General features: G+C 49.0%; 218 protein-coding genes, 16 tRNA genes and 1 pseudogene (1 of these 235 running past the window's edge). 78 read left to right on the top strand and 157 right to left on the bottom strand.

Annotated elements, in window-relative coordinates; genetic code table 11:
• Positions 1 to 365, bottom strand: the 5' end (the start) of a protein-coding gene (locus tag DFR27_RS05395) for a carboxy terminal-processing peptidase (RefSeq protein ID WP_121876431.1). The gene continues 1,750 nt to the left of window position 1, outside the view; the window shows 365 of its 2,115 coding nt (coding positions 1-365); it begins with the start codon at positions 363 to 365; its stop codon lies beyond the left edge, outside the window.
• A 499-nt stretch (positions 366 to 864) separates the two neighbouring features.
• Here DFR27_RS05395 and purE point away from each other — a divergent pair, with 499 nt between their 5' ends.
• From purE to DFR27_RS05360, 7 genes are all read left to right on the top strand, one after another.
• A complete protein-coding gene (gene purE, locus DFR27_RS05390) occupies positions 865 to 1,332 on the top strand; it encodes a 5-(carboxyamino)imidazole ribonucleotide mutase (RefSeq protein WP_121876607.1) in 468 nt (155 codons plus the stop codon).
• Positions 1,333 to 1,335: 3 nt separating this feature from the next.
• Positions 1,336 to 2,454 carry a 5-(carboxyamino)imidazole ribonucleotide synthase gene (locus tag DFR27_RS05385; RefSeq protein WP_121876430.1) on the top strand — a complete coding sequence of 373 codons (1,119 nt, stop codon included), beginning with the start codon at positions 1,336 to 1,338 and terminating at the stop codon, positions 2,452 to 2,454.
• A gap of 317 nt (positions 2,455 to 2,771) precedes the next feature.
• Positions 2,772 to 3,716: a sodium-dependent bicarbonate transport family permease gene (locus DFR27_RS05380; RefSeq protein ID WP_121876429.1), complete on the top strand. Its 945-nt coding sequence runs from the start codon at positions 2,772 to 2,774 to the stop codon at positions 3,714 to 3,716.
• A 1-nt stretch (position 3,717) separates the two neighbouring features.
• Entirely contained in the window at positions 3,718 to 4,020 is a 303-nt protein-coding gene (locus DFR27_RS05375; RefSeq protein ID WP_121876428.1) for a P-II family nitrogen regulator, read from the top strand.
• A 291-nt stretch (positions 4,021 to 4,311) separates the two neighbouring features.
• Entirely contained in the window at positions 4,312 to 5,745 is a 1,434-nt protein-coding gene (locus DFR27_RS05370) for a YcjX family protein (protein ID WP_170150787.1), read from the top strand.
• A complete protein-coding gene (locus DFR27_RS05365; protein ID WP_121876426.1) occupies positions 5,742 to 6,845 on the top strand; it encodes a YcjF family protein in 1,104 nt (367 codons plus the stop codon). The genes DFR27_RS05370 and DFR27_RS05365 overlap by 4 nt, the downstream gene beginning before the upstream one ends.
• Before the next feature lie 135 nt (positions 6,846 to 6,980).
• Positions 6,981 to 7,613, top strand: a complete 633-nt coding sequence (locus DFR27_RS05360; protein ID WP_121876425.1) for a hypothetical protein — start codon at positions 6,981 to 6,983, stop codon at positions 7,611 to 7,613.
• A 454-nt stretch (positions 7,614 to 8,067) separates the two neighbouring features.
• Here the strand turns inward: DFR27_RS05360 and gorA are convergent, their stop codons facing one another.
• Genes gorA through DFR27_RS05320 form a run of 7 tightly spaced genes read right to left on the bottom strand, consistent with a single transcriptional unit; the run spans position 8,068 to position 16,799 of the window.
• Complete coding sequence (gorA, locus tag DFR27_RS05350) at positions 8,068 to 9,423, bottom strand: glutathione-disulfide reductase (protein WP_121876424.1); 1,356 nt, start codon at positions 9,421 to 9,423, stop codon at positions 8,068 to 8,070.
• The gene (gene cysG / locus DFR27_RS05345; RefSeq protein ID WP_121876423.1) at positions 9,420 to 10,817 is read right to left on the bottom strand and encodes a siroheme synthase CysG; all 1,398 of its coding nucleotides are present in this window, start codon (positions 10,815 to 10,817) and stop codon (positions 9,420 to 9,422) included. The genes gorA and cysG overlap by 4 nt, the downstream gene beginning before the upstream one ends.
• Positions 10,814 to 12,091 carry a serine--tRNA ligase gene (gene serS, locus DFR27_RS05340; protein ID WP_121876422.1) on the bottom strand — a complete coding sequence of 426 codons (1,278 nt, stop codon included), beginning with the start codon at positions 12,089 to 12,091 and terminating at the stop codon, positions 10,814 to 10,816. Before serS ends, cysG begins: the two co-directional genes overlap by 4 nt.
• Before the next feature lie 38 nt (positions 12,092 to 12,129).
• Positions 12,130 to 12,489 (bottom strand): fluoride efflux transporter CrcB, encoded by a 360-nt coding sequence (gene crcB, locus DFR27_RS05335; protein WP_170150786.1) that lies wholly within the window; start codon positions 12,487 to 12,489, stop codon positions 12,130 to 12,132.
• Between the two features lie 30 nt (positions 12,490 to 12,519).
• On the bottom strand, positions 12,520 to 13,839 hold the full coding sequence (locus DFR27_RS05330) for a replication-associated recombination protein A (RefSeq protein ID WP_121876420.1): 1,320 nt from the start codon (positions 13,837 to 13,839) through the stop codon (positions 12,520 to 12,522).
• On the bottom strand, positions 13,832 to 14,434 hold the full coding sequence (gene lolA, locus DFR27_RS05325) for an outer membrane lipoprotein periplasmic chaperone LolA (protein WP_121876419.1): 603 nt from the start codon (positions 14,432 to 14,434) through the stop codon (positions 13,832 to 13,834). Before lolA ends, DFR27_RS05330 begins: the two co-directional genes overlap by 8 nt.
• 4 nt (positions 14,435 to 14,438) lie before the next feature.
• A complete protein-coding gene (locus DFR27_RS05320; RefSeq protein WP_245962609.1) occupies positions 14,439 to 16,799 on the bottom strand; it encodes a DNA translocase FtsK in 2,361 nt (786 codons plus the stop codon).
• A gap of 263 nt (positions 16,800 to 17,062) precedes the next feature.
• Between DFR27_RS05320 and trxB the strand changes: the two genes are divergently transcribed.
• The 4 genes from trxB (at position 17,063) to infA (ending at position 19,708) form a co-directional block, all read left to right on the top strand.
• Complete coding sequence (trxB, locus tag DFR27_RS05315; RefSeq protein ID WP_121876417.1) at positions 17,063 to 18,010, top strand: thioredoxin-disulfide reductase; 948 nt, start codon at positions 17,063 to 17,065, stop codon at positions 18,008 to 18,010.
• Positions 18,010 to 18,714 (top strand): leucyl/phenylalanyl-tRNA--protein transferase, encoded by a 705-nt coding sequence (aat, locus tag DFR27_RS05310; protein ID WP_121876416.1) that lies wholly within the window; start codon positions 18,010 to 18,012, stop codon positions 18,712 to 18,714. The genes trxB and aat overlap by 1 nt, the downstream gene beginning before the upstream one ends.
• A complete protein-coding gene (locus DFR27_RS05305) occupies positions 18,704 to 19,402 on the top strand; it encodes an arginyltransferase (protein ID WP_170150785.1) in 699 nt (232 codons plus the stop codon). The genes aat and DFR27_RS05305 overlap by 11 nt, the downstream gene beginning before the upstream one ends.
• Before the next feature lie 87 nt (positions 19,403 to 19,489).
• Complete coding sequence (gene infA, locus DFR27_RS05300; protein ID WP_121876414.1) at positions 19,490 to 19,708, top strand: translation initiation factor IF-1; 219 nt, start codon at positions 19,490 to 19,492, stop codon at positions 19,706 to 19,708.
• A 113-nt stretch (positions 19,709 to 19,821) separates the two neighbouring features.
• On the opposite strand, the gene clpA is transcribed toward infA, so the two are convergent.
• Together clpA and clpS are read right to left on the bottom strand one after the other, a co-directional pair.
• Entirely contained in the window at positions 19,822 to 22,089 is a 2,268-nt protein-coding gene (gene clpA / locus DFR27_RS05295; RefSeq protein ID WP_121876413.1) for an ATP-dependent Clp protease ATP-binding subunit ClpA, read from the bottom strand.
• 22 nt (positions 22,090 to 22,111) lie between these two features.
• Complete coding sequence (clpS, locus tag DFR27_RS05290) at positions 22,112 to 22,441, bottom strand: ATP-dependent Clp protease adapter ClpS (RefSeq protein WP_121876412.1); 330 nt, start codon at positions 22,439 to 22,441, stop codon at positions 22,112 to 22,114.
• A gap of 246 nt (positions 22,442 to 22,687) precedes the next feature.
• Here clpS and cspD point away from each other — a divergent pair, with 246 nt between their 5' ends.
• Positions 22,688 to 22,906 carry a cold shock domain-containing protein CspD gene (gene cspD, locus DFR27_RS05285; protein ID WP_121876411.1) on the top strand — a complete coding sequence of 73 codons (219 nt, stop codon included), beginning with the start codon at positions 22,688 to 22,690 and terminating at the stop codon, positions 22,904 to 22,906.
• A 43-nt stretch (positions 22,907 to 22,949) separates the two neighbouring features.
• Here the strand turns inward: cspD and icd are convergent, their stop codons facing one another.
• On the bottom strand, positions 22,950 to 24,212 hold the full coding sequence (icd, locus tag DFR27_RS05280; protein ID WP_121876410.1) for an NADP-dependent isocitrate dehydrogenase: 1,263 nt from the start codon (positions 24,210 to 24,212) through the stop codon (positions 22,950 to 22,952).
• Between the two features lie 99 nt (positions 24,213 to 24,311).
• On the opposite strand from icd, the gene DFR27_RS05275 reads away from it, so the two are divergent.
• The 6 genes from DFR27_RS05275 (at position 24,312) to DFR27_RS05250 (ending at position 30,135) form a co-directional block, all read left to right on the top strand.
• Positions 24,312 to 24,926 carry a pseudouridine synthase gene (locus DFR27_RS05275; protein ID WP_121876409.1) on the top strand — a complete coding sequence of 205 codons (615 nt, stop codon included), beginning with the start codon at positions 24,312 to 24,314 and terminating at the stop codon, positions 24,924 to 24,926.
• A gap of 8 nt (positions 24,927 to 24,934) precedes the next feature.
• Entirely contained in the window at positions 24,935 to 26,026 is a 1,092-nt protein-coding gene (mnmA, locus tag DFR27_RS05270) for a tRNA 2-thiouridine(34) synthase MnmA (protein ID WP_121876408.1), read from the top strand.
• On the top strand, positions 26,026 to 26,637 hold the full coding sequence (gene hflD, locus DFR27_RS05265) for a high frequency lysogenization protein HflD (RefSeq protein WP_121876407.1): 612 nt from the start codon (positions 26,026 to 26,028) through the stop codon (positions 26,635 to 26,637). Before mnmA ends, hflD begins: the two co-directional genes overlap by 1 nt.
• A 97-nt stretch (positions 26,638 to 26,734) precedes the next feature.
• Positions 26,735 to 28,105, top strand: a complete 1,371-nt coding sequence (purB, locus tag DFR27_RS05260) for an adenylosuccinate lyase (RefSeq protein WP_121876406.1) — start codon at positions 26,735 to 26,737, stop codon at positions 28,103 to 28,105.
• Positions 28,083 to 29,255, top strand: a complete 1,173-nt coding sequence (locus DFR27_RS05255) for a cupin domain-containing protein (RefSeq protein WP_170150784.1) — start codon at positions 28,083 to 28,085, stop codon at positions 29,253 to 29,255. Before purB ends, DFR27_RS05255 begins: the two co-directional genes overlap by 23 nt.
• On the top strand, positions 29,248 to 30,135 hold the full coding sequence (locus DFR27_RS05250; protein WP_121876404.1) for a GNAT family N-acetyltransferase: 888 nt from the start codon (positions 29,248 to 29,250) through the stop codon (positions 30,133 to 30,135). The genes DFR27_RS05255 and DFR27_RS05250 overlap by 8 nt, the downstream gene beginning before the upstream one ends.
• Positions 30,136 to 30,138: 3 nt before the next feature.
• Here DFR27_RS05250 and DFR27_RS05245 read toward each other — a convergent pair whose 3' ends face one another.
• A complete protein-coding gene (locus DFR27_RS05245) occupies positions 30,139 to 31,080 on the bottom strand; it encodes a LysR family transcriptional regulator (protein WP_121876403.1) in 942 nt (313 codons plus the stop codon).
• A gap of 109 nt (positions 31,081 to 31,189) precedes the next feature.
• Positions 31,190 to 33,559, bottom strand: a complete 2,370-nt coding sequence (ppsA, locus tag DFR27_RS05240) for a phosphoenolpyruvate synthase (protein ID WP_121876402.1) — start codon at positions 33,557 to 33,559, stop codon at positions 31,190 to 31,192.
• A 132-nt stretch (positions 33,560 to 33,691) separates the two neighbouring features.
• On the opposite strand from ppsA, the gene ppsR reads away from it, so the two are divergent.
• Entirely contained in the window at positions 33,692 to 34,513 is an 822-nt protein-coding gene (gene ppsR, locus DFR27_RS05235) for a posphoenolpyruvate synthetase regulatory kinase/phosphorylase PpsR (protein WP_121876401.1), read from the top strand.
• Between the two features lie 29 nt (positions 34,514 to 34,542).
• A complete protein-coding gene (pabB, locus tag DFR27_RS05230; protein WP_121876400.1) occupies positions 34,543 to 35,943 on the top strand; it encodes an aminodeoxychorismate synthase component I in 1,401 nt (466 codons plus the stop codon).
• On the opposite strand, the gene cysB is transcribed toward pabB, so the two are convergent.
• Both cysB and DFR27_RS05220 read right to left on the bottom strand, forming a co-directional pair.
• Positions 35,929 to 36,900: an HTH-type transcriptional regulator CysB gene (gene cysB, locus DFR27_RS05225; RefSeq protein WP_121876399.1), complete on the bottom strand. Its 972-nt coding sequence runs from the start codon at positions 36,898 to 36,900 to the stop codon at positions 35,929 to 35,931. The two genes, pabB and cysB, sit on opposite strands and share 15 nt — an antisense overlap.
• Before the next feature lie 67 nt (positions 36,901 to 36,967).
• A complete protein-coding gene (locus DFR27_RS05220) occupies positions 36,968 to 37,855 on the bottom strand; it encodes a 5'-nucleotidase (RefSeq protein WP_121876398.1) in 888 nt (295 codons plus the stop codon).
• Positions 37,856 to 37,929: 74 nt separating this feature from the next.
• On the opposite strand from DFR27_RS05220, the gene alr reads away from it, so the two are divergent.
• Positions 37,930 to 39,000 carry an alanine racemase gene (gene alr, locus DFR27_RS05215; protein WP_121876397.1) on the top strand — a complete coding sequence of 357 codons (1,071 nt, stop codon included), beginning with the start codon at positions 37,930 to 37,932 and terminating at the stop codon, positions 38,998 to 39,000.
• Here alr and DFR27_RS05210 read toward each other — a convergent pair.
• The 6 genes and pseudogenes from DFR27_RS05210 to DFR27_RS05185 all read right to left on the bottom strand — a co-directional run bounded on the left by DFR27_RS05210 (position 38,972) and on the right by DFR27_RS05185 (position 43,902).
• Complete coding sequence (locus DFR27_RS05210) at positions 38,972 to 40,324, bottom strand: alanine/glycine:cation symporter family protein (RefSeq protein ID WP_121876396.1); 1,353 nt, start codon at positions 40,322 to 40,324, stop codon at positions 38,972 to 38,974. The two genes, alr and DFR27_RS05210, sit on opposite strands and share 29 nt — an antisense overlap.
• 65 nt (positions 40,325 to 40,389) lie before the next feature.
• On the bottom strand, positions 40,390 to 40,728 hold the full coding sequence (gene yajC, locus DFR27_RS05205; protein ID WP_121876395.1) for a preprotein translocase subunit YajC: 339 nt from the start codon (positions 40,726 to 40,728) through the stop codon (positions 40,390 to 40,392).
• Positions 40,729 to 40,780: 52 nt separating this feature from the next.
• Positions 40,781 to 41,563 (bottom strand): exodeoxyribonuclease III, encoded by a 783-nt coding sequence (locus DFR27_RS05200; RefSeq protein WP_121876394.1) that lies wholly within the window; start codon positions 41,561 to 41,563, stop codon positions 40,781 to 40,783.
• Positions 41,560 to 42,039: a thioredoxin-dependent thiol peroxidase gene (bcp, locus tag DFR27_RS05195; RefSeq protein WP_121876606.1), complete on the bottom strand. Its 480-nt coding sequence runs from the start codon at positions 42,037 to 42,039 to the stop codon at positions 41,560 to 41,562. The genes DFR27_RS05200 and bcp overlap by 4 nt, the downstream gene beginning before the upstream one ends.
• Before the next feature lie 179 nt (positions 42,040 to 42,218).
• Positions 42,219 to 43,199: pseudogene (locus DFR27_RS05190) on the bottom strand (malate dehydrogenase); the annotation flags it as partial.
• An 88-nt stretch (positions 43,200 to 43,287) separates the two neighbouring features.
• Complete coding sequence (locus DFR27_RS05185; RefSeq protein WP_121876392.1) at positions 43,288 to 43,902, bottom strand: dUTP diphosphatase; 615 nt, start codon at positions 43,900 to 43,902, stop codon at positions 43,288 to 43,290.
• Positions 43,903 to 44,134: 232 nt separating this feature from the next.
• On the opposite strand from DFR27_RS05185, the gene DFR27_RS05180 reads away from it, so the two are divergent.
• The 3 genes from DFR27_RS05180 (at position 44,135) to DFR27_RS05170 (ending at position 45,606) form a co-directional block, all read left to right on the top strand.
• Positions 44,135 to 44,211 (top strand) — tRNA-Pro (locus tag DFR27_RS05180).
• A gap of 48 nt (positions 44,212 to 44,259) precedes the next feature.
• Positions 44,260 to 44,336 (top strand) — tRNA-Pro (locus tag DFR27_RS05175).
• Between the two features lie 172 nt (positions 44,337 to 44,508).
• Positions 44,509 to 45,606: a GGDEF domain-containing protein gene (locus DFR27_RS05170; RefSeq protein ID WP_170150783.1), complete on the top strand. Its 1,098-nt coding sequence runs from the start codon at positions 44,509 to 44,511 to the stop codon at positions 45,604 to 45,606.
• Between the two features lie 115 nt (positions 45,607 to 45,721).
• Here DFR27_RS05170 and DFR27_RS05165 read toward each other — a convergent pair whose 3' ends face one another.
• Together DFR27_RS05165 and DFR27_RS05160 are read right to left on the bottom strand one after the other, a co-directional pair.
• Positions 45,722 to 46,651, bottom strand: coding sequence for an electron transfer flavoprotein subunit alpha/FixB family protein (locus DFR27_RS05165; protein WP_121876390.1), 930 nt, complete (start codon positions 46,649 to 46,651; stop codon positions 45,722 to 45,724).
• A gap of 1 nt (position 46,652) precedes the next feature.
• The gene (locus DFR27_RS05160; RefSeq protein WP_121876389.1) at positions 46,653 to 47,402 is read right to left on the bottom strand and encodes an electron transfer flavoprotein subunit beta/FixA family protein; all 750 of its coding nucleotides are present in this window, start codon (positions 47,400 to 47,402) and stop codon (positions 46,653 to 46,655) included.
• 346 nt (positions 47,403 to 47,748) lie between these two features.
• Between DFR27_RS05160 and DFR27_RS05155 the strand changes: the two genes are divergently transcribed.
• The gene (locus tag DFR27_RS05155; RefSeq protein WP_121876388.1) at positions 47,749 to 49,401 is read left to right on the top strand and encodes an electron transfer flavoprotein-ubiquinone oxidoreductase; all 1,653 of its coding nucleotides are present in this window, start codon (positions 47,749 to 47,751) and stop codon (positions 49,399 to 49,401) included.
• A 77-nt stretch (positions 49,402 to 49,478) separates the two neighbouring features.
• Here the strand turns inward: DFR27_RS05155 and DFR27_RS05150 are convergent, their stop codons facing one another.
• Complete coding sequence (locus DFR27_RS05150) at positions 49,479 to 50,105, bottom strand: MarC family protein (RefSeq protein WP_170150782.1); 627 nt, start codon at positions 50,103 to 50,105, stop codon at positions 49,479 to 49,481.
• A gap of 85 nt (positions 50,106 to 50,190) precedes the next feature.
• Between DFR27_RS05150 and DFR27_RS05145 the strand changes: the two genes are divergently transcribed.
• Positions 50,191 to 50,664, top strand: a complete 474-nt coding sequence (locus DFR27_RS05145; RefSeq protein WP_121876386.1) for a YybH family protein — start codon at positions 50,191 to 50,193, stop codon at positions 50,662 to 50,664.
• A 131-nt stretch (positions 50,665 to 50,795) separates the two neighbouring features.
• On the opposite strand, the gene selD is transcribed toward DFR27_RS05145, so the two are convergent.
• The 10 genes from selD to thrS all read right to left on the bottom strand — a co-directional run bounded on the left by selD (position 50,796) and on the right by thrS (position 59,823).
• Complete coding sequence (gene selD, locus DFR27_RS05140; protein ID WP_121876385.1) at positions 50,796 to 51,824, bottom strand: selenide, water dikinase SelD; 1,029 nt, start codon at positions 51,822 to 51,824, stop codon at positions 50,796 to 50,798.
• Between the two features lie 155 nt (positions 51,825 to 51,979).
• Positions 51,980 to 52,056, bottom strand: a tRNA-Pro gene (locus tag DFR27_RS05135).
• A gap of 108 nt (positions 52,057 to 52,164) precedes the next feature.
• Positions 52,165 to 52,806 (bottom strand): pyridoxamine 5'-phosphate oxidase, encoded by a 642-nt coding sequence (gene pdxH / locus DFR27_RS05130; RefSeq protein ID WP_121876384.1) that lies wholly within the window; start codon positions 52,804 to 52,806, stop codon positions 52,165 to 52,167.
• Between the two features lie 17 nt (positions 52,807 to 52,823).
• Entirely contained in the window at positions 52,824 to 53,141 is a 318-nt protein-coding gene (ihfA, locus tag DFR27_RS05125) for an integration host factor subunit alpha (RefSeq protein WP_121876383.1), read from the bottom strand.
• A gap of 4 nt (positions 53,142 to 53,145) precedes the next feature.
• A complete protein-coding gene (gene pheT / locus DFR27_RS05120; RefSeq protein ID WP_121876382.1) occupies positions 53,146 to 55,527 on the bottom strand; it encodes a phenylalanine--tRNA ligase subunit beta in 2,382 nt (793 codons plus the stop codon).
• A gap of 12 nt (positions 55,528 to 55,539) precedes the next feature.
• The gene (gene pheS / locus DFR27_RS05115) at positions 55,540 to 56,553 is read right to left on the bottom strand and encodes a phenylalanine--tRNA ligase subunit alpha (protein WP_121876381.1); all 1,014 of its coding nucleotides are present in this window, start codon (positions 56,551 to 56,553) and stop codon (positions 55,540 to 55,542) included.
• 103 nt (positions 56,554 to 56,656) lie between these two features.
• Complete coding sequence (rplT, locus tag DFR27_RS05110; protein ID WP_121876380.1) at positions 56,657 to 57,013, bottom strand: 50S ribosomal protein L20; 357 nt, start codon at positions 57,011 to 57,013, stop codon at positions 56,657 to 56,659.
• A gap of 31 nt (positions 57,014 to 57,044) precedes the next feature.
• Positions 57,045 to 57,239 (bottom strand): 50S ribosomal protein L35, encoded by a 195-nt coding sequence (gene rpmI / locus DFR27_RS05105; RefSeq protein WP_121876379.1) that lies wholly within the window; start codon positions 57,237 to 57,239, stop codon positions 57,045 to 57,047.
• A gap of 64 nt (positions 57,240 to 57,303) precedes the next feature.
• Positions 57,304 to 57,849, bottom strand: a complete 546-nt coding sequence (gene infC / locus DFR27_RS05100) for a translation initiation factor IF-3 (RefSeq protein ID WP_121876378.1) — start codon at positions 57,847 to 57,849, stop codon at positions 57,304 to 57,306.
• 54 nt (positions 57,850 to 57,903) lie between these two features.
• The gene (thrS, locus tag DFR27_RS05095) at positions 57,904 to 59,823 is read right to left on the bottom strand and encodes a threonine--tRNA ligase (RefSeq protein ID WP_121876377.1); all 1,920 of its coding nucleotides are present in this window, start codon (positions 59,821 to 59,823) and stop codon (positions 57,904 to 57,906) included.
• A gap of 303 nt (positions 59,824 to 60,126) precedes the next feature.
• Here thrS and DFR27_RS05090 point away from each other — a divergent pair, with 303 nt between their 5' ends.
• The 5 genes from DFR27_RS05090 to pta all read left to right on the top strand — a co-directional run bounded on the left by DFR27_RS05090 (position 60,127) and on the right by pta (position 68,134).
• Complete coding sequence (locus DFR27_RS05090) at positions 60,127 to 63,258, top strand: TonB-dependent receptor (RefSeq protein WP_121876376.1); 3,132 nt, start codon at positions 60,127 to 60,129, stop codon at positions 63,256 to 63,258.
• Positions 63,259 to 63,315: 57 nt separating this feature from the next.
• Entirely contained in the window at positions 63,316 to 64,119 is an 804-nt protein-coding gene (locus tag DFR27_RS05085; protein WP_121876375.1) for a S1/P1 nuclease, read from the top strand.
• Between the two features lie 78 nt (positions 64,120 to 64,197).
• Positions 64,198 to 64,773, top strand: coding sequence for a thymidine kinase (locus tag DFR27_RS05080; RefSeq protein ID WP_121876605.1), 576 nt, complete (start codon positions 64,198 to 64,200; stop codon positions 64,771 to 64,773).
• Positions 64,774 to 64,850: 77 nt separating this feature from the next.
• Positions 64,851 to 66,050 (top strand): acetate/propionate family kinase, encoded by a 1,200-nt coding sequence (locus tag DFR27_RS05075; protein ID WP_121876374.1) that lies wholly within the window; start codon positions 64,851 to 64,853, stop codon positions 66,048 to 66,050.
• Complete coding sequence (gene pta, locus DFR27_RS05070; RefSeq protein ID WP_121876373.1) at positions 66,047 to 68,134, top strand: phosphate acetyltransferase; 2,088 nt, start codon at positions 66,047 to 66,049, stop codon at positions 68,132 to 68,134. Before DFR27_RS05075 ends, pta begins: the two co-directional genes overlap by 4 nt.
• An 86-nt stretch (positions 68,135 to 68,220) precedes the next feature.
• On the opposite strand, the gene DFR27_RS05065 is transcribed toward pta, so the two are convergent.
• The 9 genes from DFR27_RS05065 to DFR27_RS05015 form a co-directional block, all read right to left on the bottom strand.
• Positions 68,221 to 69,813, bottom strand: coding sequence for a cryptochrome/photolyase family protein (locus DFR27_RS05065; protein WP_121876372.1), 1,593 nt, complete (start codon positions 69,811 to 69,813; stop codon positions 68,221 to 68,223).
• Position 69,814: 1 nt separating this feature from the next.
• Entirely contained in the window at positions 69,815 to 69,961 is a 147-nt protein-coding gene (locus tag DFR27_RS05060; protein WP_121876371.1) for a DUF2256 domain-containing protein, read from the bottom strand.
• Between the two features lie 93 nt (positions 69,962 to 70,054).
• On the bottom strand, positions 70,055 to 70,447 hold the full coding sequence (locus tag DFR27_RS05055; protein ID WP_121876370.1) for a VOC family protein: 393 nt from the start codon (positions 70,445 to 70,447) through the stop codon (positions 70,055 to 70,057).
• Positions 70,448 to 70,723: 276 nt separating this feature from the next.
• Positions 70,724 to 72,478, bottom strand: a complete 1,755-nt coding sequence (locus tag DFR27_RS05045; RefSeq protein ID WP_121876368.1) for an alpha-amylase family glycosyl hydrolase — start codon at positions 72,476 to 72,478, stop codon at positions 70,724 to 70,726.
• Positions 72,459 to 73,712, bottom strand: coding sequence for a glycosyltransferase family protein (locus DFR27_RS05040; RefSeq protein WP_121876367.1), 1,254 nt, complete (start codon positions 73,710 to 73,712; stop codon positions 72,459 to 72,461). The genes DFR27_RS05045 and DFR27_RS05040 overlap by 20 nt, the downstream gene beginning before the upstream one ends.
• 30 nt (positions 73,713 to 73,742) lie before the next feature.
• Complete coding sequence (locus tag DFR27_RS05035; protein ID WP_170150781.1) at positions 73,743 to 74,534, bottom strand: HAD-IIB family hydrolase; 792 nt, start codon at positions 74,532 to 74,534, stop codon at positions 73,743 to 73,745.
• A 13-nt stretch (positions 74,535 to 74,547) separates the two neighbouring features.
• Positions 74,548 to 75,456 (bottom strand): kinase, encoded by a 909-nt coding sequence (locus DFR27_RS05030; RefSeq protein WP_121876365.1) that lies wholly within the window; start codon positions 75,454 to 75,456, stop codon positions 74,548 to 74,550.
• A gap of 370 nt (positions 75,457 to 75,826) precedes the next feature.
• Positions 75,827 to 76,273 (bottom strand): hypothetical protein, encoded by a 447-nt coding sequence (locus tag DFR27_RS05020; RefSeq protein ID WP_121876364.1) that lies wholly within the window; start codon positions 76,271 to 76,273, stop codon positions 75,827 to 75,829.
• 107 nt (positions 76,274 to 76,380) lie between these two features.
• Entirely contained in the window at positions 76,381 to 77,205 is an 825-nt protein-coding gene (locus DFR27_RS05015; protein ID WP_121876363.1) for an ion transporter, read from the bottom strand.
• 199 nt (positions 77,206 to 77,404) lie between these two features.
• Here DFR27_RS05015 and DFR27_RS05010 point away from each other — a divergent pair, with 199 nt between their 5' ends.
• Positions 77,405 to 78,322, top strand: a complete 918-nt coding sequence (locus DFR27_RS05010) for a M14 family metallopeptidase (RefSeq protein ID WP_121876362.1) — start codon at positions 77,405 to 77,407, stop codon at positions 78,320 to 78,322.
• Positions 78,323 to 78,430: 108 nt separating this feature from the next.
• Here the strand turns inward: DFR27_RS05010 and DFR27_RS05005 are convergent, their stop codons facing one another.
• The 4 genes from DFR27_RS05005 to uvrB form a co-directional block, all read right to left on the bottom strand.
• Positions 78,431 to 78,910 carry a YcxB family protein gene (locus DFR27_RS05005; protein WP_121876361.1) on the bottom strand — a complete coding sequence of 160 codons (480 nt, stop codon included), beginning with the start codon at positions 78,908 to 78,910 and terminating at the stop codon, positions 78,431 to 78,433.
• A gap of 119 nt (positions 78,911 to 79,029) precedes the next feature.
• Positions 79,030 to 79,506: a DM13 domain-containing protein gene (locus tag DFR27_RS05000; protein ID WP_121876360.1), complete on the bottom strand. Its 477-nt coding sequence runs from the start codon at positions 79,504 to 79,506 to the stop codon at positions 79,030 to 79,032.
• Between the two features lie 1,136 nt (positions 79,507 to 80,642).
• A tRNA-Val gene (locus DFR27_RS04990) sits at positions 80,643 to 80,719 on the bottom strand.
• 96 nt (positions 80,720 to 80,815) lie between these two features.
• Positions 80,816 to 82,792 (bottom strand): excinuclease ABC subunit UvrB, encoded by a 1,977-nt coding sequence (gene uvrB, locus DFR27_RS04985; protein ID WP_121876358.1) that lies wholly within the window; start codon positions 82,790 to 82,792, stop codon positions 80,816 to 80,818.
• Positions 82,793 to 82,954: 162 nt separating this feature from the next.
• On the opposite strand from uvrB, the gene DFR27_RS04980 reads away from it, so the two are divergent.
• The 3 genes from DFR27_RS04980 to DFR27_RS04970 all read left to right on the top strand — a co-directional run bounded on the left by DFR27_RS04980 (position 82,955) and on the right by DFR27_RS04970 (position 83,241).
• A tRNA-Asn gene (locus DFR27_RS04980) sits at positions 82,955 to 83,030 on the top strand.
• 18 nt (positions 83,031 to 83,048) lie between these two features.
• Positions 83,049 to 83,124, top strand: a tRNA-Asn gene (locus tag DFR27_RS04975).
• A 41-nt stretch (positions 83,125 to 83,165) separates the two neighbouring features.
• Positions 83,166 to 83,241, top strand: a tRNA-Asn gene (locus DFR27_RS04970).
• A gap of 18 nt (positions 83,242 to 83,259) precedes the next feature.
• Here DFR27_RS04970 and DFR27_RS04965 read toward each other — a convergent pair.
• The 11 genes from DFR27_RS04965 to gyrA form a co-directional block, all read right to left on the bottom strand.
• Positions 83,260 to 83,562 carry a ComEA family DNA-binding protein gene (locus DFR27_RS04965; RefSeq protein ID WP_121876357.1) on the bottom strand — a complete coding sequence of 101 codons (303 nt, stop codon included), beginning with the start codon at positions 83,560 to 83,562 and terminating at the stop codon, positions 83,260 to 83,262.
• A 67-nt stretch (positions 83,563 to 83,629) separates the two neighbouring features.
• Positions 83,630 to 84,337, bottom strand: coding sequence for an orotidine-5'-phosphate decarboxylase (gene pyrF, locus DFR27_RS04960; protein WP_121876356.1), 708 nt, complete (start codon positions 84,335 to 84,337; stop codon positions 83,630 to 83,632).
• Positions 84,334 to 85,527, bottom strand: a complete 1,194-nt coding sequence (locus DFR27_RS04955; protein WP_121876355.1) for a tetratricopeptide repeat protein — start codon at positions 85,525 to 85,527, stop codon at positions 84,334 to 84,336. The genes pyrF and DFR27_RS04955 overlap by 4 nt, the downstream gene beginning before the upstream one ends.
• A complete protein-coding gene (locus DFR27_RS04950) occupies positions 85,528 to 85,821 on the bottom strand; it encodes a lipopolysaccharide assembly protein LapA domain-containing protein (protein WP_121876354.1) in 294 nt (97 codons plus the stop codon). It abuts the gene before it with no gap.
• 80 nt (positions 85,822 to 85,901) lie between these two features.
• A complete protein-coding gene (gene ihfB, locus DFR27_RS04945; RefSeq protein ID WP_281269008.1) occupies positions 85,902 to 86,192 on the bottom strand; it encodes an integration host factor subunit beta in 291 nt (96 codons plus the stop codon).
• Positions 86,193 to 86,273: 81 nt separating this feature from the next.
• Positions 86,274 to 87,953, bottom strand: a complete 1,680-nt coding sequence (rpsA, locus tag DFR27_RS04940; RefSeq protein WP_121876353.1) for a 30S ribosomal protein S1 — start codon at positions 87,951 to 87,953, stop codon at positions 86,274 to 86,276.
• A gap of 127 nt (positions 87,954 to 88,080) precedes the next feature.
• Entirely contained in the window at positions 88,081 to 88,755 is a 675-nt protein-coding gene (gene cmk, locus DFR27_RS04935) for a (d)CMP kinase (RefSeq protein WP_121876352.1), read from the bottom strand.
• The gene (locus DFR27_RS04930; RefSeq protein WP_121876351.1) at positions 88,748 to 90,958 is read right to left on the bottom strand and encodes a bifunctional prephenate dehydrogenase/3-phosphoshikimate 1-carboxyvinyltransferase; all 2,211 of its coding nucleotides are present in this window, start codon (positions 90,956 to 90,958) and stop codon (positions 88,748 to 88,750) included. Before DFR27_RS04930 ends, cmk begins: the two co-directional genes overlap by 8 nt.
• A complete protein-coding gene (gene pheA, locus DFR27_RS04925) occupies positions 90,955 to 92,049 on the bottom strand; it encodes a prephenate dehydratase (RefSeq protein WP_121876350.1) in 1,095 nt (364 codons plus the stop codon). Before pheA ends, DFR27_RS04930 begins: the two co-directional genes overlap by 4 nt.
• Before the next feature lie 6 nt (positions 92,050 to 92,055).
• The gene (serC, locus tag DFR27_RS04920; protein WP_342766692.1) at positions 92,056 to 93,129 is read right to left on the bottom strand and encodes a 3-phosphoserine/phosphohydroxythreonine transaminase; all 1,074 of its coding nucleotides are present in this window, start codon (positions 93,127 to 93,129) and stop codon (positions 92,056 to 92,058) included.
• A 23-nt stretch (positions 93,130 to 93,152) separates the two neighbouring features.
• A complete protein-coding gene (gene gyrA, locus DFR27_RS04915; RefSeq protein ID WP_121876348.1) occupies positions 93,153 to 95,810 on the bottom strand; it encodes a DNA gyrase subunit A in 2,658 nt (885 codons plus the stop codon).
• A gap of 241 nt (positions 95,811 to 96,051) precedes the next feature.
• Between gyrA and ubiG the strand changes: the two genes are divergently transcribed.
• Positions 96,052 to 96,768 carry a bifunctional 2-polyprenyl-6-hydroxyphenol methylase/3-demethylubiquinol 3-O-methyltransferase UbiG gene (gene ubiG / locus DFR27_RS04910; protein WP_121876347.1) on the top strand — a complete coding sequence of 239 codons (717 nt, stop codon included), beginning with the start codon at positions 96,052 to 96,054 and terminating at the stop codon, positions 96,766 to 96,768.
• Entirely contained in the window at positions 96,768 to 97,517 is a 750-nt protein-coding gene (locus DFR27_RS04905) for a YciK family oxidoreductase (RefSeq protein WP_245962607.1), read from the top strand. The genes ubiG and DFR27_RS04905 overlap by 1 nt, the downstream gene beginning before the upstream one ends.
• Before the next feature lie 116 nt (positions 97,518 to 97,633).
• On the opposite strand, the gene DFR27_RS04900 is transcribed toward DFR27_RS04905, so the two are convergent.
• The 5 genes from DFR27_RS04900 to DFR27_RS04880 are packed head-to-tail and all read right to left on the bottom strand — an operon-like array spanning position 97,634 to position 101,431.
• Entirely contained in the window at positions 97,634 to 98,476 is an 843-nt protein-coding gene (locus tag DFR27_RS04900) for a pseudouridine synthase (protein WP_121876346.1), read from the bottom strand.
• A gap of 5 nt (positions 98,477 to 98,481) precedes the next feature.
• Positions 98,482 to 99,102, bottom strand: coding sequence for an SMC-Scp complex subunit ScpB (gene scpB, locus DFR27_RS04895; RefSeq protein WP_121876345.1), 621 nt, complete (start codon positions 99,100 to 99,102; stop codon positions 98,482 to 98,484).
• Entirely contained in the window at positions 99,095 to 99,898 is an 804-nt protein-coding gene (locus tag DFR27_RS04890; protein ID WP_245962606.1) for a segregation and condensation protein A, read from the bottom strand. Before DFR27_RS04890 ends, scpB begins: the two co-directional genes overlap by 8 nt.
• A gap of 40 nt (positions 99,899 to 99,938) precedes the next feature.
• A complete protein-coding gene (locus tag DFR27_RS04885; RefSeq protein ID WP_121876343.1) occupies positions 99,939 to 100,574 on the bottom strand; it encodes an L-threonylcarbamoyladenylate synthase in 636 nt (211 codons plus the stop codon).
• The gene (locus tag DFR27_RS04880) at positions 100,571 to 101,431 is read right to left on the bottom strand and encodes a PHP domain-containing protein (protein ID WP_121876342.1); all 861 of its coding nucleotides are present in this window, start codon (positions 101,429 to 101,431) and stop codon (positions 100,571 to 100,573) included. Before DFR27_RS04880 ends, DFR27_RS04885 begins: the two co-directional genes overlap by 4 nt.
• Before the next feature lie 64 nt (positions 101,432 to 101,495).
• Between DFR27_RS04880 and DFR27_RS04875 the strand changes: the two genes are divergently transcribed.
• Genes DFR27_RS04875 through DFR27_RS04850 form a run of 6 tightly spaced genes read left to right on the top strand, consistent with a single transcriptional unit; the run spans position 101,496 to position 104,942 of the window.
• Complete coding sequence (locus tag DFR27_RS04875) at positions 101,496 to 102,080, top strand: inner membrane-spanning protein YciB (protein WP_121876341.1); 585 nt, start codon at positions 101,496 to 101,498, stop codon at positions 102,078 to 102,080.
• Positions 102,081 to 102,086: 6 nt separating this feature from the next.
• Entirely contained in the window at positions 102,087 to 102,386 is a 300-nt protein-coding gene (locus DFR27_RS04870) for a YciI family protein (protein ID WP_121876340.1), read from the top strand.
• Positions 102,386 to 102,985: a peptidylprolyl isomerase gene (locus tag DFR27_RS04865; RefSeq protein ID WP_121876339.1), complete on the top strand. Its 600-nt coding sequence runs from the start codon at positions 102,386 to 102,388 to the stop codon at positions 102,983 to 102,985. Before DFR27_RS04870 ends, DFR27_RS04865 begins: the two co-directional genes overlap by 1 nt.
• Positions 102,939 to 103,697 carry a pyridoxine 5'-phosphate synthase gene (locus tag DFR27_RS04860; RefSeq protein ID WP_121876338.1) on the top strand — a complete coding sequence of 253 codons (759 nt, stop codon included), beginning with the start codon at positions 102,939 to 102,941 and terminating at the stop codon, positions 103,695 to 103,697. The genes DFR27_RS04865 and DFR27_RS04860 overlap by 47 nt, the downstream gene beginning before the upstream one ends.
• Complete coding sequence (locus DFR27_RS04855; protein ID WP_121876337.1) at positions 103,690 to 104,529, top strand: Rossmann-like and DUF2520 domain-containing protein; 840 nt, start codon at positions 103,690 to 103,692, stop codon at positions 104,527 to 104,529. Before DFR27_RS04860 ends, DFR27_RS04855 begins: the two co-directional genes overlap by 8 nt.
• Positions 104,526 to 104,942 (top strand): YiiD C-terminal domain-containing protein, encoded by a 417-nt coding sequence (locus DFR27_RS04850; protein WP_121876336.1) that lies wholly within the window; start codon positions 104,526 to 104,528, stop codon positions 104,940 to 104,942. The genes DFR27_RS04855 and DFR27_RS04850 overlap by 4 nt, the downstream gene beginning before the upstream one ends.
• Positions 104,943 to 105,013: 71 nt before the next feature.
• Here DFR27_RS04850 and DFR27_RS04845 read toward each other — a convergent pair whose 3' ends face one another.
• Entirely contained in the window at positions 105,014 to 106,933 is a 1,920-nt protein-coding gene (locus DFR27_RS04845) for an aminotransferase class I/II-fold pyridoxal phosphate-dependent enzyme (protein WP_121876335.1), read from the bottom strand.
• A gap of 183 nt (positions 106,934 to 107,116) precedes the next feature.
• Positions 107,117 to 107,782 carry a TetR/AcrR family transcriptional regulator gene (locus tag DFR27_RS04840; RefSeq protein WP_245962615.1) on the bottom strand — a complete coding sequence of 222 codons (666 nt, stop codon included), beginning with the start codon at positions 107,780 to 107,782 and terminating at the stop codon, positions 107,117 to 107,119.
• Positions 107,783 to 107,842: 60 nt separating this feature from the next.
• On the opposite strand from DFR27_RS04840, the gene DFR27_RS04835 reads away from it, so the two are divergent.
• Entirely contained in the window at positions 107,843 to 108,703 is an 861-nt protein-coding gene (locus tag DFR27_RS04835) for an acyl-CoA thioesterase (RefSeq protein ID WP_121876334.1), read from the top strand.
• Between the two features lie 71 nt (positions 108,704 to 108,774).
• Here DFR27_RS04835 and DFR27_RS04830 read toward each other — a convergent pair whose 3' ends face one another.
• The 15 genes from DFR27_RS04830 to DFR27_RS04760 form a co-directional block, all read right to left on the bottom strand.
• Entirely contained in the window at positions 108,775 to 111,147 is a 2,373-nt protein-coding gene (locus DFR27_RS04830; RefSeq protein ID WP_121876333.1) for an ATP-dependent helicase C-terminal domain-containing protein, read from the bottom strand.
• 223 nt (positions 111,148 to 111,370) lie between these two features.
• Positions 111,371 to 111,757: an MAPEG family protein gene (locus tag DFR27_RS04825; RefSeq protein ID WP_121876332.1), complete on the bottom strand. Its 387-nt coding sequence runs from the start codon at positions 111,755 to 111,757 to the stop codon at positions 111,371 to 111,373.
• Positions 111,758 to 111,924: 167 nt separating this feature from the next.
• Positions 111,925 to 112,011 (bottom strand) — tRNA-Leu (locus DFR27_RS04820).
• Between the two features lie 22 nt (positions 112,012 to 112,033).
• A tRNA-Cys gene (locus DFR27_RS04815) sits at positions 112,034 to 112,107 on the bottom strand.
• Positions 112,108 to 112,164: 57 nt separating this feature from the next.
• A tRNA-Gly gene (locus DFR27_RS04810) sits at positions 112,165 to 112,240 on the bottom strand.
• Between the two features lie 90 nt (positions 112,241 to 112,330).
• Complete coding sequence (gene pgsA, locus DFR27_RS04805) at positions 112,331 to 112,888, bottom strand: CDP-diacylglycerol--glycerol-3-phosphate 3-phosphatidyltransferase (protein WP_121876331.1); 558 nt, start codon at positions 112,886 to 112,888, stop codon at positions 112,331 to 112,333.
• Positions 112,889 to 112,930: 42 nt separating this feature from the next.
• Complete coding sequence (gene uvrC / locus DFR27_RS04800) at positions 112,931 to 114,742, bottom strand: excinuclease ABC subunit UvrC (RefSeq protein ID WP_211327567.1); 1,812 nt, start codon at positions 114,740 to 114,742, stop codon at positions 112,931 to 112,933.
• Positions 114,735 to 115,379 carry a response regulator gene (locus DFR27_RS04795; protein WP_121876329.1) on the bottom strand — a complete coding sequence of 215 codons (645 nt, stop codon included), beginning with the start codon at positions 115,377 to 115,379 and terminating at the stop codon, positions 114,735 to 114,737. The genes uvrC and DFR27_RS04795 overlap by 8 nt, the downstream gene beginning before the upstream one ends.
• Positions 115,380 to 115,451: 72 nt before the next feature.
• Positions 115,452 to 116,474 (bottom strand): UDP-N-acetylmuramate dehydrogenase, encoded by a 1,023-nt coding sequence (murB, locus tag DFR27_RS04790; protein ID WP_170150780.1) that lies wholly within the window; start codon positions 116,472 to 116,474, stop codon positions 115,452 to 115,454.
• On the bottom strand, positions 116,471 to 116,917 hold the full coding sequence (locus DFR27_RS04785) for a low molecular weight protein-tyrosine-phosphatase (protein WP_170150779.1): 447 nt from the start codon (positions 116,915 to 116,917) through the stop codon (positions 116,471 to 116,473). Before DFR27_RS04785 ends, murB begins: the two co-directional genes overlap by 4 nt.
• Positions 116,914 to 117,666, bottom strand: a complete 753-nt coding sequence (gene kdsB / locus DFR27_RS04780) for a 3-deoxy-manno-octulosonate cytidylyltransferase (RefSeq protein WP_121876327.1) — start codon at positions 117,664 to 117,666, stop codon at positions 116,914 to 116,916. The genes DFR27_RS04785 and kdsB overlap by 4 nt, the downstream gene beginning before the upstream one ends.
• Positions 117,666 to 118,664: a tetraacyldisaccharide 4'-kinase gene (lpxK, locus tag DFR27_RS04775; RefSeq protein WP_121876326.1), complete on the bottom strand. Its 999-nt coding sequence runs from the start codon at positions 118,662 to 118,664 to the stop codon at positions 117,666 to 117,668. Before lpxK ends, kdsB begins: the two co-directional genes overlap by 1 nt.
• Positions 118,661 to 119,074: an ExbD/TolR family protein gene (locus tag DFR27_RS04770; protein ID WP_121876325.1), complete on the bottom strand. Its 414-nt coding sequence runs from the start codon at positions 119,072 to 119,074 to the stop codon at positions 118,661 to 118,663. The genes lpxK and DFR27_RS04770 overlap by 4 nt, the downstream gene beginning before the upstream one ends.
• Entirely contained in the window at positions 119,071 to 119,826 is a 756-nt protein-coding gene (locus DFR27_RS04765; protein ID WP_211327566.1) for a MotA/TolQ/ExbB proton channel family protein, read from the bottom strand. Before DFR27_RS04765 ends, DFR27_RS04770 begins: the two co-directional genes overlap by 4 nt.
• 10 nt (positions 119,827 to 119,836) lie before the next feature.
• On the bottom strand, positions 119,837 to 121,852 hold the full coding sequence (locus DFR27_RS04760; RefSeq protein ID WP_170150778.1) for a ComEC/Rec2 family competence protein: 2,016 nt from the start codon (positions 121,850 to 121,852) through the stop codon (positions 119,837 to 119,839).
• Between DFR27_RS04760 and DFR27_RS04755 the strand changes: the two genes are divergently transcribed.
• Together DFR27_RS04755 and DFR27_RS04750 are read left to right on the top strand one after the other, a co-directional pair.
• The gene (locus DFR27_RS04755; RefSeq protein ID WP_121876599.1) at positions 121,851 to 122,306 is read left to right on the top strand and encodes a flavodoxin family protein; all 456 of its coding nucleotides are present in this window, start codon (positions 121,851 to 121,853) and stop codon (positions 122,304 to 122,306) included. The genes DFR27_RS04760 and DFR27_RS04755 overlap by 2 nt on opposite strands.
• 109 nt (positions 122,307 to 122,415) lie before the next feature.
• Positions 122,416 to 122,931 (top strand): DUF2062 domain-containing protein, encoded by a 516-nt coding sequence (locus DFR27_RS04750; protein WP_121876323.1) that lies wholly within the window; start codon positions 122,416 to 122,418, stop codon positions 122,929 to 122,931.
• A 138-nt stretch (positions 122,932 to 123,069) separates the two neighbouring features.
• Here the strand turns inward: DFR27_RS04750 and DFR27_RS04745 are convergent, their stop codons facing one another.
• The 3 genes from DFR27_RS04745 to DFR27_RS04735 are packed head-to-tail and all read right to left on the bottom strand — an operon-like array spanning position 123,070 to position 126,180.
• Entirely contained in the window at positions 123,070 to 124,293 is a 1,224-nt protein-coding gene (locus DFR27_RS04745; protein WP_121876322.1) for an FtsX-like permease family protein, read from the bottom strand.
• A complete protein-coding gene (locus DFR27_RS04740; protein WP_121876321.1) occupies positions 124,293 to 124,973 on the bottom strand; it encodes an ABC transporter ATP-binding protein in 681 nt (226 codons plus the stop codon). Before DFR27_RS04740 ends, DFR27_RS04745 begins: the two co-directional genes overlap by 1 nt.
• A complete protein-coding gene (locus DFR27_RS04735) occupies positions 124,966 to 126,180 on the bottom strand; it encodes an ABC transporter permease (protein WP_121876320.1) in 1,215 nt (404 codons plus the stop codon). The genes DFR27_RS04740 and DFR27_RS04735 overlap by 8 nt, the downstream gene beginning before the upstream one ends.
• 85 nt (positions 126,181 to 126,265) lie before the next feature.
• Here DFR27_RS04735 and DFR27_RS04730 point away from each other — a divergent pair, with 85 nt between their 5' ends.
• Positions 126,266 to 126,550 (top strand): hypothetical protein, encoded by a 285-nt coding sequence (locus DFR27_RS04730; protein ID WP_121876319.1) that lies wholly within the window; start codon positions 126,266 to 126,268, stop codon positions 126,548 to 126,550.
• Complete coding sequence (locus tag DFR27_RS04725) at positions 126,543 to 127,208, top strand: glycerophosphodiester phosphodiesterase (protein WP_147434519.1); 666 nt, start codon at positions 126,543 to 126,545, stop codon at positions 127,206 to 127,208. The genes DFR27_RS04730 and DFR27_RS04725 overlap by 8 nt, the downstream gene beginning before the upstream one ends.
• Here the strand turns inward: DFR27_RS04725 and sthA are convergent.
• From sthA to DFR27_RS04675, 10 genes are all read right to left on the bottom strand, one after another.
• Positions 127,198 to 128,604, bottom strand: coding sequence for a Si-specific NAD(P)(+) transhydrogenase (sthA, locus tag DFR27_RS04720; protein ID WP_121876317.1), 1,407 nt, complete (start codon positions 128,602 to 128,604; stop codon positions 127,198 to 127,200). The genes DFR27_RS04725 and sthA overlap by 11 nt on opposite strands.
• Positions 128,605 to 128,618: 14 nt before the next feature.
• Positions 128,619 to 128,882, bottom strand: coding sequence for a (Na+)-NQR maturation NqrM (gene nqrM / locus DFR27_RS04715; protein WP_121876316.1), 264 nt, complete (start codon positions 128,880 to 128,882; stop codon positions 128,619 to 128,621).
• 2 nt (positions 128,883 to 128,884) lie between these two features.
• Complete coding sequence (locus DFR27_RS04710) at positions 128,885 to 129,931, bottom strand: FAD:protein FMN transferase (RefSeq protein ID WP_147434518.1); 1,047 nt, start codon at positions 129,929 to 129,931, stop codon at positions 128,885 to 128,887.
• Positions 129,888 to 131,120, bottom strand: coding sequence for an NADH:ubiquinone reductase (Na(+)-transporting) subunit F (nqrF, locus tag DFR27_RS04705; RefSeq protein ID WP_245962604.1), 1,233 nt, complete (start codon positions 131,118 to 131,120; stop codon positions 129,888 to 129,890). The genes DFR27_RS04710 and nqrF overlap by 44 nt, the downstream gene beginning before the upstream one ends.
• Positions 131,121 to 131,133: 13 nt before the next feature.
• Entirely contained in the window at positions 131,134 to 131,751 is a 618-nt protein-coding gene (gene nqrE / locus DFR27_RS04700; RefSeq protein WP_121876314.1) for an NADH:ubiquinone reductase (Na(+)-transporting) subunit E, read from the bottom strand.
• Between the two features lie 3 nt (positions 131,752 to 131,754).
• Positions 131,755 to 132,417 carry an NADH:ubiquinone reductase (Na(+)-transporting) subunit D gene (locus DFR27_RS04695; protein WP_121876313.1) on the bottom strand — a complete coding sequence of 221 codons (663 nt, stop codon included), beginning with the start codon at positions 132,415 to 132,417 and terminating at the stop codon, positions 131,755 to 131,757.
• Between the two features lie 2 nt (positions 132,418 to 132,419).
• Positions 132,420 to 133,175 (bottom strand): Na(+)-translocating NADH-quinone reductase subunit C, encoded by a 756-nt coding sequence (locus DFR27_RS04690; protein ID WP_121876312.1) that lies wholly within the window; start codon positions 133,173 to 133,175, stop codon positions 132,420 to 132,422.
• Positions 133,168 to 134,355 carry an NADH:ubiquinone reductase (Na(+)-transporting) subunit B gene (locus DFR27_RS04685; RefSeq protein WP_121876311.1) on the bottom strand — a complete coding sequence of 396 codons (1,188 nt, stop codon included), beginning with the start codon at positions 134,353 to 134,355 and terminating at the stop codon, positions 133,168 to 133,170. The genes DFR27_RS04690 and DFR27_RS04685 overlap by 8 nt, the downstream gene beginning before the upstream one ends.
• A 3-nt stretch (positions 134,356 to 134,358) precedes the next feature.
• Positions 134,359 to 135,687, bottom strand: coding sequence for a Na(+)-translocating NADH-quinone reductase subunit A (locus DFR27_RS04680; protein ID WP_121876310.1), 1,329 nt, complete (start codon positions 135,685 to 135,687; stop codon positions 134,359 to 134,361).
• A gap of 199 nt (positions 135,688 to 135,886) precedes the next feature.
• Positions 135,887 to 137,344 (bottom strand): glyceraldehyde-3-phosphate dehydrogenase, encoded by a 1,458-nt coding sequence (locus tag DFR27_RS04675; protein ID WP_121876309.1) that lies wholly within the window; start codon positions 137,342 to 137,344, stop codon positions 135,887 to 135,889.
• Between the two features lie 167 nt (positions 137,345 to 137,511).
• Here DFR27_RS04675 and mfd point away from each other — a divergent pair, with 167 nt between their 5' ends.
• Together mfd and DFR27_RS04665 are read left to right on the top strand one after the other, a co-directional pair.
• Complete coding sequence (mfd, locus tag DFR27_RS04670) at positions 137,512 to 140,937, top strand: transcription-repair coupling factor (RefSeq protein ID WP_121876308.1); 3,426 nt, start codon at positions 137,512 to 137,514, stop codon at positions 140,935 to 140,937.
• A gap of 2 nt (positions 140,938 to 140,939) precedes the next feature.
• On the top strand, positions 140,940 to 142,196 hold the full coding sequence (locus DFR27_RS04665) for a CsiV family protein (protein ID WP_121876307.1): 1,257 nt from the start codon (positions 140,940 to 140,942) through the stop codon (positions 142,194 to 142,196).
• Between the two features lie 102 nt (positions 142,197 to 142,298).
• Here DFR27_RS04665 and DFR27_RS04660 read toward each other — a convergent pair whose 3' ends face one another.
• The 3 genes from DFR27_RS04660 to DFR27_RS04650 form a co-directional block, all read right to left on the bottom strand.
• The gene (locus DFR27_RS04660) at positions 142,299 to 142,508 is read right to left on the bottom strand and encodes a cold-shock protein (protein ID WP_121876306.1); all 210 of its coding nucleotides are present in this window, start codon (positions 142,506 to 142,508) and stop codon (positions 142,299 to 142,301) included.
• Between the two features lie 139 nt (positions 142,509 to 142,647).
• Complete coding sequence (locus DFR27_RS04655) at positions 142,648 to 143,193, bottom strand: hypoxanthine-guanine phosphoribosyltransferase (protein ID WP_121876305.1); 546 nt, start codon at positions 143,191 to 143,193, stop codon at positions 142,648 to 142,650.
• 4 nt (positions 143,194 to 143,197) lie between these two features.
• Positions 143,198 to 143,830, bottom strand: coding sequence for a TetR/AcrR family transcriptional regulator (locus DFR27_RS04650; RefSeq protein WP_121876304.1), 633 nt, complete (start codon positions 143,828 to 143,830; stop codon positions 143,198 to 143,200).
• Between the two features lie 151 nt (positions 143,831 to 143,981).
• Between DFR27_RS04650 and lexA the strand changes: the two genes are divergently transcribed.
• Positions 143,982 to 144,617: a transcriptional repressor LexA gene (lexA, locus tag DFR27_RS04645; protein ID WP_121876303.1), complete on the top strand. Its 636-nt coding sequence runs from the start codon at positions 143,982 to 143,984 to the stop codon at positions 144,615 to 144,617.
• A 90-nt stretch (positions 144,618 to 144,707) separates the two neighbouring features.
• Here lexA and DFR27_RS04640 read toward each other — a convergent pair whose 3' ends face one another.
• The 4 genes from DFR27_RS04640 to DFR27_RS04625 form a co-directional block, all read right to left on the bottom strand.
• Positions 144,708 to 144,962: a hypothetical protein gene (locus DFR27_RS04640; RefSeq protein ID WP_121876302.1), complete on the bottom strand. Its 255-nt coding sequence runs from the start codon at positions 144,960 to 144,962 to the stop codon at positions 144,708 to 144,710.
• Positions 144,963 to 145,037: 75 nt separating this feature from the next.
• Positions 145,038 to 145,436, bottom strand: a complete 399-nt coding sequence (locus DFR27_RS04635; protein WP_121876301.1) for a hypothetical protein — start codon at positions 145,434 to 145,436, stop codon at positions 145,038 to 145,040.
• The gene (gene topA, locus DFR27_RS04630) at positions 145,437 to 148,079 is read right to left on the bottom strand and encodes a type I DNA topoisomerase (protein WP_121876300.1); all 2,643 of its coding nucleotides are present in this window, start codon (positions 148,077 to 148,079) and stop codon (positions 145,437 to 145,439) included.
• 78 nt (positions 148,080 to 148,157) lie between these two features.
• A complete protein-coding gene (locus DFR27_RS04625; RefSeq protein WP_121876299.1) occupies positions 148,158 to 148,610 on the bottom strand; it encodes a hypothetical protein in 453 nt (150 codons plus the stop codon).
• An 83-nt stretch (positions 148,611 to 148,693) separates the two neighbouring features.
• Between DFR27_RS04625 and DFR27_RS04620 the strand changes: the two genes are divergently transcribed.
• Together DFR27_RS04620 and DFR27_RS04615 are read left to right on the top strand one after the other, a co-directional pair.
• The gene (locus DFR27_RS04620; protein ID WP_121876298.1) at positions 148,694 to 149,128 is read left to right on the top strand and encodes a universal stress protein; all 435 of its coding nucleotides are present in this window, start codon (positions 148,694 to 148,696) and stop codon (positions 149,126 to 149,128) included.
• 14 nt (positions 149,129 to 149,142) lie between these two features.
• Positions 149,143 to 149,943: a TatD family hydrolase gene (locus tag DFR27_RS04615; RefSeq protein ID WP_170150777.1), complete on the top strand. Its 801-nt coding sequence runs from the start codon at positions 149,143 to 149,145 to the stop codon at positions 149,941 to 149,943.
• On the opposite strand, the gene DFR27_RS04610 is transcribed toward DFR27_RS04615, so the two are convergent.
• Together DFR27_RS04610 and rlmKL are read right to left on the bottom strand one after the other, a co-directional pair.
• The gene (locus tag DFR27_RS04610; RefSeq protein WP_121876296.1) at positions 149,927 to 150,160 is read right to left on the bottom strand and encodes a glutaredoxin family protein; all 234 of its coding nucleotides are present in this window, start codon (positions 150,158 to 150,160) and stop codon (positions 149,927 to 149,929) included. The genes DFR27_RS04615 and DFR27_RS04610 overlap by 17 nt on opposite strands.
• The gene (rlmKL, locus tag DFR27_RS04605) at positions 150,153 to 152,309 is read right to left on the bottom strand and encodes a bifunctional 23S rRNA (guanine(2069)-N(7))-methyltransferase RlmK/23S rRNA (guanine(2445)-N(2))-methyltransferase RlmL (RefSeq protein WP_121876295.1); all 2,157 of its coding nucleotides are present in this window, start codon (positions 152,307 to 152,309) and stop codon (positions 150,153 to 150,155) included. The genes DFR27_RS04610 and rlmKL overlap by 8 nt, the downstream gene beginning before the upstream one ends.
• A 147-nt stretch (positions 152,310 to 152,456) precedes the next feature.
• On the opposite strand from rlmKL, the gene rmf reads away from it, so the two are divergent.
• Complete coding sequence (rmf, locus tag DFR27_RS04600; RefSeq protein WP_121876294.1) at positions 152,457 to 152,636, top strand: ribosome modulation factor; 180 nt, start codon at positions 152,457 to 152,459, stop codon at positions 152,634 to 152,636.
• Positions 152,637 to 152,642: 6 nt separating this feature from the next.
• Here the strand turns inward: rmf and DFR27_RS04595 are convergent, their stop codons facing one another.
• From DFR27_RS04595 to DFR27_RS04555, 9 genes are all read right to left on the bottom strand, one after another.
• Positions 152,643 to 153,665: a quinone-dependent dihydroorotate dehydrogenase gene (locus tag DFR27_RS04595; RefSeq protein ID WP_121876293.1), complete on the bottom strand. Its 1,023-nt coding sequence runs from the start codon at positions 153,663 to 153,665 to the stop codon at positions 152,643 to 152,645.
• 43 nt (positions 153,666 to 153,708) lie between these two features.
• Positions 153,709 to 158,379 (bottom strand): NAD-glutamate dehydrogenase, encoded by a 4,671-nt coding sequence (locus tag DFR27_RS04590; protein WP_121876292.1) that lies wholly within the window; start codon positions 158,377 to 158,379, stop codon positions 153,709 to 153,711.
• An 87-nt stretch (positions 158,380 to 158,466) separates the two neighbouring features.
• Entirely contained in the window at positions 158,467 to 159,042 is a 576-nt protein-coding gene (smrA, locus tag DFR27_RS04585) for a DNA endonuclease SmrA (RefSeq protein WP_121876291.1), read from the bottom strand.
• Complete coding sequence (gene pepN / locus DFR27_RS04580; protein ID WP_245962603.1) at positions 159,042 to 161,630, bottom strand: aminopeptidase N; 2,589 nt, start codon at positions 161,628 to 161,630, stop codon at positions 159,042 to 159,044. Before pepN ends, smrA begins: the two co-directional genes overlap by 1 nt.
• Positions 161,631 to 161,642: 12 nt before the next feature.
• On the bottom strand, positions 161,643 to 162,461 hold the full coding sequence (locus tag DFR27_RS04575) for a DUF2797 domain-containing protein (protein ID WP_245962602.1): 819 nt from the start codon (positions 162,459 to 162,461) through the stop codon (positions 161,643 to 161,645).
• Position 162,462: 1 nt separating this feature from the next.
• A complete protein-coding gene (locus DFR27_RS04570; protein ID WP_121876288.1) occupies positions 162,463 to 162,711 on the bottom strand; it encodes a DUF1315 family protein in 249 nt (82 codons plus the stop codon).
• A 103-nt stretch (positions 162,712 to 162,814) separates the two neighbouring features.
• Positions 162,815 to 163,738: a metallophosphoesterase gene (locus DFR27_RS04565; protein WP_170150775.1), complete on the bottom strand. Its 924-nt coding sequence runs from the start codon at positions 163,736 to 163,738 to the stop codon at positions 162,815 to 162,817.
• Positions 163,735 to 164,610 (bottom strand): NAD(+) kinase, encoded by an 876-nt coding sequence (locus DFR27_RS04560; protein WP_121876286.1) that lies wholly within the window; start codon positions 164,608 to 164,610, stop codon positions 163,735 to 163,737. Before DFR27_RS04560 ends, DFR27_RS04565 begins: the two co-directional genes overlap by 4 nt.
• Before the next feature lie 35 nt (positions 164,611 to 164,645).
• The gene (locus DFR27_RS04555; protein WP_121876285.1) at positions 164,646 to 165,494 is read right to left on the bottom strand and encodes a hypothetical protein; all 849 of its coding nucleotides are present in this window, start codon (positions 165,492 to 165,494) and stop codon (positions 164,646 to 164,648) included.
• Positions 165,495 to 165,538: 44 nt separating this feature from the next.
• On the opposite strand from DFR27_RS04555, the gene DFR27_RS04550 reads away from it, so the two are divergent.
• The gene (locus tag DFR27_RS04550) at positions 165,539 to 166,819 is read left to right on the top strand and encodes a sensor histidine kinase (protein ID WP_121876284.1); all 1,281 of its coding nucleotides are present in this window, start codon (positions 165,539 to 165,541) and stop codon (positions 166,817 to 166,819) included.
• Between the two features lie 19 nt (positions 166,820 to 166,838).
• Here the strand turns inward: DFR27_RS04550 and DFR27_RS04545 are convergent, their stop codons facing one another.
• Positions 166,839 to 167,030 (bottom strand): type II citrate synthase, encoded by a 192-nt coding sequence (locus DFR27_RS04545; RefSeq protein ID WP_121876283.1) that lies wholly within the window; start codon positions 167,028 to 167,030, stop codon positions 166,839 to 166,841.
• 165 nt (positions 167,031 to 167,195) lie between these two features.
• Between DFR27_RS04545 and DFR27_RS04540 the strand changes: the two genes are divergently transcribed.
• On the top strand, positions 167,196 to 167,969 hold the full coding sequence (locus tag DFR27_RS04540; RefSeq protein ID WP_211327565.1) for a phenylalanine 4-monooxygenase: 774 nt from the start codon (positions 167,196 to 167,198) through the stop codon (positions 167,967 to 167,969).
• A 52-nt stretch (positions 167,970 to 168,021) separates the two neighbouring features.
• Positions 168,022 to 168,462 (top strand): MarR family winged helix-turn-helix transcriptional regulator, encoded by a 441-nt coding sequence (locus DFR27_RS04535; RefSeq protein ID WP_121876282.1) that lies wholly within the window; start codon positions 168,022 to 168,024, stop codon positions 168,460 to 168,462.
• Here DFR27_RS04535 and DFR27_RS04530 read toward each other — a convergent pair.
• From DFR27_RS04530 to DFR27_RS04505, 6 genes are read right to left on the bottom strand one after another with little or no spacing between them, the layout of a single operon-like run.
• The gene (locus DFR27_RS04530) at positions 168,459 to 169,577 is read right to left on the bottom strand and encodes a mechanosensitive ion channel family protein (RefSeq protein WP_245962601.1); all 1,119 of its coding nucleotides are present in this window, start codon (positions 169,575 to 169,577) and stop codon (positions 168,459 to 168,461) included. The two genes, DFR27_RS04535 and DFR27_RS04530, sit on opposite strands and share 4 nt — an antisense overlap.
• A 16-nt stretch (positions 169,578 to 169,593) precedes the next feature.
• Positions 169,594 to 170,091 carry a thiol peroxidase gene (gene tpx / locus DFR27_RS04525; protein ID WP_121876281.1) on the bottom strand — a complete coding sequence of 166 codons (498 nt, stop codon included), beginning with the start codon at positions 170,089 to 170,091 and terminating at the stop codon, positions 169,594 to 169,596.
• Between the two features lie 9 nt (positions 170,092 to 170,100).
• Positions 170,101 to 172,170, bottom strand: coding sequence for a penicillin acylase family protein (locus DFR27_RS04520; RefSeq protein ID WP_121876280.1), 2,070 nt, complete (start codon positions 172,168 to 172,170; stop codon positions 170,101 to 170,103).
• Positions 172,160 to 172,951: a TIGR00266 family protein gene (locus tag DFR27_RS04515; RefSeq protein ID WP_121876279.1), complete on the bottom strand. Its 792-nt coding sequence runs from the start codon at positions 172,949 to 172,951 to the stop codon at positions 172,160 to 172,162. The genes DFR27_RS04520 and DFR27_RS04515 overlap by 11 nt, the downstream gene beginning before the upstream one ends.
• A 52-nt stretch (positions 172,952 to 173,003) precedes the next feature.
• Positions 173,004 to 173,441, bottom strand: a complete 438-nt coding sequence (locus DFR27_RS04510) for a DUF2147 domain-containing protein (protein WP_211327564.1) — start codon at positions 173,439 to 173,441, stop codon at positions 173,004 to 173,006.
• Between the two features lie 26 nt (positions 173,442 to 173,467).
• Positions 173,468 to 174,106, bottom strand: coding sequence for a MiaE family protein (locus DFR27_RS04505; RefSeq protein ID WP_121876594.1), 639 nt, complete (start codon positions 174,104 to 174,106; stop codon positions 173,468 to 173,470).
• Positions 174,107 to 174,225: 119 nt separating this feature from the next.
• On the opposite strand from DFR27_RS04505, the gene DFR27_RS04500 reads away from it, so the two are divergent.
• Both DFR27_RS04500 and acnB read left to right on the top strand, forming a co-directional pair.
• The gene (locus DFR27_RS04500; protein WP_121876278.1) at positions 174,226 to 175,053 is read left to right on the top strand and encodes a hypothetical protein; all 828 of its coding nucleotides are present in this window, start codon (positions 174,226 to 174,228) and stop codon (positions 175,051 to 175,053) included.
• A 203-nt stretch (positions 175,054 to 175,256) separates the two neighbouring features.
• A complete protein-coding gene (gene acnB / locus DFR27_RS04495; RefSeq protein ID WP_121876277.1) occupies positions 175,257 to 177,854 on the top strand; it encodes a bifunctional aconitate hydratase 2/2-methylisocitrate dehydratase in 2,598 nt (865 codons plus the stop codon).
• Between the two features lie 141 nt (positions 177,855 to 177,995).
• Here the strand turns inward: acnB and DFR27_RS04490 are convergent, their stop codons facing one another.
• The 3 genes from DFR27_RS04490 to DFR27_RS04480 all read right to left on the bottom strand — a co-directional run bounded on the left by DFR27_RS04490 (position 177,996) and on the right by DFR27_RS04480 (position 181,277).
• Positions 177,996 to 179,471: a flavin-containing monooxygenase gene (locus DFR27_RS04490; RefSeq protein ID WP_121876276.1), complete on the bottom strand. Its 1,476-nt coding sequence runs from the start codon at positions 179,469 to 179,471 to the stop codon at positions 177,996 to 177,998.
• 110 nt (positions 179,472 to 179,581) lie between these two features.
• Positions 179,582 to 180,373 (bottom strand): putative RNA methyltransferase, encoded by a 792-nt coding sequence (locus tag DFR27_RS04485; RefSeq protein WP_121876275.1) that lies wholly within the window; start codon positions 180,371 to 180,373, stop codon positions 179,582 to 179,584.
• A 58-nt stretch (positions 180,374 to 180,431) separates the two neighbouring features.
• Positions 180,432 to 181,277, bottom strand: a complete 846-nt coding sequence (locus tag DFR27_RS04480; RefSeq protein WP_121876274.1) for an MBL fold metallo-hydrolase — start codon at positions 181,275 to 181,277, stop codon at positions 180,432 to 180,434.
• 266 nt (positions 181,278 to 181,543) lie between these two features.
• Between DFR27_RS04480 and guaC the strand changes: the two genes are divergently transcribed.
• Positions 181,544 to 182,587, top strand: coding sequence for a GMP reductase (guaC, locus tag DFR27_RS04475; RefSeq protein ID WP_121876273.1), 1,044 nt, complete (start codon positions 181,544 to 181,546; stop codon positions 182,585 to 182,587).
• A gap of 262 nt (positions 182,588 to 182,849) precedes the next feature.
• Here the strand turns inward: guaC and DFR27_RS04470 are convergent.
• The 4 genes from DFR27_RS04470 to DFR27_RS04455 form a co-directional block, all read right to left on the bottom strand.
• A tRNA-His gene (locus tag DFR27_RS04470) sits at positions 182,850 to 182,925 on the bottom strand.
• 21 nt (positions 182,926 to 182,946) lie between these two features.
• Positions 182,947 to 183,022, bottom strand: a tRNA-His gene (locus DFR27_RS04465).
• A 30-nt stretch (positions 183,023 to 183,052) separates the two neighbouring features.
• Positions 183,053 to 183,129 (bottom strand) — tRNA-Arg (locus tag DFR27_RS04460).
• 21 nt (positions 183,130 to 183,150) lie between these two features.
• Positions 183,151 to 183,227: transfer RNA gene (locus tag DFR27_RS04455), tRNA-Pro, on the bottom strand.
• A gap of 233 nt (positions 183,228 to 183,460) precedes the next feature.
• Here DFR27_RS04455 and folD point away from each other — a divergent pair.
• Positions 183,461 to 184,306, top strand: coding sequence for a bifunctional methylenetetrahydrofolate dehydrogenase/methenyltetrahydrofolate cyclohydrolase FolD (gene folD / locus DFR27_RS04450; protein WP_121876272.1), 846 nt, complete (start codon positions 183,461 to 183,463; stop codon positions 184,304 to 184,306).
• 121 nt (positions 184,307 to 184,427) lie between these two features.
• Here the strand turns inward: folD and DFR27_RS04445 are convergent, their stop codons facing one another.
• The 5 genes from DFR27_RS04445 to DFR27_RS04425 all read right to left on the bottom strand — a co-directional run bounded on the left by DFR27_RS04445 (position 184,428) and on the right by DFR27_RS04425 (position 193,588).
• A complete protein-coding gene (locus DFR27_RS04445) occupies positions 184,428 to 188,018 on the bottom strand; it encodes an ATP-binding protein (RefSeq protein ID WP_121876271.1) in 3,591 nt (1,196 codons plus the stop codon).
• Between the two features lie 9 nt (positions 188,019 to 188,027).
• Complete coding sequence (locus tag DFR27_RS04440) at positions 188,028 to 189,020, bottom strand: DUF4194 domain-containing protein (protein WP_121876270.1); 993 nt, start codon at positions 189,018 to 189,020, stop codon at positions 188,028 to 188,030.
• Between the two features lies 1 nt (position 189,021).
• The gene (locus DFR27_RS04435; protein ID WP_121876269.1) at positions 189,022 to 190,437 is read right to left on the bottom strand and encodes a Wadjet anti-phage system protein JetA family protein; all 1,416 of its coding nucleotides are present in this window, start codon (positions 190,435 to 190,437) and stop codon (positions 189,022 to 189,024) included.
• An 85-nt stretch (positions 190,438 to 190,522) separates the two neighbouring features.
• Positions 190,523 to 191,893 carry a cysteine--tRNA ligase gene (gene cysS, locus DFR27_RS04430; RefSeq protein WP_121876268.1) on the bottom strand — a complete coding sequence of 457 codons (1,371 nt, stop codon included), beginning with the start codon at positions 191,891 to 191,893 and terminating at the stop codon, positions 190,523 to 190,525.
• An 18-nt stretch (positions 191,894 to 191,911) separates the two neighbouring features.
• Positions 191,912 to 193,588, bottom strand: a complete 1,677-nt coding sequence (locus DFR27_RS04425; protein WP_121876267.1) for a glutamine--tRNA ligase/YqeY domain fusion protein — start codon at positions 193,586 to 193,588, stop codon at positions 191,912 to 191,914.
• Positions 193,589 to 193,719: 131 nt separating this feature from the next.
• On the opposite strand from DFR27_RS04425, the gene DFR27_RS04420 reads away from it, so the two are divergent.
• Both DFR27_RS04420 and DFR27_RS04415 read left to right on the top strand, forming a co-directional pair.
• Positions 193,720 to 194,214, top strand: a complete 495-nt coding sequence (locus tag DFR27_RS04420) for a peptidylprolyl isomerase (RefSeq protein ID WP_121876266.1) — start codon at positions 193,720 to 193,722, stop codon at positions 194,212 to 194,214.
• Between the two features lie 28 nt (positions 194,215 to 194,242).
• Positions 194,243 to 194,950 (top strand): UDP-2,3-diacylglucosamine diphosphatase, encoded by a 708-nt coding sequence (locus DFR27_RS04415; protein WP_121876265.1) that lies wholly within the window; start codon positions 194,243 to 194,245, stop codon positions 194,948 to 194,950.
• Between the two features lie 40 nt (positions 194,951 to 194,990).
• Here the strand turns inward: DFR27_RS04415 and DFR27_RS04410 are convergent, their stop codons facing one another.
• The 20 genes from DFR27_RS04410 to DFR27_RS04315 form a co-directional block, all read right to left on the bottom strand.
• Positions 194,991 to 195,506 (bottom strand): DUF1285 domain-containing protein, encoded by a 516-nt coding sequence (locus DFR27_RS04410; protein WP_121876264.1) that lies wholly within the window; start codon positions 195,504 to 195,506, stop codon positions 194,991 to 194,993.
• Between the two features lie 87 nt (positions 195,507 to 195,593).
• A complete protein-coding gene (locus DFR27_RS04405) occupies positions 195,594 to 196,589 on the bottom strand; it encodes an asparaginase (protein WP_121876263.1) in 996 nt (331 codons plus the stop codon).
• A 42-nt stretch (positions 196,590 to 196,631) separates the two neighbouring features.
• Positions 196,632 to 200,255, bottom strand: a complete 3,624-nt coding sequence (putA, locus tag DFR27_RS04400; protein ID WP_121876262.1) for a bifunctional proline dehydrogenase/L-glutamate gamma-semialdehyde dehydrogenase PutA — start codon at positions 200,253 to 200,255, stop codon at positions 196,632 to 196,634.
• A gap of 216 nt (positions 200,256 to 200,471) precedes the next feature.
• Entirely contained in the window at positions 200,472 to 200,804 is a 333-nt protein-coding gene (locus tag DFR27_RS04395; RefSeq protein WP_121876261.1) for a DUF5056 domain-containing protein, read from the bottom strand.
• Positions 200,797 to 201,348, bottom strand: a complete 552-nt coding sequence (locus tag DFR27_RS04390) for an RNA polymerase sigma factor (RefSeq protein ID WP_121876260.1) — start codon at positions 201,346 to 201,348, stop codon at positions 200,797 to 200,799. Before DFR27_RS04390 ends, DFR27_RS04395 begins: the two co-directional genes overlap by 8 nt.
• A gap of 13 nt (positions 201,349 to 201,361) precedes the next feature.
• The gene (locus DFR27_RS04385) at positions 201,362 to 202,294 is read right to left on the bottom strand and encodes a DUF6249 domain-containing protein (protein ID WP_121876259.1); all 933 of its coding nucleotides are present in this window, start codon (positions 202,292 to 202,294) and stop codon (positions 201,362 to 201,364) included.
• Positions 202,295 to 202,372: 78 nt separating this feature from the next.
• On the bottom strand, positions 202,373 to 203,056 hold the full coding sequence (gene trmH / locus DFR27_RS04380; protein WP_121876258.1) for a tRNA (guanosine(18)-2'-O)-methyltransferase TrmH: 684 nt from the start codon (positions 203,054 to 203,056) through the stop codon (positions 202,373 to 202,375).
• A 10-nt stretch (positions 203,057 to 203,066) separates the two neighbouring features.
• On the bottom strand, positions 203,067 to 203,828 hold the full coding sequence (locus DFR27_RS04375) for a TatD family hydrolase (protein WP_121876257.1): 762 nt from the start codon (positions 203,826 to 203,828) through the stop codon (positions 203,067 to 203,069).
• A gap of 1 nt (position 203,829) precedes the next feature.
• On the bottom strand, positions 203,830 to 204,174 hold the full coding sequence (locus DFR27_RS04370; RefSeq protein WP_121876256.1) for a PilZ domain-containing protein: 345 nt from the start codon (positions 204,172 to 204,174) through the stop codon (positions 203,830 to 203,832).
• On the bottom strand, positions 204,171 to 205,133 hold the full coding sequence (locus DFR27_RS04365) for a hypothetical protein (protein WP_121876255.1): 963 nt from the start codon (positions 205,131 to 205,133) through the stop codon (positions 204,171 to 204,173). The genes DFR27_RS04370 and DFR27_RS04365 overlap by 4 nt, the downstream gene beginning before the upstream one ends.
• Positions 205,130 to 205,765, bottom strand: coding sequence for a dTMP kinase (gene tmk, locus DFR27_RS04360; RefSeq protein WP_121876254.1), 636 nt, complete (start codon positions 205,763 to 205,765; stop codon positions 205,130 to 205,132). The genes DFR27_RS04365 and tmk overlap by 4 nt, the downstream gene beginning before the upstream one ends.
• Before the next feature lie 2 nt (positions 205,766 to 205,767).
• A complete protein-coding gene (mltG, locus tag DFR27_RS04355) occupies positions 205,768 to 206,772 on the bottom strand; it encodes an endolytic transglycosylase MltG (RefSeq protein WP_121876253.1) in 1,005 nt (334 codons plus the stop codon).
• Positions 206,762 to 207,583, bottom strand: a complete 822-nt coding sequence (locus tag DFR27_RS04350) for an aminotransferase class IV (protein WP_147434517.1) — start codon at positions 207,581 to 207,583, stop codon at positions 206,762 to 206,764. Before DFR27_RS04350 ends, mltG begins: the two co-directional genes overlap by 11 nt.
• Positions 207,576 to 208,823, bottom strand: coding sequence for a beta-ketoacyl-ACP synthase II (gene fabF, locus DFR27_RS04345; RefSeq protein WP_121876251.1), 1,248 nt, complete (start codon positions 208,821 to 208,823; stop codon positions 207,576 to 207,578). Before fabF ends, DFR27_RS04350 begins: the two co-directional genes overlap by 8 nt.
• Positions 208,824 to 208,918: 95 nt before the next feature.
• Complete coding sequence (acpP, locus tag DFR27_RS04340; protein WP_121876593.1) at positions 208,919 to 209,158, bottom strand: acyl carrier protein; 240 nt, start codon at positions 209,156 to 209,158, stop codon at positions 208,919 to 208,921.
• A 131-nt stretch (positions 209,159 to 209,289) separates the two neighbouring features.
• Positions 209,290 to 210,027, bottom strand: coding sequence for a 3-oxoacyl-ACP reductase FabG (fabG, locus tag DFR27_RS04335; protein WP_121876250.1), 738 nt, complete (start codon positions 210,025 to 210,027; stop codon positions 209,290 to 209,292).
• Between the two features lies 1 nt (position 210,028).
• Complete coding sequence (gene fabD / locus DFR27_RS04330) at positions 210,029 to 210,958, bottom strand: ACP S-malonyltransferase (RefSeq protein WP_121876249.1); 930 nt, start codon at positions 210,956 to 210,958, stop codon at positions 210,029 to 210,031.
• A 29-nt stretch (positions 210,959 to 210,987) separates the two neighbouring features.
• Positions 210,988 to 211,989, bottom strand: coding sequence for a phosphate acyltransferase PlsX (gene plsX, locus DFR27_RS04325; RefSeq protein ID WP_121876248.1), 1,002 nt, complete (start codon positions 211,987 to 211,989; stop codon positions 210,988 to 210,990).
• Between the two features lie 11 nt (positions 211,990 to 212,000).
• Positions 212,001 to 212,180, bottom strand: a complete 180-nt coding sequence (gene rpmF, locus DFR27_RS04320) for a 50S ribosomal protein L32 (protein ID WP_121876247.1) — start codon at positions 212,178 to 212,180, stop codon at positions 212,001 to 212,003.
• Between the two features lie 52 nt (positions 212,181 to 212,232).
• Positions 212,233 to 212,769 carry a YceD family protein gene (locus DFR27_RS04315; RefSeq protein ID WP_121876246.1) on the bottom strand — a complete coding sequence of 179 codons (537 nt, stop codon included), beginning with the start codon at positions 212,767 to 212,769 and terminating at the stop codon, positions 212,233 to 212,235.
• 112 nt (positions 212,770 to 212,881) lie between these two features.
• Here DFR27_RS04315 and DFR27_RS04310 point away from each other — a divergent pair, with 112 nt between their 5' ends.
• A complete protein-coding gene (locus DFR27_RS04310) occupies positions 212,882 to 213,472 on the top strand; it encodes a Maf family protein (protein ID WP_121876245.1) in 591 nt (196 codons plus the stop codon).
• 11 nt (positions 213,473 to 213,483) lie between these two features.
• Here the strand turns inward: DFR27_RS04310 and DFR27_RS04305 are convergent, their stop codons facing one another.
• The gene (locus DFR27_RS04305) at positions 213,484 to 214,134 is read right to left on the bottom strand and encodes an HAD-IA family hydrolase (protein ID WP_121876244.1); all 651 of its coding nucleotides are present in this window, start codon (positions 214,132 to 214,134) and stop codon (positions 213,484 to 213,486) included.
• Positions 214,134 to 215,084 carry a 23S rRNA pseudouridine(955/2504/2580) synthase RluC gene (gene rluC / locus DFR27_RS04300; RefSeq protein ID WP_121876243.1) on the bottom strand — a complete coding sequence of 317 codons (951 nt, stop codon included), beginning with the start codon at positions 215,082 to 215,084 and terminating at the stop codon, positions 214,134 to 214,136. The genes DFR27_RS04305 and rluC overlap by 1 nt, the downstream gene beginning before the upstream one ends.
• Before the next feature lie 559 nt (positions 215,085 to 215,643).
• On the opposite strand from rluC, the gene rne reads away from it, so the two are divergent.
• The 10 genes from rne to trmA all read left to right on the top strand — a co-directional run bounded on the left by rne (position 215,644) and on the right by trmA (position 223,479).
• A complete protein-coding gene (gene rne / locus DFR27_RS04295) occupies positions 215,644 to 218,727 on the top strand; it encodes a ribonuclease E (RefSeq protein ID WP_121876242.1) in 3,084 nt (1,027 codons plus the stop codon).
• Positions 218,728 to 218,833: 106 nt separating this feature from the next.
• Positions 218,834 to 218,924: transfer RNA gene (locus DFR27_RS04290), tRNA-Ser, on the top strand.
• Positions 218,925 to 219,057: 133 nt separating this feature from the next.
• Positions 219,058 to 219,148, top strand: a tRNA-Ser gene (locus tag DFR27_RS04285).
• A 212-nt stretch (positions 219,149 to 219,360) separates the two neighbouring features.
• Positions 219,361 to 220,038, top strand: a complete 678-nt coding sequence (locus DFR27_RS04280; protein ID WP_121876241.1) for a Bax inhibitor-1/YccA family protein — start codon at positions 219,361 to 219,363, stop codon at positions 220,036 to 220,038.
• Positions 220,039 to 220,075: 37 nt separating this feature from the next.
• Positions 220,076 to 220,462, top strand: coding sequence for a sulfurtransferase complex subunit TusD (tusD, locus tag DFR27_RS04275; protein WP_121876240.1), 387 nt, complete (start codon positions 220,076 to 220,078; stop codon positions 220,460 to 220,462).
• Positions 220,462 to 220,794, top strand: coding sequence for a DsrE family protein (locus tag DFR27_RS04270; protein WP_121876239.1), 333 nt, complete (start codon positions 220,462 to 220,464; stop codon positions 220,792 to 220,794). The genes tusD and DFR27_RS04270 overlap by 1 nt, the downstream gene beginning before the upstream one ends.
• Positions 220,794 to 221,045, top strand: a complete 252-nt coding sequence (locus DFR27_RS04265) for a hypothetical protein (protein WP_121876238.1) — start codon at positions 220,794 to 220,796, stop codon at positions 221,043 to 221,045. The genes DFR27_RS04270 and DFR27_RS04265 overlap by 1 nt, the downstream gene beginning before the upstream one ends.
• Positions 221,036 to 221,356, top strand: coding sequence for a TusE/DsrC/DsvC family sulfur relay protein (locus tag DFR27_RS04260; RefSeq protein WP_121876237.1), 321 nt, complete (start codon positions 221,036 to 221,038; stop codon positions 221,354 to 221,356). The genes DFR27_RS04265 and DFR27_RS04260 overlap by 10 nt, the downstream gene beginning before the upstream one ends.
• The gene (locus tag DFR27_RS04255) at positions 221,353 to 222,348 is read left to right on the top strand and encodes a glycosyl transferase family protein (protein WP_121876236.1); all 996 of its coding nucleotides are present in this window, start codon (positions 221,353 to 221,355) and stop codon (positions 222,346 to 222,348) included. The genes DFR27_RS04260 and DFR27_RS04255 overlap by 4 nt, the downstream gene beginning before the upstream one ends.
• A gap of 45 nt (positions 222,349 to 222,393) precedes the next feature.
• Positions 222,394 to 223,479: a tRNA (uridine(54)-C5)-methyltransferase TrmA gene (gene trmA, locus DFR27_RS04250; protein WP_121876235.1), complete on the top strand. Its 1,086-nt coding sequence runs from the start codon at positions 222,394 to 222,396 to the stop codon at positions 223,477 to 223,479.
• A 53-nt stretch (positions 223,480 to 223,532) separates the two neighbouring features.
• Here trmA and DFR27_RS04245 read toward each other — a convergent pair whose 3' ends face one another.
• Positions 223,533 to 224,024 carry a DUF2489 domain-containing protein gene (locus tag DFR27_RS04245; RefSeq protein WP_121876234.1) on the bottom strand — a complete coding sequence of 164 codons (492 nt, stop codon included), beginning with the start codon at positions 224,022 to 224,024 and terminating at the stop codon, positions 223,533 to 223,535.
• A gap of 51 nt (positions 224,025 to 224,075) precedes the next feature.
• On the opposite strand from DFR27_RS04245, the gene DFR27_RS04240 reads away from it, so the two are divergent.
• Complete coding sequence (locus tag DFR27_RS04240) at positions 224,076 to 224,507, top strand: tetratricopeptide repeat protein (protein WP_121876233.1); 432 nt, start codon at positions 224,076 to 224,078, stop codon at positions 224,505 to 224,507.
• A 2-nt stretch (positions 224,508 to 224,509) separates the two neighbouring features.
• Here the strand turns inward: DFR27_RS04240 and DFR27_RS04235 are convergent, their stop codons facing one another.
• Together DFR27_RS04235 and DFR27_RS04230 are read right to left on the bottom strand one after the other, a co-directional pair.
• Entirely contained in the window at positions 224,510 to 225,133 is a 624-nt protein-coding gene (locus DFR27_RS04235) for a response regulator transcription factor (RefSeq protein WP_121876232.1), read from the bottom strand.
• Positions 225,134 to 225,200: 67 nt separating this feature from the next.
• The gene (locus DFR27_RS04230) at positions 225,201 to 226,937 is read right to left on the bottom strand and encodes a sensor histidine kinase (protein ID WP_121876231.1); all 1,737 of its coding nucleotides are present in this window, start codon (positions 226,935 to 226,937) and stop codon (positions 225,201 to 225,203) included.
• 66 nt (positions 226,938 to 227,003) lie between these two features.
• Here DFR27_RS04230 and murI point away from each other — a divergent pair, with 66 nt between their 5' ends.
• Entirely contained in the window at positions 227,004 to 227,765 is a 762-nt protein-coding gene (gene murI, locus DFR27_RS04225) for a glutamate racemase (RefSeq protein ID WP_121876230.1), read from the top strand.
• A 124-nt stretch (positions 227,766 to 227,889) separates the two neighbouring features.
• The gene (locus tag DFR27_RS04220) at positions 227,890 to 228,966 is read left to right on the top strand and encodes a 3-deoxy-7-phosphoheptulonate synthase (protein WP_121876229.1); all 1,077 of its coding nucleotides are present in this window, start codon (positions 227,890 to 227,892) and stop codon (positions 228,964 to 228,966) included.
• A gap of 145 nt (positions 228,967 to 229,111) precedes the next feature.
• On the opposite strand, the gene nfuA is transcribed toward DFR27_RS04220, so the two are convergent.
• Positions 229,112 to 229,699, bottom strand: coding sequence for a Fe-S biogenesis protein NfuA (gene nfuA / locus DFR27_RS04215; RefSeq protein WP_121876228.1), 588 nt, complete (start codon positions 229,697 to 229,699; stop codon positions 229,112 to 229,114).
• Positions 229,700 to 229,778: 79 nt separating this feature from the next.
• Between nfuA and DFR27_RS12770 the strand changes: the two genes are divergently transcribed.
• Positions 229,779 to 229,988, top strand: coding sequence for a DUF2970 domain-containing protein (locus tag DFR27_RS12770; protein ID WP_121876227.1), 210 nt, complete (start codon positions 229,779 to 229,781; stop codon positions 229,986 to 229,988).
• A gap of 27 nt (positions 229,989 to 230,015) precedes the next feature.
• Here the strand turns inward: DFR27_RS12770 and DFR27_RS04205 are convergent, their stop codons facing one another.
• Entirely contained in the window at positions 230,016 to 230,477 is a 462-nt protein-coding gene (locus DFR27_RS04205; RefSeq protein WP_121876226.1) for a MarR family winged helix-turn-helix transcriptional regulator, read from the bottom strand.
• Positions 230,478 to 230,686 lie beyond the last annotated feature (209 nt).

The raw sequence follows: 230,686 nt of genomic DNA, 5'->3' as shown, positions 1-230,686 counted from the left end.
CGCTCAAACGTACGCTGATTATACCGAGCGTTGATATACTCAAGCGGGCGCAATGATCCTTCCAGGGTATGATCATCGAGGGTAAAGCGGAATTGTTCGAACTCATCGATATCACTTTGGAGGAAGAACAGCCTACTTGGATCTAGTGATTTTAGGTAAAGCTCATACCAACGCTCCGAATAGGCGTCATTGAGTGTTTGACGTGAGTAATGTTCAGACTCTAACATCCCGGCAATGTCTTGAAGCGTTTCCTGCTCCACAGGGCTAAATTCGAATACATTTTGCTCGTAAGCGGTGGCTGTGCCAACACTTAAACCCGAGACAACCAGTGCTAGCGCAATTGGCTTGAAGGAACCTTTTATCACAGCGTACTCCTAAATCAGACGCGGTCTAAATTAACTATACATATAGACAGCCTAATGAATGTTTTCGTTCCTCTCAATGTATAAACCGAAGTTCTACGGTAATCCGTTAGTTTTAGGGGCGTAATTCTCTACATTCGCCGTTGGTGATCGCTAATCTTTGTTGGCTAGCGATTTTCCAACAGGAGTGTGAATTTTACAGACCGAGTCTCAAATCCTCATCGTAACTGTTACTATTCGCCCTTAGTATTCGTTATGTTGAATGGCTTCCCACGCCTAGCCCCATTAGGTGCTGCGTAGGAGAGAGCGCAACTAGTGGCTTAGTTGCCGGTTAAATGGCAGAAGCCAAACAATTATTTGCTGACTTGGTAAGACGGAAATCGTCTGCTAACTATGAGCCAATTGCATTGACACTGCGCAGTACTGTCTATGCTATTGGCACTTTGTTTTTTATGGAGAAGTTGTTGTGAGCACATCTAACACGCCGCTCGTTGGTGTCATTATGGGATCGAAGTCTGATTGGGAAACAATGAGTCACGGGGTGGCCATCCTAGAGCAATTTGGTATCCCACATGAAGTTGAAGTGGTATCGGCTCATCGCACGCCTGACAAGTTGTTCAGTTACGCTGAACAGGCAGAATCACGAGGCATTGAAGTCATCATCGCTGGCGCGGGTGGGGCGGCTCACTTACCGGGCATGGTTGCTGCAAAGACTTCACTTCCAGTACTCGGAATTCCAGTTCAGTCAAAAGCGTTAAACGGTATGGACTCGCTGCTATCAATCGTGCAAATGCCAGGTGGCATCCCCGTTGCTACGTTGGCAATAGGTAAAGCGGGTTCCACGAACGCAGGCCTTCTAGCAGCAAGTATTCTTGGCAATAAGTATCCAGAATTTAAAACTGCATTAAATGAATTCCGAGCTCATCAAACGGACACCGTAATGAGTAATCCAGATCCTCGAGAAGCTTAAACTATGAAATTTGGAATCTTAGGCGCTGGACAGCTAGCGCAAATGATGGCAATTGCGGGTCGCGAAGATCAGAGCAGCTTTAGTTTCCTTAGTGATGATGCTGGCTCATGCTCAGCGCCCTACGGCGACTTGATTGTTGCCAGTTACGATGACCTAGAGGCGCAAAATAAACTTGCAAGCTGGGCGGACGTTGTCACTTACGAGTTTGAGAATGTGTCCGGCGAAGCTGTGAAGAATATCGAAGCACAGGTACCCGTACATCCATCTTCCTCAGCACTCGCCGTATCAAGCGATCGTTTGTTGGAAAAGACACTTTTCAATTCACAGAATGTAGGCACCGCTGACTTTCGGGCTGTTTCTAGCTTTGAGGAGCTGAGCGAAGCGTTTAAGCAATTGGCGCGCCCATGTATCCTAAAAACGCGTTCCGAAGGTTACGATGGAAAGGGTCAAGCGGTTATCCGAGCCGAAGAAGATTTAGGCACTGCTTGGGAAAGCGTTGGCAAGGTAGCGTGCATCCTAGAGGCCATGGTTCCTTTTGATCGTGAAATCTCGGTTATTGCCGCGCGTTCAGTTAGCGGTGAAATTGCCTACTACCCTATAAGTGAGAATAGCCACCGGGAAGGAATATTACGGCTTTCTGTTGCGCTACAGGATGACCCAATGCAAGCGAAAGCTGAAGCGATGGTCACCCGTCTAATGGAAGAGTTGGACTACGTTGGCGTTATCGCGCTGGAGCTATTCCAAGTGGGCGATGAACTACTTGCTAACGAATTTGCCCCACGTGTACATAACACTGGTCACTGGACTATTGAAGGGGCGGAAACCTCGCAGTTCAAGAATCATCTGTTAGCTATTGCCGATAAGAAACTCGGTTCCACTGCGGTCAATTCAGATGTCGCTATGGTAAACCTTATTGGTTCAGTACCTGAAGCCGAACTCATGCAGGCTGTTCCCGAAGCTGCACTGCACGCCTATGGGAAGTCGGATAGAGCCAATCGCAAAGTCGGCCACGTAACGCTGGTAAGAGCCTCTGATCAAACCGTAGCGGACTTCAAGAATGACGTTGCCGAGTTACTTTTGATAGTGGGTGAGACTAAGTTAGCGCAGAAACTCCGCAACTAAGCTGTATTAAAGTGCTATCCACGAAATTGAGCTACCCAACGCTACGCGTTAACAAGGTAGCTCTCTTTTAAGTAACGCAGTAAAAGCATTGCGAAGAAGGTGATTAGGGGGTAGATCAGTCACCCTAACTTGAGATAAGACGCTATTTTTTCCCTCCGAATAACTAAGCCCAATAAGCTACTATGACTTATCAGTCAATTACGTTGTTATCCCAGTTGATAGTTCGCAAGTAATCTCTACTATGACAGCGCTACGAAATCCATTGATAATCACCAATTAGCTAGTAGCAAAACTTTCAACTAGGAGCAGGCGTATCTATGGCCGAACCGATCATTCTTTTCTTTATCTTTGGTGTGCTAGCAGGGTTGATGAAAGCTGAGTTAAGACTACCGTCTCAGATTTACGACTTCGTCAGTACGTTATTACTTATTACCATAGGGTTAAAGGGTGGTATAGAACTCGCAAAACAACCCTTTCTATCACTGCTTCCGCAAATTGTGGCGGTCTTCTTGATGGGTGTACTCATTCCCCTCTTGGCCTTTCCCGTGCTTAAACTACTGGGGAAATTTAGTAGAGCTGACGCAGCTTCTATCGCCGCACACTACGGCTCAGTCAGTGTGGGTACTTTTGCGGTAGCCATCGCCTTTATGGGGACTAACAACATTTACTTTGAAGAGTACATGGCCCTATTGCTAGTGATTCTGGAAATTCCCGCCATTATTGTTGGTATTGTTTTGGCTAAGGGGTTGTCGAAACAGACGCAGTGGGGCGAAGTGGCCCACGAAATATTCACGGGGAAAGGCATCTTGCTGCTACTGGGTGGATTATTCATCGGCTGGATAGCGGGTGAAGAGGCGCTAGGTTCGATCAAACCGCTTTTCTTCGACCTCTTTAAGGGAATACTCGCGTTATTCCTACTGGAAATGGGAATTATCGCGGCCTCGAAGCTTGGTGCGCTTCGTCAATATGGCTTCTTCTTGCTGATTTTTGGTATAACCATGCCTCTAGTCTCGGCGGTTATCGGTATCGGGGTAGGGCTACTGTTGGAGCTATCTATTGGCGGTACCGCAATGATCGCTATTCTCGCAGCCAGCGCATCCTATATTGCCGTACCTGCTGCTATGCGCTTATCACTGCCTGAAGCGAATCCAACGCTATCATTAACCGCCTCCCTTGGCATTACGTTCCCGTTCAATGTACTCATTGGCATCTCGTTGTACTATGAACTAGCCGTGATCGCACACCAATACTTTGGAGCCTAACATGCAAGCTAATAATAAAACGTTAATTACCATTGTGACTGAAGCATCACTAGAAAATAAGCTCTCAAAAGAACTTGATGACTTTGGTGTTCATGGTTATACCATCACCGATGCACGAGGTAAGGGTGCCCGCGGGCTCCGCAGTGGTGACTGGGATGTTGAAAGCAACATTCGTATCGAAGTTATTTGTAGTGAGCTCATCGCACGAGAACTGATGAATCTCCTACAGGAGCGGTACTATGACAATTTCGCGATGATCACCTACAGTCACGAAGTGTTCGTGCTGCGTCCCGAAAAATTCTAGTAATCAAGTAGGGTGGGGCGAACTGAGGCCTACCCTAATAAAACCCGCCGTAAAATTTCGCCCCGCATTCTCCTCAGCTTATCCTGCAACACTAAGGGGGGCATACCCAATCGCTTATTTCGTTCAACGATGTCTACTCAGGCCTGCTAGCTGCATGTATTCCACACCAACCCTCAAAGTCCGTTGCTTGAAGTCGTCTTGAAAGCTATCGTTATGAATACAAAATAATGAAACTAAATTTCTAGTGCTGCATCCAAAACCGCGGCAGTGACGTCAATTAAGTATATGACTATGAAACTATCTACTAAATCACTACGAAGAAAGCTCAGTAAAGCGGGATCAACGCTGGATGAACTTGTGGACCAAGGTGTGAGTGTGTCAACCCATCACTGGGAAAGACTACGCCAAGAACGCCTCAAAATTGGCGTTGCTGGACTTTCTGGCTCGGGCAAGTCAACGTTCATTACTAGCTTAATTGCCCAGTTACGCTGCTTTGATGAGGCTACATTAACCTCACTTTCTGCCCACGTAGAAGGGCGTCTTCGCGCGGTGGAATTGTTACCGCCAGCGAAACATCGCGAGGAGCTGGGGTTATTTGCTTTCAGCAAGCATCATTCCCAATTGGTTGCTGAGACGCCATCATTTCCGCCGTCAACTGAGCGCCCGAGCGCCATCGACGTGCGTATCAACTATGTGAGTCGAAAAGGTAAGCGGAAGTCCTTGATTGTCGAGATTACCGATTTCCCGGGTGAGTGGTTGGTGGATACCGCTCTACTCGAAATGAACTTCGAAGAATGGAATAGTTGGCAAAGCAAAATCTGGAACGAGTACGAGCAGGGCGAGATCAAAGAGATACTTGCCCCCCTTCAGTTAGTGAATGAGGGAGTAGATCTTGAATCAGCTTCTTCAGAGCCTGTTTCTGCCCGCTTTGATGAACAGCTACTTAAGAATACCTTTGAGAACTATAAACACTACCTTCAATCTAAACGCTCCGAGTCTGGCGGAACACTCTACACACCTGGGCAGGTAACTGTGCCCAATGATAACGTTGACTGCTTTCCCATACCGCTCTTTACGGTTGAGGAGGGCGAACGGAGCAGGGCACTCTTCTCCCTTATGGAAGAGCGCTATATGAACTATGTTAATGGCTCGGTAAAGCCGTTTTACGAGAACCACATCAAAGGACTCGACCGACAAGTGCTTTTGGTTGATGTGCAATCGGTACTGCACCATGGAAAGCAACGCAAGGAGGAGGTCTCCGAGGCCTTGGCTCTCATTATGGGTCAAGTGATGTTCACCGAAACACACTCACTGATGAACTGGCTAAGTCCACATGTTGACAAGATTATGATCTATGCAACCAAAGCCGACCTGGTGCTGCCTGAGGATCATGAAGAAATGCGCAAGGTGGTGCAACAGGTTGCTCAGGACGCTATACGATACACCAAGACGCAAGGCGCCAGTGTTCACGTTGAAGCCGTTGCAGCGATGCGTGCAACACGATACTCAATGGACGATCGCGGCGAGTTCTTAAGCGCAAAAACAAGTGAAGGCAAATCGGTTCGCTTCCAAAACCCCACATTAATTGGTGCGGAATCCCTTAACTATGAAAGCTTTAAGCAGTACGCCTTACCGTCGCTACAGCCCAGAGTTAAGCACGGTGTGCCAGAACATCTAAGAATGGATACGGCCATTGAACAAATTTTGGGAGACTGGTTACGATGAATAATGAACCAAGAGCGGGGCATATCGAGTTCTCCGAGACTGATGATTCCGTTGAGAACGTGGGTCGCACCGGTAGCATAGTAGAAAGTAGTCTCGATGGAACGGAGTCAGCACAGGGCAAGGAACGTGACCAATGGCCGACAACAACGGCTAGTGAAGAACCAAAATCAGCGGACAAACAGCCTGGTATCGCGGAACGTGCCGTTTTCTGGGGGCGATGGTTTTCAGTAGGTATTGCCACCATTGTCCTAATTGAAGGCTACCGGCTGCTCGATTTCGCTTGGGAGGTCAATAGTGCCTTCGGTGTAACCATAACAGCGTTGTTAGCAGCGTTAACTGGCGCAGCGGGATTTCGTATTTGGCGCTGGCGCCAAGCGGGAAAGCAACTCGCGAATTACGAGGCCTTGCGTATCGAAGCGGAGAAAGCCTTAGTTCAACGTTCAGTCAAGTTGAGAAATTCTTGGCAGCGTGCCGCCGGGCGTCATTTCAATAATCCAGATATGCAGCGAATGCTATCAAAGGTAGCTACCGAAGCGGGTGACTATAGTGATAGCCGCGAGTTCGTTCTTGCGGTTGATAAAGCGCTCGCGAAAGACCAGGATCAACGCGCTCAGAAACTGATAGCCGACACTGCTAAAAAGTCAGCCTTAGCCATTGGCATTAGTCCTTTCGCTACCCTCGATATGATACTAGTATTTTGGCATTCACTGCGTCTAGTTGATGGTATTGCGAAGATTTATGGTCTAAAACCGAACGGGCGAGTACGTTATCAACTCGCCCAAAAGATGCTGAGAAATACCTTTTCAATGGGCGCTACCGAAATAGGGCTTCAGTCACTACTACCTGAACTTGGCCTTGGGATGGGCTCTCAGCTACTCGGCCGTGTTGGTCAAGGCATCGCCGCAGGCGTCTTAATGTCGCGGCTTGGACTTGAGGCATTACGTGGAGTAAGGCCCGTTCCGTTCCATGATAACGCGCCACAACTTAAAGATATTGTACGTGCCGTCACTCAACGCTCAACTAACGAAGAGCTCCAGGCTATGGGAGTAACAAAACTAGCCGCAAACAAAGTAAAAGAGGCTAGCGCAAAAGGGTCCTAATAATAGGAGTACATATCGCGTCAGTAGGTTTGGGAATCGTGTCGCGCTGAAGTGTTAACGCATCACTGCAATCGCTAAAGCGTGGCATTGTCACTAGAAAAATATAATTGATTACAAACTTAGAGGGAAATCAGTATGAAGGGAACCACAACACTAAAGGCAGTAATTGTTACCGCTCTCACCATGGGTGCGTCATTCACTCATGCGAATCAAGAATTTGAGTTTAGCTCAACGTTTGATTTAACAACTGTGGATGTACAGGAACTACAGCTGCAAGTTGATGTAGGCAAACTTGATTTCTCGATCAGCGAGGACAACTCACTCTCAATTAATGCGCTGATCGAAGGAGATGATTGCACTGGCGACACGGAGAATGATCCAAAGGTTGAGGCGAAACTGCGCGGCGATGTACTTGAGCTTTCAGTTGATCACCAAGACTGTGTGGCCGATTTTACGATTGTAGCGCCACGAAGCCTTAAAACGAAGGTTGAAATGGGCGTTGGTGAACTCCAGGCCACAGCCGGCGATCACTTTCGAGGTACCGTGGGTGTTGGTGAAGTTACCGTCCGAGTTGATAGTGCTAACTTTAGTCGCATTGATGCGGACGTAGGTGTTGGCGAAGTCGATCTTCGCTTAGATGATGGCCGCGTAACAGAAAGTGAGCGTTGGTTCGTTAATGAGAGCATCACCTGGAGAGGCGATGGCAGCGCGCGCTTGGAAGTAGAGCTTGGCGTAGGCGAAATTAACATTCGCGAAGCACGTAACTAAGTCGCCACGGCGCTATAGTTATCCTGTAGCGTCTTAACCATGAAATAGTGTGAGTAGGCTATAGATAGCAAGACTGCGCACAGCGAAAGGGGCTGTTTACACACAGCTCCTTTTTAAAAGATCATCAATTTAACATAATATACATTATGCGCAGTAATATATAGGCAGCATACTCTCAGTCTTGAGCGGCATGCCTACAGCCAAATATTGATGACATGAGCTACTAGATAAGCTACTAGATAAGCTACTAGATAAGCTACTAGATGAACTACTCGATGAACTACTCGATGAACTACTCGATGAACTACTCGATGAACTACTAGATGATCTGCAAGGCAAATCAACGGCTAACGGCCTGTTGATTGGCAGGCTACTCTCAGTAATGAGTAACCTGCCTACGAACAATTAGATAATGAGATCAAATGCTCGCTGAGCGGTAAGATGTAATGAGCGGCTAACGGCGTGTCGGCTGACGCATGGTCACAAATTCCTCAGCCGCCGTTGGGTGAATACCAATCGTTGCATCGAACACAGCTTTCGTGGCGCCAGCCTTCATTGCGACGGCTAGACCTTGGATTATCTCACCCGCATCGGGACCTACCATATGGCAACCCACTACACGGTCTGTAGCATCATCCACAATCAGCTTCATAAAGCTACGCTCTTCGCGTCCCGAAACAGTGAACTTCATCGGTCTGAATTTACTGGTATAAACGCGGATCTCGGCGAAGCGTTCGCGCGCTTGCTCTTCGGTTAGGCCAACCGTACCAATATTTGGCTGACAGAAAACAGCCGTTGCAATATCGGCATAGTCAATTTCGTAAGCATTGTCATTATAAAGACGATTGGCAAGGCTCATACCTTCGGCGAGAGCCACAGGCGTTAGCTCCATACCGCCGATAATATCACCCACTGCGAAAACATTAGGTGCATTCGTTTCGAAAGTTATTGGATCAACAGCTATATATCCACGCTCATTTAGGGTGACACCGTGTTCAAGTGCGCCTAAATTTTCGAGATTGGGGTGACGTCCAATGGCCGTTAAAACGGCATCGGCGGTGATAGTTTCGCCATTGGTCAGCTCGACCTTAAGTTCATCACCTTGCTTGGTTATCGCCACAATATTACAGTTAAGCGCCAAGTTAACACCCTTCTTGCCAATCTCTTGGCTGACTTCGCTGCGAATCTCGTTGTCGAAACCACGAAGGATTTCGTCGCCGCGATAAATTTGTGTAACGTCGCTGCCTAGCCCGGCAAAAATACCGGCGAACTCAGTAGCAATATAGCCGCCGCCAAGCACTACGAAGCGCTTTGGGAAGTTCTCTAGGTAGAAGATTTCGTTCGAATCAATCATGTATTCAGCGCCAGGGATATTTGGGCGCGTTGGCCAACCGCCAGTAGCAATGAGGATTCGCTCAGCCGTATACTGCTCACCGTTAACTTCTACGGTATTAGGCCCAGTAATACGCCCCCTGCCGTCAATTACCGTAACGCCAGCGCCGCCCAACATATTCCGATAGATGCCATTTAAGCGATCAATTTCGTGGGTTTTATTGTCACGAAGCTTAGCCCAGTCGAAGCCTTTAACTTCTACGTCCCAACCATAAGCCGCTGAATCACTGAATTCTTCTTTGAACTGGCTACCATAGACAAACAATTTTTTGGGTACGCAACCTACGTTGACACAGGTGCCGCCCATATATCTATCTTCGCAAACTGCAACTTTAGCCCCGAATCCAGCTGACATACGCGCACAGCGTACGCCCCCGCTTCCTGCTCCAATAACAAAGAGATCGTAATCGAAATTCATAGTGTTTCCTCTGCGCTAATGCTTTTTCCGCGCCATTTCAGCGTTTGATGGAGACTCACCACATCGCCAACGATAATTAGCGTTGGCGCTTTAACTTGATGCTCACTCACCAGTGAATAGATAGTATCTAGTGTACCGATATAAACGCACTCATCTTTGGTAGTGCCCCGTTCAATGAGCGCCACCGGAGTAGATGGATGTCGTCCTGCTCGGATAAGCTTTTGACTAATTGCATTTAAGCTTAAAAGCCCCATGTAAAAAACAAGGGTTTGCCGAGAGTCCTGTAGCGAGTTGAAGTCGAGGTCCGGTGAGCCATCTTTGAGATGGCCCGTAACAAAGCGAACCGATTGAGCATGGTCGCGATGAGTTAAGGGAATTCCAGCATAGCTTGCACATCCAGAGGCTGCAGTAATACCCGGGACGACTTGAAAGGGAATGTTCTGCACCACGAGCAGCTCGAGCTCTTCGGCACCGCGCCCAAAAATAAATGGGTCACCGCCCTTTAAACGCGCAACAATCTTACCGCTGGTCGCCTCGCGGAAAATTAGCTCGTTGATTTCATCCTGGCTTAAAGTATGGTGAGCCGCCCGCTTGCCAACATAAACAAACTCGGCATCTCGTCTGGCCATGTCGACGATACGTGGATCGACTAACCGGTCGTAGAGCACCACGTCAGCACGTTGCAGTAGACGAATTGCTTTGAAGGTTAACAGCTCAGGATCACCCGGCCCCGCACCGATAAGATACACTGCGCCCATCTTTGATGAACCATCCTTCGCGTGAATCTCTAGCTGTTCATCGAACAACTTCTGTAGTGCTGGATCGCCTTGATAGCAACGCTCCGCTAGCTCAGATTCTACCGTGTTTTCCCAGAACGATCGGCGTTGTCCGGCTGATACTAACAGCTGTTTCACTTTATCTCGCTGCTGGCCGAGGAAGCGGCCCCATTTCCCCAGCTCGGCGGGAATGTAGGCATCGAGCTTTCGCCGCCAAAAACGCGTTAAAACAGGCGCGTCGCCAGAGCTCGAAAGTGCGATGGTGAATTCGTCTCGCTCGATGATGGCAGGAAAGATGACCGTTGATATCCCGGGTTGATCCACCACATTGACCAAAATATTCTGTTGAGAACACGCCGTAGCTAAACGGCCGTTTAGTTCGGTGTCTTCCGTGGCAACAACTACTAAGTATGCGCCGTTGATGTCATCCAATGCTACGGCGCGTAAACTTAAATCAATTGGCAGCGCAGCAACGCGAGGGTCAGCCTCAAGCGCCACAACCCGGATATTAGCTCGGGCTTTCAGCAACCATTTAAGCTTTCGAAGGGCCACTTCCCCTGCTCCAACAACTAATACATCTCTATCCGAAAGGTTTAAGGAAAGTGGCAGGTAGTTCATGCCGTTAGGCGTTCCTTGCCACCTAAGTAGGGCTGAAGAACCGCAGGAACACGGACGCTACCGTCAGCTTCCTGGTAGTTTTCAAGGACCGCTACCAGCGTACGCCCTACCGCGAGCCCCGAGCCATTGATAGTGTGTGCAAGTTCCGGCTTTCCGGTTTCCGGGTTACGATAGCGCGCTTGCATGCGTCGAGCCTGGAAATCACGGAAGTTACTACAGCTCGATATTTCACGATAGGTGTTTTGTGCCGGTAACCAAACTTCAAGGTCGTAGGTTTTCGCGGCTGAAAAGCCGGTGTCCCCAGAACAAAGCAGAACCTTGCGATATGGAAGTTCTAGCGCTTGCAAAATGCTCTCTGCATGGCCAGTCAATTCGTTGAGTGCTGCGTCTGAGTCCGCTGGTGCAACAACTTGGACGAGTTCCACCTTTTCGAACTGGTGTTGGCGAATCATTCCGCGAACGTCGCGACCATAGCTACCTGCTTCTGAGCGGAAACAAAGCGAGTGGCACGACATTTTCTTTGGAAGTTCACTGGCTTCAAGAATGCTGTCAGCAACAATGTTGGTCACAGGGACTTCTGCCGTTGGGATAAGGTAGTAGTTTGATTCACCTGCGACCTTAAAAAGATCTTCCTCAAACTTAGGCAACTGGCCGGTGCCGCGAAGTGCACGGCTGTTCACCAGTAGCGGTGCGTTAATCTCTTCGTAACCGTGTGAGAGCGTATGGGTGTTGAGCATAAACTGCGCGAGCGCACGATGCAGCGCAGCGATTTGCCCCTTCATCACTACAAACCTCGAGCCAGCGAGCTTGTCTACCGCGGTGCCGAAATCTAAACCTAGTGGTTCTCCAAGATCCACGTGGTCCTTGGCCTCAAAGTCAAACGCCATAGGCGATCCCCACTTGAGTACTTCTAGGTTTTCACTTTCGTCTTTACCCTCTGGTACTTCGGCATCAAGCATATTTGGGGTAGACCAAAGTATTTCGTCAAGCTGTTCCTGAATAACGGTTAAGCGAGCTTTTGCTTCATCGGCCTTGGCTCCCATATCCGCCACCGCATCCAGCAGCGGTTGGATATCCTCGCCCTTTGCCTTAGCTTGACCAATAGCCTTCGAGCGCTGACGTCGTTCAGCCTCGAGGTTTTCTTTCTCAACCTGAAGCGTTTTTCGTTCGACTTCTAAAGCTTCGAACTGCGCTGCATTGAAGTCAAAGCCTCGCTTAGCGAGGTTATCCGCGACCGCTGTCGCGTTTTGGCGCACATATTTTGCGTCTAACATGGTTATATCCGAATGTAGAAAATTTGTAGTGATTAACGTTAAAAAAGTCGCGCCATTATAATACCGAGTGCGGCCGCAATTAAACCTAAAAACACGCTACTCGAAATGTAAAAGCTCGCTATTAAATACTTCGTCTCAACAAGTAAATGGTAAACATCTAAACTCATTGTACTAAAGGTAGTGAAAGAACCTAAAAAACCTACGGTTATAATGGCTGCAGTGTGCGGTTCAAGCGTCATTTTTTCCGCACTCAGAACATAACTGAAGCCAAGCAGAAAACTGCCGATAACATTGACACCGAAGGTGGCAAGCGGAAAACTCAGGTCACTGTAGTGCTCAGCCACATATTTTGCTGCGGAAAAACGCGCTACCGCACCAAATGCCCCGCCGATGGCCACAGCCACATACATCCACATTAAACTGTTCCTCTAATCATCTTCATAGCGTTGTTGATGACTCGCTTGATCCAGCGCCGATAAATGTGCCAGCTTGTCACGAATCTTCGCCTCTAGACCTCGTCCAACCGGTTGATAGAGACTCGTGCCGTGCAACTCAATTGGGAGGTAACTTTCACCAGCCGCATACGCTTCGGGTTCATCATGAGCATAGCGATAATCGTCACCAAAGCCAGCCTCTTTCATCAGCGAGGTTGGCGCATTACGAAGATGGTTTGGTACTTCATAACTGGCCGCTTCGGCGAGTTGCTTCGCCTGTTTCCAAGCCGTATACACCGCATTACTCTTTGGTGCACTGGCCAAATAAACGGCGGCCTGCGCAAGGGCAAGTTCGCCCTCCGGGGAGCCAAGGCGGTGCTGAGCTTCCCAGGCTGCTAAGCAGAGTTCTAGGGCGCGCGGATCGGCATTGCCGATATCTTCGCTCGCCATTCTCACTAAGCGTCGTGCTACGTAGAGTGGTTCACAGCCGGCAGATAACATTCGAGCAAGCCAGTAAATGGCACCGTCGGGGGAGCTACCTCGTATCGACTTGTGCAGCGCTGAAATCTGGTCGTAGAAGTAGTCCCCGCCTTTATCGAAACGCACCGCACTACTCGAAATGACATCGCGAAGATCGCCATCTGCAACGCTTAGACCATCGGCCACATCGATAAGCATTTCCAGGAAGCTAAGGCAACGACGAGCGTCACCATCCGCAGCAGCGATTAAAGCATCTTGCTGCGCCGAGGTCATAAAATCTTGAGGTAACGCCAGTAATTGATAGGCGCGACTTAGCAGCAGCTTAAGATCGTCCGCGGTATGGGAGCGTAGGCGATAGACCTTCACTCGTGAAATCAACGCGTTGTTAACTTCAAAGGACGGGTTTTCTGTGGTGGCACCAATAAAGATGAGATCGCCATCTTCTACAAAGGGCAAAAATGCGTCCTGTTGGGCCTTATTAAAGCGGTGAACCTCGTCAACAAAGAGCACTACCCTACGACCATGGGCACGATACTGTTCCATTCTGGCAACAACTTCTCGAATTTCCTTGGTTCCAGACAACACCGCGGACAGCGCCAGAAATTCGGCGTCGATCTGTTGGCTTAGGAGGCGTGCTAACGAGGTCTTACCCACCCCTGGGGGACCCCAGAAAATCATCGAGTGTAGGCGACGGCGGTCAAGTAGTTTACGAAGAGCTTTATCGGCACCGAGTAAATGCGATTGCCCTATATAGTCCGCCAATGTTTTTGGGCGTAGTTTTGCGGCGAGGGGCTGATCTAAGGGTATTTGTTCACCGAAAAGGTCTTCAGCCACCGGTCACAACCTCAACGCCCTCAGGAGGAACAAATTCAAACAGTTCATCACTCGGCACCGAATAGTTGTGCTGAAAGAAACTAACTTCAGTGCGCTGTCCAATCAGGTCAACATAATTCAGTCCAGCAATAAGGTTGCCGTCTTGGATTAACTCAATCAGCGAAAATTGACTAGATTCTAGCGGCGTGAAGCGAAAACCATTTTCAATCTCGCTAATGTCGAATACGGCTTTGATAGCGTCAGTGTTAGCGTTAAAAAGTAACGCTGGATTGACTGGGCTAGTGGTATCAACCGTTCGATATGATGCCTGTTCAAGATCCGGGTCGTAAAGCCATACGGTGGTGTTATTGACAACAAGAAGTTGTGGCCAGGGACTCGTTGTCTCCCAACGCAGCCGCTGCCCCGATGCCAAACTTGCCGTGCCCGCAGATTCGGCCATCAGTTCACCATTCTCGTCAAAACTTAACTGCTCAAAACGAGCGCTAAACGCTTGGTGTTTGGCAAGTAACTCATCCAGGTTAAGGTCTTCAGCAACGCTATTAGCTACTGAGAAACTCACTAATAGTGTCATAGATAAAATTCGTAACAACATCATACTTCTACCTTACAGGTTTAGGTGCAAGCACCTTTCTAGCGCCATTATGGCCAGCTTCCGATAGCACGCCCGCCTGTTCCATGGCATCAACAAGGCGCGCAGCGCGATTGTAGCCTACACGGAGTTGTCGCTGCACCGCCGAAACAGAAGCCTTTCGGCTCTCGGTAACAAACGCCACGGCTTCATCGTATAACGGGTCCGACTCATCGCCACTCCCACCGGCATCCGCCTTGTCCTCTTTCATGCCGGGTACGGCAATATGCGACTGGTCCTCAAGGATGCTATCGATGTAATTTGGCTTGCCACGCTTCTTCCAGTTGGCCACAACCGCATGAACTTCATGATCGTCCACGAAGGCGCCATGGACACGCTGAGTATTGGACGTTCCGGGTGCGAGGTAAAGCATGTCGCCGTGACCGAGAAGCTGCTCTGCTCCACCTTGATCAAGGATTGTTCGCGAGTCGATCTTGGAGGAGACCTGAAACGCAATACGCGTGGGAACGTTCGCTTTGATCAAGCCGGTGATGACATCTACGGATGGCCGCTGTGTCGCCAGGATTAAGTGAATACCTGCTGCTCGGGCTTTTTGCGCAATCCGGGCAATCAGCTGTTCAACTTTCTTCCCAACAATCATCATCATATCTGCAAACTCATCAATGATGACAACCACACTCGGTAACGCTTCTAACTTCGGAATATCAAGGGCTTCGCCCTCTGGAACATACACCGTTTCTGGATTGAACAGCGGATCGTCGATAGGCTCGCCTGCCGCAATGGCGTCCTTAACCATGCGATTGTAACCAGCAAGATTTCGCACACCTAGCTTCGACATGAGCTTATAGCGCCGCTCCATTTCACCTACACACCAGCGCAATCCATTCTCTGCATCTTCCATATCAGTGATTACGGGTGTTAGCAGGTGTGGTATCTCATCGTAAACCGAGAGCTCAAGCATCTTTGGATCAATTAAAATTAAGCGAACTTCATCGGGCGTTGATTTAAAAAGTAGGCTGAGAATCATTACGTTGATACCCACCGACTTACCCGAACCGGTTGTGCCTGCCACCAGTAGATGCGGCATTTTCGCAAGATCACCCACAATGGGCTGGCCGCTAATATCGTGACCAAGCGCCAACGTCAGCGGACTTTTCGACTGATCAAAGACGGTTGAATTAAGAACTTCCTGTAGCATCACCATCTGCCGGTGTTCATTAGGGATCTCAATGCCAACGAATGACTTACCGGGAATAATTTCTACTACGCGTACACTCTTCACCGCTAACGATCGGGCGAGATCTCGAGCTAACGAAGTGATTCGAGCACCTTTGATACCGGCAGCAGGTTGGATTTCGAAGCGGGTTACCACCGGGCCGGGTAAAACGGCCTCAACTGTCGCCACAATATTAAACTCTTTAAGACGAGCCTCAAGCAACTGTGACATGGCTTCTAGCGTATTTGAGCTATAAGCTGGCTTGCCGTTATCTTGCGGCGGGTCAAGTAAATCTAACGTTGGCAATGCGCCTTCAACGGTTTCGTCTTCGAATAAAGGCACTTGTTTTTCGCGGGCTAATCGCGCGCTATCTGTCTTAGATTTGGGAGGCGCCGCCTGCACTATTTTTGGCTTGGGCTTTGGCGGTTTTACCACCATAGGTTCGGCCATAAGCTTAACGGAACGCTTAGGCTGTCCAACGGGCTTAGCCTTTCGAGTGAAGGCTTTGCTAATAGCTCGCCATGTTCCTAAAGCAACGGCTCTTAGGATGACAAACAGCTTGCGGACTAACGCTACAAGCCACGAGCCGAGGCGTTTTACCAGTAACACCCAACTCAGCTCCACATACAAAGTCACACCAATCAGAAAGGTTGCACCAGCTAGAAGTGTCCCACCAAAAAGATTGAGCCACTCTACGGTTGGCGCCAATAGATATTCGCCAATCACGCCACCAATACCGAAGGGAAGTTCAGTGGCGACCTCGTTAAACAGTAATGCGACGATTAGGCATCCACTGATGCACGTTGCCAGAAGTGCTAGAAAACGAATGGCTAAGGTAGCACTGCTATAGGCAAGTTGGTTGCGACGGTAGGCAACGAAGCTGAGTACGCCTCGCCAAACAATTAGCAATGCAAAAAGCCAAGTAATAACACCGAATAGACTAAACAAGGCATCGGCGACCCGAGCCCCAATTATACCAATAGCGTTTTGGACCGGCGCCCCAGAATTAGAGTTGCTAAAGCTTGGATCTGTGGGTGTCCAAGTAAAAAGCGCAACGAGTAAGAGCAGTCCGAAGGCGATAACCAAAATGGCTAACGATTCTTTGGTGAAACGCTCTACTAACTGACCTGACGTGTTTACTGGAGAATTACTCACTAGCGCTGCCCTATTAGTGATTCATTTAACTATTGTTATTGCCTTAAATACTATCAAACCTTTTGCAAAAAAGCGCCTAGTTATAGCCGAAGCAGTGGAAACCTTGGCTAGGCAACAGCTGCTAGCTTGAAGTAAATCACAACACAGAGTAATCCATGTTATTACGTATCGTGAAAACCGAATATGGGAGCGCTTGTTTATTACCTTAGCTCCACGCTAAACTGACGCCCTATTGTACTAACATGAATTTCTTAGAGGCCAAAATGTCGGACATCAAACATCACCGTTTAATCATATTAGGTTCGGGCCCAGCGGGCTACAGTGCAGCCGTTTACGCTGCGCGCGCCAATTTAAACCCGGTAATCATCACTGGTATGCAACAGGGTGGACAATTAACCACCACTACCGATGTTGACAACTGGCCTGGCGATGCCGAGGGTGTGCAAGGGCCTGAGTTGATGATGCGAATGCAAGCGCATGCCGAACGCTTCGATACAGAAATTGTTTTCGATCATATTCTTAAAGCCGATCTTAGCCAGCGCCCCTTCGTCCTCCAAGGGAATGAAACCTACAGTTGTGATGCCCTGATCATCGCTACAGGTGCTTCGGCGATGTATTTAGGCCTAGAATCTGAGACTGAATTTCAAGGCAAGGGTGTTAGCGCTTGTGCAACCTGCGACGGCTTTTTCTACCGCGGCCAAAAAGTGGCGGTAGTTGGTGGTGGCAACACCGCTGTAGAAGAGGCTTTATACCTTTCAAATATCGCCTCGGAAGTGACTTTGATTCACCGTCGTGACTCGCTACGCTGCGAAAAGATTCTTGCCGACAAACTGTTTGAGAAAGAAAAAAACGGCAACGTTACTATTCTTTGGAACCACACGCTTGACGAAGTATTAGGCGATGAAATGGGTGTCAATGGAATCCGTCTCAACGACCTCAGCAACAATACCAGTAAGAACCTCGATATCGCCGGTCTCTTTATCGCAATTGGTCACCGACCGAACACCGAGTTATTCGTTGATCAACTAGAGATGAACAGTGGCTACCTAACCATCCAGAGCGGCTTACAGGGTAATGCAACTCAAACCAGTATTCCTGGCGTATTCGCTGCCGGTGATGTGGCGGATCAAGTTTATCGTCAGGCAGTAACCTCAGCGGGCTTCGGCTGTATGGCGGCACTTGACGCAGAGAAGTACCTCGACGAACTTTAATGACTATCTATCGCCTCCTCGATGACGATATTGGCTTCCCCTCTCCCATTTCCAATGAAGTGGAAGAGGATGGCCTATTGGCAGTTGGAGGCGATCTCTCTCCTCAACGAATTCTCCATGCCTACAGTCAGGGTATTTTTCCTTGGTTCAATGAAGACGACCCGTTACTTTGGTGGAGTCCACCTGTCCGAGCGGTGGTGGCACCTAAGCAAGTACACTGTTCACGCACAACGCTGAAAGCGGCAAGGCGCGGTAAGTGGCGAGTAACGATCAACGCGAACTTCCCTGAGGTCATGCAGAATTGTAGAGAAGCTGCCACGGATAGGCCTGACACCTGGATTGATGATCGAATGACGCTTGCCTACCAGAGATTGAACCAACTTGGTTGGTGTCATAGTGTTGAGGTTTGGGAGAATAATGAGCTCATTGGTGGACTATACGGCCTCGCCATCTTTCCCTTCTTTTGTGGAGAATCCATGTTTAGTCGCCGCCCAAATGCGAGCAAATATGCCTTTTATGCGCTGGGTCGAATGCTGGATAGAATAGGCTTTAGCTGGATTGACTGTCAGATGCCTACTCCCCATCTTAGCTCTCTAGGTGTTAAAGAGTTAACGCGAGAAGATTGGTTTAACACACTCACGAATACTGAGATGCTCACGAGCCCAGTGCTCGAGCTTCAGAAAGGGGGGATCATTGAGCTATAAATTTGGTCTTGTGCCACCCCACCCATGCCCCTATATTCCGGGTAACGAAGCTCAGAATATTGTGCTCTGGCCCGATGAAGTTATTGATACTTCGGTGGCAAGCCATTTGAATTTGAATGGTTTCAGGCGCAGCGGTGACCACCTCTATAGACCGCACTGTGGTGACTGCAATGCCTGTGAATCAACACGAATCCAAGTGGCAAATTACCAATTAAATCGCGCAAGTAAACGCTGTTTGAAGCGTAACCAACCATTACGCATTGAGTGGTCATCAAACTTTGACGCCGAAGCTTTCTATCCACTGTACGAACAATACATTACGCAACGCCATGCCGATGGTGATATGTATCCGCCCTCCTATACAACCTTTGAAGCTTTCCTAGGGCCAATCTTCGCGTTTAACTGCTATCTTTCGATCTACGATGACAAGGAACTGATTGGCGTAATGGTCTATGATCGGCTTGAGGATGGGCTATCTGCGGTGTATAGCTTTTTTGACGCTACTCGTGCTGAACTAGGGTTAGGGCGACTGCTGATACTCAAGCTTATAGAGCTTGCTGAAACGCTCCAGCTGCCCCATCTCTACTTAGGCTACGCCGTTGATCAGTGTCAAAAGATGCAATATAAAGGGGATCACCACCCACAGGAACGCTTTATTAATGGTAAATGGCAGCTCATTCCGAAATAGTTTTGCAACTGACCTGAGATTCGGGCAAAATGACGGCGTTTTGCAACACGCAACTTTTAATAGTTAAACAGGTAGGAAGTATCCTTAATGGCAAAGACTGACCATATTGAAATGGAAGGCGAGGTAGTAGATACCCTCCCTAACACCACATTCCGCGTTCGCTTGGAGAATGGCCATGAGGTTTTGGCTCATATTTCAGGCAAAATGCGCAAGCATTACATCCGTATCTTAACGGGTGACAAGGTGAAGGTGGAATTAACACCTTACGACTTAACAAAAGGTCGCATCACCTATCGCGCTCGCTAATAGCGTGATGACATAAAAAAGCGGACTATCGTCCGCTTTTTTTATGTCTCAATGTTTTAGTAACCACATGATTTATCCATGCCTGAGCCCCACTCGGACCCAGGCAACAATGATTAGTGCTCCGTTGCGGGCTCGTACTCCAAGACTAACCCCTCTTCAGACGCCGAAACATGCACAGTACCACCATTCTCCGACAATGCGCCGAACAAGACTTCCTCTGACATTGGCTTCTTTAGCAACTTTTGAATGAGTCGTGTCATAGGGCGCGCGCCCATAGCCTCGTCGTAGCCATTGGTAGCCAGCCACTCACGTGCAGGTTCATCCACATCAAGATGTACCTTCTTGTCATCAAGCTGTGCTTGGAGCTGTGTAAGGAATTTGTCCACCACAGTTTTGATGACCGGTAGTGTCAACGGCGAGAACTGAATGATCGCATCTAGACGGTTTCTGAATTCTGGCGAAAAAGCACGTTTAATTTGCTCCATGCCATCGCTGCTATGGTCTTGCTTGGTGAAACCCATGCTAGAGCGCTGCATTAGTTCAGCCCCCGCATTCGTGGTCATTATGAGCACAACGTTGCGAAAGTCTGTTGAGCGACCGTTATTATCGGTAAGCGTCCCGTGATCCATAACCTGAAGGAGCAGGTTAAATACATCGGGGTGAGCCTTCTCGATTTCATCGAGAAGCACTACTGAGTGCGGTGCTTTAGTGACAGCCTCAGTGAGCAGGCCTCCTTGGTCGTAACCCACGTACCCGGGTGGCGCTCCTATTAGGCGCGAAACCGTGTGTCGCTCCATGTATTCCGACATATCGAAACGGATGAGCTCGACACCCATTGCCTGCGCGAGCTGCTTGGTCACCTCAGTTTTACCAACACCAGTAGGGCCTGCGAACAAGAAACTACCTATAGGCGATTCAGGACTACCAAGACCAGCACGGCTAAGTTTAATCGCGTCGCTAATTGTCTCAATCGCTTCATCTTGCCCGAATACCACCATACGTAATGAGTCATTGAGTTTTTGCAATAGCTCTTTATCGCTAGAAGACACATTCTTTTCAGGGATTCTTGCCATCTTCGCGACAATACGTTCAATTTCGGCCGTGCCGATGACTGCAACGCGCTCCTGTTCTTTCTGTATCTTCTGGTAGGCACCCGCTTCATCTATCACGTCAATGGCTTTATCCGGTAGAAAGCGCTCATTGATATACTTGCCAGCAAGTTCAGCGGCGGTTCTTAACGCACCATCGCTATACTCCAACCCGTAGAAGCTCTCAAAACGAGGCTTGAGACCTTTAAGAATCTCATACGTCTCTGCCACGGACGGCTCATTAACGTCGATTTTTTGGAATCTACGGCTTAATGCCCTGTCCTTCTCAAAGATGCCACGGTATTCCTGGAAGGTAGTTGAACCGATACACTTCAGCTCGCCCGAACTCAACAGCGGCTTAAGTAAATTAGAGGCGTCCATCACCCCGCCACTGGCCGCACCGGCGCCAATGATTGTGTGAATTTCATCAATAAAGAGCACCGCGCCATCACGTTTCTTAAGTTCTGCCAACAGTGCCTTGAAGCGCTTCTCAAAGTCGCCACGGTATTTCGTACCGGCTAGTAATGAGCCTAGATCCAAAGAGTAGATAACCGCATCGCTTAGCACCTCGGGAACTTCATTTTCAGTAATGCGAAGTGCTAGGCCTTCGGCTATGGCCGTCTTACCAACACCGGACTCACCTACAAGCAGTGGATTGTTCTTTCTACGCCTTACCAGCACCTGAACCGCACGTTCCACTTCTTTGTCGCGACCGATGAGCGGATCAATTTTACCCTTGAGCGCCACCTCGTTAAGATTGGTTGCGTACGCTTCGAGTGGGTCATTGCTGGTATCCTGTTCTGCTTCGGCCTCTTGCTGTTCGATTTGATCTGGGCTCGAACTCTCGTTGGCGTCCGAAAACTTCGATATGCCATGGGTGATGTAATTTACAACATCAATACGCGCAATGGATTGCTGCTTAAGGTAGTAAACCGCTTGACTCTCTTGCTCGCTAAAAATAGCGACCAGTACGTTAGCGCCTGTTACCTCGCTCTTACCAGAAGACTGTACGTGAAACACGGCGCGTTGAAGTACGCGCTGAAAGCCAAGCGTGGGTTGCGTTTCGCGCTGCTCTTCATGCTCGGGGATAAGCGGCGTGGTGGTGTTAACGAATTCGTCGAGTTCAACTCTCAGGCGGGCTAAGGAGGCTCCGCAGGCGCTCAGCACTTCCACCGCAGAGTCATTTTCCAACAGCGCCAACAACAGATGCTCCACCGTCATAAACTCGTGACGGCGGTCACGCGCGCCTCGGAAGGCATTATTTAGCGTTAGTTCTAAATCTTTACTCAGCATAGGAGTACTCCGCTAGTTTTAGTTATTCATCGTCTGGCAGTGCTTCGCAGTCACATTTGAGTGGGTGTTCATGCTCTTGCGCTACCTGATTAACAATCATGGTCTTAGTTTCAGCAATATCTTTTGGATAGATCCCAGCAACGCCTTTGCCCTTCTGATGAACTGCCATCATCACCGATGTGGCCGCTGCCTCATCCAAAAAGAATATTTGCATTAAGACATCAACGACGAAGTCCATTGGTGTGTAATCGTCGTTATGCATTACAACTTGATACATCGGCGGCTTCTTAAGCGCCGGCTTATCGGCCAACGTTGCAGTGCTGCCATCAAAATGTATTAACTCATCGCTCATACTTTATATACTCTGGTAAATTCGTTTTAGATTGCTCTATTCTACCAAATCATTTGACCGTAAAGAAATGAGAGTCATAACTGCAGAATAGCGTTAAATTGAAGGTGTTATGTAACTTTTTTATGACGGGTTTCCGAAAAATACCCTTGACCAGCCAGTCACTCAATGGTAGTAATTAACTAAGCAACACTTTAATGTGAAGTGAACACCAAAGAATAATAATGCTGTTTCAACAGGGAGTTAGATATGGCAACCGGTACTGTTAAGTGGTTTAACAACGCAAAAGGCTATGGATTTATTTTACCTGATGAAGGTATCGATGACCTTTTCGCACATTATTCCACGATCTCAATGGATGGATATAAAACACTGAAAGCAGGCCAACCAGTAAGCTTTGAGGTTGAACCCGGTGACAAGGGTCTTCACGCCGTCAACATTACGGTTACTGAAGAGGCCATGGCTTAAAGCCCTTCAATGTCTTAGCGTTGAGCTCACTCTATGTGACGTCTTACCGGCGTCGCATATTCTTTATCACAGCCGCACCAAACTCACTGGTTGAAAGAAGTTCAGCGTGCTCCATCATTGAATGAAAATCATGAGTGACGGTCCTGTCACTAATAGTATACTTCACTCCCTTTACCATTAAATCAGCCGCTTTCGTCCAGCCTAGATGCCTTAGCATCATCTCCGCTGAGAGTATCAGCGAGCAAGGATTTACTCGGTCCATCCCTGCCAGTCTTGGTGCGGTTCCATGTGTAGGTTCAAAGAGCGCAATGCGGTCGCCAATATTTGCGCCAGGCGCAATCCCAATTCCGCCAACCTGCGCAGCGAGCGCATCAGAAAGGTAGTCGCCATTTAGATTCATAGTAGCGATGACGGAATGATCCTGCGGATACATGAGAATTTCCTGCATCATCGCGTCGGCGATAACGTCTTTTATGACGATCTTCGCGGCAGTGTTCGGATTAATGATGGTCAACCAAGGCGAATCGGCTTCGTGAGTAGCGCCAAATTCTTCGCAGGCTACCTCGTAGCCCCACTCACAAAATGCACCCTCGGTGTATTTCATGATATTACCTTTGTGAACCATGGTGACCGAAGGCTTGTCATGCGCTATGGCATACTCAATTGCCTTTCGTACCAACCGTTTTGAGCCTTGCTCAGAGATAGGTTTGACTCCCAATCCGCAATTCTCAGTAAAGCGAAGACTTGTGACACCCATCTCCTCTTGAAGAAAGCGCGTGACCTTGATGGCCTCTTCGCTACCCGCACGCCACTCGATCCCTGCGTAAATGTCCTCTGAATTTTCCCGAAAAATAACCATTTTGACGGCATTAGGCTTTCTCACTACCGAGGGAACACCTTTGAACCATTGGATTGGACGCTGACAAACATAGAGATCGAGCTCTTGGCGGAGTGCTACATTCAGACTTCGGAAGCCTCCACCAATAGGCGTGGTAAGCGGGCCTTTGATGGCAACTGAGTACTTCTGAAGCGCCGCTAGCGTCTCAGGAGGAAACCAATCACCCTCATAGATGTCAGCGGCCTTTTCACCGCAAAAGACTTCCATCCATGCAATACTCTTCTTTCCCTTATAAGCTTGCGCTACAGCGGCATCCACTACCTCCAGCATCACCGGAGTAATATCAATACCAATGCCATCACCTTCTATATATGGAATAATAGGTCTATCGGGGACAATTATTTGATTGTCCTGAGTATGTTGAATGGGCTCACCAGATTTGGGCGGCAATATGTACTGGAACGTCATAAAATAGGTGCTTCTCAGTGCAGTGCTAACAGTAGAAATACTCTATCATAGAGTTAACTAAAATGAATACCGCTCAATGGGAGCGTATAGACGGTGTGAATGGCTAGGCTAATCCTTTTAAACAAACCCTATGGCGTACTCTCACAATTTACTGGGAGTGCGGACGAAGAGACACTAGCCGCATACGTGCCGATTGCAGGCGTATACCCTGCCGGTCGCTTAGATAAAGACAGTGAAGGGCTGCTGTTACTTACCGATGACGGACAATTACAGCATCAAATTGCCCACCCTTCGAGTAACAAGAAGAAAATCTACCAGGTAGAGATTGAAGGCATCATCACCGATGAAGCATTACAACTGCTGAGAAAAGGCGTCCAGCTAAATGATGGTTTAACACGCCCTGCTCAAGTTAAGCGAATTGCTAAGCCAGCTGGGCTCTGGGACCGACACCCCCCGGTCAATGCTAGGTTGAATACAAGCTGGATAGAGCTTAGCCTAAGCGAAGGGCGGAACCGTCAAGTGCGCCGGATGACCGCCGCTGTGGGTAACCCCACCCTCCGCTTAATTAGAGCATCCATTGGACCGTGGCAATTGGAACCACTGCGCCCTGGGGAATTTAAAGAGATTACGGTGAATATGCCCGTTAGCGCAAAGGCTAAACGTGGCGGCACCAACAGAACAAATATGAGAGGACGAACGCGCACTAAGCGCTAAGAGAATTTATGACAGAGAAAGTGATTGTAGGAATGTCTGGTGGTGTTGATTCATCCGTCACTGCCGCCGTGTTGCTAGAGCAAGGCTATCATGTTGAAGGTCTCTTTATGAAAAATTGGGACGAAGATGACGGCAGTGAATATTGTACCGCAATGACTGATCTAGCGGACGCACAGGCTGTCGCGGACAAACTAGGTATCACACTTCACACAGCAAACTTCGCCGCCGAGTATTGGGATAACGTCTTCGAGCATTTTCTAGAAGAATACAAAGCTGGGCGCACGCCAAACCCCGACATCCTCTGTAACCGAGAGATTAAATTTAAGGTCTTCCTTGAATATGCCGAAGCACTGGGTGCTCAGGCTATTGCTACCGGCCACTACGTCCGCCGAGGCACTAACGAAAACGGTGAAACAACCTTACTGAAAGGCCTTGATGGCAATAAGGATCAGAGCTACTTTCTCCACGCTGTCACCAACAAAGAGTTTGCCCGCAGCTATTTCCCAATTGGCGAGATGGACAAGTCAGATGTTCGCGCACTGGCGGAGAAATACGAGCTGGTCACCGCAAAAAAGAAAGACAGCACTGGCATCTGCTTCATTGGCGAGCGACGTTTTAGTGACTTTTTAAACACTTACCTACCTCATCAATCGGGCGATATTATTACCCTAGACGGAAGTAAAATTGGCGAACATGTTGGCCTGATGTACTACACCTACGGACAGCGCCAAGGTTTAGGAATAGGTGGTATGGCGGGTGCGTCTGATGAGCCATGGTTCGTTGCCCAGAAACGCCTCGAGACAAATGAACTCGTGGTTGTTCAGGGGACAAATCATCCGGCGTTATTTCACACCACACTGGAAGCTAATCAAGTTACTTGGATTAACACCTCCGTGGACCTCTCTAAGCCCCTCATGGCAAAGACGCGTTATCGACAACCGGATCAACGCTGCCGCGTTGAAGCCTCCGAGGGCGGTTTGATTGTTCGCTTCGATGAACCTCAGCGTGCCATCACGCCCGGTCAAAGTGTTGTCTTCTATCAAGGCGACCAGTGTCTCGGCGGTGCCGTGATTAATCGTTTCTACAACGAGGATTGCTAATGGAATCGCGTACGCTCGCCGTAGCAGCTATGTTTCAATGCGCTGACCTCATTGGTGAACTAGCACGTCACGGTCGCTGTGACGAGGAAGCTTACTCATCGGTAATCAAAAGCGTTTTTAGTAACCGGGCTAATGACGTCGAAGAAATCTACACCAATGTGAACAACCTTCGCTACGGTGCAAAGGTTTGCGTGGACATCGCCAAGCAACAGAAGGCCAACTATCAGAACCTAATGATCTATGTCATGGGGATGATCCAGTTAGAAAAGCAGATGCGTTCACGAGAGGACTTCATGGCAAAGATTGACGATGGCCTAGCACTGAGTAGTCGTCAGGTGGAGCTTTACGGCTACGAACATGACTCGGTTAGCGGCTCGCTTAGCAACTTGTATCAAGCTACTTTCTCCACCTTGAGCCATCGAGTTCAAATCGTTGGTGACGCTAATTGGTTAACCCAAGATAGAGTGGCAAGTCGTATTCGCGCACTCCTCTTTGCTGGGATCCGCGCAGCAATGCTCTGGCGCAACCTAAATGGCCGCCGATATCAGTTGCTTTTTCAACGGGGTAAAATCAATCGCCAACTTGAAGCGTGGCTAGACGCAGCAGACTGATCCTCTTGGTGCTATTCACACTGAAATGATCATGCGAAGGGTTTAAGATTCAGCTAAAATGGCCCCAACATTCATTTCATTAGGATAAGCTAACACCATGGAATTAAGTGCGCTAACCGCTATTTCACCCATTGACGGTCGTTACGGCTCAAAAACAATTGCTCTTCGCGAACATTTCTCAGAGTTCGGTCTGATCTTCAATCGTGTACTTGTTGAAGTTCGTTGGTTACAGCAACTTGCAGAGCTTGAGGGCGTGGTTGAAGTGCCGGCATTAAGCGCGAACGCCAACGAGTTTTTAGAATCGTTACTGAATGATTTCAGTGAAGCCGACGCGCAAGCCGTAAAGGATATCGAACGCACCACTAACCATGATGTTAAGGCGGTTGAATACTTCTTAAAGAACAAATTTGCAGAGAATGCCGAACTCACAGCGGTATCGGAATTTGTTCACTTTGCTTGCACATCAGAAGATATTAATAACCTTTCTCACGCGTTAATGCTTCGTTCTGGGCGTGATGAGGTGCTAGTGCCTACCATGCAAAAGCTCATTGATACGCTTACTGCACTCGCGCATGACTTCGCATCGGTCCCTATGCTGAGTCGTACTCACGGGCAAACGGCTTCGCCCACCACGGTAGGTAAGGAACTCGCCAACGTAGTTTATCGTTTGCGCCGACAGCTGGTACAGGTCGTAGAGACTCCGCTACTGGGCAAAATTAACGGGGCCGTTGGTAACTACAATGCACACCTCAGTGCCTACAGTGAGATTGACTGGCAGGCCAATGCTCAGTCGTTCATCGAAGAGCGCCTTGATCTTGACTGGAACCCCTACACCACTCAGATTGAACCGCATGACTACATTGCAGAACTCTTTGATGCCGTAGCACGCTTTAACACTATCTTGATTGATTTGGACCGTGATATTTGGGGTTATATTTCCCAGGGTTACTTCAAGCAGAAGGTGGTTGCGGGAGAAGTTGGTTCATCAACCATGCCACACAAGGTCAACCCAATTGATTTTGAAAACTCTGAGGGTAACCTCGGCATGGCGAACGCTGTATTGTCTCACATGGCACAAAAGCTTCCGATTTCACGGTGGCAGCGTGACCTCACGGATTCTACTGTTCTTCGCAATATGGGCGTTGGTTTTTCTTACAGCCTGCTCGCATACGAAGCAACACTAAAGGGACTTTCTAAGCTCGAGCTCAACGCTGCAGAACTCGCCAATGATTTAGATTCAAGCTGGGAAGTTCTCGCAGAGCCAATCCAGACAGTAATGCGCCGCTACGGCATCGATGAGCCCTATGAAAAACTTAAAGCGCTCACACGCGGGCAGCGCATCAACGCCGAAACCTTGGCCGTATTTGTTGATACCCTCGAACTTCCTGAGCACGTCAAACTGGAGCTCAAAGCACTGACTCCTGCCAACTACATAGGAAATGCCGTTGATCAAGCCAACGCAGTTTAAACCTAGTGTCGCGCCCCTCAATCGTCTGGGTGACCTTTCGATTGAGGAATTTCTCGCGAGTTACTGGCAACAAAAACACGCTGTCCTTCAGCAGGTATTTGCCAACTTCACGCCGCCAATTGATGCCAATGAATTGGCCGGCTTAGCGCTTGAGGAGGAAGTAGAGAGCCGACTCATCAAGGAGCCAACGCCGGGCAGCTGGAGCTTAGAAAGCGGCCCGTTCACGGAAGGCACTTTCAGCTCTCTTCCCGAAGAAAATTGGACCCTACTCGTTCAAGCTGTAGATCAATGGCACCTTGGTGTGTGGGAGTTACTTCAACAATTTTCCTTTATTCCCAATTGGCGCCGTGACGATGTCATGATTAGCTTTGCGGTGCCAGGTGGCTCTGTGGGGCCACACTACGATCACTACGATGTGTTTTTGATCCAAGCGGAAGGCGAGCGAGAATGGACCATCGGCCCGAAGTGTGATGACTTAAGCGAACGCGCTGAAAACGATCAGTTAGATCTTCTTGCTGACATTGATGCCCAAGAAAGTCACCTATTAAAGCCTGGCGACATACTTTACGTCCCACCTGGGGTGGCACACTGGGGTGTTGCGAAGACAGCATCAATGACTATTAGCATTGGCTTTCGGGCGCCAAGCGTGGGCGAAGTATTCCAAGACTTCGGAAAGGAGCTTGAGGGTTTACTCGGAAACGATTCTCGCTTTACTGACGCCCAGCGCACGTCAAGTACATCGCCCGGCGAGTTGTCATCCGCCGACATCACCTTGGTGCAGGAATTACTTCAAAGCCATGTTGCCGATAAGTCCGTGATAGCGAATTGGTTCGGCTCGTACATGACGGAACCTAAGCGCGACGAATTGTTGCCCTTGGTGGATCGGGTTGATGTGGATGGTGCTTACCGCGAATGCCTGGTAAGGGATGCAGTGACACGCGTTGCTTATCACCGCACTCCTACTGAGTTCTTATGGTTTTGCAATGGCGAAGTCCAGTCCTTAAATTCAACATGTGCTCGATTAGCTGAGCGCCTAGCGGATGAACCTATTCTATCTCTAGAAGAAGTTAGCCTGCTCGTTGACGATGAAAGCACACGCGAGTGGATGAACGAGCTACTAGAACAGGGGCACTATCACCTATATGAGTGATATTCGTGTGGTTCGCGCCATGTGGCCCGAGGACGAAGCCAAGCTCCACGCTATTCGGCATCAAGTCTTTGTTAAGGAACAGGGTGTAGACGAAAGGATTGAATGGGACGGCCAAGATGCGAAGTGTGTTCATGTTTTGGCATACCACCATAATGAATTGGTTGGAACAGGTCGTCTTATGCCGAACGGAAAGATTGGCAGAATGGCGGTGCTTAAGGCATCGCGAGGACTTGGTATAGGCGCCCTCCTCCTTAAAGCGCTGGTGGAGGTTGGCCACCACGCTGGCTTCCTTTCTCTTTACCTCCACGCGCAAGCTCAAGCTGCCGGTTTTTATGCCAAATTGGGCTTTAACGTTGACGGAGAAAGCTATCAAGAGGCGGGGATAGAGCACGTTACTATGAGGCTATCACTTCCCCCCAGGGATAGCGCCATTACGCCCTCAGCCTTCGCTAGCAACCGTTTAACCATTATTCAGTGCGCCCGACGTGAAATATACGTCTTTGAGCCTGACTTTAGCCTTATAGTAAGTGAATTGGCGGACATGATGTCAGCCATGACGACGTTACTACGAAACAACCCTCGTAGCGAAATCTTCGTACTCTCGCTAAACTCGACAGCTTTGATTGAAAGGTGTCCGGAGTTTTTCACCTGGCTGCAACGTCTTAACTCGCGTGTACACTACCGGGTAGCCACCGAAGCGGACGCAAGTGAACTTGGCGCCATGTGGCTGAGCACTGGATTCGCGGTGCAGGGTAAACACAGCAAGGGTCTGGCTATGGCACCTGCAGCTTCACCGGCGCTTGAAACTCAACTACAGGCTTACAAACGGGTCTGGCAGCGAAGTGAAACCGACAAACGTTTTCGTAGGTTAATGATCTAAGCGCTAAAGGGTACTCGCGACATCCATAATCAATCTACGAAGCCAACGGTGGGCAGGATTATGTTGTAGTAACGGTGACCATGCCATGTTCAGTTCAATGGGTGGAATGGAAAACGGTGGCTCAGAGACAAAGAAACTACCATCATTGTGGTGACGTTTCGCAACGCGCGTTGGCAGTGTAGCCACTAAATCATCACGGGCTATTAGCACTCCTGGCATCTGATAATGACGAGTGAAAATGGCAATCTTACGCCGACTACCCGGTCGCGCCTTCTCAACGGCTCTATCTACCCAACCCAACTTGTTGTAATTCTCAACATTGATACCCGTACCCCTACCAACACCTGTCTTACTTACCCAAATATGCTGGGCGTCAAGATAGCTGTCCAAATTGAGGTTTTCCGACAAAGGATTATTAGCACTCATTAAGCAGGAAAAACTATCACGCCAGACAACCACAGAATGGAAGCTCTGCGGTAATTCGTCAAAACGATTAATGGCCAAATCAACTTTGCCCTGCTCCAAGTCACTGATTGAGGCGTCACTTGGTGTGAGTAGGTCAAGCACCACGTTCGGAGCCTCGCGGCGAAGTCGCTTCAATACCTCGGGAATGAGTGTAGACTCAGCGTAGTCGCCCACGATGATTCGAAACATTCGGCTAGAAAATTCGGGCTCAAAACCTTCAGTAGGCTGAAGTACCTGTTCTATTTCGGTAAGAATGTGGCGGACACGCGGTTGAATAGAGAGTGCTTTTTCCGTGGGTGTCATGCCCTCAGTAGTGCGGACCAGCAACGGATCATCGAATAACTCGCGCAACCTACGTAAACCGTTACTCATCGCAGGCTGGGTTATGCCTAACACCGCCCCAGCACGAGTGACGTTCTTCTCCTCCAGCAATACATCGAAATACACCAGAAGATTGAGGTCGACACGAGAAATATTCATAGATTAGATCCTAAAAGCAGTCACCGAAGTATGCCATAAGCCCAGTTTCTGGGCAATGCAAGCGATAGCGTACCCACAAACTAGCAAGCGTGTGGGTACTTGGGTGACACTAGGCGTCTTTGTCTGCGAGATAAAGCCATGTTTCAAGGACGGAATCGGGATTCAAAGAAACCGAATCAATACCCTGCTCCATTAACCAACGCGCGAAATCAATGTGATCACTTGGCCCCTGCCCGCAGATACCAACGTACTTACCTTGATCCTTACAGGCTTTAATCGCCATGCTTAGGAGCGCTTTAACGGCATCATTACGCTCATCGAACAGTTGCGCGACTAAACCTGAATCGCGATCTAAACCAAGCGTCAACTGCGTGAGGTCATTTGAACCTATAGAGAAGCCATCGAAGTACGCCAGGAACTGATCGGCTAACAACGCGTTAGCGGGTAACTCACACATCATGATGACTTTCAGATCGTCTTTCCCACGCTCCAGACCATTCTCAGCCAGCAGGCCAATCACGTCGGCCGCTTCACTGACGGTACGAACAAACGGCACCATAATCTGTACATTCTTGAAACCCATATCTTCGCGAACAATCTTAAGAGCTCGGCACTCTAGATCGAAGCAGTCGCGGAAACTCGGCGCCAAGTAGCGGCTAGCGCCACGGAAGCCAAGCATCGGGTTTTCTTCAACAGGTTCGAAGTCCATACCACCAATTAGGTGAGCATATTCATTAGACTTAAAATCTGACATACGAACGATAACTGGCTGATCAGCGAACGATGCCGCCAGGGTACTCATACCTTCAACAAGCTTTTGAACGTAAAATTCAACCGGCGATTCATAGCCAGCCATACGATCATCAATTAATTCGCGCACGTCGGCGGCCATAAGCTCGTAGTTCAACAGAGCTTTAGGGTGGACACCGATCATTCGATTGATAATGAATTCCAAGCGAGCCAGACCAACACCAGCATTAGGAAGACCTTGGAAGTCAAAGGCGCGATCTGGATTACCAACGTTCATCATGATCTTGAAAGGAAGCTCTGGCATCGCGGCCAAATCGCTGCGGTTAATATCAAACTGAAGTAAGCCAGAATAGATGAAGCCGGTATCGCCCTCAGCACAGGACACGGTAACCTCATCACCCGTGTTGAGGACCTTGGTTGCATCGCCACAACCAACAACAGCCGGGATGCCGAGCTCACGCGCGATAATTGCGGCGTGACAAGTTCGTCCACCACGATTAGTGACAATCGCCGAAGCACGCTTCATGACGGGCTCCCAGTCAGGGTCCGTCATATCAGTGACCAGTACGTCGCCCTGCTCCACTTGATCCATTTGTGATAGATCAGTGATGTTAATAACCTTACCCTGGCCAATTCGCTGACCAATTGAGCGACCCTCAGCAACAATAGTGCCCTGCTCCTTGATCACATAGCGCTCGAGTTGGTTGATATTCTCTCTAGATTTAACCGTCTCAGGGCGAGCTTGGACAATGTACAAGCCATTATCATCACCGTCTTTGGCCCATTCAATGTCCATAGGACGGCCGTAATGCTGTTCAATGATCATCGCCTGTTTGGCCAGCGATTCAATTTCATCATTGGTCAACGAAAATTGCTGCTGTTCGGCAATATCGACGCCTACGGTCTCAACTGAACGGCCAGTTTCTGCTGCAGCGCCATAAACCATCTTAATCATCTTGGAACCAAGCGTTCGGCGAATAATTGCCGGGCGCCCAGCCGCCAAGGTTTGCTTGTGTACGAAGAACTCGTCCGGGTTTACTGCACCCTGAACCACGGTTTCGCCCAGACCGTAACTTGAGGTAATGAACACTACGTCATTAAAGCCAGACTCGGTATCCATTGTAAACATGACACCTGCGGCACCCGTTTCACTACGAACCATACGTTGAATGCCTGCCGATAGCGCCACTTCAGAATGATCAAAGCCTTTGTGAACTCGGTAGGCAATGGCACGATCATTGAAAAGCGAGGCGAAGACTTCGCGCATCGCTGAGATAACATTAGCGAAACCTTGAATATTGAGGAAAGTCTCCTGCTGCCCGGCAAAGCTCGCGTCGGGAAGATCTTCTGCTGTGGCGGATGAACGTACCGCTACTACCGCATCCACACCATTGACAGCGAGTTCGTCATAGGCTTTACGAACATCCACTTCTAAGCTGTCAGGAAGCTTTTGCTCCATGACCCATTCCCGTACTTGTTTACCGACACGCGCAAGCTCGTTGACATCTTCAACGTCTAGCGCGTCGAGTGCCGCGTCGATCTTGGCCTTAAGACCGGTATCGATCAGGAAGCTTCGGTATGCACTTGCTGTGGTTGCAAAGCCACCTGGGACGTTGACACCAGCGTTAGCTAAATTGCTGATCATCTCACCGAGTGAGGCGTTTTTGCCGCCCACGCGATCAACGTCAGACATATTCAATTCGTTAAACCAAAGCACATTATCAGCCACGGGAGCACCTCTTTGTGTGGAGTCATCTATAGTGTATGGGGACATTATAGTGCAGTTATTCCACTTGCTAATAGCGCTACTAATCTATACATTTCTGCAATCCATACATCGGGTTTATGGGAAACCGACTACATGACTACAAAACGCTATGCATACTTTGTTTCGGATGGAACTGGCATCACGGCCGAAAACGTGGGGCGCAGTCTGATCACTCAGTTTCCAGCCATTGAATTCGAAGAACTCTCGCTCCCCTATGTTGATACGCCAGAGAAGGCCTATCGAGCGGTTGCGATGATTAACGAATCAAAGCGCGGTGACGAACGGCCAATCGTAGTTTCAACCATTATTAGTGACGAGATTCGGGCTATCATTCAAAACGCTGACGCGTTGATGCTAGATAGTTTTGATGCCTTTTTGGGGCCTATCGAGAAGGAACTTAGCGCGCTTTCAAATCATGAGATGGGGCAAACCCATAATATTGCCAACGAACAAAAATATCAGAGCAGAATGGACGCAGTCCATTATTCACTTGATAACGACGATGGCGCCCAAATTAAGAACTACGCCGATGCGGATATCATATTAGTTGGCGTCTCTCGCTGCGGTAAAACGCCGACTTGCCTGTATCTGGCCCTTCAATATGGAATCAAAGCCGCTAACTATCCCATCACTGAAGATGATGCCGATAATTTCAATCTACCCCGGCCTCTCCAAGCGTATAGACACAAACTGTTCGGTCTGACTATTGCGCCTAATCGCCTAGCGGCCATCCGTCATGAACGACGCCCTAATAGTCGCTACTCTAGTCTGCGGCAGTGTGCTGACGAAGTGCGGATGGTGGAAGCTATCTATCGCAAGCATCGTATACCTAGTATTAATACGACGCATCACTCGGTGGAGGAAATTTCCACCCGGATTCTGGCCGAAGTCGGGATCAAGCGGAAGATGCTTTAGTCGTTGCGCTTTATCGGAGATAGAATTAATTGAGTAACCTCGAGCTACCTTATTTTGACGATGCAACCGACTGGTTTGAGATTCTGTCTCCGCTAGGTAAACCGATGTTACTCGACGGCGCAAATCACTCGCGTGCCAACAATGACATTATCACTGCTGGGCCAAGTGCCACGCTAGCTTTATGGCCTGAGCGCTTAGAGCTCACCCAAGATGATCAGCTCAGCTGTCACAGTCCGGCACAGTTCTTTGAGCTACTCCGCAAGCTTCATCAGCCCGAAAGCTCACAGCAAGATCGCGAGGCGCGGCTATTCACTCGTGGGCTGATTGGTTATATTGGCTACGACGTCAACCAGGTGCTCGATGCCATTTGCCCAATTGGTGACAAGCATAACCCTACGATTCCAACTGCCTTTGTCTCTCGCTATGACTGGGCCGTAGTGCAATGCCATGGAAGTCATCGTGCCTGGCTAACGGTACAAGACCATAAACTTCACCAACAGATTATGAATTTGGTTCAGCAGTATCGCGAACGTTGCGATTCAGCAGTTGAAGTGCTTTCTGACAACGTTCAACCACGAACTTGGACTGCTTCAACCTCTCTCGCTGAATACCAAAAGGCGATAGCAGCGATTCATGGTTACATCAACGCGGGTGACTGTTATCAAGTGAACTACACCCAGCGCTTCTCAGCCACCTACAGTGAATCCGCACTAGCGATCTACAAACGCGTGAAACGTTCGGTGCAATCTCCCTTTAATGCACTGATTCCAGTTTCTGACGATCAAGCAGTGATTAGTGTTTCACCTGAACGACTAGTCCAATTGAAGAATAGCGAGATTACCACTCAACCCATAAAAGGTACGATGCCTCGCTTTGACGATCCTGCCGCCGATCAAGCCGCCAAGGAAACTTTGGTTAATTCCGAAAAGGATCGCGCGGAGAACCTAATGATCGTTGACCTATTGAGGAATGATATTGGTCGTGTTGCCAAGCCAAGTAGTGTCAAAGTAAGCAAACTTTTTGATGTGGAACCGTATGCTAACGTCTTCCACCTAGTCAGTACGATAAAAGCGCAGCTTGATGAGCAGTATGATGCCGTGGACTTGTTAGAAGCTACGTTGCCAGGCGGGAGTATCACCGGTGCGCCTAAGATTCGCGCCATGGAGATCATCGAGGAGTTGGAGTCTACTCGTCGCTCAGCTTACTGCGGGACAATTTTCTACCTTTCTAGTCACGGTAACTTAGATTCTAACGTCGCTATCCGTACGCTTGTTAAAGATCAAGACGCGCTTCATATCTGGGGCGGCGGAGGCATTGTTGCGGACTCCAACGCAAACGCCGAACAAGCCGAGTCCCGAAACAAGATTAGAGCCTTTGTTAGCGCCCTAGGTGGCGAGCTTGAGCACGACCAAGAGTTAGAAAACGGGTAGCCTTACATCCTTGAAGAGATCATCGATCTCCGCCGTACTTTTGGCCTTACTTGCCGCCATGACCAAGTCTGGCTTTAGATGTGGCGCAAACTCCCGGATAAACTCAAGCATATACTTCCTTAAGAATATACCGCGGCGGAAGCCAATTTTCGTGGTACTACTTTCGAAGAGGTGACTGGCATCCAAGGCCACTAAATCCGTATCCTGCTCATCCACCGCCATCTCTGCAATAATGCCAATACCCAAACCAAGGCGAACATAAGTTTTGATGACATCCGAGTCAGCGGCTGTGAACACCACCTTGGGATCTAGGCCACGCTCCTTGAAAGCACGATCAAGTTTGGAGCGGTCTGTGAAACCAAACACATAAGTCACAATTGGTGACGCCGCCACATCCTCGAGCGTTAAACGCTTCACTTTAGCGAGCGGATGATCCTTTGGCACTAGCACGCAACGGTTCCAACGGTAGCAAGGCATCATTACCAGATCATTGAACAACGCGATGGCTTCAGTCGCAATAGCAAAATCGACCGTTCCGTTGGCCGCCATTTCCGAGATCTGCATTGGTGTACCCTGGTTCATATTCAAGGTTACGTTCGGATAACGATTAATAAACGCGCGGATGGGCCCAGGCAAGGCATAGCGAGCCTGTGTATGGGTTGTAGCAATAGACAGGACACCTTTGCGGTCATCGGAAAATTCTTCGGCCAATTGCTTGATACGCTGGGTGCCGCTTAGTATCTCGCCAACTTCAAGTAAAATTGCTTCACCCGCTGGAGTGATTCGCGTTAGGTGTTTGCCAGAGCGGCTAAAAATCTCTACGCCTAATTCATCTTCAAGCATTCGGATTTGCTTTGAAATTCCGGGCTGAGACGTGAAGAGACTTTGAGCGGTGGCCGAGACATTTAAGTCATGATGGGCGACTTCCCAGATATATCGCAGTTGCTGTAGCTTCACAAGGACCTCGAGACGATAAGTTAGTTATCATCTTTATATATCCAAATGGTATAACGAAACAAGCTTTTTATTCGTTCTTAATACCAGAGGGGACATGAGCGCCCACTCCACTGCCCACTGTTTCAACATTGACACGTTGATCATCAAAAAAGATATCGGCGTTGAACGCGGCCAAAAAAGCGGATTTTGGCAAACCGCCCAGGAAAACGCTTTCGTCCACTCGAATGCCCCACTCGCGTAAGGTACGAACCACTCGCTCGTGAGACGGTGCCGATCGCGCGGTAACCAGCGCCGTCTTAATTGGGGACTTGTTAGGTGGATAGTGCGCCTGCAACGCATGTAGCGCCGACAGAAACTCCTTGAATGGTCCCGCTGTCAGAGGTACGTGAGCTGAGGCAACCTCGGAGTCCTGAAACGCGTTCAAACCATCACTATGAAAGACGCGTTCAGCCTCATCGGAAAACACGACAGCATCGCCATCAAAGGCAATGCGTACTTCGGGCGAGTCGGCAACTTTATGATCGCCAATCAACTGCGCCGCGGCCAGGCCGACCTCAAGCGCGCGCCGAACGTCAGCCGCTTCAGTTGATAGATAGAGATCACAGGAAAAAGCCCGAGCGTAAGGCCAAGGCTCGTTACCCCCGCAAAATGCCGCACGAGTAATCTTTAAACCGTGATGATCTATTGAGTTAAACACCCGAAGACCGGTATCCATGGAATTTCTTGACAGCAGCACCACTTCACACAAAGGGCTCCCGTCAACGATCAAGTTTAGAAATTTTTGTACTAGCGCAAAGGCAGGACCGGGTGAAAGTGGAACCTCCTCATGCTGAATCTGATAATCAGCGAAGGCTTCTACCCCATCCCGTTCAAAAATGGTGTGGCTATCATCGAGGTTGAAAAGGCTTCGGCTAGTAACACCAATCACGAGCGGTCTTGTAGGTAATTCCTTCATCCTGATAATCCTTCTAGCCAAAGTAAATAAAGATTAGTTAAACTGTCGGCATACAATCCATATAGTACTACAAAATGATTCCACGCGTCGTTGCTAACATCGATCTAGGAGCCTTGAGAAGGAACCTTGATCTCATTGCCTCACTCGCCCCTAACGCTCAAATCTTGGGAGTGGTTAAGGCGGATGCCTATGGTCATGGAATAAAACAAATCGTTGGTAGTCTCGCGCGCTGTGACGCCTTAGCCGTTGCTCGTATCGAAGAAGCTATTCTGTTACGTGATACTGGCTACGCGCAACCTATTGTCTTGCTCAGTGGTGTACTTGATCTTGACGAGCTGATCCTCGCTCAGACTTATCAATTGGACATCGTAGTACACCAAGCTTTTCAAGTTCAACTCTTAGCCGGTTTAAGCCAAGGCAACACAATTCGGGTCTGGGCGAAGTTTGATAGCGGCATGCATCGACTTGGATTTACCACTGAGTTTGCCGCCATCGTTGCGGAACTCGAAACCTTTCCTATTGTTAGCGACGTGGTCACGATGACGCATTTCGCTAATGCGGACGAGCTCGACAACCAGTTCAGCCTAGCGCAACTTAATCGATTCGACCAAGCCACCCAAAACCTAAATCATCCTCAGAGTATTGCGAATAGCGCTGCGGTATTACGGTACCCTCAAAGTCATCGGGACTGGATAAGACCTGGCCTGCTGATGTACGGCGTTAGCCCGGCAAAAGAGATTCCCTTTGATGGTGAGCCCGTCATGACCTTAACAAGCGTAGTGATTGCTATCAACAAAGTGGCTGCGGGTGAGTCGGTGGGTTACGGGCAAGCTTGGACAGCCGATAAGGACACCCGCGTGGCAGTCATTGCGATTGGTTATGGTGATGGCTATCCGCGTCATGCTAAGCAAGGAACACCCATCTTGATTAACGGCAAGCGCTATCCTATTGTTGGCCGCGTCTCTATGGACCTAACCACCATTGATATTGGTAACGATGAAGTCAAGGTAGGTGATGAGGCGGAAATCTGGGGGAAATCGTTGGCAGTGGCCGACGTTGCAGAGAACGCCGAAACCATTGCCTACGAATTATTACTAAACTTAACGTCTCGGGTACTTATTCGCTATCACGATCCAGCGAATTAAAGTATGCCTGAGTTGCCTTAAACACTACGGGCGATAGCAATAGCAAGGCAATTAAGTTTGGAAACGCCATCATTGCATTAAGTGTGTCAGCTAACAGCCAAACAACATCAAGTTCCAACAGTACGCCACACGGTAGTGCGGCAATCCAAAGCAGTCGGAATGGAATGATTACTCGGGTACCGAACAAGTATTGCGCACAACGTTCACCGTAGTAGGACCAACCAAGAATGGTTGTGAATGCAAAGACGATTAAGCCTAAGGCAATAATATCACCACCAAATGCTAGCGAGTGATCAAACGCCTGGGAGGTTAGCACGGCACCGGTATCACCACCGCTCCATACACCTGTTACCACAATAGCTAGGCCAGTAATTGTGCAAACGATAATGGTATCAATAAAAGTACCAAGCATCGCAATAACACCCTGACGAACAGGTTCATCAGTTTGCGCAGCGGCGTGCGCGATCGCCGCACTACCTAGACCTGCCTCATTAGAAAAGATACCTCTAGCAACACCCTGTTGCAGCGCCAGCATAATGCCAGCTCCAGCAAAACCGCCTGCTGCAGCGTGCCCCGTAAAGGCTGATTCAATGATGGTAGAGAATGCCGCAGGAATCGCACTTGCGTTTAGAATCAAAACCGTTAGGCCGGCGAACAAGTAGGCAATAGCCATGAAGGGGACAATCTTACCGGCCACCTCTGAGATTCGCTTCAAGCCACCAATTAGTACTACGAAGACCGCGGAAGCAAGCACTACCGCTGTAATCCATTTCTCAACGCCAAATGAATTCTCTAACGCCGCGGCCATTGAATTAGCCTGCACCGTATTACCAATTCCAAAACCCGTAAAAGTCCCCAAGAACGCAAAGGCAAACGCCAGCCAAAGGAACTTCTTACCCAGGCCATTACGAATGTAATACATTGGTCCACCAACGTACTTACCTTCAGCATCTTTCTCACGATAGGTCACCGCTAGTACGGCTTCGCTATACTTTGTGGCCATACCAACCAAGGCTGTGCACCACATCCAAAAGAGCGCCCCAGGTCCACCAACAAAGATTGCCGTGGCTACGCCGGCAATGTTACCCGTACCAATGGTGGCCGAAAGCGACGTCATCAGCGCATTGAAAGGGGAAATCTCACCTGTAGCACCCGTCTTCTTGCCCGAAAACAGCTGTTTGAAGCCATAACCCAACTTACGTATAGGCATTAAGCGAAGACCCAGCATGAGGTAAAAGCCGGTGCCTAGAATGAGAATGATAGTAAGCGGCCCCCAAACAATTGCGTTTAAGCTTTGGAGTAGACCAACGAAAGTCTCTAACATATGACTACCTATTTTTTATAATTATAAAAAAAGAGCGACAAGAGCCGCTCTTCTTGGGCCAAGCATTAAGCTTGATTGATACCCTTGATAGTACCTTTTGGAAGCACTGCGTGAACGGCAACTTTTTGGAAGCTAAGTTCTACATTGTCAGCACATTTAACCACTACATACTCATCGTCAACGGCTGTAATCTTACCAAGCATTCCGCTCGTCATGACGACTTCGGCACCTTTGGCAAGTGAATCAACCAATGCCTTGTGCTCCTTTTGACGCTTACGCTGTGGACGAATAATGAAGAACCACATGAACACAAATAGACCACCAAACATCAAAAGTGTGATCATTGGATCGCCCTGCTGGGGTGCGCCATCTTGTGCTACTGCTTCAGGTATTAATAAACTCATAATTATCTCTTTGTTGGTGAATTAATGATGTTGCGATTATATCAATTAGACTTCAGGGGTAAAGCTCCCATTGGTACCAATGTGTAACGGGAGCATGATCCGACAGCTGCGCATCCCGATCAATAAAGGTTTTCGACAGGCCGGTGTTGTCGGTAGGGCTTATCAACTGGTAATCTAAACGCCAGCCAACGTTATTCTCGAATGCCCTACCCCGATTACTCCACCAACTATAAGTATCAGGCTCTTGAGGCAGGTCGCGGAAACAATCTCGCCACCCTTCCTCGGTAATCAACTGATCTAACCATGCACGTTCACTTGGAAGAAAACCACTGTTCTTCTGATTGGCCTTCCAGTTTTTGATATCCGCATTTTGATGACAGGTGTTCCAGTCCGCACAGATTACAACGCGCTTACCCACTGACTTAAGCGCTGACATACGCTGCTGAAGTTCAGCCATGAACGCTTCCTTGGCGAGCTGTTTGTCACCCAATCCAGACCCTGAAGGAACATACAGCGATACCACCACCGTTGTACTGAAATGCGCTTCAGTCCAGCGACCTTCGGAGTCTGCGCGTTGCCATCCCGCACCAAACACCACTCGTTCAGGCTTCTGTTTGCTGAGAATTGCCGTACCCGCATAGCCTGGACGCTCCGCAGGGTTATAGTAGGCAAAGTATCCCTTGGGAAAGCCATCTGCTTCATGCAATTGGTGATGCTGAATGCGGATTTCCTGCAGACATAATACATCTGGGGAGTTTTCCTTCACCCAGGCCCAGAGCCCCTTTCTGGCCGCCGAACGTAGACCATTACAATTTAGCGAGGTGATGGTAGTCACACGTTCTCCTGCAACGCTGCGAGCATCTCAAGGACATCATCGTGATGAGTTTTAGTCTTAAACTTATTCATTACCTGAACTAATTTCGACTCAGGATTGATGATAAAGGTTGTACGGTGGATGCCGTCATACTCTTTACCCATGAATTTTTTAAGCCCCCACACGCCGTAGGCTTCCGCCACGGCATGATCTTCATCGGCAAGCAAGTCGAAGTTTAGTGAATCTCGCTCAGTGAACTTGGTTAAACGTTTTGTTGCATCCGGGCTCAAACCAACTGCCACCGCGTTTAGCGCGTCAAGCTCAGCTTTATGATCGCGTAATTCGCAAGCTTGAGTGGTACAACCTGGGGTCATTGCTTTCGGATAAAAATAGAGCACTAACCATTTCCCAGCATAATCCGCTAGCGAGCGTGTTTCTTCGGCTTGGTTAAGCAGTTTGAAATTTGGGGCACGTTCATCAATCTTAGGGTATTCCATCATCTTATCTCCAACGAAAAACGGCGAGCCTAGTGGCTCGCCGTTTAGTTTACCGTGTAAATCCGAGCTTAGAAACGTTCGGTAAATACGGCTTTCTCATCAGCGTTTAGACCACGAGCATTGAGCTCACGGTTGCTACGATCAGCAATCTGAACATTCTCAAGATGAGCTTCAGTTTCAGCAGGCAGCAACGAAGCCACTGCATCACGCTCTTCAATCAACTCTTGCTCTGACGCCTTCATTTTGCCAGCGATGAAATCGTTGATTTCTAGACCCTGGACAATTTCATAACGACCAAACGCACAACGAACCGGGAACGAGTAGATAATACCCTTTGCTACGCCGTAAGAACCATCTGATGGGATAGCCATGCTGACCCAGTCGCCTTCGTAGGTACCAAGCGCCCAATCACGCATGTGATCAATTGCCGCTTGAGCCGCTGAAGCCGAACTAGAAGCACCACGTGCGTCGATGATGGCTGCGCCACGCTTTTGAACTGTCTCAATGAAGGTGTTCTTGTACCAGTCTTCACCCACAGCATCCACAGCTTCTTCGCCTGCAACATCAGCGTGATAAAGATCAGGAACCTGTGTAACAGAGTGGTTACCCCAAATAGTTACACGATTGATAGTAGGTGTCGCGAAGCCAGTTTTGTTCGCAGCAAGGCCTACGGCGCGGTTATGGTCAAGGCGAGTCATTGCCGTGAACTGCGTAGGATCAAGATCAGGCGCGTTACGCGCTGCGATCAATGCGTTCGTATTTGCTGGGTTACCAACTACAAGTACCTTAACCTGACGGCTCGCTACATCGTTCAACGCTTTACCTTGAACCGAGAAAATAGCGGCGTTAGCTTCTAATAGATCTTTACGCTCCATGCCTGGACCGCGTGGACGAGCGCCTACAAGGAACGCGTAATCTGCATCCTTGAACGCTACTGTTGGGTCGTCAGACAGGACAACACCCTGTAAAAGAGGGTAAGCACAATCTTGAAGCTCCATGGCGACACCGCGAAGCGCGTCCATAGCAGGAGTGATTTCAAGTAGCTGAAGGATTACTGGCTGATCAGAGCCGAGTACTTCGCCCGCAGCGATTTTGAAAAGAAGGCTGTATGAGATACCACCGGCCGCGCCGGTTACTGCAATACGTACTGGTTGTTTCACGGTTTGACTCCATTATTGGTCAGGTTGTTTCAAGCGGGCATATTCTACCCAGCTAGAACGCAAATGTCTTTAGCGAAATTACCCCTAGTTAAACCGGGTATGCTGCTTTAAGACCGTTGTAGAGCTGAGTTTGAAAATCTTCACTTCGTACATCTAGTGTAGAACACAGCTCCACAAGCACTTCATTATCTTCCTTTCCGTTCCAGATCTTTATGTATTCACCTGACTTATAACCAAAATCTTGACGGAAACGATTGAGCACATTCTTAGCTATGTAACCCACGTAGAGGTCGTCACTACTCATATTAATTGAATGCGCAAGCTGAACGAAGAGTGCTAGATTGAAGGACTTAGTAGCTAAACAATCGGCGGCAAATGCCTCGAGTTGATCTTCAAACACCTTACCATCAGCGGGGACCGGCCAATTCTGCGCTAGTTCATCCGCCAAAGTCTCCACATTTGAACTCTTCTGAATAAGATCTGACAAACCAAAATGGAGAATGTCTATCAACTCAAGCTCTACCTGAGGAAGATCACACTCCTGTGCTTTCCACCATTTCCAACCGTAGTGATCAAGCATTTCACCACACTCTATCCAAATGGCACGGTACCACTCGTGTCCAAGCTCAATCCAATTGGCATTAACCTTTGCGTTCATTGCATCCTGCATGGACAGAAGGCTTCGTAGTTGATGTTTTAACATGCTAAGACCTTAATTTTGTAAAAGACTATGATACGGCGAAATTGACGATATTTGAACCGAGTATTTGGTCCAGTCAAAAAACCAAAAGTTTCATCTAATCAATGGTTTACAGCGGCCTTGTTCGTCCCTATAATGGCGCCCGTATTAACGAGCTAGCGTGGTATAGCCCGAGTAATCCAAATACTCGGTCGCTGCGTAGTCATACATTCAATGACTAGCCAAAATACATTTTCGGGGTATAGCGCAGCCTGGTAGCGCGCCTGCTTTGGGTGCAGGATGTCGGGAGTTCAAATCTCTCTACCCCGACCATTTCTAATAAGCAAAGCTTATTCGGCCTCTCAGCCGTAAACAGAGTTTCGGGGTATAGCGCAGCCTGGTAGCGCGCCTGCTTTGGGTGCAGGATGTCGGGAGTTCAAATCTCTCTACCCCGACCATTTTTTTAGTCTCTCCCACTATAGACCTTCTAAAACATTACGCATCAAGCGCACCACGATGAGTTGCCACTGACTGACTTTAAATATACTCTACTAAATAGCTACTAACAGTTAGCTGAAGTGGGGTTTAACGCCTAGTCACTCCAGTTTGACCAATGCAAGGATGCCAAGTATGCAGCACCAACTGGACACTCATCAGGCTGAAGACTTTGTCGAACTCCATTCGATGAACCAGTTTCACGCCTGGGATCAGCGTCGTCGTCGAAAACAAATCGCACAAGTCTGCTGTTTAACAGGTCTCCTCTATCTCATCTTTTCGGTGATACCTAAACCTTGGGCATCTGCTGAAGCGCAAAATGCGATGCTAACCCTCTACACGTTGCTTATAGCGCCAGGACTACTCATTATTTCATTTCTGGCCTTTAAGTCACGCTATGTAAAATGGATTGAGCCTCTTTTAGCTATCCACATCCTTCTGGCCGCAATCTGCCATGTGTACATTAACGCTAAGCTAGAGGTCTTCGAGCCGCTCCTTGCTGAAGGCTATCTCATGGTGATATGGACGTTTATCGTTTCAGGCCTAACTCCAAGGTTCGCAGTATTAAGCGCCCTTTTAAGCCTAATTACATTTAGCATCTACGCCTGTCTCGCTCTCGCGGATAGCCCTCTTTTCTACATCCATTTGTTCTGGCTAGGCTGTAGTTTTTCATTCGGCCTCGCCGGCGCTTTAATCTATGACCACTCACGGCGCGCTGAGTTCGCCACCCAACTCGCTTACCGGGAGCTCGCCGTAACCGACCCATTAACGCAATGCTTTAATCGCAACGAGCTCGAACGCCGACTTAAGATTGAGATACCGCGTTGCGAACGTGAAGACCAAAGCTTCAGTGTACTTATGTTGGATTTGGATAACTTTAAGGCCGTCAACGATACGTTTGGCCATGAAGCCGGTGATTTAGCGCTAGCCCAAACGGCCAACGTCATCCGTCAGTCAATTCGCAAGTCCGATACATTCATTCGCTGGGGCGGAGAAGAATTTTTAATCTTGACGCTTAATCAAGCGCCTGAGCAAGCACTGGCAATGGCCGAAAAGTTACGCCTATTGATCCAGACTTGTCAGTATGACAATGGTCTGCAGCTAACTGTTTCAATTGGCGTCACGATCTATTATTTGGGCGATCAACAGACTGACCTGATCAATCGTGCTGATAGCGGGCTTTATCAAGCCAAATCAGAGGGAAGAAATTGCTGCCGATTCGTAGGGACTTAATCACTAAAGATGTTAGTTCAGCTGGGTCATAAAAAAAGGCGGGTAAGATCAAGAGATCTACCCGCCTTTCACTTCCTGCCTATTGTTTCAAAGATAGGCGGTTTCACCGGAGCGCTTAAAGCGCTGCGTCAAGCTCAGGAACGGCGGTGAATAAATCAGCCACTAAACCGTAGTCAGCAACCGAGAAGATTGGCGCATCTTCATCTTTGTTGATAGCAACAATCACCTTGGAGTCCTTCATACCAGCCAAGTGCTGGATAGCTCCACTAATACCTACTGCGATGTAAAGGTCTGGAGCAACAATCTTACCTGTCTGACCGACCTGCATGTCGTTGGGAACGAAGCCTGCATCAACTGCAGCGCGGCTTGCGCCTACACCAGCACCTAACTTATCGGCAACGCTGTACAACAATTCGAAGTTGTCGCCGTTCTGCATGCCACGACCACCTGAGATCACGATAGATGCCGAAGCAAGCTCTGGACGATCGGATTTTGCCAGTTCTTCGCCTACGAAACCAGAAACACCTGCATCGGCGACGTCAGCAATCGCTACGATTTCTGCACTGCCGCCAGTAGCTGAGACTGGGTCGAAAGCAGTAGTACGTACCGTCATCACTTTGATCGAATCACTCGATTTAACCGTAGCAATCACGTTGCCAGCATAGATTGGACGCTTAAAGGTATCTTCCGAAATCACTGCAATGATGTCAGAAATCTGCTGCACATCCAGTACTGCCGCAACACGAGGAAGGATGTTCTTACCCGATGTTGTTGCGGGCGCTAACACGTGCGAATAGTTACCAGCGATGGCTGCAATAACCGGTGCGACATTTTCGGCAAGCTGATGCGCAAGCACCGCGCTATCCGCATGAAAAACTTTAGCAACGCCGTCAGCCGCCGCTGCACTCGCAGCAACTTCTGATGCACCTGAACCAGCAACCAACACGTGGACGTCGGCGCCAAGTTCTTTCGCAGCCGCCAATGTGTTAAGTGTTGCTGCGTTAAGTTGAGCGTTATTGTGCTCAGCAATTACAAGTACTGACATCTTAAATTACCTTCGCTTCGTTCTTTAATTTATCAACCAATTCCGCAACATCAGCAACCTTTATACCTTCTTTGCGCTCCGCTGGCGGCTCAACTGATACAAGTGATACGCGTGTTGCTGTGTCCACGCCGTAATCTCCCGGCGTTTTGACGTCAAGCGGCTTGCGCTTAGCCTTCATAATGTTTGGCAGCGAAGCATAACGCGGCTCGTTCAAGCGCAGATCAGTAGTCACTACAGCAGGAAGCGTTAATTTAACCGTTTGCAGACCGCCATCAATTTCACGGGTCACGGCAACACTACCATCTTCAACAGCAACCTCAGAAGCAAACGTACCTTGAGGCATACCAGCCAATGCGGCCAACATCTGACCCGTCTGGTTGTTGTCGCCGTCGATAGACTGCTTTCCCATCACGACAAGTTCAGGTTTCTCTTCTGCGACGATACCGTTTAGCAACTTCGCGATAGCTAGCGGCTCAAGTTCGCCCTCGGCCTCCACTTGAATTGCGCGATCAGCACCAAGCGCTAAGGCTGTACGAAGCTGCTCTTGGCAAGCCTTGGGGCCAATAGAAACGGCAACAATCTCGGTCGCAACACCTTTCTCTTTAAGGCGTACGGCTTCCTCTACTGCAATTTCACAAAATGGATTAATTGACATTTTTACGTTAGCAAGCTCGACGTTTGAACCATCGGCTTTTGGTCTAACTTTGACGTTGTAATCTACAACGCGTTTTACTGCTACCAAAACTTTCATGAGTGTCCCATCGTATTGATTATCGTTAAAGCTAATTCACTATAGCTCGCTCGTCGCAAGCAATGTGTCCCCTAGTTGACTGTTGACTTCACAGTTATTGGCTACAGTTTAACACCAATAGTCGGTATTATTTAAGCCATTAATACCGTAATGTGACTAAAAATGCCTTTCCAGTATTGTCTTTATAAGTCACTTGAATGTCTAAAGCACCAGTTTACGTTTAATATCTACCCACTTATACGTATTATGACGTTAGAAAGTTCAGACGAGATTACGAAATATTAAAGCCATTCATACGCTTTCGTCGTAAAATAATAGCATTTACTCAGTTTAGGAGACTAAATCCATGGAACGTGAATCGATGGAATACGATGTAGTCATTGTCGGCGCAGGTCCAAGCGGACTCGCGGCAGCATGCAAACTACGCCAACTCAGCCAAGAAAGCGGTAACGAAATAAGTGTCTGTGTTGTCGAAAAAGGCTCAGAAGTCGGCGCGCACATTGTTTCTGGAGCAGTTTTCGAACCGAAAGCACTCAATGAGCTATTCCCTGATTGGAAAGAGCTTGGTGCTCCGCTGAACACTGAAGTAAAGCGTGACGACATCTACCTCCTGAAGAATGACACCAAGCAGATCAAGGTCCCCAACTTCTTCACACCAAAAACAATGCATAATGATGGCAACTACATTATCAGCTTGGGTAACCTCTGTCGTTGGTTAGCAGAACGTGCCGAGGAACTCGGTGTAGAGATCTTCCCTGGGTTTGCCGCTGCCGAAGTTGTTTATCACGAAGATGGCTCTGTTAAAGGTATTGCCACGGGTGATATGGGCATAGGCATGGATGGTCAGCAAAAGGATAGCTACATGCCTGGCATGGAGCTGCACGCCAAGTACACGCTTTTCTGTGAAGGCTGCCGAGGTTCCCTAGGTAAAGAGCTGATCGAGAAGTTCAGTCTCGACGAAGGTAAAGAACCACAACATTACGGCATAGGCATCAAAGAAATTTGGGAGATTCCTGCTGAGCAACATGAGCAAGGTCTCGTAGTTCATACCGCCGGCTGGCCACTTGCCGAGCACGGCGCTGCGGGTGGCTCCTTCCTCTACCACATTGAGGACAACCAGGTAGCACTTGGTCTGATTACTGATCTGAGTTACAGCAACCCTTGGTTAAGTCCTTTCGAGGAATTCCAACGTTACAAGCATCATCCTGTTGTGAAGCAGTACTTATCGGGCGGTAAGCGAATTTCTTATGGTGCTCGCGCCATTACCAAAGGTGGGCTTCAGAGCCAGCCGAAAATGCATTTTGCCGGCGGTTTACTCCTCGGCGATGACGCTGGAACGTTAAACTTTGCCAAGATTAAGGGCTCTCACACCGCCATGAAGTCCGGCATGATTGGGGCTGAGGTAGTTTTCAAGGCTGTAACCGCGGATCGCGCAAATGACGACCTAGTAGAGTTTGCCGCGGCATATGCAGGTTCGTGGGCCCACAAAGAGCTCCATACGCAGCGAAACTTCGGACCTGCGCAGCACAAGTGGGGCAACCTGATTGGTAGTGCTTATGCGTTTATCGATATCAATATTTTCAACGGAACGCTACCGTGGACGCTAAACGATCCAAAGCCGGATTACGCTCAGCTGAAACCGGCAGAAGATTTCGCTGAAATCACTTATCCGAAACCAGATGGCAAACTGAGTTTCGATCGCCTCTCATCGGTATTCCTTTCGAATACTAACCATGAGGAAGATCAACCATGCCATCTAAAATTAAAGGATGCCTCAATCCCACTAGGGGTTAACATGCCAACCTTTGCCGAACCAGCACAGCGTTACTGCCCTGCTGGCGTGTACGAAGTGCTAGAAGACGCTAATGGTGACGCAAAGTTCCAGATTAACGCACAGAACTGCGTTCACTGTAAAACCTGCGATATCAAGGACCCAAGCCAGAATATCACTTGGGTAACACCCGAAGGAACAGGCGGGCCTAACTACCCTAACATGTAGGGTGTATCGCTAAGAGTTGATTGAAAGACTACCCCATAAGCTTACGCTTACTGGGGTATTTTTTTGCGCGCTGGGTGCTAGCCTAACAGGCTTGGAAACAACCCCTTCATTCCTAGGGCAATAAATTCCACGGCCATAGATGCGAGCAACAAACCCATAATACGCGTCACAACATTCATTCCTACTGTTCCCAGAAGGCGCGCAATTGTGGGCGCTGAGCGCATGAAGATGTACAAAACAAAGGCAAGTGCCACACTGGCAAGAATAGAAATCAGCACACCAATAGTATTGGCATAGACGATCATGGCAGAAATAGCACCGGGACCAGCGGTAATTGGCATGGCAAGGGGTACCACGGCGATGGCTGGCCTTAACTGAGAAGCGTTGGCCTCCTCGTCAGTTTGGCGAACATCATCTGTATGTGCTTGCATCATAGACAGCGCCATGATCATCACCAAAATACCACCGGCAATTCTAAAACCGTGAATACTAATACCGAAGAACTCAAGCAGGTGATCACCGGCAAGTGCTGAAATACTTAGGATAATGATGATGGCGATACTCGCCTGTAATGCAATACTGCGACGATGAGATTCCCAACGACCTTGAGTCATTGCTAGGAATATTGGGACTAGACCAATGGGATTCGCTAACGCTATGAGAGTTGTAAAGACCTTGATAAAGTCGGCGTTAATCCAATCCACTGTCTGTCCCTGAAGTATGTTTGAGTATGAAATAATAGCTGATCGATCTATTATTAAAGAACTTTAGCATAGAAAGAGCCCAGCGATGAGATCACGACTTCTACTTACAGTACCAGCACTTACGCTTGCCGCACTATTCATGAGCAACGAGATCAGCGCTCAACCAGCTCAATCAACTGAATCGAACCAACAAACTGAAATAGAGCACCCTAGCCTTCGAGTACTGATGGCGCAGCAGGATGCTTGGAATAACGGTGACTTAGATGCCTTCATGCAGGGCTACTGGCAGTCAGATCAACTTAGCTTCGTAGGGTCTGAGAGCTTAACCAAAGGATGGGATGAGACACTTGCGCGCTACAAAGCTCGCTATCCTGATGCCGCCACCATGGGTAAACTTAAATTTGAAGTCATTGAACTACGACCGCTACAAACTGACTTCCTATGGATGATTGGCGTCTGGACCCTGGAGCGATCCGAAGATCGCCCAAGTGGCCATTTCAGCCTACTCTGGCAGAAAATTGACGGACAGTGGCTAATTATCAGTGACCATAGCAGTTAGCAGATAGCAGATAGCAGATAGCAGATAGCAGTTAGCAGTTAGCAGTTAGCAGTTAGAAGCCAGCCGTTAGCCGTTAGCCGTTAGTAGCCTAGCCGTTAGCCGTTAGTAGCCTAGCGACGTCAGTTAGCTCATTAGCGCATTACTTTGACACCCTGGAAAGCGTCTGTCATTTCACCAATTAGGGTTAACGTTTGCCCAACCTCTTCCGCCGCTGCTTTGAGCTCCGCCAACGAAGATGGCTGCACACTAATTAGTAATCCACCGCTTGTTTGCGGATCGCATATCAAACGATAGTCTGGTGACTCAAGTGCTGAAAGATCTATCGCGTCGCCGTAACTTTGGAAATTACGGTGTGTGCCGCCCGGAACACAATCCTTAGCTAGGTACTCAGTAACCCCTGCTAACACAGGGAGCTGACTTAGCGAAATTGATGCGCCTAGCGCTGTGCTATCACAGAGCTCTAACAAATGACCCGCCAACCCAAAGCCGGTGACATCTGTCAAGGCATTGACGCCCGCCACCGTTGAGGCAATCATGCCGAAGGTATTCAATTCCATCATTGCCTTTGCGGCAACACCTTCATGCGAAGCGTCTAGTAATGCACGTTTCTCAGCTGTGGTTAAGATCCCCACTCCTAGAGGCTTAGTCAGCAATAGCAAATCACCTGAGGTGGCACTACTATTGCGCTTCAGGTTGGTCAACGGCACTCTACCGGTTACAGCCAAACCAAATATGGGTTCAGGACTGTCAATCGAATGGCCTCCTGCCAACGGAATTCTAGCTAACTCGCACGCTCGTCTACCGCCTTGAATCACATCTCGCCCCACCGAAGCAGGTAGTTTATCTATCGGCCAACCAAAGATTGCAATCGCCATTAGCGGAGTTCCGCCCATCGCATAGATATCACTTATGGCGTTCGCCGCCGCGATATGGCCGAAGTCCGTAGGATCATCAACAATAGGCATGAAGAAATCAGTGGTGGAGATAATACCGGTGCCATCGCCTAGATCTACGACAGCGGCGTCGTCTTTAGTGTCGTTGCCCACTATTAGGTTCTCGAATTGCCGCTGACTCGCGCCCGCTAATAACTCGGAAAGCACTTCAGGAGATAGCTTACAGCCGCACCCTGCTCCGTGACTATATTGTGTTAACTTAACCATTTCAGCTCGCTTTATGGGTATTATCGGATAGGAAGAGACACTTGAACTGATAGCATAGCCCCTTAGGCACCAAGTGTCAGTAGCGCATACTGGTCTATCTTAAAGATAAGATTGGGTACAAAAAAAAACGACGGCAGATGCCGTCGTTTAAATATTGGTCGGAATAGCGGGATTCGAACCCACGACCCCCACACCCCCAGTGTGGTGCGCTACCAGGCTGCGCTATATTCCGATTAGAACTCAAACAGCTTAAAACCTGTAAACTACTGATTTTAAACGCACTTTAAGAATCTGGCGTTGATAATAACGTCAGCTCCTTAGAGATGCAAAAGGTTTTTTACTAGGGATTGTATCGGGCCAAATGCCAGCCGTTTTCCGTGCGAGTATAGCGGAACCTATCATGCAATCGCTCGCTACGACCCTGCCAAAACTCAAGAGTATGCGCCTCAACGCGATAGCCTCCCCAAAACTCAGGGCATGGCACCTCTTTACCCTCAAACTCGCGGCTAAGCGCTTCAAAGCGAGCGTCAAGCTCCGAGCGATCCTGAGCCATAGCACTCTGAAAAGAAGACCATGCTGCAATCTGGCTAGCGCGTGGTCGGCTATGAAAATAGGCCTCATTCTCCTCACGACTTAGCTGAGTGGCGCTCCCACTTATCAGGACCTGCCGCTCTAAAGGTAACCAAGCAAACAGTAAACTTACATTAGCGTTGAAGTTAATATCTTCAGCCTTATCGCTAGTGTAGTTAGTAAAAAAGCGAAAACCTGACTGATCGTGCCCCTTTAGCAACACAATTCGGCCGGTAGGATAACCGTCTGGACTGACCGTGGATAAGGTCATCGCGGTAGGATCTTTAATCAAGCCACTCTCGGCACTCTGCTGAAACCAGCGTTCGAACTGTTCATGAGGTGATGAGGATAACTGATTACGGTGTAGTTCGCCGAGCTGGTACTCGCGGCGAATGTCAGACATGTCTGTCATGGTTTAACCTCCAGATACTAGGAGTCTGCCTCAGCGGCGTCTGCAGGATGAGCCTCAACACGTGATTTAAGCTTCTGTCCCGGCTTAAAAGTCACCACGCGTCGAGGTTCAATTGGAATTTCTTCGCCAGTCTTTGGATTGCGACCCGGGCGAGCATTTTTATCTCGGAGGTCGAAATTTCCGAACCCCGAGAGTTTTACCTGCTCATTGTGCTCAAGCGCCTGACGAATTTCCTCAAAGAAGAGTTCAACTAAATCCTTAGCCTCTTTCTTGTTAATTCCAAGTTCATTAAACAAGCGCTCTGCTAAATCCGCTTTAGTCAACGCTGAATGCATAATGTCAGTTCCTTAGGCTCGCCCCAAATTCGTTTGATAGAACGTCAATCACGTTGTTAACGCAATCATTGACTTCTTCATCATTAAGAGTGCGAGATGGATGCCTAAAGGTCAAGCCCAAAGCAACACTTTTTCTTTGTTTTTCAATACCTTTGCCCTGATAGATGTCGAAAATATCTACCTGCTGGAAAATGGTATCTTCACCAAGAAGTGCTTGAATTCGATCACAAAGAACGCCCGATGCAATACCTTCATCTACGACAAAAGCAAGATCTCGACGCGTTTCAGGGAACTTAGATACTGGCGTATAGTCTGGTAGACCATTATTCAGCATGACAGCTAAGTCTATTTCAACCACAAGGGTACGCTGCGGAATATCCAACTGTCGCTGAGTCTCTGGGTGCAGCACCCCAATCCAACCAACGGACTTGCCATTCAAAAGAATCTCGGCTGTTTGCCCTGGGTGGAGCGCATCACGCGTTGCCGCGACGAACTTAAAGTCTCCGGCTGGAAGAATTGCTTCAAGATCACCTTTAACAGCAAAGAAATCAACGAGATCTGCACCGTGATTCCACGCCTCGTTCAGACGAGGACCATAGGCAATCATCGCCAATGTAGGCGTTTGGATGACCTCATTCTTGTCCGCGCCTGGAACGAAACGTAAGCCAGTTTCAAACAGACGAACACGGTTCTGTTGGCGATTTATGTTACGCTTAAGCGCTGTAAGCAAACCGGCCCAAAGGCTAGTTCGCATAACAGAAAGATCACTCGAGATCGGATTGGCCAACTCAACCGGGCTGACGCTCGGATCAATTAACTTCTGTACAGCTGGATCTACAAAGCTATAGGAAATAGCCTCTTGGTAGTCGCGCGTAATTAAATCACGGCGCAAATACTGGATAGGCTTAATGCGCTCATCTGCATCGCCAATCTCAAGCATGGCCTGTGGGGTGCGCGTCGGCAGATTATTGTAGCCATAGATTCGCGCAATCTCTTCAATCAAATCAACTTCGATGGCGATATCAAAACGCCACGATGGGATGCGGAAGCACCAACTTTCAGAGTTGCTTTCCGTCAATTCCAAACCAAGGCGGTCAAGAATATCAAGGACTTCATCATCTGCGAGGTCAAGCATTAAGTATTGACTCAACTTAGCTCGACGAAGCGTGACAAAACGCTCCGCTACACCCTCGGTACCCGCTTCGACTATCTGAATTGGACCTGGTTCGCCACCGCAAATCGCAAGCAATAACTGTGTTGCGCGCTCAATAGCAACCTCTTGCATCGCGATGTCTACACCGCGTTCGAAGCGGTGTGATGAATCCGTGTGCAGTCCGTAGGAGCGAGCTTTACCAGCAATCAACTCCGGGGTGAAATGTGCAGATTCAAAGACGATATCTTGCGTCTCGGCGGTCACACCGCTATCTAGGCCACCCATGATGCCAGCAATGGCTAGCGGCTTAGCGTGGTCAGCAATGACCAAGGTATCTTCTTTGAGCGTAATTTCTTGCTCATCAAGCAAGGTGATCTTCTCATCAGCTTCGGCCATTCGAATAACTAAGCCATCGCTAATCTTGTTTAAGTCGAAGGCGTGCATTGGCTGACCAAGCTCCAGTAGGACGTAGTTAGTCACATCAACAACTGGATCAATTGAACGGATGCCTGAACGACGGAGGCGTTCCTTTAACCAAATTGGCGAGGCCGCCTTTACATTGACGTTTTTAACAACACGACTGGCGTAACGAGGACATGCCTCGCCATCATAGAGCGCCACATCCATCACGTCGTCATGGCTTGGTTCGATAAAATCAATCTCTGGAATATTCAGCGGCAAGCGATTTAACACCGCTACATCACGTGCTAGTCCGATGACACCAAGACAATCACCACGATTTGGCGTTAAATCCACTTCAATTAGTGCGTCATCGAGATCAAGGTAACTACGGATATCTTCACCCGTTGGCGCATCGCTAGGAAGCTCCCAAAGGCCTTCATTGGCGTCACTGACTTCCAACTCAGACTCGGAACACAACATTCCGAAGCTTTCGACACCGCGTAACTTAGCTTTGCGAATCTTAAAATCACCCGGTAGCTTGGCGCCAACGGTTGCAAAAGGAACCTTGATACCAAGACGAGCATTGGGAGCACCACAAACAACTTGCGTTAATTCATCACCAATTCCCGCAACTGAACATACCTTTAGCTTGTCCGCGTCGGGGTGTTGCTCAATGGCGACGATTTCGCCAACAATCACACCACTAAACTTACCGGCGGCAGCTTCTACACCATCCACTTCCAATCCAGCCATGGTGATCTGTGCAACTAACTCTTCAGTGGTTAATGTGGGGCTAACCCATTCTCGTAACCAGCTTTCACTAAAAATCATATTAAACCTCGATTAGAATTGCTCTAAGAACGGAATGTCGTTCTCGAAGAACAGTCGTAGATCGTTGACGCGGTATCGCAGCATTGCTAAACGTTCAACCCCAAAACCAAACGCGAAACCCGAGTACACTTCGGAATCAATACCCGACATTTTGAATACATCAGGATGCACCATGCCGCAGCCCATTACTTCAAGCCAGCCTGTGTTTGAACAGATTCGACACCCTTCACCACCACAGCTAGTACACTGAATATCTACTTCAGCACTGGGCTCAGTAAATGGGAAGTAGCTAGGTCGGAAGCGCGTTGGTAAGTCTGCCTCGAAAAAGGCTTTCAAGAACTGGTCAACCGTACCACGAAGATCGGCAAAGCTGACATCCTTGGCAACCACAAGACCTTCAACCTGGTGAAACATAGGGGTATGAGTCAAGTCTGAGTCGCAACGGTACACGCGGCCCGGACAAATAATACGGATAGGAGGCTCTTGGCTCTCCATGGTACGAACTTGCACTGGCGAAGTGTGAGTTCTAAGAACACCGCCCTCTAGCGTGTAGAAGGTGTCGTGCATCGCACGAGCTGGGTGGTGATCAGGAATATTGAGCGCTTCGAAGTTATGATAGTCATCTTCTATTTCTGGACCTTCAACCGTTTCAAAACCAATCTTAGAGAAAATTGATTGCATACGCTCCAAGGTACGGGTCACTGGATGTAAACCACCTTGTGTGGACTGAAGTCCAGGAAGGCTAACATCAATGCGCTCGGCAGCGAGCTGAGCGTTGACCGCAGCGGTTTCCATTGCAGAACGTTTCTCATTCAATGCATCTTGAACGCGCATCTTAACTTCGTTGATACGGGCGCCAGCCTGTGGGCGCTCCTCGGGCGTTAGCTTGCCAAGGTTCTTCATAAGCGCGCTAATTTTGCCCTTCTTACCCAAATAATCAACGCGCACAGCGTCAAGGGACTGAATGTCTTCAGCGGCGGCGATTAACTGGATGGCCTCATCGCCCAATGAAGCAAGGTTTTCCATGCGGATACTCCGATATCTCTATACAAAAACAGGGAAAGAGTCGCCTCTTTCCCTGCTCGTGAGAATACAGCGAACTGTACTCTAGGTATACTTTATTTGCGGTTTACGCTAAAGCGGCTTTTGCTTTCTCAACAAGAAGAGAGAAAGTTGCTTTGTCGTGAACTGCTAAATCAGCCATTACCTTACGATCAAGAGCGATAGACGCCTTTTTAAGACCGTTGATGAACTGGCTGTAGGTCATACCGTTAGCACGGCTTGCTGCGTTGATACGCGCAATCCATAGCTTACGGAAGTCACGTTTCTTAACGCGACGGTCGCGGTAAGCGTACTGACCTGCTTTTGTTACTGCTTGAACAGCAACGCGATAAATGCGGCTACGGGCTCCATAGTAACCCTTAGCTTGCTTTAAGACTTTCTTGTGACGACGATTTGCGGTCACTCCACGTTTTACGCGAGGCATAGCCTATTCCTTCTAAAAATTAAACTCAGGGTTACTTAGTTCGCAACATGCGATCAATTAGTACAACATCGGACTTGTGAACCAAATTGGTGCCACGAAGTTGACGCTTACGCTTTGTTGTCATTTTAGTAAGGATGTGACTCTTATGAGCACTCTTACGTTTGAAGCCACCTGCGACTTTCTTAAAGCGCTTAGCGGCGCCACTGTGTACTTTAGCTTTCGGCATTTCGTTAACTCCAGTAAATTTCAGGATTTAATCGACAAGTAAGCCGGCATACCGAGTGCCGGGATTACTTCTTCTTTTTCGGAGCCACTACCATAGTAAGTTGACGACCTTCCATTTTCGGGTACATCTCCACACTACCGTATTCCTCAAGATCTCCTTCCAGACGTTTTAGCATCTGCATTCCGAGATCTTGATGAGCCATTTCACGTCCGCGATAGCGAAGCGTAATTTTGGCCTTGTCTCCGTGTTCAAGGAACTTGATAAGATTGCGTAACTTAATCTTATAGTCACCTTCATCTGTACCAGGACGGAACTTGACTTCCTTGACGGTGTTTCGTACCTGATTCTTTTTAGCCGCAGCCTTCTGTTTCTTCAATTCGTAGATGTGCTTACCAAAGTCCATCACCTTACAAACAGGTGGTTCGGCATCTGGTGAGATTTCCACTAAATCGAGTTCTACTGAGCGTGCTGCTTCCAAGGCGTCTGCTAATGCAACAACACCAATCTGGTCACCGTTAGGTCCGATCAGACGGACTTCGCGAGCTTGAATATGTTGGTTAAGTTTAACCTTATTACCGCGCTCTCTACCGTTGTCTCGCTTGATAATCAAATTCTCCGTTCTAATTACAGTTCACCACGTTCATCATTAGTGATAATACGTGGTCTAATTGCTGACTCGACCAAACTCATTCACTGCGTTCTGCAGTAATGTTTTGAAGTCCGCTAAAGGCATAGACCCAAGGTCTTCCCCTTGGCGGGTTCGAACCGCAACAGTTTGCTGCTCTACTTCACGATCACCCACTACGATTAAGTATGGCACTCGTTGTAAAGTATGCTCGCGGATTTTAAAGCCGATCTTCTCGTTTCTCAAGTCCGTATTTGCCCTAAAACCATCTTTTTCTAATTCTTTTGCTACAAAAGTAGCCCATTCACTCTGTTTGTCAGTGATATTTAGCACTGAAACCTGAGTTGGTGCCAGCCAAGTTGGGAATGCACCAGCATAGTTCTCAATCAAAATACCGATAAATCGCTCGAATGACCCAAGAATCGCTCGATGCAGCATCACCGGCGTTTGACGCGAGCCATCTTCAGCTACGTACTGAGCGTCTAAACGACCTGGCATGGAGAAATCCACCTGAATAGTACCCATCTGCCATACTCGACCAATGCAGTCCTTCAGTGAGAATTCAATTTTTGGACCATAGAAAGCACCTTCACCTGGCAACTCTTCCCACGGCAGTCCTTTCGCATCCAGGGCATCAGCAAGAGACTTCTCCGCTTTATCCCACGATTCATCGCTACCAACACGACTTTCAGGACGTGTAGAGAGGCGATAGATAATCTCACTGAAGCCAAAATCGTGATAGACCTCATGAAGGAAATCAATAAAGGTACTAACCTCCTCTTGGATCTGGGCTTCGCTACAAAAAATATGCGCATCATCTTGAGTAAATCCACGAACTCGCATAATGCCATGTAGTGAACCGGATGGTTCGTTACGATGACAAGAGCCAAATTCCGCCAATCGTAGCGGCAGATCGCGGTATGACTTCAAACCCTGATTAAATACCTGCACGTGGCAAGGACAATTCATTGGCTTAACAGCAAAATCACGTTCTTCAGTTTTAACCATAAACATGCCGTCAGAGAATTTATCCGCGTGGCCAGAACGCTGCCAGAGCGAGTAGTCGACAACCTGAGGAGTCTTAATCTCTTGATAACCATGAATACGCTGCTTAGTGCGCATGTAGGACTCAATAGCTTGATAAACCGCCCAACCCTTCGGGTGCCAGAACACCATTCCAGGTGCCTCTTCCTGCAGATGGAAGAAATCTAACTGTTTACCAATCTTACGGTGATCACGCTTCTCGGCTTCTTCGATGCGATGTAAATACGCCTTAAGCGCTTTTTTATCGGTCCAGGCTGTACCGTAGACTCGCTGCAACATTTCGTTGTTGCTGTCGCCACGCCAGTAGGCCCCGGCAACTTTCATCAGCTTGAATGCCTTAATCTTAGAAGTGCTTGGCACGTGCGGTCCACGACACAAGTCCTCAAAGTCACCCTGACGGTATAGCGACAAAGCTTCGTTAGCCGGAATACTTTCGATGATTTCCGCCTTATACGCCTCACCGATACTCTTGAAATACTCTACGGCATCGTCTCGCGAAAGCTCTCTTCGAGTCACAGGAATATCCTGCTTAGTCAGCTCAAGCATACGCTTCTCTATCGCTGCAAGATCCTCAGCCGTAAATGGACGCTCATAAGCGAAGTCATAATAGAAACCGTCTTCAATCACTGGACCTATGGTGACTTGCGCCTCAGGGAAGAGTTGCTTGACGGCTTGCGCCAACAAATGCGCGGTAGAGTGCCTAATCACCTCAAGACCTTCGGGCGACTTTTCAGTAATGATTGCAAGCGTTGCGTCGTTCTCAATAACAAAAGCAGCGTCGCGCTCAACACCATCAACAACGCCGGCTAGTGTGGCCTTAGCAAGACCAGGACCGATGTCGGCGGCGACGTCAAGAATTGAAATAGGAGAATCAAATTGACGGCTACTACCGTCTGGGAGAGAAATGCTAGGCATTGTAGACCTCTTTTCAGTGGTGACCCCTACGAAAGGCCACGTGATAGGCTGCTTTGGCAGCTTAAATTAAGTTTGAAGCGGCAGTATATAGGCCCAACTCGGTTCATGCAATCCAAGCGTTTAGTGCTCCGTGGTAGCACCGGTATTCACCAGGGGAATAGTAGCACCTGAAACTATTGCTTGATAAACACCTGCGTTGTCCTAAAATTGAAAAAATCAGCGTTCAGACTTGCTATGGTCAAAAGCCGTACTCGCTGACTTATGTGCAGTTTTATATAAAAAAACGAACCCCTGGAGGGATCCATGAGAGCTATTCGCTTTAAGCCCAATCTAATATCACTCGCCGTGCTGTCAACCTTATCGTTGTCCATGCACTCAATGTCTCAAGACACTTCCTCTTCGGTCCGCGGTAAAGTAATGACCGATGACGGTCGAACCGTGACCAATGCAACCGTTACCATCACCCACGAGAACACCGGTCGTCAAGTTGACACTGCTGTGAACGAAAGTGGCGTATTTGTGGTCAACGGCCTACGTGTGGGCGGCCCCTACACCATTGAAGTGGACACCACTGAATTCACGGATACCACCCTGAATGACGTGTTTCTTGTGCAAGGTAACAATACCAACTTTAACTTTACGGTAGGCAGTACCGTGGTGCTTGAAGAAGTGATGGTGACTGGTTCTCGGGTTGACCGCCAACCTGGCCGTGATTTCAGCGCAGACGACATTACTAAATCGGCCAGTATCGATCGCGACCTTCGCGACACCCTGAAACGTAATCCGCTTGCAGTATTGGACGGCGACGAGTTTAGCGTTGCCGGCGCCAACCCACGGACTAACGCATTCGTTGTGGACGGGATTAGACAGAACGATAACTTCGGCCTCAACTCTAATGGCTACCCTACTCAGCGCTCACCAATCTCACTGGACGCGGTAGAAAGTGTAAGCCTTAATGTGGCGCCTTACAGCGTAACGCAAGGTGGCTTCACCGGTGGTCAGATTAACGTCATTACCAAGTCTGGTACCAACGAGCTTACTGGTAGTGTGTTCTATGAATTCACTGACGACAGCATGGCGGGTGACAAAGTTGCCGGCGAGAATTACGAAGGCTTGATTTCGGAAGAGACCACCTGGGGCGTTTCTGCTGGTTTCCCCATTATCCAAGATACACTCTTCGGATTCCTCAGCTATGAGAAGTTTGATAAGCCACTGAACCCAGAGTTCGGCCCAGCAGGAAGCGGGCTTGCCAATGAGAGTAATGTTACTCAGGCTGACTGGGATCGAATTGATTCAATTGCTCAGCAAACTTACGGCCTCGCTTCCATCGGAAGTTATGCCACCAAGCCGGTTGAGGAAGACGAAAAGATCTTAGCTAAGATTGACTGGCAGATCTCGGACGACCATCGTCTAGCTGCTACTTATCAGCACACCCTCGGCAACCGCACCAACCTTGTTTCCAGTAATCCATTTTCACTTAATGCTTCATCCTATTGGTATGACAAGGAAGAAGAGTTAGAGACTTTCGTCATGATTGCTAACAGCGATTGGAGTGATGTTTTCTCTACTGAAGTGAAGCTTGGCTATAAAGATACTACAACCAATCAGCAGCCCTTCTATGACCTAGGGATAGGCCAAGTAGCTGTTCGCTCTAGCTCTGGTACGGTTAATTTCGGTGTGGACCAGTATCGACAGGCCAACCGTCTTAACAACCAAACTACGGAATTCCTCTTTAAAGGTAACTACCTGCTAGGCGACCACCAAATCACCTTTGGCTACAACTACGAGAATGTTGACGTATTCAACCTATTCGTACCCGCTGCAAAAGGTTCGTGGAGTTTCTCTTCAATTGACGACTTTGAGAATGGTCTAGTTGACCGCTTCAACTACTCCAACGCAGCATCGGGCAATGCCGAAGATGCGGCAGCAAGTTTCAGCATGGTCACAAACACCTTCTTTATTGAAGATCTTTGGACCGTAACTGACAAACTAGACATTAACTACGGCATTCGTTACGAACAGATTTCGATGCCTGATTCACCAGCAACTAACCAAAACTTTGTTAATCGCTACGGATTCGATAATAGCTCTACCTTCGACGGCGAGTCGATGATTTTGCCAAGAATCGGTTTCGATTACACCGTTACAGACGACTTCGTTCTTTCCGGTGGTATTGGTAAGTTCTCTGGCGGCTCGCCGCTAGTGTGGATGTCTAACAGCTACTCCAACGACGGTCAATCGGCGTTAACCTATTTTGGTGGCTGGGATCCAACGTGGCCTATCGACTTTGCTCAGGTTCCCGCAGATGCAACCGCTGGCTTAGTCGGCGGTGACGGGCTTGTGAATGCCGTATCACCTAATTTCGACATCCCGTACGACTGGCGCTACAGCTTACGAGCTGAAACTTACTGGGACATTCCACTACTTAGCGATAGCGTTGAGATAGCCGCAGAAGTGATGATCAAGCACAACAAGAACGATGTTCGCTGGGTTGATCTATCGCGCCGCTATATTGGCGAAGACGGCACTGGCCGCACAGTCTATGAGACATACGATCCGTTGACTCAGTCTAATACCGATCGCTACGACCTCATGTTGACCAACGCACAGGATGACGGCAAAAGCACCATCTTTACCTTGTCTATGGCAAACGACTGGTCAAACGGTTGGAGCATGTTCACCTCGTATACCTATCAGGACGTGACCGAAGGTACCCAAGGTTCAAGTAGTACGGCTCGCTCGAACTATCAGTACCCGGTAACACGTTACGACCGAAATGGCACAACGCTTGGACCAGGCTATTGGCAGTCTGAACATAGGTTTACGCTATCTCTAAACTGGGAAAAAGAACTCTTCTCAGGCTATGAGACGTCCGTCAACATGTTCTATGAAGCGCGTTCTGGCCGTCCGCTTAGCTGGGTGCTAGGTTCTTACCGTGACGGCGGTTTAGGCGATCAGCCTTCGCTACAGGGTTCGGACGCTTATCTACCTTATATTCCAGTGGATGCTAACGATCCAAACGTTGCCTACGGCTGGGGCTTAGACTATGACACACTTATGTCGGCCGTTAACGAAATTGGCCTAGGTGGCCACGCTGGCGATATCGTCCCGCGTGGTGTCGATACGCAGCCATGGATTCGCTCTCTGGATCTAAATATTAGCCAGGAAATCCCAGGATTTACTGACGAGCATCGCGGTGTGGTAACACTTTCCTTTGTCAACGTGCTTAACATGCTAAACGACGACTGGGGCGTTTATCGCTCTCAGAGCTTCAACAACAAAATCTTAGTTGATCATGACTATGATCCAGCTTCGGGCGTCTACACTTATAGTGTTCCGTTCGGCCAGCAGGGTCTTGAGACGAAGAACTGGGATCGAGTGAACCCTGAACGCTCTGTTTGGCAGCTAAAGTTAGGCTTACGCTATAACTTCTAAGTGTTTAAAGGGCGTGCCACGAAAGTGACACGCCCTTCTTGTATAAGGGTACTGAAAATGAATAAATCGCTACTTATCGCTAGCCTCCCTTTAGTTGGCGCACTAACGGTAGATGCTCATGCTTGGGGCGCTTCTGGTCACCGTACCGTAGCAAAGCTGGCCGATCGCTATCTCACCGAAGAAGCCAGAGCCGGCATTGATGAAATCATCGGCTCAGACAATAAACTCTGGGAACTCTCTACCTGGCCTGATGAAATCCGTTCCGACGCAAACACCTGGCGTCATACCTTTCCTTGGCACTACGTTTCTATTGATGATCACGAAGATATCCATGGTGATTTTCCTCGCTCATCTCGCGGTGACATCTTGAGCGGCATTGACACCATGTCCCAAAAGATCAATGACTCAACTTTGTCCACCGAAGACCGATGGCAGGCACTTGCCTTCTATGTCCACTTCGTTGGCGACATCCATCAACCCCTTCATGTGGGTAATCGATCAGATCGCGGCGGCAATGCCGTTCGGGTAGACTGGTTTGGCCAACGAAGCAATCTTCACACTGTTTGGGATAGCAAAATTATTGATCACTGGGATTTGAGCTTTAGTGAGCTAGTTGAAGCACTTGACGAAAACATCACCCTAACCGCTCACGAAAGCGCCCAAGCAGAGCCAATTGAATGGGCCGCCGAGTCTATGATTTTGCGTAACCAGTGCTACGAGCGCCTAGACAAGAATGACGGTGACTACCCAGACCTCGGTTACGAGTATGCCTATTATAATGGCGAGCTTGTGAAGGACCGTCTAAGGCTAGCGAGTTATCGCTTGGCCTACCAGTTGAATACGATTTTTGCTGCCGATTAGCTTACCGCCATGGGGAGCTCATCCTCTCCATGTGGTACCTTCAAATTTACCAACTCTATCAGCGATGAGATCTACTTAATGGCACAGCTTTACTTCTATTATTCGTCCATGAACGCCGGGAAATCTACCACGCTACTGCAGTCGGCCTATAACTATCGCGAACAGGGCTTAACGCCCGTACTCTATACTGCCGCATTAGACGATCGAACACAGGCGGGTGTGATCAGTTCCCGCATAGGGCTTCAGGCTGAAGCAAACACTTTCACTGAACACACCAACCTTTTTAGTCAGATTTCCTTGCTAGTAGATGGCCAGCGACCACACTGTGTATTAGTGGACGAAAGTCAGTTTCTATCTCGTGCTCAGGTTGATCAACTGGCTCGTGTTGTGGATGAGCTTCAGATACCGGTGCTCTGCTTTGGCATTCGAACTGACTTCATGGGAGAGCTCTTCGCGGGTTCCGAACGTTTACTTGCCATTGCCGATAAACTAAAAGAAATCAAAACAATTTGTCACTGTGGTAAGAAAGCGACCATGGTAGTTCGCCTAGATGAAAGCGGACACGTGGTGAAGCACGGCGACAAGATTTCCGTGGGCGGAAACGAAAAGTATAAACCGTTATGCCGTCGGCACTTTGGTGAAGCCATCGCTTAGCGCTTTCGCGCGCTTAGTGTTGCAATGAACGCGACTTAAAATTTAATTACCAATTAACAGGAGCTTCTAGAGCGGATATGACGCAGACGGTTTTAGTGTTTAATGCAGGTAGTTCAAGCTTAAAGTTCACACTATTGGATTCCGCTAGCTCGATGGTATTGGTGGAAGGTATTGCCGAGCGGCTGGAAACTGAACAAGCCGTGCTGCACTTCAAGGAGGCAAACCTCAAGACTACTACAGCACTAGCTGAATCTAGTCACAAAGCGGCCTTAGCAGCTATTTTGGTGTCACTCTCGGCCTACCCAGCCCCTGTTGTAATTGGTCACCGAGTAGTACATGGTGGTAAGCGATTTAGCCAAGCAACACTCATCAATGCGGACGTCCTTAAGGCAATTGAAGACTGTATTCCGCTTGCGCCATTACACAACCCAGCTAACCTCGAGGGGATTAACGCCGCGCTTTCGAGCTACCCGGCGGTGCCACAAGTCGCCGTATTTGACACGGCCTTTCATGCGAAGATGCCCGAATACGCCTACCTTTACGCCCTACCTCGGCATTTTGAGCGTGACTATAACATCCGCAAATATGGCTTTCATGGCACCAGTCATCACTACATTAGTCGCGAGACAGCAAGACTTACTGGCAACGCGATCAGCGCACAGAACCTGGTGATTGCACACCTTGGAAATGGCGCCAGTGTGAGTGCTGTATCTAACGGTAGATCAGTTGATACCTCAATGGGTATGACACCAAGTGACGGCCTCGTTATGGGAACTCGATCCGGCTCGCTTGATCCAGGGATTCTCATTCACCTCATGCAAGAGCATGGCTACAGCGCAGAGCAACTCGACATCCTAATCAACAAGCGTTCTGGTTTACTGGGACTGTCTGAACTCACCGCTGACATGCGGGAGCTCGAAGAAGCCCTCACAGCAGGCTCGGCGCCAGCTACCGTGGCCATCGAGGTATTCTGCTACCGCCTAGCCCAAACAATCGCGTCGATGGCTATCGCCTTGCCGAGTTTAGATGTACTCGTTTTTACCGGCGGTATTGGCGAAAATTCACCATTGGTACGAGCGCTCACGTGCCGCTGGCTGGGGCTACTAAATATTAAGATTGACAGTGATCATAATGAAGGTGCTGCTCGAAACGAAGCCGCACAAATAGACGCGGCCAATTCAGCCGTTTCTGTTTGGGTGATTCCTACAAATGAAGAACTGATGATTGCTAACGAGGCGCTTGCGCTGTTAGCCAACGTTGGAGAAAGCCAACCATGACTAAAGTATTTCAGCTTGTTTCGGCCGAGCCGGGCGCCGGACTAATGACCACTGCCCTAGGTGTAAAACACCTTTTTGAGCAACACGGGCTTAACGCCGGGGTATTTTGGCCTGTTGGCACGGCCAACGAAAGCCTAATTCACTTAGTACCGGTTTATAGTCTTGAGGCGTTTAATTTGGCGGTGGAGGAACAACGCCTGTACGAAGTATTAGAAGCGCTCGCTGAACGTTTCGACGCGCTCAGTCAAGACCACGATGTTGTCTGCATCATTGGCCTCTCCGAAGCCGCTAAGCTTCCACAAGCGCGTGAGTTCAACACTCTGCTGGCAAAGTCGCTCAACAGCCAGGTAATTGTGGTGTGCTCGGGTGCTGGGACAGATGCCCAACAAATTAGCAGTAGAATAAAGCTATCCTTGAAGAGCTACCATGCTATTAATGACCGTCTCTTAGGGGTGGTGCTCAATAAAATAGGTGTGCCACTAGACCGCCACGGCCGAATTCGTCCAGATCTGGGCGTATCTTTAGATTCAGATGGCAAAGATTACTCGGCAGGACTCAAGGCGGAACAGCTTCAACCTCTCCCTGTACCAATGCTTGGCTTCGTACCCTGGGATCAAGTTAATAACCGTGCGCGCGTTGCCGACCTACGCAGTATCTGTGACTTTGAGTACCTCAATGAAGGTGAAGCGAAGACTCGTCGGATCTCCTGGCTTTTGGTAGCAACCCGCTCTGTTGATACGCTTACCAAGAATTTAAAGGCTAATACCCTGATTGTTACCGCAGGTGATCGGGTTGATGTACTTATGATGGCGGCATTGGCTGAACAACGAGGCGTTAAATTAGCAGGATTGTTGCTTACCTCAGGTATCCAGCCATCACAACAGAGTATTGATTTGATAAAGGCCGCACTTGATTCGGGACTACCTGTCTTGGAAACCACTGAGCGAACCTATGAAGTTGTTTCAAACTTCTCGAGCTTATTTCTGGATGTGCCAAATCAGGACGAAGAGCGTTTCACTGCTTTAACCAACCACGTTGCTGCGCATCTTGACCGAGACGCTTTACTAAAATTGACCGAACGTAGCTATAAAACGCAACTCTCCCCAGCGGCATTCCGATACAAGCTCGTTAAACGTGCCGCCCAACTCGACAATACCATTGTACTTCCAGAAGGCGACGAGCCACGTACGCTGGAGGCCGCTCAACTTTGCTGCGAGCGAAATATCGCCAAGTGTATTTTGCTGGGCGAACCCGAAAAGATCCGAACACAATTAAAAGCGCTCAATATTGACCAGCACCCTAACCTTCAAATTGTGAATCCTATTGAGTCGTTTCATCGCTACGTAGAAACGTTTGTTGAACTCCGTAAGCACAAAGGAATGACTCATAGCTTAGCCACCGACATTCTGCAGGAAGACCGTATTATGTTAGGCACATTGATGCTTCATTGCGGTGATGTTGACGGCCTGGTTGCCGGTGCTGAGAATACCACTGCCGCAACGGTCACACCGGCGTTTCAGATAATCAAAACCAAGCCCGGCCAGTCACTAGTATCGTCCTGCTTTTTCATGTGCCTACCTGACCAAGTATTGGTCTATGCCGATTGCGCTATTAACCCTGACCCAACGAGTGAACAACTCGCTGATATCGCTATCCAAAGTGCCGAATCAGCAATCGCCTTTGGTATCGAACCCCGCGTGGCGATGATCTCATACTCAACTGGATCGTCAGGCACAGGGAGCGATGTAGATAAGGTTATTGCCGCCACTAAACTGGCAAAAGATAAATTACCCGAGGTGTTAATTGATGGCCCGCTTCAGTACGATGCGGCAAGCGTCGCAAACGTGGCCAAGTCGAAAGCGCCAAGCTCCTCGGTGGCCGGCCAAGCAACGGTGTTTATCTTTCCTGATCTTAATACCGGCAATACAACTTACAAAGCAGTTCAGCGAAGTGCCGGAGTGATTTCAATTGGGCCAATGTTACAGGGCTTAAATAAGCCCGTTAATGATCTCTCTCGAGGCGCCCTAGTAGATGATATCGTTTACACCATCGCCCTGACCTCTATTCAAGCAGGCGCGAACTAATCAACTCCCCTATTGTTGTTGCCGCTGACCCGCGAGTTCAAGTTATTCTACATTGAGCTCGCCGGCTAGCTACCCATACCAGGTACTCAAAGCTCATCTAAGTCCTGAAGGTACTGCTCAGCCTGAGTGAGTATTGCCTCTTGTTCGGCTGTAGTTTTTTTGCGCCAGTTGGCATATACCATTCGATTACGTAAGTTACCGGAGAATGCTTCACTGTGCCGATTCATAAAATGCCAATATAAAGAATTTAATGGGCAGGCGCCGTGCCCCGAGACTTGCTTCACCTGATAAAAACAGGTCTTGCAGTAATCACTCATTTTATTAACGTAGTTGCCGCTAGCGGCGTAAGCCTTACTGGCCACTAAGCCACCATCCGCAAATTGGCTCATGCCGCGGGTATTGGGTAACTCAACCCATTCAAGTGCATCAATGTAAATACCCAAGTACCAATCGTCCACTTCATTGGGTTGAACACCAGCGATAAGACTAAAGTTTCCAGTAATCATTAATCGTTGTATATGATGCGCGTAAGCGAATTTAAGTGATTGCTCTATTGCCGCTTGCTGACAGCGCATTTTAGTATTGCCTGTCCAAAACCACTTAGGCAAAGAGCGTGTTGCGCCTAAAACGTTCAGCTCAGTATAACTTGGCATATTGGCCCAATAGATCCCTCGAACGAACTCTCGCCAGCCCAATATTTGACGGACGAAGCCTTCAATCTGAGCAATATCGATGCTAGTCCGATTCCCTTCATAGTGATGAATAGCGGTATCGATGACTTCCTTGGGAGACAAGATCTTTACATTTAGCGCGAAGCTAATTCGCGAGTGGTACAAACTCCAAGCAAACTCGCTAGAACCCGTCATGGCGTCCTGAAACTGGCCAAATCGCGGCAGGCAATGCTGGCAAAAATAATCTAAGAGGGAAAGAGCCTGCCCTCGATTTATGGGCCAAAGCAGTGAGGACGAAGCCTCACCGATAGTCGCCAAGTTATGACGCTCGATTCGCCTCAGAATTTCACTGACGTTGTTTGAAAAGATCAACGGTGCTGGGATATCGGCTAAGTCACTCGATTTTAGCTTCTGGCGATTGCTTTGATCAAAATTCCACTTCGCTCCCACGGGCTGACCATCACACATCAGGATATCAAAACGCTGCCGCATTTTTCGATAGAACGCTTCCATCCTATGCGCTTTAGCGGCGGTAAAATAGCCTCCCAACTCATAGTCAGAAACAAAGAAATGTTCAGACTCAAACGCCTCGCTGACTATATCTCTTGAATTAACGAAGTGTTGTAGCTGCTCTCTAAGCCTGTACTCATCAGGGAGCTGGTAGTGAAAGTTATTGGCACCTAACTCACTAATCACGTGATCCAATAGCCCATTTAAACCGTTAAAATCAGAAGTACTGTCTAGGGTTAAGTGCATTACACGATGCCCCTTCGAACTCAGTACTGCGGAGAATTCCTCCATGGCGGCGAAAAAAGCACAGACCTTTTGAATATGGTGCTGAGCGTAGTCTGTTTCCTGTCGAAGCTCGGCTAACAGGTAGACGACCGAGTCATCTACCTCCTTATACCAATGATGTTGGCTATTTAGCTGATCTCCAAGGACAAGCCGAAGGGTTGAAGCACTAAGCTGAACCGAATCAGTTTTTTGAGTAAACGCTTCCTCTACCATCTCACTGAACCGCCAGCTTTCGAGCGTTACTACAGCGCTTTGAGCAATACTTCACAGCCTGCCAGTTTTTTTCCCATTTCTTACGCCACGTAAACGGCCGATCACAAACTACACAGATTTTCGTGGCTAACTCTGACTTCTTTTTCATTTCTAACCGCCTAAGTAGCTTGTCGCCTGATGGAGCTCATTCTTTAGTAGTAAGCATCGCTAAGCTAAAGACCGGAAACGCGGACTGAGGTCACTAGCTTGGACGGTGAAGTCCACAGACTTTATGCCCGTCGGGATCTAAAAAATAACATAGGTGCATAACGCCAATATCACTATCTCTAGGCCCCGGCGCACCTTCAATACTTGTTCCGCCATTAGCTATGGCTACCTCATGAAGCCTCTGAAGCTGCTCCGGTGATTCACACGCGAAGCCAATAGTTGATCCATTTGAAACTGTTGCGGGTTCACCGTTAATTGGCTCGGTAATACAAAAAGTGGAACCGTCATGAATATAGAATAATCGGGTTTGGCCCGTAGCGTTAACGTGCTTCATTGCCTCCCCTGCGCCAAGTACCGCAAGCACGGCGTCATAAAACTTCTGAGATGCGACAATATCGTTAGTACCGATCATCATGTGACTTAGCATTTAAGACTACTCCTTAAAACTTTTTGTTTGGTTGTGATGAATAGTGACGCAGCTTCCAATGGAGCGCCAGCACAAAATGGTGCAACTAGTCTTTGTTACGGTAAAAGGCCGTCGATGGGTCAGAATTTGGAGTTCTTGGTTAGTGAGGGAGGCTCAAGGCCTGAATGTCCACAATACAAGGATAGCATCAATGCCCAAGATACTAGGAAAGCTTAGCAGCCAAGACTGTCAGTACACTCTGGCTGCTGGCCAATGTTGGCGCTTGGTCTGGTAACACTAGTCGATTCGATTACTAATCCATTTAAACCCATATGGCTTAAACTCAAGTTCGCCGGTTCCAGCTTCGATAGGCGCTTTGCTAATCAAATCAAACCAGTCACTTAGAAGGACTAAATTTAGTTCGCTAACGGGAATACTTTGGTCAGTATTCGTTAGGTTGAATAAACAGAAAATACTCTGATTTCGGTCACTACTTTGTCGCCAAAAGCCGAATAGCCCAGGCCCTAATTGCAACGTATACTGAGTTGCGTTGGGGTGAAAAGCGGGCTGCTTCCTTCTAATTACGATAATGCGCTTTAACGCCTCGAGGACTTGACTATTTGGTGAATCAGGATGTGCTAAATGGCGACCAAGGACTTCGTAATCCCATTGATGACGGTTAATAGCTCGGTTATAACCCAAACGATCTACGGCTTGATGATCATTACGAGTCCCAAGTAGGCTGTGAATATAAAAAGCTGGGATTCCCTCAAGCGCCAACATCACCGCATGCGCACAAACAAACCGCTTAAAAGCAAACCCATCAGGTCCTTTGATTGTTCCGTGGAGCGCATCCATTAGGGTAATATTTATTTCATACGCTTTACGCACACCGCCTGCACCAGCACGCCATGAGACAAGCCCGCCCGATCGTTCCATTGTGCGAATGAATGCATCCACCTCCTCATCACTTAAGAGTCCTTCAACCGGTCGCAAGCCTATACCGTCATGAGAGGCTAAGAAGTTGAAATACGTAGTACCAAACTGGGCCGGAGGCAACGTCATTAGCCACTGTCGGAGGTAGTGGCTATCGCCGCTAATCAATGCATAAACTAGTAACGGCGGTAGTGAAAAGTTATAGATTGCATGCGCCTCATTGGCATTCCCAAAATAGGCCAAGTTCTCCTCATTGGGGATGTTGGTTTCAGTGATTATCATCGCCCCGTCCGCGGCGTGTTCTATCAAGGTACGAAGAAGGCGCACCACTTCGTGCGTTTCAGCTAGGTTGATGCTGGAAGAGCCCACCTCCTTCCAGAGAAACGCCACCGCGTCTAAACGAAAGACCTGCACGCCTTTATCCAGGTGCAAGCGAATTATCTCTACAAAAGCTTTAAGTACCTCAGGATTACGAAAGTCAAAATCAATTTGGTCATGACTGAAGGTACACCAAACCCATCGAGGTCCTTCATTGGTATCAATACGCTGCAAAAGCGGGCTCGTTCGCGGCCTAACCACACTGCTGAGGTCGTCGCTAGGGAGTGCGGTAAAGTAGAAATCTCTACCGGGGTGCAAGCCTTGCTTGAAATTATCGAACCAGACGCTGTGGCTAGAGCCATGGTTTATTACCAGGTCGCCCATTAGTTTAAAATTAACAGCGATGTCGGCGATATCCCCCCAATCTCCCAGAAACTCGTTGACTACCGTGTAATCTTGAACGGCAAAACCATCATCCGATGTCCACGGAAAAAAAGGTAAAATATGTACCATGCTGATAGTATCAGCCAGATAACCATCTAAAAATCCAGCTAGTGTATGTAGCGGTTTTTCATTTTTTTGAAGTAGGCTATCACCATAACAAATTAGCGCAATGTCTCCTTGGTCCCAATGATTTCTATGCGCAAGCGGTGCTTCGGCTGTCTGATCTAAACGCATAATATTCAGAAGATGCTCGGTAATCTCTTCAATGGACTGCTCAAGATCAACTGACTCATAAATCTTAGTCAGGTGCCGCTGGATCCTAGTCGAGAGCTGATTAGGCATATTTGAAACCATTGGCTTGTCCTGATCTTGAGAATTCTTGATGGTCACCTTCTACCGCCTCAACGAGCCGATCGAAGATATCAGGCACAGCGCTGACCACCCTCCCCCAACTTGGAATAAATGGACGTTCATGCGGCTCATCAAGAAATGTTTGGCCGGCATCAATAATGTTATTGGCGAAGAGTTCCACCGCTTTCTCTTCACTATGAATATCAAACTCCAATCCGTTCATGAGCGAGTCATTCCGATAGGTTTCAACGAAATCGAGGGCAATACGTAAATAGGTGGCTTTGATGGTACGAAACGTTTCCTGCTCGAATACCATGCCGCGAGTGGCGAGTTTTCGGAACACCGCTTTAGCGATATCAATTGACATTTTATTTAGGCCTGCAGCCTTATCCTCGACGGCAAGGTCTTGATGCTTGTGGTCATAATTGTCGGCCACATCAACTTGGCAGAGACGGTTACTGTTGTAATTCCGATAGACTTCGGACAACACGCCAATTTCCAAACCCCAATCGCTAGGGATTCGGATGTCTCGGAGGACGTCACGGCGAAACGCAAATTCACCGGCCAGAATATAGCGAAAGCTGTCTAGGTAGTTGAGGTAATCACTTTCACCCATGACTCGCTTTATTGCACGAATCATCGGCGTTACGAGCAGCCGAGAAACGCGCCCGTTAATGCGATTATCCGCAACTCTAGCGTAATAGCCCTTACAGAACTCGTAGTTGAAGAGTGGATTTGCTACGGGATAGATCAGTCGTGCTAGTAACTCCCGCTTATAGGTCAGAATATCGCAGTCATGCAGAGCAATGGAGTCGGCCTTGCGCGTAGCGAGCGAATAGCCCATACAGTACCAAACATTTCGCCCTTTACCTGGCTCTGGCGGAGCCAACCCCATTTTCTGCAGCTCCGCATCAATGGCACGCAACCTTGGGCCGTCATTCCAGAGCACTCTGTGGTGTTGAGGCAGTTCGCTGAAAAATTCCAGCGCGTGGCAATATTCGGCCTCGCTTGCGCGATCTAGGCCTATGACAATCTGAGCCAGGTACGGCACTTGTTTAAGCTCTTTTATGATACCAGGTAGCGCTTTGGTCCCAAGCTCTGAATAGAGCGACGGGAGAATTAACCCTAAGGGGCGCTGACTACTGAACTTAAGTAGCTCCGTTTCCATCGCTTCGAGGGAGTGCGTCCCAAGATTATGCAGCGTTGTAATGTTTCCGTTCTGATGAAAATCCGCCATGGTCACTTCCCTTTTTTTGTCAGCCTAAAGTTAAAAAAACCGTTCGATCTCCTCACGCCAGCCATGAGGCCCATACAACTCACTCGTACGAATAGATTTCTCTGTCGAAAGATTTGGTGCCGGATTTTCTGGCGATCGAATAACAACCGGAAAATCAGCCAGCGCTAGCATTGGGGCATCGTTCTGGCCGTCCCCTAAAGCAATGGTTTGAAGCAACTCGCCTTCTAACTCCTGATAGCGTGCCGTCACCCACTGCATTGCTCTTCCCTTATCTGACTCGCCGCCAAAATGAACAAACCGGCCACCTATATGAACCTTTGCGCCATTTTCCTCAGCAAACTTATGTAACGAGGACAATTGGCTATCAGACCCAGTCCAATGTAATACCTCAGCATAACCGCGGTCCTTAGCCGCCTCAGCCTGCTCGGGCGTTAGGCTCGTTAACTCAATAAGCTGCTGCAACGGCATGGTACTTAAGGAGCTAAAACATGTAGGTGTCTGCAGTGCAAATTGGCGAAGTAATTCACGCCATTGGGGCATCGGTTTTACGAATTCGTAGCACCAAAACTCTCCGGTGGAGTAACAGCCCGAAGGCGGTGTAGAAAAGTGACTCTTGGGAAGAAATACGGCAGCACCATTTTCCACGATGAAAGCGTCATCAAGTTGCATTTGGGCTAGAATTACAGCCGTTTCAGCCTTCGTTTTGCTGGTATTTAGCACTATCGGGATGTTTCGTTGTTGCAGCGTGCGAATAGCCTCAATCGCTGCCGAAAACGAATAGTCGTAGTGGTCCAGGAGCGTACCGTCCAGATCTGAGAACACGATGTAAGACACCCTATTGTCCGCCCATTTTGACTACAGAACCGGTAATTTTCCGGGAACTATCAAGTGTTAACACGACATCCGCTCGGTCCGCTAAGTTATTGAGCGCATGCTCGGTTAATCGCTGAAAGTGCTGAACGAACCGCTCAACCTCGCTTGAACCCATAACCCGATTGCCCGCTTCGCCTTCCGCTAAGCTAGCGCTTAAACGTTGCTCTTGTTCAAGGCGCCAGCTGGCTACACAACTAAAACTGGGAGCCTTGAGCATCACGAGGCAATCTATCCGCGCAAAAAGCGCCTGATAGGAGACCAACCGTTCGTTTACCCAGGTGCGCCAAGTTGCCTTTGGATCCTCTCGCGCCTCAAGTGAATTAATAGGTAGCGCTAGGGCATCCGTGAGTTGAGGTGTGATCCCCAGACACCACCCTTCTAGGATCAAAATGTCACAGGGCGCACCAAATTGGTGCCAATTCACTTTTGGCCGGGGTTCATCCGTCGCTTTGTTGAAGGAAGGAATTGCCACCGTTTCCGCAGAATTAGTCAGTTGCTCAAGTGTCTCCATTGCCAATGCGAGATCATGTGTTCCTGGCACACCACGAGTAATGAGTAGAGGATGAACTTCTTCGCTTAATGCCACTCGAGCCTCGGAACTCAGGTAGAAGTCATCAATTGATATGGCTAACGCACTGTACGTGGAGCACTCCATTAGCAGTTCCGCAAGGAGCGCTGCAGTGGTTGACTTACCTGAGCCCTGACACCCATTGATGCCCATTACAATAGGCCGGCCTTTAAGTGCCCTACGCGCAATGACATGCAGCGCTAGCGGTACGATAAACTTGAGCGCATCACGCACAAATACAGGTCCCAACCGATATCGCGTTGCGAAGTCCTCGACTAGTTCAGCAATTTGTTCGTTTGACACTAAGGCTTCTCCTGACAATTAGACCAAACACTAGGTTATACGGAAAACTTACTCAGTGGGAATCACTGCAAACTTATTAGTGTTACTTAAGAATTAGCAATAACCGTGCCGTTGAGATCAAGCACTCAATAGTCAGTGGTCTCGATTTGCATCTGATGGGATGGTAGGTAGATAGATACAGAAAAAGGAAGAACATCGCGGAAACAACTCAACTAAAGCTGAATCTAAGGCTAGAGTTAGCTCTGGCTCTGGCTCTGGCTCTGGCTCTGGCTAGAACTAGAGCTAGAACTAGAACTAGAACTAGAACTAGAACTAGAACTAGAACTGTAAGAAAAGGCAGAGCTTGAAGGCAATGCAGAGCTAGGATGAATTAGCGAGTGGTTCGAAATTCGCCGTCGTTCCATATAAGCGCACGGTAACAGGGCCCGACCGTATCGCTACATTCCGACGAGTGCACCGCAAGAACAAGTACTTTTTGCCCCCCTATTTCTATCACTTTCCAAAGGTGTGCCAGAAATTCATACTGTTTCTCTCCGCTAACCACCCACAGGTAGGTACCTCCTGATCCACCCCACATTGACGCCGAACTCGAGCAGGAAAACTCAGAGGCGTCCACGATCTCCTCAGGCTGACCGTCTCCGGTTAAGTCCTCATAGCGGATTGCTTGATTGGTTACATCGAACTCACCATTCTCGAAGGATTCGCATTCCTGTTGCGCGCTGAGAACCAATTCCTCGGTAACGGACCTTGTGTCATCAGCTAGTGCTGTGGACGCTAGGCATAAGAGCAAAGCTGCTAGGCAGTTGATAGTGTTCACCAAGTTCCTCCTTGCTGTTCACTAATATGAACAGATAATTATTCACCTATTCTTTAGCCTAGCAGTAAAATTGCGCTAAAACCCAAGCCTCGCTGCGGCATGAGTAGTTAACGTTTCTCTAATAAGACTTTGAGTTCGGCAATCTGAGCCTGAAGGTCTAGCATTGTTGGAACACCAGCGTCGTCAGCCTCCTGCTTAGCTACGCGAGCATGCTCTTCTTCAAGCGTGCTCACTACAATTCCAATGACCATATTCAAGAACGCAAAGGCCGTAAGGCAAATGAACGAAAAGTAATATATCCAACTTAGCGGGTAGACGGCCATGGTTTCGTACATCACATCCGTCCAATCCTCAAACGTCATTACCCTAAACAGCGTTAGCATACTGATGGAGATATCACCCCAAAGGACACTATTTACTTCGGCAAAGAAGGTAGCTCCCACGGCCGCGTAAATATAAAAAATGATAAACATCATTAGCATCACGTAGCCTAACTGCGGCAATGCCTTAAATAATGAGTCCAGCAAAACGCGTAGCTCTGGAATGATGGAGACCATTCGAAGTACGCGAAATATCCGTACTAAACGACCTATCAGTGCCATATCACTGTTGTCGATGGGTATTAAGCTCACCACAACAATTAGGGTATCAAAAACATTCCATGCTTTTAGGAAGAAACGCTTTTTATCCGGCTCTCCGAGGAATCTAACGGTAATTTCAAACAGAAAAATAAACGTTACTGCCCAGTCGAGTATGGTGATCGCTCGGATTAAGCCTGGAGAGAGCTCATAGGTTCTTGCACCAATCACCAAGGCAGAAAAGATGATGACGCCCACCACAAAAAGCTCAAAGGCTTTGTTGGATCTCAGGCGGAAAAAGGCGTTTTGTAGCGCTAGTGTTGAACTTTCGGGGGATTTATCTAGGTTGTTCATTGGGTTCTATTGGTTAACTCGCAACGTTAAAATACGTCTGCACAGTCACTCTCTTCTCCATTGGCATTATCAAAGTTCGCTAATTATCAGCCAAAGCTTATCTTGAGCCAAGCGCTTTAGCTAAAATGCCCTACGCTACCAATTGACAACCTTGTTGCCGCTTCATAGGCTTTAGCACAATCATCATTTAGGAATCGTTATGAGCAATCACTTCTATCCAATAGGCTCCCCCGGTAAAGCGTGGGATGACAACGAATGTAAGCAATGGTTCCAGGCAACAACCATTCAACGTAGCTATGAGAATGAGGTACTTCAACGTATCGCGTCGCTCGAGGTGAACTTTACGGTACAACAATATGGCGCGCTCAGTGTTAACCCAAAAAAGTACCCGCTCTTCGCACTGAAAAGCAAACCTTGGCGAGCTAAGCTGCCTACTGCCCTAATTACCGGTGGCGTTCATGGCTATGAAACCAGTGGCGTTCAAGGTGCGCTAGAATTTGCAGCGAATCACAGCGGCGGCTATGCGGAGCGCTTTAACTTAATCATTGTGCCCTGCGTTAGCCCATGGGGCTACGAAACTATCAATCGTTGGAATCCAGACTGCGTGGATCCAAATCGTTCTTTCACTAGCAACAGTCCCTCAGAAGAGGCTTCATTGCTAATGGCATTCATTGATAATCAACCGGATATTCTAGTTCACATTGATCTGCACGAAACTACCGACAGCGATGAAAAAGAGTTCAGACCCGCGTTAGCTGCCAGAGACGGCAAGCCCTATATAGCCGGAGAAGTGCCAGACGGGTTCTACACGGTGGGCGATACACCCAACCCACAACTCGAATTCCAAGCGGCGGTCATCGAATCGGTTTCTGCCGTGACACATATCGCTCCTGCGGACGCAAATAGTCAGATCATCGGTTCCGATGTCGTTGCGCCGGGTGTAATTCTGTATCCAATGAGAGAACTCGGTCTTTGTGGCGGATTAACAAACTGCCAATACGGTACAACTACTGAGGTCTATCCGGACAGTAAGAAAGCAACCCCAGCGATCTGTAACCAAGCGCAAGTTGCTGCGATAAGAGGTGGCTTAGACTTCTTGCTGAAAAAGCTGTATTGAGGCGGACACTAGTTCGTAGTGAGGCTTCACTGAACGACCTTTAAGACTAGACGTGTTGGTGTGAGTGCAGACGATCCCTTTACCGACACGTGCTATGAGCTAGGTAGTTCAGCTTGCTACGCCCATTTTAAGTATCTCAACCACAAGCTCGTCAGGAAAAAGAGACTTAGAAAGGTACTGCTGACCCCCGGCTGTGGTAATAAGGATCAGGCCTCGTTTCGTCTCTGCCACGGCACTCACATCCAGCCACTGAGTCCTAGTTACTGTGCTACCACTTATAGTTTCGATACCCTGTTCATCAAGTTTCAGGGTGACTGCTTGACCACCGGTTTTACCAAGCATCTGCCGCGTAAGCCACCAAGCTCGTTTATAGCGAATGTGTAGTAGCTCAATCACACCAATAACAAAAATGAAAATGCCTAACGATTTTGGCTGGTCTGTCCATACCAGCGCAAAGGTACCAATTGCGAGCATGGCGATTGGAAAAATAAAATTGGGCCCGGAGCGCTTGTTATAAGCCTTGGACTCATCAAAACATTCGCCTAGGTATTCGCGTGATAAGCTAAATTGAGTGGTATAGGGCTGCATTAAAATCTCGTTCAATGGCTAAATTTTTGTGGTAAGGCATTTCTAGCCCATTGTGCCTTAGCCGCCGCATTGCTGACAACATTTACAGCGCGGAAGAACCCGAAGACTTCCCGCGTGGGCTAGCGATACTGGGCTGCCGTAATAAATTCACTAAATTGCTCACACCAAATAATCACGGTGTTGTAGTCATGAATATTAACGTCTGCTGGTACGTTTACCACGAAATTATCAAACGTTTTGACATCGGAAACTAAAACCATTGATTGCTTTAAGCGCTCAAAGTCGGCTTCTGTTTCAACAAATTCAGGTGAAAGATACAACTTGTAATCAGGACCTGGAGCGAGCTCGCCAAGCAAGCTAATCCGCTTTTCTCCAACCGACAACGCTCCCTGCCCCCAATGGAAGCTATCGCTATCGGTAAGCGTTCGCACAAATTCTCCTTGGTGCTCTGCCGTGGCCGATACTTCCGAGATTTCTGCTTCGCTGGGGGCCTCCGGCGCAATGAGAATAGGTAGCGTATATACGCCTATCATGAAACCCAGAATAAGTACGGTAGTGTGACTCACGACGAGCAGCAAACGCCTTCTAACGCTCATTAATGTTTCTCCATGCAAGGCCTCAAACATCCTATTTGACGTTGAGCTGAACCTATTCGACATCCTAAATTGATATCGAATAATTACTACTTCGTCATATGCGTAAGTATGTTATGGATGAAAGAGAAGGTACCGAGCTAATCGCCCTTGGCGATCTTCGTGCGTTTAACGTAACAAGAAGCGGGAAAAGAATATTGCCGCCTTGGAGGAACATCTTCTTTCGGACAAGAACATGAACTTAACTGCCTGCTTAATCAAGATCGCACCACAAGTTGAGCATGACCTGGAAGTAGCGCCGCTCAACAAGAGGCCCTAACAAAAAACTCTGTATGTGGATTCACCGTAGGTCATCGCAGTCATTCTGAAGCAAAGACTTTAGACGAAGATAAGTATCCACGACATTTGTCCCGTTTAACCTCACCTCAGAAACTACTTCATCTGTTGATTTCTGCAAATCTTCTTCAATTTTCGATATCAGCCCAACTAAGTGGGACGAATATTGACAATAAAATTCATCTCTGACTTCAAGAGGAGATTCGTGAAGTACTGAGATGTAGGTGAGACGCTCATTAAGCCAGACGTAATCTCGTAGCTGTTGTTGATATAAAAAATACTGAGCACTAAAGTAGAATGTTAAAACACAGCTAGCGATACTGATTGAAATCACAATGATGTATTTCATAGCTCGTTCCCTCGTTTAGTCATCACCTGTGATGATCCTAATCACCGTTTAGGTGCTGACAAGTTAATTCAAGGAAACCAGCCTACAGATAGTTGCCTCATCCATCAACCTGACGGCACATTTTGCCAAGGGTAAACGCCCTAGCGCCAACTGATTGTGTTAGCGCCGCGGAGACTAGACACCATTCAATATTGAACAATCTGTAAACAGCCGAATACGCAGTTAGAAAAGAAGCCCCGAGGTTGCGTAGAGTAAGACTGAATTTGAACTAGGCCCACCCTACTAACTTAATGACATCGGACGAAAAGCGGCGGCGTTGGTAAATACTCGTACGAAGATTATCTCGGGGACTGAGTTAACTTGCCAGCACCCACATTTGGTCCACGGAACAAAATAATGACTAGGATAGATACATGAAAAAGCGTGTAAGTTATTTATTTTTAGGGGAATTAATTGGTAGGACTACCCAGATTCGAACTGGGGACCTCTACCATGTCAAGGTAGCGCTCTAACCAACTGAGCTATAGTCCTATGTCGCTTGCAAGAATTTGCGTCAACAGGTGGGCATTATATTGAGCGTCTGAGTAGATGCAAGAACTTTTTTAAAAAAAACAGCAACAATAACAGCTACTTAAATAACTTCTCTCGCATTGCACTCAGTTCATCACGTAACCGAGCTGCTTTTTCGAACTCAAGGTCTTGAGCAGCCTGTAACATCGCTTTCTCCACCGCAGCAAGGCTCTTCTCGGTGACAATTTCCTGAGTATTATCCACCTTTACGCGGCGCTTAGATTTACCAGGAATTGTTCCAGCCTCTAGGATATCCTCCACGGACTTTTTCACACCAACAGGTGTAATACCATGTTCTTGGTTGTAGGCAATCTGTTTTGTTCTGCGGCGTTCAGTCTCCTCCATTGCGCGCTGCATTGATCCAGTAATTCGATCCGCGTAGAGAATAGCCTTACCGTTAACGTTACGTGCAGCACGGCCAATAGTCTGTATTAAGGACCTATCCGAACGAAGAAAGCCCTCTTTGTCCGCATCTAAGATGGCGACTAGCGACACTTCGGGCATATCTAGCCCCTCTCGAAGTAGGTTAATCCCAACTAAGACGTCAAACTCGCCAATTCGAAGATCACGAATAATCTCAACACGCTCTACGGTATCTATATCCGAATGGAGGTATCGCACCTTAACACCAGCGTCCGATAAATAGTCCGTCAAGTCTTCGGCCATGCGCTTGGTCAGTACCGTCACTAGTACCCTATCACCCTCTTCCACTCGGAGATGGATTTCGGAGAGAAGATCGTCAACTTGCGTAGTCGCCGGTCTTACTTCGAGTTCTGGGTCAATCAAACCAGTCGGACGAACCACCATTTCAGCAATGTTATCGGCATGTTCAGCTTCGTAGGTGGACGGGGTTGCCGAAATAAATAGCATTTGCGGCGCTAGCGCCTCCCACTCCTCGAATTTTAAGGGTCGATTATCCATGGCTGAGGGCAGTCTAAAACCATACTCAACGAGATTCTCCTTACGGCTTCTATCGCCCTTATACATGGCGCCAATTTGCGGAACACTAACGTGCGACTCATCAATAAATAACAAGGCGTCGTCCGGCAGGTAGTCAAAAAGGGTTGGAGGGGCTGCACCGGGCGGTCTACCCGAGAGATAGCGAGAGTAATTCTCCACGCCTGAGCAATAGCCCAGCTCGTTTAACATCTCTAAGTCGTACTTAGTACGCTGTTCCAAACGCTGCGCCTCTACTAGGCGGTCATGCTCGCGGAGGTAGGCCAAACGGTCCACTAGTTCCGCCTTAATGTCATCTAAAACGCTTAGAACTGTTTCTCGTGGGGTGACATAGTGAGACTTAGGATAAACGGTAGCGCGCGTTACACGCTGATTAACGGCCCCTGTTAACGGGTCAAACCAACTTATCTGCTCAATCTCATCATCGAATAGCTCTACACGAAGTGCTTGGTGCTCCGAATCCGCCGGAAAGATGTCAATAACATCACCTTTAACGCGGAACGTTGAGCGTTGGAAAACTTGGTCGTTACGAGTGTACTGGAGTTCTGCAAGCCGACGCAGAATCTCCCGTTGATCAATTCTATCGCCGCGACGCACAATGAGCACCATCTTCAGGTAAGACTCGGGATTACCTAGGCCATAAATTGCACTGACGGTAGCCACAACAAGGCAATCTCTTCGCTCCATCAACGATTTCGTGGCACTTAATCGCATCTGCTCAATATGTTCGTTTACCGAAGCATCTTTCTCAATATACGTATCGGAAGCCGCAACGTAAGCCTCAGGCTGGTAGTAGTCGTAATAGGAAACAAAGTACTCAACAGCATTATTCGGAAAAAACTCTTTGAATTCACCGTAGAGCTGAGCGGCAAGTGTCTTATTATGTGCCATCACAATAGTGGGACGGTCTAGCTGCGCCACAATATTCGCTACTGAAAATGTCTTACCAGATCCAGTTACCCCAAGAAGTGTCTGTGCACTGAGGCCATTATTAAAGCCATCAACCAGTGACTTAATGGCAGTTGGTTGATCTCCGGCTGGTTGGTATTTAGACACTAACTCGAACGATTTTGACATACAAAACACCTATAAGTAGAGCGAATAGTTTACTCAGCCATGAAGAGATTTCATAGCTTGGTGTTTTTTATAATAGATTCAATTAGTTAGCCGTGTTTTTTTAAAAAAATGTGTTGACGAAAAAACTACCTGCGTTATTATACGCGCCGAATTGAAAGAGATTCCGCCTTAGCTCAGTTGGTAGAGCAACGGACTGTTAATCCGTGGGTCGCTGGTTCGAGCCCAGCAGGCGGAGCCAATTTCTTCAATTCATGATTCCGCCTTAGCTCAGTTGGTAGAGCAACGGACTGTTAATCCGTGGGTCGCTGGTTCGAGCCCAGCAGGCGGAGCCACTTTATGTAATACCAGAAGTACCTTTGCAATAGTTAGATATTCCGCCTTAGCTCAGTTGGTAGAGCAACGGACTGTTAATCCGTGGGTCGCTGGTTCGAGCCCAGCAGGCGGAGCCATCTAAAAAGGCTTCTCTTCTAACTCGTTAGCTTAATTCTATCCTTATTCTCCTCTAGTGTTTTTGGACCAATTCCAACCACTTCAGAAAGCTGTTCAACGTGCTCGTACGGGCCGAATTCGTCACGATATTTAATGATCGCCCTAGCCTTTACTAGGCCCACGCCCACAAGTTTTGCCGCAATTTCTTCGGCACCCGCTTCATTGATATTGACCACAAGTACTTCAGGCACACGCCCTTCGCCTTCTATTTGGGCAAAAGTGAACTGACTGAAACTGAGATTTAAAACTAGAAATAAAGCGAAAGATAAACAACGAATCATGTTAACACTCCAATATAAGTTAGTAGTACGCAGCTAAGCCGCTACGCACTACTAAACTACCGAAGCATTAGCGCAGTGACGACTCCACTTCTGTGTTGATTTCACGAAGAACTTGAAGCGGCTGAGAAGCTTTGGTGATAGGCCGCCCTACCACAAGATAATCACTCCCATCAGTAATTGCTTTAGCAGGCGTGACAATTCTGTGTTGGTCACCCGCATCAGCACCTTTCGGCCGAATACCCGGCGTCACTAATAGAAATTCTGGACCTAGCTCCGCTTTTAGGCGCGCGGCTTCCTGGGCGGAACACACCACTCCATCAAGACCAGCTTCTTTAGCAAGCTTGGCATAGTGCAGTACTCGATCTTCAATCTTTCCGGGGATATCTAGCTGATCAAGATCCGACTGAGCCGTACTCGTGAGTACCGTGACCGCAATCAACAGTGGCGGCTTATCAAACGCCTTTAGCGCCTCAGCGGCCGCTTTCATCATACTGAAGCCACCGCTAGCATGAACGTTAACCATCCAAACGCCAAGCTCCGCAGACGCCTTTACAGCACCCGCTACCGTGTTGGGAATATCGTGGTACTTAAGATCAAGAAAAACGTCAAAACCGCGATCTATGAGCTTCTGAACCAACTGTGGACCGCAGTAAGTAAATAACTCTTTGCCAACCTTCAGACGACAGCTCTGTGGCTCTAGCTGATCAACCATGGCTAACACATCTGATTCATTGGTATAATCTAAGGCAATAACAATACGATTATTGTCGATCAAAACTTAACTCCTACATCGTAATTTGAAACAATGCTTTCCCATTCTTTGCAGCTTGGGCAATTCCAGTGCAACTGCTGCCCTTTAAAACCACAATTGGTGCATTTAAATAAACTGTGTTTTCCTATTCGCTCACCAATAACTCGCTGTAATAATGCGAGTTCGGAGCCTAAGCCATTGGATGCCTGTCGTAAAACATCCAGATAAAGCTTAGTGGCGATTAACGAGTCCGTAGTGGCCATTAATGCCGTTACCTTCCGCTTAACTTCATCGTCAGCCGGGCCCTTCAGGGCTACTAATGTACGCAAGTAGAATAGCTGGAAAACCTCCGGAGCACCGTCTTTTATTGCTACGCCTAAATATTTCAAAAAACCATTCAAGTCATGGTCTGAACTATAAAGATCGTGTGCATAGCTGAGATAATAAGGAACGCGTGCCTTATCGTGGTCAATAACGCGCGCTAACGCTTTTTTCGCTTGGCTATATTTGCCCTCGGCTTGAGCCAACTGCACTTCAATAAACCAAGCCCGCGGACAGTTATCATCGGCATCCTTGGCGGTGCTAAGCCACTCTCTAGCCAGCGTGAAATCTCCGGCCTTAATTGCATCCTCGGCTAACTGCGCACAGAGATGACTCTTCACTCGGCGCAACGGTCGAGCTTTACTACTTAGTCCGAACCGCCGTGAACTGAGCCGATCAATAAGCTGAACGCCCGCTTCCCATTCGTGTTCCGACAAATGAATACCCAGTAGCTTTTGCGCCGCTAAGTCCCGATATTCATTCTTTTCCGACACTAACTCATCTAAAATCCGCGCCGCCCTATCAAATAGGCCTGACGAGGAGAAGTCCAGAGCAAGCTCATACTTCGCTCGAAAGCGGTAACTGGCATCAAGCCCTGGACGAGCAAGCAGGTTTTGATGAATACGTATGGCGCGGTCTGGTTGCCCCTGACGCCTTAGTAGCTGACCCAGGACGAAATGCGTCTCTAAAGTCTGATCATTCACCTCAAGGGCTTCAATAAAGGAGTCAACAGCACTGTCTGGCTGTTCGTCAATGAGGTAGTTTAAACCGCGAAAATAATTACTCTGATCGTCAGCGCTTTCGTTCTCGTAACGCGCACCCCTGCCCATCACCCAACCAATGGCTACCGCGACAAATAAAACCGCTAGCAATAGGAAGGATTGGATATCCATTTAGTGAGCAGCCTCACTCTTCTTCTTACGATCCAGTTCACGCTGCAAACGCTTTACCCGCAAATGATTACCGGTTCCTGCCAAGGCAAGTAATAGCAAACTAGCAGCCAAACCACTGATAAAGACCGCCATCAGCGCTACGCCAAGAGAGAGCGATAAGGGTTGTTGCAATAAGGGGATAACAATCTGAACGGTTGCGGCATTGAGCATCACCACAGAGGCGGCGAACAAGGTAGCCACAATGCACACTAATATAACAAACCATTTTCGTAATGCTTTGAAGAAACGCTGCATAGTAAATCTCTTTGCTGAGAATAAAAAAAAGCGGTATGAAATGAATCATACCGCTTTTTTGGTCATCTGACACTAGCTAGTCACTGAATGATATTGACGCGATCTCGCATTTCCTTACCATGCTTAAAGTGCGGGACGAATTTGCCCGACAAACTTACCGCCTCACCGGTCTTAGGATTACGCCCTACGCGAGGTGCACGGTAGTGAAGCGAGAAGCTCCCAAATCCGCGTATCTCGATACGGTCTCCCTCAGCAAGCATTTGAGACATTGTCTCAAGAATTGTTTTGACCGCCAGCTCAACATCTTTAACCGACATTTGCGCTTGACGTTCTGCAATCCGCTCGATGAGCTCTGATTTTGTCATTGCCATTTCACTAACCCTCATTAGACGAACTACTTCGAATTCAGGGCGAGAGCGCTAGCATTGGGTGCCGAAGCACCCAAGTAGTCATTAGTCCTTGCTTGCCATCTGCGCCTTGATCAGGTCACCGATAGTAGCCGGAGCTAATGTATCGCTTCCGCTTGAGCGGTGCTCTTTGATTGCTGCTTTCTCGTCATCAACTTCTTTCGCTTTGATAGAGAGAGCGATAGCACGGTTCTTACGATCGATGCTAACAATCTTAACTTCTAGAGACTCGCCTTCTTTAACTACGTTACGTGCGTCTTCTACTTTCTCGCGGCTGATTTCAGATGCTTTTAGAACACCTTCAACGTCGTCAGCTAGCTTAATAGTAGCGGCTTTAGCATCTACTGAAACAACTTCACCAGTTACGATGCTGCCTTTGTCGTTCTTAGTAGCGTACTCGCTAAACGGATCCGACTCAAGCTGCTTGATACCTAGAGAAATACGCTCGCGCTCAGGGTCGATAGCAAGAATCACAGATTCAATCTCGTCACCCTTCTTGAAGCTACGTACGGCTTCTTCACCAGCTTCATGCCAAGAGATGTCTGACAAGTGAACTAGACCGTCAATGTTGCCATCTAGACCAATGAAGATACCGAAATCGGTGATCGACTTGATCTTACCAGCAATCTTGTCGCCTTTCGCGAAACGAGAAGCAAATGCATCCCATGGGTTTTCTTGACACTGCTTAAGACCAAGCGAGATACGACGACGTTCTTCGTCGATGTCAAGAACCATAACGTTTAGCTCGTCGCCTACGTTAACAACCTTAGATGGGTGAATGTTCTTGTTAGTCCAATCCATTTCAGATACGTGGATAAGACCTTCAACGCCTTCTTCTAGCTCTGCGAAACAACCGTAGTCAGTTAGGTTAGTAACGACTGCAGTGGTACGCGCGCCTTCAGGGTAACGCTGAGTGATTGATACCCATGGATCTTCACCCAATTGCTTGAGGCCAAGAGAAACACGGTTACGCTCACGATCAAACTTAAGAACTTTAACGTCAATTTCGTCACCAACGTTCACGATCTCGCTTGGGTGCTTAATGCGCTTCCAAGCCATATCAGTGATGTGTAGTAGACCGTCAACGCCGCCTAGATCAACGAAAGCACCGTAATCGGTAAGGTTCTTAACGATACCTTTAACAGCCATACCTTCCTGAAGTGAAGCAAGTAGCTCTTCACGCTCTTCGCTGTTAGAACTTTCTAGCACAGCACGACGTGAAACAACAACGTTGTTACGCTTCTGATCAAGCTTAATTACTTTAAACTCAAGCTCTTTACCTTCTAGGTGAGTCGTTTCGCGAACTGGGCGAACGTCTACCAAAGAACCAGGTAAGAAAGCACGGATTGAGTTTAGGTCAACAGTGAAACCACCTTTAACCTTGCCGTTAATAACACCTTTAACGACTTCGTTTGCTTCGAAAGCAGCTTCAAGAGTAGTCCAAGCTTCTGCGCGCTTAGCTTTCTCACGTGATAGACGGGTTTCACCCCAACCATCTTCTACTGCTTCCAATGCGACTTGAACTGATTCGCCAACAACAGCGGTGAATTCACCTGCTTCGTTTAGGAATTGGCTCTTTGGGATGACACCTTCTGACTTAAGGCCAGCGTGTACAGTTACCCAGTCGTTATCAATTGCAACGATTTCACCAGTGATAATTGAACCTGGTTCCATGTTGACTTCGTTCAAGCTCGCTTCAAAAAGCTCAGCGAAATTTTCGCTCATTCGTATACCTACGATAGTTGTACGGGCTGTTATTAGCCCTTCCTTGCACCTCGCTGCAAGGTCCGGTTAGTAAAAATTGTAGCGGCGCTACGAGGGCACCTGCCACAACTGAAATAAAACAGTTAAATTAACGAGAACGGACGAACGCTACGATTGAATCAACAACCTCTTTGATTGAAAGAGACGTTGAATCGATGGTCAATGCATCGTCGGCGGCCTTTAGTGGCGCAGTCGCACGATTCATATCACGATCATCGCGAATTCGGATATCCTCTAAAACGGCGGCAAGGCTAACATTAACGCCTTTATTTTTCAACTGTTTAAAGCGCCTATCGGCACGCTCTTCCGCACTAGCGGTCAGGAATATCTTGTAGGGGCTCTCGGGGAAAACAACCGTCCCCATATCCCGCCCGTCAGCAACCAATCCAGGCGCCTTAACGAAATGACGTTGATAATCTAGTAGCGCCGCGCGCACGGCCTTCAAGGGAGCAACCACGGATGCTTTCGCCCCGGTGGACTCAAGGCGAACTTCATGAGTGATATTTTCGCCCTCAAGTAGCACCTGAACTGGTTCGTCCGCTCCACCTACTGCAAAGTCAAGGCGCATGGTATTCGCGATGTCAGCTACCGCTGCTTCGTCTGTAGGACTCACCCCGCGCTTCTCAGCCGCAATTGCCACGACACGGTAGAGCGCTCCACTATCCAATAGATGGTAACCCAGAGCCTGAGCCACCATCACAGCGGCCGTGCCCTTACCTGCCCCACTGGGACCGTCGATACATACTACTGGAAACTCAGCCATGCTTTTCAATCTCAATTGTCTTACCCACGGAAGCACAAAGCTCAACGAAATTAGGGAACGAGGTAGCAACGTTTTCGCAATCGCGAATCACGATATCGTCGTTCGCTCGCAGCGAAGCCACCGAGAACGCCATCGCAATACGATGATCATCGTGACTCACCACTTCGCCACCACCAATTGCACCGCCATGTATGATCATGCCATCGGGCGTAGCAACCGCATTAACGCCAAGAGCTTGAAGACCATCGGCCATAACTTGAATACGATCTGACTCTTTAACTCGAAGCTCCTCAGCACCCGTTAGTACCGTCTTACCTTCGGCACACGCCGCTGCCACAAACAACACGGGGAATTCATCAATTGCCAGAGGGACCTGATCTTCAGGAATATCAATCCCCTTAAGCGGCGCATATTGAATGTGTAAATCAGCCACGGGCTCTCCGCCCACATTGCGCTCATTCTTAATACTAATATTAGCACCCATCGCACGAAGTATATTAATCACCCCAATGCGCGTTGGATTTACACCCACATGGCGAAGCCATAAATCCGACCCCGGAGTAATGGCTGCAGCCACAAGAAAGAAAGCCGAAGAAGAGATATCTGCAGGCACATCGATATCACAGGCCGTTAGTCGCCCGCCGCCCACAAGGCTAATAGTATCGCCGTTTGTTTCAACGGGATAGCCAAAGCCGCGAAGCATTCGCTCGGTGTGATCACGGGTTGGCGCGGGCTCAATCACAGTTGTTGTACCCTTGGCGTAGAGACCCGCTAACAGCAACGCTGACTTCACCTGAGCGCTCGCGATTGGAAGCTCATAATGGATCCCCTGAAGCCCCTTTTCTGCCTGAGCAATGCGCACTGGAGGCGTACCATCTTCGGCCGTTGAAATTGCTGCGCCCATTTCAGCTAACGGTACCGTGACCCGACGCATAGGGCGCTTCGCCAGCGATGAATCTCCCGACATTTCCGTGCTAAATTGTTGGCCTGAAAGCAAGCCCGACAAAAGCCGGATGGTAGTACCGGAATTACCTACATAGAGCGCACTTGGCGGTGGAGCCAAACCATCAATACCTACGCCATGAATAACCACTTCACCACGCTCAGGCCCCTCTATCACTACGCCCATATCGCGGAACGCCTGCAAGGTTGCTAGCGCATCCTCACCCTCGAGAAAACCACTAACATGGGTAACGCCATCCGCTAGAGCACCCAGCATGATAGAACGATGTGACATTGATTTGTCACCAGGAACGCGGATATCGCCCACTACGCGACCGCCTGCTTTTGCAATAAAATCCATTGAATCCACTTTATATTGTCTGTAACTACGTTGCTGTAACACAGCTCCGAAATGATCGCGAGCGACCTTGGAGCGAGTGAGTACACCCATTAATTTATTCGAATCACCTTCGGCAATCATAGCCCGCAAGGCACTAAAACCCTCAATCGCGCCATCTAAGGCCTGAAGCAAAGCGGCCTGATTGGTTTGCGCAATGTCATGCCACATTCTTGAGTCACTGGCTGCGATACGGGTGAAATCACGAAAGCCGCCGGCGGCATATTGAAATATTTTTCGGTTCTGCGCATCACCGGCCAGTGTATCCACCAGAGAGAAGGCGAGAAAATGTGGCAAATGGCTAGTTGCTGCAAGAATTTGATCATGTTCCGCTACGGTCATCACGGCGGTTTTAGCACCAATTTGATGCCAAAGCTTTCGCACCACTGTTAACGCTGCTGCTGTGGTATCTTCAAGCGGCGTCAGAATGACACTTTGCTCCTCAAACAGCGAAGCATTAGCATTGACGACACCGGATCGTTCTGAGCCTGCAATGGGGTGACCTAACACAAGGTTTTCGCTACCGGGCGACCCAGCGAAGAGCGTTGCCAAATAGCCCTTGGTAGAGCAGATATCGGTAACGATCACCCCGCGCTGAAGCAACTGATGTATCAGCGCGCTATAGTTGGCGACCGCTAAAACAGGAATAGCAATAATGAAAACATCACCACTAACAAGCTCTGTTGCATTAGGCGATAATGGACTTGCAATTAAGCCAATCTGCTCAGCCTCAAGCAACGACGCCTGGTGGGTGTCATAGCCATAAACGTGGTAGCCCCGTTGCGTGAGCGCCGCGGCCAACGACGCCCCCATCATACCAAGACCTAAAACACCAACCGATGGCAATATTTGCTCTGAGCTCATAGCACCGCGATGGGGTATGAACCTAGGATTCGAAGATCGCCAGAATTCGCCGCGATCGAGTCCAGCACGGACTTAACCACTTCATCTTCGCAATGACCAATGAAGTCAACAAAGAAAATATACGTCCACTTGGCATTGCGCGACGGGCGCGTCTCTACGCGCGTCAAGTCGATACCATTTTCGTAGAACGGGCGCAGCAAATCATGTAGCGCACCGGGCTTATTGCGCAATGACACCACGATTGAAGTCTTATCGTTCCCGCTTGGGGCTACCGATTCCGAGCCAATAATTAAGAATCGAGTTGTGTTGTCCGGATGATCTTCAATCTTCTCTTCAATAGGCTGAAGGTCATATAGGTCCTGTGCCATATCGCCGGCAATAGCCGCCGAGTGCCACTCACTCTTAATTCGCTTAGCGGCGTCGGCGTTAGAATTCACCGCTACTCGCTCAACGGTTGGATAGTTCGCATCAAGCCACTTACGGCACTGAGCAAAAGATTGAGCATGGGAGTAAACGCGTGAAATTTGCTTAATTTTGGTTGTATCGGCGACTAAAAGGTGGTGATGAATACGCAATTCCACCTCACCACAAATACGGACAGACGATTCAATAAAATTATCTAAGGTATGATTAACCACACCCTCGGTTGAATTCTCGACCGGTACGACACCATAGTTCACTGCACCAGCCGCAACCTCACGGAACACTTCGTCAATAGCGCCCATAGGCTTTGCAACCGCTGACTTTCCGAAATGCTTTAATGCTGCCTGCTGAGTAAAGGTTCCCTCAGGCCCTAAAAAAGCAACTCTGACAGGCTGCTCTAGCGCCAGACAAGAAGACATTATTTCACGGAATAAACGCGCCATTTCCTCATTAGAGAACGGCCCTGGGTTACGCTCCATGACGGAACGTAGTACCTGAGCTTCGCGTTCTGGACGATAAAACAATGCCACCTCGTTTTCACTCGCCTTCGATTTAACGTCCGCTACCTTCTCGGCACATCTAGCGCGCTCGCTGATCAGCTCTATAAGCTGACTATCTATCGCATCAATATTCTCGCGAAGACCTTTAAGTTCGTTTTCCGTAGACATAATTTCTTAACCGTAGCGACGCTCAAAGTCGCGCATAAATTCTGTGAGTGCGTTGACGCCAGCCAGCGGCATCGCATTGTAGAGGCTAGCTCGCATGCCACCAACCGAACGGTGACCGGCAAGGCTTTTAAGGCCCGCTGCCTCTGATTCAGCAAGGAAGGTTGCGTCTAAACGATCGTCCGCCAAAATAAACGGTACATTCATCCTAGAGCGATCAGATAGCGCCACCGGATTCCGATAAAAGCCCGAGTCATCAATACAACTGTAGAGACGCGACGCTTTCTGGTTGTTAATTTCTTCCATTGCGCTAACACCACCCTGCTCCTCCAACCACTTAAAGACCAAGTCAGCCAGATAGATACTGTAAGTGGGCGGCGTATTAACCATGGAGTCCGCAGCCAGCATTTTCCCATAATCGAATACGGGTGAAGCTTGCTCTTTTGCGGTTTTAAGTAGCTCGCGTTTTACAATGACGACAACCACCCCTGCAGGACCAATATTCTTCTGCGCTCCGGCATAAATAAAGTCGAATTTGGAAGCATCGATAGTCTCACTGAGAATAGACGACGAGAAATCAGCTATCAGAGGAATTTCAACCTCGGGAACGAAAGGACTTCGAACCCCACCAATAGTTTCATTAGGCGTGTAATGTAGATAGTCCGCATTCGATGCTAATTTGTCCCAGCTCGCCTGCGTGGGCATATAACTGAAGTTAGCCTCCTCACTAGAGGCCAGCACTTGAACTTCACCGAAGCGCTTTGCCGCTTCAATAGCCTTAATTGACCACTGACCGGAGTTAATATACGCCCCAACACCGTGGAGAAAATGACTAGGGATAAGCGAAAACTGAGCCGTTGCCCCACCCTGCATAAAGAGAATGTCATGCGACTCAGGTAGCTGCATCAAACGGCGCAGACGAGCTTTAGCACTCGCCAACACCGACGTAAAGAGGTCACCGCGATGGCTAACCTCCATGATTGAAACGCCCGACGATTGGTAATCGAGCAGCTCAGCCTGAGCTTGTTCGAGTACCGATGTAGGCAGCGAGGCTGGCCCCGCACAAAAATTAAATGCCCTCACGATACCTCCGTCAGGCTAATACATTAGTCAGAACTTGTATTTGAATTATCTGTTGATTCACCGTCCACAGCTGTGTCATTCGTAGCCGTGTCAGCGTTGAGCTCAACTAAATTCTCAGCGTCTTCTTCTTCTGTTGGCAACTCTTCTTGAATCTGAGATTCATCGATTCGCGCCATCGACACTAAGTTTTCATCACCCTTAACACGAATAACCCGAACGCCCTGGGTATTACGCCCAGACTGAGAAATTTCGTCGGTGCGTGTACGAATCAATGTTCCCTGATCCGAAATCAACATAATTTCGTCACCGGACTTCACCTGAACCGCACCCACTACTGAACCGTTACGCTCACTACAGGTCATGGCAATGACACCTTTACCGCCACGCCCCTTACACGGATATTCTTCAACACTGGTACGCTTGCCGTAGCCATTCTCTGAGACCGTGAGAATATAACCATTCTCCTCAGGGATAATCATTGATAACACTGAATGCGTCTCGGGTAATCGAATACCACGAACACCCTTGGCTGTTCGACCCATTGAGCGGACGTCTGACTCGCGGAAGCGGACTGACTTACCTTCACTAGACAACAGCATCACATCCTGCTCGCCATCGGTAATAGCCGTTGAGACCAATACGTCATCATCAACAAGGTCAATTGCAATGAGACCAACGCTGCGTTGGCGTGAGAACGCCATGAGCGGTGTCTTCTTAACGGTACCGTTGGCCGTTGCGAAGAAGATGAACTTATCTTCAGTGTATTCTTCTACTGGCAGCATGGAGGTCACGCGTTCACCTTCATCAAGGTTGAGAAGATTAACCATTGGACGCCCACGCGCACCGCGCGAAGCAAGAGGAATCTGGAAGACCTTCAGCCAATAAACCTTACCCATATTGGTAAAGAACAGCATCATGGTATGGGTATTAGCAATCGTCAGATGCTCTACAAAATCCTCATCCTTAACCGCCGTAGCACTCTTACCCATGCCACCGCGACGCTGAGCTTGATAATCACTCAACGACTGAGTTTTTGCATAACCTTGGTGAGAGATTGTCACCACACGCTCTTCAGGGGCAATTAGATCTTCAACGTTCAGATCATGCGTAGAGGCCTGAAAAACGGAACGCCTCTCATCACCGTATTCTTCAGTAATGGCGGTCAGCTCCTGCTGAATAACACCCATTAGCTCTTCTTTAGAGCCAAGTATTTCGAGGAAACGAGCAATCTGAGCCAACTTTTCTTTGTACTCACCGATGAGCTTGTCATGCTCCATACCGGTTAAGCGATGTAAACGAAGCTCTAAGATAGCCTGCGCCTGAACCGGAGATAGCTTGTAGCCTTTATCGCTAAGCCCAAATTCTGCTGCCAAGCCATCCGGACGCGAATCCGTAGTACCTGCGCTCGCAAGCATGGCATTAATAGCACTAGCATCCCAATATTGCTCTAGTAATAGCACCTTTGCTTCAGCTGGTGACGGCGAATTTCGAATCACCTTAATGATTGGATCAATATTCGCTAACGCTACCGCATAACCTTCAAGGATATGGCCTCGTTCACGTGCTTTACGAAGTAAATACACAGTACGACGCGTAACCACCTCTTGGCGGTGACGGATAAAATGTGTCAGCATCTGATGCAGGTTTAAGGTCTGCGGTTGGCCGTCCGCCAACGCTACCATATTGATACCGAAAACAGTCTCAAGCTGAGTTTGTTTAAACAGATTATTAAGGACGATATCACCCTGTTCGCCACGCTTAAGCTCAATGACAATGCGGAGGCCGTCTTTATCAGATTCATCACGAAGCTCAGAAATACCTTCAAGCTTCTTATCCTTAACAAGCTCAGCAATCTTTTCAATTAATCGAGCTTTGTTGACTTGATATGGAATTTCATTAACAACAATGGTGTCTCGGCCCGTCTTATCATTGGTTTCAACGTCTGCCTGAGCGCGAATACGAATTCGACCACGACCGGTGCGATAGGCATCCACAATGCCTGCTCGACCGTTGATGATAGCCGCGGTAGGGAAGTCAGGACCGGGTACAAACTCCATTAGCTCTTCAATTGTTGCATGCGGGTTTTCAATCAAGTGAAGACATGCACCCACTACTTCCTTCAGATTGTGCGGCGGAATATTCGTGGCCATACCTACCGCGATACCAGAAGCACCGTTAACGAGAAGATTCGGAACGCGAGTTGGCAGTACCGCCGGGATATGTTCCGTACCGTCATAGTTAGGAACGAAATCAACCGTTTCTTTATCTAGGTCTGCTAGTAGCTCATGCGCCACTTTAGCCATACGAACTTCGGTGTAACGCATTGCTGCGGCGTTATCGCCATCAATGGAACCGAAGTTACCTTGGCCATCAACAAGCGGATAACGCAGCGAGAAAGGCTGAGCCATTCGAACGATAGTGTCGTAAACCGCAGAATCACCATGGGGATGGTATTTACCGATAACATCACCCACAACACGCGCCGACTTTTTGTAGGGCTTGTTGAAGTCATTTTTAAGCTCGCTCATGGCGAACAAGACGCGACGATGTACTGGTTTCATTCCATCGCGAACGTCAGGCAATGCACGCCCAACAATCACACTCATCGCATAATCGAGGTAACTTTGTTTAAGTTCATCCTCAATGTTAATTGGCAGTACTTCTTGTGCTAACTCACCCATCTGATAAGAGTTTCCTTATTGTGGTTGAATACGTGGCTTTGAACGCCCCTTGTTATTCGTATATAGGGCTTACGCTACAACGCTTAAAATATGAATTTTAGTGTACCATAACTCATTATTTTTCATACCCTTTTTCAGGGTAATTGGCACGTCAATGTACAGACTAATCTTTTGGGGCTGATGCTAGGCAAATAAAGGTGTAGACTGTGGCTATAACTGACTTTGAAAAGAGGAAAGACGCGTGGAAAAAACACCGCCGAATGTCGACCCTAGTGAAATTGCGAAATTTGAGCAGCTCGCCCATAAATGGTGGGATCCAAATAGCGAATTTAAACCGTTACATCAGATCAACCCGCTGCGCGCTAACTATATTGATGAGCGTTCCAATCTCCCCGGCAAGCGCCATCTAGATGTGGGCTGCGGCGGTGGCTTACTTACCGAGGCCTGCGTCCAACGCGGTAGTGTCAGCACCGGGATTGACATGGGTGAGGCGCCACTCAGCGTTGCTAAGTTACACGCCCTTGAGTCTGGACTGACGATTGAGTATCGCCAAGTACCCGTTGAAGAACTCGCCGACGAAGCGCCAGCTAGCTTCGACGTGGTCACGTGCATGGAAATGCTTGAGCACGTTCCGGATCCAGCCTCTATTGTTCGCGCCTGCGCTAAGCTCGTAAAGCCGGGCGGCCAAGTGTTTTTCTCCACACTCAATCGCAATCCAAAATCCTATGCCTTTGCCATCCTCGGCGCCGAGTACTTACTGCAAATGCTTCCTAAAGGTACCCACGAGTACAGCAAGTTCATCAAACCTTCCGAACTTGCGAGCGCTATTCGCGATGCCGGCCTACAACTGGTGGACAGCACTGGGCTCACTTATAACCCATTCACCAAGCAGTACAAACTGAATGCGAATGATCTTGATGTAAACTATATGTTCCACACGAAGCGACCTGAATCCTAATGACAACACCTATCCCAAACTATCAAGCATCAAAAGACTGCCTTAAAGATCGCGTTATCCTAATCACGGGTGCGGGCGATGGTATTGGTAAAACCTTAAGCATTACCGCCGCAAAACATGGTGCAACCGTGCTGCTACTTGGCAGAACCACCGCAAAGCTCGCGAACACCTATGACGAAATTTGCGCACTGGGCGCTCCAGAGCCTGCCATCCTAGCGTTCGATTTAAGCGGCGCTAGCGAAGACGACTACAACACCCTAGCAGCAGCCATAGAAACTGAATACGGCCGCCTGGACGGCCTTGTTCATAACGCCTCACTACTGGGTAGGCGCTCACCTATTGCTAGCTACCCTGCCGACACCTGGCAACGTGTTATGCAGGTCAACGTCAATGCCGCATTTTTACTCAGCAAGGCCATGTTGCCGCTACTTGAAATTCCGGCTCATAGCTCAATGGTATTCACCTCTTCAAGTGTTGGCAGAACCGCCCGCGCACACTGGGGTGCTTACGGCGTTTCGAAATTTGCTACCGAGGGCCTAGCCTTAACCCTTGCTGACGAGCTTGATGGCATCTCCAACGTTCGCTGCAACACCTTCAATCCCGGCGCAACGCGCACCGCGATGCGTGCCGGCGCCTACCCCGCTGAAAACCCTGCTGCAGTGAAAAGTGCCGAGGAATTAATGCCGTGGTACCTCTACTTGCTAAGTGACGACAGCATTGGCGTGTCAGGTGAACAGCTAAGCTACTGAGTACACTTAGTGTTCAGCCATAAAAAAAGCGAGCTAACTAGCTCGCTTTTTTTATATCAACCGTTAGATATTCAACACTTAGCTTGAACCCTAGCGATTAGCCAATTTGCTGTGCTTTAGCGCTTCGGCTTTTTACTGCGCTCGGCCTTACGACGCAAGCGTGTATTCTGACGTTTGAATTGCGCCAGCTGATCGGGGGTCAACTTGTGTTTCTCACCGTGCAATTCCACTTCGCGAAGCAACACGGAAACATCCTGTGGCGGTAGCTCCAACCAAGAGCCTTGTGTGAGGTGAGAAGGAATGAACACGGGCCCGTAGCGCACCCTCTTCAATCTACTTACTTCAACTTCCTGAGACTCCCAAAGACGACGAACCTCGCGATTTCGCCCCTCTAGCAGTGCGCAGTAGAACCAACTGTTGCGCCCCTCGGTCTCGTTATTACCTTTGCGGATATCAGTGAACTTGGCCATCCCATCTTCAAGCCAAACACCCTCCTTCAAACGGCCGAGCATTTCATCGGTCACATCGCCGTGAACACGAACAGCGTACTCACGATCCATGTTATATCGTGGGTGCATCAACCGGTTGGCAAGCTCCCCATCATTCGTAAATAACAATAGTCCGCTTGTATTAATGTCCAAGCGCCCCACGCTAATCCAGCGCTCGCCATTAATAGACGGGAGATTGGCAAATACGGTTGGACGACCCTCAGGGTCTTTACGTGTACACACCTCGCCTTCACGTTTGTGATAGAGAATAACTCTGCGTCGATCCAACGTTGCTAGACGAACTCGTTTTCCTTCAACTTCGATACGCTCGGTACCACTAATGCGCATTCCTACGTGAGCCTGTTCGCCATCGACAGTAATCTTACCGTCAGCAATCATGCGTTCGACCTCACGTCGTGACGCGACACCGCTTGCAGCAAGTGCCTTTTGAATCTTCTCGCCATTACTCATCTGGCTTAGTTTTCCTCGTTTAGGGCGTAATCATCACTCTCGTGCGTTACGCTAGTATAATCATCCGTACTCTCGGCGCTGCTAAATACATCGCGGCCGATTTCCTCTAAATCACGCAGCTCATCTAATGAAGGTAGCTCACTTAATGATCTCAGGTTGAAATAATCCAAAAAAGCAGGCGTTGTGGCATAAAGTGAAGGCCTTCCAGGTACTTCTTTATGACCTACTACTTTCACCCACCCACGTTCGCTCAGCGTTCGCATGATGTGCGAACTTACTGCTACACCGCGAACATCTTCAATCTCACCCCGTGTGAGGGGCTGCTTATACGCTATTAGCGCCAGAGTTTCCAGCATTGCTCGTGAATATTTTTGTGGCCGGTCTTCATGCTGAGTTGAAAGATAGGGGATGGCCTGCTCTATAGCGGCGAATCGCCAACCACTTGCTACCCGTTGAAGCTGCACTCCACCGCACTGCCTTTCAGCAATCATGGCTAAACATTCATCGAGCTCTGCCGAAGTAGGTGGCGCATCGGCGAAAATGCGCTTCATTCGCTCTTTGCTTACCGGCTCATCTGAAGTAAAGATCAGCGCTTCAACGATATTAGCACGGGTTATTTTATCCATTAAAAGCCACCTCCTCACGACGCTTAACGCGAATTTCTCCAAATTGTTCAGACTGCACAATGTCCAGTAGCGATTCTTTGATTAGCTCCATAATTGCTAAGAAGGTGACGACTACACCTTGCCGACCCTCTCGTGCATCGAACAACTCACTAAATCTCGATAATTCTGTTCTACCCGCAAGCCGGTCAAGAATCTGAGACATACGTTCCCGGGTGCTCAGTTGCTCTCTCGCAACCTGGTGAGATTCAAACATACTCGCTCGCTTTAGCGCCTCGGCAAATGCCAGGCTTAATTCGCCGAGGTAAACATCAGGATGTGAGCGTTCAACAATAGGTTCATAGCTTGCTGGCTCGGCGAGATAAATATCACGACCAACTCTGGGTAGGTTATCAATCCGCAGTGCCGCCGCCTTGAAACGCTCATACTCCTGAAGGCGTCTGATCAACGCTGCACGAGGATCTTCTTCGTCCTCGTCGTATTCGGCACTGCGCGGCAGCAGCATGCGAGACTTGATCTCTGCAAGCGTTGCAGCCATGACTAAGTACTCCGACGCTAGTTCAAGCTCCAGACTGTGCATCATGTCGATGTAAGCCATGTATTGGCGAGTAATCTCAGCAACGTTGATATCGAGGATGTCGATATTTTGCTTACGAATTAGGTAAAGCAGCAGATCCAGCGGTCCCTGAAACGACTCCAGAATGACCTTCAGTGCATCGGGGGGGATAAATAGGTCCTTTGGCAGCTCAGTCACGGCCGCGCCTGCGACGATCACACCGTCATCAGTTTCGTTGTCCATGCCCGCCCCCTCCGTTGAGTTATTCACCAGTGTACCCATTTTACGCGGGTTCGTCAGCGAAAAATGGCGTCCAGTCGCCGGCCCCTTTACGAACCAGTTCAGGTACGTGGGAAGTCAGATCGATCACCGTGGTCTCCTCTGGAGGAACAGACCCGCCGTCAACGATCAAGTCCAGTTCGTGTTCCCAGCGCTCGCGAATTTCAATCGGATCGAACAGCGCGTCATGCTCATTCGGTGGAATCATGGTAGTGCTAATAATAGGCTCACCCAACTCCAGTAATAGCGCTTGAGTGATCGCGTTGTTAGGCACTCTAATACCAATGGTGCGTCGTTTTGGGTGCATCATCTGCCGTGGGACTTCTGTGGTTGCGTTAAGAATAAAGGTAAAGGCACCCGGCATTGCCGCTTTCAGCATCCGGTAATCGGTGTTATCAACTTTGGCATACACGCCAACGGATGATAAATCGCCACAAACCAAACTCAACGGATGCTTGCTATCCAAACGACGAATTCGGCGAATTCGCTCAATCGCTCGCTTTCGTCCCAACATACAGCCTAGCGCGTAGCCCGAATCCGTTGGGTAGGCAATGACACCTCCGTCACGCATGATGGTTACAGCTTGGCGAATTAGCCGTAGCTGAGGGTTTTCGGGGTGAATCTGGAAAAACTGACTCATAATGCTTCTCCTGCTACAAGGGCAGATACAACACTTGCCGTATTTTCTGGTAACTGCGGAAATTTTCCTACGCCGCGGCCACCCCAAGAACTATTGTGAAAGTCACTGCCGCCAGAGGCGATCAGCCCGTACTTCGCCGCCCGATCAATCAGCGACTGAACACCGTTTAATTGTAGATCAGGGGTGGCAACTTCGACGGCGTGCCCGCCATATTCGGCAAAATCAGCCATTAATGACTCAAGCTTACTCCGCGTCATCTTGTAATGCATGGGGTGTGCTATCACTGCCAATCCGCCTGCCGAGGCAATTGCTGCAACCACTGCGCTAATATCCGGCCATTCGATACTAGCCGCGGCAGGTTTACCATTCCCTAACCAACGGTCGAATACTCGGCCAGTGTCATTGGCTAAACCAAGATCAACCATCACTTGCGCAAAATGAGGCCGACACAGTTGCCCTTCACCCGAGTGCGCCTGAGCGAGCGCGAGAATATCGGGTTCACCCGCTACGAGCTTCGCTAATCGTTTAGCAATCTTACTATTACGCTCATTGCGAAGTTGCGTTTGGAGTTCGATCATTTCAATGATTGCGGCGTGATTGACATCGAATCCCAGACCAACAACATGAATATTCTGTCGCTGCCATCGCGATGAAAACTCGATCCCGCTAATAACTCGGAATCGATCCGCGGCGGCCGCACGAAAGCGTGAAATTCCGGCAGTGGTATCATGATCCGTGAGGGCCGCTGCAGTGAGGCCCGCGGCAACGCAGAAATCAGCTAATTCTTCAGGCGAGTGCGCGCCATCCGACAAATTCGAATGGAAGTGGAAATCCCAAGTATTGATTGCGTGTTTCATGTAGGTGACTTAATCATTTCTCTTCATTATGATGGCACAATCCTAAATTGTCGATGTGTGTGCAATGAAACAACTTTTTGAATTTATCCCGCTAGTTCTTTTTTTTCTCGTTTATCAGGCGGATGGCCAGACCATCAGTCTATTCAACGTCAGCTATACCTTTGATGGCATCTATTCAGCCACGTGGGCGCTCATGATCAGTTCAGTGGCCTTCTTGCTGGTTGATTTGCTAACTACCCGCAAAGTAGACAAACGTACCTTCTGGACCACCGCGGCCATTCTGATTCTTGGCTCCGTTACTCTGTTATTACGCAGCGCTGAATTTATTCAGTGGAAGCCAACCTTAGTAAATTGGGCGCTAGCGCTGGGAATCTTGGTGCCAAAATTTATGGGGCGTCGCTCTTGGCTCAAGCTGGCTATGCAAACGCAATTATCATTACCCAATATTGTATGGTCCAAGCTGGAATGGACGTGGATCATTTATTTGGGCTTCGTTGGCGCCCTAAATCTAATCGTCGCTTACAATTTCAGCGAAGCCACGTGGGTAAGCTTTAAGTTCTATAGTTCAATTGGCTTTAGTGTTGTTATTATGGCCATCACCGCTGCTATTTTGCTTCCAGCTTTAAAAGAAGAGAATTCTAAGGATTAACCAATCATGTATTACGCCATTATTTCACAGGACGTGCCTAACAGCCTGGAGCTTCGCCAGGACGCACGCCCGGCGCATATCGAACGACTGCTAGCGCTTAAAGACCAAGGTAAACTGCTTGTCGCTGGCCCCCACCCTGCCATTGACAGTGACGACCCAGGCGAAGCGGGATTTAGCGGATCACTTGTGGTGGCTGAATTTGAAAGTCTAGTCGCCGCACAAGCGTGGGCCGATGCAGATCCATACGTTAGCGCAGGGGTCTACGAGCGCGTCATCGTTAAACCTTACAAGGTAGTGCTGCCGTAATGTTACGCTCTGCTCTCCTCGTGTTGGCACTGCTACACGCTAGCACCCTGCATGCAAAACATTACGAGATGTTTACTGATCTCGGTACGATCTACATTGAGACCTATGATCAGCAAGCCCCGCTTACAACTGAAAACTTCGCTACCTACGTAGCCGACGACTTCTACAAGCACCTCATTTTTCACCGCGTCATTGATGACTTTATGATTCAAACGGGCGGCGTCAACACCGTGCTAGAAGAGCCTGAGACGCGAGACCCCATTGAGAACGAGAGTCGTAATGGACTTAAGAACGTCCGTGGCACCTTGGCGATGGCGCGCTGGAGCGATCCTGACTCAGCCGACTCTCAGTTCTATATCAACCTCAAAGCAAATCCTCACCTAGACCCTACTGAGGAGAGCCTAGGCTACACTGTCTTTGCTAAGGTTGACTGCGGAATGGCGGTAGTTGATGCCATTGCAAAAGAACCTGTACGCCAATTTGAAGCGTATCAACATTTACCAGCCAACCCTGTTCGGCTAATTTGGATTAAGGAAATCGAGAGCGATAATCATGGTTATACTCAGTGTAAACATCAACAAAATAGCATTGATTCGTAATTCGCGCGAAGGCAACAATCCAGATTTAGTCAGCTATGCCCGCAACTGTATTGAGTTAGGCGCTCAAGGGATTACGGTTCACCCCCGACCTGATCAGCGTCATATTCGCGCTGATGACATCGTTCCGCTGGCACAGCTTTGCTCAGAATTCCCGAATATCGAATTCAATATCGAAGGTAATCCCAACGCAGAATCGCTGGGTAGCTACCCTGGCTTTCTCGAGTTAGTTCGCATCGCGAAGCCGCATCAAGTCACATTGGTCCCAGACAGTGATGATCAGCTCACCTCGGACCACGGATTCGATTTAAGTGGGGATAACACTGCACTCGAACAACAAATCGCCTTCTGCAAGGCGCTTGGGTGCCGAGTTTCACTTTTCATGGATGCAGACATCGAACAGCTTCAGCGCGTTCCAAGCACCGGCGCTGACAGAGTTGAGTTCTACACCGGTCCCTTCGCCGATGCGTGGAATGAATCAGAGCAAGCAGGCAAAGACAGCTTCGCACTCTATGCCCACTGTGCTGAATTCGCCCATTCGCTAGGCTTAGGTATCAACGCTGGTCATGATCTGAATCTTGAAAACATGCGCCTATTTAAGTCCTTACCTGAACTCAGCGAAGTCAGTATTGGTCACGCTCTTACTATTGAATCCTTAGAGCAAGGACTGGCAACAACGCTACAGCGATATCGTGCGTTGTTGGCCGATGCGTAATCTCAAGCGTATTGGCTTCATTGGTCAGGGGAAACTAGCTCGGGGATTGTCTGCACTATTCCATGAGAGCTACCCCAACGCAGAGATCCAAGTTTGGTCGCGCTCTGATATCAATAAGCCGCTGAAATATTGGTCCACCAATACTCCTATGCGTGATATGGATGTAGACCTGCTAATTCTGGCCGTGAATGACTCGGAGATTGCTAGTGTGGCAAGGCAACTCGCCGAGCATACACTGAACGCAAAGCTGGTCATTCACTGCTCGGGTAATCTCGGCGTTGACGCCCTATCTCCGCTGGCATCACAAGATTGCGCGCTAGCGGCAGTTCATCCTGCTTTCAGTTTCACCGGGGCTCCAGTAAAACGCACCGATTTCGCTGGCGCAACGGTTTGTGTAGAAAGTCTCCGTGGCCATCAGCCATTCCTTGAAGCGCTATTCTCACCCTTCGCCGCGAAGCTAATCTTTAGCGAACATATTTCACGTGCGCAGTATCACGCGGCTTCGGTAATGGCTTCAAATCTATTGGTGGGGCTTTCTCATGCAGCGCAGGATTTGGCGATGGAATCAGGTATGACAGCGGAACACGCTGCAGGGCTAGTTAATTCCTTAATGTTAAACACCCTTCAGAATATTCAGAGCAGCTCCGCAAAAGAGGCGTTAACAGGCCCTATTAAACGTGGAGATATCGCCACAATAGAGAAACATTTAGCAGCGTTAGAGGCCAAGCCCGAAGTGCGCAATGTTTACACAAGCTTAAGTACTCTCATCAGCGAACTCGCGCATGATAACAACGCCACCGCCCAGCAATTACGTGAGCTCTTAGCAAAGTGAACACCTGGCAGCAGCTGATACAAGAAATACCGCTTCTTCAAGCCCTGGATACTTCACCCTATCAGCTACCTTCGGTAGCGGGGGCGAGTTTTCTCCTGGCGCCAATCGCGTTACATCGGAATCACAAGCTCACTGTATTTGGTGGCTCCATAAGCCTATTAACCACCACGCTGGGATGGTTCCATATTGCGCAGCAAGGCCAGCATGCAACACTACCGCCGTTAGTTATTCGATCTCAACAGGTAGAATTTGTTCGCCTTATTAGCAACGACGCCCTCTTCAACGCCTATATTACCGAGGCGTCTCAACATAGACAGCGCAGACGGTTCAAGGTCACCGCAAATGTTTATAATGCTAGCACAGGCATTCTAGGGGCTACAGCAAAGCTTGAATACGTTTTGCTTGACGATTAATTAGCAAGCTAACACCACGCCAAGCCAGTAACAGCCATTGGCATAACGAATAAAAGGGTTAACGCGCGCTGTTAGCGCGCATCGTCGTCCATTAGGCAGCAACGGAAATAGGCTCGCTTGTTAATCCAGTTCAACCCATGAATTTCAGCATCATCATCACTCTCCAACCAACGCTCCAACCACTCTAAGACTTCAGCGTTAATTTCTTCACCTGGAGTAAGCAGCGGGACGCCCGGCGGGTACGGTGCAATCAGATCCTGCACCACTCTGCCAACCAATGCACTATTAACGTGACCGCTGTCGTCCTTCAATGGCACATCCTCTGCAAGAAGCTTTAGCGCATCGCGAGGGCGAACAAAGCGCGAGGTGGGGATTGGTAATGGCGGCAAGCGATAGGCTGGCTGTATTGATTCAACCAGCGAGGCAGTGCGTGATTCCTGTTGGAGCGCATCAATCAATCGCTCCACCTTACTAGCTGTGGTACCAATAGTAACAAGCAGTGACAGTGTATGTTCGGTGTACTTCTCCACCTGTATGGCGTGATTATCCAGAAGACGATTCTGCAGCTGCGCACCCGAGAGCGAACATGCTCTTAGATCAATGGTGATCTTCGTAGGGTCGAAACTGATGCCGTCATTAACCAGAGTGTTGGCAATAATTTCATGGCACTCAAGCACGCGTAGACCATTCATGTCATTGATTGCATCACGAAGCTGCTGGGCTAACCGCAGCGCCTGCGAGAGGCGACCGTACCCTTCCATACTTGCCTGCATTCGCGCAACATCAAGGCTGGCAATCATAGAGTATTGCGGGCTAGTTGAGGCATGCATATTGAAGAACTCTTGAAAGCGATGCGCATCAAAGTCTGGGTCATTAACATGAATCATGGATGCTTGCGAGAACGCAGACAACACCTTGTGAGTACTTTGCGTCACGTAGTCGGCGCCCGACTCCAAGGCGGTTGGTCGCAGCTTGGGGTGAAAGTACCCATGGGCGTACCACGCCTCATCCACCACAACTTTAATACCATGAGCGTGAGCCTTCTCTACAATTGGCGCCATGTCATAGCGCAATCCATCGTAGGTGCAGCTAGTGAGAAAGATCAGCTTGGCATTGGGATTTGCGTCGATGGCATCAAAAATTGCCTGTTGCGGCACGGGCCCCATCAAGCCCAATTCATGATTACATGAAGGCTCAAGCCACACCGGTTGCGCACCGGACATAATAATTCCGTGGTGAACTGATTTATGAGAACCGCGATCAACAAGGAGAACATCTCGCGGGTGAGCCAAGGCCTGTAAAATCACTTTGTTGGCCGTTGATGAGCCATTAGTCGCGAAGTACGTGTGCTTGGCACCAAAGGCCTCCGCCGCAAGCTCTTTAGCTTGAGCGATCACTGAATGCGGTTCATGAAGCGAGTCCAGCTCGGCTACCGAGACACTGAGATCAAGCGCGAAGACGTTAGGACCCACTAAGTCGTAAAAATGATTAGCCCACTCGCTGTGACTTAAGCTACTGCCACCGAAATGACCAGGTGTGTGCCACGAATCACGATTCGCTTTCACGTAATGAGTAAGTGCATCCGCAAAAGGCGTTGCCGCCCTACTTTCAATGCACTGCGCGATAGCGTTAACCACCTGTTGTGCTGGTTGGTCATGCATGCCAATTAATTGTTTAATGCCAAATTGCTCGCGAAGCGCTCTATCTGCCTGACTTTGCCCTGACTCTGACATTGCCACCAACAGGTCAAGCGACGGTCTAAGTGCCTTAATCGTGCTTAGTGTTGTCTCGCAAAGAGGGGTAACCAGCACTAATGCTTGAAGGTTAATATCATCGCTGAGGCGCGATTCGAGCGCTGCCTGGCCGACAACGTATGAGGATTTGACGGGAAAACTGCCGGCTCGCTTCTCGGCCTGAACGCTTAGCGTACTTTCCCATTCTTTGACAATGGATTGATCTTCGTGCGAATAAATAACGAAATTAGCTATCATCGGGTACCCAGGCTCAAGGCCTTTTATTGTTGTTATGGTAGCGAAATTAGCTGTCAGCAACGGATGCAAAAGCCAATTCGGAGATGGCAAATATCGTTACTCAGCAGCGGCCTGAATGCAAGCCGCTAAGGGGATAATATTGTTCGAAATATCAGGCTAAAAGAATAAATAATTCGTTTCGTATTATTCGCTCTTCGAATTAGGAGTGTGGTGCAACACACCAGCTCGGCCCATGTTGATGCCAATATCCTTCACAAACTCCATAAAGTCATCTTTATCCTTGAGGATCTCTGAGAAGAACGGAGAGTGCCAAAGCTCCACAGCTCCCTGAGCAAGCGCCCAGCAGATGCAGAAATGGTAAGCAGGATCAACGTCTTCCAGCGCGCCAATGCGAATCCGCTCCCCAATCATAGCGTTCAAGCCGTCGCGATTGGATGAACGCAACGAGTGAAGCTGACCAATTTGTTCCTCTACGCCGCCATCTGCCAGCAAACGCTCTTCGAGGCGCTGAAACAGGCGATCTCGTTCAGGATTACTTAGGCGAACATCAAAATAAATCCGAGCGGCTGCCGCCGATGACTCCTTAAGCGCTTCTTGGAGGCTCTCAGTTAGCTGGCGTTCATAATCAAGAAGCAACTGAATATAGATCTCACTCTTCGATCGGAAATGTTTATAGATAGTGCCCTTACCAATGTTAATATGCTCGGCAATACTCTCAACAGTTACGCGATCTTCACCGTACTTGAGTAACAGCTCTAACGCTGCGTCAAGAATGGCTTGCTCTCGGGCTCGAAAAAGCTGAACTTTTTTGTGCGCGCGCTCGATACTGGTTGAAGCCTGAGGTACCATCAATCCTATTCCTTAAATAACTGTGGGCGATTGAAACCTAATAATCACCGAGAATGACCTATGACGCAAATTTTAGAGCAATTAATCAAGATTTTGAACGTCCAAGCCAATAAAGATGGCATTTATTATGGAAATAGTACTTCAATGGGGCTACCTCGCGTGTTTGGTGGGCAAGTTATTGCCCAATCACTGCTAGCGGCAACAGATACCATTGATGGCCTACTTCCTCACTCACTGCACGCCTACTTTTTAAAGATTGGCGATCCCAACGAACCCATTGGCTATGAAGTGGATCGAATTCGTGATGGGCGAAGCTTTGCCACTCGACGAATTGTAGCGCGCCAACATGGTGAGGCAATTTTCAATATGTCATGCTCTTATCATGTTCAAGAGCCCGGTGTTGAGCACCAACTCGAAACCCCGGTTTTCCCCGAAGGACCAGAGAACTTTAAGTCAATGGCACAGCATCGGAACGAGCTTGCTGAGAAGATCCCGCAACTCGCTCATTTCGCGAAGATCCCCATTCCCCTGGATATTCGCCCCGTTGACTTTCTGGGCTTTATTAATCCCGAGACGGCCCCTGCAACGTCTATGGCATGGATCAAAGCTGACGGAATACTACCGGAGGACCAAATTATTCAGCGAGGTATTCTTGCCTACGTCTCAGATATGGGCCTGCTTGGCACCGCCGCGCGCCCCCATGGCGTGAGCTTCCTAGATCCTTCTATTATGGCGGCGAGCCTGGATCACTCTATGTGGTTCCATCATGACGTGAACTTGAATGACTGGCTACTTTACACCACCGATTCGCCCATCGCGGGCTCAGCACGAGCATTCACTCGCGGTGCATTCTATGACCGCACAGGCAAGCTCGTGGCATCAACCGCGCAAGAAGGCTTGGTCAGAAAGAAAAGTCGATAATCCTTTTAGGCTTGCTAAGTTGAGCTTTGGTTAACTTCGGTGACCACAGCAACGCTTAGGATGCCTGCCTGCTAACGCCGTCTTGTCATCCTCATGGGCGTTTCGTTAGCAGGATCCTCCGGCCAGTGATGCTTAGGATAACGCGCCCTCATCTCTTTACGAACCGCCTGATAACTCCCAATCCAGAAGCGACCCAAGTCACGTGTAGTCTGGATTGGTCTTTGTGCCGGACTGAGTAGCTCGAAAGTTAGCTCTACTTGGTTTGGGCTTACCCCTAACAGAACAACTTCACTTAAGCCGAAAACCCATTGTAAACGTAGGGAAACCTTCGCAACCACTTCGTTATCGTAGCTAGCATAAACGATTGGCGCCGAGCCCAGTGGCCCTGCCCACTGCTCAGGCGCGCTAGCATTCAACTGCTGTTGGGAGGCATAGTCCAAACTCTCCCTCAGTATGGTTTTGACGGACAACTTCCTTAACGTTTGTAGACTATCATTCGTACCAATTCGAGCCACAAGCCCTGTACACAAACGTGACTGACACGCCTCTTTGTCTAGCCCTAGACCCAACGCTAGTCGAATAGCTTCGTGTTCGAAGTCATTTCGCTGGCTGCTGCTCAGTAGCCCCCATACTTTGGTAACTTCTAAAGCACTTAGATATTCCCCCAAAGCATCACCCTTGAGAACGCTTCGCTGTTGTTCAACTTCAAATCGCCCATGGCGCTCAACCGCTAGCTGCCATAGTTGATCGTTGTCAAAGATGATGGTGGACTCTAACCTAGCAAAACGCTTACACAGAAGTTCAAACTCTGGCTTAGAAATCGCCAAGACCCTGGCGGCTGTTTGTTGTTGGCTACCCCAAGCTCCCGCCAGCCAAACCGTATCTGGACTTGAGGAAGAGGCAGGCTTCGACACGCTTATTATCTGGTTATCTGCGGTGCGGTAGTAGTTCCCATGCTCTCGTTTTGCCAACATCCGTGGTGCCGATGACACCAACGCCGAGGTGGCATTTAAGTCTCTACCAACCCGTTTACGCCTAGCAATGATGCGGACTATTTGTTGACGACGGCGTGTTTGAACCTTGTTGAGCACCACGGGTTCGGAAAGCCGAATCAACTCGCTGCCCCCACTAAGCTTACTCTCCAGCCCTAACACCTGACTGGTGACCAACTCAGTGTCTTTCGCTAAGAGAACAGCACGGGCAAGTGAAGCGGTTAAGGGAAGCTTGGCGGCGAGCTCGCCGAGTTCAGTCAGGGAATTGCCGCGGGCAAATTCAAACTGCTCCAGTCGCGTTAGCGTACGAGCCCAGCGACTCTGGTTAGGCGGTGCCAGCCATTGATAATCATCAGCATCCATTGACCCCCAATGCCCCAACAATAGCAGTAGCTCATCGATCGATTCGCGCTCAATGGGCGCAATAGATTGCTCATAGAGTGTGGCGTGACGCTGCTTTGACCATAGGCGCACACAGCGCCCCGCTCTGACACGCCCTGCGCGACCTGCGCGCTGACTGGCCGAAGCTTTGGAAATGGCTTCCCGACGCAACTCACTGTTGCCCGTAACGGGATCGAAATAGGCATTTTGCACTAACCCCATATCCACGACACTCCCTACGTCTTCAATAGTAATTGAAGCTTCGGCTAGGTTAGTTGAGAGAATAATTCGTGCTGAGCTAGCAGCTTGAGCTACCGCATACTGCTCCTTCGAGCTTAGGCCACCGTGTAGGACGTGCACGGGAATATCAGTACACTGCGCCAAATAGGCGCTTATTCCGCGCACATCACGCTGCCCAGATACGAAAACCAGCGTGGCGCCCTCCTCGGCTTCGGCAACCGTGATGATTGCTTGAGTGACCTGCTGATAATCATTGAGATCACAGGGAAGATATTGGGTAGTAATAGGAAAGCTTCTTCCTGCCACGGTCACCGGGGCAACGCTACTTAACTCGCTAGGTAGCGCTAAGCCGTTCATGGTGGCCGACATGAGTAATAGCTTCGCATTAAAACTATCTGCATAGAGAGAGTTTGATGCGGTGAACATCGCAAAACAGGCATCCGTCATGAGGCTTCGCTCATGGCACTCGTCAATAATCAGTAAATCGCCATCAAACTCATCCGGAGCGCTCGCCAAACGCCGAGCTAGTACGCCATCTGTGACATATTCTACCCTAGCGTTCGAACTCGAATTCTGAGTGTCACCCGTCACGAAGCCAATCTCGTCACCCAGTGCAGCACCATGAAAATCCGCGGCAAAACGAGCGGCACTGATTGCCGTGAGCGCCCGCGGTTGAGTCACGATCACGCGCCGATAGCCCGCCTGGGATAACAACCAAGGTGCAAGGATTGTCTTACCGGCGCCCGGCTCAGCACAGAGACTTGCATAGCCTTGATTGTTAAGCTGCCTATTTACCGAAGCGACCGCATTTTTTAACCCAATTTCTTGCATATTTAGAAATATCTACGATAGTTGAAGTACAGGCCTCGTCATTTCCCCCTTATCTCACGGGGCCAGTATTTTGAGAGATTAACACTCCCAAAAAACACTCCTAATGGTCTTGGCCCGGTTCTATGAATCGGGCATCTTTTTGGGCCAAACAAACCACTTAACAAATGCTCAAGCCACCCAGTCCACAGGCTGCGTTGCTCTCATCCAATTAAGCTTTGGCCTATCAGATAAAGAAGTGGATGACGTTAGCGAGTGCCATCACGGTGACAACAACCCAGGTTAATAATGTTCCCCAATAGCGGCCAAATGACGCGCCAGATGTCTTGGAGAAGCCCACCGCATGGAGCAATCTTGCTACCACTAGAACAACCCCTAGACCATGAAGCCATAGGTGACCTACCCCACCTAGCTCAAGCATCGCCAACAAAATCAGAGCGAGTGGCAAGTATTCAGTAGCGTTAGCATGAACACGAATACGACGCTCCATGTCCTCATTGGCACCATCGCCAATATTGACTTTGTGTTTCCAGCGGCCTTTCACCACACGGAAGGCCAACCCCATCCAAATCAAAGCAAGAATACCGGCATACAGAGCAGTAATATGTGTCATAAATTGTTCCCTATTATTATGGTGTAATGACGGCAAAGTATGCCGTCTAAACGCTAGTTTAAACTAGCAGACAGCGCTAAGCGAGGCGCAGCAGTTAGATAACTGAAAGCCGATAGATAAAGCACTAATACTAAGAAATTAATGTAACGAAGGTGTACAGAAAAGAATGGTGCCCGGGGCCGGACTTGAACCGGCACGACCTTGCGGTCGGGAGATTTTAAGTCTCCTGTGTCTACCAATTTCACCACCCGGGCAGGATGGCCCACTTATTAAAAGTGGAGGCGCGAGCCGGAGTCGAACCGGCCTACGTGGATTTGCAATCCAGTGCATAACCGCTTTGCTATCGCGCCTTTACAGATTTTCTCTTTATTGCTTATACGGAAGAAGCTTCCATATAAATAATAAATTGGAGCGGGAAACGAGATTCGAACTCGCGACCCCGACCTTGGCAAGGTCGTGCTCTACCAACTGAGCTATTCCCGCAAATTCTCAATTACTTTGTGCCTGAGAACGAGGCGTATTTTATGGACTCAGAAATTTGTGTCAACCTTTAATTTCAATAACTTAGCTAACTTATCGACCAGATTGCAAGATTACGGGCATCGCCGAACGTAAGTACCCTACCATCGACCAAATAGTGAGCAAAGTAGCCAACACTAGCAGTACATAACCAGGCCAAAACCCCCATGCAGTTGGTTCAGATGTAGATCCCATCAAAAAGCCAATCGCTAACATTTGTGCGGCGGTTTTCCACTTACCCACGGCGTCCACAGCAACTAAATGGCTTTGGCCAGCCTTCGCCATCCACTCGCGCAGTGCCGAAATGATGATTTCTCGGCCAATAATGATGATTGTGGCGATGGTTACCGAAATAGCCGGATAGTGAGTCGTAATCAGAATAAGCGCCACACTGACGGTTAGCTTATCGGCTACCGGATCCAAGAATGCCCCAAACGCGGATCCTTGATCAAGCCTACGCGCCAGATAACCATCAAGCCAATCCGTAAACGAGGCAACGCCAAAGAGAATACTTGCCCAGAAGCCTGCCCAAATCCAATCGAGGTAGAAAACGACAATGATAACGGGGATTAGGAGTACGCGAATTGTGGTAAGTATGTTGGGTATGGTCATTTTTAGTAATTCTAATGGAAGTGAGCTAATCCTACCTGAGCATCATTCGGGATGAAAGTGCTTATAAATCTTATCCGCTAATTTTTGTGAGACACCACCAACCCTGGTTAAATCTTGCTGCGAAGCGCGCTCAATCTGTGCTACCCCGCCAAAATGCCGCAATAGCGCTTGCTTCTTTGCCGGTCCAATCCCCTCAATACTATCTAGAACTGAGACGACGCGCTTTTTATCACGCCGTTTACGATGATTCTTGATGGCGTGATTATGCGCTTCATCACGAACCTGCTGAATCAAATGTAAAGCGGGGTCATGCGGCATTAGGTTAATTTCAGCAAAATCGCGACCCAGATATAACGTTTCTAAACCCGCCTTCCGAGTTGGTCCTTTTGCCACGCCAAGAATGCAAACACCCGAGATGGCCAGCTCATCCAACACTTCAATAGCCTGCTTCATCTGGCCTTTGCCACCGTCTATAATCAGCAGATCTGGGAGCGCGCGCTGTTTCTCGATGGCGCTCTGATATCGGCGTGTTAACGCCTGCCGCATGGCGGCGTAATCATCGCCAGCAGTAATGTCTTTTACGTTATAGGCGCGATAAGACTTCTTATCAGCACCATTCTCATCAAAAACAACACATGAAGCTACCGTTGCTTCGCCGGATGAATGAGAGATATCGAAACATTCAATATGATCGATACTAGGCTGAGCGATCGCCTCTCTTAGCGCCATCAATTTGCCGTAGAATACCCGCTTGCTAGCCAATCTTTGGCCAATATTCTCTTCAGCCGACCTACCAGCTAACTCCAACCACTTAGCTCTATCACCACGGACCTTGGTAGTTATGCTGAACCTACGCGACATGGACTCAGCGATTGCGGCGCTGAGTGTGGCGGTATTCGTTGGCTCGGTATTAACGATTAACTCCGCCGGTCGGTCTGGGCGATCATTGAGATAATAGTGTGCAATAAATTGCTCCAGCAGTGATTCTGGCGTTTCCTCTAAGCCCAGCTTTGGAAACCAGCTTTGATTCGCCACAATGCGACCGCCGCGTACTTCGAGCTGTTGAATAATGGCCAACCCCGCGCGGTACAGTACCGCGAGCACATCAACACTACCGTCGCGATTAAACACACCTTGGCGCTCTTGAATATGACGAATTGCGCTAATACGATCACGGCAAACCGCGGCTTCTTCGTACTGAAAGTTCGCAGCGTGCTCTTCCATTTCCTTGGCCAAGGCCGAGGTTAAGCGCTCGCTTCTCCCCTCCAGCACTGCCACCGTTGCGTCAACATCCTGCTTGTACTCGGCTTCGCTAATAAAGCCCACACAGGGAGCCTTACAACGTTTGATTTGGTACTGAAGGCACGGCCGTGAGCGATTGCTAAAAAACGTGTCGTCACACTGACGAAGCTGAAGCGCCTTTTGCAAATAGTTCAGACTATCTCTTACGGCTAGCCCACTAGTATAAGGTCCGAATAGCTTACCGAGCTTGGGCCGCTTACCTCGCAACATCTGCAATCGTGGAAACGTTTTGTGTGACGAGAGATAGATAAAGGGAAACGACTTATCGTCGCGCAGTAAGATGTTGTAAGGAGGACGATGCGTCTTAATTAGACTTTGTTCAAGCAGGAGCGATTCCGTCTCTGAACTGACAACGCTCACCTGAATATCGGCAATTCTTCGCACTAGCGCCATGGTCTTGAGCGGTTTGGGGCTGGCGTTAAAGTAGCTTGATACGCGCTTTCGTAGATTCTTCGCCTTGCCAATGTAGAGCAGTTTTTGCGAACTATCGTACATCATGTAAACGCCTGGCTGATTGGTTAAACCAGCAAGAAATCGCTCCGCATCAAACATCCGCGACAGCGCTCGCTTCTCGGCTTCTTTGGCGGTGAATAGCTAGAGCCAGTTCGACGTCACTGTTGACACAAAACTTCTCAAAAATTCGATAGCGGTAAGTGTTGATTGTTTTGGGGCTAAGCGCCAGCTGCTCGGCAATATCTGGCACCTTAATACCCTCGGCAATAAGTAGGCAGATCTGCGTTTCTCGTGCCGACAAGTGTTCAAAATAGTTAGCCTTAGAAGACTTATACCTATCCTTAAGCAACTGAGATTCATCACAGAGGAAGGAACCACCCTGCATCACCGATCGAATTGCCTCTTCGAGTTTCTCACCACCAATTGACTTACTAATATAGCCTGACGCACCTGCTGCGAGTGCCGCATCGATACACAGTACGTCCACCGACCCTGAGAGCATGATAACGTGCGTAGCCGGTGCCATGCGTTTAATACGACGCGTAGCTTCAATCCCCCCCAGCCCCGGCATATTAACGTCCATCAGCACCACATCGGGCTGATGTTGTTGCACCTGCGCCAGCGCTTCAACACCGCTAGATGCCGCCAACACCACACCGCCGAAATCGAAGGAACGAAGCATATAAGCCATTCCCGTTCGGACAAGTTCGTGATCATCAGCAATAAGTATTTTCATTCTTTACAGGCCATTCAAGAGATAGAATCAGTGTAATAATTTCAACTGTCTAGCTCAACTACTTAATCGGCATCAGCCAAGCAATTGGGGCTCTCGCTCCAGTTTAACGCCGAACCGGGCTGCTACTGTTCGAATAACTTCAGTTTCTGCTCGAACGAGATCGCCGTAGCTTCCTGCCTTTGGGTTAGTCATCACTAATGCTTGCAAATGATACGGCTGAAAACCGCCAGCGAGCTCGCTGCCGCGCAAACCACACTGATCAATTAACCATGCTGCAGCAAATTTGACCTGATCACCCAAACGCCAGTGTGGAGCTTGAGGAAAACGTTCAAGCAGCTCATCCGCTTGGCTACGCTCGAGAATGGGATTTTTGAAGTAACTACCGCTATTGGGTAGCACACTTGGGTCAGGTAATTTGCTTGAACGCAACGCAATAACCTCATCAGCCACACGCTTAGGCGTCAACGCTTTCAGATCGGCTTGACTCGTCAAATTGGAGAGTCCTGCGTAGGACAGAACTGGCTTAGGCACTTTAGACAGAGATAGCAGCACCTGAAGAATTACATAGCGTCCACGAGCACTTCCCTTAAAAATTGATTCACGGTAGCTGAGCGCACAGTCGTTTGCGCTCAAAGTTAGACAAGTTTTGGTGTTCAGGTCAAAGACCTCAACCGCTAAGAGGACGTCGGCCAGCTCAACACCGTAGGCCCCAATATTCTGCACGGGAGCAGCACCTACGGTTCCTGGAATCAACGCCAAATTCTCGATTCCCCACCACCCTTGACCAACCGTATACTCCACCAAATGATGCCAATTCTCCCCCGCCGCAACCCGCAGTTGTATTGACGCTTCGTCCTCACTCACTTGGTGAATACCGCTGAGTGCGACATGGCAGCATAAGCCTGCCACATGGCTCACGGGCAATGTATTGCTGCCCTCACCCAATACATGAAGCGCTATGGCCTGTTGCTCACTAAAGCTAACGGCTTCCTGAAGTTCAGCAACGGACTTCACCGCACAGTAATACGCCGCATTGCTCCCTAATGCCATGGTGTTAAGTTGCTTGAGGTTGAAATCCGGCTTGATATCAATCATTGCTTTATTTGTTCCCATAGCCCGCTACAGCCGGACTGAATCTGAGCGAAGCATAACTCAAAGCCGTCTTGAGCTTCATAATAGGGATCAATCACATCCCCACTATACTCATTACTATAGCTTAGCAGCAGCCGAACTGGCGTATGGTCACCAGCAGGGCGAAGCCGCTCGACGTCCCGACGATTTTGCTCATCCATTACAATGATGAGATCATGCTGAACGAAGTCCGCGGCGGTAAATTGGCGCGCTCTTAAATCTGAAGCGTCTACCCCATGACTTGCTAACGTTGCCAACATTCTTGAGTCTGGCGCTTTGCCGATATGCCACGATCCCGTTCCCGCCGAATCAAGGGTCACCCCCTCAGATTGAAACGCCGACCGGTAGATTGCTTCGGCTGACGGCGAGCGACAGATATTCCCTAGACACACAAACAGTAATTTCACTGCGGATGATCCTCGAACCATGCCCGCACTGAGGCCAGATCCTCAGGGGTATCCACCCCGCCCGGAACCAACGCGCAGGCCGGCTCAACGTGAATTCGATGGCTGTGATCCATGAACCTTAATTGCTCGAGTTTTTCGGTCAACTCTAATGGCGCTGGAGCCCAACTCACAAATTGATGGAGAACATGCACTCGATAGGCGTAAATTCCGATATGTCGAAACGCACCGCACTGCGGCAGTTGCTGCGCATCGTCACGGGGCCAAGGCATGGGGGCTCGGGAGAAATAAAGTGCTCTCTGCTGCTGATCTGCCACCACCTTCACCACGTTTGGATTTACGAAATCACCATAGCGTTCAATGGGTTCACTCAGCGTACTAACACTCACATCACTGTTATCGGCGCAGTTTTTTGCCACCTGCTGAATTACCGCCGGAGGAATCAATGGCTCATCCCCCTGCACATTGACGATCACCTCGTTGTCCGACCACTGCATCTTAGCCGCCACTTCCTGTAAGCGATCCGTCCCTGATTCATGATCATCGCGAGTCATTACCACCGTTGCGCCAAAACGCTCGCACACCGATTGGATACGTGGATCATCTGTGGCAATCACTACGTCAATTGCTCCTACCTGACAGGCCTGCTGCCAAACACGTTGAATCATGGGTAGACCACAAATATCGACAAGCGGTTTTCCCGGTAATCTTGAGGAAGCGTAGCGAGCTGGGATTACAATGTGAAAATTCATTAGCTAAACTCTTGTTGTTTTTGACTAAGTAGAGCATCTAACTGGGAATAGAATTCATCCCCGAGCTCTGCCTTAATGGTGATATACAGACTAGATTGTGGTGCAATGGAAATCGCTTTCACCGCATCTTTTTCAGTCATCACTATGCGTGAAGTGGCATCAATGAAGTCAGTTTGTCGATAGGCATGGTGATCACCAAAGCGAATATGCCGGTCCCAAGCAATATTCTGCGACTTAACAGTTGCTTCAAAGCGATCCGGATTGCCGATACCACTGATGAGGGTAACGTTGGTGTTTGGCTTAGATTGCAGACTCTGATCATTGACAGCTCGCCACTCTCCCGGGGCAACCGTCATGGTGAATTCCGCTTCATGACCAATACTACAATTCACCTGGATACTATCGCCATGATTAACCACCACGAGATCACAGTTTGCTAGTCTACTCTCGGGCTCTCGTAGGGGACCCATTGGAAGGAGTGCACCATTACCGATCTTGCGTTCACCATCAAGGACGCAAACTTCAACGGTGCGGATCAGCGGGTAATGCTGCAAACCATCATCGGCCAAGATCACATCACATTCCCGCGCAGCTAGCTCTGCCGCTTTGGCACGCTGTGCGCACAAGAACACCGCGGCGCCGCGACTAAAATGAATGAGTGGCTCATCACCAACTTCAGCCGCGCTGTGGCCACGATGAACTTTGACAACTTCCTCGCCGGACAGCGAACCGCCGTAGCCACGGCTAATTACACCAACGCGGAGGCCCTTGGCTTGAAAATGACCAATAAGCGAGGCAATTAACGGTGTCTTGCCGGTACCACCCACCGTGATATTGCCTATGACAATTACGGGGACACCACCTACTAGCCCTAACTGCCTCGAACTAAAGCGTTTAGCCGCAAAATAGCCCACTAGCCACGACAGGGGAGCCAGTAAACGAAGTATGCCTGGAGAACTTTGGTACCAGTGATTGAGAAAAAATTGCTTTACGCTCATTCGCTTTGTTGGCTAGTGGCTAGATGAACTTTACTATAGCCTGATTTCCCCACGGCATCGAGTACTGTTACCACCATCTGATGTGTTGCGGTTTTATCAGCCTCGATAGCCACGGTTATATCCGTACCGCTAAGCCCGGTTTCTTGTAGCGCGCTCACAATGGTTTCAGCGTCGGAATTTGGTAGCGCAATACCGTTGACCGTAATCAAACCGGTAGCTTGAACCGCGATGCGGATATCAGCTTCTGCTCGCTCGGCTTCGTTGCTCGCTTGCGGTAAGTCAACGGAAAGCTCACTTTCGGTTTTGAACGTTGTGGTGACCATAAAGAAAATTAACAGCAGAAAGACCACATCAATCAGCGGAGTTAAGTTGACCCCTTCTCTGGTTTTGCTGCGACGAGCGAACTTCATGAGCTTTCTTCACCCTTCTTCGAAGTGTTTTTCTTCGTTGCGGTTTTCTGGGCGACAGCCTTCTTAACAGGTGCTTTTTGCTCAGTTGCCGATGCTTTTGCTGGCACTCGCTTTGCGGCGCTATTTTTCGCTGGGGATTTTATCGACGGTTGGGCGAACATCGCATCAACGAATTTCACGCACTCTTTTTCAAGGCTAACCGCAATAGACTCAATTCGACGGCCAAAATAGCGATCAAGCATTGTGGCTGGAATCGCGACACTCAGTCCCGCTGCGGTAGTGATTAGCGCTTTACTAATCCCTCCTGCTAGTAAACTTGCGTCACTAGTACCCTCGGTAACAATGGCGGCAAAAACATCAATCATGCCGGTAACGGTGCCCAGCAACCCAATTAGCGGGGCAATGGTGGCGATCACACCCAATGCGGTAAGAAAACGTTCAAGATCATGAAGCACTTGACTCGCTGCCGCCTCCATACTCTCCTTAACGGTATCTCGACCATGCGAAGCGTTAGCAATACCCGCGGCAAGAATGTGCCCCAAAGGAGAACTGTTACGGAGGCTTCGAAGCTTGTCGTTACTGAGCTGCCCTTGATCTTTGTACTGATGCCAGACCTCTGCGGTTAAATTCTTTGGCAAGATGTTAGTTGGAAGCAACGCCCAATAGCGCTCCAACGCAATAGCTACCACTGCTATAGAACATAATACGAGCGGCAGCATTAGCCAGCCACCTGCCATTAAAATATCGTACACAAACTACCCCTTAATTCACCGAGACCTCGCAGTCTTTAGTGGAAATGAGTTCTAAACAACTTAATCGGATCAACTCAACGTCATCCACCTCCGAAAAGGTTATAGCGCCTACCTTAGCTGTGACAAGTGTTTTAACGCCAAATTGTGATAATTTATGAATTACTGTCGCTGAAGGGTGGCCAAATCGATTGTCTTGACCTGCTGAGATGATCGCGATATTTGGATTTAACTGGCTAAGTAAGGCGTAGGATGTTGAGGAAGCACTTCCGTGGTGAGCAAGAACCACCACATCAGCGCTAAGTGAAGGCCACATTCGCAGCATCGCCAATTCATCCTTTATGCTCATGTCGCCAAGGAGCAAAAGGCGCTTATTTCCCAGTTCAATTAGCCATGCGCAGCTATGACCGTTATTTCTTTCGTGGCGCTTGGCATAACGAGGCCAGAGCACCAAGCTTCTTGCTTCACCCACTTGCCAGCGCTGTCCTGCGATGCATAGCTGCTCCCCGTCAAAGCGATGAGCTGGGAGCAATGCCCTAAACGCTTTTAGCCCACCGGCGTGATCCGCATCACCATGACTAAGAAAGTAGTTGGCTGAGATTGGCTTCAACGTGGCCATTAACGGCCAAATTGTCCGTTCGATCACCGCACCGAACTCCTCGCTACCATAACCGGTATCATACAGACTAAATGTACCCTGGGAGAACACACTTAGCGCGCTGCCCTGCCCCACGTCATGGACCCTTATCTGACTTAGTTTTGCGTTAGCCGTCCAACCTGTTAGCAAAATAAAGCAGGCAAGTAATCTTAGCGAGTACGGACTAATCACCGCTAGATACAAACAGCCAATAAACAGCCCGAGGTACCAGTCCGCACTCACTGTGAGCCAACCAGGATACGCCGTGGGTAGCCAATTGATGATATGCTGCAACAGTTGCTCCACACTATTGGCGGGGGCCGTTAGCGGAACGATCAGTGCAGTGAGCGCCGCCGGCACAACTAGCCCCCACAACGGCACAACAATCAAGTTAGCGGCGAATGACTGAAAAGGATTGGTGGGAAGTTGACTAACCCCTCCGGCCAGCAGGCTCATAAAGAATTGTGCCGTACTAACCTTAGCGATTTGGCCACCTCTAGCACCTACATAAATGAGCAAAATACATAGCACCGCGCTAAAGGAATACCAAAAGCCCGGACGCCAGAGTAGCCCCGGAGACCAAAGCACAAGAACAAGCGCTACGGCTGCAAGGATTGCATAGCGATTCATAGCTCTGGCTAACCACCAAGTAACAGCCGCCAAGAGAATCATTAGCCACACTCTCCCTACTGCAACACCCCATACAACGCATAGTAAATAACCGCCAATGGCCGCTAAACTCAAACAGCGCGCGGTATAGAGGCCAAAGAAGCGTCTCGACAGCCAGCCTATAGTTAAATAGATAATACCGATATGAAGACCGCTCACCACGAAGAGATGTAATGTACCCGAGCGTTGCAGCTGCTCTACCTCTGATTCCTCCAGTAAGTTGAAATGTCCGAGAACCAAAGCTCGTAACCTTGGGTGCGCAACGTATTCCGGCTCAGTTAGCTGCTGAGGACAAGTGCTCACAAAACTGTCCGAATAGCTATATGGCTGCAATTGCTGCTGACGCTGAAGTCGGTTGCCATAGTCTTCTGGAGCCGGTCGATAGCGCCAGCTCAAGGCACCGCTGAACTTACAGTTGGGCTCAACCGTTATCCCCTTCGCTATGCGCACACGAAGCTCACTGCCGACAAAACTCAGCTGCTGTGAAAATAGGCTTTGATTGACCTCAGCTACGCGAGCCTCGATACTTCTGGGTAGATCTGTCAGCCGTGAATAGTGCTGAGCGCTAAAGATCACAGCTAAGAGCACTACCAGATAAGGATGACGACGCCAAAGCAACAGCAAACTTAAAATCAGCAAGCCATACCACCACCCCGCGAGCGCGACATAATTTGCTATCATCCAAACAAGCAGTATGAGAATGAGCATAATGACAACAAACATGAAGACCCTCCTACTTGTTAAGCACAGTAAGACTGGCAATACGCAACAATTATGCGATGCCTTCATTGAAGGTGCCGAACGCGTATCGGGCGTTAAAGTTCGGGTAGTTGAAGCGCTTCAAGGGGGACCAGAAGACTTAATGAACGCCTCGGCACTGGTCATTGCGACGCCTGAGAACTTCGGCACAATGTCAGGCGCAATAAAACACTTCTTTGATCAGACTTATTATGAAGTGGAAGCGCTTCAGCTTGCACTACCGTTTCAGTTAATTATTAGCGCTGGTAACGATGGAACCGGCGCCGAGAAGGCGCTCCAACGTATTCTCACCGGCTACCGCTATCGGCAAATTGGTGACACGCTCCTCGTTAAAGGAGAACCGCAAGATAGCCACCTAATTTCGGCTAGAGAATTAGGCGAATCAATGGCTGCCGCCCTAGAATTGGGTATTATTTGAACGGTTTTTAGTTAGTAGCTCATTATTAAATCGCTTTCCCCGCGTTTTAATAGATTTTTCGACCCAACGGGCACATAATTAAACAACTAATTTGAAACCAAAGACTTAAATGGCCAAAAACTTCTTTAAAAAGATCATGCCTGACCCTCAGTATATTCGTGAGCATAAAGGGCTGGCTTGGATTCAACATTGGTTGGCCGACGGCAGCCTATGGCACTTAAATCGTCGTTGCGTGGCACGAGCTGTCTTTATTGGCATATTCTGTAGCTTCCTCCCCATACCATTTCAGATGCTTGCCGCGGCGGCACTCGCCGTGTTATTTCGTGCCAATATTGCACTGTCTGTGGTATTGGTGTGGATTAGCAACCCCCTTACAATGCCCATCCTCTTCTATGGGGCCTATCGCGTTGGACTTCTACTACTTGGACAACCACCTATCCCAATGCCCGAAGAACTGACTCTTGTTTGGCTTGGCGATCAGCTTGCCACTTCGTGGCTTCCATTCTTAGTTGGCTGCGTCAGTTGTGGACTCTTCTTTGGTGGTATTGGCTGGTTTGTGGCACGAGGATTTTGGCGATTTCACGTAGTCAACGCCTGGCAGAAGCGACGTAATCGTAACAACTAGCGGCGTAATCGTAACAGCTAGCGGCGTAATCGTAACAGCTAGCGGCGTAATCGTAACAACTAGCGGCGTAATCGTAACAACTAGCGGCGTAATCGTAACAACTAGCGGCGTAATCGTAACAACTAGCGAAGCAAGCAATTAGATCTCTAACTGCAAAACCTTCGCCGGATCTACCCGTGACGCACGCCAAGCGGGAAAAACGGACACCAACGAGCTCGCACAAATAGCCACCCCCGCCACCAAGGCAATGGTCTCGACTTTTAAGAATACTGGGATGAAATCAACGGGGTAAACGTCGGAGCTTAGCAGTGTTACGCCGCTAAACAGCTCAATTAGCTCACCTAACCAAGGTAGCACTAGGCACACCAGAATACCTGCCAAAATTCCCTTTAACGCGGCGTAAACGCCAACCATAAAGCCCTGACTCACAAAGATTCGCATGATCGCAAAGCGAGAAGCGCCCATTGACCTGAGGATGGCAATATCAGATTTTTTCTCAATTACCACCATCGTCAAGGTTGTCACAACATTAAAAACGGCCGCCAGAATAATCAGTAACAGCAGTAAGTTAATCATCTGTTTTGAGGTCTGGATGGCGAACGAAAGCTGGCGGAATTGGCGCTGCCAGCTTTTCGATGTATAACCGCCCCCAAGGCTTTCTGAAATCAGTAGCCCGGTTATATCAGCGCGATAAAGATCGGTCAGCTTAAGCTTAATACCGTCAACACGACTTCGCTTCAGCCAAGCTTGAGCGGAATCAATCGTAGTTATTGCCAGCACCTGATCGAGCTCTGTGCCTGACGCAATAATCGCAACCACCTTAAGCCGTCGGATAGTGGGCTGAGTAGTGGCGGAATCGCCCGGAATCATTAGCGTAAATAACTGCCCTACCGAGAGATCAAGTTTCTCGGCAATTCCTGCTCCCAATACAATTGATTCGCCATCACTCAACGCTGAAAGATCGCCGGCTTCCACAAAATTAGCCAAAGGGCTAAACTGCGCCTCCAACTCAAGATCAACCGCGGAGAGCATACCCGGCGCAACCGTCGTGCCACTCTTAAACAATACCGATTGATTAATATACGGTGCAGCCGAAGTAACCTCGGGAAGCGCCTCCAATACCTCAATAGTTTGCTGCCACTCCTCAATACCGCCGTAACGACTTAATTCGACATGGGGTACTAAGTTTAAGATACGCTCTTCTAGTTCGCGTTCAAAACCATCAATGACGGCAATCACCACCACTAAAATAGCTACCGACAGCGCGAGCCCCTTGCCTGCGAGGCTGGAAATAAATCCAATTAGAGAGCCCTGTTGGCTAACTTTTGAGTAACGCTGACCCACATCAAAACTAAACCGCATTAGTGGTCCTCTAGTTTGCCGTTGGTAAGCGTAAGTACCCTATCGGCGTACTCGGCAAAGCTGGGATCGTGGGTGACGATCACAAACGCTGTAGAAGCTGAACGACTCAGCGTCTTGATCAGATCGCGAACTTCAGATGCTGTTTCCACATCCAAGTTACCGGTTGGTTCGTCCATCAGTACCACTGCGGGGCTATTGGCTAGCCCCCGCGCAATGGCAACACGCTGTCTTTCACCTCCAGAAAGCTGGTTCGGGCGATGCTTTGCGCGGTCCGAAAGGCCGACTTTAGCCAGCAAATCTAGCGCGACAACACGCGCCTTCGCGCTGCTCATGCCAGCGATACGAAGTGGCATAGCCACATTTTCCAGCGCACTAAACTCGGGCAGAAGGTGGTGAAATTGATAGACGAAACCAAGTGAATGGTTACGCACACGATCACGCTCTCGCTCGCCTGTCTTCTGCCAACAACAGTCCGCCAACGTGACTTCACCTGAGTCTGGGTGATCGAGGCCTGCTAGCAAATTCAGCAAGGTTGATTTACCACTTCCGGATTTGCCAACAATCGCCACCATCTCACCTTCATGAACCGTCATTGCCAAATCACGGAGAATGGGTAATTCATTCTGACCTTGAAGATAGGATTTACTGATGCCTTGGGCTGACAACATAACTCTATTCATAGTTTAACGCTTCCGCTGGTTCAATGGTTAAAGCCTTCTTCACGGGATGCCAAATAGCGAAAGTTGCAATCACCGCCGTGGCGATGTTAACGAGCGCAACGTCCCACCAATCAAGAGAGGTTGGCAGATAGTTAACGTAGTACACACTAGGATCAAAGAGATACACGCCAAGCGTATCCTGAACCCAATTACTAAATTCTCTGAAGTAGAGGCTCAACAGCACGCCAATGCTTGAGCCGAGTAGAATTCCAGAGCCGCCAATTATCAACCCCTGAAACGCAAATATGCGCCCTGCGGCATGACGAGAGAGCCCCTGTGTTCTTAGTACCGCAATGCTCTTACGTTTATTGAGTACCTGCATGGAGAGCGCGGCGATAACATTAAAGGCCGCCACCGCCACAATCGCTAGCAGGACGAAAGAGGTGATGCGTTTCTCCATCGCGATTGCGGCGAAGAGCGCCTGATGCTTATCCTGCCAGGAGCTCACGTGAGTGATCCCGCGTTGAACTTCAAGACGCTGAATAAGTGGTGCTAAATCAAACGCTCTATTGGTGCGCACCGCCAACTCTGTTTGGTAGTCACCCGCTCGCGTCAATAATTCGCCAACCTTCAGTGGGATATATACCTGCGACGTGTCAGTGTCCGAATTAGTACTATAGAGACCGATAATTTTTAACGTTTTGCTTCGAGGAAAAAGACCGGCTGGGGTCGAACTAAAGCTAGGGAGCAGTAACGTAAGTGAATCTCCCACCTGCAACCGCCACCGTCGAGCCTGAAGCTGACTAATAACGATATGAAAGCGATCATCACGCTCTAGCCAACGTCCGTCCACGAGGTATCCATTCATTGGCACCACAAGAGGATAGCTGTCGAAGTCAACCGCATTGACCTCCACGCCCTGAAGTTGCGAGGCAGACTGCCCAATTGCGGTAAAGCGCAGCACCGGCGCAACAGCCAGGATATCTGGGTCTGATAGGCTAGCTGAATAATCGTGAGAAGGGTTCAATAGAAGGTGGGGTTCCGCCGCGACCACGCGAGCGCGGATTTCATCGGAGAAGCCATTTAACACCGACATAACCGTGATTAGACTGCACACACCTAGGGCGATTCCAAGGACCGAAGTGAGGGTGATAAATGAGGCAAACCAGCCGGCATGTTTAGCGCGCAGGAATCGCCAGGCAACTGAAAGCAGAAATCTCTGCGTCATGTTTCACAATATCCAATAGCAGTAACTGAGTGTTAATTTTCTCCATGATACACTGCTACAATGAATTCACACTATGGAAAATGTTATGAAACTTGCTGTTGTTTGTTTATTGCTTAGCCTCACACTTGTATCGGCTGATGTTCTATCCGAAGAAATCGTGATTCCTGTGGGTCAACAGGGTAATAATGAACTCACGCTACCCGCCAATGGGCAAACGCAATTGGAAGTACTCACGGCGTTCGGTGAACCAGCTAGCGAGTCAATGCCAATTGGTGATCCAGCCATCAGCAAGTGGCACTATGAGCACTTTATTGTTGTTTTCGAGGAAGACCGTGTTTTGAGCGCAGTAAGAAAGGTTGAAAGTGAGTGAAATACTTGGTCATCGCGGATGCAGGAAACGCTTCCACGATAACACCATGGAAGCGTTTTGGGCGGCCTACGAATACCACTGTGACGGCATAGAACTCGACGTACGTCCCACTGCAGACGGTCGCTTAGCGCTCTATCACGACAACAAACTCGGCGCTAAAGCCATTCATGAAAGCACTAGCAGTGAAATTATTGCTACCGACTCTCGCATCCTCTTTGACGATCAACTTGCTCAGCTACCGCCCTACCCCGGCATGATTCAACTCGAACTCAAACCGGCACCGCTTAGCATTTGGCAACAGCAGTTCGCGCTCGTTGCAGCGTTTGCCAAAGAAAACCCGAACGTTGTTCTAACCTCGTTTGATAGACGATTACTAGCAATGATTAACAGAGATCACCATGAACTCCGACGCGGGCTGCTCGTTGACAAATTGGACTGTAACCCGGTTGGGTTAGCGTGGGGCTTGGGCTGCGAACTCATTGCCGTACGCAACAACAGTGTAAGCTTAAGTCTGATTAAGAAGGCAAAATCGCACGGACTAGCCGTAAGTGTGTGGACGGTAAATAGTTTGAAGAGAGCGAAATCTTTGCGGAAATTAGGGGTCGATCAGATAATCACTGACCGCCCCTGGGCGTTTTGTCCGCAGCTTAATCGTTAAGACGACCAACCCGCTCTAGCCCTTCCAATGCCGCGACACGATAAGCCTCGGCCATGGTTGGGTAATTAAACGTTGAGTTCACAAAGTACTCAATACTGTTATTACCAGCAGGCTGATTCATCACCGCTTGACCAATATGAATAATCTCCGATGATTCGGCACCAAAACTATGAACTCCAAGTATCTCCAGTGTGTCCACATGGAACAAGAGCTTCAGCATACCTACTTCATCACCGGTAATTTGTGCACGAGCAATATTCTTAAAGAACGCTCGACCTACTTCGTATGGGATACGCGCAGCGGTCAATTCGCTTTCCGTCTTACCGATTGAGCTAATCTCCGGCAGAGTATAAATACCGGTAGGTACATCATTAACAAATCTGACCTGTTCACCACCAAGCATGGCTGCCGCCGCTGAACGACCCTGATCGTAAGCCGCTGACGCTAGCGCTGGCCAACCAATGACATCCCCCGCACCATAAATATTCTCTACCTCGGTACGATAGCTCTCATCAACTGAAATCTGGCCACGGTGATTCGCCTTAAGACCGATAGCCTCGAGATTCAAATCGCTGGTGTTACCCGTTCTACCGTTACAGAACAAGATGGCATCACCGCGAAGACGTTTACCGGAGGCTAAGAACAGTGTCACGCCGTCGTCGTCTACTTCTAGACGCTCTTCCTCTTCGTTGTGACGAACGTTAACGCCCATATCACGCAGGTGGTAGCCTAAAGCATCAGAAATTTCATCATCAAGGAACTCAAGTAAACTTGAACGAGTATTAATAAGGTCTACATGAACACCTAAACCCGCAAAAATACTCGCGTACTCACAACCAATGACACCCGCACCATAGACAATCAGCGTCTTGGGGGTGTTATTAAGATGTAAGATTGAGTCCGAACAAAACACGCGCGGATGATTAAAGTCCATATGAGCAGGGTGATAAGGGCGTGAACCAGTGGCAATCAGCACGTTCTTGGCGCTAATTTTCTCTTCAATACCCGACTCCCCGGCTACATCAACGGTATTCGCGTCAACAAACGAGGCAACACCCGTAACAACCTTAACGCCATTACGCGCTAGCATCTCAGTGCGTAGCTTGACTTGCTTACGAATAACTCGCTCAGCTTGCTTAAGCACCTTGGGATAGCCAAAAATCTGTGGCGCATCAACGTCACGAAACATCGGCAAGGTATTGAACTGAATAATGCGACGAACAGCTTGTCTTAGCGCTTTTGAAGGTATGGTGCCTTTGTGAGTGCAATTACCACCCACGAAGTGTTGTTCCTCGATCATACATACACGCTGATCCAGCTTTGCGGCGTGCAGTGCTGCCCCTTCACCAGCGGGGCCAGAACCAATAATAAGTAGATCGTAATCGTACGACGGCATAAATTACTCCGTTTTTATTTTTTTGTTGCGTCGTTGAACAGTGGCTGTAAAGTTCCGCCGACTGCTAAAACATCTTGCTTTGCAGCTTTTTTCTTGCGCTGCTTCTCTTCATCACACAGTGTGTCATTACCACCACAAATGTCGCAATCTTCCTTCATGCCAATGGTATTAAGGCCACCGCATGAACCGGCAATGGGCTTGTTGCCCATAATAACGCCAACGGCCATCGCCCCGACTAACACTGCAAAAATAACAACACTCAATATGATAGTTAGCATGATTACTGCTCCGTTAATTCTGTAAATGCGGGCGAAGCTAATGTCTTTAGCTCACCGTCTTCCGCATAGATAAAAAAAGCCGCTAGATCTAAGCTGGTAGCAATCTCATAACCCGCTTCAACACCCGCGGAATTTAACGCGGTAGCCCAACCGTCTGCCTGCATAGCATTTTCAGCTACAACTGTCACCGACAGCGTGTTGTGCTGAATTGGGTACCCCGTTATTGGATTGATGGTGTGACCATAGCGTTTTTCGCCCTCAACAAAGAAGTTGCGATAGTCGCCAGAAGTCGCCACGCCCAGTGAATCAAGCGCTACCGCTAAGATGGGATTACCACCCTCCAAACTGGGACGTTCAACTCCAATCTGCCATATTGTACCACGTTCGTTACGGCCTTTAGCTACCACTTCACCGCCAATTTCCACCATGTAGTGGGAATACCCTAGCATCTCAAGCCGCCGGGCTACCGCATCGGCGCCATAACCCTTGGCTATGGAAGACAGATCAATGTACATGCCCTGCGGGCGGCTCAGCTGCTGATCTACTAAGGATATTCGCTCACAACCAACCTGAGAAAGTGCCCGCTGCACATCCTGCTCACTGGGCGCTTCATCACCCCGATTGGAAGGACCAAAACCCCAGAGGTTAACCAGTGGCCCGATACTTACGTCGTAGTGTGTTGGCGCCGCTTCGCAGATTGCTAGGGCCGCAGACAGCACCTCGGCAAGCGCTGTAGATAGGCGAAAGTCAGTTTGCTCGCTGACATTAATCAACGATAGCTCGGAGTCGGATTGATAGGTGGACATTGAATTGTTAATCGACCTAAGAATTCGATCAACCTCTTGCTTCAACGCTTCGCCATCAACCGTGTCTTCACTCACCACCACGATATGGTAGCGAGTACCCATAGTGGGACCTTCGATGAGGGTGGACGTGCCGCCCGTATCGCAGCCGTACACAACCAAAAACAGGGCCAAAAGCCCTGTTTTTAATAAGCGATTAAGCTTAACCACCGAAGTCATCCAACATGATGTTTTCGTCTTCAACACCTAGATTCTTCAGCATGGTAATCACCGCTGCGTTCATCATTGGTGGACCACACATGTAGAACTCACAGTCTTCGGGTGCTTCATGCTCCTTCAGATAGTTCTCCAGAAGGACGTTATGGATGAATCCAGTTGCGCCTTCCCAGTTGTCTTCCGGCTGGGGATCAGACATCGCAAGCGTCCAACTGAAGTTTTCATTCTCTTCAGCTAGCTTATCAAACTCTTCCGTGTAGAAGGCTTCACGAAGTGAACGCGCGCCGTACCAGAAAGAAATCTTACGCTTAGATTGCAGACGCTTGAGCTGGTCAAAAATGTGCGAACGCATTGGCGCCATACCTGCACCACCACCTACGAATACCATTTCAGCGTCAGTATCTTTCGCGAAGAATTCACCGAATGGGCCGTATACGGTAACTTTGTCACCTGGTTTCAGGTTGAACACCCAAGACGACATAATTCCTGGCGTAAGCGATAGATTATTCGGCGGCGGCGTAGCACAACGGATGTTGAACTTCACGACACCCTTCTCTTCTGGGTAGTTAGCCATCGAGTATGCACGGATAGTGGTTTCTTTAACATCTGAAACCACATCGAAGAAACCAAAACGCTCCCAGTCACCGCGATATTCTTCTTGAATGTCAAAATCACTGTACTTAACAGTATGAGGAGGACACTCAAGCTGAACATAACCGCCAGCACGGAAATCTACGTTTTCACCTTCAGGCAGCTTAAGCGTAAGCTCCTTAATAAAGGTTGCTACGTTCGGGTTTGACTCAACGGTACATTCCCACTTCTTAACACCGAAGACTTCTTCAGGTACTTCGATCTTCATGTCCTGCTTAACGTTTACCTGACAGCTCAAGCGCCAGCCTTCCTTCGCCTCTCGACGAGTAAAGTGTGGCTCCTCAGTAGGTAGCAAATCACCGCCACCACTGAAAATCTTACAGGTACACTGCGCACAACTACCACCGCCACCACAGGCAGAAGAAAGAAATACGTTATTCGCAGCAAGAGTTTGCAACAACTTGCCACCGGCAGGGACAACGATATCGCGTTCGTCGTTGACGTTGATCGTCACGTCACCCGAATTCACTAACTTTGAACGCGCACTTAGAATTACAACCACTAACGCCAAAACGATGACGAGGAACATTGCAACACCAAGGACGATAGTCATACTAGAAATACTCATTACATCCTACCCCTTAAAGCTGGATACCACCGAACGACATGAAGCCAAGCGACATCAAGCCTACGGTAATAAATGTGATACCCAAACCGCGTAAACCATCTGGTACATCACTGTACTTGAGCTTTTCACGAATACCAGCCAAAACAACGATCGCAATCGCCCAACCAACACCAGCGCCGGCACCGTAGACAATTGACTCACTGAATGAGTAGCTACGTTCAACCATTAGCAATGTTGCACCTAAAATGGCGCAGTTCACGGTGATCAACGGAAGGAAGACACCCAACGCGTTATAGAGCGACGGGACGTACTTGTCTAAGAACATCTCCATGATCTGAACGAGTGCAGCAATTACGCCGATGTAGCTCAATAGTCCAAGGAATGCTAGATCGACTTCTTCCATACCTTCAATTCCGGTCCAAGTTAGCGCACCCGGAGCAAGAAGGTTTGTATAGATCAAGTTATTGACTGGGACGGTAACCACAAGTACCACAACAACTGCGATACCTAGACCAATTGCGGCTTCAATCTTCTTCGATACAGCCAGGAAGGTACACATTCCAAGGAATGCAGCCAAAGCCATGTTCTCAATGAAGATAGACTTAATAAAAATACTTAGAAACTGTTCCATCGATTAACCCTCTGCCGTGCGCGAATTCGGAGCAATGACGAAATCAGGCGTCTCAATCTGCTCACGCTTGTAACTACGCAGTGCCCAGATGAAAAGACCAATGATGAAGAATGAGCTAGGTGGCAACAACATTAGGCCGTTAGGCTCGTACCAGCCGCCTTCAGAGATAGGCTGAAGAATGGTGTAACCAAACAACTTACCAGCGCCCAACAACTCGCGGAAGAAACCAACAACGAAAAGCACTAAGCCATAGCCCAAACCATTACCTATACCATCCCAGAACGATGCCTTTGGACCATTCTTCATAGCATAGGCTTCAGCTCGGCCCAAGACGATACAGTTAGTAATAATCAAACCAACGAATACCGAGAGCTGTTTAGAAATCTCATAGGCATAGGCCTTGAGAACCTGATCAACAACAATAACCAGAGAGGCAATAATCGTCATCTGAACAATCAAACGAATACTGTTAGGGATCTGATTGCGTAACAAACTGATAATCAAGTTTGATAAGCCACATACCACTACCACCGCGATAGTCATCACCATTGCGACCTGAAGGCTACTTGTTACGGCTAGTGCCGAACAAACGCCAAGAATCTGCAACGCGATAGGGTTGTTATCGGCAATAGGCTTAGTCAATACATCTTTGACTGAATCACTCATAATTAAGCATCTCCCGCCTTAAGGTTTTGTAAGAACGCGAAGTAGCCGTTCTCACCCAGCCAGTATTCGATAGTGCCATCGATACCGTTGGTAGTAAGTGTTGCGCCTGAAAGACCATCAATTTGACCTTCTCCAGCCTGGCCAGCCTTGGTAACACTTAACTGCAATTCGTTATTGCTGTTGTAAAGTGTTTTACCCGGCCACTGAGCCTTCCAACGAGGATTGTCAACTTCACCACCTAGCCCTGGCGTTTCGCCATGCTCATAAAAGGTGAAACCTGCAACGGTGTTGAAATCATTCTCAAGAGCCAAGAAGCCCCACATTGTTGACCAAAGCCCTTTTCCGCGAACCGGTAATACGATACGGCTGATGTCGCCATTTTCATCAGAGAAAATGTAGACACGCGTCAGATTTTCACGACGACCGATTCCCGCAGGGTCTTCCGAGCGCTCAATCACTACTGATTGAGCATCGTCTTTAAGGACCTTATTAAGGTCATAGCCAACAGGTGCTTCCGTGAAGGTTCCCGCGTTGATATCAACGAAGCGTTCTTCAACAGAACCCCACTGCTCGGCAACGCTCTTTGAGTCATCGTAAGCATCCGCAGCGAGAAGTACGTTACGCTGAAGGTTTTCCTGTGCATTCGTCTCTTGCAGTGGCTTTAACACAACAGCCGCCGCTGCAACGAAAATACCACAGACTAAACACAACAGGATGGCGACGATAAACGTGCGCGCTGTGCTCTCTTTATTAGCCACGTGCTAACCTCCGCTTGATATTCGCTTGAACCACGAAGTGGTCGAAGATAGGTGCAAACAGGTTGGCAAAAAGAATCGCCAACATCATTCCTTCAGGGAAAGCCGGATTCACTACACGAATCAAGACCACCATGAAGCCGATGAGTGCGCCATAGAAGAAACGACCGCGATTGGTCATTGCCGCTGACACGGGATCGGTAGCCATGAAGACCATACCGAATGCAAAGCCACCAATAACTAAGTGCCACGCAGGCGTCATTGCGAACATTGGGTTGGTCTCAGAACCAATCATATTGAACAAGGTAGCGGTTGCCGCCATGCCCAACAAAACACCCAACATAATGCGCCATGAAGCGATACGCGTAGTCAGCAAGACGCAAGCGCCAATCAGAATAGCTAGTGTTGATGTTTCGCCCATTGAACCTTGGATATTTCCAAGGAAAGCGTCCATCCAGGTCACGCTGTTTTGCATGACTTCCATGCCTTGAGCTGCCGCTAGTGATAACGCAGTTGCACCCGTGTAACCGTCTACAACCCATACTGCATCACCAGACATTGCTGCTGGGTAGGCAAAGAATAGGAAGGCACGACCGGTAAGCGCAGGGTTCAAGAAGTTCTTACCCGTGCCACCAAATACTTCTTTACCAACTACAACACCGAAGGAAATACCCAATGCCACCATCCATAATGGGATAGTTGCCGGTAGCGTTAAAGCAAATAGGATTGAAGTAACGAAGAAACCTTCATTCACTTCATGGCCGCGAACCATTGCGAACATCACTTCCCAGAAACCACCCACGATGAATACGGTGAGGTAAACTGGCAAGAAGTAGAGCGCACCGTGATAGAGGTTGGCCCAGAAGCTGGCCGAATTGATCATCGACTCGCCAAGTAAAGCACCACGCCAGCCTTCAATGCCCGTTGCACCCATTGCTTCAAGTGCAGTGTTAGCCTGGAAGCCGGTGTTGTACATCGCCCAGAACATACAAGGTAGCGCTGCGAACCACACCATAATCATGATGCGCTTCAAATCGATACCATCACGCACGTGCGCGGTTGTTTTAGTTCGATCATTTGGCTGGTATAGGAAGGTATCAACCGCTTCGTAAAGCGCGTACCATTTCTCCCACTTACCGCCGGTGTGGAAATGTGGTTCTAAATTATCGAGAATCTTACGCATAGCTTAACCCTCCTTCTCAATCGTTGTCAGATTGTCGCGGAGCATTGGACCAATCTCGTGCTTACCAGGGCAAACAAAAGTTAGCAGCGCTACGTCTTCTTCATCAAGCTCAAGGCAACCAAGCTGTTGGGCCGCTTCAGTGTCTTTCACCACCAAAGAACGAATCAACTGAGTTGGTAGAATATCGAGAGGCATGACGCGCTCGTAGTTGCCAATTGGAACAATGGCACGTTCCGAACCGTTACAACTGGTGGTCATGTCGTACAATTTATTAAACAGACTTGATAGGTATACGGGAGTGGTAGAGAAACGGTTTGCTCCAAGCCCTGCATAATGCAGCATTGGACGTTCGTAACCCTCAAGCAATACGGTAACTTGGCTATGGTAACGACCCAAGAAAGACGTTGTGCCTTCAGCAGTTCTTCCACCTAGTACCGAACCAGTAACGATTCGATTTTTACCTTCTTTTAGCTCACCTGCCGTGAGCTGATCCAAGCTAGCACCAAGGAGAGTGCGCACTAGACGAGGCTTTTCAACCTGTGGGCCAGCTAACGCTACCACACGACTTGCATCAAGCTTACCCGTAGCAAAGAGCTTACCAAAGGCAATAACGTCTTGGTAACCAATAGACCAAACAGTCTTATTCGTGCCGACCGGATCAAGGTAATGAATGTGAGTGCCTGCCAAGCCCGCCGGATGCTTACCGTCGAAGCGTGCAATTTCAATCTGAGCGGTTTCCTTCGCCAGGTTCTCGCCATCATTCTGACACACGTAAACCCGACCTTTAGTTAACTTCTCAAGTACGCTCAAACCCAAAGCAAAATCAGCCTTTTGCTCGGCAATCACTACACGAGGATCCGCAGCAAGCGGATTGGTGTCAATGGCCGTAACAAAAATTGAATTTGCCTGCGAACCTAGCGCAGGGACTTTTGAGTATGGACGCGTTCTAAACGCAGTCCAAAGACCCGAAGCAACTAACTTCTCTTCCAGTGTCTCACGTGTAGCGGCTGCTACATCAACGACACCGAAGTCGACAGCTTCGTCGCCCTCTACTTCAATAACTAAAGATTCGAATACACGACGAGCACCGCGATTAATCGCGGTAACTGTACCAGAAGCAGGTGCAGTGAATACTACCCCTTCATTCTTCTTGTCTGAGAATACTACTTGACCGCGCTTGACGATTTCGCCTTCACGCACTGCCATAGTAGGCTTCATGCCGTTGTAATCAAATCCGACTACAGCAACGGTGTGAATAGGATTCACTTCACCAATTGCTTGCTCTGGCGAACCTGAGATCGGAAGATCGAGGCCCCGGCGGATTTTTATCATACGTCTCTGCCCAAATAATGAAAGTTCATTGTGACAACCAAAATACTAGCTGAAAAAACAGCTAATACCTTACAAAGCAAAGCCGAGACTAGCGGAATGCTACCTCGACTTTGTAAAATTTCAGCGGCATTGTAAAAGCACTGAGGAGATTTATCCAGTGAAAATCCCCATATTCACGAAGACAGTATTGCCTACAAAATTAGTCTTGACGTGGAATAATGTCGTACTTCACCCCAGCAAGACGCTCAACGATGCGTTGAACCTGACAAGAATAGCCGAATTCGTTGTCATACCAGCAGTACAAAACAGCATGACGACCATTGACGATAGTAGCCTTGGCATCAAAAATACACGCGGTGCGCGAGCCAACGAAGTCTGAAGAAACAACATCTGGCGAATCGGTAAAATCGATCTGTTTGCGTAGCGACGAATGGAGCGAGATACGACGCATGAATTCGTTCAACTCTTCCTTGGTGGTTTCTTTTTCCAACGTTAGATTAAGAATAGCCATGGAAACGTTTGGCGTGGGTACGCGAATTGCATTACCGGTCAACTTGCCAGCCAGTGAAGGTAGAGCTTTAGCAACCGCCTTTGCCGCACCTGTTTCAGTCAGAACCATATTCAATGGCGCTGCGCGACCACGACGTTCAGCACTGTGGAAGTTATCGATCAAGTTCTGATCGTTAGTGAATGCATGAACCGTCTCAACATGACCATTCTCAACACCGTACTCATCCATCATGACACTCAGAACCGGAGTAATGGCGTTGGTGGTACAGGAAGCCGCGGAAACGATTTTATCCGAAGGCTGAATTGCCTCGTGATTGATGCCATAAACGATATTCTTGATGTCACCCTTACCCGGCGCAGTCAATAGCACCTGAGAGATACCCTTACTCTTAAGGTGTAATCCCAGACCCGCCTCATCACGCCACTTGCCGGTGTTATCAACAAGAATCGCGTTATCGATACCGTAGGAGTTGTAGTCGATATCATCGGGTGCATTCGCGTAAATGAACTGAATGGGGTTGCCGTTACAAATCAGGCGATTATTTTCTTCGTCAACGCGTATCGTACCTTTAAAGCCACCGTGAACAGAATCGCGGCGCAATAGTGAAGCGCGTTTAATCAAATCACCTTCGCCACCTGGTCGAACAACAACCGCTTTAAGACGAAGTACATCGCCGCCGCCAGTCTTTTCGATGAGCAAACGAGCCATAAGGCGACCAATACGACCGAAACCATAAAGGACAACATCGCGCGAATCATCAATGGGCTTCTTGGTGGAGTTCAGGCTGTCATCAAGGTGTGACTGAACGTATTCTTCAAGCGTGGCACCTGACTCATCATTCATGAAACCAACAGCTAGACGACCTACATCAATGTGTGAATAGCTTAGATCAAGCTTCGCCAACATACTGATAATTGGAAAGGTGTCGAACTCAGACAGCTCGTTATGCTCAATCTGGCGAACAAAGCGATGCGCCTTCATGATATCAATCACTGACTTATTCACTAGCGCTCGGCCGTAAATGTAACAAGAGACATTGTTTTCGCGATACATTTTACCAACGAGAGGGATCATGCCCTCGGCTAGCGCTTCGCGCGCTTTCCAATCTTGAAAGTAATCACTTGGTACAGGACGATTCTGCGTCATGGGGACACCTTTTTGGTTAATTAGTGTGTGGAGTAATCTGCCGCTAATTATGCGCTTGCACGCCAGTTTCATTCAACAATATAGCCATTTATTTGACTTATGCTTAGTTTGTAAAAGTGATAAACTCGCTATGGTCTGTTACTACCAAATTGTCAGGAAACTCTACTATGCCCCCTAGTTTGCCGTTCGCTAACTCTCCAGCGCGAATATCCAAATGGCCTGATTTACACGGTGTTGGCATCGCCCTTTCCTTGCATGAATGGCAGTGCACACAGCAGAAATTATTAGTCGTCATTTGCGCCAACGCGTCAATGGCTCTGCAACTGAGCGATGAACTGAGCTATTTAGCCAGAGACCAATACTCGGTCATTAACTTTCCAGAGTGGGAAACACTTCCTTACGATCAGTTTTCGCCACACCAGGACATTATTTCTGACCGCTTGAAGGCAATGAATGAGCTCCCGCGCTTGCAACGGGGCGTACTGATCATTCCCGCTGCCACGCTGAGCAATCGCCTTCCGCCCTGCGACTACGTTGAGCTTCGTGCTCTCAAACTGGAAAAGGGGCAGCTGCTCGATGTAGCACAACTCCGCACCAAACTAGGACGAAGTGGCTATCAGAACGTTGAGATTGTGAGAGATCACGGCCAGTATGCCGTACGCGGCAGCCTTATAGATATTTTTCCAATGGGTACAAGCGAACCGGTTCGTATTGACTTGTTCGACGACGAAATAGAAACACTCAAGTTTTTTGATGTCGACAGTCAGCGCACTACTCGCGCGGTGGAGTTCATAGAATTACTCCCGGCACAAGAAGTGCCTACAGATCGTAATCATCGGCTTGCCTTCGAGGAAGCCTGGCATGAGCAGTTCGACGTGGATTTTAACGCCGTGCCTATGTATCAAGACATTATCAATGGCTTAACAACACCGGGCATTGAATATTTTCTAAGCCTATTCTTCGATGAAACCACTTCTATTCTGGACTACTGCCCTACCGATAGTCACCTCTGCTTAGTTGGCGACATTAGCAGCGCCTTGGATCGTCATTGGCGGGATATAAGCAGTCGTTACGAGCAGTTCCGCGGCGATACACAGCGTCCTATTCTCGCGCCCCATTTGGCCTTTCATCCCGTGGACCAGAGCATGGCCAGAATTAAGGCCTTTGCACGATATCAATTGGCCATCGATGAACGGAACCCTATTCGCGATCTAGGCGTATCCATTGACGGACGCCGTGAGCAACCGCTTGAGATCCTCAAACAACACTTGAGCAAGCAGCGCAAGCCTGTGGTAATAAGTGTTGATTCCTTAGGTCGCCGAGAACTGCTGGACGAGCAACTTCGTAAAGCTGCCATAGCGGTTGAGTTAGTGGAACACTGGGACGACATTGCCGATCAGAGCACCGCAAGCTGCTACCTCCTCGCTTCACCCTTTTATGAGGGCACAATCACCCCGGCCGGAGTTCAAGTTTTTACGGATGCCGAGCTCTATGGCCTTCAGGTTCGCCAAACTCGGCGTCGTAACGAAGCGGTAAGCGATGACAGCCTAATTATCCGCGACCTTAGTCAGCTTGAAGTTGGCGATCCAGTAGTACATATCGAGCACGGAATTGGCCGCTATCGCGGCCTAGAGAACCTGACCATCGATGGCGAAGTTATTGAATTGGTTGCGCTGGAATATGCCGGCGATGCCACGCTCTACTTTTCGGTCGCCAGCCTCCATGTACTCAGCCGATATTCTGGCTCAGACCCTGATTCAGCACCCCTGCATCGCCTGGGGAGTGAAACGTGGAATAATGCCAAGCAAAAAGCCGCTGAAAAGGCGCGTGATGCGGCGGCTGAATTGCTGGATATCTACGCCCGCCGAGAAGCAAAGAAAGGCTTTGCGTTTCCAGATCCTGGCCCTGCACTGGGACAGTTTGCCGCGTCGTTCCCGTTCGAGGAAACACCTGACCAAGAAAAAACGATCAACGCCGTAGTGGCCGACATGATGGCCCCCCGTGCCATGGACCGATTAGTCTGCGGTGACGTAGGCTTCGGAAAGACAGAAGTCGCTATGCGAGCCGCCTTCGTCGCCGTTCACGCTGGCAAACAGGTGTCGATTTTAGTTCCAACAACCCTGCTCGCCCAACAACATTACGATAACTTCATTGATCGTTTCAAAGATTGGCCAGTTCGTATTGAGGTTATCTCTCGCTTTAAGAGTGACAAGGCTATTAAGGAAATCAGCGAGTCCCTCGCCGAAGGTAAGATCGATATCTTGATTGGCACCCATAAACTGTTGCAATCATCGCTAAAGTTTGACGATTTGGGCCTGTTGATTATTGACGAAGAACATCGCTTCGGCGTCCGTCAAAAGGAGCGCATTAAGTCGCTGCGCGCGGAGGTCGATATCTTAACAATGACCGCCACGCCCATTCCCCGAACCTTGAATCTTGCCATGAACGGTATGCGCGATTTATCGATTATCGCCACGCCCCCAGCCAAGCGCTTGAAGATCAATACCTTCGTCCGAGAAAATGATGACAATCTGATCAAGGAAGCTATCTTAAGGGAGATTCTTCGCGGTGGTCAGGTTTACTTCCTGCACAATGAAGTCACCACCATCGAGCGCACCGCCGAAGAAATCAAAGCATTGGTTCCTGAGGCGCGAATAGGTATTGGCCATGGTCAAATGCGTGAACGCGAGCTAGAACGCGTAATGTCCGATTTCTATCACCGTCGTACTAACGTCTTCGTGTGTACTACGATCATTGAAACGGGCATCGATATCCCCAATGCCAACACAATCATTATTCACCGAGCCGATAAGTTTGGTATCGCTCAACTCCATCAGCTGCGAGGGCGAGTTGGCCGTTCACATCACCAGGCCTATGCCTACTTGCTAACACCGCCCTATAAAGGCCTGAAGAAAGACGCTAAAAAGCGCCTTGATGCCATTGCGAATACCGGTGAACTCGGGGCAGGATTTACGCTAGCGACCCACGACTTAGAGATTCGCGGCGCGGGTGAACTACTAGGCGATCAACAGAGCGGCCAGATACACTCGGTTGGCTTCAGCCTTTATATTGATATGCTGGAACAAGCCGTCGCCGACATCAAAGCTGGACGAAGCCCCTCTGGCTTTGAAGGGCTCCAAACTACTGGCGAGGTCGACCTGCAGATACCAGCACTCATCCCCGATGATTATGTAGGCGATGTCAACGAGCGTTTAGTACTGTATAAACGAATCAGTAACACCAAGACCCCCGCCGAGCTCCGTGCCTTGCAGATTGAGCTCATTGACCGTTTTGGACTTTTACCACAACCCACTAAGCGCCTCTTCGACGTCAACGAAGTACGTCAGCGCTGTCAAACTATTGGGATTAAGAAGCTCGTATGCTCCGCAACGGGTGGTAAAATTGTCTTTGCCGACGCTACTACGATACAACCACTGCAAATTGTTCAGTTAGTCCAACAGCAGTCACGAATTTTCAGTCTACAAGGTGCCAACGAGCTCCGCTTCGGGTTACCATTGGAGGATCGAGAACAACGTTTGGTGTGGGTAAACGATCTCATCGACCATCTAAGTAAAACAACACAGGCCTCATAAATATGCGAGTAAAACTTCGTTGCCTAGCGCTCTTAAGCACTGCAATCCTGAGTCTACCTAGTCATGGATCAGAGAACTGGTATCGGGTGGAATTGCTCGTCTTCACCCAAGGAAATCAGGCAGACATAAACAGTGAACGCTGGCCAGAAACACCGCCGTTAAGTTACCCCCTTAACGCAATACATCTTCAACCCGCAGCCGCCGTCACTCAACAATTACTGGCTGATGAGCTAGAGAGCGCATACGCAATCAAGCCCAACAACGAGCTAGCAGTCAATAGCTCACCGTTGGCAACGACACCAACAGGCACGGGGACTGAGATCGACCTAGCGGTCAATGACAGTTCTGACACGAACCCGCTCGCGCCAGACCAGTTGATACTGTCCGATGTGAGCTCAGCTGAACCGTCACCGAGCGACCTGTTAGCCGTAGCGCCACCGCTTCGTGACTGGGTAAATCAACTACACGAACTATGGCAACAGAATAACATCTTAAGCACTGAAGCTAACTTGAACACCGCGGCAACCAATTCAGCAAGCGATGATCGCCAAAGCATGAATGAACTATGGGAACCGGAAGCCTCCCTACCGCAGTGGCAAATTGACCTCAACGAAATTACTCAACTGGTTCAACACTTCGCCGAGTATGTCCCCCTTGACGAAGATCTCTACGAGCTTTCTGATTCACGACTGACAGCCAATCGTTATAGAGTGCTCCATCACTCTGCGTGGCACCAGTATATTCCCCCGGCCTCAAACGGTGAGCCAATAGTAGTTCTGGGTGGAAGACAACTCGGCGAGCACTTCGAGCTAGAGGGTACCATTCAACTCGATCGTCAGCAGCGCTATGTTCATGCCGGCATAGATCTCTGGATGAGCACCTTTAAATTGGCACTTAGCGACGATGAACTCACTGAGCACTTGCCATCAATCCCGCCCCGAACTATCCGCGTCAATGAGGTTGAACTGCCTACTACGGATACGGCAGAGACTGACCCATTTAGCTTTAACACTAACTCGCCTATCACGTCAGGACTAATGATACCCTCCCTTGACGACAATCCAGCTGGGTCAGAAACTTGGGTGTCCACTCGGCATTTTAGTTTAAACACAACCCAACGAATGCGATCAGGCGTTCAATATTACGTTGATCACCCGGCATTTGGTGTAGTGGTGAAATTAACCCGATACGAAGAACGGGAGGCCTTGATGGATAGTTTGCTTCCCGCGCTGGCCGATGATGTCGCCGAGAGCGAATAGCCCCATCAATCAAATCCCACTGCTATAAAAAAACCGTACTCATGATAGTGAGTACGGTTTTTTTCGTTCTTCAAGCAAACACCGAAACGGGTAGTTAATTGTCTAAACAGGTACAACCTGCTCAGCTTGCAAGCCCTTATCTCCCGTTACCATGTCATACTCAACCTGTTGACCTTCGTCTAGGGTTTTATAGCCTTCGCCTTGAATAGAACGGTAGTGAACGAATACGTCCTCCCCGTCAGCACGCTGAATAAAGCCAAAACCACGAGCATTATTGAACCACTTTACAGTGCCGATTTCACGAGCATCCATTTTAACAGCCTCATCTTATTATTTTTATTTCGAGTTATTATTAGCCACCGAAGTGCGCTATGTATAATAGTTTATTGCGAGGGCAAACTTGTCAAGTCCTATTCAACCGCTGACGGGAATATGCAACGAGGTACAATAGCTAGGCTTTAGGCAGCGCAAAAATCCCGGGGGCATTTCGCCATAGACCTTTGTAGTCCATACCAAAACCGAACACAAAGCGATCATCGACTTCAAGCGCGTGATAATCGCAGGGTACCGATGCCTTACGGGGGTGATTCTTAAGGAGTAGTACTGCAGAGGTCACACTGGTAGCCCCCCGCTCCATACAGTAGGAATTGATCTCGCCGAGGGTTAGCCCCACATCGTGGATATCGTCGATAATTAGCACATCACGACCTATCAGCGAAATCTGAGGCTGCACCAACCAGCGCACCTTTTCACCGGTCATCTTTCCCTGGTAACGGGTAGCATGAATATAATCAAGCTCAAGCGGAAAGCTCAGTTGCGGCAACAAATGGCCCGCTACAATTGCGCCACCCGTCATCACTACAAGCACCACCGGTTGTTTATCGGCAAAGTCGTGATTCAAGCTCGCTGCAAGCACTTCAATTGAGGCGCAAACCGTCTGATGATCGTAGAGACACTCAGCCTGATCCATGAATCCAGGTGTATTGATGGCCGTCATTGCTTTAGCACTCCTCTGATTGAGGATTTAAAATAGCTAAAGCAGTTGGGATAAACAAGTCGAGAAGCTCATGGGTAGAGATTCGTTCGTGATACTGAGCATCGGCAATGGCATCCAATGTATCGAACTCAGCGAGGGAAAACATGGCTGCACCCATTAAGAACTGAAGCCGCCAGTAGAACTTTAACTTCGCTCCATCTTGCAGCTTTTTGCCTGCCAAGTGCTGAATCATTCGACGATAATCATCATTGTAGTGATCCTGAATGAATCGTCGTAAGTGCCCCTGCTGTTGTGCATAGGCATGCCGTAACAACATCATGAAGCGTCGGGCCCTGGCAACGTTCAAATCCCTGCCCAACATGGCAATAATGGCCGCCTCGATGGCTTGTCGTTGTGTTACCGCTTGACTATCAACTGCCAGTGCCGATATTTGCTCATTGTAGCCGCTGTAAAAATCTTCCAAATAGCGATTAAACACCGCCTGAATCAGATTCTTCTTGGAGCCAAAGTGGTAATTGACCGAAGCGATATTTACTTCAGCTGCGGAGGTAATGGCTCTAAGCGATGTTTCATTGAAACCCTGCTCGGCAAAAAGCCGTTCCGCCTGGTCCAAAATACGAAGTGATGTGGTACTCATAATACTCCCTGAATAATAATTCAAACATACGTTTGAATTATTAGTACGTCAAGTTCATCAGCCCGTAAAACAACAAGTTTTTGTTAAGGTTGCAGCGTCAGCAAAACCTGTATATAGTTACATTACTGTATAAACAAACAGGCATAAAACCATGGTTAAACTTACCAAGCGCCAACAGGATGTACTTGATGTGCTAGCCAAGCATATCGCTGATACTGGCTTACCCCCTACTCGCGCGGAGATTGCGGCTGAGCTGGGCTTTAAATCTGCCAACGCGGCCGAAGAGCACCTCAAAGCGCTAGCGCGTAAGGGCGCGATTGAAAAGATTGCTGGAACCTCCCGTGGTTTACGCATACTTGTTAATCCTGAGGCCGCCGAGCTCAGTGTTCCTGCCGCTAACGACAACCAACTCCCCATCGTTGGTAAAGTCGCAGCAGGCTCCCCAGTACTCGCCATAGAACACGTAGAATCTCACTGCCCGGTATCACCGGACTTTTTCCACCCACGAGCCAACTACATGTTAAACGTTCAGGGTGATTCAATGATCGATATCGGCATTCATGACGGTGACCTCCTCGCCGTCCATCAAACTAAAAATATCCGCAATGGCGATATTGTGGTTGCGCGAATCGATGATGAAGTGACGGTCAAGCGCTACGAAAAGCTGAGCGCCGCAAAGATACTCCTCCATGCCGAGAATGAAGAGTATTCGCCCATAGAGGTAGACTTGAGTTGTCAGGATTTTGATATTGAAGGAATTAGCGTAGGTGTAATCAGACGACACTAGGGAAGTCATTCTCAAGCAGTTTAAGCGCACTTACATTAAAAAGCCCGTCTTCTTAGAACGGGCTTTTTTCATTTACGGGGCATGAGAAGTTCAGTGCAGTAACTGTGAGTGCTGAAGTGGTAATTCCTCTTCATAATGACTCTGATGACGATCAGCTGCTTCGGAAAAGCCCGCCTCTAGCATGATTCGTACAAACTCCATTCGCTCTACACTCAAGTTCTTTTCGATCTCAGGGCCAATTTCAATCTTGATTAGACATTCGGCATTCTCTGAATCATCACCGTGACGCTTAAGGGCGATGGTACCCGAACTTAACTCAACCAACTCAAATACTTCGTCGTCCATACGACCCCCTAACTGTTATATTTATCGAGCCACTGCAGTAGTAGAAACCACTATAACATCATTAAGAAATCAATTTCACGCTTCAAATTGGAGATTTATCTGAAGTTCAAGCTGCTCGATGAATGTCGTGACAGAGCGCTCAATTTCCGAATCATCGAGGGGTTGATTTTCGCGGTCTGAACCAATGATCTGGCTAGCTGAGATGGTTGAACGGGCAACCTTCAGCAGTTTTTGCAGCCATGAATTATTTTCATACTGCAAAACAACCAAAGCGCCAAGTTCGAATGGCAGGGATGAAATCTTATCACGCCCGTCCAAGGCTGCACGAGGAAGCTGATAGAGGATGGCGAGCGCATTCAAAAAACGCGCCCAAAGCGCCTGATAGTCAAGTTCACCTAAGTTGCCTTGAGACATTCCTCGCTCAAGAATATGGCGCAGAGTAAGTAACTCACGCTGCGCCTGGGCATAGTCCATCTACTTCGCCTTTTTCTTCTTGTCACTCACTACCCAGCGTGACGCCTCGTCATCGTACTCAGCGCGCCAGCCACTCGGTTTGCCGTTAACCTCGCTTTGGACGTAGTGGGATTTCGTTTTACGAGAAAAGCGAATGGTAACCGGCACGCCGTCGCTATCTACCACCGGTGCCGACCAAAAATGATTATATTTCGGATCGATCTCGTCACGATGCGGGAGAATTTCTTTCAGTAACGGCGCACGAGTTTCACGATTCTTTGGAAAGCCGCTGGCCGCGAGGAACATGCCGGACGCTCCATCACGCAAAACGTAAAAGTCCTCAACCTTGTCGCACTTAAGCTCAGGCATTGGAACGGGATCCATTTTCGGTGGTGCCACTTCGCCATTCTTAAGCAGCTTGCGCGTGTTTTTACAGCTCTCGCTAGAGCAGCCAAAATACTTACCAAAGCGGCCGGTTTTAAGCTGCATTTCGGCGCCACACTTGTCGCATTCAATGGTGGGGCCATCGTAGCCCTTGATACGGAAAGATCCCGTTTCAATCTCATAGCCGTCACAATCTGGATTGTTGCCACAAACATGCAGTTTCCGGCCCTCATCAATGAGATAGCTATCCATTGTGGCGTTATCGATACTACAACGCCGCTTACTGCGAATAAGGGCCGACTCGGCCTCTTCAGAACCATCAGAAGACACCACATCATCACCCGAGACCAGGTTAATGGTAGTTTTGCAGCGTTCCTTAGGTGGCAGGTTATAGCCTGAACAGCCCAAGAACACGCCGGTACTGCCGGTTCGAATTTGCATGGTACGACTACAGGTTGGACACTCGATGCTAGTGGCCACTGGCTCATTAGCGCGCATTCCGCCCTCTTCGCTCTCCGCTTGAGTCAACTCACCCTGGAACTGTTCGTAGAACTCATCAAGGACTTGCTTCCAATCAAGCTTTCCAAGCGCGACATCATCAAGTCGTGATTCCATATCGGCAGTGAAGTTATAGTTCATTAATTCAGCGAATGATTCAGACAGGCGCTCGGTAACGATATCGCCCATTTTTTCCGCGTAGAAGCGCCTATTTTCAACCCGAGCATAACCGCGGTCCTGAATGGTAGAAATGATAGCAGCATACGTTGATGGACGACCGATGCCGCGTTTCTCAAGTTCACGAACCAAGCTCGCCTCGGAGTAGCGTGCCGGCGGGTTGGTGAAATTTTGCTTCGCATCCACTTCAGCTAACGCCAGGGCATCACCGCTTTGCATATCGGGCAGAACTATATCGTCATCCTTTTTGCTCATCGCGGGTAATACCTTGGTATAACCATCAAATTCAACGATTCGCCCTTTCAGAGAGAGTTCATATCCTGAAACATTAACTTTAATTCGAGTACTCTTATAGCGAGCTGGGGTCATTTGGCAGGCAACAAATTGACGCCAAATGAGTGCATAAAGTCGACGTGCGTCCGGTTCCATGGTTTCCAGGTGCTCTTCAAGCACGTCAATGCTAGAGGGTCGAATCGCTTCGTGAGCTTCCTGAGCGCCTTCCTTTGAGCCATAACTATTCGGCGTTTTCGGCAAGTAGGCTTCACCAAAGTTATCGCTAATCAGCGCGCGACAACTCTCTACGGCATCTTTGCTCAGGTTGGTCGAATCGGTTCGCATGTAAGTGATATAACCGGCTTCGTAAAGTCGTTGAGCCAGTGTCATCGTCTTCTTTACGGAGAAACTTAGTCGCGTTGAAGCTGCCTGCTGAAGCGTGGAAGTGATAAACGGTGCAGAAGGTTTCGAACTCGTTGGCCTATCTTCGCGAGCACTGACGGTATAGTCACTCGCCTCAAGGGCTGCTTTTACTTCCGCCGCCTCGGCGCCGCTGGTTGGCTTATACTCCTTGCCGTCTTTTTTGTTGAGGGCAAATTTAAACGTGTCGCCCTGAAACTTTAGGAAGGCAGAAAGATCCCAAAATTCCTCCGGCACAAAGATTCGAATCTCGCGCTCTCGTTCAACCAAAAGCTTGACAGCAACCGACTGAACTCGCCCTGCCGAAAGGCCTCGAGCAACTTTTTTCCAAAGTAGCGGGGAGACCATAAACCCCACAACACGATCCAGAAAACGTCGTGCTTGCTGTGCGTTGACTCGGTCAATATCAAGTCTACCGGGCTCTTCAAAAGCCTCTTGGATTGCGGTCTTAGTAATTTCGTTAAACACCACCCGCTGGTAGCGCTCAGGGTCACCACCAATGGTCTCCCTCAAGTGCCAAGCAATGGCCTCCCCTTCTCTATCCAAATCCGTCGCGAGATAGATGGTGTCAGCATTGCGAGCGAGCTTTTGTAATTCTTCAACCACCTTTTCTTTACGTGGCAAGATTTCATACTGGGCGTCCCAGCCATGATTCGGGTCAATTCCCATTCGGCGAATAAGCTGATCATGCGCCTTCTTTTTTTGGTACGCCGCTTTTTCCGCAGGTTTCATTTTTCGGGTCTTAGCAGCTTGCTTCGCCCGTTCAGCCGGCGTGGTGGTTGAAGTATTGCCGCTAGTCGGCAAGTCACGGATGTGACCAACGGACGACTTTACGACAAACTTAGAACCTAGATATTTGTTGATCGTTTTCGCCTTAGCTGGCGACTCGACAATAACTAAAGACTTTCCCATAAGTGGATTGGTCACCTAATTTTTTGAGTAGTTAACTGTATTTCTTCGTTACAGAGCTTAATTTGGTCTTCTTTAACACTAGCCTTCATTTTTTCTATTGTTAGCATTAATAGAAGCATTAAGGCAAGTTAGCAAGTCATCTAATAATTTTGCAACGCCTTCATCCGAACCAAATTCGTGCCATTTCAGCACGATCCCGCGTTCATACGTTGATAGCTCGATGAAGCGCTCGTCTTCATAAAGCGCAGTCTTAATGTAGTCACTCACTGACTCCGGCACCTGAAGAAAATCGTCGCGATAACGATGCCGCCAGCGCCAAATTCTAAAGGTCCGTTTGTCGTTATCCTGATACCGGTAGACGGTTATGAACTCATTGGTACGGGAATCCTTCTCCACGGCCACCTGCCAACGTTTACTCAACGCAACTTGTCGGAGCCGCGATAACTGTTGTTCGCGCTTCGAAGGCTTGATCATCGCAATGCCGCCCAATACTAGGCAAGCTGCGAAAAAGATAATCAAATAGATAGTCATTGGTGTCGTGAACTTAATCGTTGCCTATTCATGGCTGAGTCTTATATCATGAAAAGATAGCGAATGCGACCGAGGAGCCGCCCATGAGCCAATACCAGAAAGTATTAGTTGCACTAGATCTCACTGAACACTCACCAGAGGTGGTAAAACGCGCTAAAGCACTAAGCAACGAACATGACGTTCGAATTACCTTAGCACATGTTGTCGAACCTCTAGCACTGGCCTATGGTGGAGATATTCCCTTGGACATGAGCGACGTTCAAGAACAAATTAAGGAACAAAGTGCCAAACGTATCGCCGTCATCGCGAAGCGTTTCGATATTCCAGACTACGACTGCCGCATTCTTATTGGTCAACCGGAGGCGGAAATTCGTGCATTGGCCGATGAAATAGAAGCTGATCTAGTCGTTGTGGGCTGTCACAGTCGTGCTGGTCTTTCTATGCTGTTCGGTTCAACGGCTAATAGTATGCTGAACGGCGCTTCCTGCGACGTACTTGCGGTTCGCGTTAGCGACTAAACAGCCGGTTTATTTTGCAGCCAAAAGCGAGCTTCACGGATGCTGGGGTAAATTGGTCTAACCCTCGTTTACAAAAGCGCCGTGAAGCGATGATTGACAGTGCGCGCCAGAGTGGCGTAGATCGCTGGCTGTGTATCGCCACTGAGCTGTCCGACTATCTGTTCAATCAATCTTCTCCACCCAACGAGATCAACTGGCGAACCACGTTTGGCCTACACCCACATTACGCGTCAGAGGAAGCACTCGTTGCGCTAATAAGCCGTGCTCACGAAGCCTTGGCCACCAATCAGCGAATCTGCGCAGTGGGCGAAACCGGGTTGGATTTTGCCAGAATGTTACAAAGCAAAACAGATCAACTAAAGGCCTTCGAAGCGCAGCTTGAGTTAGCCAAAAGCTTTCAACTTCCCGTTTATCTTCATCAGCGCGAAGCGCACAAGACCTTTGAACAGTGTTTGGAAAAATTTGAGATTACGACTGGGATAGCACATTGTTTCACGGAAGGTCGTTCTGAAATGCAGAGCTACCTAGATAGAGGGCTCTATATTGGCATTACTGGCTGGCTTTGCGATGAGCGACGAAATCAGGCGCTTGTTGAGGCCCTTAACTACCTACCGCTGGATCGCTTAATTCTTGAAACTGATGCCCCTTACCTAATCGCTCGTGATCTTCGCCCGAAACCGAAGTCGGGATGCGCAATGCCAAGCCACATCCCTCATATTGCCGCAACGGTGGCGCGACTAAAAAATGTTCCTCTCGAGACCGTTCGCAGCGCTTCCGAAGCGAACGTCAATGCGCTCTTTAATTGGCCGCGATAAATGCGCTGAGTTGCGCACCGTCAAACGGCCAGTTTAGCTCCTCTGTTCCCAGCACCACTACTGGAATTCGCACGCCATAACGCGCCATCAACTCTTCATTCGTAGCAATATCAACTAACGTTAGCGGTGTTGAAGGCGCGTAACAACGAATAAGCGCCAAGGCCTGTTCACAAAGATGACAGTACTCTGTATGCATTAAGGTCAAACCACTAGCCATGGCGAATTATCCAGCACTGATGAATCTTGGGGTTACGCTTAAAGTCAACATCAATGGTGGACGGACTGATATCCTCAATGACATAGCGGTCACTTAATTCTGGCGCTAGCTTGAATTTTCGATAGTTGTTCGAGAAATAAAGCGTGCCATCTTTCGCAAGCAGTCGCATCGTATCGTCTATCAACTTCTCATGATCTTTTTGCACATCGAAGACATCACTCATTCGCTTCGAGTTAGAGAAGGTTGGTGGATCCAACATAATGATATCGTACTCACCGGTAGCGGTCGCCAGCCATTCCACACAGTTAGCCTGTTCAAATTCATGCTGAGAGAGCGTCACGTAATTGCGACGGAAACTGTCCTTCGCCCAGTTCAAATAGGTGCGAGACATGTCAACACTGGTTGTCTTGGCTCCAGCCATCGCAGCATGCAAAGATGCCACGGCGGTGTAGCAAAAAAGATTCAAAAAGCGCTTTGATTTGGCTTCATTCATGATTCGTTTTCGCAATGGGCGATGATCAAGGAAGAGGCCAGTATCTAAATACGAAGCCAATTCCACTTCAATGGAGTGTCCGAATTCGTCCACGAAAAAGCGTTTCGACTCGGGGGTTGCTTCGTATTGAGCCGTACCCTTCTGACGGCGGCGCTCTTTACTATGCAACTCAGCTAGCGGAACATTGAACGCGGCAGAGATAGCCGTTAAGGCGATCTTGAATCGTGCCGCAGCCTTCGCTTCAGGGATGGTAGACGGCGCCGCATATTCTTGAACATGAAGCTGATCACCGTAGACGTCAATCGCAACGCTGAACTCCGGCAGATCGGCATCATAGACACGGTAACAACTGATGTTTTCGCGCTTTATCCACGCTTTTAGCTGTTTCTGATTCTTCTTCAAGCGGTTATAGAGCATGAGCCCCTCTTCGGATAGCCGCTCTCGCTCGTAAATGGCCGTTGGTAACGGTTTACCATAGCCCCTACTGGATTCAGAAGACAGATCGAAACGAAGCAAGAATGCTTCAATATCACCGTTCTGATATTTATTACGCTTTGGCGAACGCAATGGCATATGCTGGCAAAGGTCCACTCGCGAGCTAAACACGCCAAATGTTTCAACATTTGGCAAGGCGGCAACCTGATTCCCCAATTGTTGATAGAGTCCAGCCAACTCCGCCTCTTCACCTATGCGTTCACCATACGGAGGGTTGGTCAGCACCAAGTTCGCTGTCCAGGCTGGATCAATCTCATCGTTGATATCATGCTTATGGATTTTAACGAAGCGACCTAAGGTAGCGCCCGCCACAGCCCGCTGGGCGGCTTGAAGCGCCTTGTGTGAAAGATCCAGACCAATCACCTGGCCCTCGTAAGCAGCTCGCCCCTGCTGATCACGGGTAACTGCTTCACGATAAATGGCTTCCCAAATACTATCGCTGTGTCGATACCACTGTTCAAAACCGAAGGATTCGCGATTAAGGCCCGGCGCCATATCCGTTGCCATCATTGCCGCTTCCACCACGAACGTACCTGAACCACACATTGGGTCGAGGAAGGAACCACCTGACGCAGCAAGCGCTGGCCATCCACATTGATAGAGTAGTGCTGCGGCGAGTGTCTCGCGCAGCGGTGCTAAGCCCCCTCCTGCCCGATAGCCTCGGCGATGGAGTCCGCCACCGGACATATCGATACCCACAGAGAACTTATCGCGTTGGAGATGACCATACACTCGTATAGCGGGATCTTCGGTATCCACGTTAGGCCGCTCGCCAGTGGTGTTGCGAATCACATCTACGATCGCGTCTTTGATTTTAAGACCGCCGAAGTTAGTATGACGCAGCCACTTATTCATACCGCGAAAATCTACCGAGAAACTGTGTTCTGGACCTAAATGGGCAAGCCAAGGGATACTGGCTGCTACGTCGTAGAGCTCCTCAACATCATTAACGCGTGCACTCGCCAACTGTAGAAGCACTCGCGATGCAACGCGTGACCACAAACAGATACGGTATATCTCTTCAATACCACCCTCTAGGCTAACTTGACCCAGTGCTTGCGTGACCTCAGCCGTTGGCAGAATCTGCTGAATTTCATCCGCTAAGTGGCGTTCAAGGCCGCCAGCGCAGGTTACGATTAATGTGTAGTTTGCCGACATCATGTTGTTCCTAAATTAGTGTCACGTTTCGTGACAAGTTTCGCAATTGAGCGGACTCATTACAGCCGTTCGTCGCTTCGAGTGGAAAGCGTTCTCGCCCACTGCTTTAATTGAATTGTAACACCTGAATAACAATTTGGAGGTTCGCCAGTGAAACGACAAAAACGAGATATGAATCAACGCGCCTACGATAAAGGATATAACGCCGGCATGAAGGGCAAATCACGTGAACAATGTCCCCACTCTCAGGAGGATCATCGGCTCGAATGGCTAGGTGGTTGGCGACAGGCCAGAGCAGACCAATGGGAGGTCGACCCTGACCGTCACTAAGGATTGTTAAGATCTGAGCTTTTTAATGGCCTTCGCGGCATCTTTAATTAGCTCAGGTCCTTGGTATATGAATGACGAATAAATCTGTACCAAGTCTGCTCCCGCCTCAATTCGCTCTGCCGCCACTTCACCACTGTTAATGCCACCCACTCCAATCAATGGAATCTTACCCGCTAACTGATCGCTCAATACCTGACAGCAATGCGCTGCTTTTTTGGTGAGTGGTGAGCCCGACAAGCCGCCCGCTTCGCCTGCTAGCGGATGACCATTAACAGCAGAACGATCCAGCGTGGTATTGGTAGCGATCACGGCATCCAACTCAGAAGCAACAATTTGATCGGCAACCTGACGAAGATCATCATCTTCCATATCTGGTGCTAACTTCACGGCGATGGGCACGTAACGCTGATGCTGGCTTTGAAGCTGAAGTTGACGCTCGCGCAGTTGGCCCAGTAGCTCATCTAACTTTGCGCCAAACTGCAGCTCACGAAGTCCTGGCGTATTAGGCGACGAAAGATTAACCGTGACATAATCGGAGAAAGCGTAGACCTTATCTAGACAATGAAGATAATCACTGGCTGCTTCTTCAACGGGCGTGTCAAAATTCTTACCAATGTTGACACCAACCACGCCATCAAATTTTCTTGCGGCGAGACGCTCTACGAGTGCATCTACCCCTGCATTGTTAAAGCCCATTCGATTAATAATCGCGCCGTGTTCCTCTAAACGGAATAAACGCGGCTTTGGATTACCTGGCTGAGGACGCGGCGTGACCGTACCGACTTCAACCGATCCGAAACCCATGGCTCCGAAAGCATCAATCGCGACACCATTCTTATCCAAACCCGCAGCAAGCCCAACTCGGTTCGGGAAGTTCAACCCCATACAAGTATAAGGATCGTCAACTCTGCGCTTACCCGCTAAGCTGACTAATCCTAGGCGCCCGAGCGCGCTAAGTCCGTCGATCGTTAGATCGTGCGCAGCTTCCGCTGACATACTAAACAACAATGGCTTAACGAGAGAAAACATAATGATCCTACTTTGCGATTAATTGAGGCGCGATTATCGCGCCTTAGCAGTCAGAACTCAACTGAGATAAAGCCCTTAGTGTTACGGCAAAAAGCGCGAAGCCATGTTGATTGGTTGCATCGACCTCCGCCATTGTAGCCTGCCATTGCGCTACCGCAGCATTATTCTGCGCCACCCAATTACTTACGCTACTGCAGACATTGTCATCTCCCGCCTCAAGGCTTCGCACAACACTGGCTGTGAGCTCTCTTCGCCGGAGGTTTAACTCATCTAAGTTAACTTCCCTCGCCATTGCTTCCCACTGATCCCGCACCTTGTAGCTGGTCAACAGATCATGGATATCATTGAGGCGAAGCTTCGACGCGACCTCAAAGTAGGCGCTCCCCACCAATACACTGTCGGTATCGGTTTCCGCCGCGACATCGCGAATACTAAGCATCGCGAAAAGATAATCAGTGGCCGCACAACGAGATGCCAATAGCTCGGGAACATTAGCCTCGATCATGGCATTGTAACGATTCGTCCATTTACGCTGCTGACGCGTAGACAAATAGTTGGGTAATTGCCCTATCAAACGACTGACTTCGTCCTTGAAAGCTTTGATATCCGCTTCGATATCCGTGGAGCTTCGGCGATTGTGTATGTACCAACGCGCCGCTCGTCGAACCATTCTTCGTTCACGATCTAGCTGTTCCAACAGCGCCGTTGAATCAACGTTTGCGCCTAACGCCGCAATGTCATCCCAAAGTGTATTGAGGCTAAAGACTTCGCGGCAGAAAATCCAAGCCCGAGCAATGGCTTGATAACTCGCGCCGGTAGACTTTCTCAGCCGATGAACGAAAGTAATTCCCATGAAATTGACAATTTCATTGGCCATCTGTGTGGCAACAATTTCCGTGTTGAGCTGATGCTCCTCAATCTGTTGAGGGAATCGCTTACTGAGAATTTCAGGGAAAGCGGACTGCACCATCGCCTTGCGATACGGGCCGGTAATTAAATTACGGCGAGCGAAATGTCGTTTCAGCTCTGATTTCGCGTAGGACAGCAAAATTGACAGTTCTGGTCGGCTTAACGCCTGTTCTCGGTCTTGGATTCGCGTCTGCAGACTCGTCTCACTGGGGAGGAACTCCAACTCACGATCAAGAACATTTATTGACTCCAAGTCAATAATGAAACGCCGATGATCACCGCTGCGATAGGTACTTCTGAGCGACTCAAGACTGATGGCCTGAGCTTGAAGCGCGTTATTGTGCAACACCAAACTCGACACTTGCTCGGTCATGGATTCAAGCAACTCGTTGCGCTGAAGCTCACTCATTGCGCCGTCACGTGTCAGCTGATTGAGTAGAATTTTGATATTAACTTCATGGTCTGAACAGTCTACGCCACCGGCATTATCGATGAAGTCCGTATTACAGCGTCCGCCTTCTAACGAGTATTCTACACGGCCTAGCTGAGTTAGGCCGAGGTTACCGCCCTCCCCGACAACTCGTGCGCCGAGTTCCGCGCCATTTACTCGGATGCTGTCATTCGCTTTATCACCCACGTCACTATGATTCTCGGTAGACGCTTTTACATAGGTGCCAATACCACCGTTCCAGAGTAGATCGAGCGGCGCCTTTAGGAGGCGTTCGAGTAACTCGGTGGGACGCAGTTCAGACTCTTCAATTGCGAACAGCGCCTTCATTTCTTTCGAAATTTCAATGACTTTCGCGCCACGGCTGAAGACACCACCACCCTTCGAGATCAACTTGCTGTTGTAGTCATCCCAGCCAGAGCGCGGCAGTTCAAACAATCGCTGTCGTTCTTTGAACGACTTGGCCGGGTTTGGGTTGGGATCAATAAAAATGTGGCGGTGATTGAAAGCGGCTACCACTTTCAACGAGGACGACAGCAACATGCCGTTACCAAACACATCCCCAGACATATCTCCAATACCTAAGACGGTGACCGGATCAGATTGAACATCGATACCCATCTCCCGGAAATGACGCTGTACCGAGACCCACGCGCCCTTGGCGGTGATACCCATTTTCTTATGGTCATACCCCTGGCTGCCACCCGAAGCAAACGCGTCGCCGAGCCAGAATCCGTATTCATTTGCTAAGCCATTGGCGATATCAGAAAAGGTTGCCGTTCCCTTATCGGCAGCAACAACAAGATACGGATCAGGCTCGTCTCGACAAATCACCGATGGCGGCGAAACGATCTCTTCACCAGAACGGTTATCGGTAATGTCTAGTAAGCCGCTGATAAATTCCTTGTAGCAGGCAATCCCCTCTTCGAGGAAACGGTCCCGAGACCAATTACTATCGGTCTTTCGTGCAACAAAGCCGCCCTTCGCACCAACCGGTACAATCACTGAATTCTTGACCTGCTGCGCCTTAACCAAACCTAGCACTTCAGTTCGATAGTCCTCGAAACGGTCAGACCATCGCAACCCACCCCTGGCCACGGGACCGCCACGTAAATGGACACCCTCTGTTCGCGGTGAACAGACAAAGATCTCAAAATATGGCGTTGGCTTTGGAAGGTCCGGAATTCGACGGGTATTAAGCTTGAACGACAGTACTGAGCGCTCCTGCCCGGAGAGTGTTGGACGATAATAGTTAGTCCGCTCGGTCCCCATTATCAAGTCCAAGTAGCGACGTAGAATACGATCTTGGTCCAAACTCTCTACCCGATCAATCTCCGCTCTCAACGCTTGCAGTTTCGTATCAATTTCACTGAGTTCGAGCGCTGCTCGTTCAGGGTCGAAGATTGCCTCGAAGAGATCAACAAGTTGAGTGGCAACGTCACTGTGTTCCGATAGCGTATCGGCAATATAGTCTAAAGAAAAACCAAACTGGATTTGGAACATATAGCGCGCATAACTGCGTAGGATTGCGACTTGCTGCCAGCTGAGTCCTGCTCTCAAGACTAATCGGTTAAAACGGTCATCCTCGGCATCGCCGCGCCATACAGCCTCGAAAGCCTCCTGGCAAAGCGTGGCGTTGCGTTCTATCTTTTCGCCACTCAACCCTTCAACCAAGATTCGATATTCGTGAAGCCATACCCGCTCGCCGTCACGGCGATCAATTTCATAGGGGTGTTCACCCAAGACGTACCAGCCAAGGTTCTCAAACTTAGGCAACACTTCAGAGAGGCCAATAGGCGTATCAAAGCGAAATACTCGGAACCGCGCTGCATTATCGGCGTCGCCGACGCGTTGATAGAAACTCACCGCCATCGACTGATCATTTGCCATTTCATCAATCGTGACAATATCTCGGCCTGCGAAGCGGGTATCATAATCGTCGCGATAGGCCGCCGGGAATGCCCCTTGATACAAACTAGCTAAACGACTACCTACGTCATCACCCAAGGTCTCGCAAAGCGTATCGCGCAGTCGATCTGGCCACTCACGACACATATCAAGAATCGTCTCTTCTAAACTTGCGAGATCAACATCGCGGCGCTCATTACTGGCGGTCCGGAGAATGAAATGAACACGAGCGTGATTACCGCCACTAAAGTAAGTGGTAAATTCACTATCCACGGCATTGAGTTCGTCACTCAGGTATTTCTGAATATTCTTACGTAGTTCGGTGTTATAACGATCCCGTGGCACGTAAACCAAACAATTAACAAAGCGACCCAATCGGCCTCGGCGAATACTAACTCGGACAATTGGTCGCTCTTGAATACGCAGCGCTCGGTTCACACCCGAATAGAGTTCCTCTGGCGAGCTGATAAACAACTCATCCGTTGGGTAATTGGTTAGAATTTGATCAAGCACCTTGCCATCATGGCTGTTAGTTGGCAGGTTAGCCTTTGCCAATACATAAGATATTTTGTCACGGACCACCGGAATTAATGATGGGTTTTGATGATAGACACTGGACGTAAACAAACCCACAAAACGGTGCTCAACTTTGGGCTTCTTTGGATCGCGAATCACTACATAATCCGAGTAAACGTGACGATGAATCTGAGAGCGAGAAGACGACTTAGAAAAGGCGATGTTCTCATCCTTCAAAAGAATCGGAACAGACAGTAAATCATCATCTTCATTATTATCTTTGGTAGTCCCTAACGTGCGCGAAATCTTACCATCACACCACTCACCGTAGCCGAGAAAAATGAAGTGCTCTCGGCGAAGCCAATCCAAAAAATCATGGGCTGGATCACCTGCCAATTTCTTTTCGTAGTTGACCACCAGGGTTTTAACCTGTTCTTGCATGCTGGGAAAGGCATCAACCACGTTTTTCACTGAGCTCAATGTATTGTTCAGCGCGGTAGCAATGGCCTCAAGTTCATCCGCCTTTTCGCGACGACCAACTTCGATATAGGCAAGCGAGCGAGAGGGTTCGCTGACAAATACATGACTGTGAAGCAGGCGAACCTCAATACCGATAACCCCAAGCGCGATTCGAATAGAGTCAATCACAAAGGGCAGATCAGTAAACGAGATCACCACAACCGAGTTGGCCGCCTGCCAACGATTTCGCTCGATCGTTGGGTTATAGACACGAATATAGTCGTCACTTCGGCCCACGTGCTGATGAGCAAGGTCAACTAGCCATCCAGCGACATTCTCAATCTTACGCGAACTGAATTCGTCCAATGGAAAATTACTTAGCCAAGCGCTAATAAAGGCTAAATGTTGCTCACTACAGTTAGCCTTTTGAGCCTCTGCTAGTAGTGTATTGGGATCCATTTGTTTTTTACCCATTTAACTGCTCTCTTCCCGTGTTAAACACAGTGTAGTCATGAGGTAGGCGGTTTTGCCACCCGTTCTTTATTATTAAAATAGGCACCACTAACGACGGCGTTCGTGACGCTCCTTATTCTCCAGTTTCTTCTCGGGCGATTTACGCAGCATGACGTAGACAGCACCATAGCCGCCGTGGCGAGGTAACGCGGTATAGAACGCCATCACTTCGTCCAAGTGCCTTAACCAACGGTTTACATGCGACTTCAGTAGAGCTTTTGGCTCACTCCGTTCGCCTTTGCCGTGCGAGATGATAACTGTTCGTACGTCGTAGCGGACACAATCTCGAACAAACTCATAAACGTCTGAGCGAGCTTGCTCCACTGTGCGGTGATGTAAGTCCAGCTTTGCCTCTATGCCGTACTTGCCCAACCGGAGACTTTTAAGTACCCCGTGCTGAATACCCGTTCGATGGAACTCAAGATACGACAGAGGTTCAACGAATTCTAGATGATCCGTCATCAATTGGTTTGAATCGACAGAATCTTCCGACACAGCGATAGTCCGTCGAATTTTCTTCTGCTCAGCACTCAAGCTAGTCGTCTTTCGCTCAACTCGGGGAGCGATATTCAACTTCTTTACACCCGCCATCTCGGCTTCGAATAAAGATTTATCATCAGCCATTACAACAAACTCTTACTAACAACCTCATAGAGGTCTTTCGATAGCGTGGGACATCCCGCCAAGCGCTCTAAAACTGCCTTCATTGCCGCAGAGTACGCCGGGGCTAGATTGCGCCAGCGTGTAAGTGGCGCAGCTAAACGAGACGCAGTTTGAGGATTGGACTCATCAATTTTAAGCACCATATCTCCCAAGTACTCATAACCCGAACCATCCTTCGCGTGGAATAGCGGCGTGTTGTCACTGCCGAAGCTACCGAACACTGCTCGAACTTTATTCGGGTTATCAAAGTCAAAGGCCTGGTGCTCAGTAATACGTTGGATATCAGCCAGTGTTGCGCCATCACGAGCACTCGCTTGCAGTGCAAAGGCGGTGTTAAGGACTAAGCCGTCTTCCGCCCACTGAGAGATAAACTCGGCCATTGGATGCCGATCAGCGTAACGGAATAAGCTACGCAACGCGGCGAGCTGATCCGTCATATTATTAGCACTCGCGAACTGAGCCTCGGCCGCACTGCATTCGCCGAGCTTAACGACGTAATCAAGCGCCAAATTCTGTAGTAGACGTTGACCAACTTGTTCGGCCGAAGGCTGGTATTGATCCCAACTGACCCGCTGCGCAACAATCGTACGAAATTGCTCCTGGAGCTCCGTGGCAATAGCAGCTTTAACTCGGTCTTTGGCGGTAAATAGCGCCACGGGATCCACGCTCTCGCCCTGCTGCAGCAGCGCTTCGCTAGGTAACGACAAGCTGTAGGCACGCAAGGCTGGGTCTGCCGCATCGTCCGCTAGCACGGCTGCTAATGCCTCGCTTAGTTTTGGACACAATGAATAGCTGTCTGATTTAGCGCGCTCAATTTCCGCCAACAGTAATTTCTGGCTGCTGTCCCATCGAACATATGCATCGGTGTCCCGAGCTATAAGAAAGCGGAGCTGTTCATCAGTTAGCGTATCCACAAGTTTTACCGGCGCAGAAAAATCGCGGAGTAAACTCGGTACCGGCCGTTCATTAAAGGGGCCAAACTTGACGGTAGCCTCATACTGATCCAACTCGTAGACCCACTCAGTATTGTCGGCACTCTCGGCGCCCGCCTGCTGAATAGCCAAAGCACCCGCCTCACCCAACAGGCTTAAGCGAATGGGGATCACTAACGGCTTCCAGTTCTCACGACCTCCCGCCAACGGGAGTCGCTGCTCGAACGCCAGCTCATAAAAACCCGACGTCTCATCCCAACGCTCCGTAACGTGGACTTCTGGCGTGCCAGCTTGCGAATACCAGGACATAAAGGCGCTAAAGTCTCGCCCGCTTGCCTCGGCCATTGCCGCAATAAAGTCTTCAATAGTAGCCGCGGTACCGTCGTTGCGATCAAAATACAGGTCTGAGCCCTTACGAAATGCGTCGTCACCAATCAGGGTGTTAATCATCCGAACCACTTCTGCGCCTTTCTCATACACCGTAAGCGTGTAGAAGTTCGAGATTTCAATGTAGGACGCTGGTCGAACTGGGTGTGCCAACGGCCCAGCATCTTCCGCAAACTGCCGCGCACGTAAGAGCGCCACATCTTCGATTCGTTTGACCGCAGCTGATCCCATATCAGCGGAGAACTGGGCGTCACGATATACCGTAAAGCCCTCTTTCAAACTAAGCTGAAACCAGTCACGACAGGTCACCCTGTTGCCACTCCAGTTGTGAAAATATTCGTGCGCCACAATCCCTTCAATCCGCTGAAAGGCCTGATCAGTTGTTGTCTCGGGCTTCGCGAGCACACACGAAGAATTGAAAATATTAAGACTTTTATTCTCCATCGCACCCATATTGAAATCGTCTACGGCCACGATATTGAAGAGATCGAGGTCATATTCTCGACCGTATTTTTCTTCGTCCCAAATCATCGAACGCTTCAGCGCCTCGAGGGCGAAGTCACATTTATCGAGATCTTTCGCTTCAACATAAAGGTGAAGCGCTACCTCGCGACCACTTGCCGTCACGAAGACGTCGCTTTGTGCGCTGAGATCCCCTGCTACTAACGCAAAGAGATAACTGGGCTTGGGAAAGGGATCGTACCAGACGCTGAAGTGCCGCTGATTATCCAGCTCACCAGACAGTTCTAGGTTGCCATTACTAAGCAGCACCGGGCATTCGGCTTTATCCGCTTCAATTCGAACGCGATAAGTCGCCAATACATCTGGACGATCTGGAAAATAGCTAATCCGCCTAAAACCCTCGGCTTCACACTGAGTACAAAACATGGAGGCGCTGCGGTAGAGCCCCTCTAGCGCTTTGTTGTCGAGTGGGTTAATTTCGGTGATTACACGAACCGTCACATCGAATTCGTCGCAGGGAATGCTCAGCGATTCTTCATCTCGATGATACTCGCCCGCCAATAGCTCGCGACCATTCAATTCAATAGCAATTAACGTTAGTTCAAAGCCATTAAGTACGATAATCGCCTCGCCCTGCGGATGACGCTTCATGGTCATGGTAGACACCACACGGGTTTGTGTTGGGTGGATGTCAAAGTCCAGTTCAACGTGGGAAACGCTGAAGTTCGGTGGTCGATAGTCCGCCAGATAGATAGTGCTGGGTTGCATACTCATAGCCGCTTAACTCACTTTACATTCAATGTCGTAACCGGTGTACTTTCGTAAGTTGATTACACCGGTATCAAAAATTAGATACTGACCTTTAATGCCCATCAGTTTCCCCGCCACTTCGCCTAATTTTTCTAAATTCAACGAAACTACTTTGGTGGGATATTCACTCACGGGATAGTCGGTAGTCCAGACTGAGGGCACTAACGGCATGATGGCATTAGCGCCAAACGCAAATTGTAAGTCCTCAACATATTCACTCAACTGCTGCTGCATCTTAGTGGCAGCCTGGCTCAAGTCGATCTCTGGGACCTCATTTTTCAGCATCGCTCGCCAATTCGTTTTATCGGCAACCGACCCTTTTGCGTGCGCTTCAATCAAACCGGAAAGTCGCCGGGTGGCCACTCGGTATAACGGTACTGCGGCTACCGCCCCCTGATCAAGCCAGCGCGTTGGCACTTGGCTGTGGCGTGTAATGCCTATCTTCAGGCCCGATGAATTGGCTAAATAGACAATATGATCAATTTCGCAGTTGGCTTTGCCCCACTCTGCATCGCGGCAGCTACCTAAGTGGAGGTGGCACTTCTCAGGACTCATAATACAGCTATCGCACTGGGGTAATGTCTGCATGCATTGAAAGCAGTAGCCTTGCGAGTAGCTCTTCTTCGTTATCTTGGCGCAATGGCCACAACGGATTTCACCATGAAAGCGCAGCGAAAGTGACTGACCGATCATATCGTTGAGTAAGCGTTGTTCGTTGCCAAGTCGAAGTCGGTACTCCGCCATACCATCCGGCGATTCGACCTGTAACTTTGATGCTAAGCCTCTCACTCTACTTATCCCACTTGAGCGGCTGTACGTCATCACTTTCACAGTGATCGTGCTTGGGATTATAGATATATCCCACTCGCTCATCCTCAGCTAGGTGCATCTCACCGTAGGCAATAACCGCAGTCATACAGTGTTTACGCTGCTCAGGACTAAGGTTCTTTCCATCCGGCCACTTCCCCGTTTCAAGCGCTGTTTTCAACGCGTCGTATTGGTGTCGAGGCATTTGTCGAATCGCTTCGCTGTATTCCATTTTTGTTCCTGCTTTAGTTTAGATTCGCGGTCTCTAGCGCTGCTTAATTGGCGATACTCACCTTCGCTGAGCACAATGAACCACGCGAATACTGGTCACTTAATTATACGTAAAAATAATGTTCTGGATTAAGCGCCGTATGATGGTGATAAAGTCGGTAAGCAACCAACGGTCCTGTACCCGCCGCCGAAAAATCGACGCAGGCAATATTGGCGCTAAATAAGTTGGTTGGTAGACTCTGCCAGTAATGGCCGACAAATAACGGTCGCTCCTGCGCCCCATAGCGACACAGCTGCTGTTTCTGAATAGCCGTCAGCTCCCGCGCTGCTAACTCCGGCGGCAGTGGCTGCGCTTGCAGTAAAACGTTACCGTAGTTACTCGCAGCCTCACCCCAAAATTTAGCCCGAATACGCTTACGCGAAACACCGTCATTTCCGGTCAAAAAATAACCTTCAGGAAGGCGGAGATTAAGTCCGCGCGTTAAACGATCTAAGCCTTGAAGTAGCCAAGGGTTGCGATCAGATTGCCGCAAAACTTCAGGCGATAGACAACAACTACTGTAGGTATCTATAAAGCGGCTAATAAAGTGCTGATCCCAGAGCGCATGAGCAACCCGAAACTTAGGAAACTCAAGAAATAGCGGTTGGTAGCTCAACCAATTCGCCAACGATTTTGCTTCATCTTCGGAGAACACATCAAGGGTTGCACTGAGCTGTAAGCGATTAGCCTTGCTGTGGGGATGAGCGAAGGTTTTAGACAGGCCTAATGGCCGAAACCAATTAATTAGGTTTAGTTCGTGATTGCCCAGCACTAAATAGGCATGATCATCCCCCACCATCCGACTGACAATTTCCACAACTCGGCGGACGCCAGGCCCCCGATCAATGATATCTCCAACGAAAATAGCTTTGCGATCTGGGTGCTGGAATACTCCCGTCTGCTCGCGATAACCCATTGCCAGCAACAGCGCCTCGAGTTTATCCGACTCGCCATGGATATCTCCAATGATGTCAAAGCCGCTACTCACACCAATCGACTCCCCCAACCTAACTTAGATCGACAGATCTGATAGAAATTATGGTTAGTAGGATGAATAAGCGTTAACGGCTTTTCGTATTGCTTGACGATCAGCTCGTCACCGGGTTGCGTGGCGGCATGCGACTGCCCGTCACAGGTCACTCGCGGGTAAGTCCGATTATGTTTGGCAATAACAATTCTAAGCTCACTGGTTCCAGGAACCACGATGGGGCGATTAGTAAGTCCGTGAGGGAACATAGGAACCATCACAAATGCATTGAGGCTGGGATGCAATAACGGACCGCCGGCGGATAAGCTATATGCCGTGGACCCTGTTGGCGTGGCGAGAATTAAACCATCTGAACTCTGAGAATAGACAAAGTGACCATCAATAAAGACTTCAAACTCAATCATTCTGACGGACTGACCTGGGTGCAAAACAACATCGTTCAGCGCCTGAGAATTGGCAATTTCCACGCCATTTCGATAAAGCGTAGCGTCGAGCAAGAAGCGTTGCTCTTCGTAGTAGTTGCCATCCAGTATTCTGGTAATACTGGGTTCGACCTCCGATGGCACAATATCCGTGAGGAAACCCAACTTACCCCGATTTACACCTAGCATGGGCACGTCGTAAGCCGCTAACTTTCGCGCGCTTCCCAACAGGGTTCCGTCACCACCCACGACGATCACCAAATCAGCCTGTTGACCGATATCGTCGATACCAACCAATTCAACGTTCTTGAGTTGTTCGGCGTAGGGGTTCGAACGATCGATAAAGACGCGTACCCCACGATTAATTAGCACATCAACGACCGAGATCATTGTCTCAGCAACCTGTGGGTTATATTTATGTCCTAGAATCCCCACGCGCTCAATTTTCATGCTGTTCCTAGCCTGTTAAGTTTTATATGAGCATATCACAAGTTGGCGCTTTGCGAACGCATTCCACCCGTGTGAATCAGACATTTAGCGCCGTTGAATTGTGAGTTTAGGAGCGTCTCCAACGCGTGAATCGTATACACGCGGTCCAGCTTCAACGAAATTTCCGCGCAGGCAGCCAAACGCTGTTGATCTGCGAGCTTCAACTTAGCAAACCGCTTTCTGGGTTGATACCACACCAGCTTAGCTTTCGGCAGATCATCGAAGCCAAGCTGGTTGGGTGTCACCACCGGCGTGACCACCAATTGGTGACGATCATCAAGGTGTTCAGCCAAACCACGTGCGGTGGTCCCGGTGCCCGCAGCGAGGTGAAATTCTGTGGGCATCTCGAATTGTTGATTCAACTGATGGGCTAGATGCCGAAGGCCTATCTCAGCCTTAGCACCATTGCCTCCTTCTGGGATAATACAAGCGGCGCCATGAAGCGTCCCAAGCGACTGTCGAAACGCCTCATCGTTACGCGCTCGCTGGTAGTCCTCACTCGACAAAAATCGACACTCCACCCCCCTCTGAGCTAACAATGCTAAAACTGAGCTCTCAGCATGAGGGCGCGAGTGAAAGGATTTTCGAATGTAGACAACCAAGCGAAATTCGTCCGCTAATGCCGCCAGCGCATAAAGATGGTTTGAGTGTTCGCCGCCAAAACTCACGAGGGTGTCCCCTGGCGATAAGTCCGCTAAGAAACCAATCAGCTTATAAAGCTTATTTCCGCCCCACTGTAGGTCAATGGCATCAAGATGGGCAACCTCAAACCGACAGCCATTCTGGGTATATGCGCGCACCAGTAGCTTTTTGTCGAGGGCCTCTTTAAGATGAGTTAACGACATCAATCTTCCAACCATTAAAATAATGAGAATAACTGATAGTAGTTATGATGGGTATCCTTGCCATTGCGGTCATCTGTATTGCTTCTTCAATTACCGTGACACTCTTGTGTTGCCGAGCCTATTACCAAAGTCGCCACAGCGCTCTGAATCCAGCCGGCAATGACGGCCTATCGGCCATCAAACAGCAGGCCCAACAGCTGATTCTGGATCAGCTCCCAGCAGCCATGTTCTGCGTTGATCAGCGCGGTCAGATTCTATGCAGCAACAAAACAGCGCAACGAGCGCTTGCCAATTTACCCGGCAAAGCCGGCACCGTCAGCTTCAACCACTTAGCCAGCAAAAAACTATCCGGTTATGAGCACATCGATCTTGAGAAATTAATTGCCCGAAGGCGCTCACTGATCAATCCAAACGTTGGCAAGCTTATGAAATTGGGCTGGCTTGAAACAAAAATGACCATCAACGTTTTAGATAATCGCAGTGGCGCCGTCATCGCACTGAGTAACGCCTCGGCAGAATTTGACTTGCTTGCTCGTGAAAAATTCTTTACTCAAATGACCACTATTGAAACATTGACCTCGGGCATTGCTCACGAAATAAATAATCCGTTGATGGCCGTTACCACCACACTATCTACTCTAGTAAAGCGACTGGACGTCAATAATCCGATACTGCAGGAAAAATTAGCAAATCGTCAGCTCAAACCCGATGACTTTGCCTCAATTGTCAACGAGTTACGACTAACTGAGATTACCGGTAATTGCCTTAGCGCCACAACTCGGATCTCCGATCTCGTTGCCAACATGCTTACCTTTGGCAATTCGTCGGCGATACCCAAAGAACGGGTTAATATATGTCAGTTACTAAACGTTGCGGCCGACGAGTTTCAGCGGGAGAACGAGGTCAGGATTGACATAGCACCCTGTACTAACGAAGAAGAGCGAGTGCTATGCAACCCCATTGAAATTCGCCAAGTACTCGACAATATCTTTGGCAACGCAAGAGATGCCGCCGGCGATCTGGATGCACCGCAAATTTGCATATCACAAACACAAACCGACGGCTATCAAGTCTTGGCAATTAGTAATAATGGTAAGGCGATTGAGCCGGGCGTGGCCGAGCGTGGCCGAGCGTGGCCGAGCGTGGCCGAGCAGGTTTTTGCCCCCTTCTTCACCACTAAAGAAGCAGGTTCTGGTTATGGTCTAGGTTTAAGTTTGTGTTTTCATATCATCGAAAATCGCCACGGCGGTTCTATTCGGATAGGCCTCAATAGCCAAGCGGAAACCGAGGTGACTATTGAATTACCTATTCATTCAACGGATTAGACCGCTCAACCGAAAGTAGTTACTCAACCGGTGCGTAGACAATTCGCGGGTAGCCCTTGCCAGTAAAGTGATAACCTTCACCGCAGATAACGCACTGATGATTCTTTTCGTCAGTCACATCTCTCTCTAATTTGATCACCATGCCCTTTTCGCATTTGTCACAGAGGTAGTTGATTTCCACTGGTTTGACGTCGCGACGTATTTCCGCCATTTCGATCTCCTAAGATCCTAAGAATAATAACGTTAATAGTCGCTTAATCGAAGTCGTTAGGCAACATTGAAATGACGATTCACGCTGCTCAATTTCCCCGTTTGCTTTCATTGAGCCAACTAGTTACACTTGAAACCAAAAGAACAACAATAGTTTGGGACGTTCATGATGAAGAATAGCGCCTACACCGCTATACCCGTTGACGAAAAGGGTTATGTGGCCTACTCAAAGGAAGATGCCGAAACTTGGCAGCATCTTTTCAATTGGCAGCAGCCGCTTGCCCAAGAACACGCTTGCGCCTCCTATGTTGAGGGAATGAAAACGCTGGGGCTATCCGAGGATGGTCCTGCTCAGCTTCCCGAGGTAAATCGAGTATTATTTGCCGAAACTGGCTGGCGGTTAGAGCCTGTGGACGCGCTCATCAACTTCAAGCGTTTCTTCGGATTACTTGCGGATAAACGTTTTCCCGCGGCAACTTTCATGCGCCGCCCCGATCAACTTGATTACTTACCCGAACCAGATCTCTTTCATGAAGTAATGGGTCACTGCCCTATCCTCTGCAATCCGGAGTTTGCTACCTTTACACACTGGATTGGCAAACTTGGTGTTCAATGCAGCCATGAACAACAGGTTGCTTTAGCTCGAATCTATTGGTTTACCATTGAATTCGGGTTAATACGTGAAGCGGGTACAACCAAGATATTCGGTGGAGGCATTCTGAGCTCTCCTAAAGAGATTAGTCATTCGCTGGATGTCTCGGTGGTCAATCACCATCCGTTCGATATCGACACCATTCTTCGAACGCGCTATCGGATTGACATACCTCAGCCTAACTACTTCGTCATGGAATCAACGGAGCAGTTGCTTGCTATACAGGACAAAAAGTTATTAAGTCGAATCGATAACGCTATTTCTGACTTAAAATCAGCTGTGATATAACAGGATAACAACGAACCGCTTACCACTACTTCACCATCAAGGAAGTCGCAACATGGAACTGGCTCAATTTTTGCCCTACCGCCTATCAGTCCTCTCGAATGTCGTTTCCAATGCGATTTCGGAATACTATGCGGATCGTTTCAATTTGAGCATTTCAGGGTGGCGAGTCATTGCACTGCTAGCCCAGAAACCGGGTTCCACCGCCGTTGACCTTGCATCAATGACACAAATGGACAAAGTAGCAATAAGCCGAGCTGTATCAAGCCTAGTTCAGATGGGCTATATAGAACGAGAGCCCTGCACCATTGACCGTCGTAGAGCCTACTTAACGCTTACCGATAAAGGCATTGAAATCTACAACGATATCGTTCCGGTGGCACAATCTTACGAAGAGAAGCTACTGGCAAGCCTTTCCGAGACAAAACGTAAACAGCTCGACAACTTAATTGCCGAGCTGCAATGTAATGCCAATACGCTAACGAAAAGCGTTTAGCCTTGCTCCGAGGGCTCCATTTCAACTTTGAGCGTCTGCGTTGGGAAAGCAACCTCTGCATTGTGCGAGGCGATGATATCCATTACCTTCAGTAACACATCTTCTTTTATTTGATGATAAGTCGCCCAATCCGTGGTGCGCGTAAAGGTGTAGATAAAGAACTCTAAGGCTGACGGGCCAAAGCTGAGTAGGTTTACCATGAGAATTCGATTCTTATCGATGGCATCGTGTTCGGCCAGCATTGCCCTCACGTCATCAATGATAGGTTTCACTACCGCTGCATCGTCGTAGCGCACGCCAATGGTTTCCTTGATTCGCCGATTCAACATCCGTGATGGGGTCTCCACTGATATTCTCGTAAACGTTGAATTAGGCACGTAAAGCGGGCGCTGGTCAAAGGTACGAATTCGCGTTACTCGCACACCAATTTCCTCCACGGTCCCTTCAATCTCTTGATCCGGCGAGCGAATCCATTCACCAACCACAAAAGGCCGGTCCATACGAATCATGATTGAACCGGCAAAGTTTGCCACCAGATCTTTGGCCGCCAAACCGGCAACCAAACCACTCACTGAACCGAAGGCAAGTAAGCTGGAGAGGTTAAAGCCTAGCGTGTCTAAGGTGTAGAGAATGCCGCAACTCACCGCAAATAAACGAATGAGCGTTCGCAGCGAATCCGCCGTACCTAAATCTACGCGAGCTGGGTGAAACCTATCCGTGGAAATATTTAACTGCAGTCTTCGCGCGAAGCGAAACATTACCCAGGTAAACACCCAAGCCGCTGATAACTTTAGTAAATTGACAACGCCTAGGGGATAACCTTTGTTAAAGCCAAATTGTTCAATCTTCGCCAGCGCATAAAGCCCCGCTATGATGACAAGAAAGGCGGACGGCCGACGTAAGCCAAACCACCAAGCGTCCATAATGTCACCGCGGGGATGCTTTTCGAGGAACTTAAAGATTTGATCCACAACATAAAGTAGTACAACGGTGGCGGTAACGATCACGGCAACCTTTTGCCAGAACTCTGCTGGTGATGCTGCGATTCGCTCGAACAACATGCCAACGTCGTAGGTATCAATACCCGTTGCTAATGCTTCGCTTGGTTCATCCATAATAGTTCTAAGCTACCTAGTTAATTACCGTTAGCGCTGCGTCATAGTTAGGCTCAGAACCCACTGACGCAACCAACTCTGTATGGCTAACAATGCCCTCAGGGCTCACTACAATTACCGCTCGAGCGTAGAGACCACGAAGTGGGCCATCAGTCATATTAACACCAAAGGCATCACCAAAGCTGGAGCGGAAGCCACTGGCACTCACTACATTATCCAACCCTTCGGCACCGCAAAAGCGCGAAAAGGCGAACGGAAGGTCCATGGCGATACACAGTACCTTCACCTTCGATAACTCCGCCGCCCGCTTATTAAACTCGCGAACTGACATTTGACACGTCGGGGTGTCGATACTTGGGAAGATATTCAAAACGATCCACTCGCCTCGGTAATCGGCGAGTTTAATATCGCTCAAATCAACCCCGGTTAAGGTAAAGTCCGGCACTGCAGAACCGATTGGCGGTAGATCACCGATGGTATGAAACTCTGCGTCACCTAATTTAACAATTGCCATGATAGTTCCTCAATAGTATGTCTTGGGAAGAATTACTTGTGTTGCTTGTTGTTCAATGTCTTCTCGATTCATTAACACCGTTCTGAGCTGTCGATTAATGAACATCGGCGTTTGATCGGTTCGAAACGGCGTTAGTCTGGCGATACTTTGTCCAAAAGGCGAGATGACTTCCGCTCTATGCAAGCGGCCATGACGCCACTCAACAAAGCCGTGTAGTCCATCACCGGCTACTACCCTTCGCAGTCCATAATTATCATAGTCATCAAGATCTGCATGCATGGCACGAAGGGTATCCGGTGCTCCGCTAACCCCCCAGAAATTGCCGCCATCAACTAAACGATTTACCTGCCCCCAACTTGGGCTTAGGGTACCCAGCTTAGTACTTAACAGGTCATTACAGTAGGCCAACTGCTCCAAGAAGGGCTTGCTCACTGTGCTGGTCTGGGTATCAATAGCCCCCAGGACACACACTCCAAGTGCCGCGCCACGATTGGGCTGATCGGCTTGGTAATCCCAGTCGGAAAGTACCGTCGCAGCCGCCGCTAACGATGGGGGGATTTCCTGAGACAATCCAGCCTGAATATACTGAACTTGTGTTGAAGCGTCACTAAACTTAACGTCATACTTAGCATTCACAAGGTGATCCCAACTAAGTATTTGCTCACCGCTAAGTAGTTCATGAGCGCGCATCGCGCGATTGTTAGTGTGCTGTTGATAATCCTGAGCTTGACTGACACTGAACGTATCATTGAGCTGACGGACGCCCCAAGGACTTTGATTCGTTGCCACCAACACTCCGGTACTGGGATTAGCAATTTCGGGGACAGCAGCCGCGGGAAGATATTCACTCCACTGATCGCCGTCTCCGCGATTTGGCATTAAGGCGTTGTGCCGATAGAGAATGTCGCCACTAGCGTCAGCCGCTATAAATGCAAAACTTGCCAGGCGGTTATCGTCAAAGACAGTTCGCCATTGAGCTACCGATTCAGCTTGCGAAAGTTGATACCACTGATCAACCTGACGATACTCACCTGCCCCGGCGTAACGAAGCTGGAAGTACCGACCATCTTGCTCTAGAACTGGCCGACCCTCGGCATCACGATAACAACTTAATGGCAGCGGAACGCGCAAAGCTCGATAGATTTTGAAGCTAACCGAGCAGCCGTAACGCTCCACTTCATCCTCGGGAAGTTCGAAAACATCTAGCAAATTGGGTTTATTAACCGTTACCCCCCAGCCCATGTGCTCGTTAAAGCCAATAAATGGAACTGGACTCCCCGGAAAGAAACCTCCGTAAAACTGCCAACCCGAGGCACTTTCAATGTGCGCTTCGTACCAAGCTAATGGACCACGAAGAGGCTGGTGTGAATTCCACAATAGCAACGTAGAGTTCGTACTGGTTCGCGCTGGTGCTATCGCAATCGCATTGGAACCAATGGGTAAGCTATGTTCTTGCAACTGAGCTACTTGGGCACCCTGCATCTGCTCCGAGATCTGCGACTTTAACTGCTCATCAAAACCATAAAAGAACAGGTGCTGAAGGTGGAAGCCAGCCAATAGATCACGACGACTGATGGGATAAAGTTCCGGTGTAGCCCGTTTAACGTCAGTCCCAGCATACGCGTTAAGACCGTCTACATAGGCTTGTAACAGCGCCAGCGTTGCCACCGGTAACTGAGCCTCAACATAGCCTGATTCTAATGGTTCCCAAACCCCTAACAATTGAATTAGGTAGTCAGCGCTAAGACCCGCTGAGCCGTTAAACTCAGCGGATTGACCGCGATACATGATGATCGCCTCTTCGATATCTTCAAGCCTATCCTGAGCCTGCGCGTAACCTAAGCCAAAGGCTACGTCAAAATCATTTTCACCATAAATATGCGGGACGCCCACCGCGTCGCGAATAATCTCGACATCGTATTGTTGAGCTTTGGCTCTGAATACTTGCGGTTGAAAATCTTGGCTCCCTACGAAGAACAGGAATTGCTCGGTGGCAAGCATCACCACAACTAATCCGCCCAAAATCTTGGCGGTCAGTAGTCCCCAAGATGACTTCTTGCTTACAGCACTATCTTCCATCAAGTAAACGCCCTAAGCCGCCTAGCACCGAACCTTCGCCCTGATCTTTACCACCGTGAGCACTTGCCGCCGAGAAAACTCGATTGGCTAAGCGCGAGAATGGCAGGCTCTGCAACCACACCGTTCCATGTCCGGACAAGGTTGCTAAAGCAATCCCCTCGCCACCAAACATCATGGTTTTAAGGCCACCCGCTAACTTGATGTCATAATCAATGCCTTGCGTAAATGCCACTAGACAGCCGGTATCTACGCGTAGGGTCTCGCCGCGGAGTTCTTTTTTGACCACCGTACCGCCAGCGTGCATACACGCTAAGCCATCGCCACTTAGTTTCTGCAATATGAAGCCCTCACCGCCAAATAAGCCAGCACCAATCTTACGATTAAAAGCGATGTCTATTTTGGTTCCCAACGCCGCGCAGAGGAACGCGTCTTTTTGGCAGGTTATTTGTTCGCCGTAATCAGCCAAGTCTAGGGCAATGATAGATCCGGGAAAGGGAGCGCCGAAGGCAATCTTTGCAGGCGTTGCTGAATGGTTCGTAAAGTGAGTGGTAAACAGCGATTCACCGGTTAGAAGGCGCTTTCCAGCACTAAACAGTGAGCCCATCATGCCCTGATTGGGCTCGGATCCGTCACCCATGCGAGTGTTAAATTCGATACCGCCTTCCATATAGTTCATCGCACCAGCTTCGGCGACAACTGTCTCTGATGGATCTAGGCTAACTTCGACAATTTGCAGATCATGACCGTGAATTTCAACATCTAGCTCGTGACAACGTTTCATCTCATATTCCTCTGGAGTCTGCGCACAGATTAGCGGAATACTCGATGATTGACTAGTCGCTCGCCGACTCGCTGAGGATCCATGATTGGGTTCGATAGAAGAAACCAATATAACCGCGAACCATCAATTTATTCCCTTCGCGCCAAATACGACAGTCATAGCTTTTACCATTCTCAGGGTCCAAAATCTCGCCATCAGACCAATAGTCTCCGTCAAAACTCAGGCCTTCAATGATGGTCAAACCAATAACCGGCTGATTAAGCTTTTCTCCAGTGCATTGTTCGCAAACGGGATTTGGCTCGTCAGGGTTGATTAACTCAATGATGCGGCCATAAAGGCGATCACCTTCCATATACAATTCAACGGTGGACTTTGCTTCACCCGAAGTATCATCAATGGTATTCCACAACCCCACTGGCGCATTATCTGCCTGCGCCACACTCACCAGTGTCATCATCATGAAACCACTTAACACAGCGAAAAACTTCATTATTTACTCCCGACTCATTGATGGGTTCAGCTTGAAGCTAACTTCAGTAATTCCGCGCTCGGCATCCCCGAGTGAAACCGAAACTCGTCATCTGGACTGATCACCAGTTTAGCCTCTAACTCACGAAAGTACGCAATCCGCTCGTTAATGGGTTCATCTGCGAGCGATTCCGCTAGCGCGATATAGTCCATGAAGTGACGACTTTCAGAGCGCAGTAGTGAGGTATAGAACTTTTCTAATTCGGCATCTAAAAATGGGGCCAGCTTAGCGAAGCGCTCGCAGCTGCGACACTCAATGAATGCACCAATGATGAGCGTATCGATGAGCTTCGCAGGCTCTTCTTTTCGGACTGACGCCATCATTTTAGCGGCGTAGCGACTAGCACTTACGTATTCGTATGCGATGGCACGTTTTTTCATGATCGACATCACTTGCTCGAAGTGACGCAATTCTTCTCGCGCTAAGCGAGACATCTTGTAGAGCAAGTCGCTGTGTTCGATATATCTAAAAATAAGATGAAGCGCAGTCTTGGCGGCTTTCTTTTCACAGTTAGCATGATCAATCAACATAATATCTTGATGCTGGGTAGCCACCGTTACCCACTCGTCCGGTGTTTCACAACCCAAGAAGGCCTTAATCGGCGTTAAATCAACGTCTTTTGACACAAACCACTCCACTACTCTAATTCCTATTAGCGAGTATTATATCGCCCGCTAGTAAGAATGCGAGCGCGGCTTCCGCCTATCTCTTGCACCATTGGCACCCCGCCACGTACACTAACACGATGACAATAACCTTTGATTCCCGCGAACTAATTGAAGCCTTTGAGCAAATTAGCGCGCAAAGCAATAAGATAACGAACCAGCTTTGTCGCCAACAAAGCTGGCAGCAGGATGAGCCCTTTCTCTGCAGTATTGCTTCGAGCCTCAATGATTACTTTTATCGAGATGGCGAAGACGGCCGTTCAACCAGTCAATGCTGTGCGGTGGTCGCCGGTATAGACGCCGACCAGATCCGCACACTTAATCAGGCCAAGGATAGCTTTAAGACGCTTATAGGTAATTATCGAGCGCACCATCCTAAGGAAACTAAACACTGGCAGCGCTCGGTCTTTACCTCTCATTCACCCGCTCGCCAAACGCTCTCTGAAACGGCACACGGAAGGCTAAATTTGAAGGCCTGTTGGCGCCGTCTACGGTTCATTGAACAGCCGGTAAAAAGCATTAGTTACGCCTGGTACAGAAACGGCCGTTCAATCCAACGAATCGAGTATCAACAGGTGGTAGAACGCTTGGAAAGGCTTGATCGACAAGGGGTCAACATTCAATCCGCCTGGCAAACCCTAGCCGCTATCAGGGCTACTACGCCGCTGTGTATCGTTCAGCGACAGGCGCCGCTAATTCGAGCCAACGTTAGGTTGGGAAATGGTGAGATGACCGCCTTTAATTCCTCCACCCCGATTTTTTTGGCCGCTCAAGCTTCGCTCCCAGCCATTCGCCCGCTGCCTTTGGCTAACGAGCAAGCCGCAAGAAAATCGCGTAGCGATCAACGTATCGAGCGTGAACCATTAATCCCAATGCTTCGGCTTCATCGTTATTTGAACGCTGAGTAGCTGTTTTATCCCGTTTATAATTGCGGTGAATAGTGCAGGAATCCCCCATCAGTTCTATGATTACTAACAATTCCCGCGCAACCTAGCTATTTAAAGGCTTAGGCCGCTTAACTTAAGGCGCAGAATTCATTAGAATAGCGCCACTAAAAATTAGACTAACAACGAAGCCACTGGGGTTTCGTTTCACTTTAGAGGAATTAGTCGTGCTTGAAGCGTATCGTAAACACGTTGCAGAACGTGCTGAGCAAGGTATCCCACCTCTGCCGCTTAACCCTCAGCAAGTTGCTGACCTGGTTGAACTACTTAAAAATCCACCTGCTGGTGAAGAAGCTACGCTTGTTGAGCTAATCAGCGAGCGTGTGCCACCGGGCGTTGATGAAGCCGCCTACGTTAAGGCCGGCTTCCTGACAGCCATCATCAATGATGAAGCCAGCTCGCCGGTTATCACGAAAGCTGATGCAGTTAAGTTACTTGGCAACATGCATGGTGGTTACAACATCGAGACATTGGTTGCGCAACTCGATAATAGCGATCTTGCTGAAGCAGCTGGCGAAGAACTTAAGCATACGCTGCTTATGTTCGATGCATTCTACGATGTAGAAGCTAAAGCCAAAGCGGGCAACGCCGTTGCACAATCGGTGATGGAATCTTGGGCGAATGCCGAGTGGTTCACCAATCGTGATGCCGTGGCCGAGTCAGCTAAAGTTACCGTATTCAAAGTGACTGGCGAAACCAACACCGATGATCTTTCACCAGCTCCAGACGCTTGGTCCCGTCCTGACATTCCTTTGCACGCTCTGGCGATGTACAAGGTTGCTCGCGAAGGTATCCACAACGCGAAAGAGCAGATCGAAGAGTTGAATAAGAAAGGTCACCCAGTTGCCTTTGTAGGTGATGTAGTGGGTACTGGCTCATCACGTAAATCAGCAACTAACTCTGTACTTTGGTACACCGGTGACGATATCCCTGGAACGCCAAACAAGCGCGGCGGCGGTATCTGTATTGGCGGTAAGGTTGCACCAATCTTCTTCAACACTATGGAAGATGCTGGAGCGCTCGTATTCGAAGCGCCGGTTGACAAGCTTTCCATGGGTGACGTGATTGAAATCCGCCCTTACGACGGCAAGATTCTTAACGCTGAAACTGGCGAAGAGCTTTCGAGCTTTGAGCTCAAGTCGGACGTTATCCTTGACGAAGTTCAGGCTGGTGGTCGAATCAACCTCATCATTGGTCGTGGTCTAACTGGCCGTGCACGTGAGAGCTTAGGTCTAGCGCCATCTACTGTATTCCGTACCCCGTCGGAACCTGTTGCCACCAACGCTGGATTCACACTGGCGCAAAAAATGGTGGGTAAAGCGTGTGGTGTTGACGGTGTTCGCCCAGGTACCTACGTTGAACCTAAAATGACAACAGTTGGCTCACAAGATACTACCGGCCCAATGACTCGCGATGAGCTAAAGGACCTTGCTTGTCTTGGCTTCTCGGCTGATCTCGTTATGCAGTCTTTCTGTCACACTGCCGCTTACCCTAAGCCAGTTGATATTGACACCCAGCATACATTGCCAGACTTCATGATTAACCGTGGTGGTGTTTCACTTCGTCCGGGTGACGGCATCATTCACTCATGGTTAAACCGCATGCTACTCCCAGATACCGTTGGTACTGGTGGTGATTCACACACCCGTTTCCCTATGGGGATTTCATTCCCAGCTGGTTCGGGCCTAGTGGCCTTTGCGGCAGCAACTGGTGTAATGCCGCTTGATATGCCGGAATCAGTATTGGTTCGCTTTAAGGGCGAAATGCAGCCAGGTATCACGCTTCGTGACTTGGTTCATGCCATTCCTTACTACGCAATCCAAGAAGGCCTACTAACCGTCGAGAAGAAAGGTAAGAAAAATATCTTCTCTGGACGCGTCCTAGAAATCGAAGGTCTCAAGGGCTTAACCGTAGAGCAGGCATTCGAGCTTTCTGATGCGTCGGCAGAGCGTTCAGCTGCTGGCTGTACTATTGCGCTAGACGAAGATTCAGTGGCGGAATACCTCACTTCTAACATCACCATGCTTCGTTGGATGATTGCTCAAGGCTACGGCGATGCTCGTACCCTGGAGCGCCGTGCACGCGCAATGGAAGAGTGGCTCGCGAACCCGAGCTTGATGAAAGCTGATGCCGATGCAGAATACACCGCGGTGATCGAAATCGATCTCGCCGACGTGACTGAACCGATTGTTTGTGCACCGAATGATCCAGATGATGCACGCCTACTTTCTTCGGTTCAAGGTGACAAGGTTGATGAAGTATTCATTGGTTCTTGTATGACCAACATCGGTCACTTCCGTGCTGCCGGTAAACTACTCGACGAACAGCAAGGTTCAGTTGCCACTCGCCTATGGCTATCTCCGCCAACGCGTATGGACGAGCACACTTTGATGGAAGAAGGTTACTACAACATCTTCGGTCGTGCTGGCGCTCGTACTGAAATGCCGGGCTGCTCATTGTGCATGGGTAACCAAGCACGTGTTGGCGCTGGCACCACGGTACTATCAACATCAACGCGTAACTTCCCTAACCGTCTAGGTGATGGCGCCAACGTTTACCTAACGTCGGCGGAACTAGCCTCTGTAGGCGCTATTCTTGGTCGCCTACCTTCGCCGGCTGAGTATAACGAGTACGCAGGAAAGCTCGACTCTATGGGTGCTGAGATCTATCGCTATATGAACTTCGATCAGATCGAAAGCTTCCAGAAAGCAGCAGCCGATGGTAAGCGCATCGCTGCAGTTCAGATTGATGAAGTGAAAGCTTAATTAGTCTGAAACGAAGAAAGGAGCCGAAAGGCTCCTTTTTTTTGCTTTGAAGATCCCGCTCAGCGGAAATGGTGGCTTTAACACCACACTTTAGTAAACGGGATGGCAGCGCTGAAGGTTACGCTGCTTCCTCACTTGAACTCAGCCGTACTTCAACACATCGTCATTCAGACTTGCTGCAGGAAGCTCCTCACACTCCTGATAGTAGTCCTGACTGAACTGCCACGGAGCACGATCTCCCTGCTTTGGCATTAAGTGACCAGCACGCTGCAAGTAGCCTGGATTAAAGTCATCGGGAGAAATGAATGGTTTGAGAGTCATGTTAGCATCAGACTCACGCAGCTCAGGCGTCACGACGGTCAAATTGTGTTCATTCATATGGTTCAACAGTCGGCAAACATACTCAGCAACTAATTCTGCTCGCATTGTCCAGCTGGTACGCAGATAGCCGAAGACATTGATAAAGTTTGGCATGCCTGAGAATAGAACGCCTCGGTAGGTGGTCATTGAGGCAAAGTCCACCGGCACACCGTCTAAACTAACCTGAACGCCACCAACCATAGACAAATTGAAGCCGGTAGCGGTCACAATAATGTCAGCTTCAAGTAGCTCGCCACTCTTTAATAGAATGCCGTTATTGACGAACCGATCAATCTGATCGGTGACCACCGATGCCTTTCCTGCGTTGATTCCCGCGAAAAGGTCACCATCCGGAACGCAGGCTATGCGCTGCTGCCACGGACGGTAGCTTGGCGTGAAATGCTTTTCGACATCAAACTCTTCACCCAAAAAGCCACGAACGGTCTTTAGTAGCTCCGCTTTAACTATATCCGGATAGGCATTTGAAGCTTCATGAATTTGTTTGGCATCAAATAAAATCTTCTTGCGAACGATATCGTGAACAAGCGCTTCCGGAACATCAATCTGACGTAGGGTATCCGCTAATTCGTTTTTGTTTTCTAGCGGTACAAAATAAGTTGGCGACCGCTGTAACATCGTGATGTGCTTCGTATCGCCAGCCATCGCCGGGATAATGGTTGCCGCCGTGGCACCTGAACCAATAACAACCACCTGTTTATCGGAGTAATCAAGCGCTTCGGGCCAGTGTTGAGGGTGGATAATCTCACCTTTAAAATCGCTCATACCCGGGAATTCTGGCGTGTACGGCGTTTTATGGTCATAGTAGCCAGCGGCCATCCAAAGTATGTTGCTCTCTAATTCAAAGGGCTGTTTCTCGGCGCCAATTTCACCTTTAACTACCCAACATTTCTTTTCCGAATTCCAATCTGCACTGGCAATTTTATGCGAAAAATAGAGCTGATCATTCAGCTTACTTTCACTGATGACTTCACCCATGTAGTTAAGAATTTCGTCCGCCGAGGCAATGGGTACCCCTGTCCACGGCTTAAAGCTGTAACCAAACGTGTACAGATCACTATCGGAGCGCACACCAGGGTACTTATGAGTTAGCCACGTGCCGCCATGACTCTCCATACCCTCAAGAATCATAAAATCGTGATTTGGGCACTTTTCTTTTAGATGATAAGCAGCAGCAATACCTGAAATACCTGCGCCTACGATTAGAACATCTGTTTTATATTGCTTTGGTTCGACCATCTGGCACTATCCCCAAGTGAATTTAATAGTCAAAAACTACCATGTTCAACGCACTAGGCTTTGTCACCCACGTAACAGCTACGGATAAATACCGCTGTTTTCTGTGGTTATTATAGTTGCCCTGACCAAATTCGCCCGACCAGCGATACTGAGATAGTTTTAGGGGGTTCATCAAGCAGCGCAGCAAGCTTGTCCTTCGGAGCGCGATAGTAATGTGGCGTCATAGCGAGCAACTTCTCTACCTCACCCGGCTGAGCTATCCTCATTTGGAATTCTATGGGTACTTCGCACTCTACAGTACAGCCCTGAAGTCCACTCTGTGCAGCAGGTTTCACCTCGCTATAGAGCGCTTCTTTCAGCTCGATGAGGTGGTCACGCGTGGGGTCTACAGTAATTATCCGCCCCCCTGGACGAAGTACTCGGAGAAACTCCTCAACCACAGGGAAGCCGAACAGAGACAATACGGCCGAAAACTGTTGATTTTCGAAAGGAAGGTCGCGATTGGAGGCCACACTAAACTCGATGTCAGGGTACTGACGTGACGCGGATAGAACCGCCTCCTTAGAAATATCACTACCACAAATTGCTCCACAGAACGGCGCCAAGGCATTGGTGTAGTAACCCTCACCGCAACCTGCGTCGAGCACGTTAGCTGAAATCCCATCTAACAGCTGAGATACACCGGAAACAATGGGTTGGTAATAGCCCAAAGATAACCAATCACGGCGAGCTCTGACCATCTCCTTGGAGTCACCAGGGCTTTTTGAACGCTTGTTTTGTACTGGCAAAAGGTTGAGATAACCCTGCTTGGCACGATCAAAACTGTGGCCATTCACACAGCGAACAGGGGTGATATCAGCCTGTAAGGCTTCTCGACAGATGGGACAGCGATAGCGCGCCATAATAGCTCCTAAATATTCAGCAACTTATTATAACGCGCTTCTTGGTGAGCGCTAACGACTAGTTAATGTCATTATATAGCGTGGTAATCCAACGCTCGTTACTAATGAACTGCCAACCCCAATCACGCCATTTTGCGGGCACGTCTTCGTCAATTAGCTGTTCTAGTGTTTTACCATCAGCTTTCGCTGCACTCATCCAAGCAATGGAATCACCCAGCATCATCTGAAAGGTCTGATAGTCTGCCAAGGTGGCTAACTCTCCGTGACCCGGGATAATTTTGGTATCGGCATCCATGTTAGCAATGATAGCGGTGACTGCATCATAGTAACCCTGAACGCTCCCGCCGCTTTCTAGATCGACATACGGAAAGCGATCCTTGAAGAAAAGATCACCGGTATGAACCACGTTAAGTTCATTCCAAATGACCACAGTGTCCCCATCCGTATGAGCTGGACCAGGATGAACCAGAGAGATGTGCTGCCCGTTCAAATATACTTCCATAGCAGAAGAGTAAGTGAGACTAGGTAAACCCGGCTTATTCGCTGCCGCTAAGCGAGTTCGTACATTATTATGTGAAAGAATGTGCGCATGCGCCTCCCAAAATGGGTTACCGCCTGCGTGATCGCCATGATAATGCGTGTTCAACACCAAGGTTGCATCGTAACCCGGGAATTCGGCTGCAATAGCGTCATAGTGACGCTCCGACAACTCTGAAAACTGGGTATCGATCACCACGACACCGTCGTCACCGAAACTTAAGCCAATATTGCCGCCAGCTCCGAACAGAACCCAAACATTATCCTTCACTTGGCTAAAGCTTAAGGCGACATCGGCAAAGCGGTCCTGAGCTAAGCTAACGGTCGACATCAACATCAGACTCATTACTGCAAACAGTTTTTTCATTCTCTAGATTCCTACTAGTAGCATTAAGTTTAGACTCTACGGAATTCCGGTGACTTCCCGCCTCAGTAGTTCCCGAAGGTAGCCCGCACGCACCCGTTTGTTAGCGATTATGCGTACTTCGACTAAGCTACTAAGAACTGACTATTGAACAACACTCACTAATTTACGATAATCCGCGCGTATGAGCCCAAGATTGCCATTTTCGGCGAGTTTTCGCCGGCCCAAGTGCCCATACGAACATGACTTAACTTATTGAGAGAGCGATCATGCACGTAGAAAATGACATCAAACTTGGGTTCAAAGACGTACTCATCCGCCCTAAGCGTTCAACGCTGAAGAGCCGTTCACAAGTAAGCCTAGAACGTACCTACACTTTCCGCAATAGCGGCCAAACCTGGACTGGTGTGCCACTAGTTGCCGCCAACATGGACACCGTAGGAACCTTTGAGATGGCAACTGAACTTGCCAAGCACAAGTGTCTTACCGCCGTACACAAACACTATTCTATTGAAGAGTGGAATAGCTTCTTGGCTGCCGCCGACGAAACCATCTATGATCACATCATGATCAGCACCGGCACCTCAGAAAGCGATTTTGAAAAAATTTCCGCGGTGATTGCTACCAACCCAAAGCTTCGTTTTATTTGCATTGACGTGGCCAATGGCTACTCCGAGCACTTCGCCGACTTCGTTCGCCGCGCTCGCGCCGCCTTTAACGACAAGATCATCATGGCGGGTAACGTTGTCACCGGTGAAATGGTTGAAGAGCTCCTCCTTTGTGGCGCAGACATCATCAAAGTGGGGATTGGTCCTGGTTCAGTTTGTACTACTCGTGTCAAAACTGGTGTTGGTTACCCACAACTTTCAGCAACGATTGAGTCTGCCGATGCAGCGCATGGCCTTAGCGGCCACGTTGTCTCTGACGGCGGCTGTTCGTGCGCTGGCGACGTAGCAAAAGCGTTTGGCGCAGGCGCTGACTTCGTTATGATTGGTGGCATGTTTGCCGGTCACGATGAATCAGGCGGCAAGACTGTAGAGCGCGACGGCAAGGTATATCGTCAGTTTTATGGTATGTCTTCTTCAACCGCAATGGACAAGCACTCAGGTGGCGTAGCCAACTATCGCGCCTCTGAAGGCAAGACGGTTGAAGTACCCTACCGTGGTCCCGTTGCGAACACTATCAGCGATATTCTTGGTGGCGTCCGTTCAACCTGCACCTACGTTGGCGCATCGCAGCTTAAAGAACTCTCTAAGCGCACCACGTTCATTCGTGTGCAAGAGCAAGAGAACAACGTTTTCGGTAAAGAATAACCGGAGCGTTAATGAACAAAGGGTGCCCCATGGGCACCTTTTTTTTGCGCGCAGTTTCGCCACGGAGTCATCACAAGCCCCAACATGCCACAAATGCTAAGCTCAAAACAGAACGATATTTAGAAGTCCGCAACCAGCAACCAGCAACCAGCAATCAGCAATCAGCAATCAGCAATCAGCAATCAGATTGAGAATAGATCGTGTTGATAGAGATAGATTTCGCAGTAGCGAAGAGAAAATTTGAAACAGAGAGGGAATAAAATGGGGTGGACGATGGGGCTCGAACCCACGACAACCAGGATCACAACCTGGGGCTCTACCAACTGAGCTACGCCCACCATAACTGGTGGTTTAAAATATGGGGTGGACGATGGGGCTCGAACCCACGACAACCAGGATCACAACCTGGGGCTCTACCAACTGAGCTACGCCCACCATATTCTTGTGCCAGACACCTACCTAAAGTGGCGCGCCCGGCAGGATTCGAACCTGCGACCAATGGCTTAGAAGGCCACTGCTCTATCCAACTGAGCTACGGGCGCCGAAGGTTCAAACAATGAAAATGGTCGGGGTAGAGAGATTTGAACTCCCGACATCCTGCACCCAAAGCAGGCGCGCTACCAGGCTGCGCTATACCCCGAAAAACTCTTTACTGGAAGGATTGAGTCAATCCTGTGAAAGCGTGTTTCACCGTGTCCGAACTCAGCGATTGGGTTATCGTCCAAGCGGTGCGAATAATAGTAATCCCCCTGTGCTAAGTCAATGAAAAATTTACGAAAATTCCCTTCAACAGAAAAAAATACCACTTTCAGGGCCTAGAAAGTTTTTTTGTTAGGATAACCCCATACAAAATCACTCTCATGGAATCACATTGTGGAAACTTTAATTCTAGACGGTAAATACCAAGCCAGCTGTTACGAAGATGAATTTCGTGCAGAAGTTGCCAATCTCAAGGCGCGAGCAAATAATGCAACCCCAGTTCTCGCAACAATCCTCGTTGGCGCAGACCCCTCCTCGGCAACTTATGTGCGTATGAAAGGCGAAGCCTGCCGTCGAATTGGCATGGATTCTCGTAAGATTGAAATGTCGGAACAAACGACAACCGAAGAGCTGTTGGCCACCATTGACGAACTCAACGCGGATGAAAACGTCCACGGCATTCTGTTGCAGCACCCAGTCCCCGCTCAGATCGATGAGCGCGCCTGCTTTGATCGCATTGCCTTGGAGAAGGACGTGGACGGCGTTACTTGCTTGGGCTTTGGACGAATGGCGATGGGTGAATCAGCGTACGGATCGGCTACACCTGCCGGGATTATGCGCCTGCTTGAAAAATATAAACTCGAGCTATCTGGGCTTCATGCTGTCGTCGTTGGCCGCAGTCCAATTCTAGGTAAACCAATGGCACTAATGTTACTGAATGCCAACTGTACCGTCACCATCTGTCACTCTCGCACGAAGGATTTAGAGCGTCATATTCGCGAGGCAGACCTGGTAGTGGGTGCGGTGGGTATTCCCGAGTTCATCAAGGCCGATTGGATTAAGGACGGCGCCATCGTGGTGGATGCTGGCTACCATACTGGTGGTGTGGGAGACATTGAACTAGCGCCCTTGAACGGTCGTGTCAAAGCACTGACTCCTGTCCCTGGTGGCGTGGGACCAATGACCATTAATACGCTTATTGCGCAGACCTTGACGGCTGGCACCAAGGCTATTAAGTAACACTAGGCTGAGTAGTCTCTGACAATCACTGAATACCCTAAGCGGGTCCGGTGATTGTTTAATAAAACGGCCTTGGTGTTATCACCAAGGCCGTTTTGCTGCGGGTCTTATTTCCGGTTACTTACAGCTCGGCCAGAAAGGCTAACTCGGCTTGAGAGCGCAGTTGCTGACGATGACTTTCCCAAAGTTCGGCAACGCGTTGCTGATTCAATACCTGTCGATCAACCAAGACCCCCGTGGCTAATTCACCGCGCTTAGCACCCACTGGTACCTTCGCGAAAACAAACTGATTGGAGATCAAATCCATAAAGGGACCCGATTTTGAGGTGGGCATAACGAAACTTAATTGCAGCCCTAAACGATTAGTAAGGTAATCGATAACTTCACGAGAACGATGCTCATCCATCTTCGAGAACGCCTCATCAACCAAGACCATCCGCAAATGCGAACCGCTCTCAGAGAACTTAAAGGCCGATGTGATCGCCGCCGCACGGATGATATAGGCCGGCGTTTCCAATTGTCCGCCTGATCCCGTTCCATACTCGGACAAAGCGATTGATTGTTTACCCTCTGGTGTCTTATAAATCTCATAGCGACGGTAGCGACGATAGTCGGTCAGATCTTCAAGATTCTTTAACGCGCGCTGCTCATCCTCATCTAATAACATTGCCATTAAGCGGTCACGGACATGGCCGAACTTCGCCGTTAGCTGACTATCAAACAAGCTGTTGGTGGCCCCCTCAACGGAAGGAGCTCGAGTAACTTCAGCAAAGAAATCCCAATACTCCTTAAATTCTGGCTCCCACTCCCAACCAAAACTATATCGCTCGCGATCCGCACCAAAGGCATGATGGATGAGTTCTGCGTTGAGGTCCTCTAAAGCACGTTCACCGTCGCTTACTGACTGGTAGACCGAATGGCAAAGATGAGTAACAAAGGTGTTATCAAAACTTTCTTTATAATGCTTGAGCTGCTCGTATTTCTTCGCCAGGACATTATTTTTGAGACGATTGTACTCCACATCAACTAAGGTATGAGTATCCACAACACAATCAAACAACGCCTTATTCAGCTGTCTAGACTCAGGCATGAAGGGAATCGATGTCGCTTCGTCGAGCGTAGAGTTATGCTTAATCAGGCAACTTTCAAGTTGGTTAATTGAGGCGCCAAGCTCATCACGTTTCTGTGTAGCCAGCTCAGTAAGTACCTTAGCACTATCCTTTGTTGCACGCTCATCCGCGGCAACAACCGCAGCCTCTAAGTCATAATCGGGCCAGCGAGCCGCTAACTCTCTAAGGTTCGCCTCGGCATCGTCAACAAGAGCTTCGGTTTCCAATTGCTGCTTATTAGATCGCTCAATCTTTCGTTCGATCTGACTTAATTCACTATTAAGTGAACCCAACGCTATCTGCAGCTGCCCTAACTGTTCTGCCAGAGCGCGTTCATCCTCAAGCACCTGCGCTAACTGAGTATCCAATTCGCCATGATCACCTGCCTCAAGCAGCGAAATTTGCTTTCGAAGGCGATTGGCACTTTGCAATGCATTAGCAACGTTTAATAGCTCATCGCCAATGGCCACTGGCTGCACCTTTGCCAATTGCTTTAAGGTGTCGCCGATGATCTGTCGACGAGAGGAAATACGCCCTAACTCTTCGAGTTCACTGGACAGTTGTTCGCGCTTCGCAAGCTTAGATCTTTCTCGAGCGCCTTTACCAAAAACCAATTCGTGATCAGGCAAGCCGCACTTAAACACCGCGTAGCCAGCGGCACCAAGACCATTCGCAGTGAGTCCCCGACGAACACCACCTAGCTCACGAGTTGTATCAACCTGTAGCACATTGGCAAAGCTAGCCGTAATGAATGCTTCTGCTGCGGCGTGTTCAAAACGCATCAGCTGAACAATACTATCACTCGCTACGCGACTCAGTTTCCCCATATCGGCGCGAGCTTTTCTACCCTGCACTACGCGAACACCACGCCCTACCTCAGGGTGCTTTCTAAGCACTTCTGCTGCTTCGGCTTCGTAGTCTTCATCAACAATAATGTTAAACCGAGCACCACCAAGATACCCTTCAATAGCGCTTTGCCAGCGAACGTCATCAACTGTTACGTAGTCACACATAACTCGAGCATCTGCCTTAGGCAGCGCCTCAGCCAACACAGCAAGTGCATGACTTACATAGCGTGGGTAGCTGCTTCGACTTTGCTCTAGCCCATCAATTTGCTGTTGCAAACTCTGACAGGACTTGGTTAACGAAGTATGCTCCGCCGCTAACGTCGCGTGCTCGGCCTGAAGGGATTGGTAGAAGGTCCCGCCAAGTCCTGTGGGCGAGGCAACCTCGGCAAACCGTCGCAGTAGCCGCTGATTATCCATTGCTGCCTTAGCGAGCTCGTCAAACCGACTTTCGTCAATCCAGTCCGCACTCATTACCGCACTAAGGTCGAGAGGCTGATAGCTCTGCGCTACTGAGCGTGCCACTTCAACTAAAGCATCACTCTCTTCAAAGCTGGAAATCTTGTTCTCACCGGCACTCAAGAAACGGGCAATCGTCAGCGCAGCTTCAACCTTATTTTGCTCATCAAGCGCCGCCTTGGCACAGCGGGCCAAATCCGCTTCGTTCTTTTTGAGATCCTGCTCAAGGCGAACCGCATCCGCACCCGTGAGCCCCTGCTTCTGTGCTTCAAGAGAAATCAGCTGCTGCCTTAACACTCCCTGCTGCTGTTCGAGCGACGCGCGAAGCTCGTTATTATCCTGGATATTTGCTCGTACCTGTTGCTGGATCTTTTTAGCCTGAACGTAGTCTCGCTGGTCCGCTAGGTAGCGGGATTGAGCTGCCGTATACTGCAGTTCGTTGGTCGCTAACCATTCATTGATAAAGAAACTAGCATGCCCCTGCGCGTGCTCTAATAGTTCGGTACTCGCCCGAATCGCGCCAGCCGATGCCTCCATGCCGTGAATAGTTTTCATCAAGCTCGAAACATTTCGAATGGCCTCGGCTAGATCCTTCTTCTCAAGGACTTCGTTGGCAACAAAATCATTAATCGAGCGAACAGGCTTGTAGGCCATAAACCGCGCAAAGGTCTTAGCGCAGTGCATTGCCTCACGATCGCTCACCGCGTCGTCCTTTCCGCGCAATGCTCCATACAGTCGCCCTAGATAGGACTTCTTGCGATCATAGCGCTCTATTAGGTGAGCGGGATAACGCTGAGCGAGTCGTTGACCCAATTTTGCACCGTCGCTAATCTTTTGATCATGAACGAAGTCTTCTAGCGAAAGTTGCTGGCCGCGTAGTATAAAGAATTGTAGGGAATCTAATCTGGCTACTCGCTGGCTGCCTGATTGTTCAAGATGAGCACGCCCATGAAGCACCACCGCGAAAGGTTCAACATCCTCACCCTCCGATGGCCAAAAATTAGCGGCCAAATAACCGTCCGTCCGCTGCGGACGCGAATAGCTGCCATCGTCGCAGCCCAAAAAATAACTCGCTAGCGTACGAACCGTCTTGCCACGGGTTCGCTGACTGGACTCGTCTTGTCCTGGGTTAAAGCTGTAAAGATTGTCATGCGCCGCCGTCATTAGCGTTTGAATGGCATCGGCAGCTGTTGTCTTACCGGAACCGTTACCGCCCGATAAAAGATTAAGCGGCCCGAAATCAAAAATTTGATTAGGTAAATTACCCCAATTCACAAAGATAAATTGCTTCAAATACATTTCGTAACCCTACCCAAAAATCGACTTATTCGCGTATTTATCTACTAATGCAGAGGCTTCTTTGGTCGCTTCGTCGGCGACTGCACCCGCTTCCACTTCGGCTGCCACTTCGGCTGCCACTTCGGCTTCCACTTCGGCTGCCACTTCGGCTGCCACTTCGGCTGCCACTTCGGCTTCCACTTCGGCTGCCACTTCGGCTGCCACTTCGGCTGCCACTTCGGCTGCCACTTCGGCTGCCACTTCGGCTTCCACTTCGGCTGCTACTTCGGCTGCTACTTCAGCTTCCACTTCGGCTGCTACTTTGGTTGGTGGTGAAGCGGAGTTTAAGCTGGCATCAGTCGCAGCCGGATCTTGCTCAAGTGCATCACCAGCGTCATGCTCACTGAGCGCTTCCATCAAGCTCGACAGAACTGAGTCCGTCACAAAGGTTGTAATAGCTGGGCGAATCGCAAACCAACAATTAGGATCATCCAACTCATCCAGATTCACAGAAATTACTCGAAGCTTGCGAAGTTTACGAAACAAGGTTTTGCGTTCATTAAGCGAAGAAGGAAGTCTTCTATCCAAGAGATTGAACAGTGCAACCGAGTAATTCTCCATCGTCTGACTGACTCCGCCATGCTCGTTAACGTCGCCGGCTCGAAGGCCTATTTCGTATTGCGCTCGCAGCACCAGTAGCAGCTCAATCTCCTCATTCGACAGAGCGACCCGAAGTCCGGTTTTGAACGGGCTGCTATTAGCTTCGTATCCAGGGGCTTCAGCCGCCGGGGGTAGCACCCGAACGAAACGCCCCGCTCGATCGTGGAGTAACTGCAAGTCCATTACGCCAAGATAATCAGCTAGTTGCTGTTCGCAGCGCACAAAAAGATCATAAACTTCGGCTTCCACTGACGATTCATCGCGTGAGATCACACCGTAATTCAGCAGCCGCTGAAGCACCATTTTGAATTGTGCTAGGGCAATATCTAGACTTTGTTCTAAGGTAGTTTCCAAGGCATTCATACTAAGACACTCGTCTTCTTATCGTAAATTTATCGCGGCTTTCAAAAAACTCGTCTTGCTCGGATTCACCCGTAGCCAACACCTCAAAGCTGCTATCTCCCGCACCACTTGCTGCTCCTGCCGCGACGATATTCGCCAACATCATGAAATCTAGCGGCTTGGCAATCTTCCAGTTCTCAGTCGAAATACTGTCCGGCCCAACGAGTTGATGGAGTTCTTCAACAAATTCTTGGTGGCTCATCGCAAAGGCCTTATCTAGCAGTGCACTGATTCGAATTAAGCGTTGGCCCTCATCGGACACTTCAAGCTTGGCTTCAGCCGCCTGCACTAAGGCATCAGTTGTTCGACGTTTTAGTAGTTTAACCTGACTAGGGTCAACAAAGCCTATCTCAACGGTACCCATCTGATTCGCTATGTTGGATAAAATAGTGTCTCGTTGAGCCGCAGGAACACGCCCTAGTTGAGCCAGGGTGTCACTGGATGATTGGACTGAACCGCTTGACAAGCTGGTGAGCTGACGAATGATTGCATCGGCACGCTGCGTAAAGGAGGTCAAGGCATCGCGAACGGCTGGCAGCATAACATCGCAGGCATTTCGGAGTCGCTGCTCTATCATCCGAAGCAGCTGCTCGTACCATATTTCGTGATCACTAAAGCCCTCAAGTTTCAACGCGCGTAAGTCACGTTCCACTTGAAGTCTTGTTGCTTTCTTCGCATCACGAAATCGTTTGAGTAGTTGAAGAATTTCATCGCGGTAGCGTTCAACACTATCAGCGGAGAGTCGGACGGCTAGGTCAGGTTCAAATCGACGTTCCAAGAAGTCGAAAAAACTATCGGCTGCTACGTCCGCTTCGGCCTCATTTTTCACTTGATCAACAAGTTGGTTTCTTCGCTGTTCAAGCTCAACAATGATATCGCTGAAGTCGGCAATTATTCGCTCCGAGTATTCACAGGCATCCAGTAAATCATGAACATCATGACCCACCACAAAGGCCTTTAACGCATTGCGCGTATTCCGCGTATTACGATGGTGAGTTCGAACCTGAAGCGGGTTATCTGCCACAAAGGCTTGGGCGAAGTTTCGCCCCACTACGCTTAAGCCATAACTCGCCGTCATCGACACCGCATCGGCGCGTTCATCCAGCCAAGCGTTCTCTCTAAGCTGGTTAAAGACCCATAAGCCGAGTTTACGGGGGTCCGATGCAAGCAGCTCAGTTTCGTCTTCAAACTGAGCACCTGAGCGTGCGATGGTGTCTGCGAAGGTATCAATAACCTGTTGGCGGGAAAGGCTTTGACCGTAATCGGCTAAAGAGGTGAACTGACGACGGTATAAGCTCGCTAAGCATGCGGATACCACTTCGCGATATTTACCATTTAATGGGCGAAAGAAATGCGCCCTACTCCCTGAAAAAAACATAGCGACTGCCACTTACTATTTTAATTTCAGACTAAAGCAGTCAGCGAGCTCAGGCAAGCCCTTTAGGACCCGCCTGAGTAACTGTTTAGGCCTTTCGCCAAGTCGTACCGTTTGGTCCGTCTTCTAAGATAATACCGCGCTGATTGAGCTCGTCACGAACCGCATCCGCCTTAGCCCAGTCCTTGGCCGCCTTAGCCTCATTACGAGCAATAACCAACGCATCAATTTCAGCACCTTCATCGGCATTAGTACCCGCGCTAAACCACACTTCCGGGTCATCAGAAAATAGGCCAAGCAGCGCGCCCGCTGCCAGAAGCTGCCCTTTTACTTCGGCCTTCACGTTATCGTCAGCACCAGACAGGCGCTTGAGTTGACCATGCAATGCGGCAACGGCATTAGGGGTATTAAGGTCATCAAGCAAGCTATCCCAGACTACTGAGTCGCTAGGATTGATAGTCACAGCAACGACGTCCTGCAGCTTTCTGAGCGCTAGATAGAAGGTATCCAAAGTTTGCTTCGCCGCCGCTAAGGATTCCTGCGAAAAATTGACCTCACTACGATACTGCGCCGAGAGTAGCGCGAAGCGGAGCACTTCACCTTGCCATTCGCCGAGCAACTCATTGACCATACGAAAATTGCCCAAACTCTTGGACATCTTTTCGCCATCGATATTAACGTAGCCGTTATGCATCCAGTAGTTTACAAAGCGCTCGCCGTCATGAGCGCAGCAGCTCTGAGCCATTTCATTCTCGTGGTGAGGAAAAACAAGATCCCGGCCGCCACCGTGAATATCAATAGTTCGGCCTAGATGCTTTTCAATCATTGCTGAACATTCAATATGCCAACCTGGTCGACCGCGTCCCCAAGGACTATCCCAACCTGGTTCGTCATCCTTCGACGGCTTCCACAACACGAAATCACCCGCATAGCGCTTGTAATCGGCCACTTCTACCCGTGCACCCGCGAGCATATCCTCAAGATCACGATTCGAGAGCGAGCCATAATCATCCATGGTTTGCACGGCGAACAACACATGGCCGGCTGACTCGTAAGCATGATTTCGCTTAATTAAAGCCTGAATCATCGCCACCATTTCCGGCACATGCTCCGTGGCAAAGGGCACGATGTCCGGCTCTTGAGCCTTAAGTTCCGCCATATCCTCGGCATAGGCCTGCGCAAAATGACGAGTGATCTCGCCGATCTCTTCACCCGATGCCTTGGCCGCAGCCATGATTTTATCGTCAATATCAGTAATATTTCGTGCGTAGCTTACCTTTGGATACAACGCTTTTAACACACGATAAAGCACATCAAAAACAACCACTGGCCGAGCATTACCAATATGAACTCGGTTGTAGACAGTGGGGCCACAGACGTACATTTTGATATGATTCGCGTCAATCGGCTCGAAACGCTGTTTTTCGCCCGCTTGGGTATTGTATAAGTGTAAAGTCATTCAGTTAGTTCCTAACGATTAGGCGTTATCGCCTGCTTTAGCCCAAGTGTCTCGCAAGCCAATGGTTTTGTTAAATACCGGGCGATCCTCAGAATGATCGTAACGATCGGCGACAAAGTAACCCTCGCGTTCAAACTGAAAGCGAGCTTCGGCTGCAGCCGATGCTAGGCCAGGCTCAATGAACGCTTCGCTAACGGTGACCAAACTCTCTGGATTGAGCGAAGCCATCATATCTTCGCCTTTATCAGGGGCCGCTTCATTAAATAACCGATCGTAGAGGCGAACTTCTGCGCGCTTTCCGTGATCACGACTCACCCAATGGATTACACCCTTAACCTTGCGGCCGTCAGTTGGATTTTGCCCCAAAGTCTCTGGATCATAGCTACAGATAACCTTAGTAATATGGCCATCGCTATCTTTAATCACTTCGTCGGCTCGCACCACATAACCGCCGCGAAGCCGAACTTCCTTACCTAGCACTAGGCGCTTATATTTTTTGTTTGCTTCTTCTCTGAAGTCGGCTCGATCAATCACCAAATGACGTGCAAAGGGAACCGAACGCGTTGCAAACTCATCGTGCTGAGGGTGACCGGCTAACGTCAGCCACTCCACTTTCGCCTCGTCATAGTTAGCAATTTCAATTTCCAGCGGATCCAACACACACATGGCTCGTGGCGCACGCTTATCTAGGTCATCACGAATGGCAAATTCGAGCATGGCGACGTCAACGACAGAATCCTGTCGCGTCACACCAATCATTTCACAGAAGTGACGAAGTGATTCAGGCGTGAAACCACGGCGACGCATACCTGCGATAGTCGGCATGCGCGGATCATCCCAACCGCTAACCACCTGATCATCAACCAAGTGCTTAAGCTTGCGTTTAGACGTAACCGTGTAGTTCAAATTCAATCGCGCAAACTCATATTGGCGGGGAACCGCAGGAACCGTCACGTTGGCGATGAACCAGTCGTAGAGTGGTCGGTGATCCTCAAATTCCAAGGTACAGATAGAGTGTGTAATACCTTCAATGGCATCTGAGAGCCCATGTGTGAAGTCGTACATGGGGTAAATACACCACTTATCGCCGGTTTGATGGTGAGTGACCTTACGAATTCGATAAATGATAGGATCCCGCAAATTCATATTCGGGCTGGCCATATCAATCTTTGCACGAAGTACCTTTGCGCCTTCATCAAAGTCGCCTGCGCCCATTTGCGCGAACAACGCTAAGTTCTCTTCAATCGAACGCTCGCGATAAGGACTATTTGTACCGGGTGCAGTCAAGGAACCACGATATTCGCGCGCTTCGTCGGGTGTTAGATCACACACATAGGCAAGGCCTTTATTGATCAATTCAATCGCCCAATTGTGCAGCTGATCGAAGTAGTTCGACGCAAAACGAACCTCACCCGCCCAATCGAAACCCAACCATTTAACATCTTGGCTAATTGATTCAATGAACTCTTGGCTCTCTTTCTCTGGGTTCGTGTCATCAAAGCGAAGATTACATTCGCCACCAAACTCTTGCGCCATACCGAAATTCAAGCAGATTGATTTGGCGTGACCAATGTGAAGGTACCCGTTTGGCTCCGGCGGAAATCGCGTCACAATCTTAGTGTGTTTCGCAGATGAAAGATCATCGGCAAGAATCTTGCGAATAAAATGTGTTGGTGCAGTCTTTTCTGTACTCATTTTGGTCTCGATACGTGATTACCACGCACTTTGCTCTGTGCGTGTTGATGGCGGTTTCGCTCATACTTTAAAAGGAGTATTATACCCCCCTTTTTAACCACGCTGTAGCTAAAGAGCGAAGGAATTTATCAATGTCTGTGATTTTACATACCAACTACGGTGACATCACCCTAGAACTTAACGCGGAAAAAGCACCTAAAACCGTTGCTAACTTCCTTTCATACGTAGAGTCTGGATTTTTTGACGGCACGATTTTTCACCGCGTCATTGACAACTTTATGATTCAAGGTGGTGGCTTCAATGCCGATATGAGCCAGAAAACAACTGAAGCGCCTATTGAAAATGAAGCCGATAACGGCCTGACAAATGACGTTGGCACTATCGCAATGGCTAGAACCATGGACCCTCACTCTGCAACAGCACAATTCTTCATCAACGTTGCTGACAATGCTTTCTTGAACCACAAATCAAAGGACACCCATGGTTGGGGTTACGCCGTATTCGGTAAAGTGACCGATGGTCTTGATGTGATTGAGAAGATTAAGAAAGTGGCTACTGGCAGCACCGGCGGTCATCAGGATGTACCTAAGGAAACTGTGGTCATCGAGCGCGCTACGGTCGCCTAATTCCGCTTAGTTCGCACGGAGAGTTCACATGCAACGCATATTTATTTCAGATCTTCACCTCGACGGTCAGGACGAGCGTTACAACGCCCTGCTCGTCCTTTTGAATGAGTTACCTGCTGGATGTGAACTCTACTTGCTTGGCGATATATTTGAAGCTTGGGTTGGCGACGATGATGACGCCACCTGGCTTAGCCAACTCGCCATGCACTTTTCGGAATTAAAAGCCCGCGATATTAACGTTTTCTTTATGCACGGAAATCGAGATTTCCTACTGGGTGAACAATGGGCTAACTCAGCCGGCCTTACCCTCATCCACTCGCCCTACCTTATCGAACAAGATACCGGGGAAAACTGGGTGCTTTGTCATGGCGACGAATTGTGTACGGATGACGAAGAGTACCAAGCGTTTCGTAAGCTGAGCCGAAGCGATGAATGGCAACAAGCATTACTTGCCAAACCCTTAGCTGAGCGTAAGGCCATCGCGCTTCATCTCCGCCAACAGAGTCAACAGTCAAATGCCAATAAAGCCGATAACATCATGGATGTGAATAGTGCGGCCGTTGAGCAGCTTCACCTAGATACCGCCGCCCAAGTGATTATTCATGGCCATACTCACCGCCCTAAAATACACGATCTTGGCGAGTTTCAACGCGTGGTATTGGGAGATTGGACTGATCACTATTACTATGTAGTGAGTGATGGCAGCCGCTTTGAACTTCTCAAGCGAGCCATATAGAACAATAAGTAGCGTTCCGGTGTCTTACTAGCTTAAGCAATTAGCCGTCAACACGAAGGCGCTCATCGCCTATTTCCAAGAAGTAGCCTTGATCATCCTCACGTAAGCGCTCAACAAAATCGTAGTAGGCGTTGCGGTGGAGCTTCGCACACATATTGGGCGCCACATCCACCACAACTGAATCCGCCTCTAACCTCGGCCTTGAATTCTGATCGAGGGCTAACTGATAACCACAACTGAGTGTTAACAAGCACTTTCCTTGCACATCTTCCAAGAGCGAAACCCAAAGCGGATAACTCATTACCTTGATTCGCCACTTCTCTACCGGAGTAAGTAAGAAGTAATCGTCACCCTCACGACGGAGTATTCGGGTAAAAAGGTTAACCAGTCGCGCGCGTTTTATCTCTGTTCCCTCATGAAACCAACGCCCGTTGTCATCAATAACTAAATCCATTTCGCCTGATAGCTCAGGCTGCCATTCGGCCAAACCTGGCGCAAAAAGGCTGGACTCAGATTCGGCTAGGCCGGCGTATTGCTCAACTGCATCAAGATTCATTTTTTTCCTTAACTCGAAAACAATGGGAGGAACCGAGAAGGTTCAGAGAAATTGAGGTGCCACTGCCAAGAAGATAGCGGATCTGTGCTACTGAAGATAAAGCTGACCAACACGACTAAATACCGCGCGCAAACGTTCGTCATCGGCTCCATCCGCCAACAGCACCAGTAATAAAATTCGTGCCTTTAGGCCATCTAGCGTACTGCCGTTAATGCACCCAGCGCGAACGAGAGGTCCTGCTGATCCGGTCTCGCCATAACTTGACGCCAACACCTCGCCGCCTCCAGTTCGTGAGCAAATGACAACATGCTTGGAGGCCGCCAGCGCCTCTACGGCATCGCTGATACTCGCGCTGACATTACCACCGCCAACACCCTCCACAACAACGGCAGGAACATCGGAAGCAGCAACCGCTCCCACTAAAACATCATCCATATCAAAAACACAGCGAATCAGTGGAATGGCTACTTTTTTACGCCCCCCCTGATAGCCAATGTCTAGACGACTTGGCGCTGCCACATAACGTGCCCTCGACTCAACAATCCATCCCACCGGCCCCAAATTTGGCGACTGAAAGGCGCGCAGGCTAAAGGCATGTCGCTTCTCCACTAAGCGCGCCGCATGGATCTCATCATTAATAACTACTACCACTCCCATCTCGGGGGTCCGAGGATGAAGCGCAACACGAGCGCTCGCTAGCAGGTTAGCAAAACCATCGGCGCCAAGCTGTTTCGGATCACGCATCGCCGCTGTGACCACTAAGCTAGCGCCACTCTGGCCAAGCATTAGATCCAAGCCAAACGCCGTTTCCTCAAGGGTATCGGTACCTTGAAGAAGGACAAAACTATGAATACCATCAGCTCGCCATGCATTGACACGGTCAATGACATCGAAGAGATCTTCCATCCTTAGACTGGGTGAACCCACTTTTCGAATAGTGCAACAATGTACTTCCGCTATTTCGTCAAGCTGAGGTAACGCGGCACAGATATCCTCCGCGCTCAGATCAGGCAGTGCCCCATCTAGCCCACTCTGCCCCATGGTAATTGTTCCACCCAACGACATTATGCCAATTTTCTGCACAGCCTTTCCCTTTTGCTAGCGATTTCGACCAACCTAAAAAACTTAATCTACTGAGGCCATCAAGGCTGCGTTACCGCCAGCCGCCGTAGTATTGACACTTACGGTAACCTCATGGCTAAAACGCTGCAATGCCAAATGCTGATCGAATGAATCAACTATGATTGGCAGCGCTCCGTTCACCTCAGCCGTTGCCGCTAATAATTCGTTGTCCTGAGCCATCACCAACACGCTAAAACGCCCCGACGCCAGCAACTTCACATGTGCCGCTCGGTTGGGTAAATCCACTAACTCGAACGCGCCCTGCTCTGCCAAACAGCTCCATCGAGCTGGGATCTCCGCATTACTGCTCATCGCCACGCGGTTTCCAGCCAATAGTGCCAACAGAATAAGCCCTCGAGCCTGTTCGTGCTGTACGTTTGGATCAATCCAAACCGTTGCGCGTGGGCGTAATTCCAGTGTGTTCAGCTCGCCCGTTGGGCCCGGCATGACCTCTTTTGTTGCCACAAGGTCATGAGCCCAGTGATAAACAATCACTCCCTCACCCTCGGCCTGACGCAGTAATTCCCAGCGCTGCGCGACACTTAGTGATTGCCATTTGGCGGGCAAACTCTTGGATTCAATCCCGGTACCACTGTAATCAACCTGTTGTGCTTGTAGCGGTGCATAGTCTAGGAAACGAGAGAGGTAATTCGGACCTCCCGCCTTCGGTCCAGTACCAGAAAGCCCGCAACCGCCAAACGGCTGTACCCCAACTACTGCACCGATAATATTGCGATTTACATAGACGTTTCCGGCGCCTGACTTGCGTACCGCCGTGTTCACATGTGAGTCAATACGACTATGGATACCCATAGTGAGGCCGAACCCCGTGGCATTAATTTGTTCAAAGACGGAATCAAAATCCGCTGCTTTGTAGCGTAAAACGTGAACGACAGGACCGAAGACTTCTTCAGTGAGCGTATCCAGTGAGTCAATTTCGTAGAGCGTAGGCGGGAAGAAAAGCCCCCCCTCGGTATCGGCAGGCAGATCACATTGATAGACTAACTTAGCCACGCCCTTCATTCGAGATTCGTGAGCGGTTAATCGGGCCAAAGCCGCTTCATCAATGACGGGACCTACGTCAATTGAAGGATGTTTTGGGTCACCTATCTGCAGCTCCTTCATCGCGCCACTAATCATCGCGATCACACTGTCTGCAATATCTTCTTGGAGCAACAGGACGCGCAGCGCCGAGCAACGTTGTCCTGCGCTTTGAAACCCTGAACGAATTACATCGTCCGTGACTTGCTCTGGTAAGGCGGTTGAGTCAACAACCATCGCATTCTGCCCGCCTGTCTCCGCAACAATTACCGGCATTCTTCCGCCGCGTTTAGCAACGGTGGATTGAATGTGCTGCGCGGTTTTAGTTGATCCAGTAAAGATGATACCAGCAACCTCAGGATCCGATAATAACGCCCCGCCAGCCGTCGCACCGTCCGTAGGTATCAACTGGAGAACCTCGGACGGGATACCTGCCTCGTACGCCAATTCAACTGCGCGCTTAGCAACCATCATGGCCTGCTCTGACGGTTTAGCTAATACTGCGTTACCAGCCGCGAGGCATGCCGCAACTTGCCCAAGGAAAATGGCTAGCGGGAAGTTCCATGGGCTAATGCATAACACCTTCCCAAGTGGACTTCTGCCACTGGACTTATCAGCATCCATGGCGTAATACCGGCAAAAATCAATCGCCTCACGGATCTCCGCATCGGCATCTGTGGCAAGCTTCCCGGCTTCTCTGATTAACAATGCTGCCAGTTCAACCTTATTCTCCTCGAGGAGGTCGGCTAGTTTCAACAGCATTACCGCCCTAGCCGGACTGCCAAGCTGCGCCCATGACTCGTAGGACAAATGCGCCAATGCCACCTTACAATCTTCAGCCGACATTAGCGTGGTGGTGGTGATGGGTGGTGCTACGGCAGCAGGGTCAATAATCTCGTAGGCGCAGCCCGAGAATTCGTTCTCCGCTAGCCGCTTAATCACATCATCTACCTCAGCAATCCCAGCATAAGCTTCGGTCTGATCTGACAGCAACTCCAAATTCCAGCCATTAGAATTACTCCGTGCACCAAGTATCCGCTGGGGTAGATCAATCTTCGGGTGCGCCAAAGTGGAATGCGCGTGCAGTTTCTGGGCTGGGTCTTCGATCAGTTCTTCCGCTGGCACATCGGGATCGGAAATTTTATTAACGAAGCTAGAGTTAGCGCCATTTTCAAGGAGTCGACGAACTAAATAGGCAAGTAGGTGTTCATGTTCACCAACTGGCGCGTAGATGCGCACTGGGCCATCGTAGATACCCTGCTGTTTCATACCTTCGAACAGATGTTCGCCCATACCATGGAGTCTCTGGAACTCAAAGCCCGTGTGATCATCAGTCATCGCCAGAATATGACTCGTGGTGATAGCGTTGTGGGTAGCGAATTGCGGATAGATCCACTCTCTACTCGCTAACAACTGGGCCGCACACACTTGGTAGCTGACATCAGTTGTTTCTTTACGTGTATAGACTGGGAAATTGGCATGACCACCTTCCTGGGCATGCTTAATTTCATAGTCCCAATAAGCGCCTTTTACTAGTCGAACCATCATCTTACGGTTATTAGCTTGCGCCAGCTCGCGGATGAAATTAAGTACCACAGGTGTCGCTTTGTGATAGGCCTGTACCGCCAAGCCGAAGCCACCCCAATCACCCAACCGCTCATCGGACATGACTCGCTCAATAAGACCTAGTGATAGCGACAGACGATCCGCCTCTTCGGCATCAATGGTGAGGTTAAGGTCCGCATCCTTGGCGAGAAGCGTCAATTCCATAAGACGATTGAATAGCTCACTTTGAACGCGCTGATCTTGCGTGAACTGATAGCGAGGATGAAGCGCCGAAAGCTTAATTGAGATGCCTGGACCATTGATTGGACCAGCACCCTTGGCTACTTTTGCAATACTTTTAATCGCATCCGCATAGGCCTTAAAGTAGCGATCCGCATCAGCCATGGTGCGAGCACCTTCGCCCAACATATCATAGGAATAACGATAACCGTCTTTTTCCCATTTAGCGGCCTTCTTAAACGCTTCGCCGAGGTCTTCGCCCAACACGAATTGCTTGCCCATCACCGCCATGGCAATTTTTACCGAGGAGCGAATGACCGGTTCGCCTACTCTTCTGATAGTACCGCTCAACGATCGCTTAGCACGCTCCGAGTCGAGCTTCCCCAAATTCAAGAACTTCCCAGTTAAGAATAGCCCCCACGACGAGGCATTCATCAGCCAAGAATCACCCTTACCCACATATTCGCCCCAATCACCCGCGACAATCTTGTCAGCAATCAACCTGTCTGCAGTAAGACCATCGGGCACACGTAGCAATGATTCTGCCAGGCACATCAGCAAAATACCCTCAGCCTCTGAGAGCGAATACTCGCGAAGCATACTCTCAACACCAATCGTATTCTTTGACGATTCGCGAATGTAGTTAATGAGCTGTAAGGCGTTGTCCTTAACTTGCTCAGGCTGCTCTTTTAGCGTGCTAACGACTTGCAATAGATCCTGTGCAACCGAGGATTCCGAACGAATAAAGTAGCGGTCGACATCAGCGATTTGATTGGCAAAAGTAGAAAAATTAAAGGTCATGTAGATTCCACCAAGTACGGTACATAGAGTGTATGTCTAGATTTTAGACAAATACTGCAAAACTGCGATCATGCTAACCGAATTTGGGTATTTACGACCATCTTTTTCGAAGACTGAACGGGAAAATAAGAAGATTATGCGCTGAGGGCTTTGCAAACAAAAAAAAGCCGACAAATGTCGGCTTCTATGCATGATTAATTCGTTAAGTTCGGTGCGTTAATCACGAAGTAGTAAGGTACACCCTGCCGACATTGCCACCGCAATGAGAGCACTTGCTGGGACCAAGACTACAAAGTCAAACCTCGCGAACATCTGTTGGATAAAATCACCGACTGAAAAGCCTGCGCTACCGTAGAACACGGCAACTGCTGCAAGTAAAGCCGATAAGACGATTATCACTTTGCGCCATTTTTGATAGCGCGCCATCTGCTCTTGAGCAATGGCATGCATCACGCCGGCGCTGAAACCGTCGTCTGGGATGTAATGGTTGCTCTCATCACTGTCATTCAGCAGTGACTCCAACCATCTATCATCTATGTCTTTAGCCATATTCACCCTCTCTTTGCCATCCAGCTAGTAGCGACGCTAACTTAGCCTTTCCTCGGTTAACATGAGATTTCACAGTACCAAGTGGTAGACCCATAATAGTACTTGCTTCCTGCTGTGTCATCTCTTGTTGCAAACATAAGTAGATTGCCATGCGTTGATCGCTCGACAAAGTACTCAATGCCGCCTCCAGAGCCTTGCTTTTCATCGGCGCATTAAAGTCCGATTCAACCTCAGTTTCTGGAACTTCTTCAACGTAGTCTTCTGGTCGGCGCTTCTTCGATCTATAATGATCTCTGTACACGTTCCAAGCAATACGAAATAACCACGTTTTAAAGCCTGCTTCTTTCCGAAAATTTTTGACCCCTTTAAACGCCTTAATAAACGTATCTTGAGCCAAATCATCGGCGGTAGCCATATCGCCACCTGTTAATTTCCGCAGTAGCTGTCGCACATCACTTTGATACATCTTAACTAGTTCACCAAAGGCGTGCTGACATTGTTTACTTTGTACTCGAGCGACCAGATCTTCCTCACTGATCGCCATAATCTAAATTCCTTTACACTTGCTCAGTGGTTTTCGGCGAAATCTTGTGAAGCCACAGATAAGCGATACCGATGAACAAGGGGACTAACGCCACAATGAGTGAGTCAAACTTCCAATTGAATAGCTGATAAATCAGAATACCTGCGCCAATTGCCGTTAGGATCGCACCGCGACGGAGGTCTCGATCAACTGCTCGTGCCGACTTCGCTGCAGCAGGTGTGTCTGAGAGTAATCCTTTAATCTCTTCAAGACGGTCATTATCTAATGTTGGATTCTTCGCCACGATATCACCGATGGTGTGTGTCACTTCGCGACGACGACGGAATCTAAAATAGCTTACTAGGCCTACAATGAATACTGGCATTCCGAATACTGAAACCATTGCTGTAATGGGTATCAGTACTTCCTTCCAAAAGTTTTCTTCAGATTTCTTCTGCTCTCGAAGCACTAACCAAGAGTGTAACTGATCACGATCCAGAGACTCCGTTTCGGCGCCCGCTCGTTCCAGCTCACGCATAGCCATTTCAAATTCGGTATCAAACTCACGAACTTCCATCTCTCGCGCTACACGTTCACCTGATTCAATACGTGAACGAAGTGCATCTACCCGCTCACGAATCACTTCGCTGCGAGCAATCTCAACTTCCTCTCCGTCCTCATTAATAATAAAAACACGTTCGGCCCCTTCATCATCACTGACGCTAAAGCTTATCGCTCGCTTACCTTCCTCACTGCCATCATCAACGATAATTTCAATCAGTGGCGATGTCTCTTCAACCACTTCAATTTCGCCCTCAGACTCAGCTTCGACCTCTTGGTCCTGCTGTCCTTCAACAATTTCATCCGTAACAAAGGTGAACGATATTGGGGCATTTGCCATTGCTGGAAAGCTAACAGCACTCGCCAAACCGGCAATTGCAAGATGCTTAAAAAGTGCGTTGGTCATAGTAAAATTCTCTTTCGTGTTTGAGTTATTAATATTGACGCTCTAGACAAGCGTTTGGATGCAGAGAAAGTGTAATATTTATTTCTGAGCCCTTAATGCAGCAATCCAGCGTTCTGGAGAGCGCAGCTCACCGTTCTCATCCAATTCAGGATAATCAATCTTCTTTTCAATACAGTAGCGCATCAACCTGGGTTGCGTCACCTCAAAGAGTAGTTTTTGCGCCGCTTCCTCTCCCATCTGTCTTACGCCGAACGCTTCGGTATGCTCTCGCTGGCGCATCGCCTCATAGAGAATCAATGCCGCGGCCACGGAAACATTCAGCGATTCCACCGCGCCGATCATTGGAATAGTTACCACATGATCACAGAGTGCCAAGGCTTCATCGCTGACGCCAAACTTCTCATTTCCCATGACGATAGCCGTAGGCTTGGTGTAGTCAATCGCCTTGAAGTCAACCGAAGATTCGGTCAGGTGGGCTGCCACAATTTGAAAACCCTGCTCCTTTAACGGCAAAATTGCCTCGCTGGACGTTTCATGTGTAACGACGTCAACCCACTTATGACTACCTGCGGCGGTGCCGCGAAAAGTTCGGGCGCTCCGATGATCGAACACCCGATGAATTCGAGCAATCCCAACGGCGTCGCAGGTTCTCAGAATGGCAGACAAATTTTGCTGTTTGTGGATTCCGTCATTAACCAGCGTTAAGTCGAGTTGTCGGTGATCAATTAAATGATTAAAAAATGCAAAGCGTTCGGGAGTCATGATGGTTAGTTTAAAGTTTCATCAGCTGAGTGAAATTTTCTGCGGTCTGTTCGGCCAATGCCTCAAAGGAAATGCCGCGCAATTCTGCTATGTATTCACCAACGTCACGGACATATCCAGGTAAATTTGGCTTACCGCGGTTGGGGGCTGGAGTTAGCCAAGGCGCGTCGGTTTCAATTAATAGCCGGTCTAGGGGGATCTTTCGAGTAACCTCGCGCAGCTCCGAGGCCGAACCAAAGGTCACAATCCCAGAGATGGAAATGTGATAGCCGAAATCTAGCGCTGCCTTCGCCATTTCCCAGCGCTCGGTGAAGCAATGCAGAATTCCCCCTGCCCTGGGACATCCATACTCGTTAATGAGCGCCAAAGTATCTTTCTCGGCCGCCCGAGTATGAATCACAACGGGCTTTTGCAGTACTTTAGATTGCTGCAAGTGCCATTCGAAACTTTCTCGCTGCTTAGCTAGCTGAACAGCTTCTTTTTGATAGTGATAGTCCAATCCCGTTTCGCCAATAGCAACAACTTTGTCATGACTTAACCATTGCAATAGCTGTTGGTGATCGAACCCATCCGAAACCGATAGAGGATGAATACCTACCGATGCCCAAACTGACTGATAATTTTCCGCAATTCGCAGCACCTCGGGCATTGTGTCGGCATCAACGCCGATACACATCATTCCGGTAACGCCTCGCGCATGGGCATCGGCAATCGCCTCTGCCGCGGTGACGTGTAAACGGTTTAGGTGACAGTGTGAATCAATTAATCTCATATTATAGGGTATGCGTTGGTCGTGCTGACGACAAGGTTCCTGTGAGCAGCTGCTCAATATGCTGTTTTACGTTTTGCTCATCTTCGACGAACTGGAATCCAGCTCCAGCAGGCTTGCCCGTCTGAGCTCCTCGAGGTGTGAGCCAAACGACTTTTCCTGTCACACCAAACTTCTGAGGGTCGTCAAGAAAACTTAAGGCCAGAAAGACTTCATCGCCCATATTGAACTGACGATGCGTAGCGATAAATACCCCGCCATCCTTCAAAAATGGCATATAAGCCGCATATAACGAAGCGCCATCCTGAAACTTGTGATTTAAAAAACCGCCCGATCCTGCATTACTCATTCACTTAACCTTTTAATTGTTACATCTTCTTCTAAATGAAAATCAAACTTGCGACTCATCCGATACCAATCCATTAACAGCGTCTCAAGTGTCAACTGTGCGTTGGGGTTAGCACCCGATAATAAGCGATCATAGAGCGAAGTTAGTTTCGCTAAGAACGCAAACCAATTGTGATCAGGCTGATCAATCTGACGAATAGCCTCTTGAACATACGCTATCCACCAATAAATACAATCATCGATCTTAGTGGACGAGAACTTCTTCGCAGCCTGAAGTACATCGATAGATTGTTTCTCTGCTAATGCCAATAGCCAACGCTTTCGATCTGCATAGTCATCCGAAGCTAACAGTTCTACTAGCTGCAGAGGTGCGACCAGTGCCCGCTTGGCAAATAACCGCGGTAATTCCTCTACACCTCGAGCTGTTAAGAATTCGACCGTCTGAGCCTTGCTTGGAACGTCGAGCTGCTGTAATTGGGTCCGACTGCGGATAGTGGGTAGTAGTCTTCCGGGGCTGTTGGAATGCAACAAAATGTAGCAGTTACCTTGAGGTTCTTCTAAGGTCTTCAAGAGCGCATTTGACGCACTCAAATTCATTCTCTCAGCATCCTTAATAAGAATGACCTTAGTACCACACTGCGACGTCTTAACAACAAAATCAACGACGGCTTGAATCTGAGCAACCTTAATGACTGCCGACTTTTCCTCGGTCTGGATTACTTTGTAATCGGGGTGGCTACCGGCGGCAAACCAATTACAACTCTGGCAGCCGCACCCCTGCTCCCACTTATCCCGTTCGCAGAGCAGCGATTGAGAAAGGGTTGACGCCCAGAGATCACTTCCTATCCCCGGAGGACTCGCCAACAATAACGCGTGAGCGAGCGAGCCGGCCGTAGCCCGCTGCTTTATGTTATCGATTGAGCCCGCGATCCATGGGTAGTCAGCTAAAGATTCAATCATGCCGATGCGCAACCTAAGACCTTAGTTAGACCGCTAGCGATCTGTTCCTGAACTCCCTCAAGTTCTACCGAGGCATCAACGATTAAGAAACGCTCGGGATTTGCGGCCGCTCGGGCAAGATAGCCACTGCGCACTCGGTCGAAGAACTCAATATTTTCCTGTTCTATCCGATCAGTTTCACCGCGATTTTGAGCACGGGCCATGCCGATTCGAGGATCGAGATCAAGAAGGACAACAAGATCGGGACGCAGCGAGCCCTGGACAGATTGCTCTAGTTCAATGATAAAATCCGTCCCCAACCCTCGAGCAACCCCTTGATAGGCGTAGGTTGCATCGGTAAAACGATCACAGAGCACCCACGCACCGCGTTGCAGCGCTGGCTTAATTACTTGCTCTAAATGCTGGGCGCGTGCGGCAAACATTAACAGTAATTCAGCCGTCGGCGACATCACCTCGGAACGCTTAGTCAGTAGCAGCTCGCGAATTTCTTCAGCAAGAGGGGTACCACCGGGCTCGCGCGTCTCTATCACTTCCAGCCCCTGAGCACTTAAAAACTCAGCGATAAAGCGATGATTAGATGACTTACCCACGCCCTCGCCACCCTCGATGGTAATGAACTTTCCGGTACTCACAATTAGCGTCCCTTCAACTGATATTCACGTACTGCCCGATTGTGCTCTTCGAGCGTACGACTAAAATAATGGCTGCCGTCACCCTTGGCAACGAAATAAAGATAATCTCCGTCGCCAGGATTTACCGCCGCGATAACTGCCTCCCGACTTGGGCTTGCAATAGGTGTTGGCGGTAAGCCTCGAATCACATAGGTGTTCCAGGCCGTCGCTTCGCGTAGATCCCGCCGGCGAATATCACCATCGAAGCGATCTCCCATCCCATAAATAACGGTGGGGTCCGTTTGCAGTCGCATGCCCAAGTTTAACCTTGACGTAAATACGGCAGAAATCTCTGGACGTTCCGCTGCTACGCCCGTCTCCTTCTCGATAATTGATGCCAGGATCAGCGCTTCATAGGCCGTAGTAACCGCCGCAGTATCAGCTCTGTTCTCCCAAGCTTCGCTAAGCCATTCTTCCATTAGGCGCCTTGAGCGCTGCAATAATTCAAGTGCGCTATCGCCGCGATGAAAATAGTAGGTGGAGGGTGCCAGCCACCCTTCGGCTGACGCGGTATCTATATTCATCTGGTGGGCTAGTTCAATTGGCGAAACACCGTCGATATCATAGGAAAGCGCTTCATGCCCCTGAAGCAAGGCGATAATTTCGCGCACACTCATTCCTTCAATAATAGTGAGCTGGTAGCGTTTAACGTCACCGACGGCCAGTCGGTTCCAAATCACCTCGGCAGTTTCACCGGCGTTAAGTTGATACTCGCCAGATTGAACGGAAGCTATACCCTTCCAGCCTAACCAGCGCTGAAACCAGATGGATGAAGGCACTAGCTCCATAGCAGCCAAATCACGAAGAATCGCACGCTGCGATCTACCTGGGGCAATCGTATAGATTCTATCTTCTGTTAGCTGCGGCCCAGTCCACTGGTGCTGCCAATGGCGATCTACGACAAACGCCGCGGTAAATAACAGAAGCAGCCCCAAAATGAGGCCTATTAGCATTTTCTTAATCATCATTAAATCCAAGCTCTCTGGACAAGGCCTCAAAATTAAAGGTATTGCTAGGTGAGTAGTAGTGACTGTCAATCTGATCAACCGGACGGCATCCCATCAGCGCATTACTAACGTATACACTCGTAAAGCTGTCAAGTTCCCGGTAATGAATAGGTCTAACAACAACCTTCCATCCCTTTAGTTTGGCTTGCTCCAGGAGTGCCCTTCGCATCACACCGCCAACACCATACTCGCGCAAACAAGGCGTTACGATGCCTTCCAAGCCAATAAAAATAATATTACTACGCGTTGTTTCAATCACATCACCCTTTGAGGTGAGTAATAGTCCGTCACTCACCGAGTGAGTTGGTACAAGTGCTGCTAACTCCCTAGCGGCTTGACTATATTCTGGAGCGCTCACCATTTTTAAACCATGGGAAAAACTTCGCCGTGGTAGCTGCGTAGTTAAACGTCTGAGTTTTACTCCACTAGCGTCTGAAGTTAGTTCACTTCCCGCCCAGATCAAAAGGTGGCAAGGCGCCGCCCTATCCTGCGCGCCATACCCCCTCCCAGTTGAGCGCGGAGACCACTGTAAACGCAGCCACTGTATGCCCGTCAAATCCAGTGAGCGAATAAAGTTTTCAGCAACGTCAAGACTGACGCATAAACCCAGCTGTTCCGCCGCCTCGGTTACTCTCTGCCAATGATAGCGAAGTAGAGGAAGTTGATGGTCAATCACCCGTAGGGTTTCGAAGACTCCCTCGCCATACATCAATGAACGGTTGTCGCTGGGTATCGGTCCGTTCTCAACCCCGTCTATCCAGAACCTAGTCACCTAAATACCGAGTAAATAGAAGCGAACCATTAGTCCCGCCAAAGCCAAAAGAATTAGATAACGCCGAGTTAATCACCCTTTCTTGGCTGGTATGCGGCACAAAGTTTAAGTCGCAGCCTTCATCAGGATTATCTAGATTAATGGTTGGCGGTGCGACTTGGTCGCGAATTGCCAGCACACTGAAAATTGCCTCTACCGCTCCGGCGGCCCCTAATAGGTGACCAATCATTGACTTGGTGGAACTGATTGCGACTTGATCCGCATGATTACCAAGAACGGATTTGATTGCCAAGCACTCAGCAATATCTCCCGCCGGTGTAGAGGTACCGTGAGCGTTAATATAGTGCAACTCGTCTGGGTTCAAACCACCATTATTAAGCGCCATCCGCATTGATTGAGCAGCTCCAGCACCATCGCTTGGCGGTGAGGTAATGTGATACGCGTCATCGCTCATACCAAAGCCTGATAGCTCGGCGTAGATGCTTGCACCACGAGCCTTGGCGTGTTCCAGCTCTTCGAGAACGAGCATCCCAGCGCCATCAGAGAGAACAAAACCATCTCGGTCTTGATCCCACGGCCTACTTGCGGCGCCAGGGTTATCATTACGCGTAGACAATGCTCTGGCTGCGGCAAAACCGCCTAAGCCGACTTCGGTTGTTGCCATTTCGCCGCCCCCAGCGATCATCACGTCGGCGTCACCATATTCAATCATTCGCGCGGCAAAGCCAATATTATGCGTTCCCGTTGTGCAAGCCGTAGTGATGGCGACATTAGGCCCCTTGAGCCCATACTGAATTGCGACATTACCGGCAATCATGTTGATAATTGATCCTGGAACAAAGAATGGGCTCATTCTCCTAGGGCCTTTGGTATCGATAATCTGCCGTGCTGACTCAATGTAACCGATGCCGCCGATACCAGAGCCTATTGCTGCGCCACAGCGTTCACTATTCTCAGCCTCAAAGTCTATCCCCGAGTCATTAACAGCTTGGACGGCCGCAGCAATACCATATTGCATAAAGAGATCCATCTTTCGAGCATCCTTGGGCGAAAGATAGGGTGACACATCAAAGTCTTTAATCGACCCACCGAAATGGGTGGTAAAGGCACTCGTATCGAACTTCGTCAGCGATGCGATTCCGCTCTTACCAGCTAGTAGATTCGCCCAAGTAGTGGCGATATCGTTACCAAGCGGGGTTAGCCCCCCAACTCCAGTTACTACTACACGTCGCTTCGACATGGCTACTCCATTACACTAAAAATTATTGCTTAATCTAGCATAAAAAAAGCCGCAACTAGTAACCTAGTGCGGCTTCTTTTACTACAGAGACGATATTAGTCGTCTAGGTTTGCGTTGATGTAATCAACTGCCAACTGAACTGTAGTGATTTTTTCTGCTTCGTCGTCAGGAATTTCTGTATCGAACTCTTCTTCAAGAGCCATTACCAACTCAACAGTGTCTAGTGAATCTGCGCCAAGGTCTTCAACAAAAGACGCGTCTAGTGTGACTTCATCTTCTTTAACGTTAAGTTGCTCTGCGACGATTTTTACAACGCGATCTACGATGCTGCTCATAATATCCATCTTCTCCGATAGAGGTTAATGTTGCACGTTTTGTACGTGCTTATGAAATATAGGACGAGATATTACCCGTGATTGTGGACAGATTCCAGTGAAAAACCCCAAAAACTGTGACCACAAACACCCTACATGTACATACCACCATTCACATGAATAGTTTCGCCAGTAATGTAGGCGGCTGCATCACTTGCTAGGAATGCAACAACGGCGGCAATTTCTTCGGGCTGACCTAGGCGCCCAGCAGGCACATTAGACAACATCATCGCCTTGTGCTCTTCGGTTAATTCATCGGTCATATCAGTCTGAATAAAGCCTGGTGCTACCGTGTTAGCCGTAACGCCGCGCGAACCTAGTTCCTTTGCAACGGAGCGCGAGAAACCCTCTACGCCTGCTTTAGTGGCACAATAATTCGCCTGGCCAACATTACCCATCTGCCCCACAACGGAGCCAATGTTGATGATTCGACCCCAACGCGCTTTAGTCATACCGCGAAGACAAGCCTTGGTCACGCGATACACTGAGGACAAGTTGGTATTAATGACATCATTCCACTCATCTTCCTTCATCCGCAACATAATATTGTCTTTGGTGATGCCTGCATTATTTACCAATACAGTGGGAGCTCCGAAATCAGCGGTAATTTGCTTAATTGTTGCCTCAACCTGCTCTGCGCTGGTGACGTTCAACATCATTCCACAGCCGGTGATCCCTTCGCTAGCAAATCGAGCACTAATGGCCTCTGCACCAGACTCAGACGTTGCGGTACCAATTACCGTAAACCCAGCTTCACCTAGCGCCGCGGCAATAGCTTTACCAATGCCTCGGCTTGCGCCAGTAACCAACGCGATTTTATTCTCTGACATATTAATTCACCAATCCTAGTGCTTTTTCTAAACCCGCTGCATCTTCGAGGGACGCAACCTGTAGTCCACGTGATACCTTTTTATTAAGACCACAGAGAACCTTTCCAGTTCCACACTCAATAGTCGCTTCGATACCCGCATTAATCATAAACTCAACAGACTGCGTCCACTTTACCGCCGAATACACCTGCTCAACCATTAGCTGCTTGATGGTGTCTGCGGACGACTCAGTATTCGCTGTCACATTATGGACCACAGGGATACGAGGCGCTCGGAACTCTGTTGCGGCGATGTCTGTCGCTAGCGCTTCGGCTGCAGGCTTCATCATGGGAGTATGAAACGGCGCACTAACTGCCAACGGAATGGCTCGCTTAGCTCCGGCTTGCTTTGCGCCTTCAACCGCCGCATCAACCGCGGCGGCAGTTCCCGCAATCACTACCTGCCCAGGGCAGTTAAAGTTCACGGCGTGAGCATCGGCATCAGCGCATACACTAATAACTTGCTCATCAGTAAGACCAAGGATAGCGGCCATACCACCTTCACCTGCAGGCACCGCTGCCTGCATAAGCTCGCCACGGCGCTGAACCAACCTTACCGCGTCGGCAAAGTCGACTACATCGGCGGCAACCAGCGCTGACCACTCACCTAAACTATGCCCCGCTACGTAAGCAGGGAGCACTGTACTCTGCTGCTGCCAAATGCGAAACGCCGCTATAGAAGCGGTTAGCAATAAAGGTTGAGTCACGGCGGTTTGATTAATGGCATCTTGCTCGCCCTGCTGACAGAGCGCCCAAAGGTCGTAACCTAAGATGTCACTCGCTTCAGCAAAGGTTTCACCAACGATGCTATGTTGCTCAGCTAGCTCTGCTAGCATGCCAATTTTTTGAGACCCCTGTCCGGGAAAGACAAAGGCTAATGCTGCGTTATTCATGGGTTATTAAAACCTCTATAATTTTATGCTTAGTTAGCTTCTGTTGAGTGCTGAGATATCTGCGACTCAATTTGCTGGGGCAATTTTGCGTTAACCTCTCGGATAGCGCAATCAATTGCGGCGTAAAATGCCTCAACATTTGCCGATCCGTGACTTTTTACCACAACTTTCGACAAGCCTAATAAGCTAGCGCCATTATATCGCCGTGGATTTAGCCAATTCACTGCCTTGCGAAGTAGTAATTTGGTAAGCGGCGTAAATAAACGGCGCCAGCCCCGTGAAACCGACATACTAACGCGGTCGCGTAGGTGGAGCGCTAACCCCTCGGTCGTCTTCAGGGCAACATTGCCAACAAACCCATCGCAAACAATCACATCCACAGAGGAATCAAAAAGCTCATGACCTTCGATGAAACCGTCGAAGCAGATCGACTTGTTAGCACCAATCTTATCGGCAGCGCCGCGAACAACTGGATTCCCCTTTGACTCTTCACTACCCACATTAAGCAGCGCTACCCGTGGCGTCTTAACACTCCCGACTCCACGCGCCAGCGCATCCCCCATCACCGCAAACTCATGAAGCTGATCGGCACTAACAGTAAGGTTTGCCCCGCAATCAAGCAAAAAGAAGCAACCATCTTTTCGTGGGAGCTGAGCGCAAATAGCAGGCCGTTTAATCCCCTCCAAACAACCAATTAATTTACAACTCAAGGCTACGAGTGCACCAGTATTACCAGCGCTCACAGCGCCGTCAGCTAAGCCTGACGAAACCTGTTCCAAGGCCACGCGCATGGAACTGCCAACGGCACCGCGAAGCGCTTCGCCAATAGAGGCACTTTGAGTGATAGTAGTAGCGGCGGAAACAATTCTGAAACGATGGTGATAGAGCGAGCTAGTGTAGGCTTGAATAGCCTGAGGATCACCCACGAGATCGAGGGTTAAGAAAGGAAAATGCTCCAATGCCATCATACAGGCAGGAACAGATGTGCGGGGACCGAAATCCCCGCTCATCACATCAATCGCTAAGCGCATTGACTAACAGCTTACTCGCCGTCAGTGTCTACAACTTTGCGACCACGGTAGAAACCGTCAGCTGATACGTGGTGACGAAGGTGCTTCTCGCCAGTTACTGAATCAACTGATAATGCATTACCTGTTAGTGCATCATGTGAACGACGCATACCGCGACGTGAACGTGTTTTCTTACTCTTCTGAACAGCCATTGATCATAGCTCCAAAAATCGTTGTGACTTCAATTCTAGCGACGTTTAAGAATTACTTCTTTAACTTCGCCAAAACACTAAATGGGTTTTCAACATCAAGCTCAACACTTGCGTCGGCCTTCCCGGGGCCAAGTTCAAACGACGCACTACCTTGGCAGTGCGCGACATCATGCTGACTCACTTGCGGAAGCACCAACAGGATCTCATCAGAGAGAACCTCCCAAATACTTACCGCATCGTCGTCGAGCACTACGGGCTCGACATGTCGTGGGACGATTTTCGCAATTTCATCATCGCGAACGAGCATGACCTCGCAATCTACCTCAATCGGGTAACGATAACCCTCAAGACATCGCTGACATTCTATCGTTAGCTCAGAACGCATTTCAAGACGCAACCAACGGTGACGAGCTTCATTACGCCGGAACGTTGCCGTTACCGGTAGTAAATCACCCGCCTCACGAGTCATCGTATCGAGGCGCTCTAGTTTTGCCACGGGGACAAAACCTTCTAAACAAACATCATGATCAGCCATCTTGCGACCATCAACATGATCGGGTAGCTGTCGGTTCAATTGTTCCTCTGACATAGGCGCGGCATTCTATTGATAGTCAACGAACAAGTCAAAGGGAAATCTACTTGACGACTAAGGTAAACCCCTTAATATCCCTTCAACCACTAAATTTAACGGTACCCGTATTATGACATACAAACTCACGCTTGCATCGACTTCTTCAAGTCGAAAAGCACTTCTAGCTCAAATTGGCGTGATTTTTGACTGTCAGAGCCCCGCTGCGGACGAATCCGTAATCACTGGCGAGCCGCCCGCTCAGCGAGCAGCCCGACTTGCGACACTCAAAGCCAATTCAATTCCAAGCACCGAAGCAAACCACTGGATTTTGGGTAGCGACCAGGTCGCTACCTGCAACGGCAAACTACTCCGCAAACCGCTCACCAAAGAACTTGCGCTTGAACAACTACAAATAAGTCGCGGCAACTGGGTAACTTTTCACACCGCATTCACGCTATGCGGCAACGGTGAAACCCTTGAGCACATGGTTGAATCGCGAGTTAGATTCCGCGCCGACACCCTCGACAGCGAACTTTGCCGTTACATTGAGCTAGATGACCCCTTATATTGCGCCGGCAGCTTTAAGACCGAATCCTTAGGACCACTCATATTCGACCAGATTGACGCAAGCGACCCTACTGCGATACAAGGGCTACCGCTTATTACCCTAGCAAGAACCCTTCGAGAGATTGGCATTAACCCACTGGGGGTATCGAGTTAGATTAGGAAGGCCTACGCTATGCTTTGAGCCAGATGCCTGATTAGCACCTGCTCCAACTCGCTGTAACTGCTCACAACACGGTGAGCACCCGCAGCAATTAATTGCTCGCGTGAACCAACCCCCCAAGTCACGCCTATGGTATGCGCTCCCGCCGCAACACCCATACCAACATCCAAAACGCTATCGCCAATCATCACCATCTCTGATTCAGCAAGTTCAGCGTTAAGCTGAAACAGCATTTCCGGCGATGGTTTTGACTCCGCTTCCGAGGCGGTCTTCGTGGCGACAAAACGCCGACTATAACCCAGGCTCTCGAGAGCAAAATCTAAACCCTCACGACTCTTACCCGTGGCGACAGCTAACTGTACGCCGCTGAGCGCCGCAATAGCGGATAGATGCTGATCAGCCCCCTCGTATAAACGAGTGGCGCTGTCTAGACGAAAGCACCGACGATAACTCTCTGCGTAGCGCTGCTGTACTTCCGTTGATTCCTCCGGATAGAGCGCAGCACAAGCTGCCGATAGATTCATACCAATAATTGCGCGGTAGCGTGCCGATGCTAAACACGGCAACTCACAAGCTATCGCCGCATCAGACAAAGCGCTAACAATAGCATCCAAGCTATCGCTTAGGGTGCCATCCCAGTCATAGACTATAACCATTAAGCGCTGACCCTAAGATTCTTAACCACCGCATCTAGGCGTTCATCTAACGGCGCTTCGAAGATCTTCTGCTCGCCATCAGGAAGCGTAATGACTAGGCGCCATGCGTGCAGGAAAAGTCGATTCAAGCCCTTAGTCTTCATAAACCTAGCAAACTCGTCACTCCCGTACTTAGGATCACACGCAATGGCATGACCCGCATACTGAGTGTGCACGCGAATTTGATGAGTTCTTCCCGTAACGGGTTTAGCCTCAATCAAACTCGCTCCCGCCAAGCTCTCGATCAACTGGAATTTTGTCAGCGAAGCCTTACCAGACGGACTTACACGAACCATCCGCTCACCTGACTGCAGGGTATTTTTTTCAAGCGGCGCATCAACCTTGAGTTTGCGCTTAGACCACTGCCCTTCAACCAGCGCAAGATAACGCTTATCAACACCATCCTGCTGAAGCTGTTTATGAAGCCAAACGAGCATGGCCCGTTTTTTCGCCACCATAATCAAACCGCTGGTATCTCGATCCAAACGATGGACCAATTCCAAAAACTTCTGATCAGGTCGAAGTTGACGCAGCGCCTCAATCAACCCTAATGAAATACCTGAACCACCGTGCACGGCGATACCAGACGGCTTATTCACCACCATCAAGGCATCACTTTCAAACACGATTGCACTTTCGATAGCAGTTAGAAGACCGGAGCTTGCTACCGCTTCGACTTTTTCGCTAATACGAATAGGTGGGATACGAACCACATCATCGTTCGCTAAACGATACTCAGGCTTAACACGCTTCTTATTGACTCGCACCTCGCCCTTGCGGAGTATTCGATAGATACGACTCTTCGGCACACCCTTGAGGACTGCGATGAGAAAATTATCGAGGCGCTGTCCCGCCCGATCATCATTAATGGTGACGAATTGAACAGTGTCACTAATTACTTTATCTGTCATATCGGCAAGTTTATCAGATAGATGTCGTTAAGGTTCAACTTATGTATTGCTATCTTTGACCCCACACACTTCCACATGACTAGAATTAGTGGTATAGTCGCGAGTCGCTGTAATATGTACTCCGAATAAAAGCATCCGTTAAACATGAACGGATTGGTAGTCGGAAAGCGATTTCGAGGTGGTAGCTAGATCCCTCAACGGTTTTTAATGATCTAGGCTCGAAGACAAAATTTTTAGGTAAATTGCTGAGGCAGTTTACATGTTAAGTAAAGGCGAAAACGCCGAAACGTCCCAGGCTGGGCGTAATATTAGATTCACACTTCAACGTAAGCTTATCGAGAAATTCCAACGATAAGCAGCTGCTTAGAAACTTAGGCAGAGGCGTTTTGGTTTAAGATGACACGTCAGTCGTACTAAAACTGACGATAAAAACTGGATCATTCTGTTAACTCAGAATAAGTTGACCCTACCTGCCCCTCAGCGCGCAGTCATGCTGGTCAGCACCCCTAGCCGGGCATTCGACGCGACATCGCCACTCATATAGTGAGCAATAGAACGCATGAAAAGAATGCTAATAAACGCTACACAGCAAGAGGAATTGCGTGTAGCTCTCGTAGACGGACAACGTCTGTTCGATTTAGATATTGAAAATCGTACTCGCGAGCAAAAAAAATCAAACATCTACAAAGGTAAGATCACCCGCGTAGAGCCTAGCCTCGAAGCCGCATTCGTTGAATACGGTGCAGAGCGACACGGCTTCCTGCCGCTAAAGGAAATTTCCCGCGAATACTTCAGTAAACAGAGCCAGGGTGAATCTGGCCGTGGAAAGATCAAAGATCTTGTTCGCGAAGGAACTGAGGTTATCGTTCAGGTAGACAAAGAAGAACGCGGCAACAAAGGCGCGGCACTTACCACCTTCATCAGCCTGGCTGGTCGCTACTTAGTATTGATGCCAAACAACCCTCGCGCTGGAGGTATCTCAAGGCGTATTGAGGGCGAAGAGCGCGCCCAACTTCGCGATGCGATGTCCAACCTGTCTTCACCGGATGGCATGGGAGTCATTGTTCGTACCGCCGGTGTAGGACGTACGTCTGACGAACTCCAATGGGATTTAGATTATCTGACTCAGGTTTGGACCTCAATCAAAGCTGAAGCTGACGCAGCGAAAGCACCGCACTTCCTCTTCCGCGAAAGCAACGTTATTCTTCGCACCATTCGCGACTACCTTCGTAACGATATTGGCGAAGTACTTATCGATAATAAGGAAGCGTTCGACCTTGCATCACTATTTGTTAATCAAGTGATGCCTAATTCTCGCCATAAGATCAAACTTTACGACGACCCAATTCCGCTGTTCAATCGCTTCCAAATCGAAAGCCAGATTGAAACGGCCTTCCAACGCGAAGTCTCACTTCCATCAGGCGGCTCGATCGTCATCGATCAAACGGAAGCACTCGTTTCAATTGACATCAACTCTGCGCGTGCAACGCGCGGTTCTGACATTGAAGAGACTGCTGCGAACACCAACCTTGAAGCAGCCGACGAAATCGCCCGTCAGCTGCGATTGCGCGACATTGGCGGGTTGATCGTCATCGACTTTATTGACATGAGCGCTGCTAAACATCAGCGAGCTGTAGAGAACCGAGTTCGTGAAGCCCTCACAGTAGATCGCGCGCGCACACAATACGGGAAAATTTCACGCTTTGGTCTGATGGAAATGTCACGTCAGCGCCTGCGTCCGTCGTTGGGCGAGACCATGGGCCACGTTTGCCCACGCTGTTCTGGCGTAGGCACCATCCGTGCCACCAAGTCACTCGCGCTGTCTATCCTGCGTCTAATCGAAGAAGAGGCTCAGAAGGAGCATTCAGCCGAAATTCGCGCTGTAACCCCTGTCGAAGTAGCAACCTTCTTACTTAACGAGAAGCGTAAAGCTATTTCAGACATCGAGTCACGTCATGACTCTCGTGTTGTGATAGTACCGAATCAAGAGCTTGTTACCCCACACTTTGAAGTACTTCGACTTCGTGAATCTGATGCCGAGGCAGGCGCATTGAGCTTGAGCATCGGCCTGAGCGACGAAGCTTCACAAACACTCGCCGCTGCCGAGCCCACTGAAGTCAGCATGGCTGACATCGACTCGCCAGCAGTCAAGAACGTGGTACCAACATCGAAGCCGCCTTCGCGTCAAACACTGGAAAAGGCCAAAGAAGCCGAAAAGCCAAAAGGTCGCCAGAATAACCGTCGCAAACCTAAAGCAAAAGCAGAACCAAAGGGTTTATTCGCACGAATCTTAGCCTGGTTTACTGAGGAAGAAGAAACGAAGGAAGCGCCAAAAAACGGTTCACGTCATCGCAACCAGCGTAATTCTGGCAGACCAGCTCGCCCGAATGACCGCAACCGTCGCAACCGCAACGAAGGCTCTCGCAACAACAAGCGCCGTGGCAACCGCAACCGTCGTGATCACTCTACCGAGCAACCGCCTGAAGTCACTACAGTGATGGGCGCCGATAGCAGCCCGAACGAAGCTAAATCACGCCCGGAAGCTAACGACTCGCGTCCCGCTAAGCGCCCTCAGAATAAGCGCCCGCGTAATCGTCAGCGTAATCGTTCGAATGCACCCGTGGCGGCACCAGAAGCTGTAGAGAATTCAGCAGTTTCTACCGAGCAAACGCCAACCACGGCGACGGAGAAGAAAGTTGAAGCGAAGAAGCCTGAGGTAGAAAGCACACCTACCCCTAGCTTCGACGTAGCAGAGATTGCAATTGTTACTGACAAGAGTGAAAAAACATCGCGTGAGCGTAATGGACGAGTTGACGCTCGCCCTCGCAATACCAAGGAGCTGCCGGTTAACGACTTGACTGCACCGAAGCCTCCTCGCTCGCCGCGAAAAGAACGCTCTGGTGACGAAGAAAAGCACGCTGAAGCCACTAACAACGCAGACGCAGTGAATGACACTGAGGTAGCGAACGGAACAGCTGTTACCTCCACTCCGGACACTGAAGCAACTCCTGTTGTTTCGGCTCCTGTCGAAGTAGCAGCCGCTGCCGAAGTAGAAGCTCCTGCCGAAGTAGAAGCTCCTGCTGAAGCAGAAGCCGCTGCCGAAGTAGAAGCCGCTGCCGAAGTAGAAGCTCCTGCTGAAGTAGAAGCCGCTACCGAAGTAGAAGCTCCTGCTGAAGTAGAAGCTCCTGCTGAAGTAGAAGCTCCTGCTGAAGTAGAAGCTCCTGCTGAAGTAGAAGCCGCTACCGAAGTAGAAGCTCCTGTTGAAGTAGAAGCTCCTGTTGAAGTAGAAGCTCCTGTTGAAGTAGAAGCCGCTGCCGAAGTAGAAGCCGCTGCCGAAGTAGAAGCTCCTGTTGAAGTAGAAGCCGCTGCCGAAGTAGAAGCTCCTGTTGAAGTAGAAGCCGCTGCCGAAGTAGAGGCAGAAATCGAAGTCGCAACAGCAGTTGAAGCTCCGGCGCCAGTAAAGCGCTCAGCTCGCGAATTGAAACGCCCCGTTAACGACCCTCGTGTTAACGCCAAGGCAGCTGACGTTGAGGTCGTTACACTCACCGAAGTTAGCTACCAAGACGGTGCGGCACCGAACCCAGTTCCGGAACGTGAAAAACGAGTATTGAAGCGCCCTGCTAACGACCCTCGCGGTCAATAGCAGCTAGAATAATCAGTGGCTTTGGCACGTAAGCCACTGATTTTACATTATTTTTTAAAAAGTACTTGCCTAGAAAAAAACGCTCGCTATAATAGCCAGCGTGTTCGGAGAGATGGCTGAGTGGTCGAAAGCACCGGTCTTGAAAACCGGCGACGGTTAGTAGCCGTCCTAGGGTTCGAATCCCTATCTCTCCGCCATATCCAAAGGGACCTATTAAGGTCCCTTTTTTATTAAAAGTACTTAAACTAAGTTCTTTTATATTGGGAAGCGCATCATTTTTTGAATAGTTCTTGCCAAGTAAAAAACGCTCGCTATAATGGCGGCGTGTTCGGAGAGATGGCTGAGTGGTCGAAAGCACCGGTCTTGAAAACCGGCGACGGTTAGTAGCCGTCCTAGGGTTCGAATCCCTATCTCTCCGCCATATCCAAAGGGACCTATCAAGGTCCCTTTTTTTGCTTTAGTAAATCATATCCTCGCAGTTCACCCTGAAAAACACTGCAATTTCAATCACGTTTTGTCACTTCCTCTATATTTTTATTCACTTCGGTTTTTCCCACGAAAAAACCTTTAAATTGCCCATCGCTGACCCCATAATAGAGAGAGAAACTATAAATAGCTTCAGGAGCTACAACTATGCAAGATCAGATTTCTAATTACGCTCAGCCTTCAGCGCTGGCGACCAATAAGGTGCTTCGAAACACCTACATGCTACTTAGCATGACGTTAGCGTTTTCGGCTATCTGCGCTGGCGGTGCAATGGCAATCGGCCTCGGCCGTGGCGCCGCTCTAATGATGATGATTGCGGCAATTGCCCTAGTTTGGTTCGTATTGCCACGCACCGCAAATTCATCAGCTGGCCTTGGTGTAGTCTTCCTTTTCACTGGTTTACTGGGCGCGTCACTTGGACCAACCATTAACGCCTACCTTGGCCTCGCTGGCGGAGCACAAATTGTCCTTCAAGCTTTGGGCGGAACCGCCTTCATCTTCTTGGCGCTTTCTGCTTACGTCATTACGTCGAAGAAAGACTTCTCCTTCATGGGCGGTTTCCTTTTCGTTGGCTTGATGGTTATTGTCGTGGCATCGTTAGGTGGACTGGTTGCTTCGCTAATGGGCGTTAACGTATCGGTCTTTTCGTTAGCCATTTCAGGTGCTTCAGTGCTGTTGTTCTCAGGTTTCATTCTGTATGACACCTCACGAATCATCAACGGCGGTGAAACCAACTACATCATGGCTACCGTTAGCTTGTACCTAAGTATCTACAACATCTTCGTTCACCTATTGCACTTACTTGGTGCAATGAACGACGACTAAACAGAATTAGGCGGCGCAAGCCGCCTTTTTTCAAGCCATGAAATTCTCTCTCCTTATAAGCTGCGCACCTCAATTGAGTGAGATGCACCATAATGCACTCTCGTTTGCTCAAGCTGTATTGGATTCGGGTCATACCTTAGAAAGTGTGTTCTTTTGGGGTGAAGGCACTTCAACGGCGCTTAAAACTTCAGTCTCCCCTCGCGATGAACATGACGCTGCAACACTTTGGCGCGACATTGCTGCCCTTGGCGGTACAGATCTTAACGTCTGCATTGCCTCGGCTACCCGTAGAGGAATACTCAACAAGTCCGAAGCCAAACGCCACGACCTCCCAGACGCTACCGTTGCGTCGGGCTTCAATATTGTCGGGCTTGGCGCATTAATCGAGGCTGAACTTAGCGCTGACCGAGTGGTGAGATTTTAATGCGAGATCTACTTATCTGCTTCACTTCAGATCCCTATGCTACACCCGTAGCACAGGAGCGTATTGACCTCTTAATTGCAGCGCTTAACTTCGATCGCGATGCCGCCCTATTACTGCTGGGTCCCAGTGCACTGGCACTGAATACGGTTCAGAGCCCTAGCTTTGCGAAATCCGCGGCTGCCAAATTGCAACTTCTCGAACTGTTTGATCTCGAAGATATATTTGTCTGTAGTTCATCTTTACCCAAGCAAACTGTGGTACCTGTAAAAGAATTGCCCAAGAGCGAGCTTAAAGCGCTTATGGATGAGTTCAAAAATGTGTGGATACTCTAATGTCTAGCCTTCATCTACTTTACTCCAGTGCCAGTGCTTCACTCGCCGAAGCGGCGGCTGGCGAGAAGGATACGATTGTATTAATGAGTCAGGCGGTGCTGCTAGCGTCAGGTTATACTCCAGGCTGCCAATTACTGGCTCACGAAGGTGCGTGTAAGGCGCGAATGCTCAGTCCTCATTGCGAACTCATTGATACCAATGGGTTAGTCCAACTAAGTGCTGATCACAAGCGAGTAATCACATGGCCCTAAGCGATGTTTCACGGGATTCCGAAGGTTTTTTGACTGACCTTAATCAGTGGACGCCAGAGCTTGCCCGAGAACTGGCACGGGAAGAAAATATCGAACTGAGCAAAAACCATGAAGTTGCTATTGAGGCTGCGCGAGCCTTCCATCAACAGTTCGAAACGTCCCCATCCATGCGAGCGTTCATTAAGTTTCTAAAGCGCGAAGGGCATGATGAGATTGCCTCTAGCATCGCACTACTTAAGCTTTTCCCCGGTAGCCCCCCGAAATACATTAGTAAGATTGCTGGTCTACCTAAACCAGAAAATTGCCTATGAGTGTCGCAACCGAACACCCGTTTGCTGAATTTATTCGTCAAATAGGCAAGGGCCAAAAGGGCCGCCGAGACCTTACTGAACAGCAAGCTTTCACAGCTATGACCGCCATACTAAGTAATGAAGCATCAGCTACTCAGATTGGCGCATTCCTAATGCTGATGCGAGTGAAGGAAGAATGTGAAGAAGAGCTTATTGGCTTTGTTAAAGCGATAGAAACATTTTATTGCCCTTCATACCCTCAACCTGACATACAGACCGACATTAGTTGGTCCAGTTATTCGGGTAAGCGTGACGAAAGCAATTGGTATGTTTTAGCGCAGCTTGCACTAAGTCAGTCCTATCGCATTCTCGTTCACGGCGGTCCTGGCCATACACCAGGAAGACATTACACTGAATCTGTCTATGAACACCTAGACCTAATTCAGACCCCCACACCTAAGCTGAATTCCCCAGCCTACTTAGCGCTGCGAAACTGGGCTCCTAAGCTTGAGGAGCTAATCTCCCTGCGCTTCGAACTCGGCCTGAGATCGCCGTTAAATAGCGTCCTTCGACTCTGTTCACCGGTCCCAGCGCGCTTGCAGATTATGTCCGTCTTTCACCCCCGATACGCGCCGCTCCACCAACACGCCGCAATACGCCTTGGCCGTGACAGAAGTTTGGTATTTAAAGGAGCCGGCGGCGAAGCCGAGATTCGACCAAATGCGAACACTGCTTTGTTTATGACTCATGCGGCTATGGGTTATGACCTGACTTTGCGCCGAAAATTTGCGACGAAAGTTCCGCCTTATCAACCATCGGTTAATGCGCTGAAAGCGCTTTGGCGCCAAGGGACGAGTAGCCACGACCATACAACGAGCGGAGAAATCGCCATTATCGAGACGATGACCGCTGTGCTGATGGCCTACCACCATACCGATTACCAAAGCGCCCACGAGGAAAGTCTTGCCCTTTGGCATGATCGCGATAAAAATCGGCTCGATATCCAACCATAAGATCAACTATAATTCGCGCAATCAACTCAGCATCTAGGTAACCGCGTGAAATTCACCCAACCTGAAAACTACCAAGCACTCTTCGCAGAGAAAACTCAACGCATCAAAGCCATGCTATCTCCCTTTTATCAGGGCGAACTAGACACTTACGAGTCTGCGCCTGAGTTCTATCGAATGAGAGCAGAATTTAGGGTGTGGCATACGGATGACGGCGCTCACTACGCGATGTTTCAGCCCGGAGATAACAAAACTCCGATATTTATCGATCAGTTCCCCGTTGCCTCTAAGGAAATCAACGCGCTGATGCCAAAGCTGTTAGCGGAAGTGAACAACAGTGAACTCCTCGCTAAACGCCTCTTTCATATTGAATTCTTGGCCACCCTGTCAGGTGATATGCTGGTGACTTTTATTTATCATCGCCCGCTTAGCGATGAATGGATAGCTCTGGCGAAGCTTCTTGAGCAGCGTTACGACATTGCCATCATTGGTCGCTCTCGTAAGCAAAAAGTAGCCATAAGTCGCGACTGGGTAGATGAGGTGCTAACTGTCAACGGCAACACCCTGCACTACCGACAAAATGAGGGAGGATTTAGCCAACCCAATGCTGCGGTCTGTGAGAAAATGCTGGAATGGGCTATCGCCCAGTCAGCCCAGCAAAACCCTAAAGACCTCTTAGAACTCTACTGTGGTAATGGTAACTTTTCTGTGGCCCTAGCACCTCATTATCGCAAGGTCCTAGCTACCGAGATGGCCAAGACTTCAATCCGCGCAGCGCAACTGAATGCAGCGTCTAATGAAGTAGAGAATCTTAGCGTGGCTCGCCTCTCGGCTGAAGAATTTACTCAAGCGTGGAATAGAGAGCGCGAGTTTAACCGTCTCAAAGGCATTGACCTAGATGATTACGATGTATCGACAATTTTTGTAGATCCACCCCGCGCAGGTATGGATCCTGACACAACTACCCTGTGCCAACGGTTTGAACGGATTATCTACATCAGCTGCAATCCAGCAACCTTAGTTGAGAACCTCCAGCAGCTAACAGAAACTCACGAAGTTAAACGCGCAGCCCTTTTTGACCAATTCCCCTACACCGACCATATGGAGGCCGGGGTAATACTTGAACGCCGCTAGCACCATTAAGGCTTAAACGGTAAAGACGAGCGCCGTCTTAGAGTAAGTAGACGCTAAGCAGCGGCATCGTCAAATTTCGGGCGTTCAAAGGTTGATAGCCCGGTCATAGAGCGCTTCACTGACTCTTCAAACTCCTGCTCTAGTTCGTCTCGCTGTCGGTCTAGCTTGAATTGCTCCTTCGGAGATAACGCTTTATATGCGGCCATAATAGGGAAATCCTGAGCCCGATCAGACACTTCAAAGATGGCAGGATAAATGCCGCGATATAACGAGCTCAACTGGAGTTGATCCATTGAATGACAAATTCTCAAACAAGCTTCGGTAGACGAAAGCTCTCCCTGAAGGTGAGCTCTCGCTAATACGGTAATACCCAAAGCAACCTCATCCATCGCCGCTTCGGCACGTACTTCGATATCTTTTAACTTCAGTGCTTGGTCAGCCTGAACCTGCTTAACCTGTTTTGTTAGCTTGAGTGCATAAATTGCTAGCACTACAATAATACTTATTGCTAGGATAAAACCGATTAAGATAGTCGCGGTCAGCATAAAAACTCCAATTCTAATCAATGTACCGATTATACGCTTAAAAAGGGCACCATGGACGAACTAAGCAAGGAATTAACGGAATCGATTAAATCACTTTGTTCGGAAGGTTATGACCTTTACGATCAAAAGCAGTGGGAACGTGCGTTGCGTGTTTTCTATCGCGCCTGGAACAAGCTGCCAAAGCCTCAGACTAATTACCGTGAATCAGGTTGGGTACTTACCGCTTTGGGGGATACCTACTTCAAAGCTGGGAGGTTTCGGCCTGCAAAAGAAGCGCTAAATTCGGCGCTTCACTGTCCAGGCATCAACTACAACCCCTTTGTTTTACTTCGTTTGGGGCAGGCGTTGCTTGAACAAGGCGATGCCGATAAAGCTCATCAGACGCTTGCCTTTGCCTACAAGAAAGGCGGTAGGCAGCTTTTTGAAAGCGAGGCACCGAAATATTTGCTGGCAGCGCTTCAGCCGCCAGCAAATAAAGACTGACCTTAGATTTCGCTACGCGCAATCATGACCATTCTTACCAGCTGCGCCAGTGAACGACAACCCATCTTTTGCATCACATTTGCGCGATGAATCTCAACGGTGCGTTGGCTAACCTCAAGGTCATATGCAATCACCTTGTTCGCGTTACCTGCCACCACCATCTCCATCACCTGAGATTCTCTATCAGTCAGCTTAGAAAGCCGCTCTAAGGCCGTCTCCTTCAATACTTGACGCTCTCGGCTTGCAGTCATACTCTCAACTGCATCTTCAATATGTGAAAGTAGTTCCTGGTCATCGAAAGGTTTAAGAATGAAATCTAACGCGCCGTTTTTAATGGCTTCAACCGCCATTGGGACGTCACCATGCCCTGTGACGAAGACAACAGGTAACAACTGATCGCGAGCCTTCAGTTCGTCGAACAGTTCAAGGCCACTCATTCCGGGCATACGAATGTCGAATATTCCGACCGCAGGCTTCGTTAACGTGGCATTGGCTAAGAAATCTTGTGCATCCACAAATGTCTGACAACGATAACCGTTGGCCTTCATTAGAAAACTAATTGAACCACGTACTGCTTCGTCGTCATCAACAACGTAAATTACAACATCTAGTGCTTGTTCGCTCATGCCTTATTTCCCTTTTTGGTCAAACTTTTAAATGAATATTTATGCTGTAACACAAAGCTTAGCGCGACTACGCCGATGCTTTCGCATAGGGCAGGCAAACTTCGAAAACCGCCCCGCCTTCGTTTTTATTAAATACTCTCATAGTACCTTTGTGAGCTTGGACAATGGAGTGACTAATGGATAGTCCAATCCCCATCCCCGATGCTTTGGTGGTGAAGAATGGATGAAATACACGCTGAAGCGCTTCCTCACTAAGCCCAGGTCCATTATCGCCAATCTGAATAATGACACCCCTATCCTCGGCAAACAGTATCACATCTACTTGGCCGTCGGACTGTCGGAATGCCGCAACGGCCTCAAGAGCGTTACGAATCAAATTGATCAATACTTGCTGTATTTGCACCGCATCAACTTGGATGGGCGCGATGCCAACTTGAAGATCAGTGACTACTGGGATGTCATACTTTCGCGCGTCGACCATGCCAAGCGCCACAGATTCAGCCACAATATCTTCAGGAGCCCAGAGTTGAAGATTAGTGCCACTCTTATTGACAAAGTCTCGCAGGCGTCGGATAACCTCGCCTGCACGCCGCGCTTGCTTGGCAATCTGATTGAATGCCTCCTCCATCATCTCTCTATCTAATTCAGGGCGCTGAAGTAGCTTTTCACTCGCCTGGGCATAGGTGGTAATTGCAGAGAGTGGTTGATTAATCTCATGAGCAATCCCCGCCGCCATTTCACCCATGGTATTGAGGCGTGCGACGTGAGCAAGATGATCACGGCCGTCACGAATAGCCTTTTCCGCCACACGCAGATCCTTCTCCGCTCTTCGACGATCAGTGATGTCTACCAGTGTGACCAAAAGTCTATCCTGCTCATCGAGCTCCACTTTTCGCATCATCACTTCAAGTTCATGCTCGGAACCCCCGCTATCGCGGACGAGCCACAAGAAGTACTGAGCCTCGCCATTTTCTGCTCGAGATATGAAGTCACGAGGCTGCTGATACGCCTGATTTTTCACCGAAAAGCTATCGAGGTCACGACCAAGAAGCTCCCACTTAGTCATACCAAAAATCATTGCGGCACGATCATTACAGTCCACTATTTCTGGTGCTAGCAGCAACACCCCCTCGTTGGCGTTATCGAACAAGGTGCGATACTTCAGTTCATTCTCTTCCAAATCAACAATAATTGGCCTACTAATCCGATAGAAGAACCAACCGCCTATTGAGGTAAGAATTACCGCGGCTAACACCGCTTTAATCGCCGCATTTACGAAGGGTTCGCGCAGTTCATTGATTGATACGGTCAACACAAAGGCAACGCCCCATTCGGGCAAACCAGAGAATGCTTTCACCTGCGGTTCAGTGAAACCATCATCAAGCATGACTACACCTTGAGCGCCGTTTAAGGCAGCAAGAATCACCTTATCTTCCATGAGATAAGCAGCACTGGAGACGATCGTATCGCCGCCCATTAGCCAATGCATCTCATCGTTGGTTTGCACGATGACCTCAAAGACTCCCGTTGTCTCGTTGATTGGGAGCGTTTGCCGGTCAAATTGCGAATACACTCTTCGCATCACGGTCAGCCGGTCTTCAACCTGCCAGTCAGGCTGTTCCAGTAACATCCGTTCAAACAATAGGGCTTGGTTATCAACATAACTAGATAAGATATATTGATTTTGGTAGGCGACACTTCGAAAAAGTGTAAAAAGCGTGAACAACATCACCATGACACTCACGGTGATGAGTACGATGATTAGACCGAAAATTCGACCCCGATAGCTCTTACGAATTTTCACGTTCAAGTCCTTGTGTTATAGCCTTTCTAAGATAACAATAAGCTAGATTAAGCATGGAAACAAAGTGTGTCTGTACTAATTTTTGATTCAGGTCTCGGTGGGTTAAGTATCCGACGAGAAATTCAACTGCTACGCCCCGATCTCAGCATTCATCAATTTGCTGATCACGCGTGGCTGCCCTACGGAGCAAAGCGCGCTGAAGATATCCGCAGCAGAATGCTTACGCTAATTCCTGAGATGGTTGATCGTGTAAATGCCTCACTGCTTGTTGTGGCGTGTAATACCGCCAGTACTCATACGCTTCCCCAACTCCGAGCAACCTTGAACATTCCGGTGGTAGGTGTTGTCCCGGCAATCAAGCCCGCAGCCATTCAGTCCGCCACCAAGAGCATTGCGGTGCTCGCAACGGAGCGAACAATCACATCCCAGTACCTTGATGAACTGATCCAAAGCTACGCCGCCAACTGCCAAGTTACTCGTATCGGCGCCAATCAACTCGTTGAACTCGCGGAGTCTAAACTATCCGGTAACGCCGTCGATACTTCGGAACTCCGCAAGATTCTTCCCCGCTCGCTGTTTCCAAGCTCTGTAGATACCCTTGTCCTTGCCTGCACCCATTTCCCGCTGCTCAAGACGGAACTATTGTCCGTACTTCCTGACCACATCGAACTGATTGACTCGGGCAATGCTATTGCCCGGCGCGTGAGTACGTTGGCCTCGCTGCAGAGCCACCCTCAACCGGCAGAATTCTTCACCACGGGCACATTGAACCAAGCAACGGTAAGACTACTTCAAGCGGAATCATTCGCGCGCATCACCGCCCTCTAGGGCCAGTGACCATCTATAAACTTTGGTTATCCAAGATAAAAGTAAGTTTCCCTTTAAGCGTGGAGGCTCCGTGGCTATTATGCTTAAACTAATAACGATTAATCGAACTGTGTGGTAAGCGAAAATGAGTGTAGCAACAATTGACAATATCAACGTTGAAAGCCAAGACGTACTGATATCTCCAGCAAAGCTAATTGCAGAACTTCCGCTCTCTGAGCGTGCTGAGAAGGTAGTAACCGACGCGCGAAATACTATTCGCAACATCCTAGATGGCAAGGATCATCGCGTATTGCTGGTAGTTGGACCCTGTTCAATTCATGATACCGACGCCGCTATGGACTATGCCAAGCGTCTAAAGGCTTTAGCTGACGAACTCAGCGACACATTGTTTATTGTTATGCGGGTTTACTTTGAGAAGCCTAGAACCACCGTTGGCTGGAAAGGCCTGATCAACGATCCTCACCTGGATGACTCCTTCGCCATTGAGGAAGGTTTACACACTGGCCGAAAACTATTAATGGATGTGCTCGAGCTCGGTATTGGCACCGCGACTGAAGCGCTTGATCCAATTTCACCACAGTATCTTCAGGACCTCATCGCATGGTCAGCCATTGGCGCCCGAACCACTGAATCGCAAACACACCGTGAAATGGCGAGTGGTTTGTCTTCGCCTGTTGGTTTCAAAAATGGTACCGATGGCGGTCTCGAAGTTGCCATTAACGCGCTGCAGTCATCGGCGAATCCTCACCGCTTCCTGGGTATCAACAAATCAGGCCAAGTAGCCATTATTCGAACTAGAGGTAATGCCTACGCACACATCGTACTCCGCGGAGGTAACGGGAAGCCAAACTATGATTCTGTATCAGTGCAGGTCTGCGAACAGGAGCTAACGGCGGCAGGTATAACCCCAAATCTAATGGTGGACTGTAGCCACGCGAATTCGAGTAAAGATCATAATCTTCAGCCGCTCGTACTTGATAATGTCTGCAATCAGATTATTGAGGGAAATCAATCTATCATGGGAATGATGATCGAATCACACCTTCATAGCGGCAACCAGAAGATCAATGCGGATCGCTCTCAGCTTGAATACGGCGTTTCCATCACTGATGCCTGCATCAACTGGGAAACTACGGAAGCGAGCCTACGCGAAATGGCAGATAAACTGCGTGATGTTCTGCCACTGCGGACCCGCTCTTAGTAAACAGCTACCTTTGAGACTTCGCAGTTGCGGCGCCCCATTTTTAGCAGCTAATAAAAAAGGCCCAATATGAAGATATTGGGCCTTTTTCTTTACAGCAAAACTTAGTGATGGCTTAGTTAGCTGCGCAATACGTGTAACGCGCTTACTTAAAATAGGCGTTAGACGTATCTGAGTGGTCAGTAGAATCCTTAACTCCGGCCAATTCGGGAATGTGCTCTTTAAGCGTTTTCTCTACACCCTGCTGAAGCGTTACGTCAACCATGCCACAGCCCTGGCAACCACCACCAAACTGCAATACCGCAAAACCATCTTTATCTACTTCTAACAGCGAAACTTGTCCGCCGTGAGCCGCTAAACCAGGATTCACTTCATTGTAAAGAACATAGTTAATACGATCTTCAATGGGGCTATCATCACTCACCCGCGGCATTTTGGCATTGGGGGCTTTAATGGTTAACTGACCGCCCATTCTATCTTCGGCGAAATCAACCATTGCATCCTCTAGGAATGGCAATGAGCGCTGATCAAACCACATACTAAAGCGTTCCAATGGCATCTCCACATCACCCTCTTGCTCTTCACCTGGGCGACAGTAGGCAATACAGGTTTCCGCAGAGGGCGTACCAGGTGATTGAACAAACATGCGCACGCCTACACCCTCAACATCTTGCTTACTTAGTAAATCTGCGAGATAGTCGTGAGCTGATGGGGTAACGGTTACATTTGACATGGTTGATTTTCTCCAGCAATTTGGCCGTATTCTACGTTAAAGCTGAGACGATAAAAACAACAAATCTTTAAGGGTTATTATGAACGGTAACGCCGCCACTAAGGGATGGAGAAAATGGCTGAGAATAGCCAAAAGTACCGGGGCTGCATTTCTTGGCGTTCAGTCAAGCAAGGTACTCGAAGAAGATTTTCAAGGAAGTAGCCCATTACCTTTTATCATAATGGGCCTTTTGCTTACGGTTGCATTCGTTGTTTCGCTAGTCGTCATTGTTAACATCGTTTTAAACTAAACGATGAACAGCGGCTTCGCTGAGAACTTAATGGAATGGCGTGTCGTCATTTCCGGTTGCCGCAAGCAGTACGCTTAGACCACGGAAAAAGTTTGATTTTTCACGCTCATCTAACAATTCGATGAATTGCTTCTCGTGCGACTTAGCCGATTCTAACAGCGAAGGAATTAAGTTCTTTCCTTTCGTTGTTAGCTCGATGTTAATTGAACGGCGATCTGCATTCTCGCGACTGCGCTCAACTAAACCTTTAGCCTCCAAACGATCAACCAAACGCGTGATAGCAGAGCGATCAACACCAATATGCTGAGCAATCTGTGCCGGCGTTTTCGCGCGTTCGTAGTAAACCGCATTCAACACCATCCATTGAGCCCAACTCACACCGTACTGCGCTACGGCTCCATTGAAGGCTTCTTGCATTTGTGTGGCCAAACGGCCGAGCCAATAAATTGAACTGCTGTGTAATTCCATATTTGACGACTCTGAACTCATAAAATAAGCACCTAAAGCAAACCTTTCGAGAAGTTAAGGGTCACGCCAACGCGAACCCTGTTAGCAATTAAGCTAAACCTTGTAACCAAACGATAGCCGCAGTTACGAAAATCGCAATTAAAATTACCGCTGCAGCAGCATCTACTTTTGTATCATTTGAACTATTTGTTGATTCTGTCACCTTAAACACCCCTTTGTTATGAAACTCA

This window comes from Umboniibacter marinipuniceus (genome assembly GCF_003688415.1).
In the GTDB taxonomy this organism is placed as follows: Bacteria; Pseudomonadota; Gammaproteobacteria; order Pseudomonadales; family DSM-25080; genus Umboniibacter; species Umboniibacter marinipuniceus.
This window is presented reverse-complemented; position numbering and strand designations above follow the sequence as displayed.

Bases quoted from the DNA above. Each gene is read 5' to 3' on its own strand.
- purE (WP_121876607.1), top strand. From the start codon at position 865: ATGGGATCGAAGTCTGATTGGGAAACAATGAGTCACGGGGTGGCCATC.
- DFR27_RS05385 (WP_121876430.1), top strand. From the start codon at position 1,336: ATGAAATTTGGAATCTTAGGCGCTGGACAGCTAGCGCAAATGATGGCA.
- DFR27_RS05380 (WP_121876429.1), top strand. From the start codon at position 2,772: ATGGCCGAACCGATCATTCTTTTCTTTATCTTTGGTGTGCTAGCAGGG.
- DFR27_RS05375 (WP_121876428.1), top strand. From the start codon at position 3,718: ATGCAAGCTAATAATAAAACGTTAATTACCATTGTGACTGAAGCATCA.
- DFR27_RS05370 (WP_170150787.1), top strand. From the start codon at position 4,312: ATGAAACTATCTACTAAATCACTACGAAGAAAGCTCAGTAAAGCGGGA.
- DFR27_RS05365 (WP_121876426.1), top strand. From the start codon at position 5,742: ATGAATAATGAACCAAGAGCGGGGCATATCGAGTTCTCCGAGACTGAT.
- DFR27_RS05360 (WP_121876425.1), top strand. From the start codon at position 6,981: ATGAAGGGAACCACAACACTAAAGGCAGTAATTGTTACCGCTCTCACC.
- gorA (WP_121876424.1), bottom strand. From the start codon at position 9,423: ATGAATTTCGATTACGATCTCTTTGTTATTGGAGCAGGAAGCGGGGGC.
- cysG (WP_121876423.1), bottom strand. From the start codon at position 10,817: ATGAACTACCTGCCACTTTCCTTAAACCTTTCGGATAGAGATGTATTA.
- serS (WP_121876422.1), bottom strand. From the start codon at position 12,091: ATGTTAGACGCAAAATATGTGCGCCAAAACGCGACAGCGGTCGCGGAT.
- lolA (WP_121876419.1), bottom strand. From the start codon at position 14,434: ATGATGTTGTTACGAATTTTATCTATGACACTATTAGTGAGTTTCTCA.
- trxB (WP_121876417.1), top strand. From the start codon at position 17,063: ATGTCGGACATCAAACATCACCGTTTAATCATATTAGGTTCGGGCCCA.
- aat (WP_121876416.1), top strand. From the start codon at position 18,010: ATGACTATCTATCGCCTCCTCGATGACGATATTGGCTTCCCCTCTCCC.
- infA (WP_121876414.1), top strand. From the start codon at position 19,490: ATGGCAAAGACTGACCATATTGAAATGGAAGGCGAGGTAGTAGATACC.
- clpA (WP_121876413.1), bottom strand. From the start codon at position 22,089: ATGCTGAGTAAAGATTTAGAACTAACGCTAAATAATGCCTTCCGAGGC.
- clpS (WP_121876412.1), bottom strand. From the start codon at position 22,441: ATGAGCGATGAGTTAATACATTTTGATGGCAGCACTGCAACGTTGGCC.
- cspD (WP_121876411.1), top strand. From the start codon at position 22,688: ATGGCAACCGGTACTGTTAAGTGGTTTAACAACGCAAAAGGCTATGGA.
- icd (WP_121876410.1), bottom strand. From the start codon at position 24,212: ATGACGTTCCAGTACATATTGCCGCCCAAATCTGGTGAGCCCATTCAA.
- DFR27_RS05275 (WP_121876409.1), top strand. From the start codon at position 24,312: ATGGCTAGGCTAATCCTTTTAAACAAACCCTATGGCGTACTCTCACAA.
- mnmA (WP_121876408.1), top strand. From the start codon at position 24,935: ATGACAGAGAAAGTGATTGTAGGAATGTCTGGTGGTGTTGATTCATCC.
- hflD (WP_121876407.1), top strand. From the start codon at position 26,026: ATGGAATCGCGTACGCTCGCCGTAGCAGCTATGTTTCAATGCGCTGAC.
- purB (WP_121876406.1), top strand. From the start codon at position 26,735: ATGGAATTAAGTGCGCTAACCGCTATTTCACCCATTGACGGTCGTTAC.
- DFR27_RS05250 (WP_121876404.1), top strand. From the start codon at position 29,248: ATGAGTGATATTCGTGTGGTTCGCGCCATGTGGCCCGAGGACGAAGCC.
- DFR27_RS05245 (WP_121876403.1), bottom strand. From the start codon at position 31,080: ATGAATATTTCTCGTGTCGACCTCAATCTTCTGGTGTATTTCGATGTA.
- ppsR (WP_121876401.1), top strand. From the start codon at position 33,692: ATGACTACAAAACGCTATGCATACTTTGTTTCGGATGGAACTGGCATC.
- DFR27_RS05220 (WP_121876398.1), bottom strand. From the start codon at position 37,855: ATGAAGGAATTACCTACAAGACCGCTCGTGATTGGTGTTACTAGCCGA.
- alr (WP_121876397.1), top strand. From the start codon at position 37,930: ATGATTCCACGCGTCGTTGCTAACATCGATCTAGGAGCCTTGAGAAGG.
- DFR27_RS05210 (WP_121876396.1), bottom strand. From the start codon at position 40,324: ATGTTAGAGACTTTCGTTGGTCTACTCCAAAGCTTAAACGCAATTGTT.
- yajC (WP_121876395.1), bottom strand. From the start codon at position 40,728: ATGAGTTTATTAATACCTGAAGCAGTAGCACAAGATGGCGCACCCCAG.
- bcp (WP_121876606.1), bottom strand. From the start codon at position 42,039: ATGGAATACCCTAAGATTGATGAACGTGCCCCAAATTTCAAACTGCTT.
- DFR27_RS05185 (WP_121876392.1), bottom strand. From the start codon at position 43,902: ATGTTAAAACATCAACTACGAAGCCTTCTGTCCATGCAGGATGCAATG.
- DFR27_RS05170 (WP_170150783.1), top strand. From the start codon at position 44,509: ATGCAGCACCAACTGGACACTCATCAGGCTGAAGACTTTGTCGAACTC.
- DFR27_RS05165 (WP_121876390.1), bottom strand. From the start codon at position 46,651: ATGTCAGTACTTGTAATTGCTGAGCACAATAACGCTCAACTTAACGCA.
- DFR27_RS05160 (WP_121876389.1), bottom strand. From the start codon at position 47,402: ATGAAAGTTTTGGTAGCAGTAAAACGCGTTGTAGATTACAACGTCAAA.
- DFR27_RS05155 (WP_121876388.1), top strand. From the start codon at position 47,749: ATGGAACGTGAATCGATGGAATACGATGTAGTCATTGTCGGCGCAGGT.
- DFR27_RS05145 (WP_121876386.1), top strand. From the start codon at position 50,191: ATGAGATCACGACTTCTACTTACAGTACCAGCACTTACGCTTGCCGCA.
- selD (WP_121876385.1), bottom strand. From the start codon at position 51,824: ATGGTTAAGTTAACACAATATAGTCACGGAGCAGGGTGCGGCTGTAAG.
- pdxH (WP_121876384.1), bottom strand. From the start codon at position 52,806: ATGACAGACATGTCTGACATTCGCCGCGAGTACCAGCTCGGCGAACTA.
- ihfA (WP_121876383.1), bottom strand. From the start codon at position 53,141: ATGCATTCAGCGTTGACTAAAGCGGATTTAGCAGAGCGCTTGTTTAAT.
- pheT (WP_121876382.1), bottom strand. From the start codon at position 55,527: ATGATTTTTAGTGAAAGCTGGTTACGAGAATGGGTTAGCCCCACATTA.
- pheS (WP_121876381.1), bottom strand. From the start codon at position 56,553: ATGGAAAACCTTGCTTCATTGGGCGATGAGGCCATCCAGTTAATCGCC.
- rplT (WP_121876380.1), bottom strand. From the start codon at position 57,013: ATGCCTCGCGTAAAACGTGGAGTGACCGCAAATCGTCGTCACAAGAAA.
- rpmI (WP_121876379.1), bottom strand. From the start codon at position 57,239: ATGCCGAAAGCTAAAGTACACAGTGGCGCCGCTAAGCGCTTTAAGAAA.
- thrS (WP_121876377.1), bottom strand. From the start codon at position 59,823: ATGCCTAGCATTTCTCTCCCAGACGGTAGTAGCCGTCAATTTGATTCT.
- DFR27_RS05090 (WP_121876376.1), top strand. From the start codon at position 60,127: ATGAGAGCTATTCGCTTTAAGCCCAATCTAATATCACTCGCCGTGCTG.
- DFR27_RS05085 (WP_121876375.1), top strand. From the start codon at position 63,316: ATGAATAAATCGCTACTTATCGCTAGCCTCCCTTTAGTTGGCGCACTA.
- DFR27_RS05080 (WP_121876605.1), top strand. From the start codon at position 64,198: ATGGCACAGCTTTACTTCTATTATTCGTCCATGAACGCCGGGAAATCT.
- DFR27_RS05075 (WP_121876374.1), top strand. From the start codon at position 64,851: ATGACGCAGACGGTTTTAGTGTTTAATGCAGGTAGTTCAAGCTTAAAG.
- pta (WP_121876373.1), top strand. From the start codon at position 66,047: ATGACTAAAGTATTTCAGCTTGTTTCGGCCGAGCCGGGCGCCGGACTA.
- DFR27_RS05065 (WP_121876372.1), bottom strand. From the start codon at position 69,813: ATGGTAGAGGAAGCGTTTACTCAAAAAACTGATTCGGTTCAGCTTAGT.
- DFR27_RS05060 (WP_121876371.1), bottom strand. From the start codon at position 69,961: ATGAAAAAGAAGTCAGAGTTAGCCACGAAAATCTGTGTAGTTTGTGAT.
- DFR27_RS05055 (WP_121876370.1), bottom strand. From the start codon at position 70,447: ATGCTAAGTCACATGATGATCGGTACTAACGATATTGTCGCATCTCAG.
- DFR27_RS05045 (WP_121876368.1), bottom strand. From the start codon at position 72,478: ATGGTTTCAAATATGCCTAATCAGCTCTCGACTAGGATCCAGCGGCAC.
- DFR27_RS05040 (WP_121876367.1), bottom strand. From the start codon at position 73,712: ATGGCGGATTTTCATCAGAACGGAAACATTACAACGCTGCATAATCTT.
- DFR27_RS05015 (WP_121876363.1), bottom strand. From the start codon at position 77,205: ATGAACAACCTAGATAAATCCCCCGAAAGTTCAACACTAGCGCTACAA.
- DFR27_RS05010 (WP_121876362.1), top strand. From the start codon at position 77,405: ATGAGCAATCACTTCTATCCAATAGGCTCCCCCGGTAAAGCGTGGGAT.
- DFR27_RS05005 (WP_121876361.1), bottom strand. From the start codon at position 78,910: ATGCAGCCCTATACCACTCAATTTAGCTTATCACGCGAATACCTAGGC.
- DFR27_RS05000 (WP_121876360.1), bottom strand. From the start codon at position 79,506: ATGAGCGTTAGAAGGCGTTTGCTGCTCGTCGTGAGTCACACTACCGTA.
- uvrB (WP_121876358.1), bottom strand. From the start codon at position 82,792: ATGTCAAAATCGTTCGAGTTAGTGTCTAAATACCAACCAGCCGGAGAT.
- DFR27_RS04965 (WP_121876357.1), bottom strand. From the start codon at position 83,562: ATGATTCGTTGTTTATCTTTCGCTTTATTTCTAGTTTTAAATCTCAGT.
- DFR27_RS04955 (WP_121876355.1), bottom strand. From the start codon at position 85,527: ATGGATATCCAATCCTTCCTATTGCTAGCGGTTTTATTTGTCGCGGTA.
- DFR27_RS04950 (WP_121876354.1), bottom strand. From the start codon at position 85,821: ATGCAGCGTTTCTTCAAAGCATTACGAAAATGGTTTGTTATATTAGTG.
- ihfB (WP_281269008.1), bottom strand. From the start codon at position 86,192: ATGGCAATGACAAAATCAGAGCTCATCGAGCGGATTGCAGAACGTCAA.
- rpsA (WP_121876353.1), bottom strand. From the start codon at position 87,953: ATGAGCGAAAATTTCGCTGAGCTTTTTGAAGCGAGCTTGAACGAAGTC.
- cmk (WP_121876352.1), bottom strand. From the start codon at position 88,755: ATGGCTGAGTTTCCAGTAGTATGTATCGACGGTCCCAGTGGGGCAGGT.
- DFR27_RS04930 (WP_121876351.1), bottom strand. From the start codon at position 90,958: ATGAGCTCAGAGCAAATATTGCCATCGGTTGGTGTTTTAGGTCTTGGT.
- pheA (WP_121876350.1), bottom strand. From the start codon at position 92,049: ATGTCTACGGAAAACGAACTTAAAGGTCTTCGCGAGAATATTGATGCG.
- gyrA (WP_121876348.1), bottom strand. From the start codon at position 95,810: ATGGGTGAGTTAGCACAAGAAGTACTGCCAATTAACATTGAGGATGAA.
- DFR27_RS04905 (WP_245962607.1), top strand. From the start codon at position 96,768: ATGACAACACCTATCCCAAACTATCAAGCATCAAAAGACTGCCTTAAA.
- DFR27_RS04900 (WP_121876346.1), bottom strand. From the start codon at position 98,476: ATGAGTAATGGCGAGAAGATTCAAAAGGCACTTGCTGCAAGCGGTGTC.
- scpB (WP_121876345.1), bottom strand. From the start codon at position 99,102: ATGGATAAAATAACCCGTGCTAATATCGTTGAAGCGCTGATCTTTACT.
- DFR27_RS04890 (WP_245962606.1), bottom strand. From the start codon at position 99,898: ATGGACAACGAAACTGATGACGGTGTGATCGTCGCAGGCGCGGCCGTG.
- DFR27_RS04885 (WP_121876343.1), bottom strand. From the start codon at position 100,574: ATGAGTCAGTTTTTCCAGATTCACCCCGAAAACCCTCAGCTACGGCTA.
- DFR27_RS04880 (WP_121876342.1), bottom strand. From the start codon at position 101,431: ATGAAACACGCAATCAATACTTGGGATTTCCACTTCCATTCGAATTTG.
- DFR27_RS04875 (WP_121876341.1), top strand. From the start codon at position 101,496: ATGAAACAACTTTTTGAATTTATCCCGCTAGTTCTTTTTTTTCTCGTT.
- DFR27_RS04870 (WP_121876340.1), top strand. From the start codon at position 102,087: ATGTATTACGCCATTATTTCACAGGACGTGCCTAACAGCCTGGAGCTT.
- DFR27_RS04865 (WP_121876339.1), top strand. From the start codon at position 102,386: ATGTTACGCTCTGCTCTCCTCGTGTTGGCACTGCTACACGCTAGCACC.
- DFR27_RS04860 (WP_121876338.1), top strand. From the start codon at position 102,939: ATGGTTATACTCAGTGTAAACATCAACAAAATAGCATTGATTCGTAAT.
- DFR27_RS04855 (WP_121876337.1), top strand. From the start codon at position 103,690: ATGCGTAATCTCAAGCGTATTGGCTTCATTGGTCAGGGGAAACTAGCT.
- DFR27_RS04845 (WP_121876335.1), bottom strand. From the start codon at position 106,933: ATGATAGCTAATTTCGTTATTTATTCGCACGAAGATCAATCCATTGTC.
- DFR27_RS04840 (WP_245962615.1), bottom strand. From the start codon at position 107,782: ATGGTACCTCAGGCTTCAACCAGTATCGAGCGCGCGCACAAAAAAGTT.
- DFR27_RS04835 (WP_121876334.1), top strand. From the start codon at position 107,843: ATGACGCAAATTTTAGAGCAATTAATCAAGATTTTGAACGTCCAAGCC.
- DFR27_RS04830 (WP_121876333.1), bottom strand. From the start codon at position 111,147: ATGCAAGAAATTGGGTTAAAAAATGCGGTCGCTTCGGTAAATAGGCAG.
- DFR27_RS04825 (WP_121876332.1), bottom strand. From the start codon at position 111,757: ATGACACATATTACTGCTCTGTATGCCGGTATTCTTGCTTTGATTTGG.
- pgsA (WP_121876331.1), bottom strand. From the start codon at position 112,888: ATGACCATACCCAACATACTTACCACAATTCGCGTACTCCTAATCCCC.
- uvrC (WP_211327567.1), bottom strand. From the start codon at position 114,742: ATGTTTGATGCGGAGCGATTTCTTGCTGGTTTAACCAATCAGCCAGGC.
- DFR27_RS04795 (WP_121876329.1), bottom strand. From the start codon at position 115,379: ATGAAAATACTTATTGCTGATGATCACGAACTTGTCCGAACGGGAATG.
- murB (WP_170150780.1), bottom strand. From the start codon at position 116,474: ATGATTGATATCAAGCCGGATTTCAACCTCAAGCAACTTAACACCATG.
- kdsB (WP_121876327.1), bottom strand. From the start codon at position 117,666: ATGAATTTTCACATTGTAATCCCAGCTCGCTACGCTTCCTCAAGATTA.
- lpxK (WP_121876326.1), bottom strand. From the start codon at position 118,664: ATGAGCGTAAAGCAATTTTTTCTCAATCACTGGTACCAAAGTTCTCCA.
- DFR27_RS04770 (WP_121876325.1), bottom strand. From the start codon at position 119,074: ATGAAGTTCGCTCGTCGCAGCAAAACCAGAGAAGGGGTCAACTTAACT.
- DFR27_RS04755 (WP_121876599.1), top strand. From the start codon at position 121,851: ATGAAGACCCTCCTACTTGTTAAGCACAGTAAGACTGGCAATACGCAA.
- DFR27_RS04760 (WP_170150778.1), bottom strand. From the start codon at position 121,852: ATGTTTGTTGTCATTATGCTCATTCTCATACTGCTTGTTTGGATGATA.
- DFR27_RS04750 (WP_121876323.1), top strand. From the start codon at position 122,416: ATGGCCAAAAACTTCTTTAAAAAGATCATGCCTGACCCTCAGTATATT.
- DFR27_RS04745 (WP_121876322.1), bottom strand. From the start codon at position 124,293: ATGCGGTTTAGTTTTGATGTGGGTCAGCGTTACTCAAAAGTTAGCCAA.
- DFR27_RS04740 (WP_121876321.1), bottom strand. From the start codon at position 124,973: ATGAATAGAGTTATGTTGTCAGCCCAAGGCATCAGTAAATCCTATCTT.
- DFR27_RS04735 (WP_121876320.1), bottom strand. From the start codon at position 126,180: ATGACGCAGAGATTTCTGCTTTCAGTTGCCTGGCGATTCCTGCGCGCT.
- DFR27_RS04730 (WP_121876319.1), top strand. From the start codon at position 126,266: ATGAAACTTGCTGTTGTTTGTTTATTGCTTAGCCTCACACTTGTATCG.
- sthA (WP_121876317.1), bottom strand. From the start codon at position 128,604: ATGCCGTCGTACGATTACGATCTACTTATTATTGGTTCTGGCCCCGCT.
- nqrM (WP_121876316.1), bottom strand. From the start codon at position 128,882: ATGCTAACTATCATATTGAGTGTTGTTATTTTTGCAGTGTTAGTCGGG.
- nqrF (WP_245962604.1), bottom strand. From the start codon at position 131,120: ATGAGTATTTCTAGTATGACTATCGTCCTTGGTGTTGCAATGTTCCTC.
- nqrE (WP_121876314.1), bottom strand. From the start codon at position 131,751: ATGGAACAGTTTCTAAGTATTTTTATTAAGTCTATCTTCATTGAGAAC.
- DFR27_RS04695 (WP_121876313.1), bottom strand. From the start codon at position 132,417: ATGAGTGATTCAGTCAAAGATGTATTGACTAAGCCTATTGCCGATAAC.
- DFR27_RS04685 (WP_121876311.1), bottom strand. From the start codon at position 134,355: ATGCGTAAGATTCTCGATAATTTAGAACCACATTTCCACACCGGCGGT.
- DFR27_RS04680 (WP_121876310.1), bottom strand. From the start codon at position 135,687: ATGATAAAAATCCGCCGGGGCCTCGATCTTCCGATCTCAGGTTCGCCA.
- DFR27_RS04675 (WP_121876309.1), bottom strand. From the start codon at position 137,344: ATGACGCAGAATCGTCCTGTACCAAGTGATTACTTTCAAGATTGGAAA.
- mfd (WP_121876308.1), top strand. From the start codon at position 137,512: ATGCCCCCTAGTTTGCCGTTCGCTAACTCTCCAGCGCGAATATCCAAA.
- DFR27_RS04665 (WP_121876307.1), top strand. From the start codon at position 140,940: ATGCGAGTAAAACTTCGTTGCCTAGCGCTCTTAAGCACTGCAATCCTG.
- DFR27_RS04660 (WP_121876306.1), bottom strand. From the start codon at position 142,508: ATGGATGCTCGTGAAATCGGCACTGTAAAGTGGTTCAATAATGCTCGT.
- DFR27_RS04655 (WP_121876305.1), bottom strand. From the start codon at position 143,193: ATGACGGCCATCAATACACCTGGATTCATGGATCAGGCTGAGTGTCTC.
- DFR27_RS04650 (WP_121876304.1), bottom strand. From the start codon at position 143,830: ATGAGTACCACATCACTTCGTATTTTGGACCAGGCGGAACGGCTTTTT.
- lexA (WP_121876303.1), top strand. From the start codon at position 143,982: ATGGTTAAACTTACCAAGCGCCAACAGGATGTACTTGATGTGCTAGCC.
- DFR27_RS04640 (WP_121876302.1), bottom strand. From the start codon at position 144,962: ATGGACGACGAAGTATTTGAGTTGGTTGAGTTAAGTTCGGGTACCATC.
- DFR27_RS04635 (WP_121876301.1), bottom strand. From the start codon at position 145,436: ATGGACTATGCCCAGGCGCAGCGTGAGTTACTTACTCTGCGCCATATT.
- topA (WP_121876300.1), bottom strand. From the start codon at position 148,079: ATGGGAAAGTCTTTAGTTATTGTCGAGTCGCCAGCTAAGGCGAAAACG.
- DFR27_RS04625 (WP_121876299.1), bottom strand. From the start codon at position 148,610: ATGACTATCTATTTGATTATCTTTTTCGCAGCTTGCCTAGTATTGGGC.
- DFR27_RS04620 (WP_121876298.1), top strand. From the start codon at position 148,694: ATGAGCCAATACCAGAAAGTATTAGTTGCACTAGATCTCACTGAACAC.
- DFR27_RS04610 (WP_121876296.1), bottom strand. From the start codon at position 150,160: ATGGCTAGTGGTTTGACCTTAATGCATACAGAGTACTGTCATCTTTGT.
- rlmKL (WP_121876295.1), bottom strand. From the start codon at position 152,309: ATGATGTCGGCAAACTACACATTAATCGTAACCTGCGCTGGCGGCCTT.
- DFR27_RS04595 (WP_121876293.1), bottom strand. From the start codon at position 153,665: ATGTTTTCTCTCGTTAAGCCATTGTTGTTTAGTATGTCAGCGGAAGCT.
- DFR27_RS04590 (WP_121876292.1), bottom strand. From the start codon at position 158,379: ATGGGTAAAAAACAAATGGATCCCAATACACTACTAGCAGAGGCTCAA.
- smrA (WP_121876291.1), bottom strand. From the start codon at position 159,042: ATGGCTGATGATAAATCTTTATTCGAAGCCGAGATGGCGGGTGTAAAG.
- pepN (WP_245962603.1), bottom strand. From the start codon at position 161,630: ATGCAACCCAGCACTATCTATCTGGCGGACTATCGACCACCGAACTTC.
- DFR27_RS04570 (WP_121876288.1), bottom strand. From the start codon at position 162,711: ATGGAATACAGCGAAGCGATTCGACAAATGCCTCGACACCAATACGAC.
- DFR27_RS04560 (WP_121876286.1), bottom strand. From the start codon at position 164,610: ATGAAAATTGAGCGCGTGGGGATTCTAGGACATAAATATAACCCACAG.
- DFR27_RS04555 (WP_121876285.1), bottom strand. From the start codon at position 165,494: ATGTCGTTAACTCATCTTAAAGAGGCCCTCGACAAAAAGCTACTGGTG.
- DFR27_RS04550 (WP_121876284.1), top strand. From the start codon at position 165,539: ATGATGGGTATCCTTGCCATTGCGGTCATCTGTATTGCTTCTTCAATT.
- DFR27_RS04545 (WP_121876283.1), bottom strand. From the start codon at position 167,030: ATGGCGGAAATACGTCGCGACGTCAAACCAGTGGAAATCAACTACCTC.
- DFR27_RS04540 (WP_211327565.1), top strand. From the start codon at position 167,196: ATGATGAAGAATAGCGCCTACACCGCTATACCCGTTGACGAAAAGGGT.
- DFR27_RS04535 (WP_121876282.1), top strand. From the start codon at position 168,022: ATGGAACTGGCTCAATTTTTGCCCTACCGCCTATCAGTCCTCTCGAAT.
- DFR27_RS04530 (WP_245962601.1), bottom strand. From the start codon at position 169,577: ATGGATGAACCAAGCGAAGCATTAGCAACGGGTATTGATACCTACGAC.
- tpx (WP_121876281.1), bottom strand. From the start codon at position 170,091: ATGGCAATTGTTAAATTAGGTGACGCAGAGTTTCATACCATCGGTGAT.
- DFR27_RS04520 (WP_121876280.1), bottom strand. From the start codon at position 172,170: ATGGAAGATAGTGCTGTAAGCAAGAAGTCATCTTGGGGACTACTGACC.
- DFR27_RS04515 (WP_121876279.1), bottom strand. From the start codon at position 172,951: ATGAAACGTTGTCACGAGCTAGATGTTGAAATTCACGGTCATGATCTG.
- DFR27_RS04510 (WP_211327564.1), bottom strand. From the start codon at position 173,441: ATGAAGTTTTTCGCTGTGTTAAGTGGTTTCATGATGATGACACTGGTG.
- DFR27_RS04500 (WP_121876278.1), top strand. From the start codon at position 174,226: ATGACAATAACCTTTGATTCCCGCGAACTAATTGAAGCCTTTGAGCAA.
- DFR27_RS04490 (WP_121876276.1), bottom strand. From the start codon at position 179,471: ATGGTCGAACCAAAGCAATATAAAACAGATGTTCTAATCGTAGGCGCA.
- DFR27_RS04485 (WP_121876275.1), bottom strand. From the start codon at position 180,373: ATGGCGCGCTATCGCTGTCCCATCTGTCGAGAAGCCTTACAGGCTGAT.
- DFR27_RS04480 (WP_121876274.1), bottom strand. From the start codon at position 181,277: ATGAAAAAACTGTTTGCAGTAATGAGTCTGATGTTGATGTCGACCGTT.
- guaC (WP_121876273.1), top strand. From the start codon at position 181,544: ATGCACGTAGAAAATGACATCAAACTTGGGTTCAAAGACGTACTCATC.
- DFR27_RS04445 (WP_121876271.1), bottom strand. From the start codon at position 188,018: ATGTATTTGAAGCAATTTATCTTTGTGAATTGGGGTAATTTACCTAAT.
- DFR27_RS04440 (WP_121876270.1), bottom strand. From the start codon at position 189,020: ATGAATGCCTTGGAAACTACCTTAGAACAAAGTCTAGATATTGCCCTA.
- DFR27_RS04435 (WP_121876269.1), bottom strand. From the start codon at position 190,437: ATGTTTTTTTCAGGGAGTAGGGCGCATTTCTTTCGCCCATTAAATGGT.
- cysS (WP_121876268.1), bottom strand. From the start codon at position 191,893: ATGACTTTACACTTATACAATACCCAAGCGGGCGAAAAACAGCGTTTC.
- DFR27_RS04425 (WP_121876267.1), bottom strand. From the start codon at position 193,588: ATGAGTACAGAAAAGACTGCACCAACACATTTTATTCGCAAGATTCTT.
- DFR27_RS04420 (WP_121876266.1), top strand. From the start codon at position 193,720: ATGTCTGTGATTTTACATACCAACTACGGTGACATCACCCTAGAACTT.
- DFR27_RS04415 (WP_121876265.1), top strand. From the start codon at position 194,243: ATGCAACGCATATTTATTTCAGATCTTCACCTCGACGGTCAGGACGAG.
- DFR27_RS04410 (WP_121876264.1), bottom strand. From the start codon at position 195,506: ATGAATCTTGATGCAGTTGAGCAATACGCCGGCCTAGCCGAATCTGAG.
- putA (WP_121876262.1), bottom strand. From the start codon at position 200,255: ATGACCTTTAATTTTTCTACTTTTGCCAATCAAATCGCTGATGTCGAC.
- DFR27_RS04395 (WP_121876261.1), bottom strand. From the start codon at position 200,804: ATGGCTAAAGACATAGATGATAGATGGTTGGAGTCACTGCTGAATGAC.
- DFR27_RS04390 (WP_121876260.1), bottom strand. From the start codon at position 201,348: ATGGCGATCAGTGAGGAAGATCTGGTCGCTCGAGTACAAAGTAAACAA.
- DFR27_RS04385 (WP_121876259.1), bottom strand. From the start codon at position 202,294: ATGACCAACGCACTTTTTAAGCATCTTGCAATTGCCGGTTTGGCGAGT.
- trmH (WP_121876258.1), bottom strand. From the start codon at position 203,056: ATGACTCCCGAACGCTTTGCATTTTTTAATCATTTAATTGATCACCGA.
- DFR27_RS04375 (WP_121876257.1), bottom strand. From the start codon at position 203,828: ATGAGATTAATTGATTCACACTGTCACCTAAACCGTTTACACGTCACC.
- DFR27_RS04370 (WP_121876256.1), bottom strand. From the start codon at position 204,174: ATGAGTAATGCAGGATCGGGCGGTTTTTTAAATCACAAGTTTCAGGAT.
- DFR27_RS04365 (WP_121876255.1), bottom strand. From the start codon at position 205,133: ATGATTGAATCTTTAGCTGACTACCCATGGATCGCGGGCTCAATCGAT.
- mltG (WP_121876253.1), bottom strand. From the start codon at position 206,772: ATGATGATTAAGAAAATGCTAATAGGCCTCATTTTGGGGCTGCTTCTG.
- fabF (WP_121876251.1), bottom strand. From the start codon at position 208,823: ATGTCGAAGCGACGTGTAGTAGTAACTGGAGTTGGGGGGCTAACCCCG.
- acpP (WP_121876593.1), bottom strand. From the start codon at position 209,158: ATGAGCAGCATCGTAGATCGCGTTGTAAAAATCGTCGCAGAGCAACTT.
- fabG (WP_121876250.1), bottom strand. From the start codon at position 210,027: ATGTCAGAGAATAAAATCGCGTTGGTTACTGGCGCAAGCCGAGGCATT.
- fabD (WP_121876249.1), bottom strand. From the start codon at position 210,958: ATGAATAACGCAGCATTAGCCTTTGTCTTTCCCGGACAGGGGTCTCAA.
- plsX (WP_121876248.1), bottom strand. From the start codon at position 211,989: ATGCGCTTAGCGATTGATGTGATGAGCGGGGATTTCGGTCCCCGCACA.
- rpmF (WP_121876247.1), bottom strand. From the start codon at position 212,180: ATGGCTGTTCAGAAGAGTAAGAAAACACGTTCACGTCGCGGTATGCGT.
- DFR27_RS04315 (WP_121876246.1), bottom strand. From the start codon at position 212,769: ATGTCAGAGGAACAATTGAACCGACAGCTACCCGATCATGTTGATGGT.
- DFR27_RS04310 (WP_121876245.1), top strand. From the start codon at position 212,882: ATGACATACAAACTCACGCTTGCATCGACTTCTTCAAGTCGAAAAGCA.
- DFR27_RS04305 (WP_121876244.1), bottom strand. From the start codon at position 214,134: ATGGTTATAGTCTATGACTGGGATGGCACCCTAAGCGATAGCTTGGAT.
- rluC (WP_121876243.1), bottom strand. From the start codon at position 215,084: ATGACAGATAAAGTAATTAGTGACACTGTTCAATTCGTCACCATTAAT.
- rne (WP_121876242.1), top strand. From the start codon at position 215,644: ATGAAAAGAATGCTAATAAACGCTACACAGCAAGAGGAATTGCGTGTA.
- DFR27_RS04280 (WP_121876241.1), top strand. From the start codon at position 219,361: ATGCAAGATCAGATTTCTAATTACGCTCAGCCTTCAGCGCTGGCGACC.
- tusD (WP_121876240.1), top strand. From the start codon at position 220,076: ATGAAATTCTCTCTCCTTATAAGCTGCGCACCTCAATTGAGTGAGATG.
- DFR27_RS04270 (WP_121876239.1), top strand. From the start codon at position 220,462: ATGCGAGATCTACTTATCTGCTTCACTTCAGATCCCTATGCTACACCC.
- DFR27_RS04265 (WP_121876238.1), top strand. From the start codon at position 220,794: ATGTCTAGCCTTCATCTACTTTACTCCAGTGCCAGTGCTTCACTCGCC.
- DFR27_RS04260 (WP_121876237.1), top strand. From the start codon at position 221,036: ATGGCCCTAAGCGATGTTTCACGGGATTCCGAAGGTTTTTTGACTGAC.
- DFR27_RS04255 (WP_121876236.1), top strand. From the start codon at position 221,353: ATGAGTGTCGCAACCGAACACCCGTTTGCTGAATTTATTCGTCAAATA.
- DFR27_RS04245 (WP_121876234.1), bottom strand. From the start codon at position 224,024: ATGCTGACCGCGACTATCTTAATCGGTTTTATCCTAGCAATAAGTATT.
- DFR27_RS04240 (WP_121876233.1), top strand. From the start codon at position 224,076: ATGGACGAACTAAGCAAGGAATTAACGGAATCGATTAAATCACTTTGT.
- DFR27_RS04235 (WP_121876232.1), bottom strand. From the start codon at position 225,133: ATGAGCGAACAAGCACTAGATGTTGTAATTTACGTTGTTGATGACGAC.
- DFR27_RS04220 (WP_121876229.1), top strand. From the start codon at position 227,890: ATGAGTGTAGCAACAATTGACAATATCAACGTTGAAAGCCAAGACGTA.
- nfuA (WP_121876228.1), bottom strand. From the start codon at position 229,699: ATGTCAAATGTAACCGTTACCCCATCAGCTCACGACTATCTCGCAGAT.
- DFR27_RS12770 (WP_121876227.1), top strand. From the start codon at position 229,779: ATGAACGGTAACGCCGCCACTAAGGGATGGAGAAAATGGCTGAGAATA.
- DFR27_RS04205 (WP_121876226.1), bottom strand. From the start codon at position 230,477: ATGAGTTCAGAGTCGTCAAATATGGAATTACACAGCAGTTCAATTTAT.